At 71.5% G+C, this 178,671-nt stretch carries 160 protein-coding genes, 4 tRNA genes and 2 pseudogenes (1 of these 166 cut by a window edge); 70 read left to right on the plus strand and 96 right to left on the minus strand.

Annotation, left to right across the window (positions count from 1 at the left end; translation table 11 throughout):
• The 3 genes from IRX98_RS03735 to IRX98_RS03745 all read right to left on the minus strand — a co-directional run.
• Positions 1–481, minus strand: partial view of a transglutaminase-like domain-containing protein gene (locus tag IRX98_RS03735; RefSeq protein ID WP_224273949.1) — the 5' portion only. 1,781 nt of this gene lie to the left of the window's left edge; 481 of the gene's 2,262 nt are visible here — the first part of the coding sequence; it begins with the start codon at positions 479–481; the stop codon falls past the left edge of the window.
• Positions 478–1,572, minus strand: coding sequence for a DUF58 domain-containing protein (locus tag IRX98_RS23320; RefSeq protein ID WP_224273951.1), 1,095 nt, complete (start codon positions 1,570–1,572; stop codon positions 478–480). Before IRX98_RS23320 ends, IRX98_RS03735 begins: the two co-directional genes overlap by 4 nt.
• 68 nt (positions 1,573–1,640) lie before the next feature.
• The gene (locus IRX98_RS03745) at positions 1,641–2,618 is read right to left on the minus strand and encodes an AAA family ATPase (RefSeq protein ID WP_224273953.1); all 978 of its coding nucleotides are present in this window, start codon (positions 2,616–2,618) and stop codon (positions 1,641–1,643) included.
• Positions 2,619–2,741: 123 nt separating this feature from the next.
• Here IRX98_RS03745 and IRX98_RS03750 point away from each other — a divergent pair, with 123 nt between their 5' ends.
• Positions 2,742–3,968 (plus strand): SGNH/GDSL hydrolase family protein, encoded by a 1,227-nt coding sequence (locus IRX98_RS03750; protein WP_224273955.1) that lies wholly within the window; start codon positions 2,742–2,744, stop codon positions 3,966–3,968.
• A 36-nt stretch (positions 3,969–4,004) separates the two neighbouring features.
• On the opposite strand, the gene pgfA is transcribed toward IRX98_RS03750, so the two are convergent.
• Both pgfA and IRX98_RS03760 read right to left on the minus strand, forming a co-directional pair.
• Positions 4,005–4,994, minus strand: coding sequence for a cell envelope lipid trafficking protein PgfA (gene pgfA / locus IRX98_RS03755; protein WP_224273957.1), 990 nt, complete (start codon positions 4,992–4,994; stop codon positions 4,005–4,007).
• 75 nt (positions 4,995–5,069) lie between these two features.
• Complete coding sequence (locus IRX98_RS03760) at positions 5,070–5,810, minus strand: class I SAM-dependent methyltransferase (protein ID WP_224273960.1); 741 nt, start codon at positions 5,808–5,810, stop codon at positions 5,070–5,072.
• Between the two features lie 62 nt (positions 5,811–5,872).
• Between IRX98_RS03760 and IRX98_RS03765 the strand changes: the two genes are divergently transcribed.
• Positions 5,873–7,138 carry an acyltransferase family protein gene (locus tag IRX98_RS03765; protein ID WP_224273962.1) on the plus strand — a complete coding sequence of 422 codons (1,266 nt, stop codon included), beginning with the start codon at positions 5,873–5,875 and terminating at the stop codon, positions 7,136–7,138.
• Between the two features lie 782 nt (positions 7,139–7,920).
• Here the strand turns inward: IRX98_RS03765 and IRX98_RS03770 are convergent.
• The 4 genes and pseudogenes from IRX98_RS03770 to IRX98_RS03785 all read right to left on the minus strand — a co-directional run.
• Positions 7,921–11,187, minus strand: a pseudogene (locus tag IRX98_RS03770) (alpha-(1->3)-arabinofuranosyltransferase domain-containing protein); the annotation flags it as partial.
• A complete protein-coding gene (locus IRX98_RS03775) occupies positions 11,184–11,936 on the minus strand; it encodes a class I SAM-dependent methyltransferase (RefSeq protein WP_224273964.1) in 753 nt (250 codons plus the stop codon). The pseudogene IRX98_RS03770 and the gene IRX98_RS03775, both read right to left, overlap by 4 nt.
• Before the next feature lie 59 nt (positions 11,937–11,995).
• Positions 11,996–13,858: a hypothetical protein gene (locus IRX98_RS03780; RefSeq protein ID WP_224273967.1), complete on the minus strand. Its 1,863-nt coding sequence runs from the start codon at positions 13,856–13,858 to the stop codon at positions 11,996–11,998.
• A gap of 77 nt (positions 13,859–13,935) precedes the next feature.
• Positions 13,936–17,928 (minus strand): alpha-(1->3)-arabinofuranosyltransferase domain-containing protein, encoded by a 3,993-nt coding sequence (locus IRX98_RS03785; protein WP_224273969.1) that lies wholly within the window; start codon positions 17,926–17,928, stop codon positions 13,936–13,938.
• Between the two features lie 182 nt (positions 17,929–18,110).
• Here IRX98_RS03785 and IRX98_RS03790 point away from each other — a divergent pair, with 182 nt between their 5' ends.
• Positions 18,111–18,830, plus strand: a complete 720-nt coding sequence (locus IRX98_RS03790) for a class I SAM-dependent methyltransferase (RefSeq protein ID WP_224273972.1) — start codon at positions 18,111–18,113, stop codon at positions 18,828–18,830.
• Here IRX98_RS03790 and IRX98_RS03795 read toward each other — a convergent pair.
• On the minus strand, positions 18,824–19,663 hold the full coding sequence (locus IRX98_RS03795) for a class I SAM-dependent methyltransferase (RefSeq protein ID WP_224273973.1): 840 nt from the start codon (positions 19,661–19,663) through the stop codon (positions 18,824–18,826). The two genes, IRX98_RS03790 and IRX98_RS03795, sit on opposite strands and share 7 nt — an antisense overlap.
• Positions 19,664–19,762: 99 nt before the next feature.
• On the opposite strand from IRX98_RS03795, the gene IRX98_RS03800 reads away from it, so the two are divergent.
• On the plus strand, positions 19,763–20,926 hold the full coding sequence (locus IRX98_RS03800; protein WP_224273974.1) for a glycosyltransferase family 4 protein: 1,164 nt from the start codon (positions 19,763–19,765) through the stop codon (positions 20,924–20,926).
• 76 nt (positions 20,927–21,002) lie between these two features.
• Here the strand turns inward: IRX98_RS03800 and IRX98_RS03805 are convergent, their stop codons facing one another.
• Together IRX98_RS03805 and IRX98_RS03810 are read right to left on the minus strand one after the other, a co-directional pair.
• On the minus strand, positions 21,003–21,146 hold the full coding sequence (locus IRX98_RS03805) for a hypothetical protein (RefSeq protein WP_224273975.1): 144 nt from the start codon (positions 21,144–21,146) through the stop codon (positions 21,003–21,005).
• A 45-nt stretch (positions 21,147–21,191) separates the two neighbouring features.
• Positions 21,192–22,973, minus strand: coding sequence for an MmpA family trehalose lipid delivery protein (locus tag IRX98_RS03810; protein ID WP_224273976.1), 1,782 nt, complete (start codon positions 22,971–22,973; stop codon positions 21,192–21,194).
• A gap of 94 nt (positions 22,974–23,067) precedes the next feature.
• Here IRX98_RS03810 and IRX98_RS03815 point away from each other — a divergent pair, with 94 nt between their 5' ends.
• Positions 23,068–24,324 carry a lipopolysaccharide biosynthesis protein gene (locus IRX98_RS03815; protein WP_372455997.1) on the plus strand — a complete coding sequence of 419 codons (1,257 nt, stop codon included), beginning with the start codon at positions 23,068–23,070 and terminating at the stop codon, positions 24,322–24,324.
• A gap of 10 nt (positions 24,325–24,334) precedes the next feature.
• On the opposite strand, the gene IRX98_RS03820 is transcribed toward IRX98_RS03815, so the two are convergent.
• Complete coding sequence (locus IRX98_RS03820) at positions 24,335–24,820, minus strand: GNAT family N-acetyltransferase (RefSeq protein WP_224273979.1); 486 nt, start codon at positions 24,818–24,820, stop codon at positions 24,335–24,337.
• The gene (gene polA, locus IRX98_RS03825) at positions 24,820–27,522 is read right to left on the minus strand and encodes a DNA polymerase I (protein ID WP_224273980.1); all 2,703 of its coding nucleotides are present in this window, start codon (positions 27,520–27,522) and stop codon (positions 24,820–24,822) included. Before polA ends, IRX98_RS03820 begins: the two co-directional genes overlap by 1 nt.
• Positions 27,523–27,594: 72 nt before the next feature.
• Here polA and IRX98_RS03830 point away from each other — a divergent pair, with 72 nt between their 5' ends.
• Positions 27,595–28,035: a hotdog fold thioesterase gene (locus IRX98_RS03830; RefSeq protein WP_372455998.1), complete on the plus strand. Its 441-nt coding sequence runs from the start codon at positions 27,595–27,597 to the stop codon at positions 28,033–28,035.
• A gap of 13 nt (positions 28,036–28,048) precedes the next feature.
• Here IRX98_RS03830 and IRX98_RS03835 read toward each other — a convergent pair whose 3' ends face one another.
• Positions 28,049–28,618, minus strand: coding sequence for a GNAT family N-acetyltransferase (locus tag IRX98_RS03835; protein WP_224273981.1), 570 nt, complete (start codon positions 28,616–28,618; stop codon positions 28,049–28,051).
• A 300-nt stretch (positions 28,619–28,918) separates the two neighbouring features.
• Here IRX98_RS03835 and IRX98_RS03840 point away from each other — a divergent pair, with 300 nt between their 5' ends.
• Positions 28,919–30,220, plus strand: coding sequence for an ABC transporter substrate-binding protein (locus IRX98_RS03840; protein WP_224273982.1), 1,302 nt, complete (start codon positions 28,919–28,921; stop codon positions 30,218–30,220).
• A gap of 148 nt (positions 30,221–30,368) precedes the next feature.
• Here the strand turns inward: IRX98_RS03840 and IRX98_RS03845 are convergent, their stop codons facing one another.
• From IRX98_RS03845 to IRX98_RS03865, 5 genes are all read right to left on the minus strand, one after another.
• Positions 30,369–31,151, minus strand: coding sequence for an ABC transporter ATP-binding protein (locus tag IRX98_RS03845; protein ID WP_224273983.1), 783 nt, complete (start codon positions 31,149–31,151; stop codon positions 30,369–30,371).
• Positions 31,148–32,107, minus strand: a complete 960-nt coding sequence (locus tag IRX98_RS03850) for an ABC transporter ATP-binding protein (RefSeq protein ID WP_224273984.1) — start codon at positions 32,105–32,107, stop codon at positions 31,148–31,150. The genes IRX98_RS03845 and IRX98_RS03850 overlap by 4 nt, the downstream gene beginning before the upstream one ends.
• Positions 32,097–33,383 (minus strand): branched-chain amino acid ABC transporter permease, encoded by a 1,287-nt coding sequence (locus IRX98_RS03855; protein ID WP_224273986.1) that lies wholly within the window; start codon positions 33,381–33,383, stop codon positions 32,097–32,099. Before IRX98_RS03855 ends, IRX98_RS03850 begins: the two co-directional genes overlap by 11 nt.
• Positions 33,384–33,444: 61 nt before the next feature.
• Positions 33,445–34,815, minus strand: coding sequence for a branched-chain amino acid ABC transporter permease (locus IRX98_RS03860; protein ID WP_224273988.1), 1,371 nt, complete (start codon positions 34,813–34,815; stop codon positions 33,445–33,447).
• Positions 34,816–34,956: 141 nt separating this feature from the next.
• Positions 34,957–35,583 (minus strand): ANTAR domain-containing response regulator, encoded by a 627-nt coding sequence (locus IRX98_RS03865; protein ID WP_224273991.1) that lies wholly within the window; start codon positions 35,581–35,583, stop codon positions 34,957–34,959.
• A 40-nt stretch (positions 35,584–35,623) separates the two neighbouring features.
• Here IRX98_RS03865 and IRX98_RS03870 point away from each other — a divergent pair.
• Positions 35,624–35,696: transfer RNA gene (locus IRX98_RS03870), tRNA-Leu, on the plus strand.
• A 277-nt stretch (positions 35,697–35,973) separates the two neighbouring features.
• On the opposite strand, the gene pyk is transcribed toward IRX98_RS03870, so the two are convergent.
• From pyk to IRX98_RS03930, 12 genes are all read right to left on the minus strand, one after another.
• On the minus strand, positions 35,974–37,419 hold the full coding sequence (gene pyk, locus IRX98_RS03875; protein ID WP_224273993.1) for a pyruvate kinase: 1,446 nt from the start codon (positions 37,417–37,419) through the stop codon (positions 35,974–35,976).
• A 153-nt stretch (positions 37,420–37,572) separates the two neighbouring features.
• Positions 37,573–39,042 carry a glutamate synthase subunit beta gene (locus tag IRX98_RS03880; protein ID WP_224273995.1) on the minus strand — a complete coding sequence of 490 codons (1,470 nt, stop codon included), beginning with the start codon at positions 39,040–39,042 and terminating at the stop codon, positions 37,573–37,575.
• 44 nt (positions 39,043–39,086) lie between these two features.
• Positions 39,087–43,649: a glutamate synthase large subunit gene (gene gltB / locus IRX98_RS03885; protein ID WP_224273996.1), complete on the minus strand. Its 4,563-nt coding sequence runs from the start codon at positions 43,647–43,649 to the stop codon at positions 39,087–39,089.
• 136 nt (positions 43,650–43,785) lie between these two features.
• Positions 43,786–44,703 (minus strand): prolipoprotein diacylglyceryl transferase, encoded by a 918-nt coding sequence (gene lgt, locus IRX98_RS03890; RefSeq protein WP_224273997.1) that lies wholly within the window; start codon positions 44,701–44,703, stop codon positions 43,786–43,788.
• A gap of 8 nt (positions 44,704–44,711) precedes the next feature.
• Positions 44,712–45,329 (minus strand): SCO family protein, encoded by a 618-nt coding sequence (locus IRX98_RS03895; RefSeq protein WP_224273998.1) that lies wholly within the window; start codon positions 45,327–45,329, stop codon positions 44,712–44,714.
• Entirely contained in the window at positions 45,316–46,134 is an 819-nt protein-coding gene (gene trpA / locus IRX98_RS03900) for a tryptophan synthase subunit alpha (protein ID WP_224273999.1), read from the minus strand. The genes IRX98_RS03895 and trpA overlap by 14 nt, the downstream gene beginning before the upstream one ends.
• Positions 46,134–47,414 (minus strand): tryptophan synthase subunit beta, encoded by a 1,281-nt coding sequence (trpB, locus tag IRX98_RS03905; RefSeq protein WP_224274001.1) that lies wholly within the window; start codon positions 47,412–47,414, stop codon positions 46,134–46,136. Before trpB ends, trpA begins: the two co-directional genes overlap by 1 nt.
• Entirely contained in the window at positions 47,411–48,208 is a 798-nt protein-coding gene (trpC, locus tag IRX98_RS03910) for an indole-3-glycerol phosphate synthase TrpC (RefSeq protein WP_224274003.1), read from the minus strand. Before trpC ends, trpB begins: the two co-directional genes overlap by 4 nt.
• A 78-nt stretch (positions 48,209–48,286) precedes the next feature.
• Positions 48,287–48,487, minus strand: a complete 201-nt coding sequence (locus IRX98_RS03915; RefSeq protein ID WP_224274005.1) for an HGxxPAAW family protein — start codon at positions 48,485–48,487, stop codon at positions 48,287–48,289.
• Positions 48,488–48,529: 42 nt separating this feature from the next.
• Positions 48,530–49,135: a Trp biosynthesis-associated membrane protein gene (locus tag IRX98_RS03920; RefSeq protein WP_224274007.1), complete on the minus strand. Its 606-nt coding sequence runs from the start codon at positions 49,133–49,135 to the stop codon at positions 48,530–48,532.
• A complete protein-coding gene (gene hisI / locus IRX98_RS03925; RefSeq protein ID WP_224274010.1) occupies positions 49,128–49,490 on the minus strand; it encodes a phosphoribosyl-AMP cyclohydrolase in 363 nt (120 codons plus the stop codon). The genes IRX98_RS03920 and hisI overlap by 8 nt, the downstream gene beginning before the upstream one ends.
• Positions 49,487–50,314: an aminotransferase class IV gene (locus IRX98_RS03930; protein ID WP_224274013.1), complete on the minus strand. Its 828-nt coding sequence runs from the start codon at positions 50,312–50,314 to the stop codon at positions 49,487–49,489. Before IRX98_RS03930 ends, hisI begins: the two co-directional genes overlap by 4 nt.
• A gap of 138 nt (positions 50,315–50,452) precedes the next feature.
• Between IRX98_RS03930 and IRX98_RS03935 the strand changes: the two genes are divergently transcribed.
• The 4 genes from IRX98_RS03935 to IRX98_RS22490 all read left to right on the plus strand — a co-directional run bounded on the left by IRX98_RS03935 (position 50,453) and on the right by IRX98_RS22490 (position 51,527).
• Positions 50,453–50,525 (plus strand) — tRNA-Gly (locus IRX98_RS03935).
• 37 nt (positions 50,526–50,562) lie between these two features.
• Positions 50,563–50,633, plus strand: a tRNA-Cys gene (locus IRX98_RS03940).
• A 20-nt stretch (positions 50,634–50,653) separates the two neighbouring features.
• Positions 50,654–50,728, plus strand: a tRNA-Val gene (locus tag IRX98_RS03945).
• A gap of 79 nt (positions 50,729–50,807) precedes the next feature.
• Positions 50,808–51,527, plus strand: a complete 720-nt coding sequence (locus IRX98_RS22490; RefSeq protein ID WP_224274015.1) for a Pr6Pr family membrane protein — start codon at positions 50,808–50,810, stop codon at positions 51,525–51,527.
• On the opposite strand, the gene IRX98_RS03955 is transcribed toward IRX98_RS22490, so the two are convergent.
• The 3 genes from IRX98_RS03955 to IRX98_RS03965 form a co-directional block, all read right to left on the minus strand.
• A complete protein-coding gene (locus IRX98_RS03955) occupies positions 51,515–52,138 on the minus strand; it encodes a hypothetical protein (protein ID WP_224274016.1) in 624 nt (207 codons plus the stop codon). The two genes, IRX98_RS22490 and IRX98_RS03955, sit on opposite strands and share 13 nt — an antisense overlap.
• Positions 52,139–52,148: 10 nt before the next feature.
• Entirely contained in the window at positions 52,149–53,144 is a 996-nt protein-coding gene (locus tag IRX98_RS03960) for a potassium channel family protein (RefSeq protein ID WP_235744838.1), read from the minus strand.
• Positions 53,145–53,239: 95 nt separating this feature from the next.
• Positions 53,240–54,205 (minus strand): YihY/virulence factor BrkB family protein, encoded by a 966-nt coding sequence (locus IRX98_RS03965; RefSeq protein ID WP_224274240.1) that lies wholly within the window; start codon positions 54,203–54,205, stop codon positions 53,240–53,242.
• A 103-nt stretch (positions 54,206–54,308) separates the two neighbouring features.
• On the opposite strand from IRX98_RS03965, the gene IRX98_RS03970 reads away from it, so the two are divergent.
• The 3 genes from IRX98_RS03970 to IRX98_RS03980 all read left to right on the plus strand — a co-directional run bounded on the left by IRX98_RS03970 (position 54,309) and on the right by IRX98_RS03980 (position 56,831).
• Entirely contained in the window at positions 54,309–55,982 is a 1,674-nt protein-coding gene (locus IRX98_RS03970; protein ID WP_224274018.1) for an acyl-CoA dehydrogenase family protein, read from the plus strand.
• 84 nt (positions 55,983–56,066) lie between these two features.
• Complete coding sequence (locus tag IRX98_RS03975; protein WP_224274019.1) at positions 56,067–56,366, plus strand: hypothetical protein; 300 nt, start codon at positions 56,067–56,069, stop codon at positions 56,364–56,366.
• A 123-nt stretch (positions 56,367–56,489) separates the two neighbouring features.
• Positions 56,490–56,831, plus strand: a complete 342-nt coding sequence (locus IRX98_RS03980; protein ID WP_224274020.1) for a hypothetical protein — start codon at positions 56,490–56,492, stop codon at positions 56,829–56,831.
• Here the strand turns inward: IRX98_RS03980 and pgm are convergent.
• Positions 56,812–58,455 (minus strand): phosphoglucomutase (alpha-D-glucose-1,6-bisphosphate-dependent), encoded by a 1,644-nt coding sequence (pgm, locus tag IRX98_RS03985; RefSeq protein WP_224274023.1) that lies wholly within the window; start codon positions 58,453–58,455, stop codon positions 56,812–56,814. The genes IRX98_RS03980 and pgm overlap by 20 nt on opposite strands.
• A 134-nt stretch (positions 58,456–58,589) precedes the next feature.
• Here pgm and IRX98_RS03990 point away from each other — a divergent pair, with 134 nt between their 5' ends.
• Genes IRX98_RS03990 through IRX98_RS04005 form a run of 4 tightly spaced genes read left to right on the plus strand, consistent with a single transcriptional unit; the run spans position 58,590 to position 60,907 of the window.
• The gene (locus IRX98_RS03990) at positions 58,590–58,940 is read left to right on the plus strand and encodes a YciI family protein (RefSeq protein ID WP_224274025.1); all 351 of its coding nucleotides are present in this window, start codon (positions 58,590–58,592) and stop codon (positions 58,938–58,940) included.
• 10 nt (positions 58,941–58,950) lie between these two features.
• Positions 58,951–59,310 carry a YciI family protein gene (locus IRX98_RS03995; protein WP_224274027.1) on the plus strand — a complete coding sequence of 120 codons (360 nt, stop codon included), beginning with the start codon at positions 58,951–58,953 and terminating at the stop codon, positions 59,308–59,310.
• Positions 59,307–59,660 (plus strand): YciI family protein, encoded by a 354-nt coding sequence (locus IRX98_RS04000; RefSeq protein ID WP_224274029.1) that lies wholly within the window; start codon positions 59,307–59,309, stop codon positions 59,658–59,660. The genes IRX98_RS03995 and IRX98_RS04000 overlap by 4 nt, the downstream gene beginning before the upstream one ends.
• A 2-nt stretch (positions 59,661–59,662) precedes the next feature.
• Positions 59,663–60,907, plus strand: coding sequence for an RNA polymerase sigma factor (locus IRX98_RS04005; protein WP_224274031.1), 1,245 nt, complete (start codon positions 59,663–59,665; stop codon positions 60,905–60,907).
• Here the strand turns inward: IRX98_RS04005 and glgC are convergent.
• On the minus strand, positions 60,904–62,151 hold the full coding sequence (gene glgC, locus IRX98_RS04010; protein WP_372456012.1) for a glucose-1-phosphate adenylyltransferase: 1,248 nt from the start codon (positions 62,149–62,151) through the stop codon (positions 60,904–60,906). The genes IRX98_RS04005 and glgC overlap by 4 nt on opposite strands.
• Before the next feature lie 67 nt (positions 62,152–62,218).
• Between glgC and glgA the strand changes: the two genes are divergently transcribed.
• Positions 62,219–63,406: a glycogen synthase gene (gene glgA / locus IRX98_RS04015; protein WP_224274035.1), complete on the plus strand. Its 1,188-nt coding sequence runs from the start codon at positions 62,219–62,221 to the stop codon at positions 63,404–63,406.
• Positions 63,407–63,545: 139 nt separating this feature from the next.
• The gene (locus IRX98_RS23325; protein ID WP_224274037.1) at positions 63,546–64,424 is read left to right on the plus strand and encodes a DUF559 domain-containing protein; all 879 of its coding nucleotides are present in this window, start codon (positions 63,546–63,548) and stop codon (positions 64,422–64,424) included.
• 88 nt (positions 64,425–64,512) lie between these two features.
• Here the strand turns inward: IRX98_RS23325 and IRX98_RS04025 are convergent, their stop codons facing one another.
• The gene (locus IRX98_RS04025; RefSeq protein WP_308044393.1) at positions 64,513–65,313 is read right to left on the minus strand and encodes a cation:dicarboxylate symporter family transporter; all 801 of its coding nucleotides are present in this window, start codon (positions 65,311–65,313) and stop codon (positions 64,513–64,515) included.
• Between the two features lie 191 nt (positions 65,314–65,504).
• Here IRX98_RS04025 and IRX98_RS04030 point away from each other — a divergent pair, with 191 nt between their 5' ends.
• On the plus strand, positions 65,505–66,053 hold the full coding sequence (locus tag IRX98_RS04030; protein ID WP_372455999.1) for a response regulator: 549 nt from the start codon (positions 65,505–65,507) through the stop codon (positions 66,051–66,053).
• A 6-nt stretch (positions 66,054–66,059) separates the two neighbouring features.
• Here IRX98_RS04030 and IRX98_RS04035 read toward each other — a convergent pair whose 3' ends face one another.
• Together IRX98_RS04035 and IRX98_RS04040 are read right to left on the minus strand one after the other, a co-directional pair.
• On the minus strand, positions 66,060–66,599 hold the full coding sequence (locus tag IRX98_RS04035; protein ID WP_224274039.1) for a hypothetical protein: 540 nt from the start codon (positions 66,597–66,599) through the stop codon (positions 66,060–66,062).
• Between the two features lie 87 nt (positions 66,600–66,686).
• The gene (locus IRX98_RS04040; protein ID WP_224274040.1) at positions 66,687–68,123 is read right to left on the minus strand and encodes a glycine hydroxymethyltransferase; all 1,437 of its coding nucleotides are present in this window, start codon (positions 68,121–68,123) and stop codon (positions 66,687–66,689) included.
• A gap of 212 nt (positions 68,124–68,335) precedes the next feature.
• On the opposite strand from IRX98_RS04040, the gene IRX98_RS23710 reads away from it, so the two are divergent.
• The 5 genes from IRX98_RS23710 (at position 68,336) to IRX98_RS04060 (ending at position 71,952) form a co-directional block, all read left to right on the plus strand.
• On the plus strand, positions 68,336–68,425 hold the full coding sequence (locus IRX98_RS23710) for a putative leader peptide (protein ID WP_372440565.1): 90 nt from the start codon (positions 68,336–68,338) through the stop codon (positions 68,423–68,425).
• A gap of 75 nt (positions 68,426–68,500) precedes the next feature.
• Positions 68,501–70,213 carry a nitrite/sulfite reductase gene (locus tag IRX98_RS04045; RefSeq protein ID WP_224274041.1) on the plus strand — a complete coding sequence of 571 codons (1,713 nt, stop codon included), beginning with the start codon at positions 68,501–68,503 and terminating at the stop codon, positions 70,211–70,213.
• Positions 70,213–70,368, plus strand: a complete 156-nt coding sequence (locus IRX98_RS04050; RefSeq protein WP_224274042.1) for a hypothetical protein — start codon at positions 70,213–70,215, stop codon at positions 70,366–70,368. The genes IRX98_RS04045 and IRX98_RS04050 overlap by 1 nt, the downstream gene beginning before the upstream one ends.
• The gene (locus IRX98_RS04055; RefSeq protein WP_224274043.1) at positions 70,365–71,108 is read left to right on the plus strand and encodes a phosphoadenylyl-sulfate reductase; all 744 of its coding nucleotides are present in this window, start codon (positions 70,365–70,367) and stop codon (positions 71,106–71,108) included. Before IRX98_RS04050 ends, IRX98_RS04055 begins: the two co-directional genes overlap by 4 nt.
• A 100-nt stretch (positions 71,109–71,208) precedes the next feature.
• Complete coding sequence (locus IRX98_RS04060) at positions 71,209–71,952, plus strand: sirohydrochlorin chelatase (RefSeq protein ID WP_207085151.1); 744 nt, start codon at positions 71,209–71,211, stop codon at positions 71,950–71,952.
• 53 nt (positions 71,953–72,005) lie between these two features.
• On the opposite strand, the gene IRX98_RS04065 is transcribed toward IRX98_RS04060, so the two are convergent.
• The 11 genes from IRX98_RS04065 to IRX98_RS04115 all read right to left on the minus strand — a co-directional run bounded on the left by IRX98_RS04065 (position 72,006) and on the right by IRX98_RS04115 (position 79,978).
• On the minus strand, positions 72,006–72,701 hold the full coding sequence (locus IRX98_RS04065) for a DNA alkylation repair protein (RefSeq protein ID WP_224274044.1): 696 nt from the start codon (positions 72,699–72,701) through the stop codon (positions 72,006–72,008).
• A gap of 10 nt (positions 72,702–72,711) precedes the next feature.
• Positions 72,712–73,089: a DUF3037 domain-containing protein gene (locus IRX98_RS04070; protein WP_224274046.1), complete on the minus strand. Its 378-nt coding sequence runs from the start codon at positions 73,087–73,089 to the stop codon at positions 72,712–72,714.
• Positions 73,086–73,847 carry a HipA family kinase gene (locus IRX98_RS04075; protein ID WP_224274243.1) on the minus strand — a complete coding sequence of 254 codons (762 nt, stop codon included), beginning with the start codon at positions 73,845–73,847 and terminating at the stop codon, positions 73,086–73,088. Before IRX98_RS04075 ends, IRX98_RS04070 begins: the two co-directional genes overlap by 4 nt.
• Positions 73,847–74,716, minus strand: a complete 870-nt coding sequence (locus IRX98_RS04080) for a PPK2 family polyphosphate kinase (protein ID WP_372456000.1) — start codon at positions 74,714–74,716, stop codon at positions 73,847–73,849. The genes IRX98_RS04075 and IRX98_RS04080 overlap by 1 nt, the downstream gene beginning before the upstream one ends.
• Positions 74,717–74,738: 22 nt before the next feature.
• A complete protein-coding gene (locus tag IRX98_RS04085) occupies positions 74,739–75,227 on the minus strand; it encodes a phosphoribosyltransferase (protein WP_224274050.1) in 489 nt (162 codons plus the stop codon).
• Between the two features lie 44 nt (positions 75,228–75,271).
• Positions 75,272–75,946, minus strand: a complete 675-nt coding sequence (locus tag IRX98_RS04090) for a regulatory protein RecX (RefSeq protein ID WP_224274052.1) — start codon at positions 75,944–75,946, stop codon at positions 75,272–75,274.
• Between the two features lie 174 nt (positions 75,947–76,120).
• Entirely contained in the window at positions 76,121–77,173 is a 1,053-nt protein-coding gene (gene recA / locus IRX98_RS04095) for a recombinase RecA (protein ID WP_207085144.1), read from the minus strand.
• A gap of 207 nt (positions 77,174–77,380) precedes the next feature.
• Complete coding sequence (locus IRX98_RS04100) at positions 77,381–78,634, minus strand: MFS transporter (RefSeq protein ID WP_224274055.1); 1,254 nt, start codon at positions 78,632–78,634, stop codon at positions 77,381–77,383.
• On the minus strand, positions 78,631–78,825 hold the full coding sequence (locus tag IRX98_RS04105) for a DUF3046 domain-containing protein (protein ID WP_224274057.1): 195 nt from the start codon (positions 78,823–78,825) through the stop codon (positions 78,631–78,633). Before IRX98_RS04105 ends, IRX98_RS04100 begins: the two co-directional genes overlap by 4 nt.
• The gene (locus IRX98_RS04110; protein WP_224274059.1) at positions 78,822–79,439 is read right to left on the minus strand and encodes a class I SAM-dependent methyltransferase; all 618 of its coding nucleotides are present in this window, start codon (positions 79,437–79,439) and stop codon (positions 78,822–78,824) included. Before IRX98_RS04110 ends, IRX98_RS04105 begins: the two co-directional genes overlap by 4 nt.
• Positions 79,440–79,441: 2 nt before the next feature.
• Positions 79,442–79,978: a DinB family protein gene (locus tag IRX98_RS04115; RefSeq protein WP_224274061.1), complete on the minus strand. Its 537-nt coding sequence runs from the start codon at positions 79,976–79,978 to the stop codon at positions 79,442–79,444.
• A 43-nt stretch (positions 79,979–80,021) separates the two neighbouring features.
• On the opposite strand from IRX98_RS04115, the gene IRX98_RS04120 reads away from it, so the two are divergent.
• On the plus strand, positions 80,022–80,504 hold the full coding sequence (locus IRX98_RS04120) for a GNAT family N-acetyltransferase (protein ID WP_224274063.1): 483 nt from the start codon (positions 80,022–80,024) through the stop codon (positions 80,502–80,504).
• A gap of 1 nt (position 80,505) precedes the next feature.
• On the opposite strand, the gene IRX98_RS04125 is transcribed toward IRX98_RS04120, so the two are convergent.
• The 7 genes from IRX98_RS04125 to IRX98_RS04155 are packed head-to-tail and all read right to left on the minus strand — an operon-like array spanning position 80,506 to position 87,595.
• Positions 80,506–82,122 (minus strand): AMP-binding protein, encoded by a 1,617-nt coding sequence (locus IRX98_RS04125; protein ID WP_224274065.1) that lies wholly within the window; start codon positions 82,120–82,122, stop codon positions 80,506–80,508.
• A gap of 43 nt (positions 82,123–82,165) precedes the next feature.
• Positions 82,166–82,957, minus strand: a complete 792-nt coding sequence (locus tag IRX98_RS04130) for an ABC transporter permease (protein WP_224274067.1) — start codon at positions 82,955–82,957, stop codon at positions 82,166–82,168.
• Between the two features lie 10 nt (positions 82,958–82,967).
• Complete coding sequence (locus tag IRX98_RS04135; protein WP_224274070.1) at positions 82,968–83,795, minus strand: ABC transporter permease; 828 nt, start codon at positions 83,793–83,795, stop codon at positions 82,968–82,970.
• Positions 83,795–84,721, minus strand: coding sequence for an ABC transporter ATP-binding protein (locus IRX98_RS04140; RefSeq protein ID WP_224274072.1), 927 nt, complete (start codon positions 84,719–84,721; stop codon positions 83,795–83,797). Before IRX98_RS04140 ends, IRX98_RS04135 begins: the two co-directional genes overlap by 1 nt.
• Before the next feature lie 56 nt (positions 84,722–84,777).
• Positions 84,778–86,208, minus strand: a complete 1,431-nt coding sequence (locus IRX98_RS23330; RefSeq protein ID WP_224274074.1) for a PGAP1-like alpha/beta domain-containing protein — start codon at positions 86,206–86,208, stop codon at positions 84,778–84,780.
• The gene (locus tag IRX98_RS04150; protein ID WP_224274076.1) at positions 86,205–87,143 is read right to left on the minus strand and encodes a hypothetical protein; all 939 of its coding nucleotides are present in this window, start codon (positions 87,141–87,143) and stop codon (positions 86,205–86,207) included. The genes IRX98_RS23330 and IRX98_RS04150 overlap by 4 nt, the downstream gene beginning before the upstream one ends.
• The gene (locus tag IRX98_RS04155; protein ID WP_224274078.1) at positions 87,140–87,595 is read right to left on the minus strand and encodes a WXG100 family type VII secretion target; all 456 of its coding nucleotides are present in this window, start codon (positions 87,593–87,595) and stop codon (positions 87,140–87,142) included. Before IRX98_RS04155 ends, IRX98_RS04150 begins: the two co-directional genes overlap by 4 nt.
• A 136-nt stretch (positions 87,596–87,731) precedes the next feature.
• Between IRX98_RS04155 and IRX98_RS04160 the strand changes: the two genes are divergently transcribed.
• From IRX98_RS04160 to IRX98_RS04195, 8 genes are all read left to right on the plus strand, one after another.
• Entirely contained in the window at positions 87,732–88,484 is a 753-nt protein-coding gene (locus tag IRX98_RS04160; RefSeq protein ID WP_224274081.1) for a YqjF family protein, read from the plus strand.
• Positions 88,485–88,584: 100 nt separating this feature from the next.
• Positions 88,585–88,833, plus strand: coding sequence for a PspC domain-containing protein (locus IRX98_RS04165; protein ID WP_224274083.1), 249 nt, complete (start codon positions 88,585–88,587; stop codon positions 88,831–88,833).
• Positions 88,834–88,897: 64 nt separating this feature from the next.
• Complete coding sequence (locus IRX98_RS04170) at positions 88,898–89,089, plus strand: hypothetical protein (RefSeq protein WP_224274086.1); 192 nt, start codon at positions 88,898–88,900, stop codon at positions 89,087–89,089.
• A gap of 50 nt (positions 89,090–89,139) precedes the next feature.
• Positions 89,140–89,682, plus strand: a complete 543-nt coding sequence (locus IRX98_RS04175; protein WP_224274088.1) for a hypothetical protein — start codon at positions 89,140–89,142, stop codon at positions 89,680–89,682.
• 113 nt (positions 89,683–89,795) lie between these two features.
• Positions 89,796–90,158, plus strand: coding sequence for a YciI family protein (locus IRX98_RS04180; RefSeq protein ID WP_224274090.1), 363 nt, complete (start codon positions 89,796–89,798; stop codon positions 90,156–90,158).
• 23 nt (positions 90,159–90,181) lie between these two features.
• Complete coding sequence (locus IRX98_RS04185; RefSeq protein ID WP_224274092.1) at positions 90,182–91,465, plus strand: RNA polymerase sigma factor; 1,284 nt, start codon at positions 90,182–90,184, stop codon at positions 91,463–91,465.
• A 74-nt stretch (positions 91,466–91,539) separates the two neighbouring features.
• Positions 91,540–92,133: a calcium-binding protein gene (locus IRX98_RS04190; protein ID WP_224274095.1), complete on the plus strand. Its 594-nt coding sequence runs from the start codon at positions 91,540–91,542 to the stop codon at positions 92,131–92,133.
• Between the two features lie 107 nt (positions 92,134–92,240).
• Complete coding sequence (locus IRX98_RS04195; RefSeq protein ID WP_224274097.1) at positions 92,241–93,464, plus strand: glycoside hydrolase family 16 protein; 1,224 nt, start codon at positions 92,241–92,243, stop codon at positions 93,462–93,464.
• A gap of 4 nt (positions 93,465–93,468) precedes the next feature.
• Here the strand turns inward: IRX98_RS04195 and IRX98_RS04200 are convergent, their stop codons facing one another.
• The gene (locus IRX98_RS04200; protein WP_224274099.1) at positions 93,469–94,617 is read right to left on the minus strand and encodes a PQQ-dependent sugar dehydrogenase; all 1,149 of its coding nucleotides are present in this window, start codon (positions 94,615–94,617) and stop codon (positions 93,469–93,471) included.
• Positions 94,618–94,673: 56 nt separating this feature from the next.
• Here IRX98_RS04200 and IRX98_RS04205 point away from each other — a divergent pair, with 56 nt between their 5' ends.
• The gene (locus IRX98_RS04205; RefSeq protein ID WP_224274102.1) at positions 94,674–95,168 is read left to right on the plus strand and encodes a nucleoside deaminase; all 495 of its coding nucleotides are present in this window, start codon (positions 94,674–94,676) and stop codon (positions 95,166–95,168) included.
• Between the two features lie 56 nt (positions 95,169–95,224).
• Entirely contained in the window at positions 95,225–96,121 is an 897-nt protein-coding gene (locus tag IRX98_RS04210) for an NAD-dependent epimerase/dehydratase family protein (protein WP_224274104.1), read from the plus strand.
• Positions 96,122–96,124: 3 nt separating this feature from the next.
• On the opposite strand, the gene IRX98_RS04215 is transcribed toward IRX98_RS04210, so the two are convergent.
• From IRX98_RS04215 to IRX98_RS04225, 3 genes are all read right to left on the minus strand, one after another.
• A complete protein-coding gene (locus tag IRX98_RS04215; RefSeq protein WP_224274106.1) occupies positions 96,125–96,760 on the minus strand; it encodes an isochorismatase family protein in 636 nt (211 codons plus the stop codon).
• A 123-nt stretch (positions 96,761–96,883) separates the two neighbouring features.
• Positions 96,884–97,159: an iron-sulfur cluster assembly accessory protein gene (locus tag IRX98_RS04220; RefSeq protein ID WP_224274108.1), complete on the minus strand. Its 276-nt coding sequence runs from the start codon at positions 97,157–97,159 to the stop codon at positions 96,884–96,886.
• A 108-nt stretch (positions 97,160–97,267) separates the two neighbouring features.
• Positions 97,268–98,074, minus strand: coding sequence for an alpha/beta fold hydrolase (locus IRX98_RS04225; protein WP_224274110.1), 807 nt, complete (start codon positions 98,072–98,074; stop codon positions 97,268–97,270).
• Between the two features lie 40 nt (positions 98,075–98,114).
• On the opposite strand from IRX98_RS04225, the gene IRX98_RS04230 reads away from it, so the two are divergent.
• The 4 genes from IRX98_RS04230 (at position 98,115) to IRX98_RS04245 (ending at position 100,996) form a co-directional block, all read left to right on the plus strand.
• The gene (locus IRX98_RS04230) at positions 98,115–98,843 is read left to right on the plus strand and encodes a DinB family protein (protein WP_224274112.1); all 729 of its coding nucleotides are present in this window, start codon (positions 98,115–98,117) and stop codon (positions 98,841–98,843) included.
• A gap of 104 nt (positions 98,844–98,947) precedes the next feature.
• Positions 98,948–99,904, plus strand: coding sequence for a class II glutamine amidotransferase (locus tag IRX98_RS04235; protein WP_224274114.1), 957 nt, complete (start codon positions 98,948–98,950; stop codon positions 99,902–99,904).
• Between the two features lie 148 nt (positions 99,905–100,052).
• Positions 100,053–100,667, plus strand: a complete 615-nt coding sequence (locus IRX98_RS04240; protein WP_372456013.1) for a mycothiol-dependent nitroreductase Rv2466c family protein — start codon at positions 100,053–100,055, stop codon at positions 100,665–100,667.
• Positions 100,664–100,996: a hypothetical protein gene (locus IRX98_RS04245; protein WP_224274119.1), complete on the plus strand. Its 333-nt coding sequence runs from the start codon at positions 100,664–100,666 to the stop codon at positions 100,994–100,996. The genes IRX98_RS04240 and IRX98_RS04245 overlap by 4 nt, the downstream gene beginning before the upstream one ends.
• Here IRX98_RS04245 and IRX98_RS04250 read toward each other — a convergent pair.
• Entirely contained in the window at positions 100,938–101,228 is a 291-nt protein-coding gene (locus IRX98_RS04250) for a hypothetical protein (RefSeq protein WP_224274121.1), read from the minus strand. The genes IRX98_RS04245 and IRX98_RS04250 overlap by 59 nt on opposite strands.
• Positions 101,229–101,266: 38 nt before the next feature.
• Here IRX98_RS04250 and IRX98_RS04255 point away from each other — a divergent pair, with 38 nt between their 5' ends.
• Positions 101,267–102,115 carry a hypothetical protein gene (locus IRX98_RS04255; protein ID WP_224274123.1) on the plus strand — a complete coding sequence of 283 codons (849 nt, stop codon included), beginning with the start codon at positions 101,267–101,269 and terminating at the stop codon, positions 102,113–102,115.
• Positions 102,116–102,161: 46 nt separating this feature from the next.
• Positions 102,162–102,419 carry a hypothetical protein gene (locus IRX98_RS04260; protein ID WP_224274125.1) on the plus strand — a complete coding sequence of 86 codons (258 nt, stop codon included), beginning with the start codon at positions 102,162–102,164 and terminating at the stop codon, positions 102,417–102,419.
• 37 nt (positions 102,420–102,456) lie between these two features.
• Here IRX98_RS04260 and IRX98_RS04265 read toward each other — a convergent pair whose 3' ends face one another.
• A complete protein-coding gene (locus IRX98_RS04265) occupies positions 102,457–103,527 on the minus strand; it encodes a saccharopine dehydrogenase (protein WP_224274128.1) in 1,071 nt (356 codons plus the stop codon).
• 119 nt (positions 103,528–103,646) lie between these two features.
• On the opposite strand from IRX98_RS04265, the gene IRX98_RS04270 reads away from it, so the two are divergent.
• Positions 103,647–104,753 carry a hypothetical protein gene (locus IRX98_RS04270; RefSeq protein WP_224274129.1) on the plus strand — a complete coding sequence of 369 codons (1,107 nt, stop codon included), beginning with the start codon at positions 103,647–103,649 and terminating at the stop codon, positions 104,751–104,753.
• 152 nt (positions 104,754–104,905) lie between these two features.
• On the opposite strand, the gene IRX98_RS04275 is transcribed toward IRX98_RS04270, so the two are convergent.
• Positions 104,906–105,688 carry a phosphotransferase enzyme family protein gene (locus tag IRX98_RS04275; protein WP_224274130.1) on the minus strand — a complete coding sequence of 261 codons (783 nt, stop codon included), beginning with the start codon at positions 105,686–105,688 and terminating at the stop codon, positions 104,906–104,908.
• 341 nt (positions 105,689–106,029) lie between these two features.
• Here IRX98_RS04275 and IRX98_RS04280 point away from each other — a divergent pair, with 341 nt between their 5' ends.
• Positions 106,030–107,109 (plus strand): alpha/beta fold hydrolase, encoded by a 1,080-nt coding sequence (locus IRX98_RS04280; RefSeq protein ID WP_224274131.1) that lies wholly within the window; start codon positions 106,030–106,032, stop codon positions 107,107–107,109.
• 265 nt (positions 107,110–107,374) lie between these two features.
• Here the strand turns inward: IRX98_RS04280 and IRX98_RS04285 are convergent, their stop codons facing one another.
• Both IRX98_RS04285 and IRX98_RS04290 read right to left on the minus strand, forming a co-directional pair.
• On the minus strand, positions 107,375–108,178 hold the full coding sequence (locus IRX98_RS04285; protein WP_224274132.1) for an ABC-2 transporter permease: 804 nt from the start codon (positions 108,176–108,178) through the stop codon (positions 107,375–107,377).
• Entirely contained in the window at positions 108,175–109,074 is a 900-nt protein-coding gene (locus IRX98_RS04290; protein WP_224274133.1) for an ABC transporter ATP-binding protein, read from the minus strand. The genes IRX98_RS04285 and IRX98_RS04290 overlap by 4 nt, the downstream gene beginning before the upstream one ends.
• 107 nt (positions 109,075–109,181) lie before the next feature.
• Between IRX98_RS04290 and IRX98_RS04295 the strand changes: the two genes are divergently transcribed.
• Both IRX98_RS04295 and IRX98_RS04300 read left to right on the plus strand, forming a co-directional pair.
• Entirely contained in the window at positions 109,182–110,321 is a 1,140-nt protein-coding gene (locus IRX98_RS04295; protein ID WP_224274135.1) for a sensor histidine kinase, read from the plus strand.
• Positions 110,318–110,971: a response regulator gene (locus tag IRX98_RS04300; protein ID WP_224274138.1), complete on the plus strand. Its 654-nt coding sequence runs from the start codon at positions 110,318–110,320 to the stop codon at positions 110,969–110,971. The genes IRX98_RS04295 and IRX98_RS04300 overlap by 4 nt, the downstream gene beginning before the upstream one ends.
• On the opposite strand, the gene IRX98_RS04305 is transcribed toward IRX98_RS04300, so the two are convergent.
• Positions 110,968–111,186, minus strand: a complete 219-nt coding sequence (locus IRX98_RS04305) for a hypothetical protein (protein WP_224274139.1) — start codon at positions 111,184–111,186, stop codon at positions 110,968–110,970. The genes IRX98_RS04300 and IRX98_RS04305 overlap by 4 nt on opposite strands.
• Positions 111,187–111,321: 135 nt before the next feature.
• Between IRX98_RS04305 and IRX98_RS04310 the strand changes: the two genes are divergently transcribed.
• Positions 111,322–115,860, plus strand: a complete 4,539-nt coding sequence (locus tag IRX98_RS04310) for an ATP-dependent helicase (protein WP_224274141.1) — start codon at positions 111,322–111,324, stop codon at positions 115,858–115,860.
• A complete protein-coding gene (locus IRX98_RS04315; protein ID WP_224274143.1) occupies positions 115,853–116,647 on the plus strand; it encodes a DNA-formamidopyrimidine glycosylase family protein in 795 nt (264 codons plus the stop codon). Before IRX98_RS04310 ends, IRX98_RS04315 begins: the two co-directional genes overlap by 8 nt.
• A 16-nt stretch (positions 116,648–116,663) precedes the next feature.
• Here the strand turns inward: IRX98_RS04315 and IRX98_RS04320 are convergent, their stop codons facing one another.
• A complete protein-coding gene (locus IRX98_RS04320; protein ID WP_224274145.1) occupies positions 116,664–116,972 on the minus strand; it encodes a helix-turn-helix domain-containing protein in 309 nt (102 codons plus the stop codon).
• 44 nt (positions 116,973–117,016) lie between these two features.
• Positions 117,017–117,508, minus strand: coding sequence for a CinA family protein (locus tag IRX98_RS04325; protein WP_224274148.1), 492 nt, complete (start codon positions 117,506–117,508; stop codon positions 117,017–117,019).
• An 18-nt stretch (positions 117,509–117,526) separates the two neighbouring features.
• Between IRX98_RS04325 and IRX98_RS04330 the strand changes: the two genes are divergently transcribed.
• Positions 117,527–119,293, plus strand: coding sequence for a glycoside hydrolase family 15 protein (locus IRX98_RS04330; protein WP_224274150.1), 1,767 nt, complete (start codon positions 117,527–117,529; stop codon positions 119,291–119,293).
• A 65-nt stretch (positions 119,294–119,358) separates the two neighbouring features.
• On the opposite strand, the gene IRX98_RS04335 is transcribed toward IRX98_RS04330, so the two are convergent.
• The 4 genes from IRX98_RS04335 to rimO all read right to left on the minus strand — a co-directional run bounded on the left by IRX98_RS04335 (position 119,359) and on the right by rimO (position 127,424).
• The gene (locus IRX98_RS04335; protein ID WP_224274153.1) at positions 119,359–121,689 is read right to left on the minus strand and encodes a bifunctional metallophosphatase/5'-nucleotidase; all 2,331 of its coding nucleotides are present in this window, start codon (positions 121,687–121,689) and stop codon (positions 119,359–119,361) included.
• Positions 121,690–121,827: 138 nt separating this feature from the next.
• A complete protein-coding gene (locus IRX98_RS04340) occupies positions 121,828–125,211 on the minus strand; it encodes an ExeM/NucH family extracellular endonuclease (protein WP_224274155.1) in 3,384 nt (1,127 codons plus the stop codon).
• Between the two features lie 141 nt (positions 125,212–125,352).
• Positions 125,353–125,976 carry a CDP-diacylglycerol--glycerol-3-phosphate 3-phosphatidyltransferase gene (gene pgsA / locus IRX98_RS04345; protein WP_224274157.1) on the minus strand — a complete coding sequence of 208 codons (624 nt, stop codon included), beginning with the start codon at positions 125,974–125,976 and terminating at the stop codon, positions 125,353–125,355.
• Positions 125,973–127,424, minus strand: a complete 1,452-nt coding sequence (gene rimO / locus IRX98_RS04350; RefSeq protein ID WP_224274244.1) for a 30S ribosomal protein S12 methylthiotransferase RimO — start codon at positions 127,422–127,424, stop codon at positions 125,973–125,975. The genes pgsA and rimO overlap by 4 nt, the downstream gene beginning before the upstream one ends.
• A gap of 346 nt (positions 127,425–127,770) precedes the next feature.
• Between rimO and IRX98_RS04355 the strand changes: the two genes are divergently transcribed.
• Positions 127,771–129,231 carry an HNH endonuclease signature motif containing protein gene (locus tag IRX98_RS04355; RefSeq protein WP_224274159.1) on the plus strand — a complete coding sequence of 487 codons (1,461 nt, stop codon included), beginning with the start codon at positions 127,771–127,773 and terminating at the stop codon, positions 129,229–129,231.
• A gap of 184 nt (positions 129,232–129,415) precedes the next feature.
• On the plus strand, positions 129,416–129,916 hold the full coding sequence (locus IRX98_RS04360; protein ID WP_224274162.1) for an NUDIX hydrolase: 501 nt from the start codon (positions 129,416–129,418) through the stop codon (positions 129,914–129,916).
• A 37-nt stretch (positions 129,917–129,953) separates the two neighbouring features.
• On the opposite strand, the gene IRX98_RS04365 is transcribed toward IRX98_RS04360, so the two are convergent.
• Together IRX98_RS04365 and IRX98_RS04370 are read right to left on the minus strand one after the other, a co-directional pair.
• On the minus strand, positions 129,954–131,600 hold the full coding sequence (locus IRX98_RS04365) for a helix-turn-helix domain-containing protein (RefSeq protein WP_224274163.1): 1,647 nt from the start codon (positions 131,598–131,600) through the stop codon (positions 129,954–129,956).
• A complete protein-coding gene (locus IRX98_RS04370) occupies positions 131,600–134,218 on the minus strand; it encodes an FtsK/SpoIIIE family DNA translocase (RefSeq protein ID WP_224274164.1) in 2,619 nt (872 codons plus the stop codon). Before IRX98_RS04370 ends, IRX98_RS04365 begins: the two co-directional genes overlap by 1 nt.
• A 208-nt stretch (positions 134,219–134,426) precedes the next feature.
• Between IRX98_RS04370 and IRX98_RS23335 the strand changes: the two genes are divergently transcribed.
• On the plus strand, positions 134,427–137,849 hold the full coding sequence (locus IRX98_RS23335; RefSeq protein ID WP_308044396.1) for a M4 family metallopeptidase: 3,423 nt from the start codon (positions 134,427–134,429) through the stop codon (positions 137,847–137,849).
• A gap of 98 nt (positions 137,850–137,947) precedes the next feature.
• Here IRX98_RS23335 and IRX98_RS04390 read toward each other — a convergent pair whose 3' ends face one another.
• Together IRX98_RS04390 and IRX98_RS04395 are read right to left on the minus strand one after the other, a co-directional pair.
• Positions 137,948–138,817: a M56 family metallopeptidase gene (locus IRX98_RS04390; protein ID WP_224274165.1), complete on the minus strand. Its 870-nt coding sequence runs from the start codon at positions 138,815–138,817 to the stop codon at positions 137,948–137,950.
• 18 nt (positions 138,818–138,835) lie between these two features.
• Positions 138,836–139,198 carry a BlaI/MecI/CopY family transcriptional regulator gene (locus IRX98_RS04395; RefSeq protein WP_224274166.1) on the minus strand — a complete coding sequence of 121 codons (363 nt, stop codon included), beginning with the start codon at positions 139,196–139,198 and terminating at the stop codon, positions 138,836–138,838.
• 109 nt (positions 139,199–139,307) lie between these two features.
• Between IRX98_RS04395 and IRX98_RS04400 the strand changes: the two genes are divergently transcribed.
• Genes IRX98_RS04400 through cydD form a run of 3 tightly spaced genes read left to right on the plus strand, consistent with a single transcriptional unit; the run spans position 139,308 to position 145,145 of the window.
• Positions 139,308–140,753 (plus strand): cytochrome ubiquinol oxidase subunit I, encoded by a 1,446-nt coding sequence (locus tag IRX98_RS04400; RefSeq protein ID WP_224274167.1) that lies wholly within the window; start codon positions 139,308–139,310, stop codon positions 140,751–140,753.
• 31 nt (positions 140,754–140,784) lie between these two features.
• The gene (gene cydB / locus IRX98_RS04405; protein ID WP_224274168.1) at positions 140,785–141,813 is read left to right on the plus strand and encodes a cytochrome d ubiquinol oxidase subunit II; all 1,029 of its coding nucleotides are present in this window, start codon (positions 140,785–140,787) and stop codon (positions 141,811–141,813) included.
• Positions 141,810–145,145: a thiol reductant ABC exporter subunit CydD gene (cydD, locus tag IRX98_RS04410; RefSeq protein WP_224274170.1), complete on the plus strand. Its 3,336-nt coding sequence runs from the start codon at positions 141,810–141,812 to the stop codon at positions 145,143–145,145. Before cydB ends, cydD begins: the two co-directional genes overlap by 4 nt.
• On the opposite strand, the gene IRX98_RS04415 is transcribed toward cydD, so the two are convergent.
• The 3 genes from IRX98_RS04415 to dapA are packed head-to-tail and all read right to left on the minus strand — an operon-like array spanning position 145,108 to position 149,558.
• Entirely contained in the window at positions 145,108–146,892 is a 1,785-nt protein-coding gene (locus IRX98_RS04415) for a sensor histidine kinase (protein WP_224274172.1), read from the minus strand. The genes cydD and IRX98_RS04415 overlap by 38 nt on opposite strands.
• A gap of 58 nt (positions 146,893–146,950) precedes the next feature.
• Positions 146,951–148,636, minus strand: coding sequence for a ribonuclease J (locus tag IRX98_RS04420; RefSeq protein WP_224274174.1), 1,686 nt, complete (start codon positions 148,634–148,636; stop codon positions 146,951–146,953).
• 31 nt (positions 148,637–148,667) lie between these two features.
• A complete protein-coding gene (gene dapA, locus IRX98_RS04425) occupies positions 148,668–149,558 on the minus strand; it encodes a 4-hydroxy-tetrahydrodipicolinate synthase (protein ID WP_224274176.1) in 891 nt (296 codons plus the stop codon).
• A 143-nt stretch (positions 149,559–149,701) separates the two neighbouring features.
• Here dapA and IRX98_RS04430 point away from each other — a divergent pair, with 143 nt between their 5' ends.
• Positions 149,702–150,499 carry a nucleotidyltransferase domain-containing protein gene (locus IRX98_RS04430; RefSeq protein WP_224274178.1) on the plus strand — a complete coding sequence of 266 codons (798 nt, stop codon included), beginning with the start codon at positions 149,702–149,704 and terminating at the stop codon, positions 150,497–150,499.
• Here IRX98_RS04430 and IRX98_RS22505 read toward each other — a convergent pair.
• The 10 genes from IRX98_RS22505 to gcvT form a co-directional block, all read right to left on the minus strand.
• The gene (locus IRX98_RS22505) at positions 150,496–152,262 is read right to left on the minus strand and encodes a M12 family metallo-peptidase (RefSeq protein WP_224274180.1); all 1,767 of its coding nucleotides are present in this window, start codon (positions 152,260–152,262) and stop codon (positions 150,496–150,498) included. The genes IRX98_RS04430 and IRX98_RS22505 overlap by 4 nt on opposite strands.
• Before the next feature lie 103 nt (positions 152,263–152,365).
• A complete protein-coding gene (locus IRX98_RS04440) occupies positions 152,366–152,770 on the minus strand; it encodes an NUDIX hydrolase (protein ID WP_224274183.1) in 405 nt (134 codons plus the stop codon).
• Between the two features lie 213 nt (positions 152,771–152,983).
• Positions 152,984–153,439 (minus strand): NUDIX domain-containing protein, encoded by a 456-nt coding sequence (locus IRX98_RS04445; RefSeq protein ID WP_224274185.1) that lies wholly within the window; start codon positions 153,437–153,439, stop codon positions 152,984–152,986.
• Complete coding sequence (locus IRX98_RS04450; RefSeq protein WP_224274187.1) at positions 153,436–153,801, minus strand: GntR family transcriptional regulator; 366 nt, start codon at positions 153,799–153,801, stop codon at positions 153,436–153,438. Before IRX98_RS04450 ends, IRX98_RS04445 begins: the two co-directional genes overlap by 4 nt.
• Positions 153,798–154,283 (minus strand): dihydrofolate reductase, encoded by a 486-nt coding sequence (locus IRX98_RS04455; protein ID WP_224274190.1) that lies wholly within the window; start codon positions 154,281–154,283, stop codon positions 153,798–153,800. The genes IRX98_RS04450 and IRX98_RS04455 overlap by 4 nt, the downstream gene beginning before the upstream one ends.
• On the minus strand, positions 154,280–155,074 hold the full coding sequence (locus IRX98_RS04460) for a thymidylate synthase (RefSeq protein WP_224274192.1): 795 nt from the start codon (positions 155,072–155,074) through the stop codon (positions 154,280–154,282). The genes IRX98_RS04455 and IRX98_RS04460 overlap by 4 nt, the downstream gene beginning before the upstream one ends.
• 30 nt (positions 155,075–155,104) lie before the next feature.
• Entirely contained in the window at positions 155,105–155,887 is a 783-nt protein-coding gene (locus IRX98_RS04465; protein WP_224274194.1) for a class I SAM-dependent methyltransferase, read from the minus strand.
• A 24-nt stretch (positions 155,888–155,911) separates the two neighbouring features.
• A complete protein-coding gene (locus tag IRX98_RS04470; RefSeq protein WP_224274196.1) occupies positions 155,912–156,772 on the minus strand; it encodes a hypothetical protein in 861 nt (286 codons plus the stop codon).
• A 37-nt stretch (positions 156,773–156,809) separates the two neighbouring features.
• Positions 156,810–157,061, minus strand: a complete 252-nt coding sequence (locus IRX98_RS04475) for a hypothetical protein (RefSeq protein WP_207085063.1) — start codon at positions 157,059–157,061, stop codon at positions 156,810–156,812.
• A 1-nt stretch (position 157,062) separates the two neighbouring features.
• Complete coding sequence (gcvT, locus tag IRX98_RS04480; protein ID WP_224274199.1) at positions 157,063–158,172, minus strand: glycine cleavage system aminomethyltransferase GcvT; 1,110 nt, start codon at positions 158,170–158,172, stop codon at positions 157,063–157,065.
• Between the two features lie 54 nt (positions 158,173–158,226).
• On the opposite strand from gcvT, the gene IRX98_RS04485 reads away from it, so the two are divergent.
• The gene (locus IRX98_RS04485; RefSeq protein WP_224274201.1) at positions 158,227–159,732 is read left to right on the plus strand and encodes a leucyl aminopeptidase; all 1,506 of its coding nucleotides are present in this window, start codon (positions 158,227–158,229) and stop codon (positions 159,730–159,732) included.
• 18 nt (positions 159,733–159,750) lie between these two features.
• On the opposite strand, the gene IRX98_RS04490 is transcribed toward IRX98_RS04485, so the two are convergent.
• A complete protein-coding gene (locus IRX98_RS04490) occupies positions 159,751–160,122 on the minus strand; it encodes a hypothetical protein (protein ID WP_224274204.1) in 372 nt (123 codons plus the stop codon).
• Between the two features lie 97 nt (positions 160,123–160,219).
• On the opposite strand from IRX98_RS04490, the gene lpdA reads away from it, so the two are divergent.
• The 4 genes from lpdA (at position 160,220) to IRX98_RS04510 (ending at position 168,235) form a co-directional block, all read left to right on the plus strand.
• Complete coding sequence (gene lpdA, locus IRX98_RS04495) at positions 160,220–161,647, plus strand: dihydrolipoyl dehydrogenase (protein WP_443683576.1); 1,428 nt, start codon at positions 160,220–160,222, stop codon at positions 161,645–161,647.
• A gap of 57 nt (positions 161,648–161,704) precedes the next feature.
• The gene (sucB, locus tag IRX98_RS04500) at positions 161,705–163,588 is read left to right on the plus strand and encodes a 2-oxoglutarate dehydrogenase, E2 component, dihydrolipoamide succinyltransferase (protein WP_224274207.1); all 1,884 of its coding nucleotides are present in this window, start codon (positions 161,705–161,707) and stop codon (positions 163,586–163,588) included.
• A gap of 215 nt (positions 163,589–163,803) precedes the next feature.
• Positions 163,804–167,313, plus strand: a complete 3,510-nt coding sequence (locus tag IRX98_RS04505) for an ATP-binding cassette domain-containing protein (protein WP_224274208.1) — start codon at positions 163,804–163,806, stop codon at positions 167,311–167,313.
• Between the two features lie 31 nt (positions 167,314–167,344).
• Positions 167,345–168,235, plus strand: coding sequence for a TIGR01777 family oxidoreductase (locus IRX98_RS04510; RefSeq protein WP_224274209.1), 891 nt, complete (start codon positions 167,345–167,347; stop codon positions 168,233–168,235).
• On the opposite strand, the gene IRX98_RS04515 is transcribed toward IRX98_RS04510, so the two are convergent.
• Positions 168,181–168,771 (minus strand): hypothetical protein, encoded by a 591-nt coding sequence (locus IRX98_RS04515; RefSeq protein WP_224274210.1) that lies wholly within the window; start codon positions 168,769–168,771, stop codon positions 168,181–168,183. The two genes, IRX98_RS04510 and IRX98_RS04515, sit on opposite strands and share 55 nt — an antisense overlap.
• A gap of 84 nt (positions 168,772–168,855) precedes the next feature.
• Here IRX98_RS04515 and lipB point away from each other — a divergent pair, with 84 nt between their 5' ends.
• From lipB to IRX98_RS04540, 5 genes are all read left to right on the plus strand, one after another.
• Positions 168,856–169,584, plus strand: coding sequence for a lipoyl(octanoyl) transferase LipB (gene lipB, locus IRX98_RS04520; protein WP_224274211.1), 729 nt, complete (start codon positions 168,856–168,858; stop codon positions 169,582–169,584).
• A 90-nt stretch (positions 169,585–169,674) separates the two neighbouring features.
• Entirely contained in the window at positions 169,675–170,631 is a 957-nt protein-coding gene (locus IRX98_RS04525; protein ID WP_224274212.1) for an ABC transporter ATP-binding protein, read from the plus strand.
• Positions 170,628–171,608: a hypothetical protein gene (locus IRX98_RS04530; RefSeq protein ID WP_224274214.1), complete on the plus strand. Its 981-nt coding sequence runs from the start codon at positions 170,628–170,630 to the stop codon at positions 171,606–171,608. The genes IRX98_RS04525 and IRX98_RS04530 overlap by 4 nt, the downstream gene beginning before the upstream one ends.
• A gap of 57 nt (positions 171,609–171,665) precedes the next feature.
• Positions 171,666–172,607 (plus strand): lipoyl synthase, encoded by a 942-nt coding sequence (lipA, locus tag IRX98_RS04535; RefSeq protein WP_372456007.1) that lies wholly within the window; start codon positions 171,666–171,668, stop codon positions 172,605–172,607.
• 53 nt (positions 172,608–172,660) lie between these two features.
• On the plus strand, positions 172,661–173,368 hold the full coding sequence (locus IRX98_RS04540; RefSeq protein ID WP_224274218.1) for a DUF4191 domain-containing protein: 708 nt from the start codon (positions 172,661–172,663) through the stop codon (positions 173,366–173,368).
• Positions 173,369–173,377: 9 nt separating this feature from the next.
• Here the strand turns inward: IRX98_RS04540 and IRX98_RS04545 are convergent, their stop codons facing one another.
• Positions 173,378–173,770 (minus strand): RDD family protein, encoded by a 393-nt coding sequence (locus tag IRX98_RS04545; protein WP_224274221.1) that lies wholly within the window; start codon positions 173,768–173,770, stop codon positions 173,378–173,380.
• 32 nt (positions 173,771–173,802) lie between these two features.
• Entirely contained in the window at positions 173,803–174,570 is a 768-nt protein-coding gene (locus IRX98_RS04550) for a hypothetical protein (protein ID WP_224274223.1), read from the minus strand.
• 242 nt (positions 174,571–174,812) lie between these two features.
• On the opposite strand from IRX98_RS04550, the gene glnA reads away from it, so the two are divergent.
• Entirely contained in the window at positions 174,813–176,234 is a 1,422-nt protein-coding gene (glnA, locus tag IRX98_RS04555) for a type I glutamate--ammonia ligase (protein ID WP_224274226.1), read from the plus strand.
• Positions 176,235–176,686: 452 nt separating this feature from the next.
• Positions 176,687–177,322: an RNA polymerase sigma factor gene (locus IRX98_RS04560; protein ID WP_224274227.1), complete on the plus strand. Its 636-nt coding sequence runs from the start codon at positions 176,687–176,689 to the stop codon at positions 177,320–177,322.
• A gap of 866 nt (positions 177,323–178,188) precedes the next feature.
• Here IRX98_RS04560 and IRX98_RS04565 read toward each other — a convergent pair.
• A pseudogene (locus IRX98_RS04565) lies at positions 178,189–178,488 on the minus strand (integrase core domain-containing protein); the annotation flags it as partial.
• Positions 178,489–178,671: the final 183 nt, after the last annotated feature.

The raw sequence follows: 178,671 nt of genomic DNA on the forward strand, positions 1-178,671 counted from the left end.
CGATCGCGAGGACCAGTGGGACAGCGGGGGCGACCGCGCTCCGAGTCCCGAGCGCCAGCCACGCGGCGAAGCCGACCGCGAAGTAGCCGATCACGAATGGGACGAGCATCACCTGGCCCTCGGCATCGGCCGGGGGCACCGTGCTGACGAGCACGCCGGGAGCACCGATCGTCTCGCCCATCACCCGGTTCATCGTCTCCAGCGTCGGCAGCGCGTAGGGGCCGGGGCTCCGCAGCGCGAAGAGGGCGCCGAGCGGGGCGAACAGGACGGTGGCGCCCAGTGCGTACCACCAGCCGCCCTCGTTCATCCAGCGCGTGAGGAAGGCCAGGACCAGCAGCAGCAGGCCGGGGCCGAGGCCTGCGACGAGGTAGCTGCGGTCGGAGTAGCTGTCGTCGAGGATCGACAGCGTCAGCACCACCACCGCGACGATGACGGTGGCATCCACGAGGCCCGCGCGGGTGCTGTTGCGGTGCCCGGTCATCGCATGCCCCGGGCGAAGAGCTCCTGGAGCCGCACGAGGCTGGGCACGGAGATCTCCCGCAGCGCGTGGCTGTCCCGCAGGTAGGCGTCGGACCCGCTGTCGGCCCGTACGACGATGCGGGCCGCGCCGCGGTCGAACCGCTCAGCGGCGGCGTCGAGCTGCGCGAGGTCGCGCGCGGCGCCGGTCACCTGCACGACCAGGCCGGTGGTGGGCACCTCGGTGGCCGCGTCCGCGACGTGCTCCAGGTAGTGGTCGTCCTCGCCCTCGAAGCGGCATGCGACGTCGGTCATCGCTGCCGCGTGGCGGCCACGGGCCACGTGGGACCCGCAGCGCAGGTAGGTGTCGAAGTCGTCGCGGACCGCACGGATCGCGATCGACGTCGCCACCGAGACCGCCAGCTCGAAGTCGCGCGACCGGGCGTAGGAGGTGCGGTCGGCGTCCACCAGCACGGTGACGTGACCGCGGTGGGACTCGTGGTACTGCCGGACAAGGAGCTCGCCGGCCTTGGCCGACGACCTCCAGTGCACGTGCCGCAGGTCGTCGCCGGGGACGTACTCGCGGAGCGCGTGGAAGGCGAGGTCGCTCATCGACAGCTGCTGGCTGGTGGCGCCGTCCAGGTCGTGGGTCAGCCCTCCCGCGAAGACGGACAGGTCGGTCACCGTCGGCGCCACCAGTACCTCCACGGTGCCTCCGGCCTCGAAGCGACGGCTCACCAGCCCGACGGGGTCCGTCCTCTCGTAGGTGACCGGACCCACGACGTACACCCCGCGTGGCAGCGCCGGCAGCGGCACCGCCTCCCGGTGGTGGGCGTACGGCGCCAGGAACGGCAGGCGCAGCGAGACGCCCTGCCGGCCCGTCGGGAGGGTGACCTTCGGGAAGAGCATGGGCATGGCGCCGGCTCTGAAGTCGAGGGCCACGGTGGCACGGGTGCCGCCCTCGACGAGCCGGCTCGGCCGTACCACCAGGTCCGCCACCGGTTCCCCGGGCCACACCTGCCAGAGCAGGCCCAGCACCAGCAGGACGAACGCCACCACGCCGAGCTGGGTGAACTCCTGCCAGTTGAGCCATGCGGCGAGGACCGTCGCGACCACGCCAAGACCGAGGACGCCCCTGCCGAGCGGCGTGAGGAGCCGAAGGGGAGCTGACGCCCGGAGCATCCTCACCCGCGGTCGCGAGGCACCGGCACCTGCGCCAGCAAGGTGTCGACGACCTCCTCCGGGGTGACACCGCCGAAGGCGGCTCCAGATGCCATCAGCAGGCGGTGCCCGAGCACGGGACGGGCGAGGACGGCGATGTCCTCGGGGACGACGTGGCCACGTCCCTCGGCGAGCGCCCAGGCGCGCGCCGCCCGGATCCAGGCCAGGGCACCGCGGGTCGACAGCCCAATCCGGACGTCCGGGAGCTCGCGCGTGGCCTCGGCCAGCTGCCGGACGTAGCGGATGATGGCGGCGTCGGCATGGACCATGTCGGCAAGACGGGACATCTGCACGATCTCGTGAGCGCCCACGACCGGCGCCAATCCCGCTGCACGGTCGCGTACCCCCGAATCGGCGAGCAACGCCTCGGTCGACGCCGCGTCCGGGTGCCCGACGCTGGCGCGCATGAGGAACCGGTCGAGCTGGGCCTCGGGCAGCTGGTAGGTCCCCGCCTGCTCGATCGGGTTCTGGGTCCCGATCACCATGAACGGACGACCCACCTCATGGGTCTGACCGTCCACCGTGACGTGCCCCTCCTCCATCACCTCGAGGAGCGCCGACTGCGTCTTGGGCGAGGCCCTGTTGATCTCGTCCGCCAGGACCACGCTGTGGAAGATCGGGCCCGGGTGGAAGGCGAACTCCCCGTGGGCCTGGTCGTAGACCGTGACGCCGGTGACGTCGGAGGGCAGCAGGTCCGGGGTGAACTGGATGCGTGCGAAGGAGCACTCGAGCGACTTCGCCAGCGCGCGCGCCATCATCGTCTTCCCCGTGCCCGGCAGGTCCTCGAGCAGCAGGTGCCCGCCGGAGACGAGGCAGGTGAGCGCCAGACGCACGACGTGCCGCTTGCCCAGCACGGCAGACTCGACGTTGTGCACGACGCGGTCGAAGGTGTCGGCATACCACCGGACGTCGTCGGGACGGAGGGTGACGATGTCAGTCATGCGGTCGGGGAACTGCCTTCCGGGTCGGCTGCGCTGCGCGCCAATCTAGCCCACCTGTGCGGGGTGTGCTCGCGGTGTGCGCAAGTCGCGTGCGGGTGCGGTGAGCGCGAGTAGCCTGACCCGATGCCCCAACGCCCGCCCGCAGCCGCTGGCACCCGTCGGCGCCTCGGCGAGCGTGCCCTCGCGACCCTCCTCTGCTCGGGTCTGCTGGCGTCCCCGGCCGCGGCCGGCTCGGCGGACAGCGATCGCGACGGGCTGGGCGACCGCACGGAGCTCGGCGCCACCGCCGTGCGGCACCCCGCCCTCACGCCGCTGACCACGGCCCTGGCACGGCGGAGCAGCCGGCCCGTGCGGCTGCTGTTCCTCGGATCCTCGACGACGTACGGGGTCGGCGCCAGCTCGCCGGCCTCGAGGTACGTCGACCAGGTCGTCGGGCGCCTCGGCCGGAGGTTTCCGTCCGGAGGAGACGACAGCGCGCCCGTGCGAGACCTCCAGCGCAGCACGGACCGCCCGGACGACACGCCGGGGGTGCAAGGAGTCAACGGCGGGGTGGGTGGAGTGACGGCGGCGACGTACGTCACCGCGGCCCACGAGTACGGCGTGGGTGTGCTCCAGCCGGCGTGCGTGATCCACATGATCGGCTCCAACGACGCAGTGGCGCAGGTGCCGTTGACGAGCTTCCGCGCAGCGGTGGAGGACGCGGTGCGGCGCATCGACGCCGCCAGCGAGCGCCCACCGTGCCACGTGCTCCTCCAGCCTGTCCGACGGTTCCAGGTGTCGCCGGAGGCGTGGGCTGCGTACGGCCAGGTCCTCGCCCAGGTGGCAGGGGCCTCCTCTCGCGTGACGTACGTCGACGTGGGCGCTGAGTTCGAGGCTCGAGGTGCCCCCGGCCCCGATCCGGACCAGCTCATCGGCCCCGACGAGGTGCACCTGACCGACGCGGGTCACGCGTTGTTGGCGACCACGCTCCTCAGGGCTATCGACTTGACCCGGCGGGGCCTCGGCACAGGGACGGACCCACGCCGGGCGGACACCGACCGTGACGGCATCAGGGACCGGAGCGAGCTCGGCAGGCGTGTGGTCCGGGTGTCCGTCGTTCCGTGCGAGGGCGCCACCGTCCACCGCCTCTGGACCAGGACGCTGGGCTACGAGCCGGACACCGACGAGGACGGTCTCGGCGACCGGACCGAGCTCCGCGGATATCCCCTCGCCGACGGTCGGTTCGTGCGCAGCGATCCCGCGGACGCAGACACCGACGGGGATGGCGCCGACGACGGCCGGGAGTGGTTGTCGGGGCACGGCGACCCGGTCACGTGCCAAGGCCGACGACCGGCGAGGCGATCGCGGTGATCACCCGGCCGGCCGTAGTGAGACCTGCGGCGTGGCTCAGGCGGTGCGGGGCTCCTCCGACCGACGCTTGCGCAGGATGAGGATGCCTGCGATGAGCAGCAGGAGTCCGAGGATGCCGCCGACCACCGGCACCCAGATCCGGATCACCTGCAGCTGGGTGGCCAGCGCGGAATAGGTCTCGACGTTGTCGGAGATGGTCTCGGGGTTATAGCCGATGGTCACGTCCGTCAGGGTCGCGACCTGCTCGCCCTCGTACTCGGCGACGCTGAGCTGGTCCTCCTGGCCACGGATGATCACACCGGTCTCCGGCTCGATCCAGAGCGTCCGCGTGTTGGAGTAGACGCGGTCCAGAGTGACGTCTCCCTCCTCATCGATGCCGAAGAAGGATGCGGGAGCAGTGATGTTGCCGACGGTGGTCGGCGGGATCTGCTGCTCGAAGCGGTAGACGTCGAGACCCTCGATGGTCTCGGTCTCCTTGTACTCGATGTCCGGGGCCTCGCCGAGCGATCCGTCCCAGAACTGGTAGGTCTTCTGCTCGGTCCGGAAGGGGAACTTGAAGTAGAGGCCCTCGAAGCCGATGGTGTCCTTGACCTCCACGCCCCGGTCGTCCGCGGTGGTGGCCGTGAAGGTGTCGCAGCACTTCACCGTCTCGCCGGTGTGCCGGTCGAAGGCGACGCGGTCGTGGCTGCCCGAGCGGGGCGGGTCCTCGGTACTGATGTCAGCGCCCGGCTCGTCAGTGTAGACCAAGGTCTCCCACACCGCGATGTCCCGCCCGAGCTCGTCGCTGGCCTCCTCGGACGCCTCGACGTCTCCGACGACGTTGCGGGTGGAGACCAGGTCGACCGTGATCTCCTGCTGGGAAGCAATGTCGAAGATGGTGGCACCGGGCCCTTCGGACACGGACACCGTGTCCTGGTCGAGCGGCACGACCGCCAACCGGTCGTAGGCGTAGAACCTGGCGAGCAGAGCCAGCGTCAGGAAGAACACGCCGACTCCCGTCAGTACAAAACCGAGCTTCCTGCTCACCGTTAGTGCTCCCTCATCCGGCTCATGTGACGCGCGCACGTTACCAGTCAGTCACCTAGGTGGCACCCATCTTGCTCAAACGATCTGCGGCGCGTCCATCTCGACCACGAGGACGGCGTGCGCCGTGTAGAGCAACCGGTCGTACGAGGTGCCCCACACTTCGTCCGGTGGGACCTCGCGCCACACGTTCCGGCGCGCGTCGCGACGCAGGGCCCGCAGCCTGCTCGACGGGATCCGGCCCGAGCGCAGCTGGTCGTCGAACGTCGTGTTGTAGCCCAGCGGGTGGGTGATCCACAGCATGCCGCCGGGTCTGACGTGGGCACGCAGCCGCTCGATGGCTCGGGCCGGCTTGTTGGGATCGATCACGTCCTCGTCCAGCCCTACGTGTTCGAGGGTGGAGATGGCCAGGACGAGGTCGAAGTCGCGACTCAGGTCGAGGTCGGCGACGTCGGCGTTGAGGACGCCCGGCGCCTGCTCGTACTTGTCGACCACCGCATGCGTCACGTCGGCGTAGTGGCCCAGCACGTTGCCGATCTCCAGGACGTCCGCCCCGGGGTGCTGCTCCAGCAGGTCCAGCGCGAGCGAGACCTCCACCGCTCGCTCGTTGAGCCACGTGTAGTGGTAGCGGTGGGCGAAGTAGGGAAGGGTCCTCCCGCCCCAGGCGAAGACGCCCGGCGCGCGTCCCGGACGGGGTCGACCAGTAACCCACTGCCGGCCCCACCGGCCGGAGGAGGCCAGGACGTCGAGGACACCTCGCTGGCGGGAGGTCGCGATCACGCGGGCGAGGACGGGCAACACACGTCGCAAGAGCGGCATGCCCGCACAGTAGTGGTGCTCAGCAGTGCGGTCGTCGGGGCCTCGCATGCGATAGTCGGTCCATGCAGCGCCCGGCCGACTCGAGCGTCGCGACCACCTTCCCGGTCCTCGACTCCTTGCGCGCCTTCGCTGCGATCGCCGTGCTCGCCACCCACGCAGCCTTCTGGGCCGGCGACTACTCGGAGCCGGTGTGGGGCTGGGCGCTGGCCCGCCTCGACGTCGGCGTCGCGATCTTCTTCGTCCTGTCGGGCTTCCTCCTCTCCCTCCCCTGGTTCGAACGGCACCGGCTCGGCCTGCCCGCTCCCTCCACCGGCCGCTACCTCTGGAAGCGGCTGCTGCGACTGGCGCCCGTGTACGTCATCACCGCGGTCGGTGCGCTCGTCCTGCTGCCCGGCAACGACGATGCGGGGCCGGGTGACTGGGTCACGACCCTCCTGCTCGCCGACATCTACGTCGACGACCAGCTCCCCGACGGGCTGACCCAGATATGGAGCCTGGCCACGGAGGTCGCCTTCTATCTCGCCCTGCCCGTCGTGATGTGGCTCGTCCTGTCCCGGCGCAGCCGGGGTGGCGCCGACCGCTTCGTCGTCGTCGCGCTGGGGATGATCATCACGACCGTGGTCTGGTTGCTGGACCTCTCGGTCCGCCTGGACAACGGCGACACGATGATCCGCCTCTGGCTGCCGTCGTACCTCACCTGGTTCACAGTCGGTCTCGTGCTGGCGCGGACCGTGTCCCGCATGCGCCGCGACAGTGGTCCGCGCGACCGCCTCACCGATCTCGTTGCGGAGCTGGGTCGCTCCCCCGGCCTGTGCTGGATCTCGGCCGCGGCCCTCTTCGCCGTCGCCGCCACCCCGGTCGCCGGGCCGCCGGACCTGACGCCGCCCACCTTGGGTGCGGCGCTCACCAAGAACCTCCTGTACGCCGCCATCGCCGGGCTCGTCGTCCTGCCCGGGGTCCTCGCGCCGGCCGAGGGTCTGTTCGCCCGGGTGCTGTCACGCCCGGCGCTGCGTCACCTGGGCTACCTCTCCTACGGGATCTTCTGCGTGCACCTGGTTCTGCTCGAGCTGATCACCGACTGGCGCGACATGCCGCTCTTCGCAGGCCGCGGCGTCGAGCTGTTCGGGCTGACGCTCCTGACCTCGGTGCTGGTCGCGGAGATCCTCTACCGCGCCGTCGAGCGACCGTCACGACGGTGGCGCAACCTCCGCGCACCGTGGTGTGCCCCGGAAACGACCCAAGCGCCGAGCGACACAGCCACCAGGAGCTGGGGGGCGACGAGCGCTCCTGCCCAGCCGTCCGCCGCACCGAGTGGGCGCCACCAGTAGACACCGGCTGCGGCGAGCAGCGGGAAGCCTGCAGCGACGGACACGACCGAGGCCGGGACGCGGGTGATGGCCAGGAGGGCGCCCGCGGCGCCCAGGACGCCCCACCCGACGCCTGGCCACGAGAAGACCAGGCCGAGGGCGAGCAGGCCCGCCACAGGTACCACCCAACCCGCAACGGCCGTGCGCAGCGGGGGCGGTGCGGACGCTCGGCGGCGCGGGACGGCAGTGCTCAGCAGCAGCCCGAGGAGCAGGAGCGCGCCCACCAGCAACGCAGCGCGGTAGGTGTGGTCCGGGGCGTAGCGCACGTCGAGCGACTCGACTCCCCCGGGCACACGCCAGCCCTGCTGCCACCCGTCGAGCGTCACCGGCGTCGCCCGTTCGCCCTCTGGCACCCTTGCCTGCCACCCGGCGTTGACGTTCTGACGGAGCGCCACCACCGAGGTCGCCCCCTGATCCGCCACCGTGACCTCCGCGGAGACCGCGGTGCCGGGACGCACTGTCGCGGTCGTCGGTCTCGTCCCCAGGGCAGCGGCCCCGGGCTTGCTCAGCGCCACCCGCACGGGTCGGAAGGCCGGCGCCGGTGTGATCACCACGCGGGTGCTCGGGACGGACAACTCCACTGTGGTCGGCCCGCAGGCGCGCGCCGGCACCTGCTGGCCGTCGAACAGCTGCCGCGCGGACGCGGTGACGCTGGTTGCGTAGATCAGGTCGCCCACCCGCAGCGCCGGCCCGAACCCGCACCCGATGTCCACCGGCGTCTCCGACAGCTCGATCGGGAGCAGGCCGACGCCGCTCACCCGCAGCTCGCTCACTCCGACGCCGACCGGGTCGATACCGCCGAAGGCCGAGCGGCTGCCGGCCTCCGCCGCCTCCACCACGCGGACCTCGAGGCGAGTGGTCCGGAAAGGTCGCACCCGGGCGTACCCGTCGGCATCGAGCCGAACCGTCTGTCGACCGTCGTCGTGCACGAGCTCCACTCGGGTGGCCGGGGCCGCCGCCGCCTGGGGGTCCAGGCCGAGCCTGACGGCGCGCACGGGTCGGTCGCCGATCCAGTTCAGCGTGAGCGTCGGTGTCGGGTCGTCCACGTCGGCGACCCAGGTCGTGCCGGGCCTTCCGTCGATGGCGGCGACGGCCGAGGCGCGCGCGTCCGCGATCGCCCTCGAGGACGCCGCGATGGTGACAAGCTGGTCGCGTTGCAGCAGTCCTTCTAGCGCGTCACCGGCGATCGGCCGGACCTCCGCGGCGAGCGCGTAGTCGGCGCCGGTGCCCAGTCGCACGGTCCGGTCGATGACGCCGCCGTCCTCGTCCGCCCGTTGACGTCCGGTGGCACACCGAACGTCCCTGCCCACCTCCACGCAGCCTCCCCGGCTGGCCGGTGCGGACAGCAGCACGTGGTCGGGTGCGCCCCACTGCGCCGGGACCTCGGGCAGCAGCAGCGTCCGGTCGAGGTCGAGGCCCTCGACGCGGACCTCCGCGACGGTCAACGCCTCGGCCGCGCCGGCGCGAGGGGCTGCACCCACCCTCATCCAGGGACTCTCGCCAGGCGGTGGCACGAGCGTGACCGACTCGCCCGGGAGCAGGGTCCCCGGGCGGGAGGAGCCCGCTGCGGTCTCGACGACGACCGACGTCCCGTCGTCGTCCTGGCTCTCGCCGGCCACGAGGGTGACCGCCCCCACCTGGCGGGGCTCCTCGAACACCACCCGGACCCAGGGGTCTTCGTCCCTGCGGGGAAGGCCTGACTCCCAGGCCGTCTCGGTCCGACCGTCGAAGGCGGCGTACGGCAAGGACTCCGGCAGCACGGGACCGACGGTGTCGGCGAAGGCACGCGAGCCCGATGCGTCCACCGACCGCGCCCCCTCGATGCGTGACGTCGTCTCCCACCGCGCCTGGTCCCCGAGGACGTACTCCCGGGCCGGAGCGCCACGTCGGCCGTCGTCGGAGGCAGCGAGCGTGGCGGACCGCCCGTCGTGCACCCGAGCGAAGGTGGCCTCGCGCCGCCGGAGCCCGTCGGTGAGGAGCAGCCCTCCCCCGTCGGGACCCTGCGTCGTGTCGCGCGCCAGCACGGTCGGCTCGTCACCCAAGAGCTCGGCGTCGAGCAGCTCGAGGAGGTCCTCGGGGCCGCCGACCACGACGGGGGGTGCGGTGCTGCCAACGGCAGCGCGCGTGCCGGCCACCTCGTAGACCTCGATCGCCGGGTAGGCCGCGTGCCATCCACCGTCGACCACGACGCGGGGCGGTTCCACCTCGCCCTCGCCCTCGCCCTCGGCCTCGTCCTCGTCCTCGTCATCCTTCTCCTCCTCGTCGAGGCGCACCGGACCGCCGATCTCCGGACCGAACTCAGCGACCTTGGTGAGGCCCGGGGAGCCCTCGATGGCCTGGTGCACCAGCACAGGGAGGGGGACGTCGCCGGACGGCCGCAGGTCGTTGCGCACCACCAGGTGGCGTACGCCGGCCCGGGCGAGGTAGGCGGCCAGGCCGGGCGACGGTTCGCCGGACGCGAGCCGTGCCTCGACGGCGTCGAGCATGCGGATGTTGCCCGGCGGTGCCAGCGGAACGGCGTTGCGCACCGCCCACCCCGCGACGCCGTAGGACTGCACCGGCTCGTCCTCCGGTGTGCCCCAGAGATAGGTGGCGAAGCTCGATCCCGGGACCAGCAGGGCCGTGGTGCCGTCCGAGTCGCGGTCGGCGGTCGTCCCGAGCCAGGACGTCGCCTCCTGCCAGTAGCCCGGCACGGACTCGAAGTCCTCGGTAGGAGCGAGGCGACCGGCGAGGGCCGGGCTGGCCACGCCCGCCACGGCCACGACGCTCAGGACCAGCACCCCGACGTAGGCGACGTGGTCACCGTCCTCCAGCCGCTCGCGCAAGGACCTTGCCGTCGACCTCTGCTGCACCCGTGCCGCGGCGGCGGAGAGCACGTGCGCCAACCCGAGGACCAGCGGCAGCCGGACGAGTGGCTCGAACTTGTGGACGTTGCGCAGCGGTGCAAGGACGCCGTCGAGAGCCGAACGCTCGCTGTCGGCGAACCACCCCGACACGGCACCGGAGTGGCCCATGGAGACCAGCACGAGGCCCAGGAGCATGCCCAGGGCGAGGAACTGGCGGTGCGGGTTGCCGCGCAGGGCGATCCCCACGAGCCCGAGCACCGCGAGCACCGCCCCGTTGAGCGCGACGTAGCCCGTCGAGACGAGGTCGTTGCCGGCCCGCCACGTCGAGTCCACGTAGGGGACCCAGTGCGAGGTGCCGCGCAGGACGTCGAACGGCGTGGTGGGGAAGGTGGTGATGGAGGCCGTCTCGATGAAGTCGAGGAAAGGTGGGCTGTAGGTGCCGAGCAACAGCAGCGGCACCAGCCACCAGGCTGTTCCGGCGACGACCAGGATCGGCCACCAGGTCATCAGGGCGCGCCGCCGGGGCCCCGAGGACCGGGTGAGCAGCCACACCGCGCCCAGTGGGAGCACCGCGAACGTCGCGGCAGCGTTCACGCCGCCCACCGCGGCGACTGCCAGCGCCGACAGGGCCGCCGCCCGCCGCGGCGAACCGGTCCGGCACCCGAGGACGAGCGGCACGAGCACCCACGGTGCGAGCGCCATCGGCCACGCCTCGATCGAGATGGGCCCGATGGTGGTGAGGATCCTGGGCGAGAGCGCGTACGCGAAGCCGGCGACGATCCTGCTCGTGGGCGATCCCAGGCCGAGGGCCGAGCACAGCTTGACGATCCCCAGGAAGGCGACGACCAGCAGCAGGGACCACCACATCCGCTGGACGACCCACTCCGGCACCGTCAGGAGGTCGCCGAGCCAGAAGAACGGTCCCATCGGGAAGAGGTAGCCGTACGCCTGGTTCTGGATCTGCCCGAATCCACCGGACGGGTCCCACATGTGGAGAGCGCGGCCGAGCATGGCGCCGGGATCGGCGACCAGGTCGAACTTGGTGTCGCTGACGATCCGTCCCGGGCGTTGGGAGAACGCGAGGGCCACGAGCACCAGGCAGCAGGCGGTGAGCCGGAACCGCCAGGTGATCGCCGATGCGCCGATGGTGGCCGACGACGTCATCGCCGACGGAGGACGACGACGAGGTTCCAGGTGGCGACCTCCCGAACCAGCGGGACCCGCGTCAGCCACCGCGCCGCGCGCGGGTTGTAGCGGGGGATGACGTCGAGCACCTCGGCCCCCGTCTGCGCGCGCGCCCAGTCGAGGCCGGCGCGGACCGTGACCGGGTAGAGCGACTCGCCGAACTTGTTCTTGGGCTCGTGCCCGTGCCGTCTGAGGTAGCGGCGACGGGCGCGCTCCCCGCCGAGGTAGTGCCACGGAGCCGTCTCGTGCCCGCCCCACGGACCGAACCAGACGGTGTAGGAGATGAACGTGATGCCGCCCGGGCGCGTCACCCGGACCATCTCGTCGGCCATCCTCCACGGCTCCGCGACGTGCTCGAGGACGTTGGAGGAGTAGCAGACGTCGACGGAGCCGTCGCCGAACGGGAGCTGCATGCCGCTGCCCAGGACGGTCCGCGGAGAGATCTCACCGAGCCCGGAGAGCTCCCCGGCATCGGCGTCGAGCGCGAAGTACGTGGCCCCCGCGTCCTCGAAGGCCTTCCGGAAGTAGCCCGGCCCGCCTCCGACGTCGAGCAGGCGACTCCCGGTGAGGTCGGCGTACTGGGACAGGTGGCCGACCGAGTCGTCCGCCAGTGCGCCGTAGAAGACATCCGGGCGGGTCTGCTCCAGGCGGAACGCTCGGAACAGCCGGACCGATCGGCGCAGCGTGGGCGCCCAGGCCGAGGATCTGGGGCGGGACTGCTGCAGCACGCGGCGACTGTAGTCGATGGTGCGATGCGCTGCCCTCGCATCGTTCGGACGCGCGTACGTCACTGGGCCGTCGTGTCAGGCTGGACTGCGACCCACGCTGCGCCGACGGCCAGATCCGTCACGCACACGCCATCGCCGTCCTCGACGCGGGCGCTCACACGTCCAGACTCCGGGCCCACGACGAAGAAGGCGCGTCCAACGCCGGCCGGGACGTCCAACGAGCTCGACCGACCGGCCACGGAGACGTGGAGCGTGGCTTCGCTGCCCGCGTAGTAGCCCATCCTCAGCACGCGCGGGGTCGCGTCGTCCGATTCGACGCTCCACAGGTCGGCTTCTTGCTGGTCGACGGCCCAGCCGCAGCCCTTGACCGGTCCTGTCCGCTCGTCACTCCCTGGAAAGAGATCCACAAGACGAAGCTGGGCCAGTCCGTCAAAGATGAACATCTCCACCGCTGGGCGATCAAAGACGACCTCGGCCCCGACAGCGTTCATCATGCCCTCGAGGTCAGCCCGAGCCGAGATCTCGTAGGGCGGGGCCGAGTTGAGCACGGATCGCTCCGGCTCTGCCTCCATCTGGTCCGCTACTCCACGCGTGAAGTTGGCGGCGTACTCGTGCTGGACGGCAGGCGCCATCCGTACCGTTGTGATCAAGCTGCTGACGAAGAGCAGCGCAACGACTCGGAGGACCACCGCCATCGTCATCCTCTGCCTGAGCCAGACGGCGGCCGCTCGCTCGGACCGGCCTGTCTCCAGAAGCCCCCGACAGCTCGCCAGCACGGCGATCGTGACGACCGGAAGAGCGTCTGCGACGTAGCGGGGGTCTCGCAGCAACAGACCAATCCAGTCGGATCGGCCGAGGGCCAGCAACGACAGGTCCGCAGTCAGATAGCCGACGAGAAGCAGCCAACCAGCGTAGGCCCGCGCTCCGGAGACGACGAAGCTCAACACCACGAGGCAGGCGAAGACGAAAAGGAAGATGAGCGCGGCGTACGTCTCGGTGTAGGGATAGATCGTGCTCTCGGCGCCTCGGGCGTGCCACGGGCCACCGAACAAGCCCGGCACGAACATGCGGAACAGGGTCTGGGTCAGGAGGGATCCCCACCGGATCGGCTCAGCCTGGGTCAGTGCCGTCCCCTCGTCGACCGTCGCCAGGTAGAAGAAGATGTAGGCGCCGAGCACCCCCGCGTGCGCGCTCCACATCCCCCACTGACGACGGAGCCCGACCAGGCGCTCCTTCCACGGCAGGTCGTGAGTGGTGACCAGCAGATGAACGGCGAGAGCGAGGGGAAGGATCAGAGCAGCCTTCTGCCACATCAGAAGTCCCGCGGCGAAGACCAGGACGGAGAGCAGCGCCCACCGGCGTGAGCGTTGCCGATGGGCACGGGTGACCGCCAGCAGCACGACGACTGTGGCCAGCTGCATCGGCAGGGTCTGCAGCGCCGCCGACCACCAGCTCGAGAAGCCCAGTGCCAGAGGAGTGAACAGGTAGGCGGTCCACGGAACGAGAATGAGCCGCGAGTCTCCGAACAACGTACGCAACAGTTGGAACAGGCCCAGCGATGTCGCGGCCTGAAGGACGATCACGGAGAAGGCAGCCGGCGCGAACGACCCGTCGATCGCGTGCGACAGCAGCCACATGAGGAAGTACTGCCCCACCTCGACGTGTCCCCCGTAGTCGCGGACCAAGAACTCTGTCGTGAGCCCGGCGCTGCGTGCCAGGTCCAGGTGAGCGAAGTCGTCTTGGAAGTAGTAGCTGTCGCTCACAACCCACCCCCGGACGACGGCCTGCAACGCGATCAGCGCGGCGGCCGCGCTGGTCAACGGCGTCATGCGTCGGACAAAGCGCTCGTGGAGAGGCATCACACGTCCGGTCCGCACACGCTCGTGCCTTTCACCCACGAGGGCCGCTTCATGTTCGCTCACGCCGCACAGGGTACGGCGGGCCCCGCTCGGTAGGTTCTCGGTGCCGCGGCGCGGCGGGTGAGCAGATATTCGGGAGATCACGCCGTTCGGGACGGCAGACCGTCCGGCCCGTCTCCGACGACCATCCGACCGCACACGACACCCACGACGAGGGCCACGACGACGTCGGCACCCACGGGGGGGACAACCACTTCAGACGCTGAGAGGGCGATGACCCCCGCGAAGACGAGTGCTGCCCCGCACGCGGCCGTGACGTGGTGGAGCAGGTGGCGCCGAGTCACCCAGGCCAGCAGCGCGCCTGCCGCCAGTGGTATTGACACCGCGCCGAGCGCCAGGACGGCGCACAGCCGGGCCATGTGCTGCCCAGTGGCGGGGCGTTTCGCCTCACCGACGGTCGCCGGCGACTGGTCAGCCGGCACCCCGGAGCCCCGTCCTGCTCCCCTGGCGAGCAGGAGGACCGCCAGCAGGAGCAGAAGCGCCACCAGGACGAGGCCACCCACCAGCGCCACCCGGAACGGAGCCTGCGGGCCGTAGTCGAGCTCGACGACCCCCTGCGTCCCGGCCGGAAGGACGAATCCCTGTCGCCATCCGTCGACGACGACCGGACGAAGGGCCTCACCGTCGATGCTGGCGGTCCAGCCGCGGTTGTAGCTCTCGGTGACGCCGAGCACCGACTCCTCGGCGACCGAGACCGAGACCTCCCGCCGGGTGGCCGACCACGACCGGACCGACGGGCGACCGGCGCTCGAGGCCACGGGCGACTGCCCGTCGGTCGATGCCAGCACCACGTTCGTCGTGGCGAAGCCATCCGGGTTCACGACGCGCACGTGGTGCACCCCGGCGGACAGGGGGACCGACGGCCGGCCGCACGGGACCAGGGCGAGGTCGGCCCCGGAGCGTACGTCGCGCAGGGTCCCGCTGATGCGCGTCTGCACGACGCGCCCGTCGATGTCGACGGTGGGACCGAACCCGCAGGCCGCACCGGTGGGCGTCTCGGCGTCCGGGCGATGCACGAGGTCCTCGATGCCTGCGACCTCCACTTCGGCCACACCGACGCCGTCAGGTCCGGCCGGTCCGAACGCGGTCACGCGCAGCTGGTCGGTGCGCACCGGGCGCATCTGCCCCGCCCGCGGACCGGTCGTGGCGACGAGCTGCGGTTCTCCCGTCCCCGGACCGCCGTCGACCACGACCGTCTCCGGCAGGTCGCCAGGCTGCTGGGGAGACCCGGTGACCAGGACCTGGGACACCCGGCGCCGGGGTCCCCACGTCAGCTGGAGCGCGGGCGCGGGGTCGCCGGGCGCCGACGTCCATCCCGTCTCCGGTCGCCCGTCGACAGCACCGGCGGCGGTGACGGCCGGGTCGCCGGCGTAGGTCGTGGTGGCGGCGACCCGCACGAGGTCGTCGGACAGCGGTGCGAAGAGACGGTCGAGGGCGGGACCGTGGGTGGCGACGACCCGCCCGGCGAGACGCCACTCACCGCTCTCCTCGACCGTGATGGTCCGGTTGAAACCCGCTGTCTCCGAGGTCTCCACCTGCCGGTCCGTCGCACATCCGAGGTAGGTGTCGTCGGCGGCGGTGGCGCACGCGCGGCGTGGTGCCTCGCCGGTGAGGAAGACCGAGGTCGTGGACGACACCCGCCCGGGCAGGGCCAGCGACCTGCTCACGTCGTGGTCGGCGATCCGGACGTCGGAGAGCCGGACCTGGCCGCGGGACGTGCCGGCGCCCAGCACGGTGATCCGCATGGTCGTGGCGGAGTCGTCGCCGACCTCGATGGACGGCGCGGTCCCGTCGGGCTCGACGTCGGCGACCACGGAGTGGTCCTCAGTGGTGACCCTGACGGAGGTCACCGGGGCACCGGTGAACGTGTCGAAGGACAGCGCCACCCGCCTCAACGGCGTGGGCCGGTCGAAGCGAACCTCGATCCACTGGCCCTGGGGCCTGGACAGCGGCGCTGTCGCCCAAGCAGTGAAGATCGACCGGTCGAAGGCAGAGTAGGGGTGCTGCTCGGGTCGCACCGGGCCGAGCACGTCGGCGTAGCCCCCCGAGGTGGACGCCACGATCGCAGCGGCTCCGTCGTACGCCGCAATCGTCCGCCGGGTGGGCATGGCGTCGTCGCTGTGGTCGTGGGCGAGCCGTGCGACGCGGTAGCGGTCGTCCGCTGTCATCACGCCAGACCGCGCGTCGTGGACGCGTCCGAAGGTGCGCTCGACCCGGCGGAGGTCGTCGGTGACGATGTCCGCTGCCTCGCCGTCCACTGCCAGGACCGTCGCTCGGTCCTCGGACACCAGCCCGGCTGCTCGCAGGTCCGGCACCACCTCCGGGCCCCCGTCCACCACCACACGGCCGTCCCAGCCCTGCAGGTCCACGCGCGGCTCGACGTCGTGCTCGAGCTCGTAGACGTCGACGGCCGGCAGACCGCTCCGGGTCTCGCCGAAGCTGCGTGCCACCCGAGCCCCTGGCACGTTGCCCAGCGCGGCGCGGACCAGCTCCGGGTCGGGGGCGTCGGTCTCGTCGGGGTCGAGGTCGTTGCGCACGATGACGTGAGTCACACCGAGGGCCTCGAGTGCTGCGGCGAGCCGACGCTGCGGCCGCGGGTCGGCGACCGCCTGCTCGACGGAGTCCAGGAGCCTCAGGGTGCCGGCGGGCGCAACCGTGACCTGGGCCCGCGCCATCCACGGGGCAGGGCCGAGCACCTGGATCGGCTCGTCGATCGTCCTCCCCCACGTCTGCACGGCGAAGCCGGCGCCCGGGAGCACGATGGACCGGGTCGGTCCCGGCTGGTCGCCCAGGTAGGCAACCGCGTCACGCCAGCTCCGGGGTACGTCGTCGAAGCCGCCCTCGGTGCGCAGCGAACCACCCGCAGCAGGACCTGTCGCGGCCACGACCAGCAGACCTGCGGCGGCGAGCGTGACGGCCCGGGCCGGCAGCGCTGCAGAGCCGGCGGTACGCCACGTCCTCGGCACGGCGGCCGTGACGAACGCCCCGACGCCGAGGGCGAGCGGGAGCCGCACCAGGGGGTCGAACTTGTGGACGTTCCGCAAGGGCGCCAGCCAGGTGTCCAGTGCGTGCAGCCACGCCTCGGAGAACACGGACCCTGCCCACCCACCGCTCCCGGCCGTCAGCACGGCGAGACCTACGAGGACCGACACCGCGAGCACCCGACGCTGCCACAGGCCGGCCTGCAGCAGGCCCAGGAGCCCAAGCCCTGCGACGAGCACAGTGGGGACGAGCAGGACGGTCGAGGACGCCAGCTCGTAGCCTCCGGCCCAGCCGATCTGGCCCCCACCGGGGAAGAACGCCACCCAGTGGCTGGTCCCGCGCAACGAGGACAGCCACCCGGTGCCACCGGCCGTGTTGTCGGCCGACTCGATGAAGTCCAGGAACGGCGGGGCGTAGGAACCGAGGAGCAGCAGGGGCACCACCCACCACACCGTGGCGACACCGACGAGCGCACCCCACCCGGTGAGGTCGGCCAGGCGACGACGGACCGTGCGCTCCGACGCGAACGCCAGCAGCAGTGCCGGCAGGACGAGGCACGCGACCACCAAGGTGGCGTTCTGTCCCCCCATCCACGGGATGGTCGCTGCGGACAGCACGAACGCCACCCAGGCACGCAGCCGCCCGCGGAGGTAGAGCACCAGCGGCAGCACTGTCCACGGCAGCACGGCTGCCGGGAGCGTCTCGCCGCTGAGCCCGCCCACGGTCGTGAGCACCCGCGGCGCCAGCATGTAGGTCAGGCCCGCCAGCACGGCGCCCGCCGCGCCGATGCCCGGCCAGTTGGACGCGAGTCGTCGCGCTCCCTCGTACGCCAGCAGCATCACCGCCGCGGACCACAGCCGTTCCCAGATCCACACCGGGACCCCGAGCAGGTCGCCGGCGAGGAAGACGGGTCCCATCGGGAACAGGTAGCCGGACGCCTGGTTCTGCAGCCCGCCCAACGCCCAGTCGCCGTTCCACAGGCTCGAGCTGCGCGCCAGCAGGTCGGCGGGGTTGAGCTGGAGGTCGAGCTTGGTGTCGAAGGTGATGCGGCCAGGCTGCTGGAGGAGGTTGAGCACGAGGACCGAGACCACGATGCCGGCGTTCGCGACCGTCAGCCAGCTGAATGGTCCAGCAGGGCGCCGGCGGACCGGGGAAGTTGAGCCGTCGCTCACAGCGGCTGCCTTCCATGTTGGTCCGCTCGGGCGGCGGTGAGTCTATATTCTGCGTCGATGCTCTGGACCAACCGCGCCGATCCATGCCCGAGGGACTTCACATGACCGCATGCCAACCCGTCGGGTTCGACGCAACATGGGATGTCGCGTCGTCGATCCCCGGGTGGCTCACCGAGGACCAGGGGCGGTTGCTCTTCGACACCGCGCAGGAGCTGCCCGAGCGTCCCGTCGTCGTCGAGATCGGCAGCCACCAGGGCAAGTCCACCGTGGTCCTGGCCTCTGCAGCCCGCGCGCTCGACGGGCAGGTGGTCGCCGTGGATCCTTTCGTGGAGGGCCGGCTGTTCGGCGGCGTCACCACGCGAGCCAAGCTCGAGCACAACCTCGCTGCCGCTGGGCTGACGGACACCGTGGAGCTGCTTGCCGAGTACAGCACCCGCGCGCGCCTGGAGTGGACCCGGAGCATCGACTACCTCTACATCGACGGCAAGCACGACTACTGGACGCTGGCCGACGACCTGAAGTGGGCCGACCACCTACCGGTCGGAGCCCCGATCCTCGTGCACGACTGCTACTCCTCCATCGGCGTGACCCTCGGGGTGCTGGCCCACGTGCTGCCGTCACGGCGTCTTCGCTACGAGCGCCGCGCCGGGTCGATGGCGCTCTTCCGGGTGGGGCCGCCGTCAGTGGCGGATCGGCTGCGGATCCTGCGCGAGGTGCCGTGGTGGCTGCGCAACGTCGCGGTCAAGATCCTGCTACGGCTCAGGCTGCGTCTGGTGGCCGAGCGACTCTTCGGCCATGCCGGTCCCTACGACCCCTACTGACCGTCGTCGGGGTAGGCCCCGTTCCCGGGAGCACCGAGCCGGTAGATCCGCCGTGAGAGGAACTCCTCGGGCGCCGGGTGCTCGTCCTTCACGACCCGGTGGAACGGGATCCGTACGTCGCGCCGCCGGCGACGCGTGGGGTAGGTCCACGCCGCGGTGAGTGCTTGGACCGCCGTCGCCTCCCACCCACGCTGATGACCGGGCGCCCGCATCGCGCGTGCAAGGAACTCTGGGTCGAGCACCCCCACGGTGCGCAGGTCGACCGCTCCGGTCCAGTGGTACTGGATGACCCGGTGCTCGAAGCGTCGGTTGAGCACTGAGTCGAGCTGGTCGCGCACGCCGGCCCGCTCGATGTAGTCATGGATCTCCGGGTCGAACCACGGGGCGTTCTTCGCGGTCATCACCAACGTCGAGCCGTCCACGCCGTCCTCCATCCGGCACCACCAGACGTGGCTCGGGAAGTCCACGATCTTGGCGCTCGCCGCCTCAGGCACCTCGATGTAGCCAGCGCGGGCCACGCGCGTCAGCTCGGTTGCCACGCCCACCGGGTCGCCCACGTGCTCGAGCAGGTTCGAGCAGATGGCGTAGTCGAACGCGCCGTCGCGGAACGGCATGTCCGCAGCATCGGCGTCGAACAGCGGGCGGGTGACCCGGGCCGCTGCGAGCCCTGAGCGCTGCGCGGCGTGCTCGGCGCCGGTGTAGCGGTCCAGCAGCACGTCGGCCCGCCACGAGGGCTTGTCGCCGCTGCCGACGTCGAGCACGAGCGCATCGTCGTCCACCGGCACGGCGATCCGGCGCTGGTGGAAGAGGCGGAGCGCCTCGAGGCTGGCCATGACGGTGGAGTATGGCAGGAGGCCGACGACGACCGACCCTCGGCCGCGAACTGCGGGGAGCCCGGGACGGCGATCGAACCGGCGGGTAACATCGTCGGCATGCAGGGAGCTATTCCGGCATCCCTCGAGGGACGCCACATCGTGCTGTTCAACTGGCGCGACACCGCCAACCCCGAGGGCGGGGGGTCCGAGCGCTACGTCGAGGCGATGGCCCGAGGCCTTGTCGAGCGAGGGGCGCGCGCCACCATCTTCTGTGCCGCGCACGACCACGCGCCCGCGGACGAGGTCGTGGACGGCGTGCGCTTCGTGCGGCGCGGTGACCACCTCGGGATCTACGCGCTGGGCGCACTCCGCCTGCTCCTGCGGCGCTTCGGGAAGGTCGACCTCGTGGTGGACGTCCAGAACGGCCTGCCGTTCTTCACCCGGCTCGCCACCCGCGCGACCGTCGTCGTCCTTGTCCACCACGTGCACCGGGAGCAGTGGCCGGTGGTCTTCCCGGGCCTGCTGGGCCGCGTCGGGTGGTGGATCGAGAGGGTCGTCGCTCCTCGGGTGTACCGGAGCTCGCAGTACATCGCTGTGTCACGAGCCACGCGCGGCGAGCTGATCGACCTGGGTGTCGAGCGCGAGCGCATCGCCGTCGTCCACAACGGCACCGCTCCGCCGCCCGTGCTGGACACGCCGCGCAGTCCGACGCCCGTGCTGTGCGTCCTGGGTCGCCTGGTGCCCCACAAGCAGGTGGAGCACGCCGTCGACGCCATCGTGGCGGTGAGGGCCGACCACCCCGACGCCACGCTCGTCGTCGTGGGCAACGGCTGGTGGGCTGACGAACTGCGCAGCTACGTCACATCGGTGGGCGCGGACGACGCCGTCGTCTTCACCGGCCACGTCACCGAGCGTGAGAAGCACGAGATCCTGGCCAGGTCGTGGCTGATGGTGCTGCCGTCCCTGAAGGAGGGTTGGGGCATCGTGATCGGCGAGGCCGGGAGCCACGGCGTCCCCACGGTGGCCTATGGATCTGCCGGAGGCACGAGGGAGTCCATCGCGGACGGCACGTCCGGGTTGCTGGTCGACACACCCGAGGAACTCACGGAGGCGGCCCGGCGCCTGGTGAACGATACCGCCGAGCGGCAACGCCTCGGCAAGGGTGCCCGCGAGATGTCCCACACCTTCTCGTGGAGCCATTCCCAGGACGCGTTCGCCCACGTCTTGGCGGACGCTATCGACGGCCGGCGCGTGGCGGTCGAGGATCCCGACGGCCCCTGAGAACAGCGAGCAGCCCGGCACCGTGACGACTCGCGGGGCCGGGCAGAAGGCGCCCCGGAGGGCGCCGGAGCTTGGGCTACTGGTTGGTGCCGTAGTCGACGACAGCCTGGTCGGGCTGCGACGGCGCGCTGCTCACCGTGCTGACGACGCCCACCGTGGTGAGCCCAGCGAGCACGAGGCCCACAAAAACAGCGGCGATCCCGCCGATCATTCCCTGCACGTCAATGTCTCCAGTTCACTAGGCCAGGAGCACCGTAGCACCGCGTCATCGGCTGCGGTGCATTTGCCGCGATGTGTCCCAGGCGCGCCTCCCCCGTACGAGCACAGCGCCCGACAGCGCAACGGCGGCCGCCAACCAGGCCAGGCCGAGGACCACGCGAGCCGGGATCCCCAAGGAGCCCCTCGGGGACGCCGCGCCCTGCCTGGGCAGCTCCCACAACGTCATCGTCTTGCCGTCGTGGAGCACCCGCGCCTGCGCGAGGACCGGGTCGAGGCCGTACCTGGTGTCGTCGGCACCCGCGGCGACAAGTGCCTGCGAAGCCTCTGAGTCGAGCACGACCCAACCAATGCCCTCACCGGAGAGGGCATGCTCGAGCTCGACTCCTTCGAGCGAGCCGAGAGCAGATGCCACGCGCTGGGCCCGGAGGTCCTCCCCCGGGATCGTCACGCCCGACACCACGAGCGTGTCGCTCGCGAGGTAGTCGACCGGCAGGTAGCGACCGAGCGGGTCCAGCGTTCGCCGCCCGTCGTTCCACTCGGGCCGTCGGTAGGACGTGAAGGGCAGCACGAGCACGTCACCGGTGTGTCCAGCACGCTGCGAGGCAGAGAGAGCCCCCCTTGCGTCGGCGTACTCCATCGGGAAGCCGACAGCGCCGAGGCGTCCGGAGACGCCGGCCACAGCGTCCGGCATGAGCGTCACTGGGCTGAGCACCAGCACGGTGCCCAGGGTCAGCCCTAGCGCGCGCACCGGCACCAAGTCGACGACGCGCGACACGCCCAGCCCGAGGAGGACCGCCTGCAGCGGAGCCACCAGGGCCACGAACCGCGTCCCGTCGCGTGCCAGTCCCGCTCCGGGGACCTGCTCGACGAGCCAACCGACCGTGCCGGGCACCGCAGCCCCGGCCAGCGCCAGCACGAGACCGATGAGCGCCGGAATCGCCAGCGCCCGTCGATCGGCCCTCGAGGTGAGGCGCCGCCACGGTCCCAGCCCGACGGCACAGGTCGTGAGCACGAGGACGAGCGCGACCACCGCCACCCACGTCGTCCGCGAGCCAGGGACCACCTCGGCGTTCCAGATGCCCCCGAGACCGAGGACCGCCGCCCAGGCAGGCAGTACGCCCTCCCCCTGTGCGGAGAACAGTCTCACTGCGGCCGGGTCGCTCAGGGAGCCCGACCCGTGCAGGACACCAGCCACGGCCCACGGAGCGTTCACGGCTGCGACGGCGCACATCGTCCAAGCGGCCGGACGCCACGCACCACGTCCGGACGCCGCCACTCCCACCACGGCCAGCCCGCCGGCGACCAGCCCGCCCACCGGGCTCAGGCTGGCGAAGGCCAACCACAGGACCAGGCCCGGCCATGCTCGGCCGTCGGACACCACACGTCTGGCGCAGAGGTGTATCCACGGCAGCGCGGCGTAGGTCATCAGCAACGGCCAGTGCCCGATGACGAGCCTCTCGACGACGAACGGGTTCCACACGTACAGGGTGGACGCGGCCAGGCCGCCGAGTACCGACCCGCCGGGAACCATGCGCCAGGCGCCTGCTCCTGCCAGGACCAGGGTGCCCAGCAGCACCGCCTTCTGCAGGACCATCCCCGGGACGACCTCGTCCAGCACGGCGACCACGAGGTCCGACGGCACCGCGCGCGGGAGGCTCGATCCCAAGCCGAGGAAGTCGCCGCGCAAGGTGAGGTCGGGGACCCAGACCATGTCGTAGGTCAGCACGTAGCCGGGGAGGAGCGCGCCTCCGAGCATCAGCACGGCGAGCGCCAGCGGCCACAGGACCGGCAAGGCGCGCACGGCCGTGGCACCGATCCGTCTCCGCACGGGTGGAGCCTAGGCGTTGACCTGCGTCCGACAGCGACCCCGGCCCGCCTCTCTCCCCCGCCGGTGCCAGGAAGGTGCTGTCGCTGCACCTAGGATGCCGCAGGTGACGGACCCGATCAGCGCGCGCAGCAGCCGCGCGATCGACGGCAGCGTCGTAGCCGTGGCCACCAGCATCATGAACGTCGCCACCTACGGCTTCACCCTCGTCGCGGCCCGCATCATCGGGCCGAGCGAGTACGGCGCCCTCGCGGCGTGCCTCGGGCTGCTGATCGTGGTCCAGGTGGGCGCCCTCGGACTCCAGGCGACCGCCGCCCGCCGCATCGCCGTGGACAGGGCCAACGTCGCCACGATCGAACGGGCCATCCTCGCTCTCACAGCCCAGGTCTCTCTCGGCGCAGGCCTGCTCATGCTGGTGTTGAGTCCGGCGATCAAGGTGCTGCTCAACCTCGACAGCCTCGTCACCGCCGTGGTCGTAGCCCTGGCCGTGGTGCCACTCACCTGGGCAGGCGGGCAGGCCGGGATCCTGCAGGGCGAGCGTCGCTGGCGCCCGCTAGCGCTGTTCTACCTCGCCGGAGGGATACCGAGGCTGGCGGTCGGAACCTCCATCATCCTGTGGCAGCCGAGCGCGACAGGCGCCATCCTCGGCGTTGCCATCGGCTTCTGCTTCCCGGTCCTCGTGGGCTGGTGGGTGCTACGCCACCGGCGTACGCCACAGGCGGTCGCCCCTGAACACTCCAAGCGCGCGATGCTCGTCGAGAGCGCGCACAACGCCCAGGTGCTGGTCGCCTACTTCGCCCTCACCAGCGTGGACATCATCATCGCGAGGCAGGTGCTCAGCGGGCACGACGCCGGCCTCTACGCCGCCGGGCTGATCATGGCGAAGGTGATGCTGTTCCTTCCACAGTTCGTCGTCGTGATCGCGTTCCCCGACATGGCCACGCCGGAACGCCGGCACCGCGCGCTCGTCCGCAGCCTGCTCGCCGTCGGAGTGCTGGGCCTGTTCGTCGCCGTCGCCGCCAAGGTGCTGTCCCCCGTCGCGATGTTCTTCGTCGGCGGCGCCGACTTCGGCGAGGTGGAGGACCTGCTGTGGGTCTTCGCCGCGCTCGGCACGGTGCTGGCGATGCTCCAGCTGCAGGTGTACGCCGTCCTCGCACGCCAGGCGCGCCGATCGGTGCTCCTGGTCTGGGCGGCCCTCGTCGTGCTGGTCGTCCTCGGCCTGCGCGTCGAGTCGGTCGCCGGCCTGGTCACCGTGGTGGTGGCTGTGGACGCCGTCCTGCTCACGGTGCTGACGCTGGCCAGCCTCCGCCTGGCCAGCCGGGCCGCCCCCGCAGCCACCCGCGCGGCGGGCTGAGCGGCTCCCCCTACGTCGCGGTCCGGGGCGCGAGGTCCAGGCTGAGCGACGTCAGCCCCTCCACCCGGCGGAACCCGAACCCGCGGTAGAGACCCAGCGCGGCCGTGTTGTCCGGCTCGGTCACGAGCGACAGCCGCGTCGCACCTGCGGCGACGGCGGCGTCACGGACCGCACCCACCAGCGCGCCGGCCACCCCACGGCGGCGGGCTTCGGGGAGCACGTACAGGTCACGGACCTGCCAAAACCGTCCCAGGGCCAGCGATGCGGGCGTCTCGTGCGCCGTCGCCAGACCGACCGGAGCGTCGTCAGGCCCCGAGGTCATGAACGCCGCGTAGACCATGAGCTGCCGCGTCCGGACCATCTCGCTGAGCCAGTCCCGGGCACGCGCCTCCCCGTCCGACTCGCCGTAGTGGTGCCGGTAGTGGTTGAACAGACCGGCGGCGACCGCGAGCGTCTCGTCGGTGTCGCACGACGTGACCCGCAGCCCGGTGTCCATCAGTGCGCGGCGTCGTGCCAGCTGCGCCCGGTGCCGATCGAGACGTCGAGCGGGACGGCGAGGTCCGCGGCCCCGCCCATCTCGGCCCGCACGAGCGCGGCGAGGTCGTCGGCCTCGCCCGGCGCGACCTCGAAGACGAGCTCGTCGTGCACCTGGAGCAGCATGCGCGAGCGGAGGCCCTGCTCGGCCAGTGCCTTCTCGACCCCGAGCATCGCGACCTTCACCAGGTCTGCGGCCGAGCCCTGGATCGGGGCGTTGAGCGCCATCCGCTCGGCGGTCTCGCGACGCTGGCGGTTGTCGCTGGTCAGGTCGGGCAGGTAGCGGCGGCGACCCAGGATGGTCTCGGTGAAGCCGGACCGGCGCGCCTCGTCCACGATGCCGCCGAGGTAGTCACGCACCCCGCCGAAGGTCTCGAAGTACTCGTCCATCAGCCCGCGGGCCTCGGAGGTGTCGATCCGCAGCTGCTGGGAGAGCCCGAAGGCGGACAGGCCGTAGGCAAGGCCGTAGTTCATCGCCTTGATCTTGGCCCGCTGCTCGACGCTCACCGCGGCCGCGTCGACGTCGAAGACGCGTGCGGCGGTGATCGAGTGGAAGTCCTGGCCGGAGCGGAAGGCCTCGATCAGCAGCTCGTCCTCGGAGAGGTGGGCCATGATGCGCATCTCGACCTGGCTGTAGTCGGCCGTCAACAGGGACTCGAAGCCCTCGCCCACGACGAAGCCCTCACGGATCCGGCGGCCGGCCTCGGTGCGGATCGGGATGTTCTGGAGGTTCGGGTCGGTGCTGGAGAGGCGGCCGGTGGCCGCGATGATCTGGTTGTAGGTGGTGTGGATGCGCCCGTCGGAGGCCACGGTCTTGAGCAGGCCCTCCACCGTCTGGCGCAGCCGGATCACGTCGCGGTGGCGCAGCAGGTGCTGCAGGAACGGGTGCTCGGTCTTCTCGAACAGCTGCTGGAGCGCGTCGGCGTCGGTCGTCCAGCCGGTCTTGGTGCGCTTGGTCTTCGGCATGTCGAGCTCGTCGAAGAGGACCACCTGCAGCTGCTTGGGCGAGCCGAGGTTGATCTCCTTGCCGATGACGTCGTAGGCGTCGGTCGCCGCGGCCCTCACCTGCTCGCCGAACTCCGACTCGAGCCCCTCGAGGTAGTCGGTGTCGACGGCGATGCCGATCTGCTCCATCCGCACGAGGGTGCCGATCAGCGGCAGCTCCACGTCGCTGAGGAGGCGGGTGCCGCCGTGCTCCTCCACGGCGCCGTCGAGGGCGTCGGCGAGGTCGAGGACGGCGCGCGCGGTGAGCATGGCGGTGTCACTGGCCGTGGTGTCGTCCATCGCGTCGAAGCTGAGCTGGTCGGCGTCGACGGCGTCCTGGCGCAGCTCGCGCTTGAGGTAGCGCAGGGTCAGGTCGGCGAGGTCGTAGGAGCGCTGGTCCGGCTGCACGAGATAGGCGGCCAGGGCGGTGTCGACGTCGAGACCTGCGAGGGTCCATCCGCGGGCAGCCAGGGCCAGGCTCGGGCCGTTGGCGTCGTGGAGCGCCTTGGGTCGCGACGGGTCGGCGAGCCATGCCGCCACGGCCGCGTCGTCCTCGGGCCCGATGTCGGCCACGTCGATCCAGGCGGCGTCGCCCTCGCTCGTGGCCACGGCGACCGAGAGCACCTCGCCGGTGCCGGCGCGCCAGGTGCCGTGCACCGAGACCCCGACGCGCTCCCCCGCCGGCGCGTGCTCGTCCAGCCACGCGGCAGCCTCGCCGGCGCCGAGACGGCGGCCGTCGAGCTCGAAGCCGGCCTCGGCCTGGGTGGCGTCGTCGGGCTCGGGGTCGATGGTGTCGAGCAGGCGGGTGCGCAGCTCACCGCGGAACTCCAGCTCGTCGAGGAGCTCGAGCCCTCCGGTGCGGTCCCAGGGACGGCGTACGAGCTCGCCGGGGCGCACCGGCAGGCTCAGGTCGCGCACCAGCGCGTTGAGCTGGCGGTTGCGGATCACGTCGCCGAGGTGGGCTCGCAGCGCCTCACCCTTCTTGCCCGTCACCTCGTCGGCGCGGGCGATGACGTTGTCGAGGCCGTCGAACTGGTTGATCCACTTCGCGGCATAGCCCTGGCCGACGCCCGGGACGCCGGGGAGGTTGTCGGAGGTCTCACCGACGATGGCCGCGAGCTCGGGGTAGCGGTGGGGCGGGACGCCGTACTTCTCCTCGACGTAGGCCGGGGTGAGCCGGGCCAGGTCGCTCACGCCCCGCATCGGGTAGAGCACGGTGGAGGACTCGGTGACGAGCTGGATGGAGTCGCGGTCGCCGGTGAGGATGAGCACCTCCATGCCCTCGGCGAGCGCCTCGGTCACGAGGGTGGCGATGATGTCGTCGGCCTCGTAGCCCTCGAGGTCGAGGTGGGTGATCGAGAGCGCGTCGAGCACCCGTCGGATGAGCGGCAGCTGGCTGCTGAACTCGTCGGGCGTCTTGTTGCGCTTGGCCTTGTACTCGCTGTACTGCTCGAGCCGGAACGTCTGGCGCGAGCGGTCGAAGGCCACGGCGACGTGCGTGGGCACCTCGTCGCGCAGCACGTTGACCAGCATCGAGGTGAAGCCGTAGACGGCGTTGGTGTGCTGCCCGGTGGCGGTCGCGAAGTTCTCCACCGGCAGCGCGAAGAACGCACGGTAGGCCAGCGAGTGGCCGTCGAGCAGGAGGAGGCGGGGACGGGACTGCTCACTCGTTCCAGGCACCCGCCGACTCTAGCCGCCGCCGCTGACAGCCCCACCCCCGGGAACGGCCGGTGCCCTCGGCACAATGGGCGCATGAGTGCACCCGAGACCCTGGCCGGCCTGAGCGTCGAGGAGCTGATCGCCTTCATGCCCGACGGCAACGGTCGGCTGAACGACAAGATGGGCGTCGAGCTCGTCGAGGTGTCCGCCGAGCGCGTCGTGGCGACGATGCCGGTCGAGGGCAACACCCAGCCCTTCGGCCTGCTGCACGGCGGCGCGTCCGTCGTGCTCGCCGAGACGCTCGGGTCGATCGGGTCGGCGATCCACGCCTACCCGGAGAAGATCGCGGTCGGCGTCGACATCAACGCCACCCACCACCGCGCCGCCACCTCGGGGACGGTCACGGGCGTCGCGACCGCGGTGCACCTGGGACGCTCGTCGACGTCCTACGAGATCGTCATCACCGACGAGCGCGGCAAGCGCGTGTGCACCTCGCGCATCACCTGCGCGCTGGTGCCGGCTCCCTCGCGCTGAGACGGGTCCGGGCTCAGCCCGGGACGCGCTCGCGCCTGATGCGGCGCGCGGCCAGCACCCGGTCGATCCGCTGCTTGCTCGTGGCGGCGTGGGTGACCTGGCGCGACTGCGGGAGCCGCGACCGTACGGCGCTGGTCGTGGCCGCACGCAGCATCGCCTGGGGGGCGAAGGACAGCCGCGCCATGAAGCGGTTGGCGTCACGGGCCTCGGCCGCGGCCGCGGTCTGGATGTGCGCGATGCCGTGCTGCTCGGCGAAGCGGCAGGCCGCCTCCATCAGGGCGCTGCCCACGCCCTTGCGCCGGAAGCGGGGGAACACGTGCGGCGACACCGCCAGGACCGCCGGCTCGAGGTTGAGCGGGGTGAAGGTCGTCGCCTCGAGGTAGACCGCACCGGCGACCTCGCCGTCGATCTCCGCCACGGCCACGCACTGCGTCTCGCAGGCCTCGGCCGATGCCACGACGCGCGACACGTCGGCCAGCTGCTCGTCCAGACCACCCTTGCGCAGGATGTCGCCCCACAGCTCACGCAGGGACGCCACGTCAGAGGGCTGTGCCTTGCGCACGGTCACCGGCGTCCGACTCATCGACCCACCACTTCCTCGAGCACGTCCTGTGCGGCCCCCCACCGGCCTGTCCCGGCGCCACACCCGAGCGACCTTATCGTCCGGGCTCCCGCTCACGCTACGCGGAGGTCGGTCCCGCCCCGGACGCCCGCCCCGTCGTTCGCGGCCTCGCGCACGACAGGGAAGAAGTTCTCCCAGAGGTAACGAAACGGCTACGAACCGCGGAGTTGCGCCAACATGCTCGCCCATGAGAGGCGTCCGCACTACCGTTCCGTCAAAGCCCCATGGCTCCGACCGGAGCCGGCAAGAACCGGAGGACGCATGAAGCGCACCACCAACCGACGTACCCGCGTCGCGGCCGCGGCCGTCGCCAGCCTGTTTGTTTTCGCCGCGTGCGGATCCGACGGCGACGACACCGACACCCCCGACGCTGGCGGCGAGAGCTCGGAGACCGAGTCCGCTGCACCCGAGGGGGACGGCACGCTGACCTTCGGGTCGCTGCTCCCCGAGACCGGCAGCCTCGCCTTCCTCGGCCCGCCCGAGTTCGCGGGTGTCGACCTCGCCGTCCAGGAGATCAACGAGGCCGGTGGCGTTCTCGGCCAGGACGTCGTGCACGTGCGCGGCGACTCCGGTGACGCCGACTCCGGCATCGCGCCGGCCGAGACCGACCAGCTGATCGCCGAGGGGTCCGACGTGATCGTCGGAGCAGCCTCGTCCGGCGTCTCGCTCACCGTCATCGACGCCATCCAGGCCGCCGGTCGCGTGATGTTCTCGCCCGCCAACACCTCGACCGCCTTCGACGAGGGCGACTACGCCGAGCCTGACCTCTACTTCCGCACGGCCCCCTCCGACATCCTCCAGGGTGCGGTCATGGCCAACCTGCTGATCCAGGACGGCAAGTCGAACGTCGCCATCCTGTCGCGACAGGACGCCTACGGCGAGACCCTCGTGGACGAGATCACGAAGAACCTCGAGGGCGCCGGCAGCTCGGTGGCCGCGACGGTCTTCTACGGTGAGAACGCCCAGTCGTTCGACTCGCAGGTCGACGAGATCGCCGCCGCCGGTGGCGACGCGCTCGTGCTGATCGGCTTCGAGGAGACGGCGACGATCATCCCGCAGCTGATCACCGCCGGTGCCGGCCCGCAGGACATCGACACCTACTTCGTCGACGGCAACACCGCCGACTACAGCCCGGCCGGGTCGACTCCGCTTCCGCGGGGCACGCTCGAGGGCACCAAGGGCACCATCCCCGGCGCCGACAGCGGTGGCGAGTTCCAGGACCGCCTGCTGGAGATCGACCCCGAGCTCGACTCGTTCGCGTATGCGGCTGAGTCGTACGACGCGGTCATCGTCTCTGCGCTGGCTGCCGTCGCGGCCGAGAGCGACAACGCCGAGGCGCTGGCGCTCGAGATCCCGGGTGTGACGACCGAGGGCGAGAAGTGCACCGACTTCGCCGCCTGCGTCGAGCTCCTCGAGGCTGGTGAGGACATCGACTTCGACGGTGCCTCCGGCCCCATCGAGCTCGGTGAGACGGGCAGCCCGACGGCTGCCTCGATCGGCATCTACGAGTACGACGCCAAGAACCAGATCGCTCCGGTCGAGTACATCGAGGGCCAGATCTGATCCGGTCTGACCGCACCTGAGCAAAGCCTCCGGCCCGAGACCTCACGGTCTCGGGCCGGAGGTCATTTCAGGGCCGGTCGACAGCAGGAACCACGACGGCCCGGGATCGAGGATCCCGGGCCGTGCTGCGTCGTACGTCGCTGGTGGTCTAGCTCGCCGCGGCGCCCAGCGTGCCGAGGTAGAGCTGGATGACCTTGGGGTCGCTGCCCAGCGACCTGCCCGTGCCGGTGTAGGCGTTGCGCCCGTGGTCGAGGACGTAGCCGCGGTCGCAGATCTGGAGGCAGCGGCGGGCGTTCTGCTCGACCATGATCACCGAGACCCCGGCCCGGTTGATGTTGCGCGTCTGCACGAAGACCTCGTCCTGGAGGACAGGTGACAGACCCGCCGAGGGCTCGTCGAGGAGGAGCACCGACGGCGCCATCATCAGCGCACGTCCCATCGCGACCATCTGACGCTCACCACCGGACAGGGAGCCCGCACGCTGCTTGCGGCGGTCTCCCAGCCTCGGGAAGATGTCGGTGACGAAGTCGAAGCGCTCGGAGAACTTCTTGGGAGCCTGGTAGCAGCCCATCTCGAGGTTCTCCTCGATGGTCAGGCTGGGGAACACGTTGTTGGACTGCGGGACGAAGCCGATGCCGGCCGTCACCAGCTGGTCGGCGCGCATGTTGGTGATGTCGCGACCCTCCAGGGTCACCGACCCGGTGCGCACCTTGACCAGTCCGAACAGCGCCTTGAGCAAGGTGGACTTGCCGGCGCCGTTGGGGCCGATGATCCCGACGAGCTCGCCCTTGTTGCAGTAGAGGTCGGCGCCGTTGAGGATGTCGACCCCGGGGAGGTAGCCGCCGCGCAGGGCGTCGGCGCGCAGGACGGCCTCACCCGCAGCGGCGAGGTGGGCCTCGCGCTCCTTGGTGGTGTTGTCGGCCTCGTTCATGGCGCGTCCTTCCTGTGCTCGTCTGACGCCGTCGAGGTCTCGTGGTCCAGCTCGGCCTCGGCCTCCGACTCCAGCTCGTGCTCGTCGAGCTCGGTCAGGTCCGTGTCGTGGTGGGCGCCGAGGTAGGCGTCGATCACGGCCGGGTTGCTCATCACCTCGGACGGCGTGCCCTCGGCCACGATCTGGCCCTGGGCCATCACGATGACCCAGTCCGAGATGTCGCGGACCATGTCCATGTCGTGCTCGACGAAGAGCACCGTGCGGCCCTCGTCGCGCAGGGACTTCACGTGGCCCAGCAGGGACTGCTTGAGAGCCGGGTTCACCCCGGCCATCGGCTCGTCCAGCATGATGAGCTCGGGGTCGACCATCAGGGCGCGCGCCATCTCGAGCAGCTTGCGCTGCCCACCGGAGAGCGACCCGGCGAAGTCCTCGCGCTTGGCGTCGAGCTTGAAGCGCGCCAGCAGGTCGTCGGCGCGTCGGGTGTTGGACTCCTCCTGGCTGCGCCAGAGGAACGGCAGTGCGGCTGACCAGAACTTCTCGCCCCTCTGGCCGGTGGCTCCCAGGCGCATGTTCTCGATCACGGTGAGCTTGGCGAGCACCTTGGTCAGCTGGAAGGTGCGGACCATGCCCAGCCGGGCGACCTTGTAGGGGGCGACCCGCTGCAGCGACGTGCCGTTGAAGCTCCACTCGCCCGAGTCGGGCATGTCGAAGCCGGTCAGCAGGTTGAACAGCGTGGTCTTGCCCGCGCCGTTGGGCCCGATCAGGGCGGTGATCACGCCACGCTGGATCTCGATGTGCTCCACGTCGACGGCCGCCAGGCCACCGAAGGTGCGGCGGATGCCGTCGCCCTTGACGATGGGGTCGGGCTTCGGCACGCCCGGTCGGGGCTCGAGACCGCTCAGGTCAGGACGCGGCGCGGCGGCGGAGGGCCGGGCCGGTTCGGTGTCAGCGCTCATCGATCGCGATTTCCCTTCGGTCGCCGAAGATCCCCTGTGGTCGGAAGATCATCAGCAGCATGAGGCCGAGCCCGGTGGCGATGAAGCGCACGAGGCTGGACTGGGTGTTGTCCATGATCCACGTCGGCACGAGCGGGTCGATGCCGGAGGTGGCCTGGCCGAGGAAGGAACCGAGACCGGAGATCAGGAACCAGAAGATCATCGCCCCGACGACCGGTCCCAGGACCCGTGCCGCACCGCCGATCAGCAGGGCGGTGTAGGCGAAGAACGTCACGTTGGTCGAGTAGTCGGTCGGGACGACCGAGGCCTGCTTGAGGGCGAGGAACAGGCCGGCGAGGCCACCGAACACTCCGCCGAGGACGAGCGCCTGCATCTTGTAGGCGAAGACGTTCTTGCCGAGCGAGCGTACGGCGTCCTCGTCCTCGCGGATCGACCGCAGCACGCGGCCCCACGGGCTGCGCATCAGCGCCCAGACGATGAGGAGGCAGATCGCGACCATGCTCCATCCCACGAGCACCGACCAGGTGTCGCGGGCGCTGAACGCCACGAAGCCGAGGTCGAGGCGCGACTCGAAGGGGTTGAGCTCCTGGAACGTGCCGGCGTAGCCGGTGAGCCCGTTGGACCCGCCCAGCGTGTCCGACATCTCGACCGAGCCGAAGGTGAGCCGCAGGATCTCGGCCGTGGCGATGGTCGCGATGGCCAGGTAGTCGGCCCGGAGTCGCAGCGTCGGCACTCCGAGGAGGATCGCGAGCAGGACCGGGGCGAGCAGCGAGATCCCCACCGCGGGCCAGAACCCGATGTCGAACGTCACGACGCTCACCGCGAGGCCGTAGGCCCCGACCGCCATGAAGCCGGCCTGGCCGAAGTTGAGCAGCCCGGTGTAGCCGAAGTGGACGTTGAGGCCGATCGCGGCGAGCGCGAAGACGATCGCGTTGGGCCCGAGGGCCTGGTTCAGCGCCGTCTTGAAGACCTGGCCGATGTCGACCGGGAGCACGTTGGTGAACAGTCCGAGGACCAGCCACGTGACGAGTAGCACGGTGCCGAGGAGCCCGAGCACCCGACCGAGGTTCGCGAGGCCGCGCCCCTCGTAGTCGTCCGGGTCTGCCTCGATCGCCGTGATCGCCTGCTTGCCCTTCCAGAGGGCGAACGGCGAGGCGATGCCCGCGGTGAGCGTCAGGCCGGCCACACCGAGGACCGCCGACGCGATCGCCGCGGGGTGGGTCCGCTTGGGGCGCAGCGCGGGTGCGGTGGTCGGCTCGTGGGTCGTGGCGCTCATGGGCGGGTGCTCCGTTCGCGGGGAGTCGACAGGACGTGTGGTCGGTGGTCGCTCATCTGTCTCACCCGATCCGCTCGCGACGCCCGAGGATGCCCTGCGGTCGCAGGAGCAGGACCAGGATCAGCACGACGAGGGCACCGACCTCCTTGATCGACGACGGCACGCCGAAGAGCGGACCGACCTCCACCATGATCCCGATGATCATCGACCCGAAGAGGGCTCCCCAGATGGTGCCGAGGCCACCGAGCGTGACCGCGGCGAACACCAGCAGGAGCAGCTTGAACCCCATCAGGAAGTTGACCTGGCTGTTGATGGCGAGCAGCACGCCGGCGAGTCCGGTGAGGGCCGTGCCCAGGATCCAGACGGCGCCGATGACGCTGTCGACCTTCATGCCGGACGACGCCGACAGGGCCGGGTTGTCGGAGACGGCGCGCATGGCCTTGCCGAGGCGGGTCTTCATCAGAAGCACGCACGAGATGGTGATGGTGACGAGGGCGATGCCGATGATCGCGAGCTCCTTGTCGGCCAGGCTGATGAAGCCGTAGTCACGGCGTCCCTGGCTGACGTACTGGCTCAACGACTGTCGCGCGCTCCCGATGGAGTACTGGAAGGAGTTGCGGAGCAGGAGCCCGAGCCCGATCGAGACGATCATCATCGCGATCAGACCGGTGCCACGTCTGCGCAGTGGTCGCCACAGCCCACGTTCCTGCACCCACCCGAACAGCGCCGACACCACGACGGCCAGCACACCGGAGAGGATCACCGGCAGGCCGAAGCCGCGGTTGGCGACGTAGGTCATCACCGCTCCGAAGGTGATCAGCTCGCCGTGCGCGAAGTTGGTGAGACCGGTGGTGCCGAAGATCAGCGAGAGGCCGAGGGCGGCCAGCGCCACGATCAGGCCGAACTTGACGCCCGACGTCAGGGCAGTGACGAGGCGATCGGTGAAGGGCACCGCGACGACCTCCTCGACCCCGATGGGGAAGAGTCCGGGGTTGGGGCCGTCGAACCTCACCTGGATCGTGATGGAGGCGTCGTCGGGATCGCTGAGCTCGGTCCCGTCGGGCAGGGTGTCCTGGTCGAGCTCGACCTCGTAGGCCCCGCGCTCGGGGGTCTCGATGATGACCCGACCCTCGTCGTTGGTCACTGCCGAGCCGACCTCGGTGCCGTCCTCGGCCGTCACCGTCAGCGTGACGCCGACGATGGGCGCGTCGTCGTTGGCGGAGTCCTGGAGGACCACGGTGATGTAGGGGCCGTCCGGCGGCTCGACGGTCTCGCCGTCGCCCCCCTGGTCGTCAGGCTCCTCCGTCGAGGTCGTCGTGGACGAGGGCTCCGCAGGCTCGGTCGTGTCGTCCGCCAGTGCAGCCAGCGGAGACAGCACCATCATCAGGAAGGCCAATCCAGCGGCGAACCAGGCCAACAGTCGCAGTCGCAACGCTCTACTCCCGTCAAGCGAGTGTCCAGTGACACTCGTCGGACCGGAGCATAGCCACCTCGGCGTCTCCCACGACACAAGTGGCGGACACGCTTGGTAACAGTTCAGTCTCTCTCGGGCCCGACCACCACCGGCGTGGGCTCAGGAAGAGCCGGGGCCGGTCTGCGGGCCGTGCTCCACCACTCCGTCGGCCACCTGCTTCATCGACAGGCGCAGGTCCATGGCGGTCTTCTGGATCCAGCGAAAGGCATCGGGCTCGCTGAGGCCGAGCTTCTCCTGGAGCACGCCCTTCGCGCGGTCGACCGACTTGCGCGTGGCGAGCGACTCCTGGAGGTCGGAGACCTCCTGCTCCAGCACGCTGATCTCGGCGTAGCGACTCACGGCCATCTCGATGGCGGGTACGAGGTCCCCGCGCTGGAACGGCTTGACCAGGTACGCCATTGCCCCGGCGTCGCGTGCCCGCGCCACCAGGTCGCGCTGGGAGAAGGCGGTGAGGATCACGACGGGGGCGATGCGCTCGCTCGCGATGACCTCCGCTGCCGCGATGCCGTCGAGCACGGGCATCTTGACGTCGAGGATCACGAGGTCGGGACGCAGCTCGCGAGCCAGCTCGATGGCCCTCTGACCGTCGCCGGCCTGACCGACGACCTCGTAGCCCTCCTCGCCCAGCATCTCGGCGAGGTCCATGCGGATCAGGGCCTCGTCCTCGGCGATCACCACACGGCGTACGTCCTCGGACGGGGGGCGGGAGTCAGCGGGCTGGGTCACGGCCGCAAGGCTAGTCGGCTAGGGTTTCGACGCCGATTCAGCCCCGGTACTCCAACGGCAGAGAGAGTGGTCTCAAACACCATCCAGTGTGAGTTCGAATCTCACCCGGGGCACTGTCAGTGGGGTCGGTCAGCATCGGCAGATGCACTCCGACCCCACCCGTCGAGAAGTTCATCCGGCGGGACGGATGGGGCACGTGCGGGCACCGGGTGTGGTGGTCCAGTCGAGCTGGAAGCACTGGCCCTGCCTGTTCCCCCAGCACGGCCCCGGCCGCAAGCACGAGTGGCTCATCGCGCTGGAGGACTGGCAGGCCGAGGTCATCCAGGCGTTCCCCTCACCCCGTCTCGAAATCCAGCGGCGTCCAGGGCCCCTCGGGCCCGAAGACCTGACTCAGCGCCGACGGTAGGCCGGGGCCACCTCGTTGATCGCGTCACCCATCCGGTGGATGCGCATCGCGTTGGTCGACCCGGGGATCCCGGGCGGGCTGCCGGCGATGAGGACCACGAGCTCGCCCTCCTTGACCCGGCCGATGTCGAGGAGCGCCTCGTCGACCTGGCGGACCATCTCGTCGGTGTGCTCGACCTCGCCGGTCTTGAACGTCTCGATCCCCCACGTCAGCGAGAGCTGGGAGCGCACGCGGTCGGTGGTGGTGAAGGCCAGCACCGGGATGTGGCCGCGGTAGCGGGCCAGGCGCCGGGCCGAGTCACCGCTCGCGGTGAACGCGACGACGTACTTGGCTCCGACGCTCTCGGCGACCTCGGCTGCGGCCTTGGCGATCACGCCGCCGCGGGTGCGCGGCGACCAGGTCACCTCGGCCATGTGGGAGAGGCCGTGGTTCTCGGTGGAGGCGATGATGCGCGCCATCGTGCTGACCGCCTCGATGGGGTACTCCCCCACCGACGTCTCGCCGGAGAGCATCACGGCGTCGGCGCCGTCGAGGACGGCATTGGCGACGTCCGAGGCCTCGGCGCGCGTCGGCGCCGGGGCGGAGATCATCGACTCGAGCATCTGCGTGGCCACGATGGCCGGCTTGGCGTTGGCGCGCGCCTTGTCGACCAGCAGCTTCTGGTGGACCGGGACGTCCTCGAGCGGGCACTCCACGCCGAGGTCGCCGCGCGCGACCATGATGCCGTCGAAGGCGTCGATGATGGCGTCGATGTTCTCCAGCGCCTGCGGCTTCTCGATCTTGGCGATGATCGGGACGAAGATGTCTTCCTCCTCCATCACCTTGCGCACGTCGGCGGCGTCCTCGCCGGACCGCACGAAGCTCAGGGCGATGAAGTCGACGCCGAGGTGCAGAGCCCAGCGCAGGTCCTCGGTGTCCTTGTCCGACAGGGCCGGCACGGAGACGGCCACGCCCGGCAGGTTGATGCCCTTGTTGTTGGACACCTTGCCCGGCACGACCACCTCGGTGACCACGTCGGTGTCGTCGACGGAGACGACCTTCAGGCGGACCTTGCCGTCGTCGATGAGCAGCGGGTCGCCCGGCTTCACGTCTCCGGGCAGGCCCTTGTAGGTCGTGCCGCACTGGTGCACGTCGCCCACGACATCACGCGTGGTGATGGTGAAGGTCGCGCCCTTGCGGAGCTTGACCGGGCCGTCGCCGAAGGTCTCCAGCCGGATCTTGGGCCCCTGCAGGTCGGCGAAGACGCCGATCGCGTGCCCGGTGTCGTCGGAGGCCTGCCGCACCAAGCGGTAGACCGCCTCGTGGTCGGCGTACGCGCCGTGGCTCATGTTGAGCCGGGCGACGTCCATCCCGGCGTCGACGAGGGCTCGGATCCCTTCGGGGGTGTTCACCGCGGGACCGAGGGTGCAGACGATCTTGGCTCTACGCACGTACGTCAGCCTAGCGGACCTTGGAACGATCCAAAGGGTCACGCGCCCAAAACGCCTGTAACGCCGGGTTGGTACTTGTAGGCACCCCTGCAGAGCATGGGTAGAACAAGCACCAACCCGGCGTTACAAGGGCTGGCCGGCTCGCAGCGGAGTTCAGACCACCAGCGGGCGCTCGTGCGGCTTGATCGGCGCGGGCAGCGTCGTGGAGCCGGTGAGGTAGGCGTCGACCGACGCGGCGGCGCTGCGTCCCTCGGCGATGGCCCACACGATGAGCGACTGGCCGCGACCCACGTCGCCGGCGACGAAGACGCCGGGGACCGAGGAGGCGTACGACTCGTCGCGACGGACGTTGCCGCGCTCGTCGAGGTCCACCTCGAGCTGCTCGACCAGGCCCGCCTTCTCCGGACCGACGAAGCCCATCGCGAGCAGCACCAGCTGCGCCGGGATCTCGCGCTCGGTGCCCTCGACGGGCTGGAACTTCGCGTCGACCTCGACCAGGCGCAGCCCGGCGACGTTGCCGTCGGCGTCGCCCACGAACTCCTGCGTGGACACGGCGTAGACACGCTCGCCGCCCTCCTCGTGGGCGGAGGAGACCTTGAAGGTCATGGGGTACGTCGGCCACGGCTGGCCCGTGGGCCGGTCCTCGCCGGGTCGCGGCATGATCTCCAGCTGCGTGATCGAGCGCGCGCCCTGGCGGATCGAGGTGCCGAGGCAGTCGGCACCGGTGTCGCCGCCACCGATGATGACGACGTCCTTGTCCGTGGCCAGGATCTGGTCCGAGCCGTCGAGGGTCGGAGCCTCCCCCAGCGCGACACGGTTGGCCTGGGGCAGGAACTCCATCGCCTGGTGGATGCCGCCGAGCTCGCGCCCGGTGGTCGGGAGGTCGCGGGCGTCGGTCGCGCCCATGGCGAGCACGACCGCGTCGTAGCGCGCCAGGAGCTGCGGGCCGGTGAGGTCACCGCCGACGTCGACCCCGGCACGGAAGACGGTGCCCTCACGCCGCATCTGGTCCAGGCGCCGGTCGAGGTGCTTCTTCTCCATCTTGAACTCGGGGATGCCGTAGCGCAGCAGCCCGCCGATCTTGTCGGCGCGCTCGTAGACCGCGACCGTGTGACCGGCGCGGGTCAGCTGCTGGGCAGCGGCGAGACCGGCAGGGCCGGAGCCGATGACGGCGACCGTCTTGCCCGAGAGCCACTCCGGCGGCTGGGGACGGACGTAGCCCGAGCCCCAGGCGCGGTCGATGATCGAGACCTCGACGTTCTTGATCGTCACCGGGTCCTGGTTGATGCCGAGCACGCAGGCGGTCTCGCACGGCGCCGGGCACAGCCGACCGGTGAACTCCGGGAAGTTGTTGGTCGCGTGGAGGCGGTCCATCGCGCCGTCCCAGTCGTCGCGCCAGACCAGGTCGTTCCATTCCGGGATGATGTTGCCCAGCGGACAGCCCTGGTGGCAGAAGGGGATGCCGCAGTCCATGCAGCGTCCCGCCTGGGTCGTGATGATCGGCAGGAGCGCGCGGCCGACCCCGTCGGGGTAGACCTCGTTCCAGTCGTGCACGCGCTCGGCGACGTCACGGCGCGAGGCGACCTCGCGGCCGTGCTTGAGGAAACCCTTGGGATCAGCCATCGTGCGTCACCTTCTTCCGGTCGGACCTGTCGTGGTGGGGACGCTCAGCCATGGAGCACCTCCATGATGCGCGCATTGGCCTGGTCCTCGTCGAGGCCGTCGGCCAGCGCCTCCTCGCGCGCGTCGAGGACGCGCTTGAAGTCGCGCGGCATGATCTCGGTGAAGCGCGCGAGCGATGCGTCCCAGTCGGCGAGCAGCGCGGCAGCGACGGCGGAGCCGGTCTCCTCCGCGTGCTGCTCGACCAGGCTCTTCAGCTCCTCGACCGCCTTGCCGGTGACCGGCGAGAGGTCGACCAGCTCGGGGTTGACCCGGGCCTCGTCGAGGTCGAGGACGAAGGCGTAGCCGCCGGACATGCCGGCCGCGATGTTGCGGCCGGTCGGGCCGAGGACCACGACGACGCCGCCGGTCATGTACTCGCAGGCGTGGTCGCCCACACCCTCGACGACCGCGCTGGCACCGGAGTTGCGGACGCAGAACCGCTCGCCCGCGCGGCCGCTGAGGAAGATCTGGCCCGACGTGGCGCCGTAGCCGATCGTGTTGCCGGCGATGATCTGCTCGCCCGCCTCGAAGGTCGCGGACCGGTCGGGGCGTACGACGATGCGCCCGCCCGAGAGCCCCTTGCCGACGTAGTCGTTGGCGTCGCCCTCGAGGCGCAGCGTGACGCCCCGCGGCACGAACGCGCCGAAGGACTGGCCGGCAGAGCCGGTGAGGGTGATGTCGATCGTGCCCTCGGGCAGCCCGTCGCCGCGGTAGCGCTTGGTGACCTCGTGGCCGAGCATCGTGCCGACGGTGCGGTTGACGTTGCGGATCGCGACCTGGGCACGCACCGGCTCACCGGACTCCAGCGCAGGGGCGGCGATGGCGATGAGCTCGTTGTCGAGCGCCTTGTCGAGGCCGTGGTCCTGGCTGCGCGTGTGGCGCAGGTCCTGGTCCTCGAACTGGCCGAACTCACCGTGGCGCGAGGCCTGGTGGAGGATCGGCGTCAGGTCGAGACCTGCGGCCTTCCAGTGGTCGACCGCACGGCCGACGTCGAGCGTCCCGACCTGGCCGACCGCCTCGTCGAGGGTGCGGAAGCCGAGCTCGGCGAGCAGCTCGCGGACCTCCTGGGCGATGAACTCGAAGAAGTTCACGACGTAGTCGGCCTGTCCGCTGAAGCGCTCGCGCAGGACCGGGTTCTGCGTCGCCACGCCCACCGGACAGGTGTCGAGGTGGCACACGCGCATCATGATGCAGCCGCTGACGACCAGCGGTGCGGTGGCGAAGCCGTACTCCTCGGCGCCGAGCAGCGCGGCGATCATGACGTCGCGTCCGGTCTTGAGCTGGCCGTCGGCCTGCACCACGATCCGGTCACGCAGCCCGTTGAGCAGCAGCGTCTGCTGGGTCTCGGCGAGGCCGAGCTCCCACGGACCGCCCGCGTGCTTGAGCGAGGTGAGCGGGGACGCACCGGTGCCTCCGTCGTGGCCGGAGACCAGCACCACGTCGGCGTGCGCCTTGGAGACGCCCGCCGCGACCGTGCCGATGCCGACCTCGGAGACGAGCTTGACGTGCACCCGCGCGGACGGGTTCGCGTTCTTGAGGTCGTGGATCAGCTGCGCGAGGTCCTCGATCGAGTAGATGTCGTGGTGCGGCGGCGGGCTGATCAGGCCCACGCCGGGCGTGGAGTGCCGGGTCTTGGCGACCCACGGGTAGACCTTGTGGCCGGGCAGCTGGCCGCCCTCGCCGGGCTTGGCGCCCTGCGCCATCTTGATCTGGATGTCGTCGGCGTTGGTGAGGTACTCCGACGTGACACCGAAGCGTCCCGAGGCCACCTGCTTGATCGACGAGCGGCGCTCGGGGTCGTGGAGCCGGTCGGGGTCCTCGCCGCCCTCACCGGTGTTGGACTTGCCGCCCAGCCGGTTCATGGCGATCGCGAGCGTCTCGTGCGCCTCCTTGCTGATCGAGCCGTAGGACATCGCACCGGTGGAGAAGCGCTTCACGATCTCCGAGACCGGCTCCACCTCCTCGATGTCGATGGGCTCGCGCACGCCGTCCTTGAAGGTGAAGAGACCGCGCAGGGTCATCAGGCGCTGCGACTGCTCGTTCACCCGGTCGGTGTACTGCTTGAAGACGTCGTAGCTGCCGGTGCGCGTGGAGTGCTGGAGCCGGAAGACGGTCTCGGGGTCGAACAGGTGCGGCTCGCCCTCGCGGCGCCACTGGTACTCGCCGCCGATGCTCAGCTCACGGTGCGCCGGCGCGATGCCGCCGCGGGGGTACGCCATGGCGTGGCGGCGCGAGACCTCCTCGGCGATCGTCTCGAGCTCGATGCCGCCGAGCTTGGACGTCGTACCGGTGAAGTAGCGGTCGATGACGGCCTGCGACAGGCCGACGGCCTCGAAGATCTTCGCCCCGGTGTAGGACGCGACCGTGGAGACGCCCATCTTCGACATCACCTTGAGCACGCCCTTGCCGAGCGCCTTGATGAGGTTGGCGACGGCCTTCTCGGCGTCGACCTTGACGTAGTAGGCCTCGCGGGCGAGGTCCTCGACCGACTCCATGGCGAGGTAGGGGTTGACCGCCGCGGCGCCGTAGCCGACGAGGAGCGCCACGTGGTGCACCTCGCGGACGTCGCCGGCCTCGACCAGCAGCCCGACCTGGGTGCGGGTCTTCTCGCGCACCAGGTGGTGGTGGACCGCGCCGGTGAGGAGCAGCGACGGGATGGGCGCCAGGTCCGCGGTGGAGTGGCGGTCCGACAGCACGATGATCCGCGCCCCGTCGGCGATGGCGGCCGAGACCTCGGCGCACAGCTCGTCGAGGCGGGCGGCGAGTGCCTCCCCTCCCCCGGCGACGTCGTAGAGGCCGCGCACGATGTGCACCTGGAAGCCCGGCATGTCGCCGTTGCGGTTGATGTGGCGGATCTTGGCCAGGTCGTCGTTGGAGAAGACCGGGAAGGGCAGCACGATCTGGCGGCACGACGCGGGCGTCGGCTCCAGCAGGTTGGCCTCGGGCCCGATCGACCCGCTCAGCGAGGTGACGAGCTCCTCGCGGATCGCGTCGAGCGGCGGGTTGGTGACCTGCGCGAACAGCTGCGAGAAGTAGTCGAAGAGCAGGCGCGGCTTCTCGCTGAGCGCGGCGATGGGCGTGTCGGTGCCCATCGAGCCGAGCGCCTCGCCACCGGTGTTGGCCATCGGGCTCAGCAGGACGCGCAGCTCCTCCTCGGTGTAGCCGAAGATCTGCTGGCGCCGCGTCACCGAGGCGTGCGTGTGGACGATGTGCTCGAGGTCGTCGAGGTCGTCGAGGTGCACGAGGCCGGCGTGCAGCCACTCGTCGTAGGGCTGCTCGGTGGCGAGCTGGCCCTTGATCTCCTCGTCCTCGATGATGCGGTGCTCGTCGGTGTCGACGAGGAACATCTTGCCGGGCTGGAGCCGGCCCTTGCGGACGATCGTGGCGGGGTCGAGGTCCAGCACGCCGACCTCGGACGCGAGCACGACGAGACCGTCGTCGGTGACCCAGTAGCGCGAGGGACGCAGGCCGTTGCGGTCGAGCACGGCGCCGACCTGCGTGCCGTCGGTGAACACCACGCACGCGGGGCCGTCCCACGGCTCCATCAGCATCGAGTGGAACTCGTAGAACGCCCGGCGCTGGGCGTCCATCTCGCGATGGTTCTCCCAGGCCTCGGGGATCATCATCAGCACCGCGTGGGGCAGCGAGCGACCGGCGAGGTGGAGCAGCTCGAGCACCTCGTCGAACGACGCCGAGTCCGAGGCGCCGGGGGTGCAGATCGGGAAGAGCCGCTCGAGGTCGCCGGGGATGAGGTCGCTCTCGAGGAGCGCCTCGCGCGCACGCATCCAGTTGCGGTTGCCCATCACCGTGTTGATCTCGCCGTTGTGGGCGATGAAGCGGAAGGGGTGGGCCAGCGGCCAGCTCGGGAACGTGTTGGTGGAGAAGCGGGAGTGCACCACGGCCATCGCCGAGGCGACCCGCTCGTCGGTCAGGTCGGGGAAGACCCGGTCGAGCTGGTCGGTGGTGAGCATGCCCTTGTAGGCGAGCGTGCGCGAGGACAGCGACGGGAAGTAGACGTCGGTCTCGGACTCGGCGCGCTTGCGCAGGCAGAAGGCCAGGCGCTCGAGCGCCATGCCCGTCACCCGGGCGCCCTTGCCGGCCACGAAGAGCTGGACGAAGCGCGGCATCACGCTGCGCGCGGTCGCGCCGAGGGTGGAGTCGTCGACGGGGACCTCGCGCCAGCCGAGGACCGCGAGGCCCTCCTCGTCGGCGATCTCCTCGATGCGGCGACGGGTGGCGGCGACCGCCTCGTCGTCACCGGGCAGGAAGGCGGTGCCCACGGCGTACGCCCTGGCCGGGGGCAGGTCGAAGTCGGTGACGTCGCGCAGGAACGCGTCGGGCACCTGCATCAGGATCCCGGCACCGTCGCCGGAGTTGACCTCGGCGCCGGCGGCACCGCGGTGGTCGAGGTTGCGCAGGGCGGTGAGGGCCTTGGCCACGATGTCGTGGCTGGCCTCACCGGTCAGGGTCGCCACCATGGCGACACCACAGGCGTCCTTCTCGTGCCGTGGGTCGTAGAGACCCTGCGGCGGAGGGAAGTTCGGCGGGAACGCGTGCGTCGAAGACACTGGTTCTCCCGTCGTCGTCTCAGCAGTCCGGGCGCGAGGCACGGCCGTGCTGGGGGGTGGGCGTTACCGCTGGGGACGACGTTGGCCCGAGCAGGACGGAACCTATCACCGGCGTACGACGCAGGCGCAGGGTGTTTCAGGCCGTGGGACCGGACGTGGAGCGCTCGGAGGCATCCCCCTCGGACGGGTCCGGGTCCGGGTCACGGGTGCGCACGACCTCCTCGCGGCCCGGGTGGCGCCGGGCCGAGACGGCGAAGTAGATCGCCGCGAGGACGAAGAGCACGATCGAGGTCCACACGTTGAGCCGCAGGCCGAGGACGTCGTCCATCTGCACGTCGTCGATGCGCAGGTTCTCGATCCACCCGCGACCGGCCGTGTAGAGCATGACGTAGAGCGCGGCGACGCGGCCGTGGCCGAGCCGGAAGCGGCGGTCGAGCCAGATCAGCACCGCGAAGGCGCCCAGGTTCCACAGGCACTCGTAGAGGAAGGCCGGGTGGAAGGTCGCGACGTCGAGGTACTGCGACGGGCGGTTCGCCACGTCGATCTCCAGGCCCCACGGCAGGTCGGTCGGACGGCCGTAGAGCTCCTGGTTGAACCAGTTGCCCCACCGCCCCAGCGCCTGGGCGACCAGGACGCCCGGGGCCAGCGCGTCGAGCAGCGGCAGGAGCTTGATCCCGCGCAGACGCGCCCCGATCCAGATGCCCACGATGCCCAGCGCGATCGCGCCCCAGATGCCGAGGCCGCCCCGCCAGACGTAGAGCGCCGTGACCGGGTTCCGGCCCTCGCCGAAGTAGAGCTCCCAGTCGGTGATGACGTGGTAGAGCCGGCCGCCGACCAGGCCGAACGGGATCGCCCAGATCGCGAGGTCGCTCACGTCGCCGGCCTTGCCGCCGCGGGCGACCCAACGGCGCTCGCCGAGCCAGATCGCGAAGACGATGCCGAGGATGATGCTCAGCGCGTAGCCGCGGATCGGCACGGGCCCGGCGTACCACACGCCCTGCGACGGGCTGGGGATGGACATAAGGACCACCATCGGGGACGGCAGGGGCAGCATGGTGGCACTCATCCTTCGTCGAGCAGCAGGGTGATGTCGGTGTAGAGGTCGGCCTGGGAGACGTCCTGGTCCCACATCATGGTGGACTCGTCGTCGGCGTCGATGGCCAGGACCCGGGTCCCGTGGGTGACCTCGTAGCCGCCGCTCGGCAGCTTCTCGCCCTGGTCGACCGCGACGGCCATGCTGCGCGCCACGCCGATGATGTCGTCGAGCGGACCGGTCACGCCGACGATGCTGTCGTCGAAGGCGCTGACGTAGTTCTCGACGACCTCGCCCGTGTCACGGGCCGGGTCGGTGGTCACGAAGACCACGTCGACGCGCTCCTTCTGCTCGTCGTCGAGCCGGGCGAGCGTGCCCGCGAGGGTCGCCATCACCTGGCCGCAGATGTCGGGGCAGTTGGTGTAGCCGAAGAAGACCAGCGTGAGGTCCTTGTCGGTGTCCTCGGTCAGGCTGTACGCCGCTCCGCTGGTGTCGACCAGCGGGGTGGGGTCGACCTCGAAGGGCGGGTCGAGCACGGTGCCGGAGAGCTCGCCGCTGGCCGCACCCGGTCCCGCCCCGGCCTCGCCGCCGCAGGCGGCCAGCAGCCCGAGCAGCGCGAGTCCCGCGAGGGCCCTACCTCGCGCCACGGCGTACGCCCTCGGCCAGGTCGGTGGTCAGCGCGCGCAGCGCCTCGAGGCCTGCCGCCTCGTCGTCGGCGTGGTCGAGCAGGCAGCGCACGAACGCCGAGCCGACGATCACGCCGTCGGCGTAGGCGGCCACGTCGGCCGCCTGGTCGCCGTTGCTGACTCCGATGCCGACCGCGACAGGGATGTCACCGCTGGCACGAACCCGCCCCACGAGCGGCCCCGCGAGGTCGGAGCTCGCGTCACGGGCACCGGTGACGCCCATGACCGCGGCGGCGTAGACGAAGCCCCGGCTCTCGGCGGCCGTCATCGCGATCCGGTCGTCGGTGGAGCTGGGGGCGACCAGGAACACCTTGTCGAGGTCGTGCGCGTCAGCCGCGTCGATCCACGCAGACCCGTGGTCCGGCGTGATGTCGGGCGTGATCATCCCGGCACCCCCGGCCTTCGCCAGGTCGCTCGCCCACCGCTCCACGCCGTAGCGCTCGATCGGGTTCCAGTAGGTCATGACGAGGGTCGGCACACCCGTCTCGGCGACCGCCTCGACCACGCGCAGGACGTCAGCGGTGCGGACGCCGCGCTCGAGCGCCTGCTGCGCGGCGGCCTGGATGGTGGGCCCGTCCATGACGGGGTCGCTGTAGGGCAGGCCGATCTCGATCACGTCGCACCCGGCCTCGACCATCGCGCGCAGGGCCGTGATCGAGCCCTCGACGCTCGGGAAACCGGCGGGCAGGTAGCCCACGAGGGCCGAGCGGCTCTCGGCGCGGGCCTTGTCGAACGCCTGCGTGGTCGAGGTGGGGGTCGAGCCCATCAGGCCTCCTCCCCCGGCGCCGTCGCGACGACCGGCTCGGCCTCGCCGTCGGCGTCGCCGAGACCGAACCACTCGATGGCGGTGCCCATGTCCTTGTCGCCGCGACCGCTCAGGTTGATGATCACCGTGGCGTCGGGGCCCTTCTCGGCCCCCAGGCGGCGGGCCACGTCGAGCGCGCCGTAGACCGCGTGCGCGGTCTCGATCGCCGGGATGATGCCCTCGGTGCGGCTCAGCAGCGCCATGGCCTCCATGGCCTGGGCGTCCGTGACGGGCGTGTACGTCGCCCGCCCGAGGGCCGCGAGCCACGAGTGCTGCGGCCCGACACCGGGGTAGTCGAGGCCGGCGGAGATGGAGTGGGACTCCACGGTCTGGCCGTCCTCGTCCTGGAGGACGTAGGTGCGCGCACCGTGCAGCACACCGGCCTCTCCGGCGTGGATGGTGGCCGCGTGGCGACCCGTCTCCACGCCGTCTCCCCCGGGCTCGAAGCCGTGGATCTCCACGCCCTCGTCCTCGAGGAAGGCGGTGAAGAGGCCGATCGCGTTGGAGCCGCCACCCACGCACGCCGCGACCGCGTCCGGCAGCACGCCGTACTGGTCGAGGCACTGCTGGCGCGCCTCGTCGCCGATGCCGCGGCAGAAGTCACGGACCATGCTCGGGAAGGGGTGCGGGCCGGCCGCGGTGCCGAAGAGGTAGGCGGTGCGGTCGACGCTGGCGACCCAGTCGCGCATGGCCTCGTTGATGGCGTCCTTCAGCGTCGCACTGCCGGACTCGACGGGGACGACCTTGGCGCCGAGCAGCTGCATGCGGGCGACGTTGAGCGCCTGGCGACGGGTGTCGACGGCGCCCATGTAGACGGTGCAGTCCAGGTCGAAGTAGGCCGCCGCGGTGGCGCTGGCGACGCCGTGCTGGCCGGCACCGGTCTCGGCGATGACGCGCGTCTTGCCCATCCGCTTGGTGAGCAGCGCCTGACCCATCACGTTGCGGATCTTGTGGGCACCGGTGTGGTTGAGGTCCTCGCGCTTGAGCAGCACCCGGGCGCCGACGGTCCGCGAGAGCCTCTCGGCGTGGTAGAGCCGGCTCGGGGTGCCGGCGTAGTCGCGCAGCACGCGCTCGAACTCGCTCACGAAGGCGGGATCGGCCATCGCGTCCTGCCAGGCGTCGGTCAGCTCGTCCAGCGCGGCGACGAGGGCCTCGGGCATGAAGCGCCCGCCCCACGTCTGGCCGAAGTAGCCGCGCTCGTCGGCGTCGTACTTCACGGGCTGGGTCGTCTGCTGGCTCACGGTGCCGTCACTCCTGTCATCGCACGTACGGCGGCCTCGGGGTCGCCGTCCTTGACCAGTGCCTCGCCGACCAGCACCACGCCTGCTCCCTCGGAGACGAAGCGCTCGACGTCGGCGACGCCGGTGATACCGCTCTCGGCGACCTTGACGACGTCGGCATGGATCTGGGGCGCGAGGCGGCCGAAGACGTCCGCGTCGACCTCGAGGGTCTTGAGGTTGCGGCTGTTGACGCCGATCAGCTCGGCGTCCAGCGCGAGCGCGCGCTCGGTCTCGGCCTCGTCGTGCACCTCCACGAGCACGGTGAGGCCGAGCTCGCTCGCCTCGTCGTGGAGGCGGCGCAGCGTGTCGTCGTCGAGCGCCGCGACGATCAGCAGCGCCAGGTCGGCGCCCGCGGCCCGTGCCTCGACGAGCTGGTAGGTCTCGACGATGAAGTCCTTGCGCAGGATCGGGGTGTCGACCGCGGCGCGGACCGCCCGCAGGTCGGCCAGGCTGCCGCCGAAGCGACGCTCCTCGGTGAGCACCGAGATCGCCGCCGCACCACCACGGGCGTACGCCGTCGCGAGCACCGCCGGGTCGGGGATGTCGGCGAGGTCGCCCTTGCTCGGGCTGCGCCGCTTGACCTCGGCGATGACGCTCGAGCCGCGAGCGCGGAAGTGCGGCATCGGGTCACGCGGCGCCGGCGCGTCGGCGAGGTGCGCGAGCAGCTCGGACAGCGGCAGGTCGGCCTCGCGGCGCGCGAGGTCCTCACGGACGCCCGCGACGATGTCGTCGAGCACGGAACCGGTCGCAGGCATGCAACAACCCTCTCACCCGGGACCAGCCCGCGAGGGGCCGGTGCCCAGAGGTCGGACCGGGCGCGGCCCGGCCCGGGATCAGTGCTCGGAGCTGTGGAAGCCGAGCTTGGACAGCACGAGGAAGAGCGGGAACGCGAGCGTCGCGACGATGAGGCCGATCCAGAGCAGCGTCATCTGGGTCGGGACCTGGAGCAGGGCGACGCTGCCCACCACGAAGCCGAGCATCGCGACCGACACCGCGGTCCAAGCAGCGGGGGTGTTGCCGTGGCCAGCAGCCATGGGGAGTGCTCCTTCGTCGGATCTGCGCTTGCGTGCCGCAGTCTAGGCGGTGGGGTCACGGCCCTCGTCGAGGGCCTTCCAGATGTCGATGTTCTCCTTCGGCGCCGCGTCGTGGGCATCCGCCGCGCTGGCGCCCGTGGGCGCGTCATAGCGGGTGCCCATCTCCGGCCACTGGGGCACGAGGGCGACCGCGGCCGCGCTCGCCGCGACGCTCAGCAGCGCCCCGACTGCAGCGGCGGCGTACCAGCCCGTGAGGCCGGTGGTGACGGTGTCGGTGCCGGACGCCCTGAGCAGCGCGTCGGCGAGCTTGTCGGGCAGGCTCCGATACGCCTCGACGACCGTCGCCACCAGGCCCACGGCGGCGACCAGGCCCAGCGCGGCCACCGCCCGCCTGACGCGACCGCGGGTGACGAGCAGGACGCCCCAGCAGGCCAGCAGGACCAGCGCGAGTGCCGCGGCGAGCGGCGACTCCTGGACGCTGTCGAGGGAGAGCGCGGACGCCATCGCCGAGTCGGCAGCCGTGTCGACGCTGCCCGAGCTGCCGGCGACCCACGGCTTGCTGCCGGCCACCGCGCAGAGTCCCGCAGCGGCGACACCGACGAGGACGACCGGGCCGAACCTCCCGCGCCCCTGCGTGCGCTCAGCCATCGAACCGGTGCACCAGGTCGGCGTCGAAGCACGTCCGGTCGCCGGTGTGGCACGCCCCGTCGACCTGGTCGACGACGAAGAGGAGGGTGTCGCCGTCGCAGTCGAGGCGCACCTCCCTCATCTGCTGGGTGTGGCCCGAGGTCTCGCCCTTGACCCAGTACTCGCGGCGCGAGCGGGACCAGTACGTCGCACGCCCCGTGGCGAGCGTGCGGGCCAGCGCCTCGTCGTCGACCCACGCCAGCATCAGCACCTCGCCGGACCCGTGCTGCTGCACGACGACGGGGACGAGTCCCTCCGCGGTGTGGCGCAGGCGGGACGAGATCGACTGGTCGAGGGATGGGGCGGGGAGGTTCACGGGTCCATCGTCTCAGCCTCGCGGCTGCGCCACGTCTCCGCACAGGCCTGCGTGACCGGCCCCGGGGCCGGCAGGTCCCGGTCGTCCCACCGGGCGATGGCCTGCACGTCGCGGGTCGTGGAGGCCAGGAAGGCCTCGCTGCAGCGGTCGAGGACCTCCGTCAGCGGCTCGTCGACCTCCCGCGCCCCGCACCACTCGACGACGAGCGCGCGCGTCACCCCGGCCAGGCAGCCTGATGCGAGGCTCGGCGTGCGGAGCTCGCCGTCGACGACGTAGAAGACGTTGCTGCCGGTGCCCTCGCAGAGGTGGCCCGCGGTGTTGGCGAGGACGGCCTCGGTGCCGCCGTGCTCCGCGGCATGGGCCAGGGCGATCACGTTCTCGGCGTACGACGTGGTCTTGAGGCCCGCGGTGGCGCCGTGCTCGTTGCGGGTCCACGGGACCGTCACGACGCGAGTGCTCGCAGGCGCGGGCTCGAGGGCGCTGTAGGCGACGACGAGCGTCGGTGGACCTCCGCCGCGACCCGACCCCATCGGGTGGGGGCCGGCGGTGAAGGTGATCCGCAGGCGACCCATCGGGTCGTCGGCCGCGCCGTCCACGACCGCCTCCACCCCGCGGCGTACGGCGTCGAGGTCGGGTGCCGGCAGCCCGAGCCCCGCGGCCGAGCGCTCGAGCCGGGCCAGGTGGCGCGTCATCGCGAACGGCACGCCGTGCAGGGTCTTCACCGCCTCGAAGACACCGTCGCCGACGGTGAACCCGTGGTCGGTGACCGTGACGGCCCCCGCGGTCGGATCGGCCATCAGGTCGCCGTTCAGCCATACGCGCATGGCGCCACTCTAGGGCCGCCCCATGCACCCCACGAGCCCCTCGAACACGCGGAACGGGGGACCCGATTTTGGCCCCGCGCAACCCGTGTACTACTGTTCCACTCGCACTCAGGCCGGGAAACCGGCAGGAGCACGCAGGCGGACATAGCTCAGTTGGTAGAGCGCAACCTTGCCAAGGTTGAGGTCGCGAGTTCGAGTCTCGTTGTCCGCTCGGAAGGTCTCCCCCGTTCATTTTTCGGAACCTCCACGGTGGGTTGGCCGAGAGGCGAGGCAACGGACTGCAAATCCGTCTACACGGGTTCAAATCCCGTACCCACCTCGCATCACACAAGTTCACACGGGCGATTGGCGCAGCGGTAGCGCGCTTCCTTGACACGGAAGAGGTCACTGGTTCAAACCCAGTATCGCCCACCAGCACCGCAGAAGGCCCCGGAGATCCGGGGCCTTCTGACATTTCAGCCGGACGGGCCCGGCCGACGGGCATACTCCCCGGGTGACCAGCACCGGGACGTCCCACGACCGCACCCTCCAGCCGACGCAGGCCGCGCGCCGGGCGTACGCCGTCAACGCCGGCATCGCCTGGCTGGGCGTGGTGCTGACGGTCGTGCTGTCGGCGCTCGGGTGGTACCGCGAGGCCCCCGTCGAGGCCGGTCTCTACGGCGACACCGGCGACGGCCTCGGCGGCGCGCTCGCCCGGGTGACCGACACCTTCAGCTACTTCACGATCTGGTCCAACGTCGTGGTGGCCGTGTCGACCACGATGCTGCTGCGACGACCGGTGCGCGACACGCTGGTGCAGCGGGTGCTGCGGCTCGACGCACTGCTGATGATCACTGTCACCGCGATCGTCTACCAGGTGCTGCTCGCGCCCACGATCGACGTCGAGGGCTGGTCGCTGCTGACCGACCCGATCCTGCACGTCGTGACCCCGTTGGTCACCGTCGTCGTCTGGGCCGTGTGGGGACCGCGCGGCTGGATCAGCGCGCGGCTCGTGCCGCTGGCCCTCGTCGTGCCGCTGGCGTGGATCGGGTGGATGATGCTGCGCGGCGCCGTCGTGGACGCCTACCCCTACGGCTTCGCCAACGTCACCGAGCTCGGCTATGCCTCGGTGTCGCTGACGCTCGTCATGATCCTGGTCTTCGGCCTGGTGGTCGCGGCGGCGTACTGGGGCGTGGACGTGCTGCTGCGCAGGCGCTCGGCTCAGAACTCGTAGCCGAACTCCCGGATCGTGCGGGCGAAGCGCTCCGCCACGATCTCGGCGTCGCCCGGGCCGTAGAGCTCGCGGTAGTGCGGGCCGCTCCCCTGCTTGGCGTGCGGCAGGTCGAGCTCGATGCCCAGACGTGCCGAGATGTCTGCCACGGCAGCGGGCAGCTCCTCGTAGCGGTAGACCTCGTCGACGACGACCTGCCCTCCGAGGCGGTAGAGCCGCTCGTTGAGGGCGAGCCGCTCCATGCGCCGCGGGGTGCGCACGAACTCGGCGAACGTCTTGGTGAAGGTCGGCTTGCGGGCGCTGTAGCGGTAGGACGAGGCGACCACGTCGAACGGGTTCCGCTCGACGGCGAAGGTAAAGTAGGAGTCCCACGTCTCCCGTCCGATCACCTCGATCACGCGGCGCGCCCCCATGTGGGCGTACGAGCTGGGCTCGGTGTCGTCGTTCTGCGGGCCCACTCCCCCGGCCGCTGCGCGCAGCACCTCGTCGTCGGGGCTGATCCGGGTGACGATGTCTTCGGGGCCGCAGTGTCGCGACAGCGCGATCTCGAGGCTCGTGCCGGCGGTCTTGCGGGTCTTGACGAAGACGAAGCGGTGGCGGTGGGAGGCGATCACGCGAGTGGGCCTAGTCGTCCTCGTCGGCCAGCATCTCGCCGTGCGTGCCGGGACGGGGCGCCCACGGCAGCTCCTTGGCCGGGCGCACGACGATCAGCCGGTCGCCACGGGCGAGCAGCGACACCACGGGGTCGAAGTAGCGGTAGGTCTTCTCGTCGCGGACCACGGCGATCACCTGGTCGGGCAGCGACTGCGGCTGCTTGCCGACCTCGTTGACGAGCAGGTCACGCTCGGCGACCTCGAGGCCCTCGCCGTAGGTCATCAGGTCCTCCATCACCGAGCCCAGCTGCGGCGACATCGACGACAGGCCGAGGAGGCGGCCCACGGCGTCGGAGGAGGTGATGACCGAGTTGGCGCCCGACTGGCGCATCAGCGGGACGTTCTCGTGCTCGCGCACCGCGGCCACGATCCAGGCGTCGGGGTTGAGCTGGCGCACGGTGAGGGTGACCAGCACGTTGGAGTCGTCGCGGTCGGTGGTGATGATGACGTGGGTGGCCTTCTCGACGCCGGCCTGGCGCAGCACCCCGCGTCGCGTGGCGTCACCGGCGATCACGACCAGCTGGTCGCGGTTGCCGTCGGCGACCGCCACCGGGCTGGGGTCCACGACGACGATCGCGTCGCGTTCGTAACCGTTGTTGAGGAGGGTCTCGATCGCGCTGCGGCCCTTGGTGCCGTAGCCGACGACGACGACGTGCTGGTCCATCTTCTTCCTCCACCGGGAGACCCGGAACATCTCGCGTCCCTGGGAGGCGAGGACCTCCAGGGTGGTGCCGATCAGCAGGACCAGGAAGGCGATGCGGGCCGGCGTGATGACCAGGGCGTTGACCAGGCGCGCCTGCGGCGACACCGGGGCGATGTCGCCGTAGCCGGTCGTGCTGAGCGTGACGGTCGTGTAGTAGAACGCGTCGAGCAGGCTGATCTCGTTCTTCGGGTCGTTGCCGTCGCGGTAGCCCTCGCGGTCGAAGTAGACCAGCAGCACGGTGCCCACCAGGATCGACAGGGCCATGAGGACACGACGTCCCAGCTCCCACCACGGCGACCTGGTCTGCTCGGGCAGTGACACCCGGCCAACGCTGGGCTGGTGGCTCGACGTCGACACGCTCAGGAGTCTCGCACGCCCATGCGCCCGCGCAGGCGCTGGACCAGCTCGAGTCGCGCGCGCATCGTGTTCTTCTGCGGGAAGACGGTGTCGAAGGCTGCGTTGACGGCGGCACCGATGAGCACCGCCAGGGCGAGGAGGTAGAGCCAGAGCAGCACCGCGATGGGGGCGGCGAGCGGACCGTAGATCGAGCGCGACTCGGCCGCGGTGACCGTCAACGTCCAGCGCAGGACGTACGACCCGGCGATCCAGCAGAACAGCGCGAAGGCCGCACCGGGGAGGTTGAAGCTCCAGTTCGTCCGCACCGGCACCGACACGTGGTAGAGCGTGGCGAGGAAGCAGATGCACACCAGCAGCACGACGGGCCAGTAGAGGCTGTTGAGGAAGTCGAGCCGCTGCGGCAGCACCCGGTCGACCAGCGAGGGGCCGGCGACCACCAGCGGCAGGCTGAGCGCCCCGGTGACCATCGCGAGGACGTAGAGCACGAAGGACAGCGCACGGGTCGCGACGATCCCGCGGTGGCCGCCGAGGCCGTGCATGATCGTGATGGTGTCGACGAAGACGTTCAGCGCGCGCGAGCCCGACCACAGCGCGAGGATGAAGCCGATCGAGATCACGTCGTAGCGTCCGCCGTCGAGGACCGTGTCGATCGTCGGGCGGATGATCGTGTTCACCGCCCTCTCCGTCAGCGCCTGCCGCGAGACCTCCAGCACCGCGTTGCGCACGTCATCGATCTGGGTGGCGGAGAACTGCTCGCTGACGAAGCCCACCGCGCCGGCGAGCGCGAAGACGAGCGGCGGCACCGACAGCACCGCGAAGAACGCCGCCTCCGCGGCCAGGCCCGTCACCCGGTGCCGCAGGCACGAGCCGACGGCCGTGACGACGATGCGCCAGAGGTGCTCGCGCCACCGCCGGGCGACGACCTCGACGCGGCGGGGCGCGGGGGTGTCCTCGCGCGCCTCGACCATGCGAGTCACGCTAGCGAGTGGAGGGGGTCAACGACCGAATCCGGGCGGCGGGTTGCCCCGTGGCGTGGGCGGCGTCACGTCGCCAGCACCTACGGTGGCCCTCATGACCGACCTCGTCGATACCGACCACCGCGACGACACCCTCGACCTCCGGGCGACGACCAACCAGGTGCCGGCGCTCGTCGGGCACAACGTCGTCACCTCCGACCTCGCGCTCACCGAGGCCGTCGTCCGACTCGGGTCGGCGGCCGTCGTCGACGACCTCGCCGCCCTCGGCGCGGAGGCGGGATCCGCGGAGGCGCGCGAGCACGGGATGCTCGCCAACCGGCACCACCCCGAGCTGGTGCCGTACGACCGCTTCGGCACCCGCATCGACGAGGTCGCCTTCCACCCGTCGTGGCACTGGCTGATGGAGCGCGCCGTGGGCCACGGGCTCCAGGCCGCGCCTTGGGAGCAGCAGGAGGCCGGGGACCAGCACGCACACCTGCGGCGCGCGGCCGGCTTCTTCGCCTGGTCGCAGACCGAGCCCGGGCACGGCTGCCCGATCTCGATGACGTACGCCGCCGTGCCGGCGCTGCGGGCCGACGACGCGATCGCGCAGGCGTGGACGCCGCTGCTCGCCGCCCGCGCCTACGACCCGGGCGTGCGGGCGCCCTCGGACAAGTCCGGCGCGCTCGCCGGGATGGGGATGACCGAGAAGCAGGGCGGCTCCGACGTGCGGGCCAACCGCACGCAGGCGGTGCCGACCGGCGACGACGGCTGGTACGCCCTGCGCGGGCACAAGTGGTTCACCTCCGCCCCCATGAACGACGTCTTCCTCGTCCTGGCGCAGGCGCCGGGCGGGCTCACCTGCTTCGTCGTGCCGCGCGTGCTGCCCGACGGCACCCGCAACCGGATCGACGTGGTGCGCCTCAAGGACAAGCTGGGCAACCGGTCCAACGCCTCCAGCGAGCTCGAGCTCGACGGGACGCTCGCGCAACGGCTGGGCGACGAGGGCCGCGGCGTGCGCACGATCATCGAGATGGTCGCCGCGACCCGCCTCGACTGCGTGCTCGGGTCGGCCTCGCTGATGCGGCACGCCCTCGCCGAGGCGTCGTGGCACGTCAGCCACCGCTCTGCGTTCGGCGGGCTGCTGGTGGACAAACCGCTCATGCAGAACGTCGTGGCCGACCTGGCCGTGGAGTCGGAGGCCGCCACCGCGCTCGCGATGCGCCTCGCCTCAGCGGTCGACCGGCCCGACGACGCCCACGAGGTCGCACTGCGCCGCATCGCCCTGCCGCTGGCGAAGTTCTGGGTCTGCAAGCGCACACCGGCGATGGTGGCCGAGGCCATGGAGTGCCTCGGCGGCAACGGCTACGTCGAGGAGTCCGGACTGCCGCTGCTCTTCCGCGAGTCGCCGCTCAACTCCATCTGGGAGGGCTCGGGCAACGTCAACGCGCTCGACGTCCTGCGTGCCCTCGGCCGCGAGCCCGAGGTGCTGCACGCGTGGATCGCCGAGGTCGGTGCCGCCCGCGGCGGCGACAGCCGGCTCGACCGGGCGGTCGACGACACGTTGGCGATGCTCGGCGACACCGCCGGTCTCGAGGTCGGCGCCCGAAGGCTGGCCGGACAGATGGCGGTGTGCCTACAGGGCTCGCTCTTGGTGCGCTTCGCCCCGGCGGAGGTCGCCGACGCCTTCTGCGGCAGCCGGTTCGGGACGTCGTACGGCGGCACGTTCGGGATGCTGACGAGCGGGTCGCTGCGCACGGTGGTCGAGCGGGCCACCCCGCGCGCCTGAGCGCGTCAAGGACCTTCCGACGATCGCCCGCGCGGACGGCGGGCGCGGACTAACGTTGCCCCGTTCATCCATGGGGGGAAACTCGTGTCCAGCCAGTCCAGCACGCTCTTCACCGTCGGCACCCTGCTCCGGCACGCCCAGGACTCCGGCGCGCCCGTGCGCGTGCTGGTGCAGGGCACGTGGCTCGACGGCCGCATCGTGGGCGCGGACAGCCTCGGCGTGATCCTCGACGACGGCGCCGCACAGCAGGTGCTGGTGCGCCTCGACTCCGTCGTGGCCGTGGCCTTCTCCCGCGCCGACATCGACGAGGACCGGGACGAGGACGCCCGCGCCCACGGGCGGCGGCGCCGCGACCCGATCGAGGCCGGCCCGGTCGGCGGCTGAGCGCTACCCCGCACGTCGCGTCAAGGTTCACCGAAGGACTCCCGGACCCCGTCGCATTCGCCCCGCGCTGCCACGTGCCCGGCCCTACCGTCGGCTCATCGACAGCCGTGGGAGGCGATGCGCATGACGAAGATCAGCAGCACGATGCTCAGCGTGGGGACGCTGCTGCGCCGCGCCGAGGACACGGGAGCGGCGGTGCAGGTGCTCGTCCAGGGCATCTGGCTCGACGGCCGGGTGCTCGGGTGCGACGGCCTCGGTGCGGTCCTCGACGACGGCAACGGGCGTCAGTCGCTCGTCCGCCTCGACTCGGTGGTGGCGGTGACGTTCTCGCGCGCCCAGATGGAGGAGCCGGACGCAGCCCGCGCCCACGGCGGCGGCGCGAGCGGCCCGATCGAGGCCGGCCCGGTCACCGTGCCGCCCCAGTCGCGGGGCGAGCGCAACTTCCTCAGCCCAGCGCCGTACTGACGACCTCGCGTGCCTCGTCCTGCACCTGGGCGAGGTGCTCGGGGCCGCGGAACGACTCGGCGTAGACCTTGTAGACGTCCTCGGTGCCGCTGGGACGCGCCGCGAACCAGGCGGACTCGGTCGTGACCTTCAGACCGCCGATCTTCGCGCCGTTGCCTGGCGCTTCGGTGAGCTTGGCGGTGATCGGCTCCCCCGCCAGCGTCGTGGCGCTCACGTCGTCCGGCGACAGGGCTCCCAGCTTGGCCTTCTCCTCGCGGGTGGCCGCGGCATCGATGCGGGCGTAGGCCGGGTCGCCGTGCTGCGCGACCAGGTCGGCGTAGTGCTCGCTCGGGGTGCGTCCGGTGGCTCCCAGGATCTCGCTGGCCAGCAGCGCGAGCAGCAGTCCGTCCTTGTCGGTGGTCCAGGTCGAGCCGTCGCGGCGCAGGAAGGACGCGCCGGCAGACTCCTCGCCCCCGAAGCCGAACGACCCGTCCATCAGGCCCGGCACGAACCACTTGAAGCCGACCGGCACCTCGACCAGCGGCTTGCCGATCGACTCGGCCACCCGGTCGATCATCGAGCTCGAGACCAGCGTCTTGCCGATGCGCGCGGTGTCCGGCCACCCCGGACGCGCGCCGCCGAAGAGGTAGCCGATGGCGACGGCGAGGAAGTGGTTGGGGTTCATCAGGCCTGCGTCGGGCGTCACGATGCCGTGGCGGTCGGCGTCGGCGTCGTTTCCGGTGGCGATGTCGTACTCGTCCTTGCGCTGCACCAGCGACGCCATCGCGTACGGCGACGAGCAGTCCATGCGGATCTTGCCGTCCCAGTCGAGGGTCATGAACCGCCACGTCGGGTCGACCAGAGGGTTGACGACCGACAGGTCGAGGCGGTGCCGCTCGGCGATCTCGCCCCAGTAGGCCACGCTCGCCCCGCCCAGCGGGTCGGCACCGATGCGCACGCCCGCGTCGCGGACGACGTCGAGGTCGAGCACGTTCGGCAGGTCGTCGACGTAGTGGCCGAGGAAGTCGTAGGAGTCCACCGCCGCCCGCGCCTTCGCGAAGGTCACCCGCCGCACGCCCTCGATGTTGCCGCGGATCAGCTCGTTGGCCCGCGCCGCGATCACGCTCGTGGCGTCGGAGTCGGCCGGTCCGCCGTGGGGCGGGTTGTACTTGAAGCCGCCGTCCTGCGGCGGGTTGTGCGACGGGGTGACCACGATGCCGTCGGCGAGGCCCGCACCCGTCGTACGCCCCTCGTTGGCGCGGATGATCGCGTGGCTCACCGCAGGGGTCGGGGTGAAGCCGTCACGGTCGTCGACCAGCACGGTGACGTCGTTGGCGACGAGCACCTCCAGCGCGGTCGCCCACGCCGGCTCGGACAGCGCGTGGGTGTCGCGCCCGATGAAGAGCGGGCCGTCATAGCCCTGCTCCTTGCGGTAGTCGCAGATCGCCTGGCTCGTGGCCGCGATGTGGACCTCGTTGAAGGACGTGTTCAGCGACGTGCCGCGGTGGCCGCTGGTGCCGAACGCGACCTGCTGGGTCACGTCGTCGGGGTCGGGCTCGAGGTCGAAGTACGCCGTGACGAGGTGGGAGACGTCCACCAGGTCCTCGGTGCGAGCGAGCTGTCCGGCGCGATCGTGGGTGGCCATGGCCCCATCTTGGTGGGTCGGGCAACTCCCGTCGAGAAAGGCGCACGGCGGTTGTCGATTCCGGGCGGGTCGGTCCGTCACAGTGGTGGGGCCGCACCCGGCGGCCCGTCGCTTCCAGGAGGAGAACCGCACGCATGAGCCGCTACCTGATCCTGCTTCCCGCACCCGAGGCCGAGTGGGCCGACCTGCCACCCGAGGAGCACGAGAAGGGCCATCGCTCCCACGTGCAGTTCCACGAGGAGCTGCGCGCCGGCGGTCACACGATCGTCACCGGCGGCCCCCTCGAGGGCTCGGACCGCGCGACGTCGATGCGGCCCGGCGCCGACGGCCGGGCGCTCGTCACGGACGGCCCGTTCTCGGAGACGGCCGAGCAGGTGGTGGGCTTCTACCTCGTGGAGTCCGACGACGAGGCGGACCTGCGGGCCGTCAGCGAGCGCTTCGCGGCGCGGGGCGAGCACATCGAGTTCCGCCGGATGGCGGAGTGAGGAGCCGGACATGACCGAGTACGTCGTGCTGCTGATGGGTGACGCCGAACACTGGTGGGACCTGCCCGAGGAGGAGCGCGCGGCCGGCTATGCCGCGCACGAGACGTTCACCGCACAGCTGGTGGAGCGCGGCCACCGCGTCACCGGCGGAGCGGAGCTGCACCGGTCGTCCGAGGCGCGCACCATCGCCCCGCGCGCGACCACCGTGACCGAGGGCCCGTGGGCCGAGACCCGCGAGCAGGTCGGCGGCCTCTACCTCGTGGAGTCCGACGACCTCGACGACCTCCTGGACTGCTGCCTGCTGCTCGCGGCGACCGGTGACGCCGTCGAGGTCCGCCGCTGCGTCCAGCCCGAGGAGCGTGCGTCGTGAAGTACCTCGTGCTGCTGATCGGCGACGGCGAGCTCAAGCCCTGGCCCGAGCACTCGGAGGAGGAGCAGGGCGCGGTGATGCGGCTGTTCGAGGCGTTCGACGCGGCGTGCCGCGAGCGCGAGGGCGTGGAGATCCTCGCCGGCGAGGCGCTCGCCGGCCCGACCCACGCCACGACGATCCGCACGCGCGGCGGCACCACCTCGCTGACCGAGGGGCCCTACGCCGAGGTCATCGAGCAGATGGGCGGGTTCTACCTCGTCGAGGCGCCCGACCTCGACGTGCTGGTGGAGCTCCTGGCGATCCTGCCCCCGTACGACATGCAGGTGTCCCCCGCCGTGGACCCCTACTGATCGTGACGGCTCCCGACGGCGCCCTCGAGCAGGTCGTGCGCGAGGAGTGGGGACGCCTGGTCGCCCTGCTCCTCGCGCAGTTCCGCCGCCTCGACCTCGTGGAGGACGCCCTCGGGGACGCCGTCGAGGCGGCCAGCCGCACCTGGCCGGCCGACGGTGTCCCCACGAACCCCGCCGGCTGGCTGATGACCGCAGCGAAGCGCCGGGTCGTCGACCGCCTGCGCACCGAGGCGGTGGCCGTCCGCAAGCAGCCGCTGCTCCTCACCGACGCCGAACGCCACCAGGAAGGAGCGCGCACCATGGCCGACGGCGGCAGCCTCCTCGAGGACGACGTCCTGCGGCTCGTGCTGATGTGCGCCCACCCCGCCCTGGCCCCCGAGTCCGCCACCGCACTCAGCCTGCGCCTGGTGCTCGGCGTGCCCACCGCCGACATCGCCCGGCTCTTCCTGGTCCCGGAGCCCACGATGGCCGCGCGGATCACCCGCGCCAAGAAGCGCATCGTCGGGGCCGGCATCCCGTTCGCCGTCCCGGACGCCTCCGTGCTCCCGGACCGCCTCGACGCGGTCGCACAGACCGCCTACCTCGCCTTCACCGCCGGATACTCCCCCGGCACCGGCCCCGACCTGCTCCGCGCCGAGCTCTCCGGGGAGGCGATCCGGCTGGTGCGGGTGGTACTGGCCCTGCGGCCCGACGAGCCCACCCTGGTCGCGCTGCTGGCGCTGATGCTCCTGCAGCACTCCCGCCGTGACGCGCGCGTCAGCGACGGGCGGCTGGTGCTGCTCGCCGACCAGGACCGCACCCGCTGGCACCACGACGAGGTCGCCGAGGCAATGCGCCTCCTGGCCGCACCGCGCCTCGCCGGTCCCGTGACACCGCTCGCGGCGGCGTACGTCCTCCAGGGCCGGATCGCGGCCGAGCACGCCACCGCCCCGACCGCCGCGGACACGCGCTGGGACCGGGTCATCGGTCTCTACGACCTGCTGCTCCAGGTGTCGCCGTCACCGTCCGCCAGGCTCGCGCGTGCCGTGGCCGTGGCCGAGCACCTCGGTCCGGCCGCCGGGCTCGATGCCCTCGAGGGCCTGGAGATCCCGGACAGCCACCGCCCGGCGTCGGTGCGCGCCGAGCTGCTCGCGCGCACGGGAGACGCCGACGCCGCGCGGGCGGCGTACGACCAGGCGATCGCTGCGTGCCGCAACGACGTCGAACGAGCCTTCCTGCTCAGCCGTCGCGACGAGCTCGACCGCTAGTCCTGCGGCACCTTCTGCTGCTTGGCGAGCACCGTGAGGCCCTCGTCCACGACGAAGCCGCGGGCGCGGTCCTCCTCGTGGTCGACGCCGATCCGCGCTCCCGGCGGGACGACCACGCCCTTGTCGATGATCGCGTTGCGCACCACCGCGCCCTCGCCGATCTGCACGCCGTCCATCAGCACCGAGTCCGAGACCTCGGCGCCGTCCTTGACCCACACCGCCGGTGAGAGCACCGACTGGTTCACCGAGCCCCCGCTGACGACGACACCGGGCGAGAGGATCGAGTTGAAGGTCGAGACCCCCGCACCGCTGGCGCCCTCGACGAGCTTCGCGGGCGGGTGCGGGCCGTAGCTGGTGTAGATCGGCCACGCATTGTTGTAGAGGTTGAAGACCGGCAGCGGCGAGACCAGGTCCTTGTGGGCGTCGTAGTAGGACCGCATCGTCCCGACGTCGCGCCAGTAGCCGCGGTCGCGGTCGGTCGAGCCCGGGACCTCGTTGTCCTTGTAGTCGTAGACCGCGGACTCGGACTTGTCGACGAACCACGGCACGATGTCGCCGCCCATGTCGTGCTTGGACTCGTCGCGGTCGGCGTCGCGCGTGACGGCGTCGACCAGGGCGTCGGCGGTGAAGACGTAGTTGCCCATGCTCGCGAGCACCTCGTCGGGCGAGTCGGGCAGCCCGACCGGGGCGGTGGGCTTCTCGAGGAACGCCCGGATCTTCTGTGGGTCCGCGGGGTCGACGTCGATGACGCCGAACTGGTCGGCCAGGCTGATCGGCTGGCGGATCGCCGCGACCGTGCAGCCGGCGCCCGACTCGACGTGGTCCGCCACCATCTGCGAGAAGTCCATGCGGTAGACGTGGTCGGCGCCGACCACCACGACGATGTCGGGCCGCTCGTCGGTGAGCAGGTTCAGCGACTGGAAGATCGCGTCCGCGCTGCCGAGGTACCACCGCTTGCCGACGCGCTGCTGGGCCGGCACCGGGGTGACGTAGTTGCCGAGCAGGTTCGACATCCGCCAGGTCGTGGTGACGTGGCGGTCGAGGCTGTGGGACTTGTACTGCGTCAGCACGACGACCTTGAGGTAGCCGGAGTTGACGACGTTGGAGAGCGCGAAGTCGATGAGGCGGTAGATCCCGCCGAACGGCACCGCGGGTTTGGCCCGGTCGGCCGTCAGTGGCATGAGTCGCTTCCCCTCGCCGCCGGCGAGGACGACTGCGAGGACCTTCTTGCGCGGGGGCGTGATGGCCATGCGATGAAACTAGCCCCCAGCGGGGGCGCGGTCGACCACCCGTGGGCACTAGGTTCGGCTCATGCGCATCGACGTCCTCAGCAAGGAGTACCCCCCGGAGGTCTACGGAGGTGCCGGCGTGCACGTCGCGGAGCTCGTCCGCGCGCTGCGCGTCCAGCCCGCCGTCGACGCCCGCGTGCGCTGCTTCGGCGCGCCGCGCTCGGAGCCCGGCACGACGGCGTACGCCGAGCCGTCCTCGCTCGCCGATGCCAACGCCGCCATCCGCACGCTGGGCGTGGACCTGGCGATGGTCGACGACTGCGCCGGCGCCGACCTCGTCCACTCCCACACCTGGTACGCCAACATGGCCGGCCACCTCGCCGGGCTGATGCACGGCATCCCCCACGTCGTCAGCGCGCACTCGCTGGAGCCGATGCGACCGTGGAAGGCCGAGCAGCTCGGCGGCGGCTACGCCCTGTCGAGCTGGGCGGAGCGCACGGCGTACGAAGGTGCCGCGGGCATCGTCGCGGTGAGCGCGGCCATGCGCGACGACGTGCTGCGCAGCTATCCGCTCGTCGACCCCGAGCGGGTGCACGTGGTGCACAACGGCATCGACACCACCGAGTGGTCGCCGGTGGCGAACGCCGACCGCGTGCGCGAGCTCGGCGTCGACCCCGACCGGCCGAGCGTCATCTTCGTCGGCCGGATCACCCGGCAGAAGGGCCTGCCGCTCTTCCTGCGCGCCGCCGCCGCGCTGCCGCCCGAGGTGCAGCTCGTGCTGTGCGCCGGCGCGCCGGACACCCCGGAGATCATGGCTGAGGTGACCGAGCTCGTCTCCGAGCTGGGCGCGACGCGATCGGGTGTCGTCTGGATCGCGGAGATGCTCCCCCGTCCCGACGTGGTCGCGCTGCTGACCGCCGCCACCGTCTTTGCCTGCCCGTCGATCTACGAGCCGCTCGGGATCGTCAACCTCGAGGCGATGGCCTGCGAGACCGCCGTCGTCGCCACCGCCACCGGCGGCATCCCCGAAGTGGTCGTGCACGGCGAGACCGGCTGGCTCGTGCCGATCGAGCAGGCCACCGACGGCACCGGCACCCCGCTGGACCCCGAGCGCTACGTCGCCGACCTCGCGGCGGCCCTCACCGACGCGGTGTCCGACCCCGAGCGGGCGCGCGCCTACGGCGAGGCCGGGCGGCGGCGGGCGCAGGAGTCCTTCAGCTGGGACGCCATCGCCGGCCGGACGCTGGAGCTGTACCGCTCGCTGACCTGAGCTGCGGTCGTACGGACCCAACGCCTCCCATCGGCGCTCCCGCACGGGCGGGACCCCACCGACGTCGCCCGTTGGGTCCGTACGACCACGCCTGTGGAGAGAACCTGCGCGCGCTCGCGGAGCCGGTCAGGCTGTCGCTGTGGAGATTGCCGACCTGATGCCCGTCCTCGGAGGAGTGGCCTTACGCGCCCTCATCGTCCGACTGACGTCGCGGGCCGCGCTCGAGTCGGCGCTCGTGGCCGGGGAGCTCGTCCGGGTCAACCGCGGGCGGTACGCCGTCCCGGGAGTGCACGAGGGCACCGAGCTCGCCCTCCGGGTCAGTGGCCACGTGTGCCTGGTCTCGGCAGCGCTCGCCCACGGCTGGAAGGTCAAGGTCGTGCCTGACCTGCCCCAGGTCGCCGTCCCGAAGGACCGTCGCCTGCCGGAGGCGGTGCATGCGTCGATCCACCCGACGTGGACCGACCTGGGACCGGAGGACGTCGAAGGGTTGAGCACGACGGCCCGCAAGACGCTCGAGATGTGCGGGCGCCTGCTGCCGTTCGACGAAGCGCTCTCGATCGCCGACTCGGCCCTGCGCGACGGCTACCCACGCGACGACCTGCTCGAGCTCGCGGCGGGCGCGAAGGGACCCGGCTCGGCACGCCTGCGTCGGGTGGCAGCACAGGCGGACGGGCGTGCCGCCAACCCGTTCGAGTCGGTGCTGCGGGCCATCGCCCTCGACGTGGCGGGGCTCGAGCTGGAGCCACAGGTGCGCCTGCGTGGCGGGCTCGGGCTCGACGTACGCCCCGACCTGGTCGACGTACGGCTGCGCCTCGTGGTGGAGGCCGACTCCTTCGAGTGGCACGGCGACCGAGCCGCGCTGCGTCGCGACGCGCGGCGCTACGACCTCCTGGTGGCGGACGGCTGGACGGTGCTGCGCTTCGCCTACGAGGACGTCATGCACGACCAGGACTGGGTGCGCAGCGTCCTCGCCGCCACGGTCGTACGGACCAATCGACTTGCCGCCGTGAGCAGCTGAGCGTGGCACCCCGTCCGCGCGTCTCCGTTCGGTCCGTACGACGACAGCGCGCCCCGGGCCACAGCGGTCCGGGGCGCGCCACAGGAGGTCAGCGACCGGCGGGCACCGGGTCGTCGTGGTCGGCAAGCGTGTAGCCGTGGTCGTCGTCGACCATCGTCGTCTCGTCGAACGGGTCGTCACCGGCCAGGACGCGGTCGAGCTGGCTGCGGTCGAGCGTGCCGGTCCAGTGGCCGACCAGGATGGTGGCGACCGAGTTGCCGGCGAAGTTGGTCACCGCGCGGGCCTCGGACATGAAGCGGTCGATGCCGACGATGAGGCCGACGCCGTCGAGCAGCTCGGGGCGGTGCGAGGACAGGCCGCCGGCGAGGGTGGCCAGGCCGGCGCCGGTGACGCCCGCGGCGCCCTTGGACGCGATGACCATGAAGACCAGCAGGGAGACCTGCTCGCCGATCGAGAGCGGCATGTTCATGGCGTCGGCGATGAAGATCGAGGCCATCGTCAGGTAGATCGCGGTGCCGTCGAGGTTGAAGGAGTAGCCGGTCGGGACCACGATGCCCGAGGTCGACTTGCTCACGCCGGCGTGGTTCATCTTGGCGATCAGGCGAGGCAGGGCGGTCTCCGACGACGAGGTCGACACGATGAGCAGGAACTCGCGGCCGAGGTACTTCAGGAGGCTGAAGATGTTGACGCCGGTGGCGACCTTGAGGATCAGGCCGAGCACGCCGAAGACGAAGACGGCGCAGGTGATGTAGAAGGCGATCATGATCGTGGCGAGCGCCTTGAGGGCGTCGACGCCGGTCTCGCCGACGACCGCGGCGATGGCACCGAAGGCGCCGATCGGGGCGACCCACATGATCATCGCCAGCACCCGGAAGACCAGTCGCTGCACGTGGCCGATGCCGACGAGGATCGGCTCCCGGAGCGACCCATCGCCTGCAGCGCGAAGCCGACCAAGAGCGCCACGAGGAGGGTCTGGAGCACCTCGCCGGAGCTACGTCGGGCGGGTGCCGGGGCTTCGAGCTGGCCGGGGTCGCCCGGTCCGCCGGCGAGGCGGTGCGGCTGCTGGCCCGCGACGAGGCCGTGGACCTGATCCTGCTCGACATGCACCTCCCCGACGGCCACGGTCTCGGCCTGCTGCAGCGCCTGCGCGCAGAGGGCCGGCCGGTCGACGTCATCGCGGTGACCTCGGCACGCGACACCGAGGTGGTGCGCCGCGCGGTCAGCCAGGGCGTCGTGCTCTACCTCCTCAAGCCGTTCACCTTCGCGGCCTTCCGCGGCAAGCTCGAGCAGTACGCCGAGTTCCGCGCGCGGCTGGAGCGCTCCCCCGCCGACGTGGTCCAGGACGACGTGGACCAGCTCTTCGGCGCCCTGCGCGCCCGCCCCACGGGCGAGGCACTGCCGAAGGGGATGAGCCTGGACTCCCTGCGCGCCGTGGTCGAGGCGCTGCGCCAGCGACCCGACGGACTCTCCGCGACCGAGGCGGCCTCGGTGGTCGGCGTCTCGCGCGTCACCGCGCGTCGCTACCTCGAGCACCTCGCCGACGAAGGTCGGGTCACCCGCTCACCGCGCTACGGCGGCGCCGGGCGTCCGGAGGTCGGCTACGTCTGGGCCGCGACCGACGGTGGCTGAGCCCGCTCACCTGAGGACGAGCGACTCAAGCATCCGGTCGTAGCGGTCCGGCGCCACCTGCGCGTCCTCCTCCAGCAGGACCGCCTGCACCTGGATCAGCGCCCCCTCGTGGACGAGCATCCGCTGGAACACCGTCGCCGACTGTCGCTCGTACGTCGTCTCGATCCGGATGTCACGACCCCGCGCGCCGGAGTAGCGGATCGACGACGCGCTGGCGACCTGGCCGCCGACACCGTCCGCAGCGCCCTGCACGGCCCCGTCGAGGTCGATGGGCACGCCACGCGGGACCGGGGTCCGCGACACGGTGTAGGCGGACTCCCCCGCATCGCACATCCAGATGGTCGTGGCCAGCTCGTTGCCAGCCACCGTCTCGATCTGGACGCTCTCGGTCGGGTCGCACGGCAGCCCGATCCGGAAGCCCTCGGCCTTCACCGGCTGCAACGGCCCCAGCTCGGCCCTGGGCTCGGTGTCCGCCTGCAGGAGGCCGCACCCCGTTGCCAGGACCGCACACGTGACCAGCACCGTGGTCGCGACCACTCGTCGCACGACGTCCACCCCCGTGGCTCGACAACACGTCGGGTGCAGCCAGCCACGCCGGCGTACGCCTCACCGCCGAACGCCGGAACCCGCGCGTCAGGACAGGACGAGACCGGGGTAGAGCGGGTGCTTGTCGAGCATGTCGGCCGACTGCTTCGTGACGCGGTCCGCGACTCCGTCGCCCAGGACGTACGACGCCTTGCTGGGGCCGCCTGCCTTGGTCGTGCCGGCCTCGGTGTTGCTGAGCACGTCGACGATCAGCTCGGCGACCGTGTCGAACTCCTCGTGGCCGAAGCCACGGGTCGTGAGGGCGGGGGTGCCGAGCCGGACGCCGGAGGTGTACCAGGCGCCGTTGGGGTCGGCCGGGACCGAGTTGCGGTTGGTGACGACACCGGCATCGAGGAGCGCCGACTCGGCCTGGCGGCCGGTGAGGCCGAAGGACGACACGTCGAGCAGCACGATGTGGTTGTCGGTGCCGCCGGTGACGAGGTTCGCGCCACGGGTCAGGAAGCCCTCGGCCAGCGACTTGGCGTTGTCGGCGACCTTCTGGGCGTAGGTCTGGAAGGACGGCTGACGGGCCTCCGCGAAGGCGACCGCCTTGGCGGCCATCACGTGCGAGAGCGGACCGCCGAGGACCATCGGGCAGCCGCGGTCGACGTCGGCGGCGAACTCCTCCTGCGCCAGCACCATGCCGCCGCGCGGTCCGCGCAGCGACTTGTGGGTCGTGGTGGTGGTCAGGTGGGCGTAGGGAACCGGGTCCTCCTCGCCGGTGAAGACCTTGCCCGCGACCAGCCCGGCGAAGTGGGCCATGTCCACCATGAGCACCGCACCGACCTCGTCGGCGATCTCGCGCATCTTCGCGAAGTTCACCCGGCGGGGGTAGGCCGAGTAGCCGGCGACGAGGACCAGCGGCTTGAACTCGCGCGCCTTGGCTGCGACGGCGTCGTAGTCGAGCAGCCCGGTCTCCGGGTCGGTGCCGTACTGCTGCTGGTGGAACATCTTGCCGCTGATGTTGGGGCGGAAGCCGTGGGTGAGGTGGCCGCCGGCGTCGAGCGACATGCCGAGCAGGCGCTGGTTGCCGAACTCGTGGCGCAGCGTCTCCCAGTCGGCCTCGGTCAGCTCGTTGACGTTCTTGGCCTGCATCTTCTGCAGGTAGGGGCTCTCGACCCGGTTGGCCAGGATCGACCAGAACGCCACCAGGTTGGCGTCGATGCCGGAGTGCGGCTGGACGTAGGCGTACGGCGCGCCGAAGAGCTCGCGGGCGTGCTCGGCGGCGAGGGTCTCGACGGTGTCGACGTTCTGGCAGCCGGCGTAGAAGCGGTGACCGACAGTGCCCTCGGCGTACTTGTCGCTGAACCAGGTGCCCATCGTCATCAGCACCGCCGGCGAGGCGTAGTTCTCCGACGCGATCAGCTTCAGCGAGCTGCGCTGGTCGGCCAGCTCCTGGCGGGTGGCCTCGGCGATCCGCGGCTCGACCGACGCGATGACCTCGAGGGCCTGGGAGTACGCACTGCTGATCAGGGAGTCCGTCATGGCCCCAGCCTAGAGCGGTGGGGGCAGGTCGCGAAGACGGGCGCGTCTGCGTGAACACCGAACACCCTCCGCGTGCGTGGGTGTGACCTGGGACGCACTGGGACCACTCCGCCAGCGGGGTGATCAAGGCTTGTCTCACTATCTGGAGAGCCGTCTCAGGGAACGAGATTTCGTCTTGTGGAAAGGGTGTCCACTCCCTGAGACTTCTTGACATGGTCACCGCTTCCACCCACACGCACCTCGTGGTCCGACGTCACGTCGACCTCATGCGCGTGGGCAGCGCGACCTGTTGGCATCGCTGACGCCGCCGATCTGCACCCCCTTCCGCGCTCACCGTCGCGCGCGGCACCCCCTCAGCGAACAGGACCTTCCTGACCATGCCCGACCTCCGGTTCAAGCCCCAGGCCGCCCAGAGCACCGAGATCCCGCGCCCCAAGCGCGCCGAGGGTCAGTGGGCGCTCGGCTACACCGAGCCGCTCAACAAGAACGAGCAGTCCAAGAAGGACGACGACCCGCTCAACGTCCGTGACCGGATCCTCTACACCTACTCGCGCCGCGGCTTCGACTCCATCGACCCGGCGGACCTGCGCGGCCGCTTCCGCTGGATGGGTCTCTACACCCAGCGCGCGCCCGGCTTCGACGGCGGCAAGACCGCGCAGCTCGAGGAGGAGGAGCTCGACGACCGCTTCTTCATGATGCGCGTGCGCACCGACGGCCAGGTCCTCGACGCCGCGGCGCTGCGGGCGCTCGGCGAGGTGTCGACGGCGTACGGCCGCAACACCGCCGACATCACCGACCGCAACAACATCCAGTACCACTGGATCGAGATCGAGAGCGTCCCGGCGATCTGGGAGCGCCTCGAGTCCGTCGGCCTCACCACCCTCGAGGCGTGCGGCGACAGCCCGCGCCCCTTCCTCGGCTCGCCGGTCGCCGGCATCGCCAAGGACGAGATCATCGACGGCACCGCCGCGCTCGACGAGATCAAGCGCCGGGTGCTGGGCAACCCCGAGTTCTCCAACCTGCCGCGCAAGTTCAAGACCGCGCTGACCGGCCACCCCAGCCACGACGTCGCCCCCGAGGTCAACGACGTGTCGTTCGTGGGCACCGTCCACCCCGAGCACGGTCCGGGCTTCGACCTGTGGGTCGGCGGCGGGCTCTCGACCAACCCGATGCTCGCGCACAAGCTCGGCGTGTGGATCCCGCTCGACGAGGTCGCCGACGCCTGGGAGGGCGTCGCCGGGATCTTCCGCGACTACGGCTACCGCCGCCTGCGCTCCAAGGCCCGGCTGAAGTTCCTGCTCGCCGACTGGGGCAAGGAGAAGTTCCGCGAGGTGCTCGAGAACGAGTACCTCCACCGCGCGCTGGTCGGCAACCCGTCGCCCGCGGCACCGGTCACCCAGGGCGACCACATCGGCATCCACGAGCAGAAGGACGGCCGCTTCTACGTCGGCGCCGCGCCGGTCGTCGGCCGCATCGACGGCTCCACGCTGACCGCCCTGGGCGACCTGGTCGAGCAGTACGGCGCCGCCGGCGCGCGCCTCACCGCCTACCAGAAGCTCGTGGTGATCGGCGTCGCCGCCGAGGACACGGAGGCCTTCGCCGACGACCTCGAGAAGATCGGGCTCACCGCGCGGCCGAGCAACTGGCGCCGCTCGACGATGGCCTGCACCGGCATCGAATTCTGCAAGCTCGCCATCGTCGACACCAAGGAGCGCGCGCGCCGCCTCGTGAGCGAGCTGGAGAAGCGCTTCCCCGACCTCGACACCCAGATCTCGGTCAACGTCAACGGCTGCCCCAACGCCTGCGCGCGCACCCAGGTCGCCGACATCGGGCTGAAGGGCCAGCTGGTCATGGACGCCGACGGCCAGCAGGTCGAGGGCTTCCAGGTCCACCTCGGTGGCGCCCTCGGGCTCAACCCGGCGATGGGCCGCAAGCTGCGCGCCCACAAGGTCACCAGCGCCGGCCTCGACGACTACGTCACGGCCGTCGTGTCGGCGTACCTCTCCGACCGCACCGACGGCGAGCGGTTCGCCGCGTGGGTCGCGCGCGCCGACGACACCCTGCTGCGCGGGGAGCCGGTGGCGGTCTGATGAGCGAGCGCGCGCAGCCCTTCCACTGCCCCTACTGCGGGGACGAGAACCTGTTCCCCCAGGAGGGTGCACGTGCCTGGGAGTGCCGCTCCTGCCTGCGCGCCTTCACCGTGAAGATGACCGGGATGATCCGGCCGGGCGGAGGTGCACGGTGAGTGCCTCCACACAGGCCGCCCGCGACTTCAAGGGCACCCACACCGAGGGGCGTACGCCGGAGGAGCTGCGCGAGCTCGTCTCCCACGTCGGCGCCGAGCTCGAGCTGGCTCCCGCCGAGGTGATCATCGAGTGGGCCGTCGCCACCTTCGGCGACCGGTTCGCGATCACGTCCTCGATGGGCGACGCCGTGCTGGCCCACCTGGCCTCCAAGGTCGCGCCCGGCATCGACGTCGTCTTCCTCGACACCGGCTACCACTTCATCGAGACCATCGGCACCCGCGACGCCGTCGAGGCGACGCTGCCGGTGAACCTCCGCACCGTCAGCACCCCGCTGAGCGTGGCCGAGCAGGACGAGCAGTACGGCAAGGACCTCTACAAGACCGACCCCGACCTGTGCTGCGCGCTGCGCAAGGTCAAGCCGCTCGCGGACACGCTCGCCGAGTACGACGCCTGGGCCACCGGCCTGCGCCGCGCCGAGACCCACAACCGCGTCATCGCCCCGGTCGTGGGCTGGGACGCGCGCAAGGGCAAGGTCAAGGTGTCGCCCCTCGCGCGCTGGAGCGACGAGCAGGTCGAGACCTACATCGCCGACAACGGCGTGCTGGTCAACCCGCTCGTGCACGACGGCTACCCCAGCATCGGCTGCTGGCCCTGCACCCGCCGGGTCGCGCCGGGCGACGACCCGCGCAGCGGCCGATGGGCCGGCACCACGAAGACCGAGTGCGGCATCCACGCATGAGGTCGTCCGTTCTCCCCCACCGGTGCGACAACGCCGTCGCGCCGCAGCACCACACCCTGTTGCACCACCGCACCACCACTCACGATCGGAGGCACCCCTGATGGCTGCTCCTGCTCTGGTTGCCCTGGCCCACGGAAGCCGGGACCCGCGCTCGGCCGCGACGATCAAGGCGCTCGTCGCCGAGGTCAAGGCACTGCGTCCCGACCTCCGCGTCGAGACGGCCTTCCTCGACCTCGCCAAGCCGTCCTTCGACACGGTCGTCGACCGGCTGGTCAAGGCCGGCTTCGACGAGATCGTCGTCGTCCCCCTCCTGCTCACCGAGGCCTACCACGCCAAGGTCGACGTCCCCGAGGTCATCGCCGCCGCGATGGCGCGCCACGAGGGCCTCAAGATCCAGGCCAGCCGGATCCTCGGCATGGAGTCGGCCTTCCTCGAGGTGCTCGACGTCCGCCTGCGCGACGCGCTGAAGGCTGCCCGGGTGCGCGAGCTCGACGCGCTCGTCCTCGCTGCCGCCGGCTCCTCGGACCCGCTCGCCAACCAGTCGGTGGCCCGCATCGCCCGCACCTGGGGTGCGCGCCACAAGCTGCCGGTCACGGCTGCCTTCGCCTCGGCCGCCCCGCCGGCCACCGGTGAGGCCGTCCGGGCCTTCCGCGCGGAGGGCAAGCGCCACATCGCGGTCGCGTCGTTCTTCCTCGCCCCGGGCCGCCTGCCCGACCGGGCCACCGAGCTCGCCTTCGAGGCCGGGGCCGTCGTGGTCTCCGACCCGCTGGGCGCGCACCCGGCGGTGGCGCGGGCGATCCTGGCGCGCTACGCCGTCGGTGCCGTCGAGCTCGTCCCTGTCTGATCCCGCGTTGACGTCATGGCGGGTGGTTGCCCTGGCGACCACCCGCCATGACGTCACGTGAGGTGCTTGAGCGCCTCGCGGCGCGACAGGCCGCTGAGCCGGTCGGCGTACGTGTCGACGAAGGCCCGCACCCACGTCGGGTCGGTGCGCGCGTGCTGGCGCAGCGACCACCCGAGCGCCTTGCGGACGAAGAACTCGCGGCCGTACGCCGTGTCGTCGAGGTTGGCGACCAGCACCCGCTCGAGCAGGTCGGTGTCGGTGTCCTCGCCGTGGCGCAGCTGCGCGAGCATCGCCGTACGACGGACCCACATGCTGTCCGGGTCGACGGACCACGCGTCGATCACCGGCGTCACCGCAGCACGGTGGTCGAGCAGCACCTGCCCGACGAGGTGCGAGGCGATCTCGTCGACGACGTCCCACCAGGCGCCGGTGCGCACGAGGTGCTCGAGCAGTGGCAGCAGGTCGTGGTCCAGCCAGTCGCGGTAGGTGCGGTGGCGCAGCAGGGCGACGGCGGCGTACCACTCCTCGCGGTGCGTGACGTCGTCCCAGAGCTCCAGGACCGCCGCCTCCCACGACCCGCGGTCGACGAACCGGTGCTCGGCCAGGAGCGGCCTGAGGAGCGACCGCAGCTCGGGTGCGCTGAGCCCGACGTAGGGCAGGTCCGACTTCATGTACGCCTGCTGCTGCGCAGCCCGCCCGGGATCGCCGGTCGCGGCGAGGGCGGCCCGCACCGATCCGACGTACGTCATGGGCGTCCGCTCACCCGACGAGTCGCTCGCGCAGGTGCTCGAGCTGGCGCGCGGGGTCGGTGGTCATGCCGCCGTGCACGGGACCGGGTTGGAGGACGGTGCTGCGGGGTGCCTTGAGGAAGCCGAACCGCTGGCCCAGCGACTGGCGTGCGGCCTCACCCGCCCGTTCGTCCCCGCGACACACCGCGTCGACGAAGGCGAGCGCCTCGCAGACCTGGTCGGTGTCGAGATCGGGGTGCAGCGCGCGCAGCCGGTCAGGGTCCACGCTCCACGACGCGTCGAGGAAGTCGGCGCCCTGGCAGTGCAGGACCACTCCGACGTTGAGGAACTCCTCGCGCTCCGGACGCGGGACGCAGCGCAGCACGACGTACTGGTAGGCCAGCCTCATCCGGCGCCTCCCGGCAGCCACTGGCGCGTGCCGAGGCGGGCGAGCAGGAACTCGACGTACGCCGCCCGCAGCGCGTCCGGTGTCTCCGCGCCCGGGACCGGCTCGAGCCAGCCGTCGGGGACCTCGGCCAGTACGTCGGCGAAGACGTCGCGGCCGAGGGCTGCGGAGATCTCGCCGTCGATCTCGCGCGCCCGGTCGGTGCACGTCTCGAAGACGTGCCCGCTGACGTCCCACGGCTGCGCGGCGAACTTCGCAGGGTCGCCGACGCCGGAGCGCCACCCGTGGTGGAAGTAGAGCGAGGCACCGTGGTCGATGACCCACAGGTCGCCGTGCCAGAGCAGCAGGTTGGGGTTGCGCCAGGAGCGGTCGACGTTGGCGGTGAACGCGTCCAGCCACAGCACGCGTGCCCCCTCGTCGTCGGCGGCACTGACCTGGCCGTCGACGCCGAAGGAGCCGGGCAGGAAGTCGATCCCGAGGTTGGTGCCGACGCTCGCGACCAGCAGGTCCTGCACCTCCTCGTCGGCCTCGTAGCGCGCGAGCTCGGCGTCGAGCTCGAGGACGACGAGCCGCGGGGTGCGCAGGCCGAGCCGCGTGGCCAGCCCGCTCGCGATGACCTCGGCCACGAGCACCTTGGCGCCCTGCCCGGCGCCGCGGAACTTGCAGACGTAGGTGCCGAGGTCGTCGCCCTCCACCACCCCGGGCAGGCTGCCGCCCTCGCGCAGCGGCGTGACGTAGCGGGTGACCGCAACGGTGGGCATCACCGGACCGGGGACTCCTCGTGGAGCCGCTTCGTCTCGGCCTCGACGTCGAAGTCGGCGGCCGGCCACTGCGGGTCCAGTCCGCGCAGCGTGTCGAGCAGGAGCTGGCCGACGGCGAGGTTGCGGAACCACTTCTTGTCCGCGGGCACGACGTGCCACGGAGCGACGTGGGTGTGGGTGCGCTCGAGTGCGACCTCGTACGCCTCACGGTAGGCCGGCCACAGGGCACGCTCGTCGAGGTCGCCGGGGTTGTACTTCCAGTGCTTCTCCGGGTTGGCCAGCCGCTCGGCGAGCCGCTCCTTCTGCTCATCAGGGCCCACGTGGAGCATGCACTTGATGATCGAGAAGCCCTCGTCGACCAGCCGCGCCTCGAAGTCGTTGATCGCGCCGTAGCGGCGCTCGATCTCCGTGGGCTCGGCGAAGCCGCGCACGCGGGCGATCAGCACGTCCTCGTAGTGCGAGCGGTCGAAGACACCGATGTAGCCGGCCTCCGGCAGCCCCTTCTCGATGCGCCAGAGGAAGTCGTGCGCGCGCTCCTCCTCGGTAGGGGCCTTGAAGCTGGTGATCCGCACTCCCTGGGGGTCGACCAGCCCGATCGTGTGGCGCAGCACGCCGCCCTTGCCGCTGGTGTCCATCCCCTGCAGCACGAGCAGCACGCGGCGCTCCGACCCGGCCGTCCGCTCGGCCCAGAGGCGCTCCTGCAGGTCGGCGAGCTCGGGCCCCATGGCGGCGAGCGCTGCCTTGCCGTCGGTCTTCGAGCCGTCGAAGCCGGGCGCGGCGTCGGTCCCGATGCTGGACAGGTCGACCGGCCCCTGCGTCAGGCGCAGGTGGGCGGAGATGTCGTCGGTCATGGGCACATCATGGCCCACCCGGCCACGAGCCGTACGCCGCTCAGTGGGCGAGCGCGCCCGGGACGACCGGCGGAAGGACCGACCACGGGAAGTCGATCCACTGCTCGGTGACCCGCCAGCTGTAGTCCGGCTTGATGACCGACTGCGGCTTCTCGTAGATCACGACCGTGCGAGCCTCGGCCACGTTGCCGTCGCAGAACTGGGCCACCAGCTCGAGCGTGCGGCCGGTGTCGGCGACGTCGTCGGCGATGAGCACCTTCAGCCCGGACAGGTCGATCGCCGCGGGGGTGGGCGGCAGCATGATCGGCACGTCGAGGCGCTGGTCTACCCCGGTGTAGAACTCGACGTTGATCACCGACAGGTTCTTCACCCCGAGCGCGTAGCCCAGGCCCATGCCGAGCGCGAGACCCCCGCGTGCGATCGACAGGATCATGTCGGGGGCGAACCCGGAGTCGGCCACCTCCTGCGCCAGCTCGCGGGTGGCCGTGCCGAACAGGTCGTAGGTGAGGACCTCGCGCTCGTTGCTCACGAGCCCATCCCACCAGAGGCCTGCCCCGCGGCGGAAGAGGGCCCTCAGTCCTCGGGGTGGTCGACGAGGTCGGTCAGGTCCACCTCGTCCTCGGCCAGCGCCTCGCGGACCACCGAGAACGCCAGCCCTGCGCCGTAGCCCTTGCGGGCGAGCATCCCGGCCAGCCGGCGGGTGGCGACCTGCGGGTCGAGCCCGCGCACGGACCGCATCTTGCGGTCCACCAGTGCGCGAGCCGCTGCACGCTGGTCGTCCTCGTCGATCTGCTCGAGGGCGGCCTTGGCCTCCTCGTCGTCCACGCCCTTGCGACGCAGCTCCTGCGCCAGCGCGCGGGGCGCGAGACCGCGGCTGCGGTGCCGGCTCTCCACCCACGCCGAGGCGAAGGCTGCGTCGTCGATCAGGCCGACGTCGGTGAAGCGGTCGAGCAGCTCGGTGGCCACGTCGTCGGGCACCTCGCGCTTGGCCAGCTTGTCCGCTAGCTCGCGGCGGGTGCGCGCCTGGCCGGTCAGGGCGTCGAGCAGGATCGTGCGGGCCACTCCCTCGGGATCGGCCTCCACCTCCGCAGCACGGGCGGCGGCGGTCGCGGCGCGGGCCTCCTCGGCCTCGGCACGGGTCCGGGTGCGGCGACGGCCGCGACCCTTCGTGCGCGACCGCCCGCCCGACGGCCCGGACCGCTCGTCCGGCTCGGTCGCCGGTGACGGCGTGGATGGGGTCTCCCCCACCCACGCTCGTACGCCTAGTCCGACGTCACCGACCCACGACGGGGGCGGGCGATGTTCCTCATCCATGGTCATCGGGTTTCGACACGCATCATCGGCCTCGCAAGCTCGGCCGATCGCTTGCTCAACCTGACCCCGCCCACGCCGACTCCTCGTCCCTCGGAGTCAGCTGCGGGGTCAGAAGTCATTGACCCCGATGGGCTCGTCACTCAGCTCGTCGGCAGGCTTGTCGACGGCCGGGATGACGCCCAGCTTCTCCAGGATCAGCTTCTCGATCTCGTTGGCGAGGTCGGGGTTGTCCTTGAGGAAGTTGCGCGAGTTCTCCTTGCCCTGGCCGAGCTGGTCGCCCTCGTAGGTGTACCAGGCGCCGGCCTTGCGGATGATGCCCGCCTCGACACCGACGTCGATCAGGCCGCCCTCGCGGCTGATGCCCTTGCCGTACATGATGTCGAACTCCGCCTGCTTGAACGGCGGGGCCACCTTGTTCTTCACGACCTTGACGCGGGTGCGGTTGCCGACCATGTCCGTGCCGTCCTTCAGCGTCTCGATGCGCCGCACGTCGAGGCGCACCGAGGAGTAGAACTTCAGCGCGCGACCACCCGTCGTGGTCTCGGGCGAGCCGAACATGACGCCGATCTTCTCGCGCAGCTGGTTGATGAAGATCGCGGTCGTGCCGGAGTTGTTGAGCGCACCGGTCATCTTGCGCAGCGCCTGGCTCATCAGTCGGGCCTGGAGGCCGACGTGGCTGTCGCCCATCTCGCCCTCGATCTCGGCGCGGGGCACCAGGGCCGCCACGGAGTCGATGACGATCAGCGACAGCGCGCCGGAGCGGATCAGCATGTCGGCGATCTCGAGCGCCTGCTCGCCGGAGTCGGGCTGGGAGACCAGGAGGGCGTCGGTGTCGACGCCGAGGGCCTTGGCGTAGTCGGGGTCGAGCGCGTGCTCGGCGTCGATGAAGGCGACGATGCCCCCGGCCGCCTGGGCGCTGGCCACCGCGTGCAGGGCGACCGTCGTCTTTCCGGAGGACTCCGGACCGTAGATCTCGACCACGCGTCCGCGCGGCAGACCACCGAGGCCGAGGGCCACGTCGAGGGCGATCGACCCGGTGGGGATCACCTCGAGCGGGGCACGCGTCTCGTCGCCCAGTCGCATGACCGAGCCCTTGCCGAACTGCTTCTCCACCTGTGCGAGCGCGGCGTCGAGGGCCTTCTCGCGGTCTGCACCAGCCATTGCTGTGTCCCGTTCTCTCGTCGTGTGTGTCGGTACTTCTCCGACGTTAGGGCGAGCCACCGACAGTCCCTGATCAGGACGGTCGAACGCTGTGGACAACCTCGCCGCACGTCGTACCTGTGGACGAACAGTAGCCCGAACACGTGTTCGATGGCAGGTGCGGCGCGGCGTGTCGCGCAGATGTTCGCGCCGTACGCGGGGTCGGGCTCAGGGCGTCCGGGTGAGCCGGCCCGCCACCACGACGGCAAGGGCGAGCAGGGCCGCGAAGAGCGCGAGCGCCGGGTAGCCCAGTCCCCCCACGATGACCCCGGCGAACGCGCCGCCACCTGCAGCGGTGAGCGCCATGGCCATGTCGGAGGTGCCCTGCACGTCGGTGCGTGCCTCGATCGGGGTGCGGTCCGCGATCACGGTGGAGGCGGCCACCGTCGCGCACGACCAGCCGAGCCCCAGCAGGAACAGCCCGGTGAAGATCTGCCACGACGAGCCCTCCGGCGAGAGCCCGCAGAGCGCCAGCGACACCAGCAGCACGACTCCCCCGGCGACCAGCACCGGCGAGCGCCCGAAGCGGTCCGCCGCCCAGCCGACGACGGGCGAGAAGGCGAACATGCCGAGCACGTGGATCGAGATGACGAAGCCGATGACCTCGAGGTGCGCCCCGCCGTGCTCCATGTGGAGCGGCGTCATGATCATCACCGTCACCATGGCCGCGTGGGCGCACGCCATCGCGACGACGGCGGCGCCGACGGCCGGCACGTCGCGCACGACCGTGGTGAAGGCAGCCCACGACCGGCCCCGCACGTGCGGCGCGTCGTCCGGCACGACCCCGGCCGCCTCCTGGGCCAGCAGGAGCGGGTCGGGACGCAGCCGCACCCAGACCCACAGCGCCGCCAGCACGAGGACGACCGAGCCGATCGCGAAGCCGCCGGTGAGCTCCGGGATGCCGAGCGGACGGGCGACCGTGCCGCCGACGCCCACCAGGTTGGGCCCCGCGACGGCGCCGATCGTCGTGGCCCACACGACCACCGACAGCGCGCGGGCCCGGTGCGCCTCGGTCGCGAGGTCGGTCGCGGCGTAGCGCGAGCTGCTGTTCACCGCCGTCGTCGCCCCGAGCAGCACGGCACCGACGAGCAGGACCGCCATCGAGTCGACGACGCCCGCCAGCACGGCGAGCAGCGCCCCGGTGGCTCCCGCGAGGTAGCCGAGCACGATGCCGATGCGGCGTCCGCGTCGGCGCATCACCCTTGCGAGGACGTACGCCGCTGCGGCCGTGCCAAGGACCTGGAAGGTCTGGGCGAGCCCGGCGAGCGTCTCGCTGCCGGAGATGTCACGCGCGAGCAGGGACGCGGTGGCCACGCCGATGGTGACACCGACCGCGCCGACCGCCTGGGAGACGACGAGCGTGCGGACGGTGTGGCGCTGGACCTGCGCGACGTCGAGGACAGCGCCGACCTCGCTGCTCACCGCTCGGTGTCCGGGAGCTCGAGCTGGCGCCAGACCGCGGCCCACACCTGCTTGGGCGGCACTCCCGCGTCGAGGGCCTCCTGGGTCGTGCGTCCGTCGAGGTCGCGCACGACCGTGAGCTCGGCCCACGTGCGGGAGTAGCTGCGCCCCAGCGCGTGGTCGAGCCGCGCCCAGAACTCGGTGTGCCTCATGGGGACACCGAATCACGGACCGCCGACACCTCGAGCCACGACTCCCCCCGGTGGCCTGCGATGCCCGACCGGACCGCGACGTCGGTCCACCCGGCCCCGGCCACGGCGTCGCGGAGCGCGCCGGCGCGCCAGTAGGTGAAGTGACGCGGGCTGCTGATCGACCCGTGGGTGGACCAGCCGTCGCCGTCACCCTCCTTCACCGCGACGAGGAGCAGGCCTCCGGCACGCGTCACCGACGCCAGGCGGGCGAGCACGATCGGCAGGTCCTGCCGTGCGACGTGCAGCAGCGAGGCGTTCGCCCACACTGCGTCGTAGGCACCCTCAGGAGAGGCGAGGTCGTCGACGAGCGGGTCGACGAGGTCGCACTGGTGGCCCTCGGCGCGCAGCAGCTCGACGAACCCGGGTGTGATGTCGGTGCGGCGCACGTGGAGCCCCAGCCCCTCCATCGCGAGCGCGTCGCGACCGCCGCCGGAGCCGATCTCGAGCACCCGGGCACCCGGCCCGGCGTGGGCGGCGAGCGCCTCGACCCGCGCGCGGACCGCGTCCGTCATCGTGGCCGTGCTGGCGACGTACGCTGCTGCGTCGCGGTCGTAGGACTGGACGGTCTCGTCCACGGTCATCCCGCACCGACGTCGTGGAGGTGGTGGACGACGTCGTGCAGGTGGTAGCTGCCGAGGGACTCGACGGTGAAGACGGAGCCGTCGGACCTGTGCCCACGGCGGTCCCTCGTGGCGTCCGTGACCGTGGCGTAGAGACCGGCGACGGTGCCGGCGGCCTCGATCAGCCCGACCGCCACCTCGGCGGGGTCCTGGCTGCCGTAGTCGCTCTCGATCGCGGTCGCGTCCTGGTCCCAGTTGGCGAAGGCCGGCTCGTCGACCTCCAGCATCAGCCGGACCCGCTCGGCGAAGACCATGTGCACGTCACGGACGTGGCAGGCGTACTCCAGCGGCGACCACACGGCCGGCGAGGGTCGTACGCCGACGTCGCTGCGCGCGAGCACCTTCGACCACGCCATCGCGGTGTCGTGGATCCGCGCCGGCAGGGCGTCCAGCGACTGCGCAGCCGGGTCGAACCCGCACTCCGGGCAGGGCCGCTCGAGGACCCACGTCCAGTCCTTGGTGTCCGGGACGATCGCGTCGGGCGCAGCGCTCATGCCCGCCATCCAACCAGTCCGGCGACAGTGGACAATCGGCGGAATGGACATCCGTCGCGCACATGCTGCCGACCTGCCCGAGGTCGCCGCCATCTACGGCCGCGAGGCGCTGGAGGGCCATGCGACCTTCGACGTCGAGCCCCGCCCGATGAGCACGTGGGAGGAGAGGCTGGGGGCGACAGACGACCGGTTCCTCGTCGCCGAGCACGAGGGGACGGTCATCGCCTACGCCACCTCGATGCCCTACCGGGCCAAGCCGGCCTACCTTCACACCCGCGAGACCACGGTCTACGTCGCGCCGGGCCACCAGGGACTCGGCACCGGCCGCCGGATGTACGACGCCCTGCTGGCGCTGCTCGCCGACGACCGCGTGCACGTCGTCGTGGCCGCCGTCGCCCAGCCCAACCCCGGCAGCCTCGCGCTGCACCGCGCGTGCGGCTTCACCGAGGTCGGCACGATGCGCGAGGTGGGACGCAAGCACGACCGGTGGATCGACATCACCTGGCTGCAGAAGGTGCTGGCCTGAGTCAGGCCAGGCCGAGCTCGCGCGTCGACACCTCGCGCATCTCGACCTTGCGGACCTTGCCGGTCACGGTCATCGGGAACTCCTCGACGACCATGACGTAGCGGGGGATCTTGTAGTGCGCGAGCCGCCCGCTGGCGTAGGCGCGGACCCCGTCGGCACCGAGCGGCTCGGTGCCCGGGCGCATCCGGAGCCAGGCGCACAGCTCCTCGCCGTACTTCGCGTCCGGCACCCCGACGACCTGGACGTCCTCGATGTCGGGGTGGGTGTAGAGGAACTCCTCGATCTCGCGGGGGTAGATGTTCTCCCCGCCGCGGATCACCATGTCCTTGATGCGACCCGTGATCCGGACGTAGCCCTCCTCGTCCATCACGCCGAGGTCGCCGGTGTGCATCCACCCGTCGGCGTCGACGGCCTCGCGCGTCTTCTCCTCGTCCTGCCAGTAGCCGAGCATCACCGAGTAGCCGCGGGTGCAGAACTCACCCGCCTCGCCCCGCGGCACGGTGTCGCCGCTGACCGGGTCGACGATCTTGATCTCCAGGTGCGGGCACACGCGGCCGACGGTGCCCACCTTGCGCTCGAGGGAGTCGTCGCGCCGGGTGTGGGTGGAGACCGGCGACGTCTCGGTCATCCCGTAGGCGATCGTCATCTCGTCGATCCCGGCGCTGATGAGCTTCTTCATCATCTCCTCGGGGCACGGCGAGCCGGCCATGATGCCGGTGCGCACGCTCGAGAGGTCGTAGGACGCCAGGTCCGGCAGCGCCCACTCCGCGATGAACATCGTCGGCACTCCGTAGAGCGATGTGCACCCCTCCTGCGAGACCGCCCGCAGCGTCAGGGCCGGGTCGAAGCCCGGCGCCGGGATGACCATGGTCGCGCCGTGCGTGACGCAGGCCAGGTTGCCCATCACCATCCCGAAGCAGTGGTAGAAGGGCACCGGGATGCAGACCCGGTCGGCCTCGGAGTAGCCGCAGACCTCGCCGACGAGGTAGCCGTTGTTGAGGATGTTGCGGTGGCTGAGCGTGGCGCCCTTGGGGTAGCCGGTCGTGCCGGAGGTGTACTGGATGTTGATCGCGTCGTCGGGCCGCAGCCCGGCCTCGCGCGCGGCAAGGTCGTCGTCGCTGACGCCCTCGCCGTCGGCGACCAGGCCCGCCCAGCTGTCGGCGTCGTCGAGGAGCACGACCCGCTCGAGGGTCGGGTTGTGCTCGGCCGTCTCCTCGACCATCGCGCGGTAGTCGCTGGTGCGGAACGACGTCGCGCTCACCAGCATCCGCATGCCGCTCTGGTTGACGGCGTAGGAAAACTCGTGGGTGCGGTAGGACGGGTTGACGTTGACCAGGATCGCGCCGACCCGCGCCGTGGCGAGCTGCACCAGCGTCCACGCGGCGCTGTTCGGACCCCAGATGCCGACCCGGTCCCCGGCCTCGACGCCCGCGCCGATCAGGCCGCGCGCGAGGGCGGCGACGTCCCGGTCGAGCTCGGCCCACGTCCAGCGACGCCCGCTGGCGCACTCGACGAGCGCCTCGCGGTCGGCGTACGCCGCCACGGTCCGCGCGAGGCTGGCGCCGATCGTCTCCTCCAGCAGCGCCGGCGTGGTCTCTCCCTGGGCGTAGGAATCCATGCCCGGCAACCTACGACGCGTGTCCGGTGCGTCACCAGAGGTCTCAGGTCAGCAGCAGCGTGTCGAGGCGACGGCGCACGACGAGCAGGCCGACGACGCCCATCACGACGAGGTAGACGACCGACACCGCCGACTCCCAGGTCACGACGCCGGTGGTGAGCTCGCGGCACAGCACGACGCCGCGGTAGAGCGGCGTGGCCTCCACGATCCATCGGAGCACGCCGTTGCCGAAGGCCTCGACCGGGAAGAAGGTCGCCGAGAAGAGGAAGAGCGGCATCTGGGCGAGGGTGATCTTGTCGAAGTCCTGCCAGCTCTTCATCCACGTCGTCAGCGCCATGCACACGGCCGAGAAGGCGAAGGCGATCAGCACGGTCGCCGGCAGCGCCAGCACCGCCCACCACGACTCGACCAGGCCCATCGCGACCATGACCAGCAGGAAGGCCGCGGAGTAGACCGAGCCGCGCATCAGGCCCCACGCGATCTCGCCGCGGGCGATGTCGCCGGTGGAGAGCGGCGTGGCCAGCATCTGGTCGTAGAGCTTCTCGTACTTGAGCTTGAAGAACACGTTGAAGGTCGAGTCGAGCAGCGCACCGTTGAAGGCCGAGGTGGCAAGCATGGCGGGCGCGACGAAGGTGGCGTAGGGCACCTGCTCGCCGTGGAACTCGAAGCCGTCGATGAGCTGGCCGACGCCGATGCCGATGGAGAAGAGGTAGAGGACCGGCTCGAGGAAGCCGGTGAGGAAGAGCTTCCACGCCGACTTGTAGACGATGAAGTTGCGCAGCACGAGCAGCCGCGCGGCGCCCACCGGCGTCAGGGGTGCGGGGATCCCGGTCACGAGCGCCACCTCAGACCTCCAGCCGCTTGTCGAGGCCGGTGACGGCCCAGCGCCAGCCGACGACGCACAGCAGCACGAGGACTCCGGCGTTGAGGGCGGCCAGGGACCAGTCGACGGTGTCGAGGCACAGCATCCGCGACAGCGAGACGCCGTGCCACAGCGGAGTCAGCCGGGCCGCCCACTCCAGCACCGGACCGAGGTTGGCGATGGGGAAGAACGCACCGGAGAAGAGCGTCAGCGGCAGCACCCCGAGTCGGAAGAGCAGGCCGAAGCCCTCCTCGGACTTCAGCCGAGCGGAGAACCCGAAGGCGAGGGTGGCGAAGGCGCTGCCGACGAGCACCTGCGAGACCCACGCGAGGACCGGGCCCCACCAGGTCTCGAAGACGCCGAAGGGTGCCAGCACGAGCATGAAGACCGCGCACGCCGAGGCGATCCGGAAGACCACGAAGCACAGGAAGGCGTTGACCAGGTCGCGCACCGCCAGCGGCGTGGCGAGCTGGGCGAAGAACGTCTTGTGCCACTTGATGGCCCCCATCACGGGGTACGTCGTCTCGCTGACCGCGATCGTCATGGCGTGCGCCGCGACGAGCCCGGGCACGATGAAGGCGAGGTAGGAGGTGGCGCCCTCGAGGCGGTCGGGGTCGCCCTCGATGAAGCCGCCGAGCAGGACGCCCATTGCGAGGACGTAGAACAGCGGCGTGACGAAGGAGTTGGCCACTCCCCCGCGCCAGGTGCGCTTGTAGACGGTGAGCCAGTAGTCGTACTGCCGCGCGATGCCCTCGCGGACCGAGAGGGCGCCGCTCGGGCGGGTGGTGGGACGTGCGTCGGTCGTGGCCATCAGTCGGCCAGGCTCCGGCCGGTGAGGCGCAGGAAGACGTCCTCGAGGGTGGAGCGGCGCACCAGCGTCGCGATCGGGTGGAGCCCGCGCTCGAGGACGGCGGTGACGACCTCCTCGCCGTGGTCGCTGTAGACCAGGAGGCGATCGGGCAGCACCTCGACGCGCTCGCCGAGGTCCTCGACCTTGTCCGCGAGCGCCTCGTGCTCGCCGACGCCGAAGCGCAGCTCGGCGACCTCGCGGGTGGAGTGGGCGTCGATGAGCTCGCGCGGGGACCCCTCTGCGGCGATGAGCCCCTTGTCCATGACGACGAGCCGATCGCAGAGCTGCTCGGCCTCGTCCATGTAGTGGGTGGTGATCACGAGCGTGACCCCGGCCTGCTTGAGCCGGAAGAGCTGGTCCCACAGGACGTGCCGGGCCTGGGGGTCGAGGCCGGTCGTGGGCTCGTCGAGGAGCAGGAGGTCGGGGCTGTTGATCAGGCTCCGCGCGATGGTGAGGCGCCGCTTCATGCCACCCGAGAGGCTCTCGACCTTGGCCTTGGCCTTGTCGGTGATCTGCGCGAACTCCAGCAGCTCGTGGGCGCGGTCGCGGCAGGTCGCGCGGTCGATGCCGAAGTAGCGGCCGTAGATGTAGAGGTTGTCGAAGACGTTGAGCTCGTTGTCGAGGGTGTCCTCCTGCGGGCACACGCCGAGACGTCCGCGGATGGCCGGGCCGTCGGTCGCAGGGTCCATGCCGAGGATCCGCAGCTCCCCGGACGACACCGGGCTGACCGAGGCGATCATGCGCATCGTGCTCGACTTGCCGGCGCCGTTGGGGCCGAGGAAGCCGAAGGCCTCACCACGTCGCACGTCGACGTCGATGCCCTTCACTGCCTCGAAGTCACCGAACGACTTGCGGAGTCCCCGTGCCGAGATCATGGAGTCCGTCACATCGGCCGACACTAGAGGAGAGCGCGGACAACACGCCAACGACCACGCGGCCGGTCTCACCGGGTGATGACATAGGTCGAGACCGGTCCTGACGGCCCGTTCCCGAGGTAGCCGTCCTGGTGCATCCGCGCGACCTGGTCCCGGACCGAGCCGTGGCCCGACGCCTCGGCCGCGGCGGCACCTGCGGCGTAGCGGTCGAGGTCGTGGTTGTCCACGATCCGGTGGGTGCCGTCGTCGAAGAGCACGGTCGTCCGGTGCGGCTGGTCGGGGTTGTCCTCGCCGTCGAGGAGCGGCACCGCGTCACCCCGGTTCTCGAGGTGCAGGGCGTGGGTGCCGTCCGGGAGCTGCGCGACCTGCGCGGTCGGTGACCCCGCGGTCACGACGTGCTCGACGTCGAAGTGGCGGGTGAAGTCGGGGTCGGCCGCCAGCGACGTCGCCACCATCCCGCCCTGGGAGTGGCCCACCAGCGTCACGGCCTTGCCGTCGAGGCCGGCGTCGAGCATCGCCGCCCGGATGCCACGACCGTAGGCGCTGTCCGTGCCGCCGATCAGCTGGTAGTTGGTCTCCATGTCGCGCACCAGCGCGCCGGAAGGCACCGGTCGCATGTCGTCGGTGCCGGGCAGGTAGACGACGTAGCGCTCCTCCCCCACCTGCTGGACCTGGATCGCCCCATGCAGCGCCTCGGTGTGCGGACCGGCGTCGAGGTCGTTGGTGGCGGCGAGCTGCTCGACCAGCGCCCGGAGGCTGTCCGGGAGCACCTCGCGGGCACCGCCCTCGACGTCGGTGACGCGGGCGACCGAGTAGTCGGTGTCGTCGCCGAGCAGCAGCGCCATCAGACGTGCCGCGTCGTTGGTGGTGGGCTGGCCGACCGGCCCGTCGCCCGGGTCGAGCAGCCCCAGCCCCGGCACGAGCGACCCGACCAGCCCTCCCCCGCTGTTGAGCAGGTGCTGCGCCAGACCGGGGTGCTCGTGGAGCAGCGCCCCGAGCCCGTCGGTGAGGCGCTGCTCGAGCGCCTGCTGCTCCTCCGGTGTCAGCGACGACCAGCACGCGTGTCCGACTCCTCCCGCGACCAGCAGCATGGGGAGGGCCGTCACGGTCCCGGTCAGCACCACCCGCCCGAGCGTGTGGTCGATCGCCTCGCCGGCGTGACGCGACAGCGCGTCGCTCGCCCGGAAGGCCGCCACCACAGCGCGTACGCCGAGCGCGTCGGCCTCGATGCCCACGGCGCGCACTGCCAAGCCGTCGGTGCCGGCGGTGGCGCCGAGCACCTGGACCTCGGCGTCGGCGAAGGACAGCGGCGACAGCACCGCCGACTCGAGCAGGTCGCCGTCGGCCACGACCCGCACTCCGAGGCCAGCCATCTCGACGAGGTCACCGGCGTGCTGCTCGTAGCGTGCCGCGAGGCCCAGCATCTGCTCGTAGCCCGCCTCCACGCCGTGGGAGCCTCCTGTCACCGACTCGACCGGAGGCAGGATGCCGCTGCTCACGAGGTGACCTCGGCGGCACGCACGGCCAGCTCGCGCGGCAGGTCGACGACGCTGCGGCGCTGGATGCGGACCATCGTCCAGCCGTCGCGGGTGACGGGTGTGAGCGAGCGCCAGCCGTCGCCCAGGAGCACCCACTCCACGATCCCGACGCCCGGGCGCCCCCGCCGGTCCCGCCCCATCACGGCGGCGTGCAACCGACCGCGTGAGTCGGACTCGAGCTGCTCGTGCCAGAGGCGTACGTCGGTGTCGGCAGCGGTCTCCAGCATGCCGGGCGAGTCCCCCGCGAGCGTCGTCCCGGTGTGGTCGGCGACCATCACGTCGAGGAGCTCGGTGCGGTGCCGTCGGACCGCCTCGCCGGTGGCGAGCAGGAGCTCCCACGGGGTCTCGACCACGGCGGGCAGCGGAGCGGCACAGGTGCTCTCCCGCAGCATGGCGAGGTCCACGTGGGCGGCCCGACCGAGCTCGAGCCACCAGTCCTCGGCGGCGAGCCAGGCCAGCTCGAAGGCGAGACCGTCGCCGGTCGAGAGGCACACGACCCAGTCGTCGAGGTTGCGGTGCCAGCTGCGGACGCGGACCGTACCGCGGCGCAGGCGGACCAGCACCTCGAGCTCCACGGCGAGCGCCGGGGCGTGCCACACCGCGAGGACCGCGCGCCCATCGTCGGTGGGTACGCCGTCCGCGACGAGGCTGGCGGCCACGAGCGCCTCGTCGAGGTCGGCCACCGGCACCGCCGGCGCGGGGACGTCGTCGCCGAGCCGACCCACCAGGTCGCCGGCCGCTCCCCCCACCGGCGCAGGCACCGACGCGAACGGGGACGGCACCCCGGTGAGCTCGGCCAGCCGGTCGACAGCAGCGCGGGTGAGGCGTACGCGTCGCGGGGTGACCGTCTGCTTCTCGACCGCGTCGCCCCGGGCGTCGAGCAGGATCGCGTTCATCGCACGCCCCCGGACAGCCGGTCGGGCACGTCGAGCCAGTCGCGGTGGCCGTCGGGCGGCGGCCGGAAGCTCGCCAGCAGCTGGTCGGCCGGGTCCGGGGCCAGGTCCCGGACCCGGTCGAGCGCCGTGTCGGCCAGGCTCGCGAGTCGTGCGCACGCGCCCTCGACGAGGCCCTGCACCCGCCGGGCGATCTCGCGGATCAGGTCCTTCAGCCGGTCGACCTCGTCGGCATGGCGGCGCAGCGCCCGTGCGGCGTCGTCGTGCTCGTCGGCCGTGCGCCGCAGCGCGACCGCCCGCTCCGTCATCCGCTCGCGCATCGCCTGCGCGGCCCGGCCCTCCCACACGACCAGCTCGGACGCGCCGACCAGCCGGTCCGCGCCCCTTCGGATCTCGGCGCCCTGCTCGCCCACCTGCTGGGCCAGGCGCCGGATCACCCCCGTGTCTCCGTACATCTGTCTCTCCTCGCCCCCGCGGCGCCGTGGTGCGCCACAGGTCCGATGCCCGAGGCGGCACCGCACCAAACGAGGGCGCGGGCGAGCTGTGGACAAGGCTCCCGGACGCCTTCGCGCGCCTGCCTACTGTGGAGGGGTGAACGACCGCGTCGTCGAGCCCGTCTCGTCGCACCCGCCGGCGCTGCACGGCCGGGTGATGATGACCCAGCACTGGCGCGACCTGACCTTCCTGCACTGGGCTGTCGACCCGGCGCTGGTCGCGCACCGCATGCCCCCGGGCGTCCGCCCCGACACCCTCGACGGCGCCACCTACGTCGGCCTGATCCCCTTCCGGATGGTGGGGGCAGGTGTCGCGCGCGGTCCGGGCGTGCCGTGGCTGGGCACGTTCCTCGAGACCAACGTGCGCCTCTACTCCGTCGACGAGACCGGTCGGCGCGGGATCGTCTTCCTCAGCCTCGACACCGACCGCGCCGGCGTCGTGCTGGGTGCTCGCGCGGCCTTCGGCCTGCCCTACCGCTGGGCGCGGATGCGCCACCGGCACGACGGCGACGTGCACACCTACGACGCCCGCCTGCGCCACCCCGGCGCGCGCGGGTCGAGCCGCCTCGTGGTCCGCGCCGGGGCGCGCCGCGAGAGCACGCCGCTCGACGACTTCCTCAGTGCCAGGTGGGGCCTGCACCAGCGTTGGTGGGGCCGGACCCTCTACGTCCCCAACCAGCACGAGCCCTGGCCGGTGCACGACGCCGAGGTGCTCGCGCTCGACGACGGCCTGATGGCGTCGGTGGGCCTGCCGGGACTGGCCTCGCGACCGCCCGACCACGTCGGCTTCAGCCCGGGTGTGTTCACCGAGTTCGGCCTGCCCGGCGACGCCCGGCGCCCGCGCGCCTGACCCGGGTCCGCCTCAGGGTCGGACCGGGGCTGATCCCGATGGTGGTGCGGCGCGGGTCGCAGCAGGCTGGAGGCACCAGCCGACCTCCGGAGGACACACCATGGACGACATCCGATCCGCCTTCGCCCGCCAGGGCCTCGTGCGGTCCAGCGACAGCGGGATCCTGGGCGGCGTCTGCGCCGGCCTCGGTCGCCGGCTCGGTCTCACGCCGTGGATCGCGCGGCTGCTGTTCGTGGTGCTGCTGATGGTGCTGCCCGGCAGCCAGCTCCTCGTCTATCCCGTCCTCTGGTTCGTGATGCCCGCCGACGACAGCGTCGTCGCGACCGTCGGCAGCACCAGAGATCGGTAGTCCTGCCGATGCCGGAGCCGCAGCAGGCCGACAGACTCGACGGGATCACCCTGGGGAGGGACCGATGATGCACACCATCTGGCGTCGCAGTGCGTACGCCGACCAGCTCGAGGCCGAGGTGCGCGACGCGCACTGCTGCCGCGACCGTGACCGCTGCGCGTCCTGCCGGGTGAAGCTCGACGAGGTCCGCGCGATCCGACGTGACGCGGTCCTGCACTCCATCGCGACCACCAGGCCGCGTCGCTCCATGCGCTGAGCACCCGGACCCTCTGGCCGCTCCCGCACGATCGGCGTACCGTGCTGGATGTGTCCTCATCACCTGTGGCACAGCGGCTGTTCCGGACCGTGGGCGAGAGCCCGGTCGCGGAGCGGGTCGCCGGTGCGCAGGAAGCGCTCTACCGCCCGCTCCTCGACTGGGCCGTACGCAGCCCGCTGCACACCGACCGGCTCGGCCACTCGGTGCACCCACCGCTGACCGACGTCACCCTCGGGTGCTGGCTCGGCGCGTCGGTCCTCGACGCCCTGGGCGGGCCGGGGGGTCAGCGCAGCGCCGCCCTGCTGGTGGCGAGCGGTCTCGTGGCGTCCGGTCCGACGGCGATCGCGGGCGCCGGCGACTGGGCGACGATGTCGGGCAGCGACCGCCGCATCGGCGCGGTCCACGCCCTCGGCACGGACGTGGCAACCTTCTTCTTCGTCGGATCGCTCATCGCGCGGCTGCGCGGACGGCACAAGACCGGTGCACGCCTGGCCGTCGCCGGGCACGTGGCCATGGCGGGAGCCGGGCTGCTCGGCGGGCACCTCGCCCTCGTCCGCGGCACGGCGGACCGCTCCGCCGCCGAGGTGCGCTAGACCTGTCGCAGGATTTCTCGACCGGCGATGTCGAAAGGCGCCTGCGCCGTTCGACGTACGTGCGACAACCCGCTCAGCCCACACCCACAGGAGTGATCACGATGCCGCGTTTCATGGGATTCGTCCGAATGGAGGAGAACATCGGCATGCCGCCGCAGTCGTTGTTCGACGCGATGGACACCTACATCGGCGAGCGCGCCGCCGACGGCCGCTTCATCGACGGTGGTGGCCTCTTCGGGACCGAGGACGCCGTCAACTTCGTCGTCCGCTCCGGCGAGGTGAGCCGCGTCGACGGGCCCTACGCCGAGGGCAAGGAGGTCGTCGGCGGCTGGTCGCTGCTCGAGTACGCCACCGTCGAGGAGGCCGTGGCCGACCAGCGGGAGTTCGCCGAGCTCCACGCCAAGCACTGGCCCGAGGCGACCGTGGTCGCGACGCTGCGCCAGGTCTCGGGCGGCCCCGAGACGCCGGGCGACTGACGCAGCCTCACTACGCTGGCCGCGTGCCGGCACCCTTCAGGACGGACGACCCGACCGAGGCCGTCCACGCCGCGTGGCGGGCCGACTCGGCCCGCCTCGTCGGCGCCCTCACCCGGATGACCCGCGACGTCGAGCTCGCCGCCGACCTCGCACAGGACGCACTCGTGGCCGCGCTGGAGCAGTGGCCGGCCACCGGCGTGCCGGACAACCCGACCGCGTGGCTGATGACCACCGCGAAGCGGCGCGCCGTCGACCACTTCCGGCGCGCCGAGACGCTGCGCCGCAAGGTCGCGGAGATCGAGGGCGGCAGCAGAGGAGAGGAGGCGCAGGTGCCCGACCTCGACGACCAGGTCGACCACATCGAGGACGACGTCCTGCGCCTGGTCTTCCTCTCCTGCCACCCCTCTCTCACCCCGGAGTCGCGGGCCGCGCTGACCCTGCGTCTCGTCGGTGGCCTCACCACCGCCGAGATCGCCCGCGGCTTCCTGACCAGCGAGTCGACGATGGGCCAGCGGATCTCGCGGGCCAAGAAGACCCTGTCGTCCGCCCGCGCCGACTTCGAGCTGCCGACCGGGGACGAGCGCACGGCGCGCCTCGACGACGTGATGGCCGTGGTCTACCTGATCTTCAACGAGGGCTACACCGCCACCGCCGGCGACGAGTGGATGCGCCCCGACCTCGCCGCGGAGGCCGTCCGGCTGGCGCGGATGCTGTCGACCCTGGCCCCCGACGAGCCGGAGGTGCTGGGGCTCCAGGCGCTGCTCGAGATCCAGGGCTCGCGGACCGCCGCCCGCCTCGACGACGACGGCGTACCCGTCCTGCTGGAGTCGCAGGACCGCAGCCGGTGGGACCGCCTGATGATCCGCCGCGGGCTGGCTGCCCTGCGCGCCGCGGAGGACCTCGCCTCGCGTGGGGCGCCCGTCAGCCGCTACTTCCTCCAGGCCTCGATCGCCGCGCAGCACGCTCTCGCCGCCCGCGCCGAGGACACCGACTGGCGGCGCATCGCTGCCCTGTACGACGTCCTGGCGCAGGCCGCGCCCGGTCCGGTCGTCGAGGTCAACCGTGCGGTCGCCTACGGGCGGGCGCACGGCCCGGAGGCGGGCCTCGCCGTGCTCGACGCCGTGGCACCCGACGCCCTCGGCGACTCGGCCCTCGTGCCGAGCGTGCGCGGCGACCTGCTCGAGCGCGCCGGCCGGCACGACGAGGCTGCTGCCGCCTTCGCGGAGGCCGCTGGCCGTACCCGCAACGCCGGCGAGCGCACCGTGCTCGAGCGGCGGGCGGCCGAGAACGCGCGCGTGGCTCGCTGACCCCGAGACCTTCGGCCCTGTCGCAGCCCGTCTGCGGGTGCCACGATGCAGGAGAGCCTGAGGAGGCGATGCCCGTGCGGCACCTGACGATCGCAGGTCTGGCCCTGTCCCTGTCCCTCGCCGCGGCACCCGCAGTCGCGGCCGTGATCGACGGCACCGGCGGGAACGACCGGTTGACCGGCACGTCGCGTGCCGACGTCATCCGGGGACTCGGTGGCCGTGATGTGCTGCAGGGCCGCAGCGGGCCCGATGTGCTGCGCGGCGGACCGGACGCGGACATGGTCTTCGGCGACGGCGGCCGAGACCTGCTCGTCGGCGGCACCGGGCGCGACGTACTCTCCGGCGGACCCGGTGGCGACCGCCTGCGCGGTGGCGCCGGTGCCGACTCCCTCACCGACGGCGTGATCACCGAGCTGAGCGCCGAGCCGGGCAACGACCTGCTGCGTGCCGGCCCGGGCGACGACTTCCTCGGCGTGACCGGCGGTCAGGACCGGGTCTTCGCCGGCACCGGCGACGACGAGCTGAAGACGATCGACGACGGGGTGGTCGACACCATCGACTGCGGCGACGGCACCGACTCGGTCACCTACTTCGAGGTCGACGGCGAGGGCGGCCTCGACCCGCTCGACGTGCTCGTCGGGTGCGAGCAGGTGAGCGAGGCCCGCTGACCCAGGACGGCCGACAACTTGTCGGGCACGTGCGGCGTCACACCGCCGTACGACACCCACTCGCTCGGCGCACGTCATGACGGCCCGACCCGAACGCAAGGCCACCCATGTCTGCCCGTCTGCCTGCCCGACGCCTCCTCACCCGCGGCGCCCTCGCGCTGCTCCTCCCCGCCTCCCTGCTCGCCGGTTCGGCGACCGGCTCGGCCTCGGAGCCGGCGCCCCCGTCCGAGCCCGCGGCCAACGTCGCGGTGAAGAAGGCCAAGCGCCAGTGGGTCAAGCTCGAGGCGCTCCCCCCGATCGTCCAGCACGGCCGCGGCGTGGCCAGCCCGGACGCAGCGCGCGCCGCGCTCACCGCGACGCTGCGCCCCGTGCGGGTGGGCCGCCGGTTCGAGCTCCAGGTCCAGCAGGACGACATGTGGTCCGTGGTCGCCACCGCACGGCAGGACCGTCGCGGCCGGGCGCAGTTCGCCGCCGCGTCCACCGACGGGAAGGGAGCGCTGACCTACCGGGTCAAGGCCCTGCCGTTCCGCGGCCTCCGCAAGGTCACGAGCGCCCCGGTGAGCACCGCCCGCTGGCAGCGCGCGTCGTGGACCGACGAGTTCTCCGGCGACCAGCTCGACCCGGTGTGGAACCACCGCGGCCGGGAGTACGTGAAGACCGCCCGCCGCTCGTGCTCCAAGGGCGACCCGCGCGCCGTCACCGTCGGCGGTGGGGCCGCGCGCCTCAGCGTCATCAAGGACCCCGACACGACGAAGAAGTGCCGCATCCGCGGTCGCGACGCGGTGCCCGGAAAGTACGCCTACCGCCTCAACGGCCACATCGGCACCCAGGGCGCCTACTCGTTCCGCTACGGCCACGCCGCCGCCCGGGTGAAGTTCCACCGCCTGCGCGGGCAGCACGGCGCCTTCTGGCTCCAGCCGGCCGACGGCATGCACCCCGCGTCCACGGGCGCGGAGATCGACGTCGTGGAGTACTTCGGCGACCGCCACCCGCAGGGCGGACTGGCCACCTTCATGCACCGCTACGACGCCCGCGGCCGCGTCTCCTCGGGCGGCTGGATCCCGAACTCGCGCTCCTACCTCCACGGCAGGCGCGACGGCTGGTCGAAGAACTACCACGTCTTCTCGGTCGAGTGGACGCCGCGCACGGTCGTCTTCCGCATCGACGGCAAGGAGACCCGCCGGATGCGCGTGGGCATCTCCGACGTGCGCCAGTTCCCCATCCTGAGCCTCATCGCCGCCGACTACGAGATCCCCAAGATCCAGGGCAGCCGCCTGCCCCAGCACATGTACGTCGACTGGGTGCGGGTGTGGGAAACGCCCGAGCCGTGACGCGTCAGCTCGCAGGCGTCAGCCGCAGCAGCCTCCCGGCGCCCTCGTCCTCGAGCAGCCAGATCGCGCCGTCCGGCCCCTGCTCGACCGCCCGGACCCGCTCCCCGAGGTCGTAGACCTCGGTGTCGGCGGCGCGCTGCTCCTCGAGGTCGACGCGCACCAGCGCCTCGCCGGAGAGGGCGCCGAGGAAGGCATCGCCCTGCCAGTCGGGGAACATCTCGCCCGAGTAGATCAACAGGCTGCCCGGAGAGATGCTCGGCGTCCACGACCGCACCGGGGCGGCGTACCCGTCCCCCTCGGCGTGGTCGGGGATCTCGCCGCCGCCGTAGTCGCTGCCGTCGGACGCCTCGGGCCAGCCGTAGTTGGCGCCCGCCTCGACGAGGTTGAGCTCGTCGCCGCCCTCGGGCCCCATCTCCGAGGACCAGAGCGTGCCGTCGGGCGCGAACTCGAGGCCGAGCGGGTTGCGGTGACCCCAGCTCCAGATCTCCGCCGTCACACCACCCTCGTCTGCCATCGGGTTGCCCGGCGCGGGCTCGCCGTCGAGGGTCAGCCGCACGATGGAGCCGAGCGTGTTGGTGGTGTCCTGGGCCGGGTCCTTGAGCTGGCGGTCGCCGGAGGAGACGAAGAGGTGCTCACCGTCGGGCGAGAACGCCAGCCGGTGGCTGAAGTGGCCGTCGCCGTCGGTCTTCGGGGTCTGGCGCCAGATGACCTCGAGGTCGGTGAGGGCCGGCGCGCCGCCGGTCTCCAGGCGGGCGCGGCCGACCGCGGCGCCGACTCCCCCGTCGCCGGCCTCGGCCCAGCTGAGGTAGACCAGCCCGTCCTCGGCGTACGTCGGCCCCGGCAGCACGTCGCCGAGCCCGCCCTGACCCGCGTCGACGACCTCGGGTGTGCCCGCGACCTCGACCCGCTCGCCGGTGTCGGCGTCGCGCAGGTGCAGCGTGCCGGTGCGCTCGGTGAGCAGCAGGTCCCCGTCGGGCAGGAAGGCCATCGCCCAGGGCTCGTCGAAGCGGTCGACCTCCTCGACCGCGAACGGCCATCCCTCGTCGTCGGCCGCGGTCACCGGGCCGAGCGCGCCCGAGGAGGCGCTGTCGGCGGAGCACCCTGCGGTGAGCGCAACGACGAGTGCGGCGAGGGCGAGGGGCGCTGACTTCATGCGTCCATCGTGCGCGCAGCGGCCAACCCCGGCGGCGTACGTCCTAGGGTCGGCGGATGGAACCCACCGACCTCTCCCCCGCCGACCTGACGCACCTGCGCCGCTGCGTCGACCTCGCCCGCGAGGCGCTCGAGGCCGGCGACGAGCCGTTCGGCTCCGTGCTGGTGGGCCCGGACGGCGGGGTGCTGGCCGAGGAGCGCAACCGCACCGGTGCCGGTGACCAGACCCGCCACCCCGAGCTCGACCTGGCCCGCTGGGCCGCCGCGCACGTCGCTCCGCAGCTGCGCGCGGACTGCACGGTCTACACCTCCGGCGAGCACTGCCCGATGTGCGCGGCCGGCCACGCCTGGGTCGGCCTGGGGCGGATCGTGTACGCCGGGTCGACCGCGCAGCTCGTCGAGTGGCGCCGCGAGTGGGGGCTGGCGCCCGGCCCGGTGCTGCCGCTGGCGATCAACGCCGTCGCGCCGGACCTGCCCGTGGTGGGCCCGGCGCCCGGGCTGGCCGAGGAGCTGCGCGAGCTGCACCGACGCAGCGCGAGCCGACCCGCCTGACGGTCCCGCCACCCGATGAGGTGGGCCGGCACCCACCGCCACGGTAGGAAGGAGCCATGCGCATCCTCTTCACCGGCGGCAGCGGCAAGGCCGGAAAGCACGTCGCCCCCTACCTCGCCGAGCAGGGCCACCATGTCACCAACGCCGACCTCGTCCCCCTGGGCCACCCCGACGTCTCGGACCTCCGCGTCGACCTCACCGACACCGGCGAGGTCTACTCCGCGCTCGCCGGGCTCGCCACCTTCGACGAGCTCGACCTGGCCGAGAAGCCGACGTACGACGCCGTCGTGCACTTCGCCGCGGTGCCCGCGATCCTGCTGCGCCCGGACTCGGCGACGTACGCCACCAACGTGCTCAGCACCTACAACGTGCTCGAGGCCGCGACCCGCCTCGGCATCCGCAAGGTCGTCTTCGCCTCGTCCGAGACGACCTACGGCGTGTGCTTCGCGCAGGGCGAGCGCAAGCCGCTCTACGTCCCGGTCGACGAGGAGCACCCGACGGTCCCCGAGGACTCCTACGCGATGTCGAAGGTCGCCAACGAGGTGACCGCACGGTCCTTCCAGGCGCGCACCGGGGCCGACATCTACGGCCTGCGGATCAACAACGTCATCGAGCCGCACGAGTACGCCGAGATGTTCCCGCCGTTCCTCACCGACGCAGGCCTGCGGCGACGCAACATCTTCGCCTACATCGACGTGCGCGACCTCGGCCAGATGGTGCAGCGCTGCCTCGAGACCGACGGCCTCGGCTACGAGGTCTTCAACGTCGCCAACGCCGACATGTCGGTCGCCGCGACGACCGACGAGGTCATCGAGCAGTTCTACGACGGCGTCGAGGTACGCCGCGAGATGGGCCGCGACGAGACGTTCTACGCCATCGACAAGGCGCGCGAGCTCGTCGGGTTCGACCCGCAGCACTCGTGGCGCGACGTGCTGGACGACCCGCGGGCCTGAGCCCTAGCCGCTGAAGGCGGCGCGCCCCTGGGTCGCCGACGTGCCGAGGTCGTTCTTCGGCAGTGCCTCGCCGGCCCGGACCGCGTGAGCCCAGGCGTGGGTGGTGGCCACGGCGGCGAAGTTCGAGTGCAGCAGCACCATCAGCGTCTCGTGGAGGGTCTCGGCTGACACCTGACCCTGCTCGTTGGCGAGGTGGATCGCTCCGGTCGCGTCGGAGAGCACCTCGGCGGCCAGGCCGAGCCCCTCGGCCTCGACCGCGGTGGCGATGTCGCAGTTGTTGGTCATGAAGCCGACGATCGTGACCGTGTCGACGCCCTGGCCGGCCAGCCACGCGGCGACGTCGGTGCCGGCGAAGACGCTGCCGTTCTGCTTCGTGGCCCGCTTCCACGACGGGTCGAGCCGCGCCTCCACCTCGGGGTGCAGCGCCCAGCCGGCGGACCCGACGGCGAAGACGGGCGCGCCCTCGGGGTATTCGTGCTGCACCACCACGACGGGGATGTCGTGCTCCTGGGCAAGGTCCATCGCCCGCACGACGTGGGCGAGCGACTCCTCCCGCGGCGGGTGCTGGACCTGCAGCGGCCCGTCGAAGTACTCCTGCTGGACGTCCACGACGACAAGGGCGCGGCGGGGGGTGCTCATGGGATCTCCTCGGCTGGCGAACGGCGGTCACGGCCATCCTGCCGCAGGGGCCCTGACCAGGTGGCCAGGAACGACAGGAGTCCCGGACCCATCGGGCCCGGGACTCCTGTGTGGTGCGGTCGATCAGGCCTGCTGGCCCAGCGCGAACTGGATGTTGCCCTCCTCGTCCACGCCTCCGTCCAGGATCTTGTCGGCGAGCAGCTCCGACGCCTGGCCGTCGACGTAGACGGTGGCACCGTCCTGCTCGAGCACGATGTCGTCGGCCGCGGCCTGGTCGGCAGGGCTCACGGACATGGACTGCCCGTCGGCCTCCGTGGCGATGCGGAGCGCGGAGATACCCGGCACCTCGTCGGCAAGCTTCTTCACGATCTCGGTCACGTTCTCGGTGAGAGCAAGCATGGGCTCTCCTTCCGAATAGCGAATGTGTCACCTCCACCATCACGCGGACCGCGCGAGCAGGCAAACCGAGATCGCTCGTCGGGGTGTGCTCGGCGCGAGCGAGGAGGCTCAGGCGACGAAGGCGATCAGCTGGTCCCACTGCGCGAGCAGCACTGCCAGGTGCGGCAGGTCGCGCAGCTCGACGCGTGCGCCGGGAATGCGGGCGGCGAGCGCGAGCCCCTGCGACACCGGTGTCCCGTCGCCGTCGACCGTGCCGTAGTGCAGCAGCGTCGGGCACTCGATCAGCTCGGGCGCGTGGTCCCACGCGGAGAAGGCGAGCGCGGCGTCGCGGAGGTATCCGCTCGGGTCGTCCAGGGCCTCCCTGGCGGCGGCCGCGTGCTGGCCCGGAGTACGACGGGCCAGGGAGGCGGAGGCGCCGCCGTCGAGCAGCGCCGCCCACCTGTTCCCGAGCGTCTCGTCGTCCGGGTCGTCGCCGACGATGCCGGCCCGCCACGCCAGGAACTCGGGGGCGTACCTCTCGACCTTCTCCGACACGCTGCCCTCGTCCGTGCGCACCTGCGTCTCGACGAGCACGAGGGCCCGCACCCGGTCGGGGTGGCGCGCGCCGGCCACAGCGGCGTACGTCCCTCCGATCGACATCCCGATCAGTCCGAACCTCCCGTGCCCCAGCCGTTCGGCCACCTCGACCAGGTCGTCGGCCACGCTTGCCTGCGTCGAGGCGTACGGCGTCGAGGCGCCGTACCCGGGACGGTTGATGCTGACGAGCCGGACGCCTGCGCGCGCCGCCGCGTCCGCGCCCGACGTGGCGACGAGCCGGCTGTCGGGACAACCGGGCAGGAGCAGCACCAACCGCCCGTCGGGATCGCCTCCCGACCACACCTGGACGGTCCGGCCGTCACGCATCTCGAGGAGCATTCGGCGAGGCTAGCCGGGACCGAGGGTCCATGATGAGGCGATGACGACCTCTCCGGGCAGCAACGACTTCGAGGGCAGGACCTTCGTCCGCACGAGCTTCAAGGGTGCGACCCTGCGCTTCTCCGACGTCAGCGGCGTCACCATGCGCAGCGTCGACGTCGACGGGCTCGACATCGACAGCCACGACCTCTTCATGGGCAGCCTCGTCGTCAACGGCGTCGACGTGGTGCCGCTCGTCGAGGCCGAGCTCAACCGGCGCTTCCCCGGCCGCGAGCTGCAGAAGGCGCAGACGCCGGAGGGACTCCGGGAGGGCTGGGTCGCGGTGCAGGCCGCGTGGGCCACGACGGTCACCGAGACCCCTCCCGAGCTGGTGGACGCCCACGTCGAGGACGAGTGGTCGCTGACGCAGACGCTGCGCCACCTCGTCCTGGCGACCGACACCTGGCTCCGCGGCGGGATCATGCGGGTGGAGCAGCCCTTCCACGAGATCGGCCAGATCTTCGACGGCGCCGAGGGCATGGGCTTCGACACCTCGATCTTCCGCGCCGACGAGCCGACCTTCGAGGAGGTCCTCGCCGTGCGGGCCGAGCGCCAGCAGATGGTCACCGACTTCCTGGCCGGCGTGACGCCGGAGCAGCTCGCCGAGGAGCGCGACGACCCCTGGGGCTTCGACTGGCACCCGACCGTCGGCGACTGCCTGCGCGTGATCCTCGAGGAGGAGTGGGCGCACCTGCGCTACATACGCCGGGACCTGGCGCTGCTGGCGTGAGTCGGGCCTGAGGGTCGGAGCGGCAGTGACCCCTAGAGTGGCGAGGCTCGTGGTGGTCCCGGGTCGACCCCGGATTGCCACCCACCTACCCGCGAAGGAACGCCATGTGCCGAGTGCTCGCCTACATCGGGCCCGAGATCCCTCTCGAGAGCCTGCTGCTCACGCCGTCGAACAGCCTCATCAACCAGGCCCTGGAGCCGGAGCGCTACCCGGACCTTCACCTCGCCGGCTGGGGCTTCGGCGCCTGGAGCGAGCACCTGCTGAAGCCGGAGGACCCCTTCATCTACCGCCGGCCCATGGCTGCGTTCTACGACGACAACGCCACGCGCATGATCCCCAGCCTCCAGGCGAGCACGATGCTCGGCCACGTGCGGGCAGCGGCGTACGACTCGAAGGTGGTGATGGTCGACGAGAACTGCCACCCCTACTCCTTCGAGGAGACCCCCTGGATCCTCGCCCAGAACGGCGACCTGCCGAACTGGATGCTCCTGCAGAGGGAGCTGCTGCAGCACTGCGAGGACAGGTACCTCACGCAGATGCGCGGCACGACCGACACGGAGTTCCTCTACGTGCTCCTGCTCTCCCTGCTCGAGGGCGACACCGACGAGGACGTGCAGCGTGCGGTCGAGAAGATGGTCACGCTCATCGCCCGCGCGATGGCCGATCTCGACCTCCGCGCCCTGGCCAAGCTGAAGATGGCGCTGGTGACGCCGAACCGGATCATCGGGATCAACACCGGTCTCGGGCACCACGGCGAGACCGACCCGGCCGGTGACTGGAGGGAGCTGCGCAAGGCCGACCCCGGCACGGACGACTTCGCCCTCTCGATGCTGCTGGAGCCGATGTACATGACGATGGGTAGCAACTTCGAGCACGACCTGACCTCGTTCAGCTTCGAGACGAGCGGCGAGGAGGGCGCGACGGCTGCCATCTTCGCCTCGGAGGAGCTGACGGAGGACACCGACGGCTGGTCCTCGCTCGAGTTCGGCGAGATCGTGTTCCTCGAGAAGTCGGACGGGAGCATCAGCCGGACCGTGAACCGCCTGGAGGTCCAGGGCTAGGGGCGGGTCCTAGTCTCGATCCATGGCTTCTGACATCCACTTCTACTTCGATCCGGTGTGCCCCTTCTGCTGGCTGACGAGCAAGTGGGTCCGGATGGTTCAGGCCGAGCGCGACCTGTCGGTGGACTAGCGCTTCATCTCGCTTCGCCTGATCAACGAGCACATCGACTACGACGCCCACTTCCCGCCGGAGTACGAGGCGGGCCACACCGCCGGCTTGCGCCTGTTGCGCGTCGCCGCCCGGGCCCGTCACGATCACGGCGCCGAGACCGTGGACATCCTCCAGGCTGCGCTCGGAGCGCACATCTTCGACACCCCGCCGGCAGCGACCGCGGACGACGAGGCCGACCGCCACCGGCACGGCACGAGGGAGTTCCTCGAGCCCGTCCTCAGTGAGGTCGGCCTGCCCGCCGAGCTCGCCGACGCCCTCGACGACACCTCTTGGGACGACGCGATCCGCGCGGACGGCGACGAGGCGCGCGCCCTGACCGGCAAGGACGTCGGCACGCCGATCATCCACTTCGAGCCGCCGGACGGCGTGGCGTTCTTCGGCCCCGTGATCAGCCGGCTCCCCGAGCCCGAGCAGGCCGGCGAGCTGTGGGACCACGTGGTCGGCCTGGCCCGTTTCCCCGGCTTCGCCGAGCTCAAGCGCAGCCTGCGCGAGCGACCGCAGCTGATCGGTTTCGGCGTGGACCCCGACACCGTCGGCAAGCAGGAGGACTGGCACGGCGGCAGCCGCCGGCAGAGGAGTGAGCGCGGATGACACAGCCGACACAGTCACGGACCCATCAGGACAGCGTCGTCGTCGCGGCCGAGCGCGGCCGCGAGTTCGCCTGGGTGGTGGGCCAGGGCTTCGTGCGGTGGGGCTTCGTCCTCGAGGCGGAGGGAGCGGGCACGCGGCTGACCGAGACGTGGGAGTTCCTCCCGGCAGGTCAGTCGATGTTCGCGGAGAAGTACGGCGACCGGGCCGCGGACGAGATCGAGGACCGCACCCGGCACGCCCACACCGGGATCCCCCGGACGCTCGCCGCGATCAAGCAGGTCGCCGAGACGGGCGCTGGCCGAGCCGGAAGCCCACTCCCCCGGCGATGACCACCAGCCCGAGCGCCACGGCCGCTGCGCCGGCCACCTGCCATCGCGACACGATGAGGGCTGACCCACTGGAGATGGGGTCGCTCCAGCCCATGTGCCAGTCGGGGTCGTCGCTCAGCGGCGTGTAGGCGAACCACCCGAAGTCGTCGGGACCGGCCTGGGCGGACAGCATGACCACGACGCCGCCACACACCAGCACGAGGCCCAGGACCCACCACAGATGACGACGCATGCGGCGAGTATCGCCGACCGCCGTGGAATGCTGCGGACATGCGCCGCGTCGCCACGTTGCTCCTGCTCCTGGGTGCCACCGTGCTCGGGTGTGGTGCCACCGACGAGCCCGACGAGGCACGGACGGTGCCCTTCCCAGACGACCTGACGGCGTACGTCGACCAGTCGCGGTTGCAGCGCGAGGGACGCACCCTCTTCGTACGCCTGGTGAACGACGCCGAGCGGCGCGTCACCGTCACCCACGCCGACATCGAGTCGCCGCGGTTCGGCACGATCACCTGGACCGGCGAGAAGTCCTTCGAGAACGAGGCGGACCTCGAGTTCGAGCTGCCGAAGTCCGGGTGCGGCACCGGGTCGGACGCCGAGGTCCGACTGACCTACCGCATCGACGACGGACCCGAGCTGCGGTCGACCACCACGGCGACCGACCGCTACGGCGCAGTCGCCCTCTTCATGGACCGCGACTGCGCCGAAGAACGGCTGGGCGAGGCGGCGACCCTCGAGCTCGGCGCCGTACGCATCGTGGGCGAGGGCAGGAACTCCGTCTACGAGCTGCCGGTGACCCTGACTCCCAGCGGGGCCCAGGACGATGTCGCGTTCATGGGCTTCGAGGACACGGTGCTGTTCAGGCAGGTCCCCGGCTCGGCCCACGTCGACGAAGGCATCACCTATCCCCTGGGCCCCGACGACCCTCCGGTGGAGGTCGTCCTGCGGCTGATCCCCAGCCGGTGCGACCCGCACGCGCTGGCGGACGACAAGGTCGGCACCCTGGTGCCCGTACGCGTGACGGGACCCGACCTGCCGGCGGCGGCTGCGTTCTACCTGCCGATCGGCGACGAGCGGCGAGCCGCCCTGCGGGGATTCGTGCCGACGCACTGCGAGTGGTGACGCGCGACCCCTTCCCGTCGGGCGCGACGAGGCGCACCATGGAGGCATGGCCTTCATGTGGCTACTTCTGGCGATCGCGCTGGCTCTGTGCGTCGGTACCGTTCGGGCCCTGTTCAACGACGGGCGGCCGCTCCGGCCCCCTGTCTCGCACTGGCAGGACCCGCTCTTCGTGGCTCCCGGCAGCCGGATCGAGCAGTCCTCCCGAGCAACGCTCTTCGAGCCCACCCCCTGGTCACGGGAGCAGGCGCCTCTCGGCTCCCCCAGCGCCCCGCCCGAGGTCCTGCAGATCGGGCGGCGCAGCTAGCACGGCGAGCCGTCGGAGCCTGCTGTTGCGCCGGTCCTCACGGTGCCGTGAGGCTGCGGATCGCGTCATCGAAGGCGCGGCCGGCCGCCCGCCATGCCCCCGACGGGGCACCCTCACCGGCCAGACCCAGCAGGTGCGGAGTCAGGTCGGCGCTGAAGCCTTCACTGGCCTCGCGGGGAAGCAACGAGGGCAGGTTGTCGATGGCGATGACGTCCAGCGGCACGCTGTGCTCGCCCGTGCCGTCGTGCAGCCGCCTCACCGGTTCCTGCCACGAGGTGGTCCTGGTGTTCACCGGAAGCATGTTGGTCGGACCGGTGACGTCGCACGTGACGTCCGCGAGCACCCGCAGCCGGCGCTCGTGGTCCAGGTCCGACTGCTCCACGAACGGTGTGGTCGGGGTGTGCGTGACGACGCAGTTCACCAGCAGGTCATGGCCGAGGAGCGCCTGCTTGTGCAGGTCTCGCGTCTCCTCACGATCCCACGAGGTCACCGGCATCCCGGCGGTCCTCAGCGCGTGCTGCGCTCCACGACCGGACCGCCCCCGCGCCCCAGTGACCAGGGCGAGCAGCTCGTCGGCCCCGGCCTTCCCGGCCTGCTCCAGCTCAGCGTCGAGCTCGTGCTTGGCCATCGGCGCGAGTGGCGCGGCCAGCCCGCCGGCAAGGTGCAGGACACCGAGGGCGGCGCCGACGTAGCCAGCCCAGTAGCCGAACGCGACCACCCGCCGGCCGTCGTCGTCGGTGAGGTACTCGATGTCGAACAGACGTCCCCCGCCGCGGCTGAACCGCTCGAGCGTGCGCCGAGCGTCCTCCTGGCCCTTGAAGGCATGCGCGAAGTAGATGTGCCGATGGCGCAGCGACTCCGGCCCGTCAGGGAGCTCCTTGATCCCCAGCACATAGGCGTGCTCGGGCGCGTCGACCCAGCTGCCCTCCGTCGCGACCGAGGCACCGGCTGCGGCGTACTCCTCGATGGCGAAGGTGCGTTGGGGAGACTCCTCGACGGTCACCTCGAACCCGGCCCCGATCAGCTGAGGGATGTCGGCGGGCACGATGGGCGTACGCCGCTCGGTGTCGCGCGACTCGGACCGGATCCACACATGGACGGGGTGCATGGCGTCAGGATGCCATCGGTCACCCGCCACGCTCTCGCGCGTCTGCTTCTGCGTCGTCGTGACGCACCCTGTGCGCCAACCGCACGTGCGTCGGTGCTCGCGTCTGGGAAGGTGACGGCGTGACAGTGGACGTCGACGACGCCCGGATCCGTGACCGCGTGGCTCAGCGGCGCCAGCAGCGGCGCGACGGGGTCGACCTGTGGGTGGAGCTCGATGGACTCGACCAGCCGGCGGGCGTGGTCCGCGCGGCCGTGAACCAGATCGATGACGGTGCCCGGAGATGGGAGGTCCGCCCCACCACGGGCGGCGCCTGGACCTGGTTGTCCGACATGGCTGACTGGCACGAGCGCGTGCTCGAGCTCGCCGCTGTTCTCTCCGGCATGGGCCACGCCGGATCCATCTCGGTGCCGTGGGTGGACCCGCTGTTCCACCGGGGCTCCGACGTCCCCTTTCCCACCGCCTACCTGACCCACCGGGTGGATCCGCTGGCCGACGCGGGTCCGTTCAACGCGCACGGCGTGCCCGAGCCCCGGTGGGGTGTGTCCGAGTCGGCGACCGAGCGGCTGCTGACGCACGCGGTGGCCTGGGCCCTGGTGCCTGGCACCGGTGCCCACGTCGGCGACGTCGTACGAACGCCCGTCCAGGAGCACGACGCCGTCTCGCTCATCAGTCCCTTGCTCGACAGGCGACTCAGCAACCTCGCCCTCGCCTCCACGTCGCGCGCCGGCGGGGAGCTGCGCCGGTCGGTGGGGTTCTCCCCCTTCGGCCAGACGTGGTGGATCGACCTCGACCGGGACGCCGACCCGACCGCGCTCGCCGAGCACACACAGGGCCTGCTCCTCGACCACGCGCCCGACCTGCAGTTCGGTGCCGTCCACCTGACCTACCCCGGCACCGACGAATCGGAAGCCACGACCACCAGCGTGTGGCGCCGACACCCCCACCTGTGGTCTGCGTACGTACCTGACGCCTTCGGCGTGCAGCTGGTGACCGGACGCCACCTGGCCCACGCACACGACCTGTCCCAGTGGCACGTCACTGAGGTCGCCGAGGACCGCTGGCTGGTGGCCGCACGTGACCTGGCGGCGTGGTTCCGTCCCCCCGAGCCATCGACAGTTCGGAGCCGACAGTTTCCCGACCCGGCCCTGCGGGCCCGGGCTCGCGAGGACTTCGGCGCCATGATCCTCACCCGGGAAACCGCCGCGGCACATCGGCCCCAGCGCTGACCTCCACCGTGTGCGGCCCGTGTCTCGGGCAACGCGGCACCGACACGGACGGGGATCCACATCCAGGCAGATGGACGCACACACTGCGGTCCGGGCCACTGGAGGGCGACGGCCGTACGTGAACCACACTCCAACGGGACGTGCGCTGGGCGTCAGCCGGAGAACAGCGAACGGTTCTCCTCGACCCATGCAATGTCGGCACGTTCCTCCTTCTCGACGGTGCCCTCGGCAACCCACGTCTTCTGCGGTTCCTGTCCTTGAGCGGCGAGGAACCGGACGTGCTCGCTGGTGTAGCGGATGCGTTGGACGACGGCGTCAGCAACGTCGAAGTCGGCGGGGATCTCGTAGGCGTCGAGGAATGCCTCGATGCGCGCTCGACGGTCGGGGACCTCCGGAAAGTGGTGCCACTCGAGGGCTGCCTGGTCGTCCCGGATCGGGGCAAACCACTGGAGGGCGTACGCCACGTCGCTGAGCCTGGGCGCGCGATGAAGGAAGTCCCAGTCGATGAGCGCGACGGCCCGACCGTCTCGCCAGACGAAGTTCCACGGGCCGGGGTCGCCGTTGACGAAGACGTCGCCGCCCTCGGCGCCCGGTGCGGCGAACACAGCATCGTCGGGTGGGACCCAGTCAGCGGAGGCGTCGTGGATACGCCGCAGAAGGCGTGCCGCCGAGCGCAGTCCCCGCTCGTCGTGCTGGTGCTTCCACCCGTCACCGCCGCTCTCGCCCTCGATGAAGCGGAGCGTCTCAGTGGCCCCGTCGAGCGCCACCGGCTCGGGAACGCAGTCCAGACCCTTGTCATGGAGGTGCCGCAGGAACGCGTGCACGGTCGGGGTGTGGGGGCCGGCGGGTCGGGTGACCGTCTCGGCCGTCAGCTCGATCGGGCGAAACTGCTCGTTCACTTCGGCCGCTCGACCCAACACCTTGTCGTCTGCCACACCGGCACTGTCACACGAACGGCGGGCGGTAACCACCGAGTTCTTCGAGCCGTACGGACCCTCGTTGCCAGGTCACGGATATCCCCGACAAGGGGCGCATTGACGCACCATGTGACGAGAACCCACTCACCAACCCGCGGGAGCTCTTGGCACCCGTGGCCCCTCGATGGGTATCGCCTCGCGGCCGCCGGGCATCACCGACCCCAACGCCGAGGAGGAGGGCCTAGCACTTGGCGCGCGCACTGCCTACAGTGCTATTGGGTCACGCGGCGGCCCTTCATCACCGCGATCTTGGACGCGACCGGCCCGTCGGCTTGGCACCTGACTACAAGGAGAACCTCATGCCGCTGCAGAACGACTTCTACACACCCGAGGGCCAGGGAGCCTACGAGCTGATCTCGATCGGCCGCTTCGAGCTGGAAGAGGGTGGGGTGATCGAGGATCTTCGGTTGGCTGTGGCGACGTACGGCACCCTCAACGAGGACAAGTCCAACGCCATCTGCATTCCGACGTGGTTCTCAGGCACGCATGCCACCTGGGAGCAGGTCTACATCGGTTCGGGGCGGGCACTGGACCCCGACAAGTACTTCATCGCGGTCATCAACCAGATCGGCAATGGCCTTTCGACCTCACCGCACAACACCGAGGACCCATCGATCGCGATGTCGAAGTTCCCCCATGTGCGCATCGGCGACGACGTCCGCGCACAGGAACAACTGCTGCGCGAACACTTCGGCATCGAACGACTTGCCCTTGTAGTGGGCGGTTCCATGGGCGCTCAGCAGACCTACGAGTGGGCGGTTCGCTTCCCCGACAAGGTGCTGCGTGCAGCCCCCATCGCAGGTACGGCCCAGAACCTGCCGCACGACTTCCTCTACACGCAGACCTTGATGGACGCGATCACGTCAGATCCTGCCTGGAACGGAGGAGAGTACGCGTCGAATACCGACGTGGCCGATGGGTTGCGGCGCCACGCCGACATCTGGGCGGTCATGGGACTGACCACGGACTTTTGGAAGACGGAGTTCTGGAGGGACATCCCACCCTTGGTGGAAGGCCTCGGGTGGGAGACGTTCGAGGAGTTCCAGCAGAACTTCACCGCGCTCATCTTCGGCATGATGGACCCCAACGCGCTGCTGTCGATGGGCTGGAAGTGGCAACGCGGGGACGTGGCGCGCAACACCAACGGGGACCTCGCAGCTGCGCTCGGCAGCATCACCGCCAAGACGTTCGTGATGCCGATCGAGCAGGACATGTTCTTCCCACCCCGCGACTGCATCCCCGAGCAGGAGATGATCCCTGGCGCCGAACTCAGAATGCTGCACAGCATCGCCGGTCACTTCGGGCTGTTCGGCTTCGAGCCCTCCTACACCGCCGAGGTGGACGCCGCGCTCTCCGACCTGCTGGCCATCGAGGTTTAGGAGTTCAGTCGCCGCCGTACAACTTGTCAGACGGGGCCCTTCCAGGGCGCGCCGGCAGGCGGCGAACTGCGTCGCCTCGGCCCCAAGAACGCAGGCCGCCGGAGGGCCGGTGCCAGCCCTGCACGCCGCAGCGCCGAGGTCGTCGAGCCTCCCCCGCCGGAGGCCCATCGCACCAGGTGAAGTGCCCATCCAGCCGGGTCCGCCATGGCAACGGTGGTGTCCGAAGCCCAGCTCTGAGCCCCGGACACCGCCTCTGCGTGTCGGACTACTTGACCTCCGACCGCCGCAGCGAGAGCAGCCCGATGGCGAGGGGGACGACGATCCAGATCGCCGTGGTGGAGCCGAGCATCGCCCACTCCTCACCGGTGTCGGTGGTGCCCTCGAAGAGCTTCACCTGGGTGTAGTTCCAGTCGATCCACGGTTGCAGGTCCAGGAACCACTCCCGCACCAGCGCGAGCAGCTCGAGGATGCCGGGCAGGACGAGGGAGACCACGAAGTAGCCGACGATCGCCGCCGCCGAGGCCCGCATCACCACGCCGAGCGTGAAGCCGATCGCCATGCCCACCAGGTTGCCCAGCAGGATCTGGGGTGCGGTGGACAACGACATGTCCCAGACGGTGTCCACGCCGGCGAGGGCGGAGCCGGCCAGGTTGCCCACGGCGCCGACCGCGAAGGCGACGGCCATCGACCCGATCCCCACGAGGAAGGTCGCGATCGCCTTGGCGCCGATCACCCGTCCACGGCTCGGCGCCAGCGTGAACGTCGTGAGCCCACTGCGCTGGCTCCACTCACTGGTCACCGCCAGGATCGCGATCATCGGCAGGATCACCGACATCGGCAGGCCGATCGCGGCCGCGAAGTTCTCGTAGGTGACGGCGCTGTCGGGGGCGAAGACGATGACCGCCCCGGTCGCGAGGACCGAGAAGACGCCGATGCTGACGAGCATCCAGAACCCCGAGCGGGTGTCGAACATCTTGCGCAGCTCGACCCTGACGAGTCGCGCGAGAGGGATGGGCCGGGCAGTCCGACGGGCCGAGGCGGCGGCCACCGTGGTGATCGTGGCGGTCATGCCGCTGCTCCTTCGCGCTGGGTGTCGGCAGTGAGGGACAAGAACATGTCCTCGAGCCCGGCGCCCTCGGCGGACCGGAGCTCGGTGAGGGCGATGCCGGCAGCCAGGGCGACCGATCCGACCCGGGCGGGGTCGGCGTCGGTGCGTACGGATCCGTCCCCGGCGAGCGTGCTGGGGATCCCGGCCTGCTCGAGCGCGTGGGCGAGGTCGCGCGGCGACGTCGACCGGGCCAGCGTCCCTGCAGCCGCGAGGAGCTCCTCCTTGGTGCCGGACGCGACGATCGCGCCGTTGCCGATGACGACGAGGTCGTCGGCGATGACCTCGATCTCGTGCAGCAGGTGCGACGACAGCAGCACCGTGCCGCCCCGGCTCGCGAAGTCCGTCAGCAGGTCCCGCATCCACCGGATCCCCGCGGGGTCGAGCCCGTTGGCTGGCTCGTCGAGGATCAGGACCCTCGGGTCGCCGAGCAGGGCGGTGGCGATGCCGAGGCGCTGGCGCATCCCGAGGGAGTAGTTGCGCACCCGACGCCGCGACTCGGCGGGGGTAAGGCTCACCAGCTCGATCATCTCGTCGACCCTGGTGCGGGGCAGGCCCATCGTGTCGGCGGCGATCGTCAGGATCTCGCGTCCGGTGCGGCCGGCGTGCTGGGCCGAGGCGTCGAGGAGGACACCGACCTCGAGGCCGGGGTTGGGCAGGTCGGCGAAACGTACGCCGTCGATGGTGGCCGAGCCGGACGTCGGAGCGGTCAGACCGACCATGACGCGCATCGTGGTGGACTTGCCTGCTCCGTTCGGACCGAGGAAGCCGGTCACGCGGCCGGGCCGGGCGGTGAAGGAGACGTCGTCGACAGCGGTGAACCCGCCGTACCTCCGGGTCAGGGACTCAACTGTGATCATGCGTCCACCCTCGCGGCGCAGGGTCGCGGGCGTATCGGCTCGAAGGCCGGTCCTGTCCTGGCCGAAAGTACGGCCCCTCGGCGGTGCTCCGTCCCTACGCTGAGGGGGTGAGCAACCCACTGAGGTCCGTGCTGGACGAACCCCGGCCCTCGGCCCCGCCGGCACGGGTCTGGCGCGACTGGGTGCTCCTGGGGCTCGTGGCGGTCTCCGCGGCGCTGGAGTGGGCGCTGCGGGCGGACCTGCCGCTGCCGGTGCTGTCGGTGGTGCTGACCGTCGGACTGGCGCCGCTGCTGCTGTGGCGGCGTACGCACCCGCTGGCCGTGGTCGCGGCCGCCTTCGGTGTGACCGTGGTCGTGGACATCGGCCTGCTCGCCCTCGACGCGCCGGTGCTCGACATGTACACGATGGTCTACTTCCTGCTCCTGCCCTACGCACTCGTCCGGTGGGGGTCGGGACGGGAGGCGGTGGCGGGGCTGGCCGTCATCGTGGTGCCCGCCGTGCTGAGCCTCGTCGTCAGCTGGAGCGGGGTGGGCGACGCGATCGGCGGGATCGCGGTCCTGATGGCTGCCTTCGCTCTGGGCTGGGCCGTCCGCTCCCAGGACAGCGCTCGCGAGCGGAGGTTGGAGCAGGTGAAGTCGGACGAGCGGGTCCTGCTGGCGCGCGAGCTGCACGACACGGTCGCCCACCACGTCTCCGCCATCGCCGTCCACGCGCAGGCCGGTCGCGCCCTCGCGGCCACCAGTCCCTCGGCACCGCTCGAGGCGCTGGAGGTCATCGAGGTGGAGGCGTCGCGCACGCTCGCGGAGATGCGGGCGATGGTCCGCGTGCTGCGCAACGAGACGCCCGCCGACTACGCCCCGCAGCCCGGCGTGGCCGACCTCGAGCGGCTGGCCGGGCCCTCACCGGCGGGGCCGCGGGTGGAGGTCGGGGTGTCGGGGGACCTCGCCGCGCTCCCGACGGCGATCGACGCCGCTGTCTACCGCATCGCCCAGGAGGCGGTCACCAACGCCCTGCGCCACGCGCGCAACGCGACCGTGGTCGACGTACGCGTCGCCGGCGACCGGTCCGCGGTCAGCCTCGTCGTCCGCGACGACGGTGAACCGGACCAGACCGCCCACGAAGCGGGCTTCGGGATCACCGGGATGGTCGAGCGCGCGCTGCTGCTGGGCGGCACCTGCCAGGCCGGTCCCTCCCCCGGTCGCGGCTGGGCCGTCACCGCGACGCTCCCCCGGCAGGTGCCGGCATGATCCGGGTGCTGGTCGCCGACGACCAGGACCTCGTGCGGACCGGGCTGCAGCTGATCCTCGGCACCCTGGACGGCATCGAGGTCGTGGGAGAGGCGCGCGACGGGCAGGAGGCGGTGCGGCTGGCCCGTGAGCTGCGCCCCGACGTGTGCCTGATGGACATCCGGATGCCCGTCCTGGACGGCGTGGAGGCGACCCGTCTGCTGGCCGGGCCGGGCATCGCGGACCCGGTCGCGGTCGTCGTGATCACCACCTTCGACCTCGACGAGTACGTCCACGGTGCGCTCGCGGCCGGGGCCACCGGCTTCCTGCTGAAGGACGCCGGGCCCGCGCTGCTCGGCGAAGCGATCCGGGCGGCCGTGCGGGGTGACTCGCTCATCTCGCCCAGCATCACCCGCCGACTGCTGTCGACGTTCGCGCGCACCGGCCGCACCGCTCCTCCGGCCCAGCCCATCGACCCGCTCACCGAGCGCGAGGAGCAGGTGCTGCTCACCCTCGCCCGAGGGCGTACGAACGCGGAGATCGCCGCCGAGCTGCACATCAGCCTCAGCACGGTGAAGACCCACATCGGCAGCCTCATGACCAAGCTCGGCGCCCGCAACCGGGTCGAGGTCGCGATGTGGGGCTACGAGACCGGGCGGATCCGGGACTAGGACCCGAGCCCCAGCTCACCGATCCGCGCCCGCAGGCTGCCCTCGGCCGAGCGCCAGAGCGTCGCGGAGTGCGCATGGTGGTGGTGGACCATCGTCCCGGGTCGCGCCCGGTCGCGCAGCACCTCCTGCTCGTGGGCGCGGACCGCGAAGGCGTCGGCGGCATCTGCGAGCGCACAGGCCACCGCCGTCCACTCCTCACCTGCCAGCGCCGTCATGGACAGACCTTGCCCAACGGCCCCGTCGAGCTGGCTGCAGGGGCGTGGGATTGACCCAAATTGGAGACCGTCCTCCCCACCGGTCCAGCCCTCGGGGCGGGGTGGGTGTCGTACCCCAGTGCCAGACTGCAACCCATGACCGCCCTCGACCGCTTCAGCGCGCCCACGCGGGCGTGGTTCGAGGCGTCGTTCGCCGGGCCCACGCCCGCGCAGGAGGGCGCCTGGTCCAGCATCGCCGAGGGGCACCACGCGCTCGTCGTCGCGCCCACCGGCAGTGGCAAGACGCTGAGTGCCTTCCTCCACGCCATCGACCGGCTGCTCAGCACCGATCGACCCGACGACAAGTCCCGGCGCACCCGCGTGCTCTACATCTCCCCCCTCAAGGCGCTCGGCGTCGACGTCGAGCGCAACCTCCGCGCGCCGCTCACCGGCATCCGCAACACCGCCGAGCGGCTCGAGACCGCGGTTCCCGAGGTCACGGTCGGGCTCCGCTCCGGTGACACCAGCCCCGCCGACCGCCGCAAGCTCGGCACCACCCCGCCCGACATCCTCATCACCACGCCCGAGTCGCTCTTCCTGATGCTGACCAGCCAGGCGCGCGAGACGCTGCGCGGCGTCGACACGATCATCATCGACGAGGTCCACGCCGTCGCCGGCACCAAGCGCGGCGCCCACCTCGGCATCAGCCTCGAGCGCCTCGACGGCCTGCTCGACAAGCCCGCCCAGCGCATCGGCCTCAGCGCCACCGTCCGCCCCCTCGACGAGGTCGCGCGCTTCCTCGGCGGCACCCAGCCGGTCGAGATCGTCTCCCCGCCCAGCACCAAGGAGTGGGACCTCCGCGTCGTGGTGCCGGTCGAGGACATGACCATGCCCGGCGACTACGACGAGGACTCCGAGGACCCCGGCCGTGCCACCAGCATCTGGCCCCACGTCGAGGAGCACGTGGTCGACCTCGTCGAGCAGCACCGCTCGACCATCGTCTTCGCCAACTCCCGGCGCCTCGCCGAGCGCCTCACCGCCCGGCTCAACGAGATCGCCACCGAGCGCGCCGAGCAGCGCGAGGACGGTGACGCCCCGGAGGACGGTCCGACGAGGCCTCCGGCCCAGGTGATGGCCCAGTCCGGCCAGAGCAGCGGCGCCGGCACGATCATCGCCAAGGCCCACCACGGCTCGGTCTCCAAGGAGCAGCGCGCGGTCATCGAGGACGACCTCAAGCGCGGGCGCCTGCCCTGCGTGGTCGCCACCAGCAGCCTCGAGCTCGGCATCGACATGGGCTCGGTCGACCTGGTCGTCCAGATCGAGTCGCCGCCCAGCGTCGCGAGCGCGCTTCAGCGCGTCGGCCGCGCCGGCCACCAGGTCGGCGAGGTGAGCCGCGGGGTCCTCTTCCCCAAGCACCGTGGCGACCTCGCCCAGACGGCCGTGTCGGTCGAGCGGATGCGCAGCGGCGCCATCGAGAAGCTCTCCGTCCCCACCAATCCCCTCGACGTGCTCGCCCAGCAGGTCGTGGCGATGCTGGCGATGGACGAGTGGGACGTCGACGAGATGTACGCCCTCATGACCCGCGCTGCGTCCTACTCCCAGCTCCCCCGCTCCGCCTTCGACGCCACCCTCGACCTGCTCAGCGGCCGCTACCCCAGCGACGAGTTCGCCGAGCTGCGCCCGCGCATCGTCTGGGACCGTGTCACCGGCGGCCTCAGCGGCCGCCCCGGCGCCCAGCGCCTGGCGGTCACCAGCGGCGGCACCATCCCCGACCGCGGCCTCTTCGGCGTCTTCCTCGTGGGCGAGAAGGCCAGCCGCGTCGGCGAGCTCGACGAGGAGATGGTCTACGAGTCGCGCGTCGGCGACATCTTCGCCCTCGGTGCCACGAGCTGGCGGATCGAGGACATCACCCACGACCGCGTGCTCGTGACCCCCGCCCCGGGCATCCCCGGCCGGCTCCCCTTCTGGAAGGGCGACGCCCTCGGCCGTCCCGCCGAGCTCGGAGCAGCCGTCGGCGCCTTCACCCGCGAGCTCGCCGCGCTGCCACCCGCGAAGGCGATCGCGAGCGTCCGCGAGCGCGGCCTCGACCTCAACGCCGCGACCAACCTCGTCACCTACCTCGGTGAGCAGCGCGAGGCCACCCAGGTCGTCCCCCACGACACCCAGGTCCTCGTCGAGCGCTTCCGCGACGAGCTCGGCGACTGGCGCCTGGTCGTCCACTCCCCCTACGGCACGCCCGTCCACGCGCCATGGGCGCTGGCCATCAACGCCCGCCTGCGCGAGCGCTACGACGTCGACGGGCAGGCCGTGGCCTCCGACGACGGCATCGTGATCCGCATCCCCGACACCGACGCCGAGCCACCCACCGGCGAGGTGATCGTCTTCGAGCCCGAGGAGATCGAGCAGCTCGTCACCCAGGAGGTCGGCGGATCCGCGCTCTTCGCCAGCCGCTTCCGCGAGTGCGCCGCCCGTGCCCTCCTGCTGCCGCGCCGCGACCCCGGTCGCCGCAGCCCGCTGTGGCAGCAGCGCCAGCGCAGCGCCCAGCTCCTCGAGGTCGCCTCCAAGTACCCCGCCTTCCCGATCGTCCTCGAGGCCGTGCGCGAGTGCCTCCAGGACGTCTACGACCTCCCCGCCCTCGTCACCCTCCTCGGCCGCGTCCAGCGCCGCGAGGTCACCGTCGTCGACGTCGCCACCACCTCCCCGAGTCCCTTCGCCCGCAGCCTGCTCTTCGGCTACGTCGCGCAGTTCGTCTACGAGGGCGACTCCCCCATCGCCGAGCGTCGCGCCGCCGCGCTGTCGCTCGACCAGGGCCTGCTCGCCGAGCTGCTCGGCCGCGCCGAGCTGCGCGAGCTGCTCGACCCCGAGGTGCTCGCCGAGGTGGAGTCGGAGCTCCAGTGGCTCGCCGACGACCGCCGCGCCCGCGACGCCGAGGCCGTCGCCGACCTGCTGCGCCTCGTCGGTCCTCTGTCGACCGAGGAGATCCGCGCCCGCGCGGTCGAGGGTGCCGACGTCGAGGGCTGGATGGCCTCCCTCGCCGACGTACGCCGTGTCGTGCAGGTCCGGATGGCCGGTGACGACCGCTGGACCGCCATCGAGGACATCGGTCGCCTGCGCGACGGGCTCGGCGTGCCGGTCCCCGTCGGCACCCCCGACGCCTTCCTCCAGCTCCCCGAGGACCCGCTCGGCGACCTCGTCTCGCGCTACGCCCGCAGCCACGGCCCCTTCACCACCGCCGAGGTCGCGACCCGGCTAGGCCTCGGCGAGGCCGTCGCCCGCCAGACGCTCCAGCGACTGGCCCACCGCGGCCGGGTGCTCGACGGCGAGTTCCGCCCGTCCGGCTCCGGCACCGAGTGGTGCGACGCCGAGGTGCTGCGCAAGCTGCGCCGGCGCTCGCTCGCCCGGCTGCGCCAGGAGATCGAGCCGGTCGCCCACGACGCGGTCGCCCGTTTCCTCCCCGCCTGGCAACGCGTGGGAGGGTCCCTGCGGGGCGTGGACGGGGTCGTGGCGGCCATCGACCAGCTCGCCGGATGCCCGGTGCCCGCCAGTGCCCTCGAGCCGCTGGTGCTCGCCGCGCGCGTGCGCGACTACGAGCCGTCCATGCTCGACGAGCTCACCGCCTCCGGCGAGGTCATCTGGACCGGCCATGCCCCGCTCCCGGGCAGTGACGGCTGGGTCAGCCTCCATCTCGCCGACCAGGCGCACCTCACCCTCCCCGAGGTCGAGGGCGACGAGCCGACGGGCGTGCAGCGCGCGGTGCTCGACCTGCTCGACGGTGGCGGTGCGTGGTTCTTCCGCCAGCTCGCCGACCGTGTCGGCTCCACCAGCGACGCCGAGCTCTCCACCGCCCTGTGGGACCTGGTCTGGCGCGGGCTGGTCACCAACGACACCCTCACCCCGCTCCGGGCGCTGGTCCGCACCGGCACGCCCTCGCACCGCACCCGGCGTACGCCGCCCCGGCTGGGGCGCACCACCGGCGGCCGGATGCCGGCGCGCACCGGCCCGCCCGAGACCGCCGGACGCTGGGCGCTGCTGCCCGAGCGGGACACCGACCCCACCCGCCGCGCCAAGGCCCGTGCCGAGCACCTCCTCGAGCGGCACGGCGTCGTCACCCGCGGCGCGGTCGTCAGCGAGCGCGTCGCCGGGGGGTTCGCCGGGGTCTACAAGGTCCTCAGCGCCTTCGAGGACACCGGACGCTGCCGACGCGGCTACTTCATCGAGGGCCTCGGCGCCGCGCAGTTCGGCAGCGCCGGCGCGATCGACCGGCTGCGCACCTTCGCCGAGCGCGCCAGCGCCACCGGCGGCGCCAAGCCCGCGGTCGTCGCGCTCGCCGCGACCGACCCCGCCAACGTCTTCGGTGCCGCGCTCCCCTGGCCCGAGCCGCTCGACCCCGACCGCGCCGGACACCGTCCAGGACGCAAGGCGGGAGCCCTCGTCGTCACCGTCGACGGCGACCTCACCGTCTACGTCGAGCGCGGCGGGCGCACGCTGCTGACGTGGACCGACGACCCCGAGGTGCTCACCCCCGCGATGGCCGCACTGGCCGACGCCGCGCGCCGCGGAGCCCTCGGCAAGCTCACCGTCGAGAAGGTCGACGGACAGGCGCTGATCGGAAACGGTGGCGAGACGCCGATCCGTGTGGCACTGTCAGCGGCCGGGTTCATCGCAACGCCGAAGGGGTTGAGACTGCGTGCCTGAGGGTGACACCGTCTGGCGCGCTGCCGCCAAGCTCGACCGCGCCCTCACCGGCCACCGGCTGACGATCTCCGACTTCCGGGTGCCCGGCTACGCCACCTGGGACCTCACCGGTGGCACCGTGATCCGCACCCTGGCGCGCGGCAAGCACCTGCTCACGCGCATCGACGCGGACCGCGCCTGGACGCTCCACACGCACCTCAAGATGGAGGGCTCCTGGCACGTCTACCCCGAGGGCGAGAAGTGGCGCCGCCCCGCCGAGCAGGTGCGCGTCGTGCTCGGCATCGAGTCCCGCAAGGCCGTCGGGTTCTCCCTCGGCATCGTCGAGATCGTGCCCCGCCACGACGAGGCAGCGCTCGTCGCCCACCTCGGCCCCGACCTCCTGGGCCCCGACTGGGACGAGGAGCGCGCCCTGCACAACCTCCGGGGAGAGCCCACGAGGCCGATCGGCCAGGCGCTGCTCGACCAGCGCAACCTCGCCGGCGTCGGCAACATGTACATGGCCGAGCTGTGCTTCACCAGCGGCATCCACCCGGCGACGCCGCTGCGCCAGGTGGGCGACCTCCCCCGCCTGGTGCGTCGCGCCAAGCAGATGCTCGAGGTCAACAAGGAGCGCGCGATCCAGACCACCACGGGCGACCTGCGCCCGCGCGAGCGGATGTGGGTCTACCGCCGCGACACCTCACCCTGCCGGCGCTGCGAGACGCCGATCCGCGTGGACATGTTCGGCGAGCCGGGCCGTGAGCGGGCGGCCTACTGGTGCCCCAGTTGCCAGCCGGCTGACTTCTGACCGAGAGCCGGACGCCTCAGGCGGCGGAGGCGACCACGTCGCCGGAGCGGCGTACGGCCGTGATGGGCGTCGTGACGATCGCGAGCGCGGCCTCCTCGACGGCCACCGCGTCGGCGACGTCGCGCAGCACCTCGGACAGCGGCAGGTCCATCGCCTGGCACAGCGAGGCGAGCAGCTCCGAGGACGCTTCCTTCTGGCCGCGCTCGATCTCGGAGATGTAGCCCAGGCTGACCCGGGCCTCGGCGGAGAGCTCGCGCAGGGTCATCCCGCGCTGCATCCGCGCACCGCGCAGCACGTCACCGAGCAGACGTCGGAAGAGCACCATGCGCGAGTCCTTACTCTGGTCGAGGCAGGTCGTGAGGTCCAACGCTACCCGAGGGCTCCTTCTTCCCGCAGGTGGTCCACCAGGAGGGCCAGCACGGCCTCGCACGTGGCCTGCCGGATCATCAGCCGGTCCCCGCGCAGCTCGAGCCGGTGGGCGGCCACCAGGCCCGGGCCGGCGAGCGCCACCCACACCGTCCCGACGGACTGCCCCTCCTGCTCGTCGGGACCGGCGACACCGGTCGTGGCGAGCCCCCACGTGGCGTCCAGCCGGGCGCGTACGCCGCACGCCATCGCCTCCGCGCACTCCTGCGACACGACCCCGTGCTGCTCCACCAGGTCGGCCGGCACGTCGAGGGCCGAGACCTTGATCCGGGTGGCGTAGGAGACCACGCCACCGACGAAGCTCCGCGAGGCACCGGGCACGTCGGTGAGCAGGGCTGCGAGCAGCCCGCCCGTCAACGACTCGGCCGTCGCGACGGTCTCGCCGCGCCGGGCCAGCGAGTCCAGCACGCGCACGGCGATCGACGGCTCCCACATGTCAGCGACACTAGCGGCATGGCACTCCCCATCGAGGACTATGCGCTCATCGGCGATCGCGGCACCGCGGCCTTGGTCGGCAAGGACGGCTCGATCGACTGGCTGTGCCTGCCCCGCTTCGACTCCCCCGCCTGCTTCGCCGCGTTGCTGGGCACCGAGGAGCACGGCCGCTGGCTGCTCGCCCCCGCCGAGGAGGTCGTCGCCACCAGCCGACGCTACGTCGACGGGACGGCGCTGCTGGAGACCACCTTCACGACCGCCGACGGCGAGCTGGTGCTGCTGGACGTGATGCCGACCGGTGACGGGCGCGCGGACGTCGTACGCCGTCTCACCTGCACGCGCGGCACCGTGCGGGTGCGGCACGACTGGGTCGTGCGCACCGACTACGGCAAGGTGCGGCCGTGGGTGCGCCACGAGCAGGCGCACGACGAGGACGTGGTCATCGCCGTCGCCGGACCCGACATGTTCGTGCTGCGGGGACCGCGCCTGCCCCACGGCCACGCCGGCCACCACCGCGACGAGTTCGACCTGTCGGCCGGCGAGACCCTGACCTACTCGATGACGTGGGCACGGTCGTGGCGCGAGGTCCCGGCGCCCCTGGGGCTCACCGAGCGCATCGAGGCGACCACGGCCCACCAGCGGGCGTGGTCGGAGCGCTGCCCGGACGACGTGCCGCACGCCGACCTCGTCCGCCGCAGCCTGCTGACGCTGATGTTGATGACGCACGCCGAGACCGGTGGCATCGTCGCGGCGCCGACGACGTCGCTCCCGGAGGACTTCGGGGGCGAGCGCAACTGGGACTACCGCTTCTGCTGGCTGCGCGACGCCGCGCTCACGCTCGAGTCGCTGCTGGGCGCGGGCTACGACACCGAGGCGCTCGCGTGGCGGGGCTGGCTGCTGCGCGCGGTCGCCGGCGACCCGGCGGACCTGCAGATCATGTACACCGTCGACGGAGGCCGCCAGCTGCCCGAGATGGAGCTGCCGCACCTGCCCGGCTACGCCGACAGCCTGCCCGTGCGCATCGGCAACGGCGCGGTGTGCCAACGGCAGAACGACGTGCTCGGCGAGGTGATGATCGCCCTCGAGCTCGCACGAGAGGCGGGCCTGCACGAGAGCGCGAACTCGTGGGCCCTGCAGCGGGCGCTGGTCGACGACCTGGCCGAGCACTGGGACGAGCCCGACAACGGCCTGTGGGAGATCCGCGGCCCGCAACGCCACTTCACCCACTCCCGCGTCATGGTCTGGGCCGCCTTCGACCGCGCGATCCGCGCGGTGGAGGAGCACGGGCTGGAGGGACCGGTGGAGCGCTGGCGCGAGCTGCGTGACCGGGTCCGCGACGAGGTGCTCGACAAGGGCTACGACGAGGAGCGGGGCACCTTCACCCAGCACTACGACACCGCCGAGGTCGATGCCTCGCTGCTCACCATCCCCCTCGTCGGCTTCCTGCCGCCCGACGACCCGCGGGTGCTCGGCACGATCGACGCCGTCACTGAGGACCTGATGCGCGACGGCCTGCTGCTGCGCTACCGCACCGTCTCGGGGGTGGACGGCCTGAGCGGCGACGAGCACCCGTTCCTCGCCTGCTCCTTCTGGCTGGTCTCCGCGCTCGCGGCCGCGGGACGTCGCCCGGAGGCCGAGGAGCTGATGGGGCGCCTGTGCGGCCTGGCCAACGACGTAGGACTGCTCTCGGAGGAGTACGACGTCGCGCAGGCCCGGATGGCCGGCAACTTCCCGCAGGCCTTCAGCCACCTCACGCTGGTGCAGGCGGCGCTCTCCCTGCGCTGACATGCCTGAGGCCCGACCACCTCGCGGTGACCGGGCCTCAGGACTGGTGTGTCAGGTGCGCGTGATCAGTTGCGCGTGACCTTGATCCGGATGACCTGCTTGTCGCCACGGATCTTGCGGTTGCCCAGGTAGGACACCACGATCTTCTTCTTGCCGGTCTTGGCGAAGCGATCCAGGCGCAGGAACGCCTTGCCCTTCTTGAGCTTGACCTTGTAGGTCTTGCCGCCTGCCTTGACCTTGACCTTGCCCGTCACCTTGGAGATGCCGAACGCCGAGGCCTTGATCTTGACCCGGGTGCGGGTCTCGCCGCGGACGATGCGACCGGGCTTGGTGCGGGCCTTGAGCACGCCCTTGGCCTTGCGCACCTCGATCGGCAGCGAGAACGTCGTGCCGGTCGTCGGGCCCGTGAAGGTCAGCAGCTGCTTGCCGGTGCGGGTCTTGCCCTTGAGCTTGACGTCGACGGCGCTGCGGCCGCTCTCGTCGAACGGCGTCGGGTCGACGGTGTTGTCGACCGGCGTCGGGTTGAGCGTCCGGTCGCCGACCTTGACGTTGAGGAACGCGTCCTTGGCGTCGAACGCGGCGGTCATCGCGAGCGAGGACAGCTTGAGCTCGACGTCCTGGCCGATGCGGTAGAAGCGCGGCTTGTCGGCCGGCCACGTGACGCCCACCTGGCGCTGGTCGCGCTTGACGGCGAGCGGCGTCTTGCTGGCGAACGCGGCCATGTAGTCGACCATCGCCTGGAGGTCCACCTTGCCGGTGTCGCGGCGGGCGGTGCCCTTGGCGAACTCGCGGAAGTTGTCACCACCGGAGGCGAGGAAGGAGTTCACCGTGACGGAGTAGGTCGTCGCGAGCTCGATCGCCTTGCCGTTGAGCGACATGCCCGTGACGCGGTCGCCCTCGGGGCGGGTCGCGTCGTAGGTGGCGAGGAAGCCCTCGGACGTGCCGAGCCGCAGGAACGGGCGGCTCGGGACGGCGCCCTTGTCGTCGCGCTGCCACTGCTGCTCGAGCACGGTCTTGATCTGCGCGCCCGTCATCTTCATGTTGAAGAGCGTGTTGGCGAACGGCTGGACCACCGCGGCCTGCTTGTAGGTCAGCGTGGCGGGGTAGCCGCTGGCGTTGTTGCCGACCATGTCCTGGCGGAGACCACCGGGGTTCATGAACGCGATCTGCGCCGCGCCTGCCTCCGGGGTGCTGGTCGCCCAGCGCTGCACCTCGGCCACGAGGTTGCCCAGGGTCGACTCGCCACCGCGGTTCTCGGTGGTGCCGTCCGTGAGGCGGGCACGACCGAAGGGGCCGCCGAGCTTGCCGAGCTCGACCGCGCCGAGGACGTCGGCGCGTGCGACGGCCGCGTCCACGATCGTCTTGACCTCGGCCTTCTTGTCGATCGCTGCTTGGTCGGTCAGCGGGAGCGACGACGCGGCGACGATCGCGTTGGTCTTGACAGTGACCTCGTCAGTGTCGGGGTCGACGGTGAAGACCAGCTGGTTGAGGTTCGTGCCGTACTGGCCCGACGAGACGACCGGACGACCGTTGATCTCGTGGTTGTAGGCCAGGTGCGTGTGGCCGGAGATGATCGCGCTGACATCGCCGTCGACGCCGTTGACGATCCGGCTGAACGGGTTGTCGTTGGTGCTGGCGTCGGCGATCGCCGTCGACGGGGCACCCTCGTGGACGAGGAGCACGACCATGTCGGCGCCGTCGGCCTTGAGCCGGTCGGCCGCAGCGTTGGTCTCGGCGACGATGCTGGAGACCTTGACGTCGTTGATGCCGGCCGGGCTCACCAGCGAGGAGAGCTCTTCGGTGACTCCACCGATGAAGCCGACCTCCACACCGCCCACCGTGGTGGTCCAGGTGCCGCCATCGGAGCTGTCGTTGGCGTCGGGGGTGCGCGCGGTGATGTCGGGCAGCGCGTAGGAGCTGTCGGACTTCTTGCGCACGTTGGCGGCGATGTACTGCCACAGCGCGCCGCCGTAGGGGTTGGTGGTGGCGTCGAAGGGCGCCATCACGCGGTTGACGAGGTCGCCGTAGCCCTGGTCGAACTCGTGGTTGCCGGCCGCCGAGACGTCGAGGCCGGCCGCGTTGAGCGCGTCGAGGGTGGGCTTGTCCTGCTGGATGAAGGACTCGAAGGTGGAGGCCCCGATGAGGTCGCCTGCTGCGGCGAAGATCGTGTTGGGGTTGGTGGACTCGAGCTGGGCGACCGCGCCGGCGAACTGCGCGGCACCCGCCTCGGAGCCGTTGGCGAGCAGACGACCGTGGAAGTCGTTCGTCGCTAGGATCTGGATGTCGACAGGAGCGGCCTGCGCGGGACTCGCCGTGATGACGGCGAGCGGCGCGGCGACCAGCCCTGTGAGGGTGGCGGCAAGGGCGACCTTGCGACCGGATCGTGATGCTGACACGAAGTGGCCTTTCTTCAATGTGTGTGAGTCGGATCACCCTAGCCCCGACCGCCGGAGCGGTCGGGGCCAGGGACGTTGCGGTCGGGCGGCCAGCCCGAGATGGCTGGCCGCCCGCAGTCGGTGGTCAGAGCGGCTACGTCACCGCCCGTCCACCTCGATGCTGACGATGACAGTGGCGGCCTTCGTGTAGGCATCCCCGAAGTAGGACACTGCTGCGTCGTAGGTGCCCGGCTTCTTGAACTTCTTGAGCTCGACCACGGCCCTGCCGTTGGTCAACGACGCCCGGTATGTGCGGCCGTCGACCGCTACCAGGACGGTGCCGGTCGGCGTGAGGCCGTCGGCGGTCACGGTCACCACGACCTCGGCCGTGGTGTTCTTCGCCACGACCTGCTCCGGCCTCACCTCGGTCGAGATGGTGGCCGACGCACGCGTCACCGTGACCGACACAGATCCGGTCGATGCCTCGTGCCACTCGTCTCCGGAGTAGGTGATCGTCAGCTCGTGCGTGCCGATGGGCAGCGCCTTGGCGGCAAGCGTGACGGTCGCAGCACCGGATGCCAGCGTGGCCGACCCCAGCGCGTCCCCGTCCTTGGTCACCGTCACGGAGCCCGTCGCGGTGGACGGCAGCACCTCGATCGACACCGACCCCTCCGAGCCGTACTCGACCGGCGCCGCCGATCCGGTGACGGTGGTGCTCACCGGCTGGCGCTCCGTCACGTTGATCCCCACGATCTCGGGGCTGTGGTCGGAGGACCGGAAGGGGGTGGGCGCGTAGAGGTTGGTCACGTTGCTGTTGAAGCGGGAGTACTCGTAGTAGACCGACTCCGACCCGTTGATCTCCCACACGTCGACCGCGTTGACGTCGTCGAAGGCCGCCTCGTTCGCAAGCACGTGGTCGAGCGAGCCGACCATGCCGTCGAAGTTGTAGGTCTCCTCGTCGGGGTCGCTGGTCGACTCCAAGTTCGCATAGCCCGCTGCGTTGAGGACCTGGATCGGGTCCTCCTCGGAGTAGGCGTTGAAGTCACCTGCGAGGAAGACGCGCGAGATGCCGCGAGCGGTCTTGAACTCGTCGGCGAAGGTCACCAGGCTCTCGGCCTGTGCGATGCGCTGGTCGTTGGCGTTGCCCTGACCGAAGGGGTCCGGGTTGCCAGACCCCTTGGACTTGAAGTGGTTGACGATGACCGCGAACGCGTCCGCGTCAGCCGTCCCGACCTGCTTGAAGGCCTGGGCGAGCGGCTCACGGGCGTCCTCGAACGCCTCGCCGGATGCGGACTCGTCGCTCAGGACGACCGAGTCGCCGACGAGCGCGACGTTGCCGGGCTTGTAGATGAAGCCGTTGCGGATGACGTCCTGCTCGGCGAGCGTCGGCAGCGTAGCTGGCGACGCGACGGCCGCCCAGGTGCCGGCGCCGGCGTCGTCGTTGAGGGCCGCGACGAGCTCGTTGATGGCGAAGTCACGGTTCTTGCCGAACTTCACCGAGTTCTCGAGCTCCTCCAGGGAGACGATGTCGGCGTCGGCGGTGTTGATCGCCGCGACGATCTTGTCCTGCTGGCGCTGGAGGTTCACGTCGTTGGCGGCGCCGCGGGGCCCGTTCGGGTTGCACTGGTTGTTGGTGATCGGGTTGCCCGCACGGTCGTTGTAGAACGTGCAGGTGCCGAGGCCCGAGCTCACGAACTCCTCACCCGTGGTCGGGAAGTAGTTCAGCACGTTGAACGTCGCGAGCTTGACGTCGCCGCCGACGTCCTGGGGGGCCAGGTTGTCCGCGCGGGTCTGCTCGACGTCGATCTGGCCGGTGGGGTCACCGACGATCTGCGACTGGGGCAGGATCCGCCAGGTGCCGAAGCCCTCGGTGAAGACGACCGGCTTCGGGAAGCTGATCTCCGCACCTACACGGACGCTGTGGTCCGCGGTGAACCACGGGAACGGCAGGTCCCTGTTCGCGCCCGAGGAGTAGGTCACGCTGGAGCCGTCGTCCATGACGATGCGGTGCGCGTTGTTGTACTTCACACGCTCGGCGATGTCGGCGGTGGCCTGGGCGTCGACGACCTCGGTCGGGGTGACCAGGGGCATGTCGCTGTTGGCCGCGACACCGATCTCGCCGCGGAAGGCGCTGGAGAAGGACGTGCCCTGCCAGAACGGGCTGCCGTCGTAGACGTCGGTGGCAGTCCACGGGGCGGTCGGCTGGAAGAGCTCGCTCTCGGCGACCTCACGAGCGGTGTTGAGCGCGGCGGCCTCGAGGCACGCGGTTCCGGGCAGCTCGCAGTCGGTGCCGGGGACCACGGTCTTCGGGGTCACGGTGCCGAGCGAGGGCGTGATCGCGACCACGCCGGACTGGGCGGCCACGATCTGGGTCTGGCCGGAGAACTCCGCCGCCTCGCCCGTGACCTCGACGGAATCGCCGACGGCCGGGTAGGTCGTGAAGCCGCTCGTGCCGCCGTAGACGAAGACGGCGTCGGAGGCGTCAGGGGTGTCGGCGCCCGGGGTCTGGATGTAGAAGCCGTTGAGGCCACCGGTCGGGAACGTCGCGGTGACGACGCCCTGGGTCTTGACGTCCTGGCCGAGGAGCGGGGTGGCCCCGCCGGTGCCCTGGACCTCGGCGATGGAGATGAGCGACGCCGCGGGAGCGACGGTGAGGGTGAAGGTCACGTCGTCGGTCGCCGCCGTCGGCGTCGCCGAGTCGGTGGCCGTCGCGGTCACGTCGAACGTGCCGTCCTCGGTCGGCGTGCCGGACACGGCGCCGCTGGCGTCAACGGTGACGCCGTCGGGGAGGCCGGTCGCCGCCCAGGTGTACGGCGAGGTGCCGCCCGTGGCCTGGAGCGTGAAGCCGGCGATGGGCTGGCCGACCTGACCGGACTTGGCGCCGGGCGAGGTGGCCTCGAGCGGGCCAGCGGTGGTGTCCGCGGCAGTCGGGCTCGGAGCTGCCAGCGCGAAGTCCGCAGTGTTGTTGTCCGTGTCGGCCGTGCGGTTGAGCGACTGGGTCGTGGTGGCTCCGGCGCTGGTGGCTGCGGTCTCGAAGCTCGTGGCGCCGGAGGCACCCACCATGTCGAGGACACCCGCGACGCCGGCCATGTTGCCGCCGGTCGTGATCGCGGTGGCCTGGTCCAGAAGGAACACCTGACCGCCAGCAGCCGCCATCGTGAAGGCAGGGGACGCGGTCTGGTCAGGTGGGGGCAGGGCTACGCCGTTGGCACCCGTGTTGGACATCTGGACGAGCCACGTGCCGTTGGCCGGGACCGCACCGTTCAGGGCGAAGGTGCTGCCACCTGAACCGCCCGCGGCGGAGCGGTAGTGCAGGTACTTGCCGGCGAGGTCGATGGCGGAGTCGGTCGGGTTGGCGAGCTCGACGAAGTCGGCGTTGTAGACGGCGCCGGCGTTGCCACCCGCACCGTAGACCTCGCTGATGACGAGCTCGGTGCCGGCGGGGTTGGCAGATGCTGCGATGGGGGTGAGTCCGGCCGCAAGGAGGACCAGACCGGCTCCAGCCGCGATGCGTCGCGGCGAAGGGAGCGCGGGTGTGCGCATGTGTGCTCCGATGGTTCGGTTTGACGTGACCGACGCATCTTCACCCACACCGAGCCCTAAACGGACCCCCGGAGCCGACCTTTTCGTACGAGTGTTGCCAAAAGTTCACATGCAGGTTTGGCGACACCTGTGACCCGGATCTCAGTGGCCCCGCGAGCCCCGCTGCTTGCGCACCTCGCGGACGAACTCCCACCCCGACCACATGGTCATCGCGACCGCGCCGGCGAGCAGGACCTGGCTCAGGTAGAACAGCACCTCGCCCAGCGGACCGCGCCAGAAGTCGAAGGCACCGCCGTGCGCATCACCGTGCGGCAGCGGCCAGAGCAGGCCGGCGAGGGCGAAGGCCTGCAGCACCGTCTTGATCTTGCCGCTCTGTGCGGCGGGCATGACGACGGACTTCAGCACCGAGAGGCGCAGCAGGGTGACGCTCCACTCGCGCAGCAGCACCACGGCGGTCACCCACCACCAGATGTCGCCGACGATCGAGAGTCCGATGAAGGCCATGCCCGTGATCGCCTTGTCGGCGATCGGGTCGGCGATCTTGCCGAAGTCGGTGATCAGGCCGTGCTTGCGGGCCAGGTCGCCGTCGACCTTGTCGGTGATCATCGCGACGGCGAAGATGCCGAAGGCGATCCAGCGCCAACCAGGTGAGTCGCCGCCGTCCTGGAGCAATGCCCAGCCGAAGACCGGCACCAGCGCGATGCGCAGCACCGTGAGCACGTTGGCGATGTTGAGGTTCGAGACCTGCTTCTGCTCGGTGGTCATCGGGTGGCTCCGTCCACTCGCGCGATCAGGTCGACGCCGTCGGTCCCGGTGACGGTGGCCGTCAGCAGGTCGCCGACCTTCGCGCCCTCGGCGCTGGTGAGCAGCGTCGTACCGTCGACCTCCGGGCCCTGGTGCGCGGCCCGGCCCTCGACGGTGTCGTCGTCGGGGTCGACGTGCTCGACGAGCACGACGACCTCCTCCCCCACACGCTCCTCGGCGCGCTGGGAGTTGAGCTCCTCGACCAGCGCGGTGACGTGCTCGGTCCGGGCGCGGATCTCGTCGTCGTCGAGCTTGATGTCGTCGCCGAACCCGGCGGCCTCGGTGCCGTCCTCGTCGGAGTAGCCGAAGACCCCGGTGACGTCCATGCGTGCGGCCTCGAGGAAGTCGCACAGCGTCTGCAGGTCCTCCTCGGTCTCCCCGGGGAAGCCGACGATGACGTTGGAGCGCACACCCGCCAGCGGGGCGAGGCGACGGATCTGCTCGAGCAGGCCCAGGAACGACTCGGGGTCGCCGAAGCGGCGCATCCGGCGCAGCACCGTGGCGCTGGCGTGCTGGAAGGACAGGTCGAAGTAGGGCACGACGCCCGGGGTGTCCGCGATGGCCTCGATCAGGCCCGGGCGGGTCTCGGCGGGCTGGAGGTAGGAGACGCGAACGCGCTCGATGCCGTCGATGCCCGACAGCTCCGGGAGCAGGGTCTCGAGCAGGCGCAGGTCACCGAGGTCCTTGCCGTAGGACGTGGAGTTCTCGCTGACGAGGAAGAGCTCCTTGACGCCCTGCGTGGCGAGCCACTGGCCCTCCTGCAGCACGTCGCTCGGGCGACGGCTGACGAAGGAGCCGCGGAAGCTCGGGATGGCGCAGAAGGAGCAGCGTCGGTCGCAGCCGCTCGCCAGCTTGAGCGGCGCCATCGGGCCGGCGTCGAGGCGACGGCGTACGGCTCGGGGACCCGTCGCGGGCGCACCGGCACCGATGTCGCTGACGTCGGCGCGAACGTCGTGGCCGGGCACCGAGATGGTGGAGGCATCGCGCTCGGTCGGCGTGATCGGCAGCAGGCGGCGGCGGTCCGAGGGCGTGTGGGGGTGGTGCGTCTCGCCGCCGACGATCGCGCGCAGCTTGGCCGCGATGTCGGGGTAGTCGTCGAAGCCGAGGACCGCATCGGCCTCCGGCAGCGACTCGGCGAGGTCCTTGCCGTAGCGCTCCGCGAGGCAGCCGACCGCGACGACCGCCTGGGCACGCCCGCCGTGCTCGACCTTGAGGTCGGCGGCCTCGAGGAGCGTGTCGACGGAGTCCTTCTTGGCCGCCTCGACGAAGCCGCAGGTGTTGACCACCACGGTGTCGGCGTCCTCCGCGTCGTTGACGAGGATGAAGCCGCCGGCTTCCAACCGACCGGCCAGCTCCTCGGAGTCGACCTCGTTGCGGGCGCAGCCGAGGGTCACCACGGCGACGTTCAGCGGGGTCGGGGTCTCGGCCTGGGGCTCGTGCTCAGTGGTCGTCATCGCACCCGTGAGTATGCCGGTTCCGTGCGCACGGAGCCGCACTCCCGGCGCGGTGAGCCGACTCACCCGTCCCTTCACGCCCACCCGTCGCCGCCCGAGCGGCCCGGTACGCCCGCCCGGCTCCTCACTCACCGCCGGTTGAGGTGAGAGCGCAGCGAGCCTCGAAACCATCGCTCTCCTTCGGTGGTCGAGTAGCCGGAGCGGTCCCTCCCTCTCGGTGGTCGAGTAGCCGGAGCGAGGTACGAGCGGAGGCGTATCGAGACCCGGGCCGTTGTCGGACCCCTTCCCTAGGATCGAACGCATGATCGAGATGGTGGAGGCGGAGCGGGAGGCCGGGGCAGATGTCCTCGGCCCCGCAGCCCTGCTCGCCTCGATCAAGGCCTCCCGCTCCATCGAGAACACCGAAGCAGCCCGCCAGCTCGACCTCGCTGCCCGGTGGGCAGATCTTCATCCTCCGGAGTCGATCCACTCCGCCGCGTCGTTCACCGTGCCGGGGTGTGAGCAGGAGGAGCCGATCGCGGGCCTGGGTACGCCGCTGGTGGCGGAGTTCTGCGTCGCCGAGCTCGGCACCGTCCTCGGCATCACCTCGGTGTCCGCGAAGAAGCTCATCGGCCACGCCCTCGAGCTGCGTCACCGCCTGCCGCGGCTGTGGGCGCATGTCCACGCCGGACGCGTCCCTGCGTGGCGGGCCCGGGCCGTTGCTGAGGTCACCATCCACTCGACCCCTTCGTTGACGGTCGAGGCCGCGGCGTTCGTCGACGCGCAGGTCGCCGCCGTGGCCGGGAAGATCGGCCCCGCGCAGCTGGACCGCCTCGTCGCGGAGACGATCAAGCGGTTCGACCTGGCCGAGGCGGACCCGGCGGCTGATCCCGAGGACGGCTATCTCCACGTCGACCCCCGGCACGTCACGATCCACGACCGGGACGTCCACTTCGCCGGCACCGTGCGGCTCGAGGCCGAGATCGACCTCGCCGACGGACTCGACCTCCACCAGGCCCTCGCTCACGGCGCCGCGACCCAGAAGGCCCTCGGCTCGCAGCAATCCCTCGACGCACGGCGGGCCAAGGCGCTCGGCGACCTGGCCCGTACGCAGACCGCGCTCGATCTCTTCCACCAGGGCCAGACAGCCGGCACTGGTTTCGAGGCTCGCTCCGCTCGCACCTCAACCACCGAGGAAGACGGGTCGGTCTTGCCCGCCGCTCGCGAGGTCGTCCTCCACGCCCACTTCGACGCCAGCCTGTCCGGCGACACCACCGTGTTCGGGGCGACCGGCCGGCTCGAGGAGGGCCAGCGTCTGCTCCTGCTCGAGCAGCTGAAGTCGTGGTGCGCCGACTCGCGGACGCAGGTCACGGTCAAGCCCGTCATCGACCTCAACCAGGAGAAGTCCGCGCCGGGCTACGAGATCCCCGACCGAATCCGCGACCACGTGGTCCTCCGCGACCGCACCTGCGTGTTCCCATTCTGCGGTCGACCAGCCAGGGGTTGCGACGTCGACCACGTCATCGAGTACGACCACGACGCCGAAGCAGAAGGTCGGCCACAGTCCGGGCCCACGGAGACCGAGAACCTGGGCGCGATGTGCCGGTTCCACCACCGCCTCAAGACCCACTCCGCCTGGTACTACGACATGGTCGCGCCCGGGATCTTCGAGTGGACCTCACCTCACGGCCACCGCTACCGCCGCGACCGCACCGGCACCACCGCCCTCGACCCACCCGACCCAGGTCCAAGACCACCCCGGATCCCGTCACCTCGAAGATGACCCCGCCCCACACCCCGCCACCTCTGCGATGGCGGGGGCACAGGCACGTCCGACCAGCGTCACGGCTGCGGGCTGGGCCGGCAACGCGAGCGCACGAGGCGCGCGGACTGACATGCTGAGCCAGGTGGACCTCACGTCAAGCGACTGGCCAAGCCGCTTTCCTCGACTCTTCGAGGAGACGTACGTGGACTATGCGGACGCGAGGATTGCGTACTCCAGCGGACTCGCGCCCGACGACCTCGTCGCGCGCTTGCACGTCGTCGCCGTGACCGAGCAGCACGAGGTAGTGGTGTGCCGGAGCGCCGAGGGATGGCGCTTCCTGCCGGGTGGAACCCGGGAGCCGGGCGAGTCCCTCAGGGAGCTCGCGCGGCGACAGCTGCTCGAAGAGGCGGGTGCCGTCCTGGTAGGACCGGTGATCCAGTTCTCCGCGCACCGGGTCACCAGCGAACGGGAGCACCCGTATCGACCACACCTTCCTCATCCGCTGGCCTACTGGGCCTACGCCGTCGGGCGAGTGCGAGTCGCCGGCCCGCCGGCCAATCCCCCCGACGGCGAGACCGTGGTCGAGGTGTTGACCCTGCCGGCACCGCAGGCGGCGGCCTACCTCGATGCGGGCGAGGACCCCATCCACGCCGACGTCCTCCGGCACGCCGACGAGCTCGGCCTGCTGCGAGGTTCCTTCTAGCCTCCGCCGAGCCGACTGAGCCCGGCCGGAGGATCGGTCAGGGCGCGACGAAGGTGCGCTGACCGGACACGCCGGCTTCGCCGATCGCACTGGCCTCGGCGCCGGCCATCGACACCGTGACGGCACCGTCGGTCGACATCACCCGCACCGGCGGGGACGCCTTCATCTCGCGGCTCTGGCCGGCCGCCAACGCACCGCCGAAGACCTCTTCGCCGGCACCGTCGCGCACGACGATGCGGGCGCCACCACCCGGAGCGCTCACCACGACCGCGACGGGCTCGGCGAGCGGCGCGTTGCCGGCGCCCTGCGGTCCTCCGGACCCGTTGAGCACCGGGTTGTTGCCGCGGAGCTCGGGCGGGGTGTCCATCACGAGGCGGGCGATCGACCAGGCCAGCACGAGGGCCATGACCACGGCCACGAGCACCGACCAGTTCGGGCCACCGCGGGTGCCGCGGATCGAGCCGTTCACGCCGGTGGCGAGCTCGGCCTCGAAGACGCGGCGCGGGTTGATCGGGGCGTGCGCGTAACGCTCGTCGTACGACGCCAGCAGCGGTGCCACGTCGATGCCGAGCACCCGGGCGAGGGTGCGCAGGTGACCGCGGGCGTAGAAGTCGCCACCGCAGGGCTCGAAGTCGTCGACCTCGACGGCCTCGATCACGTGCGGGCGGATGCGGGTGCGGTCGGCCAGCTGGTCCACCGTCAGGCCCAGGCGGGTGCGGGCGGCGGCCAGCTCGGGACCGATGACCGGGTCCTCGGCGGGCTCGACCTCGAAGTCGTCGAGCACCAGCGGCTCGACCGGCTCGCCCGGGTGGGCGATGGCGCGCACGCGGTCGCCCCACGACTGGGTCTCCTCGACGAGGCTGACCCGGCCCGGACGGCGCAGCTCACGACCCTCGAGCTCGTCGACCTCGGCGTCGTCGATGTCGCGGCGGACCTCCGAGCGACGCCCGGCGCCCGTCTCGCGCAGCGCGGCCGGCGTCGGGCTGGCGACCAGCTCGTCGGCCGGCTCCTCCACGACGGGAGCCTCGTCGACCGGCGACTCCTCGGCAGCGAGGTCGTCGGCGACGTCGGGAGCCACGTCCTCCAGCACGACGACCTGACCGGCATCGCGTGCGACGCGGACCAGTGCCTCCGACAGGTCGTCACCCGCCCCGACGACGCGCGTCGAGAGCCCCAGCGGCACCGCAAAGGGCGCGCCGTGCAGCAGGCGGGAGAAGCTGGTGTGCCGCTTGCCGGCGCCGGTGAGCTCCGCCTCGATCAGCTCGAGGTTGTGCGGGACCACGACCAGGCGGCCGTCGTGCAGCAGGTCGCGGCGAGGCCTGTGCTCGACGTGGTGCACGGCCGTCCAGGGCAGCCCGCGCCACGTGCGCCCGAGCCGGATCCGGATGCCCTGCGCGTCGGCGACGAGCAGGGGCGTGCGCGAGTCGACGAGCCCGATGAGCCAGTAGGCGCCGAGCAGGCCCATCGCGACGACGAACGCCCAGTCCAGCGCGGACCCGCTCTGGGTGGCGCGGCCGAGGTAGGCGATGGCCACGGCGGAAGCAGTCAGCCCGACACCGGCGGCGACGCCCGCGTGGCGGCGTACCTCCACGACGTCGGGCGCGACGCTCAGCACGTCACCGTGCCCGCCCCCCTGCCCCGTCTCGTCGGTGTGGACCTCGGTCTCGTGCATTGCGGCGCCCATCAGGCTCCCCCCTCCAGAGTGGCGATCACTGCGTCGATCTCGTCCGGCTTGACCAGCACGTCGCGGGCCTTGGATCCCTCGCTGGGACCGACCACGCCACGGCTCTCCATGATGTCCATCAGGCGCCCGGCCTTGGCGAAGCCGACGCGCAGCTTGCGCTGCAGCATCGAGGTCGAGCCGAACTGCGTGGAGACGACGAGCTCGATGGCCTGCACCACGAGCTCCATGTCGTCGCCGATGTCGTCGTCGAGCTCGCGCTTGGACTCCTTCGGAGCCGTCACGTCCTCGACGTAGGTCGGCTCGAGCTGGTCCTTGCAGTGCTTGACGACCTGGTGGATCTCCGCCTCGGTGACCCACGAGCCCTGGACGCGCACCGGCTTGGAGGCACCCATCGGCAGGAACAGTCCGTCACCCTGGCCGACGAGCTTCTCCGCGCCCGGCTGGTCGAGGATGACGCGGCTGTCGCCCAGCGAGCTGGTCGCGAACGCCAGCCGCGAGGGCACGTTGGCCTTGATCAGACCGGTGACGACGTCCACCGAGGGGCGCTGCGTGGCGAGCACCAGGTGGATGCCCGCGGCACGCGCGAGCTGGGTGATGCGCACGACCGAGTCCTCGACGTCGCGCGGCGAGACCATCATCAGGTCGGCGAGCTCGTCGACGATGACCAGGAGGTAGGGGTACGGCGCCAGGACCCGCTCGCTGCCCGCGGGGACCTCGACCTTCCCGGCCCGCACGGCCTTGTTGAAGTCGTCGATGTGGCGGAAGCCGAAGTTGGCCAGGTCGTCGTAGCGCATGTCCATCTCGCGCACGACCCACGCCAGCGCCTCGGCGGCCTTCTTCGGGTTCGTGATGATCGGGGTGATCAGGTGCGGCACGCCCTCGTAGGCGTTGAGCTCCACCCGCTTCGGGTCGACCATGATCATCCGCACCTCGTCGGGCGTGGAGCGCATCAGGATCGAGGTGATCAGCGAGTTGATGAACGACGACTTTCCGGATCCCGTGGCACCGGCGACGAGGAGGTGCGGCATCTTCGCCATGTTGGCGACGACGAAGCCGCCCTCGACGTCCTTGCCGAGCCCGGCGACCATCGGGTGGTGGTCGTTGCGCGCGGTCGACGAGCGGAGCACGTCGCCGAGGGAGACGATCTCCTTGTCGACGTTGGGGATCTCGATGCCGATCGCGGACTTGCCGGGGATCGGGCTGAGGATCCGCACGTCGGCCGATGCGACGGCGTAGGCGATGTTCTTCGACAGCGCGGTGACCTTCTCGACCTTGACCGCAGGGCCGAGCTCGACCTCGTAGCGGGTGACGGTCGGGCCGCGGGTGTAGCCGGTGACGGTGGCGTCGATGTTGAACTCGTCCATCACCTGCATGAGCCGCTCGACGACGGCGTCGCTGGCCTTGGACCTGGCCTTGTGGACCGACCCCGGCTTGAGCACCTCGTTGGCGGGCAGCGAGTAGGTGATGTCTCCTGAGAGCGCCAGCTGCTCCACCCGCGCCGGGAGCGGCGTGTGCGGCGGCGGCTCGAGCGCCTCGGGTGCCGCGGGGGCGTCCGGCACCGCCGGGCTGACCTCGGTGGGGGCGTCGGCGAACAGGTCGATGCCGTAGTCCTCGAACGGCTCCTCGGCCACCTCGGGCTTCTTCTTGCGACGCTTCTTCAGCTCGCGGTCCGACAGCACCGGGCTGTCGTAGGCCGGGTCGCCCATCTCGGGGTCGACCTCGTCGTCCAGCGCCGAGCGGCGGCGGGTGCGCACCGGCTTGGTGGGCTCCTCGGCCTCGGGCTCGGCGTGGGTGCGGCCCAGCGCCTGGTCGCGCAGCGCGGCGAGGCGCGCGGGGACCTGGTAGACCGGGGTCGCAGTGATGATGAGGATGCCGAAGGTCGCGAGCAGCACCAGCAGGGGCACCACGACGTACGGCGTCTGCATGAGGTCGAGCAGCAGGCTCGAGGTGACGTAGCCGACCGCGCCGCCCGCCTCCTGGAGGTTCGACGCGTCACCGAGCACCGGCTGCGGGTTGCCGTTGGCGATGTGCACGATGCCGAGCAGGCCGAGCGCGAAGGCCGACCAGCCGATCACCTGGCGCCCGGCGGGTCCGTTGCGCTCGGGGTCGCGCAGAGTGCGCCACCCGGCCCAGACGAGGAACAGCGGCACGAGCCAGCCGACCTTGCCGACGGCGCCGGCGGTCACCGAGCGGGCGAAGTCCATCACTCCCCCGGGCAGCTGCCACCACACGGCGGCGGCCGCGACGGTGGCGAGGCCGAAGAGGAACAGCCCGACCCCGTCGCGGCGGTGCTCGGGGTCGAGGTCGCGCGCCGACTGCCCGATGGAGCGGGCGACGGCGCCGAGGCCGTGGGCCAGGCCCAGCCACACGGCGGCGATCCCCCGTCCGATGGCACCGAACGAGCGCGAGACCGGCCCCGGCCCGTTGCGTACGGCGCGGGGCGCAGGACGCGATGCAGGTCGGCGCGAGGACGCGCTCGAGCGGCTCCGGCCCTTCGCGGACGAAGTGGAGGGCTTGCTGGTACTCCGTGATCGGGTGCTCGAACCCTTGGTGGTGCGCTTGTTTCCAGACGTGCTCGAGCTCCGCGACCCCGGCGGGGAAGACGTACGGGTCGCCATGGTCCGACCCTACGGCCACGTCACACCAGTCACAGGGACCACACGTGTGCGTGTCGTGGTGAGGTCGTCGGGCGGTCACCCCTGGGAGGGCAAAGCGACACCGTTCTGCCCCCTGCCCTTCACAAAGGTAGGACGTCCTTCTTATGGTGACCCGGATCACTCGGGCGACATCTGGTTCCGAGTGTGTCTCGGAACTGGAGGAAAAAGAGTGAAGCTCCTCAACAGAGGACTTGCTCTCGCAGTCGTGGGGGCGGGACTCGCCGCACTCCCCATGAGCGGGTTGCAAGCATCGGCCGCACCGGCCGACACCAACGGCGTCGCCGCCATGGTCGACCGCGCCGACGGCGCCGTCGCCGTCACCCGTGAGGAGTCCACCGGCAAGGTGGGCTTCCTGCGCGTCAAGGGCGACGGAGACCTGCTGCCCGGCACGGAGGGCGCCTCGCTCTCCGCCGCGCGGGACAAGGTCGACGCCTATCTCGCCAGGTACGCCGGCAACTTCGGCGCCCGCCCGGACGAGCTCGTCCAGCGCGACGTGCAGAAGTCGCCCGCCGGCTGGACCGTCACGCTGACGCAGCAGTACCGCGGCGTCGACGTCTTCGGCTCGATGCTGCGTGCGCAGGTCGACCAGGACGGCGACCTGACCTCGGTCAACGGCTACGCCGCACCGAACCTGACGCTCTCGGTCGACCCGCGGCTCACGGCCGCCGAAGCCGGCACGCGTGCGGTCGGGCTGGTCAAGGAGGACCCGCCGAGCCACGACGGCGAGAAGGCGGACCTGACCGGCATCGGCGCCGGCGCGACCGACCTCGTCGTCTACCGCATGGGTGCCACCCGCGGCGACAGCGGCAAGGCCGTCCTGGCCTACCAGGTCGAGGTCACCAACGAGAAGAACGTGCGCGACACGGTCTTCGTCGACGCCCAGACGGGCAAGGCTCTCAACCGGTGGTCGGACGTCCACGAGGCGCTCGACCGTGAGCTCTACGAGGGCAGCCCCGCCCCCAGCGACCTCGTGTGGAGCGAGGGCGACGCGTTCCCCGGCACCCTCAACGTCGACCAGCAGAACCTGGTCAACTCCGCCGGTGAGTCCTACTGGCTCTACGAGAACGCCTTCGGCCGCGACTCCTACGACGGCGAGGGGGCGACGATGAAGACGGTCAACAACGACCCCCGCATCAGCTGCCCGAACGCCAACTGGAACGGCGTCACCACCAACTACTGCAACGGTGTCACGTCCGACGACATCGTCTCGCACGAGTGGGGCCACGCCTACACCGAGTACACGTCCGGCCTGATCTACCAGTACCAGTCCGGTGCCCTCAACGAGTCGTACTCCGACGTGTGGGGCGAGACGCTCGACCTCGTCAACGGTCGCGAGGACGACGGCGAGAACTTCCAGGCCAAGCGCACCGTCGGTGACTGCGACTCCACCGCGCCCCCCGGGCTCGGCATGGAGATCACCGCGCCGACGAGCCTCGCCGGACCGTGCGCTGCCGTCGCAGCCACGGGCGCCAAGCCGTTCACCACGACGCCGGTCACCGCTGACGTCGTCGTGGCCACCGACGCCGCGGACGCCACCGGTCCCACCACGACCGACGGCTGCACCACCTTCACCAACGGCGCCGCCGTGACCGGCAAGTGGGCGTACGTCGACCGCGGCACCTGCCCGTTCGTCACGAAGGTCGCCAACGCCGAGGCCGCCGGCGCGACCGGCATCGTGATCGGCAACAACAACGTCGACCCGCCGGCCGGCTTCACCGGTGACCCCGACCTCTACGGCGTGATGGTCTCGCAGGCCGACGGTGCGAAGTTCAAGAGCACCACGGCCGTCAAGACGGTCCGCGTCACGGCCGAGGACCTCTCTGCCCGCCCGGACACCACCCGGTGGCTGATGGGTGAGAAGTCGACCGCCTTCGGTGGCGCGATCCGCGACATGTGGACGCCCACCTGCTACGGCGACCCGGGCAAGGTCAGCGACGCCGAGTACAAGTGCGACCCGACCGGCGCCGACGCCGGCGGTGTGCACTCCAACTCGGGTGTGCCGAACCACGCCTACGCCCTCGTCGTCGACGGTGGCACCTACAACGGCCAGACCATCGCCGGTCTCGGTCTCGACAAGGCCGCCGCCATCTGGTGGCGCGCCCAGACGGCGTACCTGACCCCGCAGTCCAACTTCATCGACGCGGCCAACGCCTTCGAGCAGTCCTGCGTCGACCTGGTGGGCGCCCCGATCAACCAGCTCACCACGGCCTCCGACGCGACGCCGCAGGCCGCGACCCCGATCGCTGCCGGCGACTGCGCCTCGGTGTCGGCCGCCACGGCCGCGACGGAGATGCGCACCGCTCCGGTGAAGTGCGACTTCCAGGCGCTCCTCGGCAAGGACGCCCCCGCCACCTGTGGTGAGGGCTTCGCCGAGGACGTGCTGTGGAACGAGGACTTCGAGGACGGCCTCACGGGCTGGACCCCCAGCTTCGAGGTCGTCTACGAGGGTGGCCTGCACGAGGCGTGGCAGAGCGTTGCCAACGCCCCGGCCGGCACGGGCGCCCCGCACGCGAGCAAGGTCGCGTTCGGTCCGGCTCCCGACCAGGGTCAGTGCTCCGGCACGGCCGGTGACTTCTCGAGCCGCGACTCGATCACGGGTCCGGTCATCGAGATGCCCGACACCCTGCGTGCCCCGAAGCTCACCTTCGAGCACTACGTCGCGACCGAGATCGGCTACGACGGCGGCAACGTCAAGATGGAGGTCAACGGACGCGGCGGCTTCAAGGCCATCCCGGCGGGCGCCTACATCTACAACGCGCCCACCACCCTCTCCGGTCCTGCCACCAACACCAACCCGCTGGCCGGCGAGCCCGGCTTCACGGGCACCGACGGTGGCGAGACCAAGGGCAGCTGGGGCGAGTCGCAGATCGACCTCGTCGCGGCCGGCATCGAGCCTGGTGACACCGTCCAGCTCCGCTTCGACATCGGTCGTGACGGCTGTGGCGGCAACGAGGGCTGGTACGTCGACAACATCGAGGTCGTCGACTGCAAGCTGGTGACGAAGACGACGGCCGTGCACCAGCCCGAGCCGTCGACCTTCGGCACCGCGTCCACCGCCGAGGTCACCGTGGCCCGCGACGGTTCGGTCGGCTCCACGCCGAGCGGCGACGTGGTCGTCACCGACGCAGCAGGCAAGGAGCTCGGCTCGGCCGCGCTCGTGGACGGCAAGGCCTCCGTGGCCCTGCCGGCCGACCTGCCGGTCGGCGCCAACCAGCTGACCGCGACCTACGAGGGCAACGGCTCGCTGGCGACCTCGTCGGCGAAGTTCACCGCCACGGCGGTGGCAGCGACGCCCGCCGGCAAGGCCGACTCCACCACGGTGGCGAAGGTGAAGCCGCGCAAGCCCCGCTTCAAGCAGGACTTCAAGGTGGTCGTGAAGGTCAAGGCCGACGGCACCACCGCGACGGGTCGCGTCGTGGTCCGCATCGACGGCAAGAAGGTCCGGACCAAGCGTCTCGACGACGGCCGGATCATGTTCAAGGTGAAGAAGAACCTGAAGGTCGGCAAGCACAAGCTCGTCGCCGTCTACAAGGGCTCCGACACCGTCGAGCGCAGCAAGGACAAGCTGCGGTTCAAGGTCGTACGACGCTGACCGCACGCTGACAGCACCACCAGCACCACACCGGGAGGCCCCGGCGGATCCGTCCGCCGGGGCCTCTCGGCCGTCCGGAGGCGAGCGGTCGTGGCGCCTCAGCGCGCGTCGAGCCCCGCGAGCCACGGCAGCACGACCAGCAGCGTGGGGAGCGCGAGGATCGCGGCGGCGAGCAGCAGCACCAGCAGGGCCTGTGCCCGGTGGCGGCGGGTGTCGCGCAGGACCTCCACCCGGGCCGTGAGCGAGCCGGCGGACCCCAGCGCGCCGGCGGGAGCCGGTGAGCCGGCCAGCTCGAGCAACGCCGACACCAGCGCGCGACGATCACCGGTGCGGCAGGCCGCCCGGTCGGCCAGCACCTCCACGAGCACCTCGACCTCCCGTCGCGCCGACCCGCTGGCCACGCCGCGCGGGAAGGCACGGTGCAGCACGGCGAAGGCCTCGAGGACGAGGTCGTGGCGCGCGCGCAGGTGCGAGCGCTCGTGCTCCAGGACCGCCGCCAGCTCCTCGGGCGCGAGGCGGGTCAGGGTCGGGCGCGACACGACGATCCGCGACCCGGTCATCCCGGGCACGCAGTAGGCGACCGGGAGGTCGTGCTCGAGCACCGAGACTCCATTGTCCGTGCGCGCCACGAGGTCGACCCGCTCGCGGTGCGTACGACGCATCCGGCGCAGGGCGGTGCCCGTGCGGTGGCCGCTGAGCAGCAGCCGCGCCGCGACCACGACCGTCACCAGACCGGCGAGCGCCGCCACGACCACGTCACCGGCGGCGACGGGCGCCACCCACAGGCGGTCGGTGGCCAGGGAGATCCCGGCACCGAGCGCGGCGAGGACCGCCGCCAGGGCGGTGCTCTGCCACAGCAGCATCGCCGCGGACGGCGTACGCCGCAGGCCTGTCCAGCGCGACAGTGCCCACGGCAGCGGACCGGCGAGCAGCACGGCGAGCGCACCCAGCACCAGCGGGGTCAGCACGCGCGCGTCCCGGCCCGGTCAGGTGAGGTCGGCGAGGGCGCGGCGCAGCGCCGCGAGGTCCTCGGCGCTGGCCTCGCCCACGAAGGAGACGAGGGCCTGGTCGCGGTCGGCGCCGGTGGCCTCGAGCGCCTCGCGCATCACCTCGGCGGTCATTGCGGCGCGGCTGAGCCGGGGCGCGTAGCGGAAGGCCCGGCCGTCGCGCTCACGCACCACGAGGTCCTTGGCGACGAGCCGGTCGAGCACCGTCATCACGGTCGTGTAGGCGAGGTCGCGTCCCTCGAGCCGGGCGTGCACCTCGCGGCCACTGGACGTGCCGTCGCCGTCCCACAGGGCGTCGAGGACGGCCTGCTCGAGCTCGCCCATCCGGGACCTTGGACTCATGTGACAGGAGTCTAGGGGCCCTGACCGAGGAAGTACGACATTGCGTAGTATCTACTACAATCTGTCGTAGTACCGCGCCACGGCGCCTGACCAACGCAAGGGTGTGCCCATGGACGTCCTCGACATCGCCCGGTGGCAGTTCGGGATCATCACCGTCTACCACTTCCTCTTCGTGCCGCTGACGATCGGGCTCACGGCCGTCATCGCCGGGCTCGAGACCGCGTGGGTGCGCACGGGCAAGGAGGACTACCTCCGCCTCACCAAGTTCTTCGCCAAGCTCTTCCTCATCAACTTCGCCATCGGCGTGGTGACCGGCATCGTCCAGGAGTTCCAGTTCGGGATGAACTGGTCGGACTATTCCCGCTTCGTCGGCGACGTCTTCGGCGCCCCTCTCGCGGTCGAGGGCCTGCTGGCCTTCTTCCTCGAGTCGACCTTCCTCGGCCTGTGGATCTTCGGCTGGGACAAGCTCCCCCGCGGCCTGCACGCAGGGTGCATGTGGCTGGTGCACCTCGGCACGCTGGCGTCGTCGTGGTTCATCCTCGCGGCCAACTCGTGGATGCAGCACCCGGTGGGCTACACCTACAACGCCGAGTCCGGGCGCGCGGAGCTCACCGACTTCTGGGCGGTGATGTTCAACAAGGTGCAGGTCGTGACCTTCCCGCACGTGATCTTCGCGGCGTACATGACCGCCGGCACCTTCCTGCTCGGCGTCAGCGCCTACCTCTACATGAAGAAGAAGCACGAGGCCGACCGGCCGATGTACCACCACGCCATCCGCATCGGCGCCGTCATCACCCTGCTCGCCGGTATCGGCGTCGCCATCACCGGCGACCTCCAGGGCAAGGTGATGACCGAGGTGCAGCCGATGAAGATGGCGGCCGCGGAGGGCCTCTACGAGACCAGCGAGAGCTGCGCACCCTTCTCGGTCTTCACGGTCGGCACCCCCGACGGCAAGGAGGAGAAGTTCGCCGTCACGGTCCCGTGCCTGCTGTCCTTCCTCGGCACGGGCTCCTTCGACGGCACCGTCGAGGGCATCAACCCGCTGAGCGAGGAGTACGTCGAGACCTACGGGCAGGACCCGACGTCGAAGGCCTTCACCGAGGGCGACTACACCCCCGTCATCCCGGTCACCTACTGGTCCTTCCGCTTCATGATGGGCCTCGGTGCCTTCGCCGCCGCCGGCGCCGCGCTCATCCTGTGGCTGACCCGCAAGGGGCGTACGCCGGGCGTGCGCTGGCTCGGGGTCCTCGGCCTCAGCCTGCCGATCGCCACCACGCTCGCGAGCTCGTGGGGCTGGATCTTCACCGAGATGGGTCGCCAGCCGTGGGTGGTCTTCGGGCTGATGACCACCGAGTCCGGGGTCTCCCCCGGCGTCTCGGTCTTCGAGGCCGCCACCTCGCTCATCGTGCTGACCCTCCTCTACGCGGTGCTCGCGGTCATCGAGGTCAAGCTCCTCATCACCTACGTCAAGAAGGGCGCGGATCCCTTCGAGGAGCCGCCGCGGGTCAAGGTCGGCGGCTCCGACGAGGACAAGCCGCTCACCTTCGCCTACTGACCGACCACGACGACACGACAGAGAGACCACCATGGAACTGACCACCGTCTGGTTCGCCCTCATCGCCGTGCTGTGGGTCGGCTACTTCTGCCTCGAGGGCTTCGACTTCGGCGTCGGGATGCTGCTGCCGGTGCTGGCGCGCGACGACACCGAGCGGCGCGTCATGATCAACACCGTCGGCCCCGTGTGGGACGGCAACGAGGTGTGGGTCCTGGTCGCCGGCGGCGCGACCTTCGCCGCCTTCCCGGAGTGGTACGCCACGCTCTTCAGCGGGTTCTACCTGCCGCTCCTGCTCATCCTGGTGGCCCTCATCGTGCGCGGGCTCTCCTTCGAGTACCGCCACAAGCGCGAGGAGAGCGAGTGGAAGGGCCGGTGGGACCTCGCGCTCATCATCGGGTCGATCGTGCCGTCGCTGCTGTGGGGCGTCGCGTTCGCCAACATCGTGGCCGGCGTCCCGATCGACGCCGACAAGGAGTTCACCGGCAACCTCTTCACCCTGCTCAACCCCTTCGGCCTGCTCGGCGGACTGGTGACCCTCACCCTCTTCGCCACCCACGGGGCGATGTTCGTCGCGCTCAAGACCGACGGCGAGATCCGCCACCGGGCCCGCGACCTGGCCGTGCGCATCGGCGTCGTCGCCGCCGTCCTCGCTGTGGTCTTCCTCGTGTGGACGCAGCTCAAGACCGGCACCGCCGTCACCGCGGTCGTCTTCGCCGCGGCCGCCGCCTCGCTGGTCGCCGGGCTCGTCTCGGCCCGCGCCGGGCGCGAGGGCTGGGCCTTCGTGGGCACGTTCGTGACCATCGCGCTGGCCGTGATCGGCCTGTTCCTGGGCCTGTTCCCCGACGTGATGCCGTCGACCACCGACCCGGCGTACTCGCTCACCACGACCAACGCGGCCGCGACGGCGTACACGCTGAAGGTGATGACGTGGGTCGCGGTGATCTTCACCCCGATCGTGCTGGGCTACCAGGCGTGGACCTACTGGGTCTTCCGCAAGCGCATCTCGGTGCGGCACATCCCCACCCCCGTCCTGGCCGGCACGAGCGACACCGCGTCGTGAGGCCGCTCGACGCGGCCGTCCTCAGCCACCTCCGACCGGCGCGCGGGGCGCTCGCGGTCGTCGTCGCGTGCGGCGTGCTCGGCGGCCTGGCGACGGTGGCGCAGGCCTTCGCGCTGGGAGCCCTGGTCGTGGCGGCGGTCAGCGGGAACGACTGGACGCGCGCCGGGGGGTGGCTGGTCGGACTCGTGCTGCTGCGCACCGCGACGACGTACGCCGGCCAGCTGGCGGCGGCGCGGGCCGCCGGTGAAGTGTCGGGAGCCCTACGGCTGCGGCTCCTCGAGGCTGCTCGCCGCACTGCCGACCTCGCGCCCGCCCGACTGTCGCTGCTCGCGACCCGCGGCGTGGCCGGGGTCGAGCCCTACGTCACCCGCTACCTCCCGGCGCTGGTGCCGGCCGCCGTCCTCCCCGTCCTCACCCTCGTCGCGATCACCTGGCTCGACCCTCTGTCGGGGCTCGTCGTCGCGCTGACCCTGCCGCTCGTGCCGGTCTTCGCGATCCTCGTCGGCCTCACCACCCGCGACCGGGCCCGGACCCAGTGGCGTGCGATGGAGGCGCTGTCCGGCCACTTCCTCGACGTGGTGCGTGGCCTGCCGACGCTTGTCGCGCACCGGCGGGCCGAGGCCCAGGTGGCGACCATCCGCTCGGTCACCCACCGCTACCGCCGCGCGACCGTCGACACCCTCAAGGTCGCCTTCGCCTCCTCCTCCGTCCTCGAGCTCGTCGCCACACTGTCGGTCGCGCTGGTGGCGGTCACCGTCGGGCTGCGGCTGGCGTCGGGGTCGGTCGACTTCCGGGTCGCGCTCACCGTGCTGCTCCTGGCGCCCGAGGCCTACTGGCCGCTGCGCCGCGTGGGCGCGGAGTTCCACGCCGCTGCCGAGGGCACCGCGGCGCTGGCCGAGGCCGACGCGCTGCTGGCCCGCGCGGCCTCGCAGCCGCTCGGATCGCAGCGGCCGGCACGCGCCACGCTCGGTCTGCACGGGCTCGCGGTCGGTCACGACACGGCGCTGACCGCACCCCTCGACCTCGACCTGGCCGAGCGCGGCCTGGTGGCGATCGCAGGACCGTCCGGCTGCGGCAAGTCGACCCTGCTCGCGACGCTGCGCGGCGAGCTGCCTCCCCACGGCGGCGACGTCGTGGTGGGCGGCGCTCCCCTTCCGCGCGTCGACCCGGCGTGGTGGCGCGACCAGGTCGCCTGGGCACCCCAGCGACCGTGGCTGCTGGCCGACACCATCGCCGCCAACATCCGCGTCGGACGCCCCGGCGCCGGGGACGACGAGGTGTGGTCCGCGCTCACCGCCGTAGATCTCGCCGACGTGGTGCGCGCCCTGCCCGAGGGGCTGGACTCGCCCCTCGGCGAGGACGGGGCCGGCCTCTCCGCGGGTCAGCGGGCCCGCGTGGCGCTCGCGCGCGTCGTTCTGGCCGCCCGGCCGGTCGTGCTCCTCGACGAGCCCAGCGCGCACCTCGACGAGGAGACCGAGCAGGTGCTCCTCGAGACCATCGCCGCGCTCGCCCGCACCAGCCTGGTCCTCGTCGTCGCCCACCGCCCCGCCGTGCTCGCCGCCGCGGACCGGGTGCTGGAGCTGGAGCCTGTCGAGGGCCGGGCCCCGACGCCGGCTCCGTCTGCCGCGCCGGCGCGCGCGGTGTCGCACCCCGACGCCGCACCAGCATCGCCACCCGACGACGACCCGCAGTCCCGCTGGGGCCTGCGCACCGCGACGCTGCTCGGAGCACTGTCGACCGCGTCCGGCGTCGCACTCACCGCGACCGCCGGTTGGCTCATCACCCGCGCGAGTGAGCAGCCGCCGGTGCTCTACCTGATGGTCGCCATCGTCGGTGTACGCCTCTTCGGCCTCGCGCGCCCGGTGCTGCGCCACGCCGAGCGCGTGCTGAGCCACGACGTGGTGCTGCGGGAGCTCGCGGAGCGCCGGGCGCAGGTCTACGCCGACCTCGTCCCGCTCGTGCCCGGACGACTGGGTCCCCGTCGCGGTGACCTCCTCACCCGCGTCGTCGACGACGTCGACGCCCTGCTCGACGACCGGCTCCGGGTGCGGCAGCCGGTCGCCACAGCCGTGCTGGTCGGGGTGGGCGCGACCCTTCTCACCTGGCTCGTCGCCCCGGCTGCCGGCCTGGTCGTGCTCGGCGTCTGTGCCACCGGAGGGCTCGCCTTCGCGCTGGCCCGCCGCGGGGTGGCGACCGCCGAGCCGCAGGTCCTCGCGGCGCGGGCGGCTCTCGGCACGGGCGTCGAGGAGGTTGCCCACGGCCTGCGGGAGCTGGAGCAGTGGGCCGCCACGCCGCGCGCGCTGGCCACCGTGCAGCAGCAGGGAGCCACGCTCGCCGCAGCCGTACGCCGCTCCGCGCGCGCCGTCGCCGCCGCCTCCGCCCTCACCACCGCCACCGCCGGCCTGGGCGTGGTGCTCGTCGCCGCGACCGTGACGCCTGCCCAGGTCTCCCCCGCACTCCTCGCGCTGCTGCTGCTGGTCCCACTGGCGCTCGCCGACGTGACCGGTGGGCTCGCCGACGCGGGTGCGGTGTCGGTGCGCGCCCGTGCCGCCCGCGAGCGCCTCGACCGGCTCGCGGCCACGTCGCCGGCGGTCAGCGACCCGCGGTCGCCCGAGCCGCTGCCCGCGAGCCACGCGCTCGCGCTCCGCGAGGCGGAGCTCGGTTGGACCGAGCGGCCCGTGCTGGCGCTCGAGCACCTCGACCTGCGACCGGGCGAGCACCTCGGCATCACGGGCCCCTCCGGCTCGGGGAAGTCCACCCTGGCTGGGACGCTCGTCCGCTTCATCGACCCCGTGTCGGGCCACGCCCTGCTCGGTGGCACCGACCTGCGCCGACTGGCGCTGGACGACGTACGCCGCACGGTGGGCCTCGTCGACGACGACCCGCACGTCTTCGCCTCGTCCGTCGCGGAGAACGTGCGCCTGGCGCGCCCGGGTGCGAGCGACGACGACGTGCGTCACGCGCTGGACCGCGCCCGGCTGGGCGAGTGGGTCGACGGGTTGCCCGACGGCATCCACACCCACGTCGGCGCCGGCTCGCGCGAGGTGTCCGGCGGCGAGCGGGCCCGCCTGGCGATGGCCAGGGCGCTGCTCGCCGACGCCCCGGTCCTGGTGCTCGACGAGCCCACCGCCCACCTCGACGCCGCCACCGCGCGGGCCGTCGCGGGGCAGCTGCTCGACGCTGCCGCGCGCCCGGGCCGCTCGGTCGTGTGGATCACCCACGGCACGATCGGCCTCGACGCCATGGACCACGTGGTCCGCCTCGACGCGGTCGGGACCCGGACGACCGGTGGGCTCAGCCCTGCTCTCGCGGGGACCGCAGCGGCAGGGTGAAGCGGAAGGTGCTGCCGTGGCCGAGCTCGGAGCTCACCGACAGCGTTCCGCCGTGGGACTCCGCGATCCGCTGGGCGATCGGCAGGCCGAGACCGGTGCCCGGCACGGAGAGGGCGTTGGGGTTGGTGGAGCGGTGGAAGGCCGAGAAGACGTGGCTCTGGTCAGCGGTGGAGATGCCGATGCCGGTGTCGGTCACCTCGATGCTCACCTCGTCCTCGCCCACCTCCATCGACACCGCGACCGCGCCGTCCTCGGGGGTGTACTTCACCGCGTTGTCGACCATGTTGTCGACGACCCGGGCGAGCTCCTCGGGGTCGCCGAACACCACGACCGGTGCCGTCCCGGTGCGCTCGAAGGCCAGCCCGACGCCCGCCTGCTTGGCCCGGATGCCGAGCAGGTCGACGCTCGCCTCACAGAGCTCGGCGAGGTCGACGGCGCGGCGCACCGTCTCGCGTCGTCCCTGGATGCGGGAGTAGTGGAGGAGGTTGGCGACCAGGTTGTTCAGGCGCTGGGCGTTGCGGATGATCGCGTCCAGCGACGTCATGTCGGGGTGGCGGTCGGCGATGAGCTCGGCGTGGCCGAGGATCGCGGTGAGCGGGGTCTTGAGCTCGTGGGAGATGGTGGCGATCAGCTCGCTGCGGTAGCGCGCGAGCTCCCGCAGCTCCTGGACCAGGCGCTGCTCGGTCTCCAGGACGCGGGAAGAACGCACCGCGAGCGCGAGCAGGCGCCCCACCTCCAGCACCGCGTCGGCCTCCGACATCGTCAGCGGCCGGGTGTTGCGGGCGAATCCCAGCACGAGGTAGCCGACGAGGTCGTCCTGCGAGAGCAGCGGACACACGAGCGCGCGCTCGACCCGCATCGCGCGCATCAGCCGCTGCATCGGCGCCGCGCTGCTCGGCAGCCGCGCAGAGTCGACGTCGTGGATCCCCACCTCGACCAGCACGGGCAGGTCGTCGAGCGCCAGGAGGTCCTGGCGGATCTCGGGGACGTCGTGCTCGGGGGTGAAGGGGCGCGGCGTGCCGACGCCGATCTGGTGGCCCTGGACATCGCTGGGGAAGGTGCGTACGACGGCCTGGGTGGTGGCGAGCGCCTCCGCGACCGCCTCCACCGCCGTCGTCATCGCCTGGGCGAGCCCGCCCTGGACGCCGGCACCGGCCGCCGCGACCGAGGTCAGCATCCGGTCGAGGCGGGCGCGGTCGGTGAGCCGCTCGCGCTCGCGGGCGTTGGAGAGCGCGACACCCGCCTGCACGGCGAACATCTCCAGCAGCTCGCGGTCGGCCTCGTCGGGCACCCGGCCGTCCGCCGGGAGGTCGACGGCCATGTTGCCGAGGAGCTCGCCGCCGGCCGAGTAGAGCGGGGCGTAGAGCGCGTGCTGGGGGTGCCAGGCGTCCGGGTCGTCGCTGGGCTCGACCTCGGGGATCCAGGCGGCGCGCAGCCGCTCCTCCGACATCCGACCTGCGGGGACGAAGCGCAGGATGCCCCACCGGTCGGCCTCGCGGAACTCGTCGAGGATCTGCTCGGCCGGGGTGCGGCGGTGCAGGATCTGCGCGACGACCTCGGGCGGGCCGGCGACGTTGGTCATCACCAGCACGTCGCCCTCGAGCCGGGCGATCGCCGCGACGCCGTAGCCGAGGACGTCGACCACGCCGTGCGCGATCTCCTCGAGGATCACCTCGGTGTCGGTGGAGGAGTTGACGCGTCGCATCAGCTCGGCCAGACGACTCAGCGCACCCTGGTTGCGCGGCATGCCCACCTCCCCACGAGGTTCATCGGACCCTCGAGCCCCGTGAGGGACTCTAGGGCGCTCAGGCCTCGATCACCACAGGAATGATCATCGGGCGACGGCGGTGGGCGCGGTTGACCCAGCGGCCCACGACACGGCGTACGACCTGCTGCAGCTGGTAGGAGTCGGTGGCACCGTCGGCGATCGAGGCGTTGAGCGCCTCGATGATGAGCGGCTTGACCTCGTCGAAGGTGGCCTCCTCCTCGGCGAAGCCGCGGGCGTGGATCTCCGGTCCGGAGACGACCTTGCCGGTCACCGAGTCGACGACCACGATGACGGACAGGAAGCCCTCCTCGCCGAGGATCCGGCGGTCCTTCATCGAGGCCTCGCTGATGTCGCCGATGGTGGTGCCGTCGACGAAGACGTAGCCGACGTCGACCTTGCCGACGATCTTCGCCACGCCGTCGACGAGGTCGACCACCACGCCGTCCTCGGCCAGCACGACGTTCTCCACGCCGGTGGCGCAGGCCAGGTCGGCGTTGGCGCGCATGTGGCGGATCTCGCCGTGCACCGGCATCACGTTGCGCGGCTTGACGATGTTGTAGCAGTAGAGCAGCTCGCCGGCGCTCGCGTGGCCGGAGACGTGGACGAGGGAGTTGCCCTTGTGGACCACGTTGGCGCCCAGGCGCGACAGGCCGTTGATCACGCGGTAGACGGCGTTCTCGTTGCCCGGGATCAGCGAGCTGGCCAGCACCACGGTGTCGCCGGGCTCGAGGTGCACGAAGTGGTGGTTGTTCTGCGACATCCGGCTGAGCGCGGCGAGGGGCTCGCCCTGCGACCCGGTCGAGATCAGCACCTGCTTGTGCGGCGGGTAGTCGCCGAGCTCCTTGGCCTCGACCATCACGCCGGGCGGGACGGTGAGGTAGCCGAGGTCCTGGGCGATGGCCATGTTGCGCACCATCGAGCGCCCGACGTAGGCGACCTTGCGGCCGTGTGCCACCGCCGCGTCGAGCACCTGCTGGACGCGGTGCATGTGAGAGGCGAAGCAGGCGACGATGATCCGCTGCTCGCTCTTGGCGAAGACCCGGTCCAGGACGGGGCCGATCTCCTTCTCGGAGGTGGTGAAGCCCGGCACCTCGGCGTTGGTGGAGTCGGTGAGGAACAGGTCGACGCCCTCGTCGCCGAGGCGGGCGAACTCGTTGAGGTCAGTGATGCGGCCGTCGAGCGGCAGCTGGTCCATCTTGAAGTCACCGGTGTGCAGCACCACGCCGGCACCGGTGCGGATGACGACCGCGAGGGCGTCCGGGATCGAGTGGTTCACCGCGACGAACTCGAGCACGAAGGGCCCGAAGGTGATCGTCTGCCCCTCGGCGACCTCGTACTGCGCGGTCTCCTTCAGGCGGTGCTCGCGCAGCTTGGAACCGAGCAGCGCCAGCGTCAGCCTGGAGCCGACGAGCGGGATGTCGCCACGCTCGCGCAGGAGGTACGGCGTCGCACCGATGTGGTCCTCGTGGCCGTGGGTCAGCACCAGCGCCTCGACGGCGTCGAGGCGGTCCCGGATCGGGTCGAAGTCGGGCAGGATCAGGTCGACGCCGGGGTGGTGGTCCTCGGGGAACAGCACGCCGCAGTCGACGATCAGCAGCCGGCCGTCGTACTCGAAGACCGTCATGTTGCGACCGACCTCGCCCAGTCCGCCGAGCGGGATGACCCGCAGACCTCCGGCCGGGAGGGGGGCGGGCGCGCTCAGGTCGAGGTGGGGATGGCTCAAGGGTTTCCTTCGTTCGTGAGGAGGATGGTTCTCACAGGAGGCCGGCGGCGGCGAGCCCCGCGCGGAGCGCGGTGACCTCGTCGTCGTCCAGGGCGACCAGTGGGCCGCGGACGCGGCGGTTGTCGAGCACGCCGAGCAGCTCGAGGGCTGCCTTGGCGGTGGTGGCTCCGTAGTTGGGCACGCCCATCACGGCGTCGAAGGCCGGGACGAGCGAGGTGTGGATGCGCAGGGCCTCGGCGTGGTCGCCGTCGACCCAGGCGCTGATCATCGACGCCAGCTGGTCGCTGGCGGCGTGGGCGACGACGGAGACCAGGCCGACCCCGCCGTAGGCGAGGTAGCCGAGGGTGTTGGCGTCGTCGCCGGAGTAGACCGCGTAGCCCATGTCGACCAGCTGGGCCGTGCGGGCCAACAGGCCGGAGGCCTCCTTGACCGAGGTGATGTGGTCGTAGCGCCGCATCGCCTCGTAGGTCTCGAGCTCGATCGTCGTCGCAGTGCGCCCCGGCACGTCGTAGAGCATCACGGGCAGGTCGGTGGCCTCGGCCACGGCGCTGAAGTGGTGGCGCAGGCCGACCTGGCCGGGCTTGTTGTAGTAGGGGCTGACGAGCAGCACGCCGTCGACGCCGACCTTGGCCGCTTGCTCGGCGAGCTCCACGGAGTGGGCGGTGGAGTTGGTGCCGACGCCCGCGATCACCACGGCGCGGTCACCGACGGCGTCGTGCACCGCGCGCAGGATCTCGCCGTCCTCGGCGACCGAGGTGGTGGGGCTCTCCCCCGTCGTGCCGCTCACGACGAGGCCGTCGTTGCCGTGGTCGACGAGATGGGCGGCGATGCGGGCCGTGGCGTCGAGGTCGACGGTGCCGTCCTCGTGGAAGGCCGTGGCCATCGCGGTCAGCAGCCGGCCGAACGGGACGTGGGTACTCACGAGCGAAGGTTATCGCTCTCCCGGGCCCGAGTCGTCGGCGGCGACACGCACGGCGACGAATCCGGTGGAGATGCGCGGTCGTGCCGTGCCAGGGTTGCCGCTGCTCGGGCGTCCGGGCGACCTCACCCTGACCGAGGAGCTCCGTGCCCGACCTTCACCTTCCCGCCTGGCTCACCCCTGCGCAGCAGGACACGATCACGGCCCTGGCCGAGCGCAACGACGCCGCCCACGGTGACGACCTGCTCGGCCTCGTGCTCAGCGGCTCGGCCGCCCGCGGCCTCGCCACCGAGCGCTCCGACCTCGACGTGGTGGTCGTGCTCACCGACGAGGCTGCCGCCGGGCGCTCGACCGACAAGTCCCCCGAGGTCGACGAGATCGTCGACTCCTGGTCCGAGGTCACGACCGTGCCGCCCTTCGGCACCGAGCACTGGTGGTCCCGCTGGTCCTACGCGTGGGCTCCGGTGCTGCTCGACCGCACGGACGGCGAGCTCGCGGCAGCCGTACGCCGCCTGGCGACGGTGACGCCCGAGGAGGCCGACGCCGTGCTGATCGAGCACGACCGGCTCGACGGCTGGGTGAACTTCGCCTACCGCGCACTCAAGAGCGACCGCGACGGACGCTCCTTCGAGGCGCGGCTCGACGCCGCCGAGTCGGTGCCGTGGCTGCTCGACGTGGTCTTCACGATGGCCGGGCGGGTGCGCCCCTACAACAAGTACCTCGCGTGGGAGCTGCGCACGCACCCGCTCGAGGGCTGGCCCGCCGACGAGCTGCTCGGGCTGGTGGAGCGCTCCCTCGACGGCGACGCGGACGCGGTGCGCGCGACCTTCGCTCGGGTGCGCGCTGCGTGTGCGGCGTACGACGAGCGGCGCGGGCACACCCTCACCGTCGACATGGTCGACGGGTGGCGCGACCAGCTGGCCGTCCTCGAGGGCCGCGACTAGCGCACGACCACCCGCAGCTGGCGACGGACGGACCCGTCGCGGCTGGTCAGGATGGTCGCGAAGCGGCTCGTCCCCGTGCGGCGCACGGTGCCGCGGATGACGATGCGCGTGCCGACGACCCGCCACCGCAGGCCGAGCGGGAGCCGCCGGTCGACACGCGCCTCGGTGACCGGTCCGGTGAAGCGGATCACCGCGCGGTAGGTCTTGCCGACGCGGGCCCGCGGCAGGCGGGTGGTGAGGAAGCGGGCGCCGGCGGGCGCGTCGACGGTCGACGCCGGGCTTGCCGGCACCGCGGTAGCCGCGGACGTGGAGGGCATCGTGGACTGCGTGGGCGTCGGCTGCGTGACGGGGGTCGGCGGATCGGCCGCCGGGGGGCCCGCGGCGAGCGAGACGGCGTACGCCCCGACGGAGCCGTAGTCGCTGTAGCGCCCGGCCTGGCGCGGGTCGCCGCTGCCGGTGCCGTCGACGACGACGGTCCAGGTGCTCGTCGAGGTGGCGGTCGAGACCCAGGTGGCGGATAGCGACTCGTCCGACGCGGTGTCGGCGACCGGGTCCACGACGGCGACCGTGGAACCGAGCGCGTCGAGCACGGTGAGCCGCACGTCGAGGTCGGAGTGGGTCGCGGGGCCGGCGACCCGGGCCGTCACCGGACCGTCCGAGGTGAAGGTGAAGGCGTCGGTGTCGGTGCGCGTGGTGATCACTCCGTCGGTCGTGCTGCCGACGGCGATCCGGGTGGCGCCGAGTGGCCCGCCCGCGTGGTCGTCGGTGAGCAACGGCGCCGTCGCGGCGATGATCGCCAGGTCGTCCTCGGTGTTGCTGGCGTCGGCGTACTCCCCGCGCGACCACTGGGAGGCACGCCGGTCGTAGGACGACCCCATGATCGGGGCCCAGCCGCGGTCGCCGGAGTAGTAGGAGGAGGTGCTGGTGCCGTCGTGGGCGAGGCCGAAGGTGTGGCCGATCTCGTGGCTGATGACCTCCCCGAGGTCGTGGCCGCTCGTGCCTGCGCCGCGGGTGAAGACCCACGCGGGCTGGGCGTCGGTGGCGCCCAGCGCGCCGAACACGCCGACGTACGCCGACCCGCCGCAGCCGCAGCCGTCGCCCACCGTGTTGGTGGGCGTGACCACGACCGGCATGCCGTAGGTCCGGGCGCCGGCGCTGGAGCGCGTGAGAGCCGACGCCGGCGGCGTGCGGGTGGTGACGTTGACGTCGAAGGCCGCGAAGTCCTCGGCGACCACCTGCCAGGCCAGGAAGACCTGCGCGCGCTCGGTCTCGCTGAACGACGCCGGATCGGCGTCGATCGAGTACGCCGGGGACACGATCTCCGCGCCGTTCGCCCAGTGGGTGCCGGAGTGGGTCGCTCCGTCGAAGTCGAGGTAGATCGTGCGGTCCGAGCCCGGTCGCGACGACAGGTCGAAGACGTCGTCGGGCAGGGTTGCGGACGGTGCGTCCGCGACCACCTGCTGCGGGCCGGGGGTGGCCTCGTCGACGACGTAGACCTGACCGCACCGGTCCACCCACGACGTCTCGTCCTCGGCGAGGTGGAGCAGCGTGTCGGCGTCGAGCGAGCTGCGCGCGGCCAGGGCGCGCTTGCTCAGCCCGGAGTCGAGCGCGTCCGAGAGGCGTACGGGCTGCGTCAGCGAAGGCTCGCAGGTGCCGCTGATGCCCGTGCTGGCCTGGGCCTCGGTGCCCAGCGCGAGCCCGGCCGTCGACAGCACGACGGCGAGGAGGACGCGCGTGAGGGCGCGGAGGGGCGGGACGGGCACGGTGACGTTCCTTGCGGCAGGCAGCACTGGGGACTCGTAGGGACGAGTTCCAGTGGTACGGAGCCGCGATGCACGTCAGGGTGACAGCGGAACCACCAGCGGGTCAGTGGTTGGTAAAAGATTCAATGATCACCGGGAGCACGTGGTGCTCGAGCATCGGAGCGAGGTCGTCGGGATGGTCGACCAACGGGGTCCACCGCACCTCCGCGATCTCCGCCGCCGCCACCGGCTCGGCGTCGGACTCCACCCAGAAGACCGTCGAGTGCAGCGTGTGCCCCGGCTCGTTGGCCGCCTCGGACAGGAACTCGCCCAGCAGCGTCGCCGACCCCAGGACCAGGCCGACCTCCTCGCGGGCCTCGCGGAGGGCCGCGTCGTAGGCCGACTCCCCCGGCTCGAGCTTGCCGCCGACGAGCATGAACCGCTCGGTCCCGCGCTTGCGGACCGTCAGCACGTGGCCGTCGCGCACCAGGGCGACGGCGGCGACCACGATGTCGGCGTCCGGTTCCACGCCCGCGAGCCTGCCACGGACGACCCGGACAGCACGCAGCCACCCTGGCCGGGGCTTACCCGCGGGTGGCTGCGTGGTGCTGCTCGCTGGTCCGTCAGCCGCCTCTCGGCGTAAGGCCGCTCGCAGCGGCAGGGGGTGAGGCCCGGGGGCATGATGCGGAGCCAGCTGTCGGGTCCAACGAGCTGGGCGGCGCCGGCATTCCGGCACTCCGGATCAGGTGGATGTGAGGTCGCGCACGAACGGGACGACCGCCGCCGGGAAGAGGGGGAGCGCCTCCTGCTCGTCGTCGACGGGACGCCACACCACGGCCACCACGCTGCCGTCGCTCTCGGTGAGGGTCGCCCCCTCGGCCGGAGGCGTCGGGTCGAGGCGCCCCGTGTACAGGAAGACGACCTCGTGGCCCAGCACGCCGTCGATCCGGAAGATGTTCTCCACCACGCCGAGCGGGGTGAGGTCCTCGACGCGGGCACCCAGCTCCTCGTCGACCTCCCGCAGCATCGCGTCCCGGTGGGTCTCCCCCAGCTCCACGCCGCCACCGATCAGGCGGTGGTAGCCGTCCGGGTGCTCGAGGGTCGGCGAATTGAGGGTCACCGCGTGCGACGTACCGGTTCGGTCGAGTGCCACGAGCATGGCCTTCACCCGGATGCGGGAGCGGTCGACGGGGCTCATGCCGGCGGCTGCGTGACGGCGAGCGCGCGGCGTACGGCCTCGATCGCGTCCACCTCGGACACACCCAGCGTGCGCACCGTGGCGGCGTACGACGCTGCGGCCTCGCGCAGCGATCGCTCCACGCCCCGGCCGGCGACGAACGTGCCGGCGCGCCCGCGGGTCTCGACGACGCCGAGCGCCTCGAGCTCCTTGTAGGCGCGGGCGACCGTGTTGGCGGCGAGGTCGAGCTCGGCCGCGAGCGACCGGACGGGCGGCAGCCGGAAGCCCGGCTCCAGGACCCCGGAATCGACCTGGCCGCGGATCGCCTCCCGGACCTGCTCGAAGGGCGGCACGCCCGAGGTCGGGTCGACGGCGAGCTTCATGCCGCGGGGTCCATCCGCTCGAGCCAGACGCGCTCGTAGCCGTCGAACTGCTCCCGGGCGGTCTCCACCCAGTCGCCGGCGGCGTACTGCGGGTAGTGGACGTCGCCCGCGGGCTCGAGGTCGACCTCGGTCAGCACCTGGTGGGTGGCGTAGGGCAGGAGCGCGGCGTAGACCTCTCCCCCGCCGGCGACCATCAGGTCACCGGCCTGCTGCGCCGCGAGGTCGAGCGCCTCGTCGACCGTGTGCGCGACCAGCACGCCCTCGTGGGACCAGTCGGCATGGCGGGTCAGCACGATCGTCGTACGCCCCGGGAGCGGTCGGCCGATCGACTCGAAGGTCGTGCGTCCCATCAGCAGCGTGTGGCCCCAGGTCAGCTCCTTGAACTGCGCCTGCTCGCCGGGGAGACGCCACGGGATGTCGGGCCCGTTGCCGATGACGCGGTTGCGGGCGTGCGCGGCGACGAGAACGATGCGACCGCTCATACGGCGATGGGCGCCTTGATGCCCGGGTGGGGGTCGTAGCCCTCGACGGCGATGTGCTCGAGGTCGAAGCCGTCGATCTCGGTGACGGTGGGGTCGAGCACCAGCCGGGGCAGCGGCCGCGGGTCGCGGGAGAGCTGGAGCCGGGCCTGCTCGACGTGGTTGAGGTAGAGGTGGGCGTCGCCCATCGTGTGCACGAACTCCCCCACCTCCAGACCGGTCACCTGCGCCACCATGTGCGTGAGCAGGGCGTAGGACGCGATGTTGAACGGCACGCCGAGGAAGGTGTCGGCCGAGCGCTGGTAGAGCTGGCAGGAGAGCCTGCCCTCCGCGACGTAGAACTGGAAGAGCGTGTGGCACGGCGGCAGCGCCATGTCGTCGACGTCGGCGACGTTCCACGCCGAGACGATGTGGCGGCGCGAGTCGGGGTTGGTGCGGATGCCCTCGACCAGGCGTGCGACCTGGTCGACGTGGCGGCCGTCGGGGGTGGGCCACGAGCGCCACTGGTGGCCGTAGACCGGGCCGAGGTCGCCGTCGTCGTCGGCCCACTCGTCCCAGATGGTGATGCCGCGGTCCTGGAGCCACTTCACGTTGGTGTCGCCGCGCAGGAACCACAGCAGCTCCCCGAAGACCGAGCGGGTGTGCACCTTCTTGGTCGTCACGAGGGGGAAGCCCTCGGCGAGGTCGAAGCGCATCTGGTGGCCGAAGACGCTCAGGGTCCCGGTGCCGGTGCGGTCGCTCTTCTCCACTCCCTCGTCGAGGATCCGCTGGAGCAGGTCGAGGTAGGCGCGCACGGGACGACTGTACGACGTCCCGGGCCCCTCCTAGGACCGCGGCACGCGCGCCTCGACGTACGCCGCCGACGCGGGGAAGACCATCGCCCCGTCCTCCAGCAGCGGCCCGGCGAGCCGGTCGAGCTCCTCACGCATGCGCACCTGCACCTCGGGGGTCTGTGCCGCCCACACCACGCCGGAGTTGCCGACCCCACCGGTGACACCGGCCCACCAGTCGTCGGGGCTGACGCGCCAGGTCCAGTCGACCATCCGGGCCTCGACCACCGGGGCACCGGCCGCGACGAACAGCTGGCCCAGCCCGTCGAGGCTGCGCTCGAAGTCGAGGTGCTCGGGCAGGCGGGGGAAGACCGGCTCGACGGCACGGCTCGCCTCCATGACCTGCCGGAAGAGCGCACCGTGGGCGGTGGGTGCCGACGTCCAGATCGTCGCCCGGACAGACCCGCCCGGTGCGGCCACGCGGACGAGCTCCCTCGCCCCGGCCCGGGGATCCTCGACGTGGTTGAGCACGAAGCTGGCGACCACCGTGTCGAAGCCGTCGTCGGCGAACGGCAGGTCGGGCAGGCCGGCCACCGTGACGTCGGTGCCCAGGCTCGACGCCGCCAGCGCCGCCATGTCCGGGTCCATCTCGACCGCGATCGCGTCGGCGCCGCCGTCGCGGGCGGCCTGCACGAGCGCACCGGTGCCGCAGCCGACGTCGAGCAGCCGCCCGCCCGGCGGCAGTCCTGCGACCATCGTCGGGATCCCTCCGGCGGTCAGCCCCGCGAAGCTCCGCGCGTACGCCCGAGCCACACCCGTCCACAACGCCTCAGCCACGGCGGGGAGGCTACCTGCGTCCGGTCACCGCAGCCGGACCGAGCCGTCCGCGCTGGGGATGGTGAGCGGCGGCTCGCAGGTCGACACCGTCGGGCAGACCACCAGGGCTCGCCGCCCCGACTCCGACTGGCGCAGGGTGTCGCGGTTGCCGTCCCGTCGCGAGGAGTCGATGAGGTGCGCCCACCCGCCCTCGGCGTACGGGACGCTCTGGATGCGCACGTCGTAGCGGCCCGGCGGCAGGAACGCCGGCGCCGGGGTCGGCGCGTCGAGCTCGGCAGGCGCCTCGTCGAGCGGCTGCACCTCGCCGTCCGGCTCCACCCGGACGAGCTCCCCGCCGGAGAGCCGCACCGCGACGTCCGTGCCGTCCGCGACGAACGCCTCGACGTCCGGCAGCTCGACGACGACGTCGGCGAGGTGCAGCTCGCCCTGGGCGTACCAGGTCACGGGCAGCGGGTTGGCCTCCTCGCGCACCGCGGGTGGTCGCGGCTGGTCCGCCCACCACGCCCAGCCGGCTGCGAGCACGGCGGCGACCACCAGCCCTGCGACGCCCCGCACCAGTCCGCGGCGGCGACGTGCGCCGCGCACCACCTCGGCGCGCGCCAGCCACGGGTCGGCCGCGTCGCGCGGGTCGAGGGGGCGTACGCCGTGGGGCGCGGGCTCACCGGGACGCGCGGCCAGTCCGACCCGCTCGCGGACCTCCGCCCACAGGCTGACGTCGACCTGCTCGTCGCGCACCCGCCGCGCCCAGCCCCGCCGGCTGGCCAGGAGCACCGCGGCGACGGCGAGCCGTGCCTCGTCGGGCGCCACGCCCTCGTCCTCGAGCCCGCCGACCAGGTCCGGCCAGCGGGCGGCGACGTAGTGGTCGAAGTCGGCGTCGGCGCTCACGTCAGGTGCTTCGGCACGACGACGGTCCGTGGATGGCTCAGGCGCTCAGCGACATGGGGCCGTAGACCTGGCGGTCGTGCTCGAAGAGGGTCACCGCGGCCACGCCGTGCTCGGCGAGCTCGGCCCAGATCTCCCCGACCCACGACTCGGCGTCGCCCTGGGTGGAGAAGCGCTGGTCGGCGTGCTCGGCCACCTCGACCGTCGCGCCGTCGGCGTCCTCGAGGCGCCACCACCACGGGCGCTCGGAGGCGGAGGGCTGACGGAAGGTCGGCGGCTGTCCGGGAAGCACGTCAGGACTCCTTCACCGACGGGTCGACGAACGGCGGCTTCACGAGCTGGAAGATCTCGCGCCGGCCGCGGACGTCGACACCGACCTGCGCGTCCTCGGCCACCATCGTCGGGATCAGCGCGAGGCCGATGCCCTTCTTCAGCGTCGGGGAGAACGTGCCGGACGTGATGTCGGCCAACGGGATGTCGTGGGTGAGGGTCACGCCCATCCCGGGGCGCGGGATGCCGCGTCCGACGGCGACCAGGCCGCGCAGGCGACGCTTCGGCCCCTCCTCCTTGACCTTCAGCACCGCGTCGCGGCCCCAGAAGGCGTCCTTCTTCCAGCCCACCGCCCACGACAGCCCGGCCTCGACCGGGTTGGTGTCGAGGCTGATGTCCTGGCCGTGGAGGGGGTAGCCCATCTCGGTGCGCAGGGTGTCGCGCGCGCCCAGGCCGCAGGCGGTGATCCCCCACTCCTCGCCCGCCGCCATCAGCTCGTCCCACAGCTGCCCGGCAGTGTCGTTGACGACGACGAGCTCGTAGCCGCGCTCGCCGGTGTAGCCCGTGCGGCACACCACGACGCCGACACCGGTGTCGCCGAGCTCGGCCTCGACGAAGGACATGTAGCCGTGACCGGTCGGGAGGCCGACCTTCTGCAGCACCTCGTCGGAGCGGGTGCCCTGGACGGCCAGCACGGCGTAGTCGTCGTGGTGGCTGACAACTTTCACGCCCTCGGGCGCCTGCTCCTGCAGGCGGCGCACGACCTCGGCGGTGCTGGCGGCGTTGGGGATCAGCAGCACGTGCTCGTCGTCGTGCCAGTAGGCGATGAGGTCGTCGACGATGCCGCCGGACTCGTCGAGGCAGAGCGTGTACTGCGCCTTGCCGGGCTCGATCTTGGCGAGGTCGTTGGACAGCGTCGCGTTGACGAACTCGGCGGCGCCGGGTCCCGACACCATCGCCTTGCCGAGGTGGCTGACGTCGAAGATGCCGACGGCCTCGCGCACCGCGGTGTGCTCCTTGACGACGCCGGTCGGGTACTCCAGGGGCATCGACCACCCGCCGAACTCGGCGAACTTCGCGCCGAGGGCCTCGTGACGGTCGTGGAGGGGCGACTGCTTCAGCGATCCGGCCATGGCTCGAAACCTACCGCAGCGTGCGGACAGCCAGACCTCGCCTAGCATGCCCGGGTGACCTCGTACTCCCTGCGCAGCTCCAGCCCCGCCAAGACCCGCGCCGACGCCGTCGTGGTCGGCGTCGTCGCCACCTCGAGCGGCCCGCGGCTGTGCGACGCGGCCGACGACGTCACCCAGGCCTACGGCCGGCGGCTGCGCGCGTTCCTGTCGACGATGGGCGTCACGGGCAAGGCCGGCGAGTCGGTCAAGGCGCCGACCCGCGACGAGGTCAACGCGCCCCTCCTGGTCTTCGTCGGCCTCGGCGACGACGCAGCCGACCCCGTCGCCGTACGCCGTGCCGCGGGCGTCGCCGCGCGCAGCGTGCCCAACGCCGCGTCGGTCGCCCTGGCGCTGCCGGCCGACACCCCCGAGCTGGTCGCCGCGGTCGTCGAGGGCCACCGCCTCGGCGGCTACACCTTCACCGCCTACAAGTCCGCGAAGGCCGAGACCACCGAGCCGACCGACGTCGTGGTCCTCACCTCGATCGCCCGTCGCGCCGAGGCCGTCGCCGCGCTCGAGAAGGCGGAGATCCTGGCCGACGCCGTCGCGCTGACCCGCGACTGGGTCAACACGCCCCCGATGGACTGCACTCCCCCGCTGCTGGCCGACCTCGTCACGAGCGCCCACAAGGCCGTCACGAAGGGCCGCGGCGCGCCGAAGGTGAAGCTGGAGGTCTTCGACCACGAGCAGCTCGAGGAGATGGGCTGCGGCGGCATCCTCAGCGTCGGCAACTCCTCCGCGTCGCCCTCGCGGCTGGTCAAGCTGACCTGGGCGCCCAAGGACGCCGTCGCGCACCTCGCGCTCGTCGGCAAGGGCGTCACCTTCGACTCCGGCGGCCTCACGATCAAGCCGTCGTCGAGCATGGTCAACATGAAGGGCGACATGGCCGGCGCGGCCAGCGTCGTCGCCGCCACGCTCGCGATCGCCCGCCTCGGTCTGCCCGTCAAGGTCACGACCTTCGCCCCGATGGCCGAGAACATGGTCTCCGCGACCTCCACGCGCCCCGGCGACGTCATCACGATGCACAACGGGTCGACCGTCGAGATCGCCAACACCGACGCCGAGGGCCGGATGCTGCTGGGCGACGCGCTGTCGCTGGCGGTGCTCGAGGAGCCCGACGTCGTCATCGACATCGCCACCCTCACCGGCCACATGCAGCTCGCGCTCGGCGACAAGGTCGGCGCGGTCATGGGCACCGACGACCAGGTCCCCGCCGTCCTCGCCGCCGGCGAGTCCGCGGGCGAGCAGCACTGGCCGATGCCGATCCCCGAGGAGATGAAGGAGCGGATCACCAGCTCCAAGGTCGCCGACCTGCTCCAGCACGACTGGGTGCGGTGGGGCGGGGGCCTCTACGCCTCGGCGTTCCTGCGCGAGTTCACCGGCGGCCTGCGGTGGGCGCACCTCGACATCGCCGGCAAGGAGATGAACCTCGGTGGCCCCTACGGCCACGTGCCGTCGGGCGCGACCGGCTTCGGCGTTACGACCCTGGTCGAGCTCGCCCGGTCGCTGTCGGAGGGCTGAGCCCGGCTCGGGTCCCGCTCAGATCCCTTCGGCCTTCTTGCGCTTGTTGTAGTCGCGCATCCGCTGCGGCACGCCCACGACCGCGGCGTCGTACGACGGCACCTGGTGGCGGTTGGCGAAGTCGTGGGCCCACTTCACGCTGGGCACGCGGCGACGCGTCCACTCCCCGTCGTGGGCGACCAGCAGGATGGTGACGTCGCTGACCGCGGTGCGCGGCTCGACGAAGCCCTCCACCCCCTGACGGGTGGTCACGAAGTTCTCGAGGTGGCGCGCGTCCTCGCCGTCGGAGGCACGCACACGGGTGGACCCGGTGCGGGCGGCGTCCCGCGCCGGAGCACTCGTACGCCCACCCGTACGCCCCTTGCGGCGGAATCGATCGAACAAACCCATGGCGCACATTCTGCCCGGACGGTCCCCACCGCGCCCGCGGATCGCCGACGCCGACCCGCACCGACCGGGTGTGGACAGGCTCACGAAGAGTGCAAGGATGGGCGAGCCCATGCACGTGGTGTGCGAGTCGGAAGTGTGGAGGGAATCTGTGGCGGACGGTGAGTTCGACGTCCTCGTCCTCGGGGCAGGTTCGGGCGGATACGCCTGTGCCCTGCGAGCGGCTCAGCTGGGGCTGAAGGTCGGGCTGGTCGAGAAGGGCAACCTCGGGGGCACCTGCCTCCACGTGGGATGCATCCCGACGAAGGCCCTGCTCCACGCCGCGGAGGTCGCCGACTCGGCCCGCGAGGCCGCGCAGTTCGGCGTCACCGCCACCCTCGACGGCATCGACATGGGCGGCGTCAACGCCTACAAGGACAAGGTCGTCGACCGGCTCTTCAAGGGCCTCACCGGCCTGATCAAGTCGCGCGGCATCACCGTCATCGAGGGCACCGGCACGCTGACCGGCCCCCGTGAGGTCACCGTCGACGGCACGGCGTACGCCGGCAGGGCCGTGGTCCTCGCGTCGGGCTCCTACAGCAAGTCGCTGCCCGGCCTCGAGGTCGACGGCGAGAAGGTGCTCACCTCCGAGCACGCGCTGCGCCTCGACCGCGTCCCCGCCTCGGCCATCGTGCTCGGCGGCGGCGTCATCGGCTGCGAGTTCGCCAGCGTGTGGAAGTCGTTCGGCTCCGACGTCACCATCATCGAGGCCCTCCCGCGCCTGGTCGCGGCCGAGGACGAGGCCTCCTCCAAGGCCCTCGAGCGCGCCTTCCGCAAGCGCAAGATCTCCTTCCTCACCGGCACGCCCTTCCAGAGCGTGAAGACCACCGACACCGGGGTCGCGGTCACCGTCGAGGGCGGCGACGTGATCGAGGCCGAGATCCTCCTCGTCGCCGTCGGACGCGGCCCGTCGACCGACGGCCTGGGCTACGCCGAGCAGGGCATCGAGATGGACCGCGGCTTCGTGCTCACCGACGAGCGGTGCCGCACCAACGTCGAGGGCGTCTACGCCGTCGGCGACATCGTGCCCGGCCTCCAGCTCGCCCACCGCGGCTTCCAGCAGGGCATCTTCGTCGCCGAGGAGATCGCCGGGCTCGACCCGCGCCCGATCGACGAGTCCGGCATCCCGCGCGTCACCTACTCCCACCCCGAGATCGCCTCCGTCGGCCTCGACGAGGCGGCGGCCCGTGAGCTGCACGGCGATGCGGTCACCACGGTGACGTACGACCTCGGCGGCAACGGCAAGAGCCAGATCCTCCAGACCCAGGGCTTCGTCAAGCTCGTCGGCCTCGCCGACGGCCCGGTCCTCGGCGTCCACATGGTGGGCGATCGCGTCGGCGAGCTCATCGGCGAGGCGCAGCTCATCTACAACTGGGAGGCACACGCCGAGGACGTCGCGCCGCTGCTGCACGCGCACCCCACCCAGAACGAGGCGCTCGGCGAGGCCCACCTGGCTCTGGCCGGCAAGCCGTTGCACGCCCACTCCTGACCCCCAGCTTTTCAGCTCTGGCCCCACACCTACCTACACGCGAGCGAAGGAACACCCATGGCCTCCGAAGTCACCCTCCCCGCCCTCGGCGAGTCCGTCACCGAGGGCACCGTCACCCGCTGGCTCAAGCAGGTCGGTGACACGGTCGCCGTCGACGAGCCGCTGCTCGAGGTGTCCACCGACAAGGTCGACACCGAGATCCCCTCCCCCGTCGCGGGCACCCTGCTCGAGATCACCGCCAACGAGGACGACACCGTCGAGGTGGGCGCGGTCCTGGGCGTGATCGGCGAGGAGGGCGAGTCCGCGGGCGACGCCTCCGACACCGCCGAGCCCGAGGCGCAGCCGAAGGACGAGGAGCAGGCGGAGAAGAAGGCCGAGCAGGAGGAGCAGGTCGCCGAGGAGACCGGCGAGCTGCCGGCCGGCGACGAGACCCCCGAGTCCGAGAAGGACGACGCCCCCGCCGAGTCCGAGCCCGCCGCCGAGAAGGCGTCCGGCAGCTCGGGTGGCTCCGGTGGCGGCTCCGGCACCTCCGTCACGCTCCCCGCGCTGGGCGAGTCCGTGACCGAGGGCACCGTGACCCGCTGGCTCAAGCAGGTCGGCGACGAGGTCGCCGTCGACGAGCCGCTGCTCGAGGTGTCCACCGACAAGGTCGACACCGAGATCCCCTCGCCGGTCGCCGGCACGCTGCTGGAGATCAAGGCCGAGGAGGACGAGACCGTCGAGGTCGGCGCCGAGCTCGCGATCATCGGTTCCGGCGACGACGCGCCCCCGCAGGCCGAGCCCGAGGCGCAGCCGAAGGACGAGGAGCAGGCGGAGAAGAAGGCCGAGCAGGAGGAGCAGGTCGCCGAGGAGACCGGCGAGCTGCCGCCCGGCGACGAGACCCCCGAGTCCGAGAAGCAGGACGCCCCCGCCGAGGAGCCCGCCGCCGAGGAGCCCGCCGCCAAGGAGGAGCCGAAGCAGGCTGCGCCCGCCGCGCCGGCGCAGTCCGACGGCGGTCGCGACCAGACGGCGTACGTCACCCCGCTGGTGCGCAAGATGGCCGATCAGCACGGTGTGGACCTCGGCTCGGTGCAGGGCACCGGCGTCGGTGGCCGCATCCGCAAGCAGGACGTGCTCGACGCCGCCGCCGCTGCCAAGGAAGCCGCCGCGCCTGCTCCGGCTGCTGCTCCGGCCGCGCCCGTTGCCGCCGCGCCCGCCGCGTCGGCTCCCGCGTCGTCCAGCCCGTCGCCGCTGCGCGGCACCACCGAGCCGCTCTCGCGCCTGCGCAAGGTCATCGCGACCCGCATGGTGGAGTCGCTCACCGAGGCCGCCCAGCTCACCCAGGTGATGGAGGTCGACGTGACCTCGATCGCCCGCCTGCGCGAGGCGTCGAAGGCCGACTTCCTGGCCCGCGAGGGCGTGAAGCTCACCTACCTGCCGTTCTTCGCCAAGGCAGCGATCGACGCGCTCAAGGTGCACCCCAAGCTCAACGCGGCGATCGACGCCGACAAGGGCGAAGTGACCTACTACGACCGCGAGAACATCGCGTTCGCCGTGGACACCGAGAAGGGCCTGCTCACGCCGGTCGTCAAGGACGCGGGCGACCTGTCCATCGCCGGGATCGCCAAGAAGATCGCCGACGTGGCCGAGCGCACGCGCACCAACAAGATCACGCCCGACGAGCTGTCCGGCGGCACCTTCACGATCACCAACCTCGGCAGCTTCGGGGCGCTCTTCGACACCCCGATCATCAACAAGCCGCAGGTCGCGATCCTCGGCCCCGGTGCCGTGGTGAAGCGGCCGGTCGTGATCGACGACGCCAACCTCGGCGAGACCATCGCGGTGCGCCACATGGTCTACCTGTCGCTGACCTACGACCACCGCCTGGTCGACGGCGCCGACGCGGGCCGGTTCCTGCAGGAGGTCAAGAAGCGCCTCGAGTCGGGCCAGTTCGAGGTCTGAGTCCGAGCGCAGCCGCCCGGAGCGCAGCGACGGGCGGCGTGGCGCGAGGAGGTCGAGTGACCGGCACCCCGCGAGCGCGCGAGTGGGGTGCGCCGGTCGTATCGAGACACCCACGACGCCCCGTCCGCCACGTGCGGGCGGGGCGTCGCCGCGTCCTGCCCCGCTCGGAAAACCACAGGCGCACTGTCAGTCCCACCACCTAGCCTGAAGGCATCGTGACCCTCACCGACACCACCCGGCCCACCGACGCGACCGCCTCCTCGTCGGGCCTCCCGGCGCACCGCCGGCCCGTCGACTGGCGTCGCGTACGCCGCCCGCTGACCTATCTCTGCTTCTCGATGTCCCTCGTGGGCGCCATCGCCTCGGCGCTGGGCTCGATGGTCGCCGGCCGCCTCGCCGACGGCCCCACCGAGACCCTGCTGCTGCTCCTGGGCATGTGCGTGGTGGGCGGCGCGGTCATCGACACCGTCGCCAAGACCATCTGGGCCACGATCTGCGACCGTGCCGAGGGCCAGCTGCGCTCCGACCTCCTCGACGCCGCGATGGCGCAGCCGCTGTCCGAGCTCTCCGAGCAGGCCGTCGGCGAGGTGCTCGACCGCATCGACGACGACACCTGGGAGGTCGGCCAGCTGATGCGCTGGGGCGTGTGGCAGGCCGCGCGCACCCTGCTGGCGTCCGGCCCGCTCTGGGTGGTCGCGTCGCTGACCTGGTGGCCGGCGGTCTTCCTCTTCCCCGTCACCGCGGTCGTCACCTTCCTGTCCATCCGCCGGCTCCTGCCGCAGGTCTCGGAGAAGAAGGTCATCGAGGAGGCCGCCTGGACCGACCACGCCGCCTCCACCGAGGAGGGGGTCGCGGCCCGCGACGACCTGCGCACGTCGCTGGGGCAGGCCCACGTGCTGCGCCGCAACGCCCACCTCGCCTCCGTCGTGCACCGCACCCTCGACGCCGTGCTGGCCGTCGAGGTCCGCATCACCCGCCGCAGCGGCGGTCTCCTGCACGGGGCGCTCGCCGCGGTCGGCGTCGTCAGTGTCGCCCTCGTCCTGGGCGGCAACCTCTCCACCGCACGGCTGGTGACGCTCTTCCTCGTCACCACGATGTTCGTCGGCGGCGTCGACATGCTCGCGCGCCACCTGCCCGACCTCCAGGAGGGCTTCGGCGCGGTGCTCCGCCTGCGCGGCATGATGGCCGCTCCCGCCGAGCCGACGGGTGGTCGACCGGTGCCCGACGGTCCTCTCGACGTCGAGTTCCGCCACCTCGACTTCAGCTACGGCACCGGCACCTTCGCGCTGCGCGACGTCGACCTGCTCCTGGCCGCCGGGCACACCTGCGCCCTGGTGGGCCGCACCGGCTCGGGCAAGTCCACCCTCGCCTCCCTGCTCTCGCGGGCGGTCGAGCCGCCGCGCGGCTCGGTGTTCCTCGGCGGGGTCGACGTCCGCGACCTCGACCTCCAGCAGCTGCGCTCGGCGGTGGGGGTGGTCACCCAGCGCACCGAGGTGCTGGCGGGCACCCTCGCCGACAACATCACCCTCTTCGACGCCGTGCCCCGCGCGCGCGTCGCGGCAGCCGTCGCCGAGCTCGGCCTGACCGACTGGGTCGCCGGCCTCCCCGACGGCCTCGACACGGTCCTCGGCCCGGGCGGCACGAGCCTGTCCGCGGGCGAGGAGCAGCTCGTCGCCTTCGCCCGCCTGCTGGTGCGCGACGTGAGCGTCGTCGTCCTCGACGAGGCCACGGCCCGGATGGACCCCGTCACCGAGGCGCGCGTCGTGCGCGCCGCCGACCGTCTCATCTCGGGACGCACCGGCATCCTGGTCGCCCACCGCCTCTCCACCACCGAGCGGGCCGAGCAGGTCGCGGTCATGGAGTCGGGCCACGTCGTCCAGCAGGGTCCGCGCGCGCGGCTGGCCCACGTGGACGGCCCCTTCCGCACCCTGCTCGAGGCCGCCGCCCACGAGTCCGTGGTCGAGGAGCACCACCACGACGCCTCCACGATCGGGTCGGTGCGCCGCAGCACGACTCCCCCGCCCCCGCCCGAGCTCGCCCCCACCCCGAGCCTGGCGCGCCAGGTCCTCCACACCATCAGCATCCAGCCGCAGTGGGGCCTGCTGGGCGCCTTCCTCTTCCTGGCCGCCTCGCTGACCGGCGCGTTCGGGGCCGTGACCGGCTGGATCTGGGGACACATCGTCACCGACCTCCAGGCAGGAGAGGACCCCGGCCTGCTGGTGGTCGCTCTCGTCGCCTCCCTCGTGGTCGCCCCCTTCCTGCTGTCCCAGGCCTTCCGCACCTACCCGCACTGGTGGGTCGAGGTGCGCCTCCGGGTGAGGGCGGCGGTGCTCCACGGGCAGACGTCCCAACGTCGCCTGCTCCGCACGCCCCCGGGTGAGGTCGTCGCGCGCACCATGGACGCCGACCGGCTCGCGCGCTACACCGACCGCTGGGTCGACTTCGTCAACGGACTCGTGGTCGCCGCGATGACCGCGCTGATCGCCCAGACGTGGGTCGCGGGCGCGGTGCTGCTGACGGTCATGGTGGTCTCGGCCCTGGCCTCCACCCTGGGCCGTCGGGTGGCCGGTCGCTCGGCCGCCGCCGCGTCCACGGCTCGCGCCCGCTTCGGGCAGTCGCTCGTGTCGGCGCTGGAGTCGGTGCGCACCGTCAAGCTGGCCGCCGCCACCCCGCAGGTCCACCAGCACCTGCGCGACGTCGACGGTGGTCGCGTCGACGCCGCCGTGCGCGAGCACCGCGTCCAGGCGCTGCTCGACGGCGTGCCCGTCGTGATGGTCCAGCTCGGCGTCGTCGCCGCCTGGGGCGGCCTGCTCACCGGCCGCTGGGAGCTCGCCACCGCGCTCCTGGTCGCCAACGCGGTCAGCGGCTTCGACTGGTTCGGCCGCGTCGCCGGCTCGGTCGTCACCGAGGCGCCCGGCACCCGCGCCTGGATGAACGCCACCAGCGAGCTCGCCGGCGGCGGCGACCTGATGGACCTCCCGCCGGGCGTCGACCTCGTCCGCGGCACCGGCCCGGACCCCGCGCCGGCCCACCGCGACCCGCTGCGCACGCTCAGCGTCCGCGGTCTAGACGCGGTCCACGACGACGGCACGCTCGGGGTGCAGGGCGTCGACCTCGACGTCCACGCCGGGGAGCTGGTGCTGCTGCTCGGCCAGGTCGGCTCGGGCAAGTCCAGCCTGCTCAGCGCGCTGGCCGGCCTGGTCACCAGCACCGGCGAGATCCGCTGGAACGACCAGGTCGTCGCCGACCCGCAGACCGCGCTGCGACCCGGGCGCGTGGCCCACGTCGCCCAGGTGCCGCGGGTGCTCTCCGGCACCTTCACCGGCAACGTCGCCCTCGACCACGCCGAGCGCGCCGTGCTTCCCTCGCTCGAGGCCGCCCGGATGGGCCGCGACGTGGCGGAGGCGGGCGGGCCGGACTCCCTCGTCGGGCACCGCGGCGTACGCCTCTCCGGTGGGCAGGTCCAGCGCCTGGCGCTGGCCCGCGCACTGGCCGCCGAGGCCGACGTGCTGCTCGCCGACGACGTGTCGTCGGCGCTCGACGCGGCCACCGAGGTCGAGCTGTGGCAGGCGCTGCGGGCTCGCGGAGCCGCCGTGATCGGCGCCACCAGCAAGGCCGCCGCGCTGACGCAGGCCGACCGTGTGGTGGTCCTCGACGCGGGGCGGGTCGTCGACCACGGGCCGTGGCGCGAGCTGTCCGGACGCTGGGGACACCTGGCCGGGTGAGCGCTTTGGCCCCCGCTGGTTGGGTGGAGTCATGCGCGTCCTCATCGCCGGTGCCTCAGGATTCCTCGGCACCCACCTGTCCACGCACCTGCGGGTGCACGGGCACGAGGTGACCGCGCTCGTGAGGCGCGAGCCGACCTCGGCCCACGAGTCGCGCTGGGACCCGAGCACCGGCGACATCGACGCCGCCGCGGTCGCCCGCAGCGACGCCGTGGTCAACCTGGCCGGCGCCACGATCGCGGCCAACCCGCACTCCAAGAAGTACGCCCAGGAAGTGATGGACTCGCGCGTCTCGACCACGCGCGTCCTCGCAGAGGCGATCGCTGCAGCCGAGCGCCCGCCCGCCTTCCTCGCCGGCAACGGCATCAGCTGGTACGGCGACCACGGCGACCGGCTCGTCACCGAGGACTCCGAGACCACCGGCGACGCCTTCCTCACCCGGGTCGCCCGGGCCTGGGAGGAGGCGACCCGCCCGGCGCAGGAGGCCGGCGCCCGGGTGTGCGTGCTCCGCACCGCCCCCGTGATGGACCGCACCTCCCCGCCGCTCAAGCAGCTGCGGCTGCTCTTCCAGCTGGGCGGCGGAGCCCGGCTCGGGTCCGGCGAGCAGCACATGCCGATGATCTCGCTCCGCGACTGGGTCGGCGCGGTGAGCTACCTGATCGAGTCCCGCGACGTCTCGGGCGCCTTCAACCTCTGCTGCCCGCACACACCCACCAACTCCGAGTTCACCCACGCCCTGGCGTCCGCGGTGAAGCGCAAGGCCTTCCTCGCGGTGCCGGGGCCGGTCATGAAGGTCGGTGCGGGCTACCTGGCCTCCGAGCTCCTCGGCTCGATCAACGCCCGCCCCGCGGCCCTGGAGCGCGCCGGCTACGACTTCGAGGACGAGGACGTCCGCGAGGTGCTCGCCGCCGCGCTCGCCTGATCGCGGGCCTCCGCGACCAGCCACGTCCGTCCCGGACGTACGAGCACGACCCGGCGGGTCGACGCCCGGTCCGTGGGCAGTGCGACCGGCCGCGTCCCGCCGACCGCCCGGCCCGCCACCACCCGGTCGGTGACGTCCAGCACCAGACGGCGGGGTCCGCGCTGCACGACCGAGACCGCGAGGAGCTGGGTCGTGAGCCCCCGCACGGTGAGGCCGCGGTCGCGGTAGTGGCCGAGCAGGCGTACGTCCGCCGCCCCCGTGCGCGAACCCGCCGCGTAGAGCCCGGCCAGCGCATCGACGTCGCCGGCCGCCCACGCCGCCGAGCGGCGCGCGTCCCAGTCGGCGAGGACCTCGGACGCGCTGCCATCGCCCGACGGCAGCGTCTTGGAGAGTCGTGCCTCGGCGGGCCGTGCCGCAGCCGGACCGGGCGTCCTGGTGGTTGGCTCCCCCGGCCTCGCCACCGTGACCACCAGGGTCGCCACGACACAGGCGCACGCCAGGGCGGTCAGCACGGGGAGCAGTCGTCGCGGGTCCACCCGACCACCCTCGCCGATCTGCGCCCGGCGGCGCTCCCGTCATCCACAGGCACCCGGCCGGCAGCCCGGGCGTAGGCTCGGACCATGCCGTTGGACTTCGAGATCGCCGGTCTCGGCGAGGACGCCGTCGACTACCTCGCCGCCTGGGACGCGCAGCGTCGCGTGCACGAGGCCGTGGTCGCCGGCGAGCGCCCCGACTCGGTGCTGCTGCTCGAGCACCCGCCCGTCTTCACCGCCGGCAAGCGCACCGACCCCCACGAGCGCCCGCTCGACCCGGGTGGCGCGGACGTCATCGACGTCGACCGCGGCGGCAAGATCACCTTCCACGGTCCCGGCCAGCTCGTCGGCTACCCCATCGTGCGCCTGCCCGACCACGTCAAGGTCGTCGACTACGTACGCCGTGTCGAGGAGGCCCTGATCGCGGTCTGCCGCGACCTCGGGGTGGCCACCGCCCGGGTGCCGGGTCGCAGCGGCGTGTGGCTGCGCGCCGACGCCCGCGGTCCGGAGCGCAAGATCGCCGCCATCGGGATCCGCGTCAGTCGCGGCGTGACCATGCACGGCTTCGCGATCAACTGCGACGTCGACCTCGGGTGGTACGACCGGTTCGTCCCGTGCGGCATCGCCGACGCTGGCGTCACCTCGCTGACCCAGGAGCTGGGGCGTGACGTCACGGTCACCGACGTGCTGCCGGGCGTGCGCGAGCACCTGTCGGCGTACCTCCTCTGGGAGCCCTACGTCGCGACCCCCGACTACGAGCCGCGACCCGAGCCTGGCCGCGGTCCGCGCATCCAGCTGGTCACACCCGGGCGCTGACCGGCGCGCCGTCTCGCGCACCCCGACCCCCGCCTGCCAGAGTCACCCCCACGGGGAGGGCGTCACGTCGACGCCCGAGGGGGGACGACGTTGTCGAGCACGACCAGCAGCACCGACCTGGTGATCGAGACCAGGGGCTTGCGCAAGGAGTTCAGCGGCCGGTCGGGCACGCGGGTGGCGGTCGACGACCTCGACCTGGCGGTGCCGCGCGGCGGTGTGCACGGCTTCCTCGGGCCCAACGGGTCCGGGAAGACGACGACGATCCGGATGCTGCTCGGCCTGGCCCGGCCCACGGCCGGCACCATGGCGCTCTTCGGCACCCCCGTGCCCGACCATCTCGACGACGTCATCGGCCGTGTCGGCGCCGTGGTGGAGTCGCCGAAGTTCTCCCCCACCTTCTCCGCGCGGCAGAACCTGCTGCTGCTCGCCCGGTCGGTCGGTGTGGCGGACACGGCGGTCGACGAGGCCCTGGACAGGGTCGGGCTCGGCAACCGCGCCGAGGACCGCTTCAAGTCCTACTCGCTCGGCATGAAGCAGCGGCTCGCGATCGCGGCGACGCTGCTCAAGTCGCCCGACCTGTTGATCCTCGACGAGCCGACCAACGGGCTCGACCCTGCCGGGATCCGGGAGATCCGCGAGCTCATCCGCGACCTCGGCGAGGCCGGCGTCACCGTCCTGCTGAGCTCGCACATCCTGGCCGAGGTGCAGCAGGTGTGCACCAGCGCGACCATCATCGGCAACGGCCGGATGCTGACGTCCGGCAAGGTCGAGGACCTGCTGGGCCGTACGTCCTACCGGGTCCGCGTCGGGGACCCGACCGCGGCCGCTGCCGTGCTCGAGGCCGCCGGCATGGACGTACGCATCGACACGGGCTCGCTGGACGTCGGGACCGACGAGCCCGGCGCGCGGATCACCCGCCTCCTGGCCGAGGCCGGCCTGTTCCTGTCCGAGCTGACCCCGGTGCGCGCCGACCTGGAGACGATCTTCCTCGAGCTCACCGCCGACGACCGGATGGGCGTCGCGACGACGTCGGAGGTGGCGCGATGAGGCTCCTGCGTGTCGAGCTCGCCCGCCTGCGCTGGCGGCGCGCCGTGGTGGTGCTCCTGGTGGCCTGCGTCGTCCTGCCCCTGGTCCTGCTGGCCGGCTACGCCTGGGAGACGCGTCCGCTCAGCGACGCGGACATCGCGCAGGCCGAGCAGATGGCCGCCCAGGACGCCGCCCAGCCCTGGGTCGCCCAGGACATCGCCGCCTGCGAGTCCGACCCGGAGATGTACCTCGGGCCGGACGGCGTCGCCACCGAGTGCGCGGAGGCGATCACGCCCCGCGCCGAGTACTACCTCTACCGCAACGAGCTGGAGCTCGCGTCGCTCCGCACCGACGTCGGCGCCGCGGCCATCACCATCCTGACCGGGCTGCTGATGCTCATGGGCACGACGTACGCGGGCCACGACTGGAACACCGGGTCGATGAGCAACCAGCTGCTGTTCGTGCCGCGGCGCCTGCGGTTGTGGGCGGCGAAGGGTGCCGCTGTGCTGCTGACCGGTCTCGTGGTCGGCGCGGTCGTGCTGGCGCTCTTCTGGGGCGGTGCGGCCCTGCTCGCGTCGAGCCGCGACATCACGGCCTCTCCCGGGACGTGGGACGACATCTGGGCCACGCAGGCCCGCGGGGTGCTCGCGATCGGGGTCGGCGGGCTGCTGGGCTATGCGCTCACGATGCTGTTCCGCAGCACGGTCGCCACGCTGTCGCTGATGTTCGGCGTCGCGATCGCGGGGTCGTTGATCGTCGTGGCGATCCTCGGTGACAACGCTGCGCGCTGGCTGCTGCCGACCAACTTCCTCGCCTTCGTGCTCGGTGGCTTCTCCTACTACGACCCGTCCGCCTGCGTCCAGGCCCCCGACGGGTCGGTCAGCGGAGGCTGCGAGTCGACGCTGTCCGCCGTCGACGGCGGGACGATGCTGGCGGTGGTCGTGGTGGTCGCGGTGGCGCTGTCGGTGTGGGCGACGCACCGGCGCGACGTGCCCTGAGCGGACTCCCCCGACCGTGAGTTGGGAGCCCCTCCCCACCGTCGTAGAGTGAGTCGTGTGACTGCCGCTCCCGCACCTGAAGGACGCAAGCTCCTCCGACTGGAGATCCGCAACGCGGAGACCCCGATCGAACGCAAGCCGGAGTGGATCAAGACCAAGGTCAAGATGGGCCCCGAGTACACAGCGCTGCAGAACCTCGTGAAGTCCGAGGGCCTCCACACCGTCTGCCAGTCCGCCGGGTGCCCCAACATCTTCGAGTGCTGGGAGGACCGCGAGGCCACCTTCCTCATCGGCGGCGACCAGTGCACCCGCCGCTGCGACTTCTGCCAGATCGACACCGGCAAGCCCCAGCCGCTGGACCGCGACGAGCCGCGCCGCGTGGCCGAGTCCGTGCAGCGCATGGAGCTCAAGTACGCCACCATCACCGGCGTTGCCCGCGACGACCTTCCCGACGGCGGCGCCTGGCTCTACGCCGAGACGGTGCGCGCGATCCATGAGCTCAACCCCGGCACCGGTGTCGAGAACCTCATCCCGGACTTCAACGGCAAGCCCGACCTCCTCCAGGAGGTCTTCGAGTCGCGTCCCGAGGTGCTGGCCCACAACGTCGAGACCGTGCCGCGCATCTTCAAGCGGATCCGTCCGGCCTTCCGCTACGACCGCTCCCTCGACGTGATCACCCAGGCCCGCGCCTTCGGCCTGGTGACCAAGTCCAACCTGATCCTCGGCATGGGCGAGACCCGCGAGGAGGTCAGCCAGGCGCTGCGCGACCTGCACGACGCCGGCTGCGAGCTGATCACGATCACCCAGTACCTCCGCCCCTCCCCGCGCCACCACCCCGTCGAGCGCTGGGTCAAGCCCGAGGAGTTCGTCGAGCTCAAGGCCGAGGCCGACGAGATCGGCTTCGCCGGCGCCCTCTCGGGACCGCTGGTCCGCTCGTCCTACCGCGCCGGGCGGCTGTACGGTCAGGCCATGGACGCGCGCTCCGCCGCCACCGTCTGACCCGCTCCACCACCCGCCCCACCCACCTCACCTCCAGCTGGACAAGGCCACCTATGTCGACCCCCGCCTCCACGCCCACCTCGCGCCGTGGGCAGATCATGCAGACCTACACGATGACCAAGCGGACCGACCCGCGCATCGGCCTCATCATCCTGGGTGTCTTCGTGCTGGGCGCGGCGATCGGCTTCGGCCTCATGTGGCTGCTGCCCGGCGACGGCTGGATCTCGCTGGTCCTCTCCATCGTGGTCGCGCTCATGACCGGCATGCTCGCCGCGCTGCTCGTCTTCGGCCGCCGCGCCCAGAAGGCGGCGTACAAGCAGATGGAGGGCCAGCCCGCCGCGGCCGCCGGTGCGCTGCAGATGCTGCGCCGCGGCTGGAAGGTCGACCCGGTCGTCGGCTTCACCAAGCAGCAGGACGTCGTGCACCGCGTGGTCGGCCCGCCCGGCATCGTCCTGGTCGGCGAGGGCACCAGCCAGGCCCGCGTGAAGCAACTGATGGTCAACGAGCGCCGCAAGCACGAGCGCGTCGCCTACGGAGTGCCGATCCACGAGATCGTCGCCGGTCGCGGCGAGGGCGAGGTGCCGATCCCCAAGCTCGTGCGCCACGTGCAGAAGCTCGGCCGCAACGTGAAGCCCGCCGAGATCACCGACATCCTCCAGCGCCTCAAGGCGCTCGACGCCCAGCGCGGCAAGCTGCCGCTGCCCAAGGGTCCGGTCCCCACGTCGATGAAGGGCATGCGCTCGCAGCAGCGCGGCCGCTGACGCTGCTCGTCAGATCGCGACGGTCCGCGTGCCTGCGGCGACGTCGTGCAGCCCGCGGCCACCGGCGGTGAGGAGCGGCGGGAGCAGGAGCGCCACCAGCGCGCTCCGCACGAGCGCGCGTGCCAGGGACACCGGCTGACCGGGTACGTCGCGCACGACCCGCAGCCGCGTGGCGAGCTTGCCGAAGGAGCCGCCGGCCACCGCGGTGAAGAGCGCTGACTCGACGACGAAGAGGCCGAGCGTGCCGAGGCCGTTGGGGTTGCCGCCGAGCACTCCGGCCGCGACCAGGCCCTCCACGACGGCGAGGCAGGTCACCCAGTCGACGAAGAGCGCGAGGACCCGGCGTCCGAAGGACGCGGGGGCGAGGTCGGAGGAGGCGTTCGTCGGGCTGGTCTGCGGCACGGGCCCAGCGTAGGCGCGGGCCGGTGGCGCCCCTACGACGCCTCGGAGCCGACGGGCTCGGCGCCCTCGGGCTCCACCACGGCCAGCGATCCGCCCCAGTTGGTGTAGTCGACACGGACCTGGTCGGTGTTGCCCGTCCCCGCGTACTCCAGCCGCACGGGCCGAGACTCCTCGTCGATCCAGAGGTCGAGCTGCAGCTCGTCGGCGACCTCGACCTCGCGGTGCAGCGAGTGCTCGGGCAGGGCGTCGAGCCAGGCGGCGGAGTCCACGGTGAGGACGTAGTGGGTCGTGGCCACGCCGCCCACCTCCTCCTCCCCCGCGTCGTCGACCTCGTCGACGGCGTCGACGAGCGCCTCGTAGTCGCCGGGCACGTCGAGGGACAGCAGGACGGGCGACGCACCGGCGTCGAAGCCCGGCTCCTCGCCGAGCGCACGCGGGTCGTCGTCGCGCATGTAGGTCCACTGCTCCCCGGTCGCCTCGCCGCCGACGTACACCCGCCCGCCGACCCGGCGGAACTCCAGGAACTCCCCGGGCTCGTCGCCGGTGATCGCGCGGAACTCGTGGGTGCCGTCCTCCCACGACAGGTCGACCTGCACCTCGCCGCGCCCGCGGTGGTCACCGATGCCGAGGTGCACGTAGTCCTCGGCGGCCACCGCCTCGGCCACCGCGGGCACGAGCGTCGTGAGTCCGTACGACGCGCTGGCCGGCTCGCCGCTGTCTCCCCCAGCGGCGCCGCAGCCGCTCAGGACCACCGTCGAGATGCCGATGCCCCACCGCTTGCGTGCTGTTCCCCGAGTCATGCCTGACCGTAGCCCCGCGCCACGTTTCGCACGAGTAACCCCAGGGGTGAAGTCCGGCGGCGCGACGCGACGCCGGACCCGCACCCCGCGGGCCATCCTCCGGGCACATGTAACACGGGCGAAACAAACGGGATACGGTCTAGAAACTGCTCTCGCCTAGCGTCACGCCCACGGTGCAACGAGGCCCCGTTCCGTGACGCTGCAACTTGGACGTGCGCTGGCCGCCGTCGAGGAGGAACCGAATGTTCAACAACTCCGATGAGCTGCTCAAGTTCATCAAGGACGAGGGCGTCGAGATGATCGACGTCCGTTTCTGTGACCTGCCGGGCATCATGCAGCACTTCACCGTGCCGGCCTCGTCCTTCGACCAGAGCGTCTTCGACGACGGCCTCGGCTTCGACGGCTCCTCGATCCGTGGCTTCCAGGCCATCAACGAGTCCGACATGTCGCTCTTCCCGGACCCGACGACGGCGTACATCGACCCGTTCCGCAAGTCCAAGACCCTCAACGTCAACTTCTTCATCCACGACCCGATCACGGGTGAGGCCTACAGCCGCGACCCGCGCAACATCGCGCGCAAGGCGCTGGCCTACCTCGACTCGACCGGCATCGCGGACACCGCCTACTTCGCCCCCGAGGCCGAGTTCTACATCTTCGACAACGTCCGCTACTCCACCGGCGTCAACGAGGGCTACTACCACATCGACTCCGTCGAGGGCTGGTGGAACTCCGGCAAGGACGACGGCCAGAACAAGGGCTACAAGACGCGGCTCAAGGGCGGCTACTTCCCCGTCGAGCCCTACGACCACTACAGCGACCTGCGCGCCGACATGGTCAAGAACCTCGAGGCCAGCGGCCTGCTCGTCGAGCGCGCCCACCACGAGGTCGGCACGGCCGGCCAGGCGGAGATCAACTACCGCTTCGACACGCTGCTCAAGGCCGCGGACGACGTGATGAAGTTCAAGTACCTCATCAAGAACACCGCCTGGGAGCAGGGCAAGTCGGTCACCTTCATGCCGAAGCCCATCTTCGGCGACAACGGCTCGGGCATGCACGTCCACCAGTCGCTGTGGAAGGACGGCGAGCCGCTGTTCTTCGACGAGACCGGCTACGCCGGCCTCTCCGACATGGCCCGCTGGTACATCGGCGGCATCCTCAAGCACGCCCCGTCGCTGCTGGCCTTCACCAACCCGACGGTGAACTCCTACCACCGTCTGGTCCCCGGCTACGAGGCGCCGATCTCGCTGGTCTACTCCTCGCGCAACCGCTCCGCCTCGGTCCGCATCCCGATCACCGGCGCGAACCCGAAGGCCAAGCGCGTCGAGACCCGCTTCCCCGACCCGTCGGCGAACCCCTACCTCGCCTTCGCAGCACTGATGCTCGCCGGCCTCGACGGCGTCCAGAACAAGATCGAGCCCGCGGCTCCGATCGACAAGGACATCTACGAGCTGCCGCCGGACGAGATGGCCGAGATCGACCAGGTGCCGACCAGCCTCGGTGCCGTGCTCGACGCGCTCGAGGAGGACCACGACTACCTGACGGCCGGCGGTGTCTTCACCGACGACCTGATCGAGACGTGGATCCACTTCAAGCGGACCCAGGAGATCGCTCCGGTCCAGCTGCGGCCGCACCCGCACGAGTTCGAGCTGTACTACGACATCTGATTTGACGGTATTCACCCTCTGTCAGTAGTTGCCGAAAACGGCGGCTGACCTGCGGAAACGTCTTTCGACGTCTTCCAACGGCAGCCGCCGCTTTTCGTTGCTCTGCGGCCCCAGCGCGGCCCCAGGCCTGGTCGGAAACGATCGATCGAGCGGGACTGGGCCTTCCGATCGCTAGGCCCGAGAACCGCCCATCACGGGTGTGAGTTTGTCAACCGCAACTGGCCCCGGTGTGACGGTCTGACTTGGCACCAGGGAGTTATCCCAAGGCCCCTTCAGTTGCGGCATTCCTATGGGGTGGACCAGTGGCGCCGTGGAGGCCAGATTCGTCCAGCTCAAGATTAGAGGTGGGCCCCGCTACCGATGCGAGCATGAGCGCCTGCTTGACTGCCTGATCGCTTCAAGATCTGCGGCCGGTTTCTGGAACCCTTGCCGAGGCGCGGACACTAACTGATGTGACCGAGCGACAGATCGACGGGTGCGAACTGTGGTCCGGCGTGCGTGCTGGCGACGCGATTGCCTTCGAGACGCTCTACGCCGAGCTGTCTGATCCCGTGTTCGGGTTCTGTTTGAGACGCACCGGCGAGTGGGAAACGGCGCAAGACTGCACCTCGCTGGTGTTTCTTGAGGCTTGGCGGCTGCGCGCGACGCTGCGCGCCGAGTCCGCGGGTCTTGCATGGGTGTTCGGCATTGCGCACAACGTTGTTCGCAACACGACTAGGGCCAAGCGACGCCACCGCAGCCTGTTGCAACGTCTCCCGCTCGGCGTGCTCACCGACGATGTTGAGGGCGACGTGGCGGCAAGGGTCGATGCAAAGGACGAGGCTGCCCGTGTGCTGGTCGCGGTGGATCGACTGCCCGAGAACGAGCGCGACGTCATCGCCCTGAGTTTGTCCTCTGAGCTGACCTACGAGCAGATCTCCATGGCCCTCAACGTGCCAGTCGGCACTGTGAAGTCGCGGCTGTCTCGGGCTCGCATGCGGCTCCGCGACGCCCTTCAAGCCGAGCTCCCCGCTCATGCGACTCCACCCGGCCCCCCGGCCACGACACGGAAGCCGGCCACCAACCTCGGACCAGGAGAAGCACCATGACACACGACATCCCCGGGCGGCTCCCGCCCCTACCTCCCGAGCGCAAGCGCGCCGACATCGCCCGTCTTCGCCTCGCAATGGCACTGGAATCCAGTGCTTCCTCATCTGGGCACCAGCGTTGGTCCCGACGCACGGCTGTCGTTGCTGGAGCGGCTGTCCTGACCATTGGAGGTGGCGCCGCAGCCGCCACGACGATCATCGAGTATTTCAAGCCCGCAACTGTCACTACTTCCGGCCGCTGCTATTGGGAGGTCAGCCGGAACTTCGACAACGACTTCCCTGGCTCCACGGCAGCCAACGCGACCCGCAGTAGCGATGGATGGACACCCGATGTCGTGTCCAACTTGGTCGAGATGTGCGCGGCAGAGTGGCGTGCTGGCGCTCTTTGGCAGGACCGAGGCGATCCCACGCCCGAGCCCTCACCAACAGGCGAGTACCCCATCCCCGAGCTGGTTCCCTGCGTTCTGCCCAATGGGCAGGCAGCAGTCTTTCCAGGCGACTCCGCGACCTGCAACCAGCTCGGGTTGCCCGGCCTCTTGGTGCTGGACTGAACCTCGACATCTCGTCACGGCCCCGTCCGGGAGGCGGCATCTTTCGCGAAGCCACCTCCCGGCCAGGCGCAGACGAGGGACGTTCCGGGTCGGTCTGGCTCGCAGCCCCGGGCTCAGTAGAAGCGCGGCGAACTCGCCTTGTCATTCATTGCACCAACATCGTTGCTGCTGGCATAGGGTCCATAGGTGGCGCCGGGAGAAGCGTTGAGGGAGATGTTCTCGAACAGCTTCACGTCACAGTTGGAGTAAGGGACTGCTGCACGGATAGGTGACATCTGAACCGCCCCGGCGAGTCCGGAGGCTGGGTTTGATGGCTCAGCCGGCCGGCTGGAGCCTGTTTCTTGCAGCGTAGTGAAGTTCCTCGGCTGCGATCGGGGTGAGGTCGTCCAGCGCCTCGTGAGAGCGCTCGTTGTTGAAGAAGTCGACCCAGTTCAGGGCCTCCAGCTCGACGTGTTCGACGCCGCGCCACGGACCCTCGGGGCGAATGAGCTCGGCCTTGTAGAGCCCTATCTGCGATTCGGCGAGTGCGTTGTCATACGCATCGCCCACCGACCCGACCGACGGGTCGACGCCTTCGTCGACCAGCCGCTGGGTGAAGGCGAAACTGACATATTGACCAGGTTCAACCAGTCGATGCAACACCGGCTTGTTGGAGCAACAGTAGATGCTCGGGTCAAGTCCCCGGTAGTGGTGTAGCGCTGCGTTCTCCTTCGTGATGGGTCAGGCGGTCAGGGCTGGCAGATCATCAGCTCCGATCTCGGGGTCGTTGGTGGCGACGATGTTGACTCGGCAGCGGGC

The organism is Nocardioides lacusdianchii (genome assembly GCF_020102855.1).
Lineage (GTDB): Bacteria > Actinomycetota > Actinomycetes > Propionibacteriales > Nocardioidaceae > Nocardioides > Nocardioides lacusdianchii.

Excerpts from the sequence above, each read along its gene's own strand:
- IRX98_RS03745 (WP_224273953.1), bottom strand. The coding sequence starts at position 2,618 with ATGACTGACATCGTCACCCTCCGTCCCGACGACGTCCGGTGGTATGCC.
- IRX98_RS03750 (WP_224273955.1), top strand. The coding sequence starts at position 2,742 with ATGCCCCAACGCCCGCCCGCAGCCGCTGGCACCCGTCGGCGCCTCGGC.
- IRX98_RS03760 (WP_224273960.1), bottom strand. The coding sequence starts at position 5,810 with ATGCCGCTCTTGCGACGTGTGTTGCCCGTCCTCGCCCGCGTGATCGCG.
- IRX98_RS03765 (WP_224273962.1), top strand. The coding sequence starts at position 5,873 with ATGCAGCGCCCGGCCGACTCGAGCGTCGCGACCACCTTCCCGGTCCTC.
- IRX98_RS03790 (WP_224273972.1), top strand. The coding sequence starts at position 18,111 with ATGACCGCATGCCAACCCGTCGGGTTCGACGCAACATGGGATGTCGCG.
- IRX98_RS03795 (WP_224273973.1), bottom strand. The coding sequence starts at position 19,663 with ATGGCCAGCCTCGAGGCGCTCCGCCTCTTCCACCAGCGCCGGATCGCC.
- IRX98_RS03800 (WP_224273974.1), top strand. The coding sequence starts at position 19,763 with ATGCAGGGAGCTATTCCGGCATCCCTCGAGGGACGCCACATCGTGCTG.
- IRX98_RS03815 (WP_372455997.1), top strand. The coding sequence starts at position 23,068 with ATGCCGCAGGTGACGGACCCGATCAGCGCGCGCAGCAGCCGCGCGATC.
- IRX98_RS03820 (WP_224273979.1), bottom strand. The coding sequence starts at position 24,820 with ATGGACACCGGGCTGCGGGTCACGTCGTGCGACACCGACGAGACGCTC.
- IRX98_RS03830 (WP_372455998.1), top strand. The coding sequence starts at position 27,595 with ATGAGTGCACCCGAGACCCTGGCCGGCCTGAGCGTCGAGGAGCTGATC.
- IRX98_RS03835 (WP_224273981.1), bottom strand. The coding sequence starts at position 28,618 with ATGAGTCGGACGCCGGTGACCGTGCGCAAGGCACAGCCCTCTGACGTG.
- IRX98_RS03840 (WP_224273982.1), top strand. The coding sequence starts at position 28,919 with ATGAAGCGCACCACCAACCGACGTACCCGCGTCGCGGCCGCGGCCGTC.
- IRX98_RS03845 (WP_224273983.1), bottom strand. The coding sequence starts at position 31,151 with ATGAACGAGGCCGACAACACCACCAAGGAGCGCGAGGCCCACCTCGCC.
- IRX98_RS03850 (WP_224273984.1), bottom strand. The coding sequence starts at position 32,107 with ATGAGCGCTGACACCGAACCGGCCCGGCCCTCCGCCGCCGCGCCGCGT.
- IRX98_RS03855 (WP_224273986.1), bottom strand. The coding sequence starts at position 33,383 with ATGAGCGCCACGACCCACGAGCCGACCACCGCACCCGCGCTGCGCCCC.
- IRX98_RS03880 (WP_224273995.1), bottom strand. The coding sequence starts at position 39,042 with ATGGCTGATCCCAAGGGTTTCCTCAAGCACGGCCGCGAGGTCGCCTCG.
- lgt (WP_224273997.1), bottom strand. The coding sequence starts at position 44,703 with ATGCTGCCCCTGCCGTCCCCGATGGTGGTCCTTATGTCCATCCCCAGC.
- trpA (WP_224273999.1), bottom strand. The coding sequence starts at position 46,134 with ATGGGCTCGACCCCCACCTCGACCACGCAGGCGTTCGACAAGGCCCGC.
- trpC (WP_224274003.1), bottom strand. The coding sequence starts at position 48,208 with ATGCCTGCGACCGGTTCCGTGCTCGACGACATCGTCGCGGGCGTCCGT.
- IRX98_RS03915 (WP_224274005.1), bottom strand. The coding sequence starts at position 48,487 with ATGGCTGCTGGCCACGGCAACACCCCCGCTGCTTGGACCGCGGTGTCG.
- IRX98_RS03920 (WP_224274007.1), bottom strand. The coding sequence starts at position 49,135 with ATGGCTGAGCGCACGCAGGGGCGCGGGAGGTTCGGCCCGGTCGTCCTC.
- IRX98_RS03930 (WP_224274013.1), bottom strand. The coding sequence starts at position 50,314 with ATGCGCGTATGGCTGAACGGCGACCTGATGGCCGATCCGACCGCGGGG.
- IRX98_RS03960 (WP_235744838.1), bottom strand. The coding sequence starts at position 53,144 with ATGGCCCTGTCGATCCTGGTGGGCACCGTGCTGCTGGTCTACTTCGAC.
- IRX98_RS03965 (WP_224274240.1), bottom strand. The coding sequence starts at position 54,205 with ATGGTCGAGGCGCGCGAGGACACCCCCGCGCCCCGCCGCGTCGAGGTC.
- IRX98_RS03970 (WP_224274018.1), top strand. The coding sequence starts at position 54,309 with ATGACCGACCTCGTCGATACCGACCACCGCGACGACACCCTCGACCTC.
- IRX98_RS03980 (WP_224274020.1), top strand. The coding sequence starts at position 56,490 with ATGACGAAGATCAGCAGCACGATGCTCAGCGTGGGGACGCTGCTGCGC.
- pgm (WP_224274023.1), bottom strand. The coding sequence starts at position 58,455 with ATGGCCACCCACGATCGCGCCGGACAGCTCGCTCGCACCGAGGACCTG.
- IRX98_RS03990 (WP_224274025.1), top strand. The coding sequence starts at position 58,590 with ATGAGCCGCTACCTGATCCTGCTTCCCGCACCCGAGGCCGAGTGGGCC.
- IRX98_RS03995 (WP_224274027.1), top strand. The coding sequence starts at position 58,951 with ATGACCGAGTACGTCGTGCTGCTGATGGGTGACGCCGAACACTGGTGG.
- glgA (WP_224274035.1), top strand. The coding sequence starts at position 62,219 with ATGCGCATCGACGTCCTCAGCAAGGAGTACCCCCCGGAGGTCTACGGA.
- IRX98_RS04040 (WP_224274040.1), bottom strand. The coding sequence starts at position 68,123 with ATGACGGACTCCCTGATCAGCAGTGCGTACTCCCAGGCCCTCGAGGTC.
- IRX98_RS23710 (WP_372440565.1), top strand. The coding sequence starts at position 68,336 with ATGGTCACCGCTTCCACCCACACGCACCTCGTGGTCCGACGTCACGTC.
- IRX98_RS04045 (WP_224274041.1), top strand. The coding sequence starts at position 68,501 with ATGCCCGACCTCCGGTTCAAGCCCCAGGCCGCCCAGAGCACCGAGATC.
- IRX98_RS04050 (WP_224274042.1), top strand. The coding sequence starts at position 70,213 with ATGAGCGAGCGCGCGCAGCCCTTCCACTGCCCCTACTGCGGGGACGAG.
- IRX98_RS04060 (WP_207085151.1), top strand. The coding sequence starts at position 71,209 with ATGGCTGCTCCTGCTCTGGTTGCCCTGGCCCACGGAAGCCGGGACCCG.
- IRX98_RS04065 (WP_224274044.1), bottom strand. The coding sequence starts at position 72,701 with ATGACGTACGTCGGATCGGTGCGGGCCGCCCTCGCCGCGACCGGCGAT.
- IRX98_RS04070 (WP_224274046.1), bottom strand. The coding sequence starts at position 73,089 with ATGAGGCTGGCCTACCAGTACGTCGTGCTGCGCTGCGTCCCGCGTCCG.
- IRX98_RS04075 (WP_224274243.1), bottom strand. The coding sequence starts at position 73,847 with ATGCCCACCGTTGCGGTCACCCGCTACGTCACGCCGCTGCGCGAGGGC.
- recA (WP_207085144.1), bottom strand. The coding sequence starts at position 77,173 with ATGGCTGGTGCAGACCGCGAGAAGGCCCTCGACGCCGCGCTCGCACAG.
- IRX98_RS04105 (WP_224274057.1), bottom strand. The coding sequence starts at position 78,825 with ATGAGGCACACCGAGTTCTGGGCGCGGCTCGACCACGCGCTGGGGCGC.
- IRX98_RS04115 (WP_224274061.1), bottom strand. The coding sequence starts at position 79,978 with ATGAGCGCTGCGCCCGACGCGATCGTCCCGGACACCAAGGACTGGACG.
- IRX98_RS04120 (WP_224274063.1), top strand. The coding sequence starts at position 80,022 with ATGGACATCCGTCGCGCACATGCTGCCGACCTGCCCGAGGTCGCCGCC.
- IRX98_RS04125 (WP_224274065.1), bottom strand. The coding sequence starts at position 82,122 with ATGGATTCCTACGCCCAGGGAGAGACCACGCCGGCGCTGCTGGAGGAG.
- IRX98_RS04135 (WP_224274070.1), bottom strand. The coding sequence starts at position 83,795 with ATGGCCACGACCGACGCACGTCCCACCACCCGCCCGAGCGGCGCCCTC.
- IRX98_RS04150 (WP_224274076.1), bottom strand. The coding sequence starts at position 87,143 with ATGAACGCGATCCTGCTCGACGCCCGGGGCGACGCGGTCGAGAAGCAG.
- IRX98_RS04155 (WP_224274078.1), bottom strand. The coding sequence starts at position 87,595 with ATGTACGGAGACACGGGGGTGATCCGGCGCCTGGCCCAGCAGGTGGGC.
- IRX98_RS04165 (WP_224274083.1), top strand. The coding sequence starts at position 88,585 with ATGGACGACATCCGATCCGCCTTCGCCCGCCAGGGCCTCGTGCGGTCC.
- IRX98_RS04170 (WP_224274086.1), top strand. The coding sequence starts at position 88,898 with ATGATGCACACCATCTGGCGTCGCAGTGCGTACGCCGACCAGCTCGAG.
- IRX98_RS04180 (WP_224274090.1), top strand. The coding sequence starts at position 89,796 with ATGGGATTCGTCCGAATGGAGGAGAACATCGGCATGCCGCCGCAGTCG.
- IRX98_RS04195 (WP_224274097.1), top strand. The coding sequence starts at position 92,241 with ATGTCTGCCCGTCTGCCTGCCCGACGCCTCCTCACCCGCGGCGCCCTC.
- IRX98_RS04200 (WP_224274099.1), bottom strand. The coding sequence starts at position 94,617 with ATGAAGTCAGCGCCCCTCGCCCTCGCCGCACTCGTCGTTGCGCTCACC.
- IRX98_RS04205 (WP_224274102.1), top strand. The coding sequence starts at position 94,674 with ATGGAACCCACCGACCTCTCCCCCGCCGACCTGACGCACCTGCGCCGC.
- IRX98_RS04210 (WP_224274104.1), top strand. The coding sequence starts at position 95,225 with ATGCGCATCCTCTTCACCGGCGGCAGCGGCAAGGCCGGAAAGCACGTC.
- IRX98_RS04215 (WP_224274106.1), bottom strand. The coding sequence starts at position 96,760 with ATGAGCACCCCCCGCCGCGCCCTTGTCGTCGTGGACGTCCAGCAGGAG.
- IRX98_RS04220 (WP_224274108.1), bottom strand. The coding sequence starts at position 97,159 with ATGCTTGCTCTCACCGAGAACGTGACCGAGATCGTGAAGAAGCTTGCC.
- IRX98_RS04225 (WP_224274110.1), bottom strand. The coding sequence starts at position 98,074 with ATGCTCCTCGAGATGCGTGACGGCCGGACCGTCCAGGTGTGGTCGGGA.
- IRX98_RS04230 (WP_224274112.1), top strand. The coding sequence starts at position 98,115 with ATGACGACCTCTCCGGGCAGCAACGACTTCGAGGGCAGGACCTTCGTC.
- IRX98_RS04235 (WP_224274114.1), top strand. The coding sequence starts at position 98,948 with ATGTGCCGAGTGCTCGCCTACATCGGGCCCGAGATCCCTCTCGAGAGC.
- IRX98_RS04245 (WP_224274119.1), top strand. The coding sequence starts at position 100,664 with ATGACACAGCCGACACAGTCACGGACCCATCAGGACAGCGTCGTCGTC.
- IRX98_RS04250 (WP_224274121.1), bottom strand. The coding sequence starts at position 101,228 with ATGCGTCGTCATCTGTGGTGGGTCCTGGGCCTCGTGCTGGTGTGTGGC.
- IRX98_RS04255 (WP_224274123.1), top strand. The coding sequence starts at position 101,267 with ATGCGCCGCGTCGCCACGTTGCTCCTGCTCCTGGGTGCCACCGTGCTC.
- IRX98_RS04260 (WP_224274125.1), top strand. The coding sequence starts at position 102,162 with ATGGCCTTCATGTGGCTACTTCTGGCGATCGCGCTGGCTCTGTGCGTC.
- IRX98_RS04265 (WP_224274128.1), bottom strand. The coding sequence starts at position 103,527 with ATGCACCCCGTCCATGTGTGGATCCGGTCCGAGTCGCGCGACACCGAG.
- IRX98_RS04280 (WP_224274131.1), top strand. The coding sequence starts at position 106,030 with ATGCCGCTGCAGAACGACTTCTACACACCCGAGGGCCAGGGAGCCTAC.
- IRX98_RS04285 (WP_224274132.1), bottom strand. The coding sequence starts at position 108,178 with ATGACCGCCACGATCACCACGGTGGCCGCCGCCTCGGCCCGTCGGACT.
- IRX98_RS04290 (WP_224274133.1), bottom strand. The coding sequence starts at position 109,074 with ATGATCACAGTTGAGTCCCTGACCCGGAGGTACGGCGGGTTCACCGCT.
- IRX98_RS04300 (WP_224274138.1), top strand. The coding sequence starts at position 110,318 with ATGATCCGGGTGCTGGTCGCCGACGACCAGGACCTCGTGCGGACCGGG.
- IRX98_RS04305 (WP_224274139.1), bottom strand. The coding sequence starts at position 111,186 with ATGACGGCGCTGGCAGGTGAGGAGTGGACGGCGGTGGCCTGTGCGCTC.
- IRX98_RS04310 (WP_224274141.1), top strand. The coding sequence starts at position 111,322 with ATGACCGCCCTCGACCGCTTCAGCGCGCCCACGCGGGCGTGGTTCGAG.
- IRX98_RS04320 (WP_224274145.1), bottom strand. The coding sequence starts at position 116,972 with ATGGTGCTCTTCCGACGTCTGCTCGGTGACGTGCTGCGCGGTGCGCGG.
- IRX98_RS04325 (WP_224274148.1), bottom strand. The coding sequence starts at position 117,508 with ATGTGGGAGCCGTCGATCGCCGTGCGCGTGCTGGACTCGCTGGCCCGG.
- IRX98_RS04330 (WP_224274150.1), top strand. The coding sequence starts at position 117,527 with ATGGCACTCCCCATCGAGGACTATGCGCTCATCGGCGATCGCGGCACC.
- IRX98_RS04340 (WP_224274155.1), bottom strand. The coding sequence starts at position 125,211 with ATGCGCACACCCGCGCTCCCTTCGCCGCGACGCATCGCGGCTGGAGCC.
- pgsA (WP_224274157.1), bottom strand. The coding sequence starts at position 125,976 with ATGACCACCGAGCAGAAGCAGGTCTCGAACCTCAACATCGCCAACGTG.
- IRX98_RS04355 (WP_224274159.1), top strand. The coding sequence starts at position 127,771 with ATGATCGAGATGGTGGAGGCGGAGCGGGAGGCCGGGGCAGATGTCCTC.
- IRX98_RS04365 (WP_224274163.1), bottom strand. The coding sequence starts at position 131,600 with ATGGGCGCCGCAATGCACGAGACCGAGGTCCACACCGACGAGACGGGG.
- IRX98_RS04370 (WP_224274164.1), bottom strand. The coding sequence starts at position 134,218 with ATGGCGACCCGTACGTCTTCCCCGCCGGGGTCGCGGAGCTCGAGCACG.
- IRX98_RS04395 (WP_224274166.1), bottom strand. The coding sequence starts at position 139,198 with ATGAGTCCAAGGTCCCGGATGGGCGAGCTCGAGCAGGCCGTCCTCGAC.
- IRX98_RS04400 (WP_224274167.1), top strand. The coding sequence starts at position 139,308 with ATGGACGTCCTCGACATCGCCCGGTGGCAGTTCGGGATCATCACCGTC.
- cydB (WP_224274168.1), top strand. The coding sequence starts at position 140,785 with ATGGAACTGACCACCGTCTGGTTCGCCCTCATCGCCGTGCTGTGGGTC.
- IRX98_RS04415 (WP_224274172.1), bottom strand. The coding sequence starts at position 146,892 with ATGCCGCGCAACCAGGGTGCGCTGAGTCGTCTGGCCGAGCTGATGCGA.
- IRX98_RS04445 (WP_224274185.1), bottom strand. The coding sequence starts at position 153,439 with ATGAGCCCCGTCGACCGCTCCCGCATCCGGGTGAAGGCCATGCTCGTG.
- IRX98_RS04450 (WP_224274187.1), bottom strand. The coding sequence starts at position 153,801 with ATGAAGCTCGCCGTCGACCCGACCTCGGGCGTGCCGCCCTTCGAGCAG.
- IRX98_RS04455 (WP_224274190.1), bottom strand. The coding sequence starts at position 154,283 with ATGAGCGGTCGCATCGTTCTCGTCGCCGCGCACGCCCGCAACCGCGTC.
- gcvT (WP_224274199.1), bottom strand. The coding sequence starts at position 158,172 with ATGGCCGGATCGCTGAAGCAGTCGCCCCTCCACGACCGTCACGAGGCC.
- IRX98_RS04490 (WP_224274204.1), bottom strand. The coding sequence starts at position 160,122 with ATGGGTTTGTTCGATCGATTCCGCCGCAAGGGGCGTACGGGTGGGCGT.
- lpdA (WP_443683576.1), top strand. The coding sequence starts at position 160,220 with ATGGGCGAGCCCATGCACGTGGTGTGCGAGTCGGAAGTGTGGAGGGAA.
- sucB (WP_224274207.1), top strand. The coding sequence starts at position 161,705 with ATGGCCTCCGAAGTCACCCTCCCCGCCCTCGGCGAGTCCGTCACCGAG.
- IRX98_RS04510 (WP_224274209.1), top strand. The coding sequence starts at position 167,345 with ATGCGCGTCCTCATCGCCGGTGCCTCAGGATTCCTCGGCACCCACCTG.
- lipB (WP_224274211.1), top strand. The coding sequence starts at position 168,856 with ATGCCGTTGGACTTCGAGATCGCCGGTCTCGGCGAGGACGCCGTCGAC.
- IRX98_RS04530 (WP_224274214.1), top strand. The coding sequence starts at position 170,628 with ATGAGGCTCCTGCGTGTCGAGCTCGCCCGCCTGCGCTGGCGGCGCGCC.
- IRX98_RS04540 (WP_224274218.1), top strand. The coding sequence starts at position 172,661 with ATGTCGACCCCCGCCTCCACGCCCACCTCGCGCCGTGGGCAGATCATG.
- IRX98_RS04550 (WP_224274223.1), bottom strand. The coding sequence starts at position 174,570 with ATGACTCGGGGAACAGCACGCAAGCGGTGGGGCATCGGCATCTCGACG.
- glnA (WP_224274226.1), top strand. The coding sequence starts at position 174,813 with ATGTTCAACAACTCCGATGAGCTGCTCAAGTTCATCAAGGACGAGGGC.